Origin of the sequence: Vagococcus sp. CY52-2 (genome assembly GCF_022655055.1) — a bacterium.
Taxonomy (GTDB): Bacteria; Bacillota; Bacilli; order Lactobacillales; family Vagococcaceae; genus Vagococcus.
In genome coordinates, this window is sequence record NZ_CP093384.1 from 634,385 (window position 1) to 865,070 (window position 230,686).

At 34.0% G+C, this 230,686-nt stretch carries 232 protein-coding genes, 5 tRNA genes, 3 rRNA genes, 3 pseudogenes, 1 riboswitch and 1 other annotated feature (2 of these 245 cut by a window edge); of the genes and pseudogenes, 197 read left to right on the plus strand and 46 right to left on the minus strand.

What is annotated here, in order from left to right:
• Window positions 1-772 carry the 5' portion of a YeiH family protein gene (locus tag MN187_RS03235; RefSeq protein ID WP_242094256.1) on the minus strand. The gene continues 233 nt to the left of window position 1, outside the view, so 772 of the gene's 1,005 nt are visible here — the first part of the coding sequence; its start codon is at window positions 770-772; its stop codon lies off the left edge, out of view.
• A gap of 108 nt (window positions 773-880) precedes the next feature.
• Here MN187_RS03235 and MN187_RS03240 point away from each other — a divergent pair, with 108 nt between their 5' ends.
• Entirely contained in the window at window positions 881-1,708 is an 828-nt protein-coding gene (locus tag MN187_RS03240) for a LysR family transcriptional regulator (RefSeq protein ID WP_117972734.1), read from the plus strand.
• A 2-nt stretch (window positions 1,709-1,710) separates the two neighbouring features.
• Here the strand turns inward: MN187_RS03240 and MN187_RS03245 are convergent, their stop codons facing one another.
• Entirely contained in the window at window positions 1,711-3,177 is a 1,467-nt protein-coding gene (locus tag MN187_RS03245; RefSeq protein WP_242094258.1) for a helix-turn-helix domain-containing protein, read from the minus strand.
• 301 nt (window positions 3,178-3,478) lie between these two features.
• Between MN187_RS03245 and MN187_RS03250 the strand changes: the two genes are divergently transcribed.
• The 14 genes from MN187_RS03250 to MN187_RS03315 all read left to right on the plus strand — a co-directional run bounded on the left by MN187_RS03250 (window position 3,479) and on the right by MN187_RS03315 (window position 21,236).
• On the plus strand, window positions 3,479-4,903 hold the full coding sequence (locus MN187_RS03250) for an amino acid permease (protein WP_242094260.1): 1,425 nt from the start codon (window positions 3,479-3,481) through the stop codon (window positions 4,901-4,903).
• An 11-nt stretch (window positions 4,904-4,914) separates the two neighbouring features.
• Window positions 4,915-7,368, plus strand: coding sequence for a YhgE/Pip domain-containing protein (locus MN187_RS03255; protein WP_242094594.1), 2,454 nt, complete (start codon window positions 4,915-4,917; stop codon window positions 7,366-7,368).
• A 62-nt stretch (window positions 7,369-7,430) separates the two neighbouring features.
• Window positions 7,431-8,816: a glutamate decarboxylase gene (gene gad, locus MN187_RS03260; protein WP_117972738.1), complete on the plus strand. Its 1,386-nt coding sequence runs from the start codon at window positions 7,431-7,433 to the stop codon at window positions 8,814-8,816.
• A 161-nt stretch (window positions 8,817-8,977) separates the two neighbouring features.
• On the plus strand, window positions 8,978-9,640 hold the full coding sequence (locus MN187_RS03265; protein WP_242094262.1) for a hypothetical protein: 663 nt from the start codon (window positions 8,978-8,980) through the stop codon (window positions 9,638-9,640).
• A 19-nt stretch (window positions 9,641-9,659) separates the two neighbouring features.
• The gene (locus tag MN187_RS03270; RefSeq protein ID WP_117972740.1) at window positions 9,660-9,902 is read left to right on the plus strand and encodes a hypothetical protein; all 243 of its coding nucleotides are present in this window, start codon (window positions 9,660-9,662) and stop codon (window positions 9,900-9,902) included.
• A gap of 143 nt (window positions 9,903-10,045) precedes the next feature.
• Complete coding sequence (locus MN187_RS03275) at window positions 10,046-11,563, plus strand: AcpB/EbpR/MafR family transcriptional regulator (RefSeq protein WP_242094264.1); 1,518 nt, start codon at window positions 10,046-10,048, stop codon at window positions 11,561-11,563.
• 161 nt (window positions 11,564-11,724) lie between these two features.
• Window positions 11,725-13,239: a flavocytochrome c gene (locus tag MN187_RS03280; protein WP_242094267.1), complete on the plus strand. Its 1,515-nt coding sequence runs from the start codon at window positions 11,725-11,727 to the stop codon at window positions 13,237-13,239.
• Window positions 13,240-13,399: 160 nt separating this feature from the next.
• Window positions 13,400-16,213, plus strand: coding sequence for a sigma-54-dependent transcriptional regulator (locus tag MN187_RS03285; protein ID WP_242094269.1), 2,814 nt, complete (start codon window positions 13,400-13,402; stop codon window positions 16,211-16,213).
• A gap of 140 nt (window positions 16,214-16,353) precedes the next feature.
• Window positions 16,354-16,869, plus strand: a complete 516-nt coding sequence (locus MN187_RS03290; RefSeq protein ID WP_242094271.1) for a mannose/fructose/sorbose PTS transporter subunit IIB — start codon at window positions 16,354-16,356, stop codon at window positions 16,867-16,869.
• A gap of 17 nt (window positions 16,870-16,886) precedes the next feature.
• Window positions 16,887-17,873 carry a mannose/fructose/sorbose PTS transporter subunit IIA gene (locus MN187_RS03295; protein ID WP_242094273.1) on the plus strand — a complete coding sequence of 329 codons (987 nt, stop codon included), beginning with the start codon at window positions 16,887-16,889 and terminating at the stop codon, window positions 17,871-17,873.
• 21 nt (window positions 17,874-17,894) lie between these two features.
• The gene (locus MN187_RS03300) at window positions 17,895-18,713 is read left to right on the plus strand and encodes a PTS mannose/fructose/sorbose transporter subunit IIC (RefSeq protein WP_242094275.1); all 819 of its coding nucleotides are present in this window, start codon (window positions 17,895-17,897) and stop codon (window positions 18,711-18,713) included.
• Window positions 18,714-18,731: 18 nt separating this feature from the next.
• Entirely contained in the window at window positions 18,732-19,643 is a 912-nt protein-coding gene (locus MN187_RS03305) for a PTS system mannose/fructose/sorbose family transporter subunit IID (RefSeq protein WP_242094277.1), read from the plus strand.
• 97 nt (window positions 19,644-19,740) lie between these two features.
• Window positions 19,741-20,118 carry a DUF956 family protein gene (locus MN187_RS03310; RefSeq protein ID WP_117972748.1) on the plus strand — a complete coding sequence of 126 codons (378 nt, stop codon included), beginning with the start codon at window positions 19,741-19,743 and terminating at the stop codon, window positions 20,116-20,118.
• A gap of 395 nt (window positions 20,119-20,513) precedes the next feature.
• Window positions 20,514-21,236: an ATP-binding cassette domain-containing protein gene (locus tag MN187_RS03315; RefSeq protein ID WP_305853360.1), complete on the plus strand. Its 723-nt coding sequence runs from the start codon at window positions 20,514-20,516 to the stop codon at window positions 21,234-21,236.
• A 263-nt stretch (window positions 21,237-21,499) separates the two neighbouring features.
• Here MN187_RS03315 and MN187_RS03320 read toward each other — a convergent pair whose 3' ends face one another.
• The 3 genes from MN187_RS03320 to MN187_RS03325 all read right to left on the minus strand — a co-directional run bounded on the left by MN187_RS03320 (window position 21,500) and on the right by MN187_RS03325 (window position 22,858).
• On the minus strand, window positions 21,500-22,375 hold the full coding sequence (locus tag MN187_RS03320; RefSeq protein WP_242094279.1) for a D-2-hydroxyacid dehydrogenase: 876 nt from the start codon (window positions 22,373-22,375) through the stop codon (window positions 21,500-21,502).
• A complete protein-coding gene (locus MN187_RS10525; protein ID WP_256463837.1) occupies window positions 22,369-22,497 on the minus strand; it encodes a hypothetical protein in 129 nt (42 codons plus the stop codon). The genes MN187_RS03320 and MN187_RS10525 overlap by 7 nt, the downstream gene beginning before the upstream one ends.
• Window positions 22,498-22,585: 88 nt before the next feature.
• A complete protein-coding gene (locus tag MN187_RS03325) occupies window positions 22,586-22,858 on the minus strand; it encodes a type 2 periplasmic-binding domain-containing protein (RefSeq protein WP_242094281.1) in 273 nt (90 codons plus the stop codon).
• Window positions 22,859-23,457: 599 nt separating this feature from the next.
• Here MN187_RS03325 and MN187_RS03330 point away from each other — a divergent pair.
• Window positions 23,458-24,015, plus strand: a complete 558-nt coding sequence (locus tag MN187_RS03330) for a recombinase family protein (RefSeq protein WP_117972750.1) — start codon at window positions 23,458-23,460, stop codon at window positions 24,013-24,015.
• Window positions 24,016-24,066: 51 nt separating this feature from the next.
• On the opposite strand, the gene MN187_RS03335 is transcribed toward MN187_RS03330, so the two are convergent.
• Entirely contained in the window at window positions 24,067-24,825 is a 759-nt protein-coding gene (locus MN187_RS03335; protein ID WP_117972751.1) for an ABC transporter permease, read from the minus strand.
• A gap of 1 nt (window position 24,826) precedes the next feature.
• Entirely contained in the window at window positions 24,827-25,468 is a 642-nt protein-coding gene (locus MN187_RS03340) for an ABC transporter ATP-binding protein (RefSeq protein WP_117972752.1), read from the minus strand.
• A 181-nt stretch (window positions 25,469-25,649) separates the two neighbouring features.
• Here MN187_RS03340 and udk point away from each other — a divergent pair, with 181 nt between their 5' ends.
• The 10 genes from udk (at window position 25,650) to MN187_RS03390 (ending at window position 33,279) form a co-directional block, all read left to right on the plus strand.
• Complete coding sequence (udk, locus tag MN187_RS03345) at window positions 25,650-26,282, plus strand: uridine kinase (protein ID WP_241699388.1); 633 nt, start codon at window positions 25,650-25,652, stop codon at window positions 26,280-26,282.
• 20 nt (window positions 26,283-26,302) lie between these two features.
• On the plus strand, window positions 26,303-26,887 hold the full coding sequence (locus MN187_RS03350; RefSeq protein WP_241699389.1) for a peptidylprolyl isomerase: 585 nt from the start codon (window positions 26,303-26,305) through the stop codon (window positions 26,885-26,887).
• A gap of 129 nt (window positions 26,888-27,016) precedes the next feature.
• Window positions 27,017-27,385 (plus strand): CvfD/Ygs/GSP13 family RNA-binding post-transcriptional regulator, encoded by a 369-nt coding sequence (locus MN187_RS03355; protein ID WP_242094283.1) that lies wholly within the window; start codon window positions 27,017-27,019, stop codon window positions 27,383-27,385.
• A 71-nt stretch (window positions 27,386-27,456) separates the two neighbouring features.
• Complete coding sequence (locus tag MN187_RS03360; RefSeq protein ID WP_241699391.1) at window positions 27,457-27,825, plus strand: hypothetical protein; 369 nt, start codon at window positions 27,457-27,459, stop codon at window positions 27,823-27,825.
• 285 nt (window positions 27,826-28,110) lie between these two features.
• Window positions 28,111-29,668: ribosomal RNA gene (locus MN187_RS03365) — 16S ribosomal RNA — on the plus strand.
• A 68-nt stretch (window positions 29,669-29,736) separates the two neighbouring features.
• A tRNA-Ala gene (locus tag MN187_RS03370) sits at window positions 29,737-29,809 on the plus strand.
• A 178-nt stretch (window positions 29,810-29,987) separates the two neighbouring features.
• Window positions 29,988-32,899, plus strand: a 23S ribosomal RNA gene (locus tag MN187_RS03375).
• Window positions 32,900-32,978: 79 nt separating this feature from the next.
• Window positions 32,979-33,094: ribosomal RNA gene (gene rrf / locus MN187_RS03380) — 5S ribosomal RNA — on the plus strand.
• Together the 16S, 23S and 5S rRNA genes with 3 tRNA genes alongside form the textbook arrangement of a ribosomal RNA operon.
• Before the next feature lie 11 nt (window positions 33,095-33,105).
• A tRNA-Asn gene (locus MN187_RS03385) sits at window positions 33,106-33,179 on the plus strand.
• A 26-nt stretch (window positions 33,180-33,205) separates the two neighbouring features.
• Window positions 33,206-33,279: transfer RNA gene (locus tag MN187_RS03390), tRNA-Asn, on the plus strand.
• A gap of 313 nt (window positions 33,280-33,592) precedes the next feature.
• On the opposite strand, the gene gloA is transcribed toward MN187_RS03390, so the two are convergent.
• Complete coding sequence (gene gloA, locus MN187_RS03395) at window positions 33,593-33,967, minus strand: lactoylglutathione lyase (RefSeq protein ID WP_117973975.1); 375 nt, start codon at window positions 33,965-33,967, stop codon at window positions 33,593-33,595.
• Between the two features lie 79 nt (window positions 33,968-34,046).
• A complete protein-coding gene (locus MN187_RS03400; protein ID WP_242094285.1) occupies window positions 34,047-34,910 on the minus strand; it encodes a hypothetical protein in 864 nt (287 codons plus the stop codon).
• Between the two features lie 174 nt (window positions 34,911-35,084).
• On the opposite strand from MN187_RS03400, the gene MN187_RS03405 reads away from it, so the two are divergent.
• From MN187_RS03405 to MN187_RS03425, 5 genes are all read left to right on the plus strand, one after another.
• Complete coding sequence (locus MN187_RS03405; RefSeq protein ID WP_242094287.1) at window positions 35,085-37,778, plus strand: helicase C-terminal domain-containing protein; 2,694 nt, start codon at window positions 35,085-35,087, stop codon at window positions 37,776-37,778.
• A 25-nt stretch (window positions 37,779-37,803) separates the two neighbouring features.
• Window positions 37,804-38,283 carry a cell wall elongation regulator TseB-like domain-containing protein gene (locus MN187_RS03410; protein WP_242094288.1) on the plus strand — a complete coding sequence of 160 codons (480 nt, stop codon included), beginning with the start codon at window positions 37,804-37,806 and terminating at the stop codon, window positions 38,281-38,283.
• Window positions 38,284-38,296: 13 nt separating this feature from the next.
• On the plus strand, window positions 38,297-39,484 hold the full coding sequence (locus tag MN187_RS03415; RefSeq protein ID WP_242094290.1) for a pyridoxal phosphate-dependent aminotransferase: 1,188 nt from the start codon (window positions 38,297-38,299) through the stop codon (window positions 39,482-39,484).
• A gap of 21 nt (window positions 39,485-39,505) precedes the next feature.
• On the plus strand, window positions 39,506-40,804 hold the full coding sequence (gene asnS / locus MN187_RS03420) for an asparagine--tRNA ligase (protein ID WP_242094292.1): 1,299 nt from the start codon (window positions 39,506-39,508) through the stop codon (window positions 40,802-40,804).
• Between the two features lie 95 nt (window positions 40,805-40,899).
• Entirely contained in the window at window positions 40,900-41,106 is a 207-nt protein-coding gene (locus MN187_RS03425; protein WP_242094294.1) for a heavy-metal-associated domain-containing protein, read from the plus strand.
• Between the two features lie 42 nt (window positions 41,107-41,148).
• Here MN187_RS03425 and feoB read toward each other — a convergent pair whose 3' ends face one another.
• Both feoB and MN187_RS03435 read right to left on the minus strand, forming a co-directional pair.
• Window positions 41,149-43,062, minus strand: coding sequence for a ferrous iron transport protein B (gene feoB, locus MN187_RS03430; protein ID WP_242094296.1), 1,914 nt, complete (start codon window positions 43,060-43,062; stop codon window positions 41,149-41,151).
• Window positions 43,052-43,288, minus strand: a complete 237-nt coding sequence (locus tag MN187_RS03435) for a FeoA family protein (RefSeq protein ID WP_241699627.1) — start codon at window positions 43,286-43,288, stop codon at window positions 43,052-43,054. The genes feoB and MN187_RS03435 overlap by 11 nt, the downstream gene beginning before the upstream one ends.
• 162 nt (window positions 43,289-43,450) lie before the next feature.
• On the opposite strand from MN187_RS03435, the gene MN187_RS03440 reads away from it, so the two are divergent.
• Both MN187_RS03440 and MN187_RS03445 read left to right on the plus strand, forming a co-directional pair.
• Window positions 43,451-44,626: a MalY/PatB family protein gene (locus MN187_RS03440; RefSeq protein WP_117973993.1), complete on the plus strand. Its 1,176-nt coding sequence runs from the start codon at window positions 43,451-43,453 to the stop codon at window positions 44,624-44,626.
• Between the two features lie 99 nt (window positions 44,627-44,725).
• The gene (locus MN187_RS03445; RefSeq protein WP_117973995.1) at window positions 44,726-45,673 is read left to right on the plus strand and encodes an LCP family glycopolymer transferase; all 948 of its coding nucleotides are present in this window, start codon (window positions 44,726-44,728) and stop codon (window positions 45,671-45,673) included.
• A gap of 46 nt (window positions 45,674-45,719) precedes the next feature.
• Here the strand turns inward: MN187_RS03445 and MN187_RS03450 are convergent, their stop codons facing one another.
• Complete coding sequence (locus MN187_RS03450; RefSeq protein WP_242094298.1) at window positions 45,720-47,054, minus strand: C1 family peptidase; 1,335 nt, start codon at window positions 47,052-47,054, stop codon at window positions 45,720-45,722.
• A gap of 150 nt (window positions 47,055-47,204) precedes the next feature.
• Between MN187_RS03450 and uvrB the strand changes: the two genes are divergently transcribed.
• The 17 genes and pseudogenes from uvrB (at window position 47,205) to MN187_RS03535 (ending at window position 64,915) form a co-directional block, all read left to right on the plus strand.
• Window positions 47,205-49,205, plus strand: a complete 2,001-nt coding sequence (uvrB, locus tag MN187_RS03455; RefSeq protein WP_242094300.1) for an excinuclease ABC subunit UvrB — start codon at window positions 47,205-47,207, stop codon at window positions 49,203-49,205.
• A 12-nt stretch (window positions 49,206-49,217) separates the two neighbouring features.
• Window positions 49,218-52,040, plus strand: coding sequence for an excinuclease ABC subunit UvrA (uvrA, locus tag MN187_RS03460; RefSeq protein WP_242094302.1), 2,823 nt, complete (start codon window positions 49,218-49,220; stop codon window positions 52,038-52,040).
• A gap of 245 nt (window positions 52,041-52,285) precedes the next feature.
• Entirely contained in the window at window positions 52,286-53,128 is an 843-nt protein-coding gene (locus MN187_RS03465; protein ID WP_117974087.1) for a phosphate ABC transporter substrate-binding protein PstS family protein, read from the plus strand.
• A gap of 29 nt (window positions 53,129-53,157) precedes the next feature.
• On the plus strand, window positions 53,158-54,078 hold the full coding sequence (gene pstC / locus MN187_RS03470; RefSeq protein ID WP_117974003.1) for a phosphate ABC transporter permease subunit PstC: 921 nt from the start codon (window positions 53,158-53,160) through the stop codon (window positions 54,076-54,078).
• Window positions 54,078-54,962: a phosphate ABC transporter permease PstA gene (gene pstA, locus MN187_RS03475; RefSeq protein WP_117974005.1), complete on the plus strand. Its 885-nt coding sequence runs from the start codon at window positions 54,078-54,080 to the stop codon at window positions 54,960-54,962. Before pstC ends, pstA begins: the two co-directional genes overlap by 1 nt.
• A gap of 13 nt (window positions 54,963-54,975) precedes the next feature.
• On the plus strand, window positions 54,976-55,785 hold the full coding sequence (pstB, locus tag MN187_RS03480; RefSeq protein ID WP_117974007.1) for a phosphate ABC transporter ATP-binding protein PstB: 810 nt from the start codon (window positions 54,976-54,978) through the stop codon (window positions 55,783-55,785).
• 11 nt (window positions 55,786-55,796) lie between these two features.
• A complete protein-coding gene (gene pstB / locus MN187_RS03485) occupies window positions 55,797-56,549 on the plus strand; it encodes a phosphate ABC transporter ATP-binding protein PstB (protein WP_117974009.1) in 753 nt (250 codons plus the stop codon).
• A gap of 37 nt (window positions 56,550-56,586) precedes the next feature.
• Window positions 56,587-57,264, plus strand: coding sequence for a phosphate signaling complex protein PhoU (gene phoU, locus MN187_RS03490; RefSeq protein ID WP_117974011.1), 678 nt, complete (start codon window positions 56,587-56,589; stop codon window positions 57,262-57,264).
• Window positions 57,265-57,455: 191 nt separating this feature from the next.
• Window positions 57,456-58,041, plus strand: a pseudogene (locus tag MN187_RS03495) (argininosuccinate synthase domain-containing protein); the annotation flags it as partial.
• Window positions 58,032-58,445: pseudogene (locus MN187_RS03500) on the plus strand (argininosuccinate lyase); the annotation flags it as partial. The pseudogenes MN187_RS03495 and MN187_RS03500, both read left to right, overlap by 10 nt.
• A 136-nt stretch (window positions 58,446-58,581) precedes the next feature.
• Entirely contained in the window at window positions 58,582-59,886 is a 1,305-nt protein-coding gene (locus MN187_RS03505) for a murein hydrolase activator EnvC family protein (RefSeq protein ID WP_158559467.1), read from the plus strand.
• Between the two features lie 185 nt (window positions 59,887-60,071).
• Window positions 60,072-61,571, plus strand: a complete 1,500-nt coding sequence (gene liaX / locus MN187_RS03510) for a daptomycin-sensing surface protein LiaX (RefSeq protein WP_117974015.1) — start codon at window positions 60,072-60,074, stop codon at window positions 61,569-61,571.
• A gap of 18 nt (window positions 61,572-61,589) precedes the next feature.
• A complete protein-coding gene (locus MN187_RS03515) occupies window positions 61,590-61,910 on the plus strand; it encodes a PspC domain-containing protein (protein ID WP_117974017.1) in 321 nt (106 codons plus the stop codon).
• A complete protein-coding gene (locus MN187_RS03520) occupies window positions 61,910-62,263 on the plus strand; it encodes a phage holin family protein (protein WP_117974019.1) in 354 nt (117 codons plus the stop codon). The genes MN187_RS03515 and MN187_RS03520 overlap by 1 nt, the downstream gene beginning before the upstream one ends.
• Before the next feature lie 560 nt (window positions 62,264-62,823).
• The gene (locus MN187_RS03525; protein ID WP_158559468.1) at window positions 62,824-63,558 is read left to right on the plus strand and encodes a potassium channel family protein; all 735 of its coding nucleotides are present in this window, start codon (window positions 62,824-62,826) and stop codon (window positions 63,556-63,558) included.
• Window positions 63,559-64,377: 819 nt separating this feature from the next.
• Window positions 64,378-64,653, plus strand: coding sequence for a 30S ribosomal protein S16 (rpsP, locus tag MN187_RS03530; RefSeq protein WP_117974025.1), 276 nt, complete (start codon window positions 64,378-64,380; stop codon window positions 64,651-64,653).
• Between the two features lie 13 nt (window positions 64,654-64,666).
• Window positions 64,667-64,915 (plus strand): KH domain-containing protein, encoded by a 249-nt coding sequence (locus MN187_RS03535; protein WP_117974027.1) that lies wholly within the window; start codon window positions 64,667-64,669, stop codon window positions 64,913-64,915.
• Between the two features lie 39 nt (window positions 64,916-64,954).
• Here MN187_RS03535 and MN187_RS03540 read toward each other — a convergent pair whose 3' ends face one another.
• On the minus strand, window positions 64,955-65,812 hold the full coding sequence (locus tag MN187_RS03540) for a YitT family protein (protein WP_242094304.1): 858 nt from the start codon (window positions 65,810-65,812) through the stop codon (window positions 64,955-64,957).
• A gap of 175 nt (window positions 65,813-65,987) precedes the next feature.
• Here MN187_RS03540 and ppdK point away from each other — a divergent pair, with 175 nt between their 5' ends.
• From ppdK to MN187_RS03555, 3 genes are read left to right on the plus strand one after another with little or no spacing between them, the layout of a single operon-like run.
• Complete coding sequence (gene ppdK / locus MN187_RS03545) at window positions 65,988-68,624, plus strand: pyruvate, phosphate dikinase (protein ID WP_242094306.1); 2,637 nt, start codon at window positions 65,988-65,990, stop codon at window positions 68,622-68,624.
• 13 nt (window positions 68,625-68,637) lie between these two features.
• Window positions 68,638-69,270, plus strand: a complete 633-nt coding sequence (locus MN187_RS03550) for a helix-turn-helix transcriptional regulator (RefSeq protein WP_079345118.1) — start codon at window positions 68,638-68,640, stop codon at window positions 69,268-69,270.
• Window positions 69,257-70,087, plus strand: coding sequence for a pyruvate, water dikinase regulatory protein (locus tag MN187_RS03555; protein WP_242094308.1), 831 nt, complete (start codon window positions 69,257-69,259; stop codon window positions 70,085-70,087). Before MN187_RS03550 ends, MN187_RS03555 begins: the two co-directional genes overlap by 14 nt.
• A 39-nt stretch (window positions 70,088-70,126) precedes the next feature.
• Here the strand turns inward: MN187_RS03555 and MN187_RS03560 are convergent, their stop codons facing one another.
• Window positions 70,127-70,816, minus strand: coding sequence for an alpha/beta fold hydrolase (locus MN187_RS03560; protein WP_242094310.1), 690 nt, complete (start codon window positions 70,814-70,816; stop codon window positions 70,127-70,129).
• Between the two features lie 21 nt (window positions 70,817-70,837).
• A complete protein-coding gene (locus MN187_RS03565; RefSeq protein ID WP_242094312.1) occupies window positions 70,838-71,650 on the minus strand; it encodes an NUDIX domain-containing protein in 813 nt (270 codons plus the stop codon).
• 184 nt (window positions 71,651-71,834) lie between these two features.
• Between MN187_RS03565 and MN187_RS03570 the strand changes: the two genes are divergently transcribed.
• The 9 genes from MN187_RS03570 (at window position 71,835) to folP (ending at window position 77,242) form a co-directional block, all read left to right on the plus strand.
• Window positions 71,835-72,146 carry a rhodanese-like domain-containing protein gene (locus MN187_RS03570; protein ID WP_117974037.1) on the plus strand — a complete coding sequence of 104 codons (312 nt, stop codon included), beginning with the start codon at window positions 71,835-71,837 and terminating at the stop codon, window positions 72,144-72,146.
• Between the two features lies 1 nt (window position 72,147).
• The gene (locus MN187_RS03575; protein ID WP_242094314.1) at window positions 72,148-73,788 is read left to right on the plus strand and encodes an FAD-dependent oxidoreductase; all 1,641 of its coding nucleotides are present in this window, start codon (window positions 72,148-72,150) and stop codon (window positions 73,786-73,788) included.
• 19 nt (window positions 73,789-73,807) lie between these two features.
• On the plus strand, window positions 73,808-74,068 hold the full coding sequence (locus MN187_RS03580; protein WP_071456657.1) for a metal-sensitive transcriptional regulator: 261 nt from the start codon (window positions 73,808-73,810) through the stop codon (window positions 74,066-74,068).
• An 84-nt stretch (window positions 74,069-74,152) separates the two neighbouring features.
• Window positions 74,153-74,344: a hypothetical protein gene (locus tag MN187_RS03585; protein WP_147340788.1), complete on the plus strand. Its 192-nt coding sequence runs from the start codon at window positions 74,153-74,155 to the stop codon at window positions 74,342-74,344.
• 133 nt (window positions 74,345-74,477) lie between these two features.
• Window positions 74,478-74,840 carry a dihydroneopterin aldolase gene (gene folB / locus MN187_RS03590; protein ID WP_117974041.1) on the plus strand — a complete coding sequence of 121 codons (363 nt, stop codon included), beginning with the start codon at window positions 74,478-74,480 and terminating at the stop codon, window positions 74,838-74,840.
• A 1-nt stretch (window position 74,841) separates the two neighbouring features.
• Window positions 74,842-75,330: a 2-amino-4-hydroxy-6-hydroxymethyldihydropteridine diphosphokinase gene (gene folK, locus MN187_RS03595; protein WP_117974043.1), complete on the plus strand. Its 489-nt coding sequence runs from the start codon at window positions 74,842-74,844 to the stop codon at window positions 75,328-75,330.
• Between the two features lies 1 nt (window position 75,331).
• Window positions 75,332-75,895 carry a GTP cyclohydrolase I FolE gene (gene folE / locus MN187_RS03600; protein WP_117974091.1) on the plus strand — a complete coding sequence of 188 codons (564 nt, stop codon included), beginning with the start codon at window positions 75,332-75,334 and terminating at the stop codon, window positions 75,893-75,895.
• Between the two features lie 2 nt (window positions 75,896-75,897).
• Complete coding sequence (locus tag MN187_RS03605; RefSeq protein WP_117974045.1) at window positions 75,898-76,464, plus strand: non-canonical purine NTP pyrophosphatase; 567 nt, start codon at window positions 75,898-75,900, stop codon at window positions 76,462-76,464.
• A gap of 1 nt (window position 76,465) precedes the next feature.
• On the plus strand, window positions 76,466-77,242 hold the full coding sequence (folP, locus tag MN187_RS03610; protein ID WP_233519214.1) for a dihydropteroate synthase: 777 nt from the start codon (window positions 76,466-76,468) through the stop codon (window positions 77,240-77,242).
• Window positions 77,243-77,281: 39 nt separating this feature from the next.
• On the opposite strand, the gene MN187_RS03615 is transcribed toward folP, so the two are convergent.
• Both MN187_RS03615 and MN187_RS03620 read right to left on the minus strand, forming a co-directional pair.
• Window positions 77,282-78,289, minus strand: coding sequence for a helix-turn-helix transcriptional regulator (locus MN187_RS03615; RefSeq protein WP_117974047.1), 1,008 nt, complete (start codon window positions 78,287-78,289; stop codon window positions 77,282-77,284).
• Between the two features lie 13 nt (window positions 78,290-78,302).
• Window positions 78,303-78,875: a hypothetical protein gene (locus tag MN187_RS03620; protein ID WP_117974049.1), complete on the minus strand. Its 573-nt coding sequence runs from the start codon at window positions 78,873-78,875 to the stop codon at window positions 78,303-78,305.
• A gap of 395 nt (window positions 78,876-79,270) precedes the next feature.
• Here MN187_RS03620 and MN187_RS03625 point away from each other — a divergent pair, with 395 nt between their 5' ends.
• A complete protein-coding gene (locus MN187_RS03625; RefSeq protein ID WP_242094316.1) occupies window positions 79,271-80,296 on the plus strand; it encodes a threonine aldolase family protein in 1,026 nt (341 codons plus the stop codon).
• Between the two features lie 171 nt (window positions 80,297-80,467).
• Here MN187_RS03625 and MN187_RS03630 read toward each other — a convergent pair whose 3' ends face one another.
• Complete coding sequence (locus tag MN187_RS03630) at window positions 80,468-80,728, minus strand: helix-turn-helix domain-containing protein (RefSeq protein WP_242094318.1); 261 nt, start codon at window positions 80,726-80,728, stop codon at window positions 80,468-80,470.
• Window positions 80,729-81,082: 354 nt separating this feature from the next.
• Window positions 81,083-81,280 carry a hypothetical protein gene (locus MN187_RS03635; RefSeq protein WP_242094320.1) on the minus strand — a complete coding sequence of 66 codons (198 nt, stop codon included), beginning with the start codon at window positions 81,278-81,280 and terminating at the stop codon, window positions 81,083-81,085.
• 101 nt (window positions 81,281-81,381) lie between these two features.
• On the opposite strand from MN187_RS03635, the gene rbsR reads away from it, so the two are divergent.
• The 8 genes from rbsR to MN187_RS03665 all read left to right on the plus strand — a co-directional run bounded on the left by rbsR (window position 81,382) and on the right by MN187_RS03665 (window position 86,488).
• The gene (gene rbsR / locus MN187_RS03640) at window positions 81,382-82,374 is read left to right on the plus strand and encodes a ribose utilization transcriptional repressor RbsR (protein WP_117974057.1); all 993 of its coding nucleotides are present in this window, start codon (window positions 81,382-81,384) and stop codon (window positions 82,372-82,374) included.
• Window positions 82,375-82,463: 89 nt separating this feature from the next.
• Window positions 82,464-83,378: a ribokinase gene (gene rbsK, locus MN187_RS03645; protein WP_242094322.1), complete on the plus strand. Its 915-nt coding sequence runs from the start codon at window positions 82,464-82,466 to the stop codon at window positions 83,376-83,378.
• A complete protein-coding gene (gene rbsD / locus MN187_RS03650; protein ID WP_242094325.1) occupies window positions 83,378-83,773 on the plus strand; it encodes a D-ribose pyranase in 396 nt (131 codons plus the stop codon). The genes rbsK and rbsD overlap by 1 nt, the downstream gene beginning before the upstream one ends.
• Before the next feature lie 31 nt (window positions 83,774-83,804).
• Window positions 83,805-84,683 (plus strand): ribose/proton symporter RbsU, encoded by an 879-nt coding sequence (gene rbsU, locus MN187_RS03655; RefSeq protein WP_242094327.1) that lies wholly within the window; start codon window positions 83,805-83,807, stop codon window positions 84,681-84,683.
• A 117-nt stretch (window positions 84,684-84,800) separates the two neighbouring features.
• Window positions 84,801-84,926, plus strand: a complete 126-nt coding sequence (locus tag MN187_RS10530; RefSeq protein ID WP_255424334.1) for a hypothetical protein — start codon at window positions 84,801-84,803, stop codon at window positions 84,924-84,926.
• 81 nt (window positions 84,927-85,007) lie between these two features.
• Window positions 85,008-85,139 (plus strand): VanZ family protein, encoded by a 132-nt coding sequence (locus tag MN187_RS10610; protein ID WP_370448246.1) that lies wholly within the window; start codon window positions 85,008-85,010, stop codon window positions 85,137-85,139.
• Window positions 85,140-85,162: 23 nt separating this feature from the next.
• Window positions 85,163-85,366 carry a hypothetical protein gene (locus tag MN187_RS03660; protein ID WP_242094329.1) on the plus strand — a complete coding sequence of 68 codons (204 nt, stop codon included), beginning with the start codon at window positions 85,163-85,165 and terminating at the stop codon, window positions 85,364-85,366.
• 402 nt (window positions 85,367-85,768) lie between these two features.
• Entirely contained in the window at window positions 85,769-86,488 is a 720-nt protein-coding gene (locus tag MN187_RS03665) for an epoxyqueuosine reductase QueH (RefSeq protein ID WP_241699618.1), read from the plus strand.
• Window positions 86,489-86,525: 37 nt separating this feature from the next.
• Here MN187_RS03665 and MN187_RS03670 read toward each other — a convergent pair whose 3' ends face one another.
• Window positions 86,526-87,710 carry an iron-containing alcohol dehydrogenase gene (locus tag MN187_RS03670; RefSeq protein ID WP_117974071.1) on the minus strand — a complete coding sequence of 395 codons (1,185 nt, stop codon included), beginning with the start codon at window positions 87,708-87,710 and terminating at the stop codon, window positions 86,526-86,528.
• A 328-nt stretch (window positions 87,711-88,038) separates the two neighbouring features.
• Here MN187_RS03670 and MN187_RS03675 point away from each other — a divergent pair, with 328 nt between their 5' ends.
• From MN187_RS03675 to MN187_RS03690, 4 genes are all read left to right on the plus strand, one after another.
• Window positions 88,039-88,230: a hypothetical protein gene (locus tag MN187_RS03675; RefSeq protein WP_117974073.1), complete on the plus strand. Its 192-nt coding sequence runs from the start codon at window positions 88,039-88,041 to the stop codon at window positions 88,228-88,230.
• A gap of 200 nt (window positions 88,231-88,430) precedes the next feature.
• Complete coding sequence (locus MN187_RS03680) at window positions 88,431-89,189, plus strand: (Fe-S)-binding protein (protein ID WP_117974075.1); 759 nt, start codon at window positions 88,431-88,433, stop codon at window positions 89,187-89,189.
• On the plus strand, window positions 89,189-90,661 hold the full coding sequence (locus MN187_RS03685; protein WP_117974077.1) for a LutB/LldF family L-lactate oxidation iron-sulfur protein: 1,473 nt from the start codon (window positions 89,189-89,191) through the stop codon (window positions 90,659-90,661). Before MN187_RS03680 ends, MN187_RS03685 begins: the two co-directional genes overlap by 1 nt.
• The gene (locus MN187_RS03690; RefSeq protein ID WP_117974079.1) at window positions 90,654-91,364 is read left to right on the plus strand and encodes a LutC/YkgG family protein; all 711 of its coding nucleotides are present in this window, start codon (window positions 90,654-90,656) and stop codon (window positions 91,362-91,364) included. Before MN187_RS03685 ends, MN187_RS03690 begins: the two co-directional genes overlap by 8 nt.
• Before the next feature lie 40 nt (window positions 91,365-91,404).
• On the opposite strand, the gene MN187_RS03695 is transcribed toward MN187_RS03690, so the two are convergent.
• Window positions 91,405-92,388: a LacI family DNA-binding transcriptional regulator gene (locus tag MN187_RS03695; protein WP_241699615.1), complete on the minus strand. Its 984-nt coding sequence runs from the start codon at window positions 92,386-92,388 to the stop codon at window positions 91,405-91,407.
• A 16-nt stretch (window positions 92,389-92,404) separates the two neighbouring features.
• A complete protein-coding gene (locus MN187_RS03700; protein ID WP_117974083.1) occupies window positions 92,405-93,889 on the minus strand; it encodes a sucrose-6-phosphate hydrolase in 1,485 nt (494 codons plus the stop codon).
• A 223-nt stretch (window positions 93,890-94,112) separates the two neighbouring features.
• Here MN187_RS03700 and MN187_RS03705 point away from each other — a divergent pair, with 223 nt between their 5' ends.
• The 3 genes from MN187_RS03705 (at window position 94,113) to MN187_RS03715 (ending at window position 98,569) form a co-directional block, all read left to right on the plus strand.
• Window positions 94,113-96,077: a sucrose-specific PTS transporter subunit IIBC gene (locus MN187_RS03705; protein ID WP_242094331.1), complete on the plus strand. Its 1,965-nt coding sequence runs from the start codon at window positions 94,113-94,115 to the stop codon at window positions 96,075-96,077.
• A 174-nt stretch (window positions 96,078-96,251) separates the two neighbouring features.
• The gene (locus MN187_RS03710) at window positions 96,252-98,045 is read left to right on the plus strand and encodes a leucine-rich repeat domain-containing protein (RefSeq protein WP_242094333.1); all 1,794 of its coding nucleotides are present in this window, start codon (window positions 96,252-96,254) and stop codon (window positions 98,043-98,045) included.
• A gap of 158 nt (window positions 98,046-98,203) precedes the next feature.
• Window positions 98,204-98,569, plus strand: coding sequence for a hypothetical protein (locus MN187_RS03715; RefSeq protein ID WP_242094335.1), 366 nt, complete (start codon window positions 98,204-98,206; stop codon window positions 98,567-98,569).
• Window positions 98,570-98,622: 53 nt separating this feature from the next.
• Here the strand turns inward: MN187_RS03715 and MN187_RS03720 are convergent, their stop codons facing one another.
• Window positions 98,623-99,270, minus strand: coding sequence for an amino acid ABC transporter permease (locus MN187_RS03720; RefSeq protein WP_117972081.1), 648 nt, complete (start codon window positions 99,268-99,270; stop codon window positions 98,623-98,625).
• Window positions 99,271-99,272: 2 nt separating this feature from the next.
• Window positions 99,273-100,097 carry a transporter substrate-binding domain-containing protein gene (locus tag MN187_RS03725; protein ID WP_242094337.1) on the minus strand — a complete coding sequence of 275 codons (825 nt, stop codon included), beginning with the start codon at window positions 100,095-100,097 and terminating at the stop codon, window positions 99,273-99,275.
• 207 nt (window positions 100,098-100,304) lie between these two features.
• Here MN187_RS03725 and thmT point away from each other — a divergent pair, with 207 nt between their 5' ends.
• From thmT to MN187_RS03865, 28 genes are all read left to right on the plus strand, one after another.
• On the plus strand, window positions 100,305-100,481 hold the full coding sequence (gene thmT, locus MN187_RS03730; protein WP_117972083.1) for a 2-hydroxymuconate tautomerase: 177 nt from the start codon (window positions 100,305-100,307) through the stop codon (window positions 100,479-100,481).
• An 86-nt stretch (window positions 100,482-100,567) separates the two neighbouring features.
• On the plus strand, window positions 100,568-100,804 hold the full coding sequence (secG, locus tag MN187_RS03735; protein ID WP_117972084.1) for a preprotein translocase subunit SecG: 237 nt from the start codon (window positions 100,568-100,570) through the stop codon (window positions 100,802-100,804).
• Window positions 100,805-100,886: 82 nt separating this feature from the next.
• Window positions 100,887-101,630 carry an alpha/beta hydrolase gene (locus MN187_RS03740; protein WP_242094340.1) on the plus strand — a complete coding sequence of 248 codons (744 nt, stop codon included), beginning with the start codon at window positions 100,887-100,889 and terminating at the stop codon, window positions 101,628-101,630.
• Between the two features lie 8 nt (window positions 101,631-101,638).
• On the plus strand, window positions 101,639-103,984 hold the full coding sequence (rnr, locus tag MN187_RS03745; RefSeq protein ID WP_242094342.1) for a ribonuclease R: 2,346 nt from the start codon (window positions 101,639-101,641) through the stop codon (window positions 103,982-103,984).
• A gap of 10 nt (window positions 103,985-103,994) precedes the next feature.
• Complete coding sequence (smpB, locus tag MN187_RS03750; protein ID WP_117972087.1) at window positions 103,995-104,465, plus strand: SsrA-binding protein SmpB; 471 nt, start codon at window positions 103,995-103,997, stop codon at window positions 104,463-104,465.
• A gap of 502 nt (window positions 104,466-104,967) precedes the next feature.
• Window positions 104,968-105,690 (plus strand): F0F1 ATP synthase subunit A, encoded by a 723-nt coding sequence (gene atpB / locus MN187_RS03755; protein ID WP_117972757.1) that lies wholly within the window; start codon window positions 104,968-104,970, stop codon window positions 105,688-105,690.
• Window positions 105,691-105,727: 37 nt separating this feature from the next.
• On the plus strand, window positions 105,728-105,940 hold the full coding sequence (gene atpE, locus MN187_RS03760) for an ATP synthase F0 subunit C (RefSeq protein WP_071456694.1): 213 nt from the start codon (window positions 105,728-105,730) through the stop codon (window positions 105,938-105,940).
• 66 nt (window positions 105,941-106,006) lie between these two features.
• Complete coding sequence (gene atpF, locus MN187_RS03765) at window positions 106,007-106,528, plus strand: F0F1 ATP synthase subunit B (RefSeq protein WP_158559324.1); 522 nt, start codon at window positions 106,007-106,009, stop codon at window positions 106,526-106,528.
• On the plus strand, window positions 106,521-107,060 hold the full coding sequence (gene atpH, locus MN187_RS03770; protein ID WP_158559326.1) for an ATP synthase F1 subunit delta: 540 nt from the start codon (window positions 106,521-106,523) through the stop codon (window positions 107,058-107,060). The genes atpF and atpH overlap by 8 nt, the downstream gene beginning before the upstream one ends.
• Window positions 107,061-107,096: 36 nt before the next feature.
• Window positions 107,097-108,635, plus strand: a complete 1,539-nt coding sequence (gene atpA / locus MN187_RS03775; protein ID WP_117972090.1) for a F0F1 ATP synthase subunit alpha — start codon at window positions 107,097-107,099, stop codon at window positions 108,633-108,635.
• 16 nt (window positions 108,636-108,651) lie between these two features.
• Entirely contained in the window at window positions 108,652-109,566 is a 915-nt protein-coding gene (locus MN187_RS03780; RefSeq protein ID WP_117972091.1) for a F0F1 ATP synthase subunit gamma, read from the plus strand.
• Between the two features lie 21 nt (window positions 109,567-109,587).
• Window positions 109,588-110,991, plus strand: a complete 1,404-nt coding sequence (atpD, locus tag MN187_RS03785) for a F0F1 ATP synthase subunit beta (protein ID WP_117972092.1) — start codon at window positions 109,588-109,590, stop codon at window positions 110,989-110,991.
• An 18-nt stretch (window positions 110,992-111,009) separates the two neighbouring features.
• Window positions 111,010-111,429 carry a F0F1 ATP synthase subunit epsilon gene (locus tag MN187_RS03790; protein WP_117972093.1) on the plus strand — a complete coding sequence of 140 codons (420 nt, stop codon included), beginning with the start codon at window positions 111,010-111,012 and terminating at the stop codon, window positions 111,427-111,429.
• 56 nt (window positions 111,430-111,485) lie between these two features.
• A complete protein-coding gene (locus MN187_RS03795; protein ID WP_117972094.1) occupies window positions 111,486-111,728 on the plus strand; it encodes a DUF1146 family protein in 243 nt (80 codons plus the stop codon).
• Window positions 111,729-111,831: 103 nt separating this feature from the next.
• Complete coding sequence (gene murA, locus MN187_RS03800) at window positions 111,832-113,130, plus strand: UDP-N-acetylglucosamine 1-carboxyvinyltransferase (RefSeq protein ID WP_117972095.1); 1,299 nt, start codon at window positions 111,832-111,834, stop codon at window positions 113,128-113,130.
• Between the two features lie 26 nt (window positions 113,131-113,156).
• Window positions 113,157-113,336 (plus strand): DNA-directed RNA polymerase subunit beta, encoded by a 180-nt coding sequence (locus MN187_RS03805; RefSeq protein ID WP_117972096.1) that lies wholly within the window; start codon window positions 113,157-113,159, stop codon window positions 113,334-113,336.
• Between the two features lie 57 nt (window positions 113,337-113,393).
• Complete coding sequence (gene yidD, locus MN187_RS03810; RefSeq protein WP_241698893.1) at window positions 113,394-113,669, plus strand: membrane protein insertion efficiency factor YidD; 276 nt, start codon at window positions 113,394-113,396, stop codon at window positions 113,667-113,669.
• A 148-nt stretch (window positions 113,670-113,817) separates the two neighbouring features.
• Window positions 113,818-114,987, plus strand: a complete 1,170-nt coding sequence (locus tag MN187_RS03815) for an ABC transporter substrate-binding protein (RefSeq protein ID WP_117972098.1) — start codon at window positions 113,818-113,820, stop codon at window positions 114,985-114,987.
• Window positions 114,988-115,049: 62 nt separating this feature from the next.
• Window positions 115,050-115,925: a branched-chain amino acid ABC transporter permease gene (locus MN187_RS03820; protein WP_117972099.1), complete on the plus strand. Its 876-nt coding sequence runs from the start codon at window positions 115,050-115,052 to the stop codon at window positions 115,923-115,925.
• 9 nt (window positions 115,926-115,934) lie between these two features.
• Window positions 115,935-116,888 (plus strand): branched-chain amino acid ABC transporter permease, encoded by a 954-nt coding sequence (locus MN187_RS03825; protein WP_117972758.1) that lies wholly within the window; start codon window positions 115,935-115,937, stop codon window positions 116,886-116,888.
• On the plus strand, window positions 116,881-117,657 hold the full coding sequence (locus MN187_RS03830) for an ABC transporter ATP-binding protein (RefSeq protein WP_242094344.1): 777 nt from the start codon (window positions 116,881-116,883) through the stop codon (window positions 117,655-117,657). The genes MN187_RS03825 and MN187_RS03830 overlap by 8 nt, the downstream gene beginning before the upstream one ends.
• Window positions 117,657-118,361, plus strand: coding sequence for an ABC transporter ATP-binding protein (locus MN187_RS03835; protein ID WP_117972101.1), 705 nt, complete (start codon window positions 117,657-117,659; stop codon window positions 118,359-118,361). Before MN187_RS03830 ends, MN187_RS03835 begins: the two co-directional genes overlap by 1 nt.
• A gap of 4 nt (window positions 118,362-118,365) precedes the next feature.
• Window positions 118,366-119,016, plus strand: coding sequence for a CBS and ACT domain-containing protein (locus MN187_RS03840; RefSeq protein WP_241698897.1), 651 nt, complete (start codon window positions 118,366-118,368; stop codon window positions 119,014-119,016).
• An 83-nt stretch (window positions 119,017-119,099) separates the two neighbouring features.
• Window positions 119,100-119,306: a DUF2969 family protein gene (locus MN187_RS03845; RefSeq protein ID WP_158559328.1), complete on the plus strand. Its 207-nt coding sequence runs from the start codon at window positions 119,100-119,102 to the stop codon at window positions 119,304-119,306.
• A gap of 79 nt (window positions 119,307-119,385) precedes the next feature.
• Window positions 119,386-119,466 (plus strand) — tRNA-Tyr (locus MN187_RS03850).
• An 8-nt stretch (window positions 119,467-119,474) separates the two neighbouring features.
• Window positions 119,475-119,546, plus strand: a tRNA-Gln gene (locus MN187_RS03855).
• Between the two features lie 97 nt (window positions 119,547-119,643).
• The gene (locus tag MN187_RS03860; RefSeq protein WP_117972104.1) at window positions 119,644-119,835 is read left to right on the plus strand and encodes a hypothetical protein; all 192 of its coding nucleotides are present in this window, start codon (window positions 119,644-119,646) and stop codon (window positions 119,833-119,835) included.
• Between the two features lie 131 nt (window positions 119,836-119,966).
• Entirely contained in the window at window positions 119,967-120,674 is a 708-nt protein-coding gene (locus MN187_RS03865; protein WP_117972105.1) for a GntR family transcriptional regulator, read from the plus strand.
• 26 nt (window positions 120,675-120,700) lie between these two features.
• On the opposite strand, the gene MN187_RS03870 is transcribed toward MN187_RS03865, so the two are convergent.
• Complete coding sequence (locus MN187_RS03870) at window positions 120,701-121,345, minus strand: YigZ family protein (RefSeq protein WP_117972106.1); 645 nt, start codon at window positions 121,343-121,345, stop codon at window positions 120,701-120,703.
• Window positions 121,346-121,399: 54 nt separating this feature from the next.
• Here MN187_RS03870 and MN187_RS03875 point away from each other — a divergent pair, with 54 nt between their 5' ends.
• Window positions 121,400-121,972 (plus strand): hypothetical protein, encoded by a 573-nt coding sequence (locus MN187_RS03875; protein ID WP_117972107.1) that lies wholly within the window; start codon window positions 121,400-121,402, stop codon window positions 121,970-121,972.
• 44 nt (window positions 121,973-122,016) lie between these two features.
• Here MN187_RS03875 and MN187_RS03880 read toward each other — a convergent pair whose 3' ends face one another.
• The gene (locus MN187_RS03880; protein WP_242094346.1) at window positions 122,017-122,940 is read right to left on the minus strand and encodes an alpha/beta fold hydrolase; all 924 of its coding nucleotides are present in this window, start codon (window positions 122,938-122,940) and stop codon (window positions 122,017-122,019) included.
• 98 nt (window positions 122,941-123,038) lie between these two features.
• Here MN187_RS03880 and MN187_RS03885 point away from each other — a divergent pair, with 98 nt between their 5' ends.
• The 13 genes from MN187_RS03885 (at window position 123,039) to MN187_RS03945 (ending at window position 136,722) form a co-directional block, all read left to right on the plus strand.
• Window positions 123,039-124,343 carry an ATP-dependent helicase ComFA gene (locus tag MN187_RS03885; protein ID WP_242094348.1) on the plus strand — a complete coding sequence of 435 codons (1,305 nt, stop codon included), beginning with the start codon at window positions 123,039-123,041 and terminating at the stop codon, window positions 124,341-124,343.
• On the plus strand, window positions 124,340-125,026 hold the full coding sequence (locus tag MN187_RS03890) for a ComF family protein (RefSeq protein ID WP_117972110.1): 687 nt from the start codon (window positions 124,340-124,342) through the stop codon (window positions 125,024-125,026). The genes MN187_RS03885 and MN187_RS03890 overlap by 4 nt, the downstream gene beginning before the upstream one ends.
• A 143-nt stretch (window positions 125,027-125,169) precedes the next feature.
• On the plus strand, window positions 125,170-125,724 hold the full coding sequence (hpf, locus tag MN187_RS03895; RefSeq protein WP_117972111.1) for a ribosome hibernation-promoting factor, HPF/YfiA family: 555 nt from the start codon (window positions 125,170-125,172) through the stop codon (window positions 125,722-125,724).
• 149 nt (window positions 125,725-125,873) lie between these two features.
• Window positions 125,874-127,766 (plus strand): ABC-F family ATP-binding cassette domain-containing protein, encoded by a 1,893-nt coding sequence (locus MN187_RS03900; RefSeq protein WP_117972112.1) that lies wholly within the window; start codon window positions 125,874-125,876, stop codon window positions 127,764-127,766.
• Window positions 127,767-127,790: 24 nt separating this feature from the next.
• Window positions 127,791-128,738, plus strand: a complete 948-nt coding sequence (locus tag MN187_RS03905; RefSeq protein WP_117972113.1) for a thymidylate synthase — start codon at window positions 127,791-127,793, stop codon at window positions 128,736-128,738.
• Window positions 128,739-128,765: 27 nt separating this feature from the next.
• A complete protein-coding gene (locus MN187_RS03910) occupies window positions 128,766-129,260 on the plus strand; it encodes a dihydrofolate reductase (protein WP_117972114.1) in 495 nt (164 codons plus the stop codon).
• 186 nt (window positions 129,261-129,446) lie between these two features.
• Window positions 129,447-131,564, plus strand: a complete 2,118-nt coding sequence (locus MN187_RS03915) for a peptidoglycan D,D-transpeptidase FtsI family protein (protein WP_117972115.1) — start codon at window positions 129,447-129,449, stop codon at window positions 131,562-131,564.
• 144 nt (window positions 131,565-131,708) lie between these two features.
• Window positions 131,709-131,858, plus strand: a complete 150-nt coding sequence (gene rpmG / locus MN187_RS03920; protein ID WP_071457069.1) for a 50S ribosomal protein L33 — start codon at window positions 131,709-131,711, stop codon at window positions 131,856-131,858.
• 551 nt (window positions 131,859-132,409) lie between these two features.
• A complete protein-coding gene (locus tag MN187_RS03925) occupies window positions 132,410-132,787 on the plus strand; it encodes a hypothetical protein (RefSeq protein WP_242094350.1) in 378 nt (125 codons plus the stop codon).
• A gap of 52 nt (window positions 132,788-132,839) precedes the next feature.
• Entirely contained in the window at window positions 132,840-133,559 is a 720-nt protein-coding gene (locus MN187_RS03930) for a gamma-glutamyl-gamma-aminobutyrate hydrolase family protein (protein WP_117972117.1), read from the plus strand.
• A gap of 163 nt (window positions 133,560-133,722) precedes the next feature.
• On the plus strand, window positions 133,723-135,084 hold the full coding sequence (locus tag MN187_RS03935; protein WP_241698904.1) for an MFS transporter: 1,362 nt from the start codon (window positions 133,723-133,725) through the stop codon (window positions 135,082-135,084).
• A gap of 105 nt (window positions 135,085-135,189) precedes the next feature.
• Entirely contained in the window at window positions 135,190-135,363 is a 174-nt protein-coding gene (locus tag MN187_RS03940; protein WP_158559330.1) for a hypothetical protein, read from the plus strand.
• Window positions 135,364-135,504: 141 nt separating this feature from the next.
• The gene (locus MN187_RS03945; RefSeq protein ID WP_241698905.1) at window positions 135,505-136,722 is read left to right on the plus strand and encodes a multidrug efflux MFS transporter; all 1,218 of its coding nucleotides are present in this window, start codon (window positions 135,505-135,507) and stop codon (window positions 136,720-136,722) included.
• 38 nt (window positions 136,723-136,760) lie between these two features.
• Here MN187_RS03945 and MN187_RS03950 read toward each other — a convergent pair whose 3' ends face one another.
• Entirely contained in the window at window positions 136,761-136,952 is a 192-nt protein-coding gene (locus MN187_RS03950) for a YjzD family protein (RefSeq protein WP_117972120.1), read from the minus strand.
• Window positions 136,953-137,084: 132 nt separating this feature from the next.
• Between MN187_RS03950 and dnaE the strand changes: the two genes are divergently transcribed.
• The 6 genes from dnaE (at window position 137,085) to fur (ending at window position 146,302) form a co-directional block, all read left to right on the plus strand.
• Window positions 137,085-140,405: a DNA polymerase III subunit alpha gene (dnaE, locus tag MN187_RS03955; protein ID WP_242094353.1), complete on the plus strand. Its 3,321-nt coding sequence runs from the start codon at window positions 137,085-137,087 to the stop codon at window positions 140,403-140,405.
• A gap of 176 nt (window positions 140,406-140,581) precedes the next feature.
• On the plus strand, window positions 140,582-141,544 hold the full coding sequence (gene pfkA, locus MN187_RS03960; protein WP_117972122.1) for a 6-phosphofructokinase: 963 nt from the start codon (window positions 140,582-140,584) through the stop codon (window positions 141,542-141,544).
• A 33-nt stretch (window positions 141,545-141,577) separates the two neighbouring features.
• On the plus strand, window positions 141,578-143,332 hold the full coding sequence (gene pyk / locus MN187_RS03965) for a pyruvate kinase (protein ID WP_241698907.1): 1,755 nt from the start codon (window positions 141,578-141,580) through the stop codon (window positions 143,330-143,332).
• Window positions 143,333-143,503: 171 nt separating this feature from the next.
• Entirely contained in the window at window positions 143,504-144,664 is a 1,161-nt protein-coding gene (locus MN187_RS03970) for an MFS transporter (protein ID WP_117972124.1), read from the plus strand.
• Between the two features lie 212 nt (window positions 144,665-144,876).
• Window positions 144,877-145,749 (plus strand): CvfB family protein, encoded by an 873-nt coding sequence (locus MN187_RS03975; RefSeq protein ID WP_242094355.1) that lies wholly within the window; start codon window positions 144,877-144,879, stop codon window positions 145,747-145,749.
• 97 nt (window positions 145,750-145,846) lie between these two features.
• Window positions 145,847-146,302: a ferric iron uptake transcriptional regulator gene (fur, locus tag MN187_RS03980; RefSeq protein ID WP_242094358.1), complete on the plus strand. Its 456-nt coding sequence runs from the start codon at window positions 145,847-145,849 to the stop codon at window positions 146,300-146,302.
• 27 nt (window positions 146,303-146,329) lie between these two features.
• On the opposite strand, the gene MN187_RS03985 is transcribed toward fur, so the two are convergent.
• On the minus strand, window positions 146,330-147,127 hold the full coding sequence (locus MN187_RS03985; RefSeq protein WP_117972127.1) for a peptide chain release factor 1: 798 nt from the start codon (window positions 147,125-147,127) through the stop codon (window positions 146,330-146,332).
• Window positions 147,128-147,278: 151 nt separating this feature from the next.
• On the opposite strand from MN187_RS03985, the gene xerD reads away from it, so the two are divergent.
• The 6 genes from xerD (at window position 147,279) to MN187_RS04015 (ending at window position 153,158) form a co-directional block, all read left to right on the plus strand.
• The gene (gene xerD / locus MN187_RS03990) at window positions 147,279-148,178 is read left to right on the plus strand and encodes a site-specific tyrosine recombinase XerD (RefSeq protein ID WP_241698909.1); all 900 of its coding nucleotides are present in this window, start codon (window positions 147,279-147,281) and stop codon (window positions 148,176-148,178) included.
• Window positions 148,179-148,187: 9 nt separating this feature from the next.
• Window positions 148,188-148,958 carry a segregation/condensation protein A gene (locus tag MN187_RS03995; RefSeq protein ID WP_117972129.1) on the plus strand — a complete coding sequence of 257 codons (771 nt, stop codon included), beginning with the start codon at window positions 148,188-148,190 and terminating at the stop codon, window positions 148,956-148,958.
• Window positions 148,939-149,529 carry an SMC-Scp complex subunit ScpB gene (gene scpB, locus MN187_RS04000; protein WP_117972130.1) on the plus strand — a complete coding sequence of 197 codons (591 nt, stop codon included), beginning with the start codon at window positions 148,939-148,941 and terminating at the stop codon, window positions 149,527-149,529. The genes MN187_RS03995 and scpB overlap by 20 nt, the downstream gene beginning before the upstream one ends.
• Window positions 149,530-149,534: 5 nt before the next feature.
• A complete protein-coding gene (locus MN187_RS04005) occupies window positions 149,535-150,257 on the plus strand; it encodes a pseudouridine synthase (RefSeq protein ID WP_117972131.1) in 723 nt (240 codons plus the stop codon).
• Window positions 150,258-150,312: 55 nt separating this feature from the next.
• Window positions 150,313-150,443: riboswitch (FMN riboswitch) on the plus strand.
• A gap of 125 nt (window positions 150,444-150,568) precedes the next feature.
• Window positions 150,569-151,147, plus strand: a complete 579-nt coding sequence (locus tag MN187_RS04010) for an ECF transporter S component (RefSeq protein ID WP_117972132.1) — start codon at window positions 150,569-150,571, stop codon at window positions 151,145-151,147.
• A gap of 148 nt (window positions 151,148-151,295) precedes the next feature.
• On the plus strand, window positions 151,296-153,158 hold the full coding sequence (locus MN187_RS04015) for an acyltransferase family protein (protein ID WP_158559332.1): 1,863 nt from the start codon (window positions 151,296-151,298) through the stop codon (window positions 153,156-153,158).
• Between the two features lie 37 nt (window positions 153,159-153,195).
• Here MN187_RS04015 and MN187_RS04020 read toward each other — a convergent pair whose 3' ends face one another.
• The gene (locus MN187_RS04020; RefSeq protein ID WP_117972134.1) at window positions 153,196-153,402 is read right to left on the minus strand and encodes a ferredoxin; all 207 of its coding nucleotides are present in this window, start codon (window positions 153,400-153,402) and stop codon (window positions 153,196-153,198) included.
• Window positions 153,403-153,477: 75 nt separating this feature from the next.
• On the opposite strand from MN187_RS04020, the gene MN187_RS04025 reads away from it, so the two are divergent.
• The 10 genes from MN187_RS04025 (at window position 153,478) to MN187_RS04070 (ending at window position 162,771) form a co-directional block, all read left to right on the plus strand.
• A complete protein-coding gene (locus MN187_RS04025; protein ID WP_242094360.1) occupies window positions 153,478-154,491 on the plus strand; it encodes a YpbB family protein in 1,014 nt (337 codons plus the stop codon).
• Window positions 154,478-155,914, plus strand: coding sequence for a RecQ family ATP-dependent DNA helicase (locus MN187_RS04030; protein WP_242094362.1), 1,437 nt, complete (start codon window positions 154,478-154,480; stop codon window positions 155,912-155,914). The genes MN187_RS04025 and MN187_RS04030 overlap by 14 nt, the downstream gene beginning before the upstream one ends.
• 60 nt (window positions 155,915-155,974) lie before the next feature.
• Complete coding sequence (locus tag MN187_RS04035; protein ID WP_242094364.1) at window positions 155,975-156,634, plus strand: LysM peptidoglycan-binding domain-containing protein; 660 nt, start codon at window positions 155,975-155,977, stop codon at window positions 156,632-156,634.
• Window positions 156,635-156,698: 64 nt separating this feature from the next.
• Window positions 156,699-157,388: a (d)CMP kinase gene (cmk, locus tag MN187_RS04040; protein WP_117972138.1), complete on the plus strand. Its 690-nt coding sequence runs from the start codon at window positions 156,699-156,701 to the stop codon at window positions 157,386-157,388.
• An 84-nt stretch (window positions 157,389-157,472) separates the two neighbouring features.
• Complete coding sequence (rpsA, locus tag MN187_RS04045; RefSeq protein WP_242094390.1) at window positions 157,473-158,642, plus strand: 30S ribosomal protein S1; 1,170 nt, start codon at window positions 157,473-157,475, stop codon at window positions 158,640-158,642.
• 122 nt (window positions 158,643-158,764) lie between these two features.
• Window positions 158,765-160,075 (plus strand): ribosome biogenesis GTPase Der, encoded by a 1,311-nt coding sequence (der, locus tag MN187_RS04050; RefSeq protein WP_242094392.1) that lies wholly within the window; start codon window positions 158,765-158,767, stop codon window positions 160,073-160,075.
• A 229-nt stretch (window positions 160,076-160,304) separates the two neighbouring features.
• Window positions 160,305-160,580 (plus strand): non-specific DNA-binding protein Hbs, encoded by a 276-nt coding sequence (hbs, locus tag MN187_RS04055; protein WP_071457044.1) that lies wholly within the window; start codon window positions 160,305-160,307, stop codon window positions 160,578-160,580.
• 123 nt (window positions 160,581-160,703) lie between these two features.
• Window positions 160,704-160,946 (plus strand): GlsB/YeaQ/YmgE family stress response membrane protein, encoded by a 243-nt coding sequence (locus MN187_RS04060; protein WP_117972759.1) that lies wholly within the window; start codon window positions 160,704-160,706, stop codon window positions 160,944-160,946.
• 26 nt (window positions 160,947-160,972) lie between these two features.
• Window positions 160,973-162,217 (plus strand): tetratricopeptide repeat protein, encoded by a 1,245-nt coding sequence (locus MN187_RS04065; protein ID WP_242094394.1) that lies wholly within the window; start codon window positions 160,973-160,975, stop codon window positions 162,215-162,217.
• Between the two features lie 8 nt (window positions 162,218-162,225).
• Window positions 162,226-162,771 (plus strand): YpiB family protein, encoded by a 546-nt coding sequence (locus MN187_RS04070; protein WP_242094396.1) that lies wholly within the window; start codon window positions 162,226-162,228, stop codon window positions 162,769-162,771.
• A gap of 6 nt (window positions 162,772-162,777) precedes the next feature.
• On the opposite strand, the gene MN187_RS04075 is transcribed toward MN187_RS04070, so the two are convergent.
• Window positions 162,778-163,665, minus strand: a complete 888-nt coding sequence (locus MN187_RS04075; RefSeq protein ID WP_242094398.1) for a YitT family protein — start codon at window positions 163,663-163,665, stop codon at window positions 162,778-162,780.
• Between the two features lie 128 nt (window positions 163,666-163,793).
• Between MN187_RS04075 and MN187_RS04080 the strand changes: the two genes are divergently transcribed.
• From MN187_RS04080 to MN187_RS04100, 5 genes are all read left to right on the plus strand, one after another.
• Window positions 163,794-164,141, plus strand: coding sequence for a nucleotide pyrophosphohydrolase (locus tag MN187_RS04080; RefSeq protein WP_242094400.1), 348 nt, complete (start codon window positions 163,794-163,796; stop codon window positions 164,139-164,141).
• A gap of 13 nt (window positions 164,142-164,154) precedes the next feature.
• Window positions 164,155-165,360, plus strand: a complete 1,206-nt coding sequence (locus MN187_RS04085) for a CCA tRNA nucleotidyltransferase (protein ID WP_242094402.1) — start codon at window positions 164,155-164,157, stop codon at window positions 165,358-165,360.
• Entirely contained in the window at window positions 165,361-165,720 is a 360-nt protein-coding gene (locus tag MN187_RS04090; protein ID WP_117972146.1) for a thioesterase family protein, read from the plus strand. It abuts the gene before it with no gap.
• Window positions 165,721-165,835: 115 nt separating this feature from the next.
• Window positions 165,836-166,294, plus strand: coding sequence for a hypothetical protein (locus tag MN187_RS04095; RefSeq protein ID WP_117972147.1), 459 nt, complete (start codon window positions 165,836-165,838; stop codon window positions 166,292-166,294).
• A 141-nt stretch (window positions 166,295-166,435) separates the two neighbouring features.
• Complete coding sequence (locus MN187_RS04100) at window positions 166,436-166,819, plus strand: Cna B-type domain-containing protein (RefSeq protein WP_158559336.1); 384 nt, start codon at window positions 166,436-166,438, stop codon at window positions 166,817-166,819.
• Window positions 166,820-166,874: 55 nt separating this feature from the next.
• On the opposite strand, the gene MN187_RS04105 is transcribed toward MN187_RS04100, so the two are convergent.
• Window positions 166,875-167,309, minus strand: a complete 435-nt coding sequence (locus tag MN187_RS04105; RefSeq protein WP_242094403.1) for a GNAT family N-acetyltransferase — start codon at window positions 167,307-167,309, stop codon at window positions 166,875-166,877.
• 68 nt (window positions 167,310-167,377) lie between these two features.
• On the opposite strand from MN187_RS04105, the gene MN187_RS04110 reads away from it, so the two are divergent.
• From MN187_RS04110 to MN187_RS04145, 8 genes are all read left to right on the plus strand, one after another.
• A complete protein-coding gene (locus tag MN187_RS04110) occupies window positions 167,378-168,298 on the plus strand; it encodes an alpha/beta hydrolase (protein ID WP_242094406.1) in 921 nt (306 codons plus the stop codon).
• Window positions 168,299-168,581: 283 nt separating this feature from the next.
• Window positions 168,582-171,227 (plus strand): alanine--tRNA ligase, encoded by a 2,646-nt coding sequence (gene alaS / locus MN187_RS04115; protein WP_242094408.1) that lies wholly within the window; start codon window positions 168,582-168,584, stop codon window positions 171,225-171,227.
• A 258-nt stretch (window positions 171,228-171,485) separates the two neighbouring features.
• On the plus strand, window positions 171,486-171,920 hold the full coding sequence (tnpA, locus tag MN187_RS04120; RefSeq protein WP_242094411.1) for an IS200/IS605 family transposase: 435 nt from the start codon (window positions 171,486-171,488) through the stop codon (window positions 171,918-171,920).
• A 252-nt stretch (window positions 171,921-172,172) separates the two neighbouring features.
• On the plus strand, window positions 172,173-172,580 hold the full coding sequence (locus MN187_RS04125) for a MarR family winged helix-turn-helix transcriptional regulator (RefSeq protein WP_117972153.1): 408 nt from the start codon (window positions 172,173-172,175) through the stop codon (window positions 172,578-172,580).
• 86 nt (window positions 172,581-172,666) lie between these two features.
• A complete protein-coding gene (locus MN187_RS04130; protein WP_117972154.1) occupies window positions 172,667-173,110 on the plus strand; it encodes an alcohol dehydrogenase catalytic domain-containing protein in 444 nt (147 codons plus the stop codon).
• A 77-nt stretch (window positions 173,111-173,187) separates the two neighbouring features.
• On the plus strand, window positions 173,188-173,826 hold the full coding sequence (locus MN187_RS04135) for a nitroreductase family protein (protein WP_242094413.1): 639 nt from the start codon (window positions 173,188-173,190) through the stop codon (window positions 173,824-173,826).
• Between the two features lie 14 nt (window positions 173,827-173,840).
• Window positions 173,841-174,128, plus strand: a complete 288-nt coding sequence (locus MN187_RS04140) for a putative quinol monooxygenase (protein ID WP_071456996.1) — start codon at window positions 173,841-173,843, stop codon at window positions 174,126-174,128.
• Window positions 174,129-174,130: 2 nt separating this feature from the next.
• A complete protein-coding gene (locus MN187_RS04145) occupies window positions 174,131-174,490 on the plus strand; it encodes a DUF1304 domain-containing protein (RefSeq protein ID WP_117972155.1) in 360 nt (119 codons plus the stop codon).
• Between the two features lie 138 nt (window positions 174,491-174,628).
• On the opposite strand, the gene MN187_RS10615 is transcribed toward MN187_RS04145, so the two are convergent.
• The 6 genes from MN187_RS10615 to MN187_RS04170 form a co-directional block, all read right to left on the minus strand.
• Entirely contained in the window at window positions 174,629-174,784 is a 156-nt protein-coding gene (locus MN187_RS10615) for a transposase (protein ID WP_371821044.1), read from the minus strand.
• 152 nt (window positions 174,785-174,936) lie between these two features.
• Window positions 174,937-175,251 carry a transposase gene (locus MN187_RS10620; protein WP_371821045.1) on the minus strand — a complete coding sequence of 105 codons (315 nt, stop codon included), beginning with the start codon at window positions 175,249-175,251 and terminating at the stop codon, window positions 174,937-174,939.
• Between the two features lie 66 nt (window positions 175,252-175,317).
• Entirely contained in the window at window positions 175,318-175,758 is a 441-nt protein-coding gene (locus tag MN187_RS04155) for a helix-turn-helix domain-containing protein (protein WP_242094415.1), read from the minus strand.
• Between the two features lie 337 nt (window positions 175,759-176,095).
• A complete protein-coding gene (locus MN187_RS04160) occupies window positions 176,096-177,109 on the minus strand; it encodes an aspartate-semialdehyde dehydrogenase (RefSeq protein WP_242094418.1) in 1,014 nt (337 codons plus the stop codon).
• Window positions 177,106-178,419 carry an aspartate kinase gene (locus MN187_RS04165; protein ID WP_242094420.1) on the minus strand — a complete coding sequence of 438 codons (1,314 nt, stop codon included), beginning with the start codon at window positions 178,417-178,419 and terminating at the stop codon, window positions 177,106-177,108. The genes MN187_RS04160 and MN187_RS04165 overlap by 4 nt, the downstream gene beginning before the upstream one ends.
• Entirely contained in the window at window positions 178,412-179,551 is a 1,140-nt protein-coding gene (locus MN187_RS04170; protein ID WP_242094422.1) for a homoserine dehydrogenase, read from the minus strand. The genes MN187_RS04165 and MN187_RS04170 overlap by 8 nt, the downstream gene beginning before the upstream one ends.
• An 83-nt stretch (window positions 179,552-179,634) precedes the next feature.
• Between MN187_RS04170 and thrC the strand changes: the two genes are divergently transcribed.
• Genes thrC through MN187_RS04185 form a run of 3 tightly spaced genes read left to right on the plus strand, consistent with a single transcriptional unit; the run spans window position 179,635 to window position 182,428 of the window.
• Entirely contained in the window at window positions 179,635-181,125 is a 1,491-nt protein-coding gene (gene thrC, locus MN187_RS04175) for a threonine synthase (protein WP_242094424.1), read from the plus strand.
• Window positions 181,125-182,009, plus strand: coding sequence for a homoserine kinase (gene thrB, locus MN187_RS04180; protein ID WP_117972160.1), 885 nt, complete (start codon window positions 181,125-181,127; stop codon window positions 182,007-182,009). Before thrC ends, thrB begins: the two co-directional genes overlap by 1 nt.
• Window positions 181,991-182,428: an ACT domain-containing protein gene (locus MN187_RS04185; protein WP_117972161.1), complete on the plus strand. Its 438-nt coding sequence runs from the start codon at window positions 181,991-181,993 to the stop codon at window positions 182,426-182,428. The genes thrB and MN187_RS04185 overlap by 19 nt, the downstream gene beginning before the upstream one ends.
• Before the next feature lie 46 nt (window positions 182,429-182,474).
• Here the strand turns inward: MN187_RS04185 and MN187_RS04190 are convergent, their stop codons facing one another.
• A complete protein-coding gene (locus MN187_RS04190) occupies window positions 182,475-183,869 on the minus strand; it encodes a pyridoxal phosphate-dependent decarboxylase family protein (RefSeq protein ID WP_117972162.1) in 1,395 nt (464 codons plus the stop codon).
• 332 nt (window positions 183,870-184,201) lie between these two features.
• On the opposite strand from MN187_RS04190, the gene MN187_RS04195 reads away from it, so the two are divergent.
• From MN187_RS04195 to rlmN, 4 genes are all read left to right on the plus strand, one after another.
• Window positions 184,202-185,524: a polysaccharide deacetylase family protein gene (locus MN187_RS04195; RefSeq protein WP_117972163.1), complete on the plus strand. Its 1,323-nt coding sequence runs from the start codon at window positions 184,202-184,204 to the stop codon at window positions 185,522-185,524.
• A 144-nt stretch (window positions 185,525-185,668) separates the two neighbouring features.
• The gene (locus MN187_RS04200; protein WP_117972164.1) at window positions 185,669-186,859 is read left to right on the plus strand and encodes a coenzyme F420-0:L-glutamate ligase; all 1,191 of its coding nucleotides are present in this window, start codon (window positions 185,669-185,671) and stop codon (window positions 186,857-186,859) included.
• A 28-nt stretch (window positions 186,860-186,887) separates the two neighbouring features.
• Window positions 186,888-187,208, plus strand: coding sequence for a hypothetical protein (locus MN187_RS04205; protein ID WP_117972165.1), 321 nt, complete (start codon window positions 186,888-186,890; stop codon window positions 187,206-187,208).
• Window positions 187,209-187,334: 126 nt separating this feature from the next.
• A complete protein-coding gene (rlmN, locus tag MN187_RS04210) occupies window positions 187,335-188,402 on the plus strand; it encodes a dual-specificity RNA methyltransferase RlmN (protein WP_117972166.1) in 1,068 nt (355 codons plus the stop codon).
• Window positions 188,403-188,445: 43 nt separating this feature from the next.
• On the opposite strand, the gene MN187_RS04215 is transcribed toward rlmN, so the two are convergent.
• Window positions 188,446-189,420 carry an FUSC family protein gene (locus MN187_RS04215; protein ID WP_117972167.1) on the minus strand — a complete coding sequence of 325 codons (975 nt, stop codon included), beginning with the start codon at window positions 189,418-189,420 and terminating at the stop codon, window positions 188,446-188,448.
• A gap of 90 nt (window positions 189,421-189,510) precedes the next feature.
• On the opposite strand from MN187_RS04215, the gene MN187_RS04220 reads away from it, so the two are divergent.
• The 6 genes from MN187_RS04220 to MN187_RS04245 all read left to right on the plus strand — a co-directional run bounded on the left by MN187_RS04220 (window position 189,511) and on the right by MN187_RS04245 (window position 192,989).
• The gene (locus MN187_RS04220) at window positions 189,511-189,936 is read left to right on the plus strand and encodes a MarR family winged helix-turn-helix transcriptional regulator (protein WP_117972168.1); all 426 of its coding nucleotides are present in this window, start codon (window positions 189,511-189,513) and stop codon (window positions 189,934-189,936) included.
• 96 nt (window positions 189,937-190,032) lie between these two features.
• Window positions 190,033-190,596 carry a 5-formyltetrahydrofolate cyclo-ligase gene (locus MN187_RS04225; protein WP_117972169.1) on the plus strand — a complete coding sequence of 188 codons (564 nt, stop codon included), beginning with the start codon at window positions 190,033-190,035 and terminating at the stop codon, window positions 190,594-190,596.
• A complete protein-coding gene (locus MN187_RS04230) occupies window positions 190,583-191,311 on the plus strand; it encodes a rhomboid family intramembrane serine protease (RefSeq protein WP_233519144.1) in 729 nt (242 codons plus the stop codon). The genes MN187_RS04225 and MN187_RS04230 overlap by 14 nt, the downstream gene beginning before the upstream one ends.
• 70 nt (window positions 191,312-191,381) lie before the next feature.
• Window positions 191,382-191,591: a YqgQ family protein gene (locus MN187_RS04235; RefSeq protein WP_117972170.1), complete on the plus strand. Its 210-nt coding sequence runs from the start codon at window positions 191,382-191,384 to the stop codon at window positions 191,589-191,591.
• Entirely contained in the window at window positions 191,591-192,562 is a 972-nt protein-coding gene (locus MN187_RS04240; protein ID WP_117972171.1) for an ROK family glucokinase, read from the plus strand. Before MN187_RS04235 ends, MN187_RS04240 begins: the two co-directional genes overlap by 1 nt.
• A 25-nt stretch (window positions 192,563-192,587) precedes the next feature.
• Window positions 192,588-192,989: a rhodanese-like domain-containing protein gene (locus MN187_RS04245; protein WP_117972172.1), complete on the plus strand. Its 402-nt coding sequence runs from the start codon at window positions 192,588-192,590 to the stop codon at window positions 192,987-192,989.
• A 35-nt stretch (window positions 192,990-193,024) separates the two neighbouring features.
• Here the strand turns inward: MN187_RS04245 and bsh are convergent, their stop codons facing one another.
• The 3 genes from bsh to MN187_RS04260 form a co-directional block, all read right to left on the minus strand.
• Window positions 193,025-193,999, minus strand: coding sequence for a choloylglycine hydrolase (gene bsh, locus MN187_RS04250; protein ID WP_241698924.1), 975 nt, complete (start codon window positions 193,997-193,999; stop codon window positions 193,025-193,027).
• Between the two features lie 83 nt (window positions 194,000-194,082).
• The gene (locus MN187_RS04255) at window positions 194,083-194,661 is read right to left on the minus strand and encodes a uracil-DNA glycosylase family protein (RefSeq protein WP_241698925.1); all 579 of its coding nucleotides are present in this window, start codon (window positions 194,659-194,661) and stop codon (window positions 194,083-194,085) included.
• Between the two features lie 70 nt (window positions 194,662-194,731).
• Window positions 194,732-194,899: a DUF3042 family protein gene (locus MN187_RS04260; protein ID WP_117972175.1), complete on the minus strand. Its 168-nt coding sequence runs from the start codon at window positions 194,897-194,899 to the stop codon at window positions 194,732-194,734.
• 133 nt (window positions 194,900-195,032) lie between these two features.
• Between MN187_RS04260 and MN187_RS04265 the strand changes: the two genes are divergently transcribed.
• The 6 genes from MN187_RS04265 (at window position 195,033) to glnA (ending at window position 200,994) form a co-directional block, all read left to right on the plus strand.
• Window positions 195,033-195,758 (plus strand): glycerophosphodiester phosphodiesterase, encoded by a 726-nt coding sequence (locus MN187_RS04265; RefSeq protein WP_241698926.1) that lies wholly within the window; start codon window positions 195,033-195,035, stop codon window positions 195,756-195,758.
• Window positions 195,751-196,707, plus strand: coding sequence for a tRNA (adenosine(37)-N6)-dimethylallyltransferase MiaA (gene miaA / locus MN187_RS04270; RefSeq protein WP_242094426.1), 957 nt, complete (start codon window positions 195,751-195,753; stop codon window positions 196,705-196,707). The genes MN187_RS04265 and miaA overlap by 8 nt, the downstream gene beginning before the upstream one ends.
• Entirely contained in the window at window positions 196,704-197,948 is a 1,245-nt protein-coding gene (gene hflX, locus MN187_RS04275) for a GTPase HflX (protein WP_242094428.1), read from the plus strand. The genes miaA and hflX overlap by 4 nt, the downstream gene beginning before the upstream one ends.
• Entirely contained in the window at window positions 197,932-199,182 is a 1,251-nt protein-coding gene (locus tag MN187_RS04280; RefSeq protein WP_241698929.1) for a methionine gamma-lyase family protein, read from the plus strand. The genes hflX and MN187_RS04280 overlap by 17 nt, the downstream gene beginning before the upstream one ends.
• A 108-nt stretch (window positions 199,183-199,290) precedes the next feature.
• Window positions 199,291-199,623 carry a MerR family transcriptional regulator gene (locus tag MN187_RS04285; RefSeq protein WP_117972180.1) on the plus strand — a complete coding sequence of 111 codons (333 nt, stop codon included), beginning with the start codon at window positions 199,291-199,293 and terminating at the stop codon, window positions 199,621-199,623.
• 33 nt (window positions 199,624-199,656) lie between these two features.
• Window positions 199,657-200,994, plus strand: coding sequence for a type I glutamate--ammonia ligase (glnA, locus tag MN187_RS04290; protein ID WP_117972181.1), 1,338 nt, complete (start codon window positions 199,657-199,659; stop codon window positions 200,992-200,994).
• Window positions 200,995-201,059: 65 nt separating this feature from the next.
• Here glnA and MN187_RS04295 read toward each other — a convergent pair whose 3' ends face one another.
• Complete coding sequence (locus MN187_RS04295) at window positions 201,060-201,371, minus strand: heavy metal-binding domain-containing protein (RefSeq protein WP_117972182.1); 312 nt, start codon at window positions 201,369-201,371, stop codon at window positions 201,060-201,062.
• 167 nt (window positions 201,372-201,538) lie between these two features.
• Here MN187_RS04295 and MN187_RS04300 point away from each other — a divergent pair, with 167 nt between their 5' ends.
• The 8 genes from MN187_RS04300 (at window position 201,539) to MN187_RS04335 (ending at window position 208,690) form a co-directional block, all read left to right on the plus strand.
• Window positions 201,539-201,808: a GNAT family N-acetyltransferase gene (locus MN187_RS04300; protein WP_242094430.1), complete on the plus strand. Its 270-nt coding sequence runs from the start codon at window positions 201,539-201,541 to the stop codon at window positions 201,806-201,808.
• A gap of 337 nt (window positions 201,809-202,145) precedes the next feature.
• Window positions 202,146-202,706: an elongation factor P gene (efp, locus tag MN187_RS04305; protein WP_079344734.1), complete on the plus strand. Its 561-nt coding sequence runs from the start codon at window positions 202,146-202,148 to the stop codon at window positions 202,704-202,706.
• Window positions 202,707-202,812: 106 nt separating this feature from the next.
• Entirely contained in the window at window positions 202,813-203,082 is a 270-nt protein-coding gene (locus MN187_RS04310) for a hypothetical protein (protein ID WP_242094432.1), read from the plus strand.
• 72 nt (window positions 203,083-203,154) lie between these two features.
• Window positions 203,155-204,201 (plus strand): LCP family protein, encoded by a 1,047-nt coding sequence (locus MN187_RS04315; RefSeq protein WP_241698932.1) that lies wholly within the window; start codon window positions 203,155-203,157, stop codon window positions 204,199-204,201.
• Between the two features lie 87 nt (window positions 204,202-204,288).
• A complete protein-coding gene (locus MN187_RS04320) occupies window positions 204,289-205,143 on the plus strand; it encodes a DegV family protein (protein WP_241698933.1) in 855 nt (284 codons plus the stop codon).
• A 70-nt stretch (window positions 205,144-205,213) separates the two neighbouring features.
• Entirely contained in the window at window positions 205,214-206,353 is a 1,140-nt protein-coding gene (alr, locus tag MN187_RS04325) for an alanine racemase (protein ID WP_242094433.1), read from the plus strand.
• Window positions 206,354-207,295 carry an AEC family transporter gene (locus MN187_RS04330; protein ID WP_117972187.1) on the plus strand — a complete coding sequence of 314 codons (942 nt, stop codon included), beginning with the start codon at window positions 206,354-206,356 and terminating at the stop codon, window positions 207,293-207,295.
• A 48-nt stretch (window positions 207,296-207,343) separates the two neighbouring features.
• A complete protein-coding gene (locus MN187_RS04335; protein WP_242094435.1) occupies window positions 207,344-208,690 on the plus strand; it encodes a DEAD/DEAH box helicase in 1,347 nt (448 codons plus the stop codon).
• 42 nt (window positions 208,691-208,732) lie between these two features.
• Here the strand turns inward: MN187_RS04335 and deoC are convergent, their stop codons facing one another.
• A complete protein-coding gene (gene deoC / locus MN187_RS04340; protein WP_242094437.1) occupies window positions 208,733-209,380 on the minus strand; it encodes a deoxyribose-phosphate aldolase in 648 nt (215 codons plus the stop codon).
• A 168-nt stretch (window positions 209,381-209,548) separates the two neighbouring features.
• Window positions 209,549-209,803 (plus strand) — a binding site (T-box leader).
• A 65-nt stretch (window positions 209,804-209,868) separates the two neighbouring features.
• On the opposite strand from deoC, the gene MN187_RS04345 reads away from it, so the two are divergent.
• From MN187_RS04345 to sufB, 9 genes are all read left to right on the plus strand, one after another.
• Complete coding sequence (locus MN187_RS04345) at window positions 209,869-210,897, plus strand: methionine ABC transporter ATP-binding protein (RefSeq protein ID WP_242094439.1); 1,029 nt, start codon at window positions 209,869-209,871, stop codon at window positions 210,895-210,897.
• A 1-nt stretch (window position 210,898) separates the two neighbouring features.
• Window positions 210,899-211,588 (plus strand): methionine ABC transporter permease, encoded by a 690-nt coding sequence (locus MN187_RS04350; RefSeq protein ID WP_117972195.1) that lies wholly within the window; start codon window positions 210,899-210,901, stop codon window positions 211,586-211,588.
• 19 nt (window positions 211,589-211,607) lie between these two features.
• Window positions 211,608-212,456 (plus strand): MetQ/NlpA family ABC transporter substrate-binding protein, encoded by an 849-nt coding sequence (locus MN187_RS04355; RefSeq protein ID WP_242094441.1) that lies wholly within the window; start codon window positions 211,608-211,610, stop codon window positions 212,454-212,456.
• Window positions 212,457-212,684: 228 nt separating this feature from the next.
• Window positions 212,685-213,866 (plus strand): cation:proton antiporter, encoded by a 1,182-nt coding sequence (locus MN187_RS04360; protein WP_242094443.1) that lies wholly within the window; start codon window positions 212,685-212,687, stop codon window positions 213,864-213,866.
• Between the two features lie 192 nt (window positions 213,867-214,058).
• Window positions 214,059-214,832, plus strand: a complete 774-nt coding sequence (sufC, locus tag MN187_RS04365; RefSeq protein WP_071456948.1) for a Fe-S cluster assembly ATPase SufC — start codon at window positions 214,059-214,061, stop codon at window positions 214,830-214,832.
• Window positions 214,833-214,849: 17 nt separating this feature from the next.
• A complete protein-coding gene (gene sufD, locus MN187_RS04370) occupies window positions 214,850-216,139 on the plus strand; it encodes a Fe-S cluster assembly protein SufD (protein ID WP_071456947.1) in 1,290 nt (429 codons plus the stop codon).
• Entirely contained in the window at window positions 216,140-217,372 is a 1,233-nt protein-coding gene (locus tag MN187_RS04375; RefSeq protein ID WP_242094445.1) for a cysteine desulfurase, read from the plus strand. It begins immediately after the preceding gene.
• Window positions 217,359-217,832, plus strand: coding sequence for a Fe-S cluster assembly sulfur transfer protein SufU (gene sufU, locus MN187_RS04380; protein WP_117972200.1), 474 nt, complete (start codon window positions 217,359-217,361; stop codon window positions 217,830-217,832). Before MN187_RS04375 ends, sufU begins: the two co-directional genes overlap by 14 nt.
• Window positions 217,833-217,846: 14 nt before the next feature.
• Window positions 217,847-219,241: a Fe-S cluster assembly protein SufB gene (gene sufB / locus MN187_RS04385; protein WP_157093636.1), complete on the plus strand. Its 1,395-nt coding sequence runs from the start codon at window positions 217,847-217,849 to the stop codon at window positions 219,239-219,241.
• Between the two features lie 98 nt (window positions 219,242-219,339).
• On the opposite strand, the gene MN187_RS04390 is transcribed toward sufB, so the two are convergent.
• Window positions 219,340-219,921: a hypothetical protein gene (locus tag MN187_RS04390; protein WP_242094447.1), complete on the minus strand. Its 582-nt coding sequence runs from the start codon at window positions 219,919-219,921 to the stop codon at window positions 219,340-219,342.
• Window positions 219,922-219,992: 71 nt separating this feature from the next.
• Here MN187_RS04390 and MN187_RS04395 point away from each other — a divergent pair.
• From MN187_RS04395 to MN187_RS04415, 5 genes and pseudogenes are all read left to right on the plus strand, one after another.
• Window positions 219,993-220,266 (plus strand): annotated as a pseudogene (locus tag MN187_RS04395) (phage major capsid protein); the annotation flags it as partial.
• Between the two features lie 210 nt (window positions 220,267-220,476).
• Window positions 220,477-220,650 (plus strand): hypothetical protein, encoded by a 174-nt coding sequence (locus MN187_RS04400; RefSeq protein WP_158563484.1) that lies wholly within the window; start codon window positions 220,477-220,479, stop codon window positions 220,648-220,650.
• A 10-nt stretch (window positions 220,651-220,660) separates the two neighbouring features.
• Window positions 220,661-221,284 (plus strand): GNAT family acetyltransferase, encoded by a 624-nt coding sequence (locus tag MN187_RS04405; protein WP_118249564.1) that lies wholly within the window; start codon window positions 220,661-220,663, stop codon window positions 221,282-221,284.
• A 673-nt stretch (window positions 221,285-221,957) separates the two neighbouring features.
• Window positions 221,958-225,650, plus strand: coding sequence for a helicase-related protein (locus MN187_RS04410; RefSeq protein WP_242094449.1), 3,693 nt, complete (start codon window positions 221,958-221,960; stop codon window positions 225,648-225,650).
• Window positions 225,628-228,909 carry an Eco57I restriction-modification methylase domain-containing protein gene (locus tag MN187_RS04415; RefSeq protein ID WP_242094452.1) on the plus strand — a complete coding sequence of 1,094 codons (3,282 nt, stop codon included), beginning with the start codon at window positions 225,628-225,630 and terminating at the stop codon, window positions 228,907-228,909. The genes MN187_RS04410 and MN187_RS04415 overlap by 23 nt, the downstream gene beginning before the upstream one ends.
• Before the next feature lie 373 nt (window positions 228,910-229,282).
• On the opposite strand, the gene MN187_RS10625 is transcribed toward MN187_RS04415, so the two are convergent.
• A complete protein-coding gene (locus MN187_RS10625) occupies window positions 229,283-229,351 on the minus strand; it encodes an Ltp family lipoprotein (protein ID WP_371821054.1) in 69 nt (22 codons plus the stop codon).
• Between the two features lie 508 nt (window positions 229,352-229,859).
• Between MN187_RS10625 and MN187_RS04420 the strand changes: the two genes are divergently transcribed.
• A protein-coding gene (locus MN187_RS04420) for an SIR2 family protein (RefSeq protein ID WP_242094454.1) crosses the window boundary here: on the plus strand, window positions 229,860-230,686 show its 5' portion. Its footprint extends 694 nt past the window's final position; the window shows 827 of its 1,521 coding nt (coding positions 1-827); its start codon is at window positions 229,860-229,862; its stop codon lies beyond the right edge, outside the window.

Below are 230,686 nucleotides of genomic sequence, written 5' to 3' on the forward strand. Positions count from 1 at the left end.
CAATGATATACCAAGGAAGCGGAAATTTTTTCTTAGCCTTTTCTTGTATTGTTAGGTTGTTGTCTGTTGATTGGTTAGCAATTTTTCCAAAAGCAAATACAACGACCACTAAGAACATGATCCGTAAAATTTTAAATAAAGTTGCCATTTCTACAACTTGTGAACTAACCATATTGGCACTGGCAATAACTTGACCGACTGATTGAAGCGTTCCACCGATTAAGGCACTTTTAGCCATCACATTATCTGTAAAAACTGTACCACCAATAATAGGAAGAGTCAGCATCATCACAGTTCCTAATAAATTGACTAAGGTAATAATTTGTCCCTTTTCTTTATCTTTAGCCCCAATTTCTGGTGCGATTGCACCAATAGCTGATGAACCACATACAGCATTTCCTCCTGCCATCAGTAATGACATCGTCTGGTTAAATTTTAATTTTTTCCCAATAAAGTAAGCTGATAGAATCGTTAGTGTCATTTGACACATAATAAATAGAATACCAGAACCCCCAATTTGTACAATAGTTTGAAAGGTTACGGTAGTTCCAAGTAGAACAATGGATAATTCCAATAGTGTTTTTTCTGAAAATTTAGTTCCCTTTTGCCAAACTGATTGATTAAAAAAAAGATTTCCTAAAAAAATACCTAATAAAATAGCAATGGTTCCAGCTCCGAGTGACGGTAACCATATGGCGAGTATTTTTGATAAGCTAGCAATCGCTAGGGATAAGAGAAGACCAGGGTAGATAGTTTGTTTCAATTGTTTCATATTCATTCCTCCAAAGTTAACATAATTTGATTATACTGGTTTAGTTTACATTTTAAAAATAAATAGTTAGAATATTAACTATTACGAAAACAAATAGTAGGTGTAAAGATGTTTAAATTATTTTTAACATTTAAAGAAGCATATGAGACGAGAAACTTTACAAAAGCGGCTGAAAATTTATTCATTTCACAACCGGCTGTTTCTAGTCAAATGAAACAATTAGAAGAAGAACTAAATTGTAAATTGTTTATTAGAAAAACGAAACAAGAGATGTCTCCAACAAAAGAAGCAACTATCCTGTATACAAGGCTATTAAATTTAGAAGATGACTGGTTAGAAACCAAGAGGTTGATTAAACAGGTTGGAAATAATCCAGTAAAATGTGTTATTAGTGCATCAAATACTTTTTCTATCTATTACTTACCTGATTTAATGAGTTGGTTAGTTAAGAGATTTCCTGAGGTATATTTTGAACTTGATATGCATAATTCCGAAGAAGTTCTGGAAAATGTCTTACAGCATCGAGCGCATTTTGGATTTATTGAAAAACCATTGGAAACAGGTCCTGTATGCCGAAAAGAGTTTTTAACAGATGAGTTGGTGATTGCTGGTAATCTTGATAGTGATCTGTGGTTGTGTCGGGAAGATATTTCAGGTGTATATCATTATACCAAGCGATATTTTTTACAAGAAAACATTCAACCAAAGCGTTTATGTGTAAAAAATAATGAAATGATTGTGAGATTACTTGAAAAAGGTATTGGAAAAAGTATTATTTCACGTGTGTCAGTCCCTAAACATATGTTCTATCAAGAATTGGGTATGAATTATAAACGTTTATTTTATTTTTTAAAAAAAGATTATTTGACACATCCCACGTTTTTAGAAATTGAAGCAGTCATTGAACAGTACGCAAAAGAAAAAGGCGGAGAATGAAATCATTCTTCGTCTTTTTTTTGTTTTTCTTTAATGATGGTCTCTACTTTTTGAAGAAAGGTTAGGTTAAGTGGAAATTTTACCATAATAATGGGTGTATCTTTGTAGAGTGAATGTTTACTCGTTTCATGAAATGGCGTTAAGACAATATCTGTCTGCTCTTTTGAGTAAGAGTCTTGATAGTTTATTTGATGATTAAAATATAAATCCAAATAGTCTTTCATTTGCTTTTGGTGCAGATAGTCAAACGCTGGTTCCATATGAATCGATACGACTTTATATAGGTGTTCTGAATCAACAAAATAAAGAAAACGAAAAAAATATTGTTGTAAAAGAATCGTTAGTTGACTATTCGGAATAAAGCCTGTTTCAATCAAATGTTTTTTGATAACCGTTGTAAATTTTGCAGTGGTAAAAGGGTATTGTTCTAAATTATAGTGAACAGTGACACCATATTTATATTCGAATACTAATTGATTAAATACCATTGTAATAAAACTAGTATAGAAAATATCTCTCTTTATTAAGTAAATATCCTCATCTGATAAGGGGCGAAATAATGGAAATAAATCGCAAAAAATTAAATCAGTTATCGTCATTAGTTCTAATTGATTTTCATTAAAAAAATTGTAAACAAGATTGGTGTTCTGTTTTCTATTTAGCTCTTCATCAAGTGTCATAATATAGAAAAAATAAGCAATTTCTTTTTGATTAAAAACGTAATAATGATGGAATAATTCTTCAACATAAGGATAGATAGGATGAGAAGCTAGAAAGCGATTGAATTTATCACTAATGATAATAAGTTGATTAAAACTAATCCGCTGTAAATGAATTAAAAAAATATTGATCGTTTTTTGCTTTTTAACATCAGATATTTGAAAATTTGCTTTCTTAAAAAAATCATCAAAGTTCTGTTTTAGATCCTCGTAATTTATACCGTCGAGTAAAAAATAAGCATTTCGACTAGCCATTGTATCAAATAAAGCAATGAAATATCTTATTTTACGTTCATCACCAACTAATTTTAAATGAACTAAATCAATTCCATAAACGTGACAGGCTTCTCTAATTCGTTTGAGATTTTTTCTAACTGTTGTTTCACTTAAAAAATGCATTTGGCAATAGTTTGTTACGGAGACGATTTGTTGATTAATGATGTCATTTAATAGAATCATAGTTTGACTACTTTGAACAACGAATTTTTTAAAATCTTCAAAGTCATTTGAATAGTCAGTAATTTTTATTCCTTTCATTTTTAGATAATCAATAGAAAGTTGATTATCTGTTATTAAATCATACTCTTTTTTTCTTTCTAAAATGTCTTTTATGTAATGTTGGACTGTCCTTTCAGAAATCGCTAATTCTTTAGATAGGTAGGAGGTTTGTGTCCAATCGTAATGATTGTAAATGATACTAATGACAGAGATAGTCGTTTTTATTTTTGGTTCAAGTAATAAATCAATCAATGATGTCATTCCTTTCAAGAAAATAAATCAGACATACTAGTGAAACAAGTATAATCTGTTTTATAAAAAAAGACAATTCGCATAAAAATTGATTTTAGGTCAATAAAATCAAATTTTTTTAGTTTTCTTTTCATTGGATGTTCTAAGTTAAGTATGAATTAAGCGATATACTTATCGTTGCTATAGAGATAGAAGATAGATTAATAACATGAATACTTACAATGCTATTTAATATTTGATGTATTGTAAAGAAATTTAACAAATCAGTTATTTCTAATGTTTAGTAGAGAGGATTTAAATCATGCAGAATACAAAAAAATTATCTTTATTCAGTTTTTTTGCCATGACGGCTTCGTTATTTATCACGGTCTATGAGTACCCAACGTTTGCTGAATCGGGGAAGACACTTATTTTCTTTTTATTAGTATGTGGTCTATTCTGGTTTTTACCAGTTGCCTTATGTGCAGCAGAGATTGGTACTGTAGAGGCGTTTGATGGAGGGGGGATTTTTGGATGGGTAGGTAAAACGTTAGGAGAAAAATTTGGTTTTGCTGCCATTTTCTTCCAGTGGTTTCAAATCACAGTGGGATTTGTCACAATGAGTTATTTTATCATTGGTGCGTTATCATATGCGTTAAAATTTCCAGAGATGAATGACAATAAGCTCATTAAATTTTTAGTGGTAGTTTTAATTTTTTGGTTATTAACATTTTTACAATTTAAAGGGACAAAAACCACATCTCAAATTGCGAAAGCAGGTTTTGTGATAGGCATTATTATTCCTGTAACTGTCTTATTAATTTTTACTATTAAATATGTTGCTACAGGTCATGCTGTAACACATTCATTTTTAGATAAATCATTTTTCCCGAATAAGCAAACCTTCTCATCATTGGTGACTTTTATTTTAGCCTATGTTGGGGTGGAAGCTTCAGCATCCCATATTAAATCACTGGATAATCCACAAAAGAATTATCCGTTAATGATGGTTTACTTAGTTATTATAGGAATCGTATTAAGTACTATTGGTGGCACGACTGTTTCAATGGTCGTACCAGCGAAACATCTGTCGTTAAATAGTGGGGTGATTCAAGCATTTGAAACATTGATTTTGAAAGGTAATCCTCATCTATCATGGTTAGTCGAAATCCTTGCGATTATGTTGGCATTTGGTGTGCTAGCTCAAGTTAGTTCATGGATTGTCAGTCCAACAGAAGGCTTGCGTTATGTTGCCGATCAAGGATTGCTCCCTAAAAGCTGTCAAAAAATTAATAAAAATGGAGTGCCAACTTCTTTACTAATCATACAAGGTGTTATCGTGACCATTTGGGCTGCCGTTTTAACTTTTGGTGGAGGAGGAAATGCTGTGTCATTTTTAACCGCCATTTCATTAACCGTTGTGATTTATTTATGTGGCTATTTATTATTTTTTATTGGGTATTTCGTTTTAATTTTTAAGAAATCAAATCAAGCATTAAAAAGAGCTTACGAAGTACCAGGAGGAAGAAAAGTAAAAGCGTTGTTAGCAAGTTTGGGTATGGGGATGTCTTTATTAGCATTAGTTTCTTCCTTTATTGCGCCAAGTGAATTAAAAGCAAATGAAGCGAAAACCTACTTAATAACATTAGCTTTTAGTTCTGTTATAACCGTATTGTTACCATTTGTGTTTTATCACATATATGGGAAAAAACATTCGATTAATTTAAATAATGAAGAAAGAAAGTGATTAACGTGCAAATGATTAAACAGGAATTTAAACAGTTATTTCATAATAAAATACTACTAATTTCTGTGATAGCTATCTGTTTTATTCCGATATTATATTCGAGTGTATTTGATAAATCTGTTTGGGATCCATATAACCGTTCGAGTCATTTGCCTGTAGCCGTGGTAAATGAAGATCAACCAGTTGAGATGTTAGGCCAAAAAGTTGATGTTGGGAAGAGTGTCATTGATGAATTAAAACATAACAAACAACTTAAATGGGAATTTGTTGATGAAAAGCAAGCAATGGATGGCATGAAGGACTTGAAATATTACATGATTGTCACGATTCCAAAAGATTTTTCAAAAAATGCGACGAGTCTTTTAAATCCTTCTCCTAATCAAATGGAAATTCAGTACACAACAAATGGTTCGCTAAATTATATTGGATTGGATATGGCTCAAATTGGAGCCAAAGAGTTGGAAGCGAAAGTGCGAGAAAGTGTCACCGCAGCTTATGTTAAAACAGCGTTAGCACTTGGTCAAAAGGGTAAACAAGATTTAATAAAATTAACCAATGGCTCAAAAGAACTTGCAACAGGCAGTAAAAAACTCGATAACGGTTTGGGTGAATACACGAATGGTGTGTCTACTGCAGCTAATGGCTCAAATACATTAGCAAATGGTGTAAATGAGTTAGCGTCTAATGTTTCTCCGTTAAAACAAGGGGTAACGGAATTACAAAATGGTGCGACACAATTATCTAATGGACTAAACGAAGTCAATGACAAACTTCAACCACTCTCAGGGAAATTAAATGAAGTTGGAAGTGGTGTGACAGATTTATTAAATGGTACAAAAGAGTTAGAAGCCAGTTTAAGAAATGTGGAAGCCAGTTTATCAGGATCTTCAGCTAATTTGTTAAAACAAGATATCGAAAAGATTAATCAACAAGTTGAATCAGTTTTAAATGATTCAAAAGAGTTGAGTGAAGTTTCTAGTGTATCAACTGCTTTGTCAACAGATCTAATTGGATTAAGTAATCAATTATCAGGGTTTAGCCAAGTGATTGGAAAAATCAACCAGATAGTCTCTCGGGACACACAACAATTTCAGCAAGTGTTAGAAGGTATCATTCAACAAAATAGCCGAATAAGTGATGATATTAAACAAGAGTTGATTGCACAACTATCACAGCAAGTTACTAGCTTCTCAACACAATTAGTGACAGATATTAAAAGCTCTTCAGCTGACATTGATGGTATCGTTAGTCAAGTTCAAACAGGACTAAATGGTGCAAGCCAGCAAGCAAAATCATTATCACAACAAGCAACGATGATGAGTCAATTAGCCAAAGGATTGTCAGAAAATACAGGAGAAATGAAAGAATCTATTGTAAATATTAAAGCAGGAACCACCGATTTATTGGAAAGCTTTGGTAACAATGTCAACTTAGCCAACACACAAAATGTGTTACATGAATTAGAAACAGGATTATCTCAAGTGGATAACCTAGTGAATGAAGCACCTGTTGCGTTAAATGGTATTAATCGTTTGTCAGCTGGAAGTAATACTTTAACAAATGGATTAAATACTATGTCAGGTAAAATGCCAGAACTAATATCAGGCGTTACACGTTTAGATGGTGGAGCCAATGAATTAAGTCAAGGACTCACAAAATTAACCGATAACACACCGAAATTAATGAGTGGAGCCAATCAACTAACAGTAGGTGCAACAACAATGGCAAGTGCTTTAACACAAGCAGATAAATTAGTTAGTCGTTTGAAATTTAATAATAAAAACGTCAAAATGTTCGCAGCACCAACAGGGTTACAAAATATTGAATACAGTAAAGTAAAAAATTATGGACAAGCTTTAGCACCATACATTATGTCACTTGCGTTATTTGTTGGCTGTATTGTATTCAACTTTATCTTCCCAATCAGACGTGTTTCAATGGACGGGCAATCCAGTCGTGATTGGTGGTTAAGTAAAGTTGCAATGGGATTTGTCGTATCAACGATTATGGCAATTATCGAAGCGACTATCATGTTGTTATTAAAATTACCCGTCGATCAAGTTGGAAAACTTTATCTAGTGGGAATTGTGACTGCGTGGAGTTATATGTTCTTGATTATGTTTTTAGCTATGACATTTGATAATCCAGGTCGATTTGTTGCGATGATTTTATTGGTGTTACAACTAGGAGGAGCTGGAGGAACATTCCCATTACCATTGCAAAACAGTTTCTTTAATGCCATTCACCCTTATTTACCAATGACCTATTCCATTTATGGATTTAGGGAAGCAATCTCTAGAGGGATTGGTGCACCAATGTTTAATAGAAGTATTATCACCTTATTATGTATCTTTATATTCTTTGTTATTCTTTTAAGATTTTCAATGGATTACTTACAAAGAAAACACTTGGAAAATATATCTGCTTTAAATGATAATCAAAAACTACAAGCTTTAGAAAAATAATGTTTTTTAAATGAGATACTTATCCCATTTTATATAATTTAAAATTTTTAGGAGGTCTAGTTATGACTAGCGAAAAAAATCAATCAGTCGTACCAATCTTTGGATCAAATGCATCAGAAGAAGCAGTAATGTTAGATAAAATGAGAATGGACCCAATTAATCCATCTATTGCTTATCGTTTAATAAAAGACGAATTAATCAATGAAGGAAATGCTCGACAAAATTTGGCGACATTTTGTCAAACTTATATGGAACCAGAAGTGACTGCTATTATGGCAGAAACAATGGAAAAAAATGCTATTGATAAATCCGAGTATCCCCAAACGGCCGCTATGGAACAAAAATGCGTGAGAATGATTGCTGATTTATGGCATGCACCAAACCGAGATCGTGTGATGGGGACTTCAACTGTTGGTTCAAGTGAAGCTTGTATGCTCGGTGGGATGGCGATGAAATTTAGATGGCGAGATCGTGCTAAGAAAAATGGATTAGATATCAATGCAAAACGACCAAACTTAGTTATTTCATCAGCTTATCAAGTATGTTGGGAAAAATTCTGTGTATACTGGGATATTGAAATGCGTGAAGTCCCAGTTGATAGTGAGCATTTAAGTATCAACACAGATACTGTCATGGACTATGTTGATGAGTATACGATTGGGATTGTCGGTATTTTAGGTATTACTTATACTGGAAAATTTGACGACATTAAAAAATTAGATGAGCTGGTTGAAGAATACAATCAAACACACAATCAAGACTTAGTGATTCACGTGGATGGAGCAAGCGGTGGTTTATTTGTACCATTTATCGAACCAGATTTATTGTGGGATTTTAGATTGAAAAATGTGGTGTCTATCAATTCATCTGGCCATAAATACGGCTTAGTTTATCCTGGAGTTGGATGGGTGTTATGGAAAGACGAAGAGTATCTACCAAAAGAATTGGTTTTTGAAGTGAGTTATTTAGGTAGTGTTATGCCAACAATGGCGATTAATTTTTCTAGAAGTGCTAGCCAAATTATTGGGCAATATTATAATTTTTACCGCTTTGGGTTTAATGGATACAAAGAAATTCATGAGCGAACAAAAAAAGTAGCCATGTCTTTAGCTAAAACAGTTGAAGAAACTGGACTTTTTAAAATGTTTAATACAGGAGAAAATTTACCAATCGTTTGTTTCACGTTAAAAGAGGATGCTAATGTAGAATGGTCACTGTATGACTTGTCTGATCGTTTACAAATGAGAGGATGGCAAGTTCCATCTTATCCATTTCCTAAGGATATGCAAGGCACGATTGTTCAACGATTTGTGTGTCGTGCAGATATGGGTCAAAATATGGCAAACGCTTTTGCAAAGGATTTTAATGCGGCGATAAAAGAATTGAATCATGCAAGAATTTTATGTCACGAAGAACCAAAAAAAACAACAGTTAAACCAGAACACTAAAAAAGATATTGAATAAATTGTGAAAATGTATCTCATCATGTATCGAAAAAATAGAAAACATTATTCATAAATTAGATAAAATTAAAAAATATAATACTTGTATTGAATCAATTAAATAACTAATTATTATTAGACATTAGTTAAAATCAGGAGGAACAATTATGAAAAAAACTACACTATTAAGTGTCACTGTCGGAGCAACATTATTATTACTTTTAGGTGGCTGTGGATCAAAAGAAGAAGTGAAAGGAACAGTTGAAGCTGGAACAGTTGCTTCTACAACAGAAACACTAAAAGACGGTGAAAAAGTTGATGTAGAAAGCGTGAGCCTTAAAGATGATGGGTCATTTAAAGAAATCATCAAAGGTGAAAATGATCCAAAAGTAAAATTAGAAGCAAAATATGATACTGACTGGCAAGATAAAAGCTGGGAAAATGTTGATTTTAAAATCGGTAAAGTAAAAATCGTTGAAGTAGATAAATACAAAGACAAAGAAAATAACGAATACAAAGGTTTAATGTCTATGGACTTTACATTAAAAAATGATGGAAAAGAAGATGTAAGCATTCACCCAAGTGATGCTGTCTTAGTCTTAAAAGATGGTACAGAAATCACAGGTAAACATTTTAGAGATTACTGGGAAGATATTTTTGCTAAAGATAAACAAAAAGACGGCCATGTTTATTTTACCTTTGATAAGTTAGAACAAGCTGACCAAGTCAAAGAAATCAAATTAACCTTCGATGGACACAAAAAAGGTGATGACAGCGAAAAAGTTGAACACACTTATGATGTGAAATTACCTCTAGAACTACAAAAATAAGGAATAGGACGTGTTAAAAATGACAGACTATGACAAAAAAGAAGAAAAAGTAATCAATCAAATCTCTAATATTTTAACAAATTTAGATGAAACATTAGCTAAAATTGACGATGAAATGGAAAAAGGTCATGAGAAATCAGTGAAATGCTGGTTTGAAGAAAAGAAAGCCATTCATGAAATTAAAAAGATTTTACACGAAATTGATAAATATGATAATTATAACGAAAAAGAATTAGACAATCTTGTCGATGAATGGGACTAAAAAATAAATGACAGTTTAGTCGACATTTCTTTTGAACATACCTTTTAACCAAGCGGAGTAATGAAAATTATTCCGCTTGATTTGTACCTTTTGCTTGGTCTGTTACTTTTTTTACTGTCATAAGGTATAGGAGCTACTGAAATATGGAAACAGATTTATTTATGTTATTAAATGCAAATAGTCGAAATATTTTATCTATTTTTTCAATCATATCAGAAAAAAATGAATGGTATAGCATGCATGAGATTAGTGAAAAATTGAATGTGGTGGAAAGAACTATTCAACGCTATGTGATTCAATTAAAAGATTGTATTGAACAGTTTAATAAAGATGAAAAAGAAGAGGACAGATTGTATTTAAGTTATGAAAAATATAGAGGTGTCTACCTAGAAACCCCTAAAGGTCAAGGATTGAATCGATTTAAGCAATTAGTCATAGAACAAGATGAAACCTTTATGATGTTAAAACAAATATTTTTTGAAGAGTTCCAATCAGTGACCAAGTATTCAATGGATCATTTTATCAGTGAGAGTAAGGTCAGAAAAGGACTTAAAAAAATACGCCATTATTTAAAAAGATATCATTTGTCTTTATCCAATATTAGTTTTAGGATAGTGGGAGAAGAAAAACAAATTCGATTGTTGACTTATTATTTAATATGGTATGGTGTTAAAGGAAATGTCTGGCCCTTTAAACAGGTTAGTCAATTAAAGGTTTATGAAGTAGTCGATGGTTTGAATCAAGCGTTAGAGATGCGTTTGACTCAAACACAAAGGAAACAACTTGCTTACATGTTAGCTATTAATTTGTTCAGATTAGGCAAAAATCACGTGGTTACATTTGAAGCTGAATGGAAAGACTATGTCAATATTAAGCAAATTTTAAATCAAGCCCCCTTTTTAGAACTTCTTTTTTTAAAAAGACAGCAAAAATTAACAGCTGAAATTTATTTTTATCTACTACTAATTCAACTTAGAATGAATATCTATCAATGTGATAATTTAACAAGACAAGTGTTGTCTTATCATAAAAAAAATAACTCGGATGTATTTGTTGTAACCGACTCACTAGTTAAAACATTCCATCAAGAACTATTGCCTATTCCCAAAAACTATTATGAGTCTTTTTTTCTAACAACATTTTGTACCCATTTATTTTGTAAATTATTTCATCACGTATCTTTGACAATGGATGGTCGTTATATGTTGGATGATACACAGGAAAAATACACAGTACTATATTCAGAGTTACATCGTTTAGTGGATAAGGTTTATAATCAAACTAATGATTCGATTTTTTTACAAAAGCGTTTTTTAGTTCAAAAATACATGCTATTATTTTCTATGATTAAACCATTGACCTATTTTGAGCCAACCATATGTATTTTATTAGAAAGTGATTTGCCATATTTAACGAAAGCGTTATTAGAAAGAGATATTGCATATCATTATTCTGGAAAATACCATATTGAATTTATGGATACATATGATGTTAAAGAAGCAGATGTTATATTGACAAATGTTTCAAATATTTTTGATTGTAATAGTTGTATGACTTCAACGATCCGATATTTTGATTTTCCATTAACTTTAAGAGATTACGAAGAATTGGATAAATTAGTTAAGAGCATATATCAATGTAAATACGCCATGATAGTTTAAATAAAACATCTTTTTAAATAATAAATGAAAAAAGTCTTGTTTTCATTAAAAAAATAAGTTGTGAAATAATTATTAATTTTTTTCTTGTTAAAATAGCATATTTAGGGTATTATTTTCTAAGTATGTTAGTAATTTAACAATTAAAAAAGGGGATTAGATTTATGAAAAGTAAACTATTCAAATCATTAACCATTAGTTTTGCCACTTTAATGATGCTATCTGGTTGTGGGGGACAAAAAACTGCAGAGAAGACATCTCAAAGTTCATCGACAAAAGCAAGTACATCAGATGTAACTTCTGGTGCGTCAGAACAAAAATATACTGACCCAAAAGAGTTAAAAGATGAGTACGATATTATTATTGTTGGTGCTGGTGGAGCAGGGATGTCAGCTGCTTTGCAAGCGAAAGAAGAAGGTAAAAATCCAGTTATTTTAGAAAAAATGCCAGTAGCTGGTGGGAACACAATGAAAGCTTCAAGTGGGATGAATGCTTCAGAAACAAAATATCAAAAAGAAGCTGGCATTAAAGATTCAAATGATAAATTCTATGAAGAAACACTTAAAGGTGGACACGGAACAAATGATAAAGAATTATTACGTTACTATGTTGATCATTCAGCAAGTGCTATTGATTGGTTAGACTCAATGGGAATTAAATTAAACAACTTGACTATCACTGGTGGGATGAGTGAAAAAAGAACTCATAGACCTGAAGATGGCTCAGCAGTTGGTGAATACTTAGTTCATGGATTATTAAATAATATTCATGAAAAAGACATTCCAATTTTTGTTAATGCTGATGTAACGGAGATTTTAAAAAATGATGCAGCAGTTGATGGTGTTAAAGTAACGGTTGAAGGCAAAGAAAAGGAAGTGCATGGTAAAGCTGTTGTTGTGACAACTGGTGGATATGGAGCTAATCCAGAAATGCTAGAAAAAGAAAAACCTGAACTTAAAGGGTATGTCACAACAAACCAAGAAGGTAGTACCGGTGATGGTATTCGCATGATTGAAAAACTTGGCGGACAAACGGTTGATATGGATCAAATCCAAATTCATCCAACTGTTCAACAAGACAAAGGGGTATTAATTGGTGAAGCTGTTCGTGGTGAAGGTGGTATCTTAGTTAGTCAAGAAGGTAAACGATTCACAAATGAAATGGGCACACGTGATAATGTATCTGCTGCTATTACTGCTTTACCTGAAAAATCCGCTTACTTAATTTTTGATGCTGGAGTGAAAGAAAGAGTCAAAGCAATTAACTTTTATGAAAAACAAGGATTTGTAAAATCTGCTGATTCAATTGAAGCATTAGCTAAAGAAATTGATATGGATGGTAAAACACTTGATACAACTGTGACTGATTGGAACAAAGCAGTTGAAGCGAAATCCGATACAGAATTTTCTCGTGAAACTGGTATGGATCATGCATTAAATAAAGGTCCTTATTATGCGATTAAGATCGCACCAGGTATCCATTACACAATGGGTGGTGTAAAAATTAATGATAAAACAGAAGTGCTGAATAAAGACAATCAACCAATTACTGGATTGTATGCTGCAGGAGAAGTGACTGGTGGATTACATGGAAGTAATCGTATTGGTGGAAATTCAGTCGGTGATATCATTGTATTTGGTCGTCAAGCTGGAGAACAATCAGCGAAATTTGTTAAATAATTAGTATTTTAAGAGTCTCGATAATCGAGTCTCTTTTTTTAGAGATTAGTTTTTTTAACAATTGTTTTATATAAAAGAAACATAAAAAGTGGTTTTAATTTTACTGTAATAATACACTAGTATACAATGATAGTAGTGTATCATTTATAGGAGGAAACAAATGAAACGAATTGATCAGGTTTATAATTATGTCGTTAACCAAACAAAGAATCTTTCCCCTACTAATCTAGCTAGCGAATCTGGAGTTACAACAAAAGAAGTTGCTGAATTTTTAAAAATTCAGCGTAGTAATGCTAGTAAAGATCTAAATACATTAGTAAGAGAAGGAATTGTAGAAAAATTAGATGGTAGGCCAGTCAGATATGTCGTCAAATCGATTTTTCAAAATGAACCCTTATCAAAGTATGTTCCAAGTTATCAAGAAGAAACTGATGCGACAACACTTTCTAAATCTAATTTAATTTATTCCGATGATATTTTTAAACGAATTATTGGTATTAAGGGTAGTATGAAGAATGCTATTATGCAAGCAAAAGCGGCTATTTTATATCCACCAAATGGATTAAATTGTTTGATTACAGGTCCAACTGGGTCTGGAAAAACCTACTTTGCACATACTATGTTTCAATATGCTAAACAGCAACAGATAATAGATGAGAATAAAGAGTTAGTAGTATTTAATTGTGCAGACTATGCTAGTAATCCAGAATTATTAATGAGTCATTTATTTGGTCATATAAAGGGAGCTTTTACAGGAGCAGATGAAGAAAAAGATGGTTTGATGACTTTAGCAAATGATGGGTATTTATTTTTAGATGAAATTCATCGATTGCCACCAGAGGGACAAGAGATGATTTTTTATTTTATGGATAATGGAAAATATTCAAAATTAGGAGAGTCGACTAAAACAAGAGAAGCAAATGTCCGTATCATCTGTGCCACAACAGAAGATCCTAACTCAGCTCTGTTGAATACATTTGTTAGGCGGATTCCTATTACAATTAAACTTCCAAACTTTAAGGAAAGAAGTGCAAAAGAAAAAGTCGAATTAGTAAAAAATATGATGATTATTGAAGCACAACGTATTAATCGGCGAATTATTTTAACGGAAGACGTGATAAAAGCATTAATTGGAAGTGTGTCATATGGAAATGTAGGGCAATTGAAATCGAATGTTCAACTTGTCACGGCACAGTCATTTTTAAAACACATGGATCAACAGGATGTCACGATTACGATGGATGAGTTAAATGATGGGATAAAAGAAGGGCTCGTTCATTTGGCCAGCGATCGACATACAATGGCTGAGTTGACACAGTTATTAGAATCAAAAATGATAATTTCGCCTAATGAATCATTTGAGACTTATGAAGGGGATAGTTATGAGCTACCCTACAATTTATATGAAATCATTGGTGACAAAGCAGCATTATTAAAAGAAGATGGGTTTAACCAAGAAGCCATCAATCATTTTATTACAACAGATATTAACGTTCACTTGAAATCATTTTACCGTAATCATGGCTTTAATTTTGATTCAGAAAATAAATTAGGAGAAATCATTGATAGTAAAGTTATTAAAACAACGCGTATGTTGTATCAATACGCTGTGGAACAAGTAGGTTACAAATTTGAACAAAACTTTTTATATGCAATCGGCCTTCACATTAGCTCTTTTTTAAATCGTTATAAAGAAGGTATCCAAATAGAAACTGGAAATGATGAAAATATCATTAAAATGATCGAAACATACCCGAAAGAACATCATGTGGCAAAAGTATTTAAGCAAATTATTGAAGAGGAACATCAGGTTATATTGCCTCAATCAGAAATCAATTATTTAACTGTTTTGTTGATTTCTTTAAATGAATCAGTGAAGGATGGGAGAATAGGGATTGTCGTTGCAGCTCATGGTAGAAGTACTGCTTCAAGCATGGTGGAAGTTGTTAGTCAGCTGTTAAAAGTAAATAATATTCGTGCCGTAGATATGCCTCTTGATATGTCTCCTACTGAAGCATTAGATAAAGTCATACATGAAGTAAGTGAAGTAGATGAAGGAAGCGGAGTATTGTTGCTAGTAGATATGGGATCTTTGACAACTTTTACAGAGGATATAAAAGAAAAAACTGCTATTAATGTTAAAATTATTGACATGGTGACAACAGCATTAGTTTTGGAAGCTGGTAGAAAAGCGAGTTTACTTGAAGGCGATTTAACAGATTTATATCAATCTCTAAGTTATTTTCACGGATACCATGCAAAGGATACATCTGAAGTAAGCGTTGAAAAGAACAAACCACAAGCAATATTGGCTATTTGTGCATCGGGGCAAGGGACAGCACAGCGAATGAAGGAATTAATCAATGATTACCTTACTTTATATATGGAAGAAGATATTGAGGTAATTACCATGTCAATAGTAGATTTAGAAACGACATTACCATTGGTACAGGAAAAATACCATTTATTAGCAAGCACAGGAATTAAGAATCCTAATTTATCCGTTCCGTTTATTACAATGGACCAACTATTTTCTAAAGAAGGCCCATCGTTTATTGGAAATATCGTATCGAATACATTTACATCTGACGAAGAATTTACGTTAACTGAAGATAAGGCTAAAAAAACATGTGTAGATTATATTAATGATTATTATACCTTTATCAATGCCACTAAATTAATTGATCCATTGTGGACAATTTGTCAGAAAGTTGATCGAGATATTTTATCAAATAAAAAAGAGTATTCTTTTTATATCTCTTTAACCATGCACTTATCTGGAATGGTTGAACGCATATTAAGAAATGATACGCTATCAGCAACTACCTCAGAATTAAATCAATTAGAGAACAAGAACTACATTGATTCACTAAAATCAAGCCTAAGTTTATTAGAACAATTGTTTCAGCTAGAAATACCAAATGATGAGTTAGTGTATGTTGTCAATATTATAGAGAATCAATTAAGCTTATAGTGTATATACACTAAAGATACACTGTGCCAAGTGTATCTTTTTCTTATTTTATTAATTGGTTTAATAGTATTTTTGAAAGTTGGCATGAATTTTGCTTATATATTTATAGAATGTTTAAAATGAAGAAAAGGAGGCATCATATGGATATTCGATTAGTTCGTATTGATGACAGATTGATTCATGGACAGGTTGCTACAGTCTGGACAAAACATTCAAAAATAAATCGTATTCTTGTTGTTAGTGATGATGTGGCACAGGATGCCCTTAGAAAAACATTACTTATTCAAGCAGCGCCACCTAATATTATTGTTAATGTGATTCCAGTGAAAAAAATGATAGGAATCTATCATGATCCACGATTTAATGATTCTATTCAAGCAATGCTATTATTTACGAATCCTTCAGACGTTAAAAAAGTGGTAGAAGCTGGTGTGAAAATTGAAACACTCAATGTTGGTGGAATGAGTTATCAAACTGGTAAACATATGATAACAAACGCTGTGGCAATAGATGACAAAGATGAGGAAGCTTTTGTTTTTTTAAGTAATCAAGGAATAACTATTGATGTCAGAAAAGTTGTTTCGGATAGTCCTGTTGATTTGATTCATTTATTAAAAAAGAATCAATTAAAAACTGACAAAAAGAAAATGATATAAAATAGGAGGTCACAAATATGGTTGGAATTATTTTAGCAAGTCATGGTGAGTTTGCTAAAGGAATCTTGCAATCTGGTTCAATGATTTTTGGTGAACAAGAAAATGTTAAAGCCGTTACATTGATGCCTAGTGAAGGTCCAGATGATGTTAAAAGAAAAATTATCGAAGCAATTGACACATTTGATCAGCAAGAGGAAGTCCTTTTTTTAGTTGATTTATGGGGAGGTACACCATTTAATCAAGCAAATACACTATTTGAAGAACATAAGGACCATTGGGCAATTGTCAGTGGATTAAACTTACCAATGTTAATTGAAGCATATGCGATGAGATTATCAGAAACAAGCGCTCATAAAATCGCGTCTCAAATTGTAACAACAGGAAAAGATGGGATTAAAGTTCGTCCAGAAGCTCTTGAACCAGAAGAAGAGAAAAATGAAGTTGCTCAACCAGAAGTACAAATGGGTTCTATCCCGCCAGGAACAGTCATTGGTGATGGAAAAATCAAATTTGTGTTGGCACGTATTGATTCACGATTATTACATGGTCAGGTGGCAACAGCTTGGACAAAAGCAACCAATCCAACACGTATCATTGTGGTATCGGATTCAGTTGCAAAAGATGATCTACGTAAGAAATTAATCGAACAAGCAGCACCACCAGGAGTAAAAGCAAATGTTATTCCCGTGAAAAAAATGATAGAAATTGCAAAAGATCCACGTTTTGGTGGAACGCGTGCGTTACTGTTGTTTGAAAATCCGGCAGATGTTGTTCGCGTTATTGATGGTGGCGTGAAGATTGACGAAGTAAATGTTGGATCACTTGCCCACTCTGTTGGAAAAGTGGTAGTAAATAAAGTCCTTTCTATGGGACAAGATGACGTTAAAGCTTTTGAGCAATTAAAAGCTGATGGTGTGAAGTTTGACGTACGTAAAGTACCAAATGATTCACGAGCTAATATGGATGAGTTGGTTAAAAAAGCAAAAACTGATTTAGGAAAATAAACCATTTATAGGAGGGATATCATGTCTGTTATATCAGTCATTTTAGTTATTATTGTTGCCTTTTTCGCAGGTATGGAAGGTATTTTAGATGAGTTTCAATTTCATCAACCATTGATTGCATGTACATTAATTGGATTAGTTACAGGTCACTTGGAAGCAGGGATTCTTTTAGGGGGGTCACTTCAAATGATCGCTCTAGGTTGGGCAAATATTGGAGCAGCAGTGGCACCAGATGCAGCACTTGCTTCAGTAGCATCTGCTATTATTTTAGTTAAAGCATTAGGAGCTCAATCAATTTCTGTTAAAGATGCAGTGTCATCATCAATCGCAGTGGCTATTCCATTAGCAGTCGCTGGATTATTCTTAACAATGATTGTCCGAACATTAGCTGTACCAATCGTTCATATGATGGATAAAGCAGCCGAAGAAGGAAATATGGGTAAAATTGAACGTTTACACATTATGGCTGTATGTATGCAAGGAATTCGTATTGCCATTCCAGCAGCAGCACTGTTATTTATTCCAGCTGAAACTGTACAACACTTTTTAGAATCAATGCCAGCTTGGTTAACTGAAGGTATGGCAATTGGTGGTGGAATGGTTGTAGCGGTAGGTTACGCTATGGTTATTAACATGATGGCAACAAAAGAAGTATGGCCATTCTTTGCAATGGGATTTGTTATTGCCGCAGTTTTTGATATTACATTAATGGGCTTAGGTGCATTAGGTGTGGCCTTTGCATTAATCTACATTAACTTGTCTAAAATGGGTGGTTCATCAAATTCTGGTGGTGGAAGCAATACAGGTGATCCACTAGGCGATATTTTAAACGATTACTAATTTAGGAGGAAAGAAAAAATGGCAGAAAAGATAGAATTATCGAAAAAAGATCGTATGACCGTTGCGTGGCGTTCAACATTTATCCAAGGTTCTTGGAACTATGAACGTATGCAAAATGGTGGTTGGGCATTCTCAATGATTCCAGCAATCAAAAAATTATACAAAACAAAAGAAGAACAATCAGATGCATTAAAACGTCACTTAGAATTCTTTAACACACATCCATATATTGCTTCTCCTATTTTAGGTGTAACATTGGCGTTAGAAGAAGAACGAGCTAATGGATCTGAAATTGATGATGTAGCAATTCAAGGGGTTAAAGTTGGGATGATGGGACCATTAGCTGGTGTTGGAGACCCAGTTTTCTGGTTTACATTACGTCCAATGCTTGGAGCTCTTGGTGCATCTCTTGCACTAGGTGGTAGCATTCTTGGTCCAATTATTTTCTTCGTGGCTTGGAACTTAATTCGTTGGGGATTTATGTGGTATACACAAGAATTTGGTTACCGTGCTGGATCAAAAATTACAGATGACTTATCGGGTGGTTTATTGCAAGATGTTACAAAAGGTGCTTCTATTTTAGGGATGTTTGTTCTGGCAGCATTGGTTGAAAGATGGGTATCCATTGATTTCAAACCAATTGTGTCAAAAGTACCTCTTGATAAAGGAGCCTATGTTGACTGGGCAAATCTTCCAAATGGTATGGCTGGTGTGAAACAAGCGTTTGAAGAAGTTGCTTCTGGTCGTGCGTTAAGTGATGTTAAAGTGACAACATTACAAAATAACTTAGATCAACTAATCCCAGGTTTAGCACCATTATTATTAACATTCTTCTGTATGTGGCTACTTAAGAAAAAAGTAAGCCCAATTGTTATCATCATCGGTTTGTTCGTTGTTGGTATCTTAGGTCATGTGATTGGCTTACTGTAAAAAAAATAAATTTTAAGAGGTCTTATATAGGCCTCTTTTTTTAAATAGCAGCTATTTTTTGATATAGTGTTAAAAGAAAAGTAAAGGAAGTGACTTGATGGTTCAGTCTCTTAATACAAAAATTGATCTAGTAATAGATGCAACAGCGTTTACTGGTTTGACAGATTATGGGGAAATTATGATAGGTGATAAAGGATTTGAATTTTATCATGGGCGTGATCCAAGAAAATTTATTCAAATACCTTGGGAAGAAGTTGATTATGTTATTGCTTCTGTCATGTTTAAAGGGAAATGGATTCCAAGATATGCTATTCAGACTAAAAAAAATGGAACCTATACTTTTTCTTCTAAAAAACCCAAAGTGGTCTTACGTGCTATAAGAGAGTATGTTAATCCAGAAAGAATGGTTCAATCGCTTGGATTTTTAGATGTTGTTAAACGGGGGATTAGAGCAAAATTTGGTAAGAATAAATAATAAACCTTTCGGCAAAATGAATATAAACTCATTTTGCCGAAAGGTTTATTATTTATGAAATGAAAAGCTGTGCCAAATGGTTATTTAAAAGTCTTTCAATATAGTAAAATAAATCTCTTATAAATTAAATTTGAAATATTATTGATTTTACCATCAAAAACATATATTATATTCATTTTTTTATTATATTTTTCTAATTTAATTTTAAAAAAAGGGGGGAGCACTAGGTGAAAAATAAAATGAAGTATTTATCAATGTTTGTAACAGTTTTAACGTAAGCGGCTTGTGAAAGCGATGTAGTAAAAACTAAAGATAGCACAAGTGGGAAAGAGGAATTAGCAGATGAACCTACAGCGGCTTTTGATATAACGATTTAAGCACAAATTATTGAATTAATGAAAGATATTCAACAAGAAATTAAAGCCTCTATTGTTTTTAGTGCACATGATTTGGGTGTTGTAGTAAATGGCGTTGATAGAGTAGCTGTAATGTATGGTGGTAGAATTGTTGGAATTGGAGCATCTGATGAGATTTTTTACAATCTTCAATATCCTTTGAAAGTACGAGATATTATAGCAGAAGACATTGATATTCATAAGTTAGCCAAAAATGTAGGTGAACGAAATAAACGAATAGATGAATTATTAAAACTTGTTGGTCTTGACCCAAGTCATGGGACACGTTATCCACATGAATTTTCAGGAGGTCAACGTCAACGTATTGGAATCGCACGAACTCTTGCGATTGACCCTAAATTTATTATTTGTGATGAACTAGTTTCTGCTTTGGATGTTTCTATTCAAGCACAGGTTGTCAATTTATTACAAGAGTTGCAAGAAAAACAACAACTGACTTATTTGTTTATTGCCCATGATTTATCAATGGTTAAATATATCAGCAATTGTATAGGGGTGATGTATTATGGAAAATTGGTAGAAATTGGAAGTGCAGAGGAGATTTATAAGTATGGATTACATCCTTACACAGAAAGCTTATTATCCGCCATTCCATTACCTGACCCTGAGTATGAACGTCATAGAGTAAGGACTACTTACAAACCTGAAAAAACAATTGCTACAGATTTATTATTAAGAGAAATTAGTGACTTGAAAATTTAAATAGGATAATGGAATTTGGTATTTAAAAGGATACTATGTCATTATTTGTTATTTATATTTAGAAAATAATTGAAAAAGTATTAGAAAACAATAAACTGATGATAGAAATGTAAGTGAACAACGTATAATAAATTTATTAAATTGGGCAAAAGTTTTATGTTTTAGTTATCAGTTTTTTAATCGATAGTCTTTACGGTACATACAGAAATAATTTTTCTAGAGATATTAAAAAGCCATCAGCGGAAACGGATGGCTTTTTTTATTTATAGATTAACAATTGTTTGCGGTCTTTCACCATTTAATATGGCTAAACATGAATCAAGTGCACCTGACACTAAATTTGTGACAGCTGTTTCAGTGTAAAAAGCAATATGGGGAGTATAAATAACATCATCTCGTTGTATTAATTCTTCTAACACTGGGTCATTAATCGGTTTATTATTAAAATCTTTTGTCACAAAAGGCATTTCATTTTCGTAAGTATCAAGTGCACAAGATGCTAATTGATTTGAGTCCAGAGCCTTAATTAAATCGTTTGTGTTAACAATTGCACCGCGAGAAGCGTTAATTAAAATAGAACCAGGCTTCATTTTTGTAAAGGTTTCTTCATTAAATAAATGATAATTTTCTTCTGTTAGAGGCATATGAATAGAAATGACATCACATGATGCTAAAAACGTATTAAAATTATCTTCATATGTTAGAATAGCTTCCAATGATTTATTTTTATAAAGATCATAACCAATCAACGTTGCACCAAAGCCTTTGAGCATCTCAACTGTCAACTGACCAATACGACCAGTCCCTAATATTCCAATCGTTAATTCTCTGACTTCTTTAGACAAGATTGATTTATCCCAACTAAAATTATGATTTGTCACTCGTTTATTAATTAATTTTGTATGTCTTAAACAATTTAGAACGCTTCCAACTGCAAACTCAGCGACAGAGTTTGGGGAGTAAGCAGGTACATTCGTAATTAAAATATTATTTTCTTTTGCAATATCTAAGTTATACATATCAATACCGGCTGACCGTTGAGCAATTTGTCTAAAGCCATCTTTGCTCAGTTGGATATAAATATCATTTGAAATCCCCATTGTTTGTTGGAGACTTAAACCATCAAAAGTTTTTAACAAGTGATAAGTTCTTCATTAAGTACCTCATTAGTTAAACCAACTTCAACATTATTTTCTTTAGCCCATTTATCAGCAAACTGTTTTTCATCTTCCCTAGCGCCTATCATCATAATCTTTTTCATTTTTTCCTCCTTATATCTTTATAAGTACAGTATAAGATGAAGAGGATTATTGTTCTAATTACTATAATTGATAGACCTATAGATTTAGTTAATCATTTATTATTTTTTGACTGGTAAGGAATTCTAAGCATAATGCCGCTGCAGGACTAAGTGGCGTGTTCTTCTTATGGATCACGACAATATCAAATGGTTTAATTTTATCTTTAATAGGTACCCAAGTTAGTGGATAATTGTCATAAAAATCTTTTAACTGAATGGGTAACAGAGCTAACGTATTATTTTTCATAATATTATTGACTAATACTTCATGATTATTACTCATAATATCAATTTTTGGTATAAAGCCAACATCTCGTGTCATACCTTGAAGCACATGTCATAACACATAGTCTTTGCTCATAGATGAGAAGGTATCGTCTTTTAAATCTTTTAAATTGAGAGGTTTTTTTGATGCTAACGGATGATCATCCATCATTAAAATTGACGCATCCTATTTCGTAGTATGAAAAATATTTCGTTCAATTTCTAAATTTTCTTCTTTAATAGGAAATGACACAATGCCTATTTCTAATTCACCTTTACTAAAAACAGTGGATGAATTCATACTAAAATAAAAAATAGTTTTTATTTTGGTATGTATCGATTCTATTCTTGTTCATTTTATCAATTAATATAAAATGCGTTAAATGAAATTTTTTTATTCATAATGTTACTTTTATTTATAAAAACATGTTTTTTAAACTAAAAATTACATATGCATATGAATTTTTAGAGAAATTTAAATAACAAAATATGCTATTTTTATGAATTTTCATTTAAAGATGATTAATTGTCATTTTTTACGTATTGTTAGGTAAAGTTTGATATGGCGGGTTTTTTAAAAAAACGATATAGTATGAACATAGCCAAGAAATGAAATGCACCAAAAATTTAATAACAAGATAATAGGGGGTAGGAGCTATGAAAAAAATAGGATATGTTTATGCTTCTAGTGAGGAAAATTATGTGAGAGAACAAATCGATGGGTTAAATAGTTTAAATATCGAAACTGTATCCATTGAAAAGGAAACGAATGAGGAAATTTCACAAAGTGACACAGTATTGACTGATATCGTGGCTAGTTTAGAATCAGGCGATCAATTGGTTGTATATGAATTAAGATGTTTAGGGAAATCAGTTATTCAATTAGCAGAATTTTTAGGTCAATTAAAAGAAAAAGGCATTGGATTAGTAGTAGTTAAAAAAGGTGAAGCATACAGTGACATTGATGATGCAGCATACTTAGAAATGGTTTTAAAAATTGCTGAAATGGAAAAAATGATTATTAGAGAACGAACTACTAAAGGATTACAAGAAGCACGTCGTAAGGGTCGTGTAGGCGGACGTCCAAAAATCTCTCAAGAAACAATCGACCAAATTAGATTTTTATATAATAACAATAGATATACATTAAGACAAATTGCAGAGGAATGTAACATTTCTTTGGGAACAGCTTATAAATACGTACAAGAAAGATAAAACAAAAAGACTAGTAAATGACATTTAAAACATTTACTAGTCTTTCTTTGTTTATTTTAATTGAGAGAAGTCATTGAAGTATTGTTTGTAGGATAAGTAACTGGCAATCATGGTTGAAAATCCAGTAGTCGCAATTAGCATAAACATCACAACGATTTGATATCTAATGGCAGTTGTTGGATCAATACCAGCAAACATAAGACCAGACATCATACCAGGTAAACTGACTAAACCAACCGTTTTTGCACGATCGACACTTGGTGACATCGCAGATTTAATGCTTTCTCTTACGATAGGTAAGGTGGACTGTTTTTTTGTTGCTCCTAATGCAAGTTTTTCTTGTACTTGTTGACGTTGATCTTCAAATTTAGTTGACATTGTACGATAGCCAACCCCAACGGCAGTCATCGCATTACTGGCAATCATTCCGGTTATTGGAACAATTTGTGAAGGTGTCCATTTTAAAGTTCCAGATATAAATAGAATAAACAGTGATAAAATTGTACCAAAACCAATTGAAATCAGAGAAATTTGAAAGGCTTTATCTAAATGGTTTGCACGTTTTCCGGCATGATGTGCAGCATTTAAAATAATAAAAGCAACCATGACTAAGGTTAAAATCATATTATCCAGTTGGAAAACAAACCCTAAAACATATCCAATGATGAATAATTGAACCACTGTTCGAATGGCAGAAACGAAAATATCTTTTCCTAATCCTAGTTTTTCTTTGTAATCAATAATTAAAGCTATCACAATTAACAAGCTTGCTAATAATAGCGATGTATTTGAAATATTTAAATCAGTCATATTATTTTTCCTCCATTTTTCCGTCAATAATGGTAATTTGACGTGTCCCTAAGCTAAATTCATTACTATCATGTGTCACCCAAAGAATCGTTTTTCCTTTTAACTCATTTAAAATAAATTGTTGGATAATATTTTTATTTTCATCATCTAAAGCACTAGTGACTTCATCTAATAACAATACATCTGGTTCAAAAATGAGATTTCTAACAAACGCAACACGTTGTTTTTCTCCACCAGATAAATCTATAATCTTTTTATTTAAGTAAGATTCATTAAGTTTGAATGTTTCTAACAGTTTTGTTACTCTAGATTTGTCGAATTCTTGATGTCGAATATCAAATGGAAATATCAGATTATCCATAACAGTCTCACCAAATAGAGTAGGTTGTTGGAAAAAATAAGAGACTTCTTTCCTATAATCAGTAATATTTTCTTTGTCAATTTCTCTATTTTTATAAAGTAATTTTCCAGAGGTAGGTGTAATCATTGATGCTAGCACTTTTAGTAAGGTGCTCTTACCACTTCCAGATGGACCGCTAATAGTGATGAAATCTCCTGAGTTGATTGATAAGTTAATGTCGTTTAGAATCGTTTGATTTTGTGGTTTAAAAAAAATGTTTTCTAAATTAAATAATGAATGCATAAGTAATCTCCTTTTTTCTATTAATATATCTATAGTATATCATTATAATAATTATTATTTAATGTTAATGCTTAACTGATAATTATTTTGTTTAGTCGTGATTCATTTACTTTATATTGAAATCATGTGGTTTATAGAGTAGGATATCAAAGAAGGAATAAAAAACGAGCGGGGGATATTAATGACGGCAGCAGAAAGTAGACCGATTGTCATAGGTGTGACTGGTGGGTCTGGAAGTGGTAAAACCAGTGTAAGTCGCGCGATATTAAAAGCATTACCAAATCACTCAATTTTATTGTTTGAACAAGATTCTTATTATAAAGATCAAAGTCATCTATCATTTGAAGAAAGATTAAACACAAATTATGATCATCCATTTGCATTTGATACTGATTTATTGATTGAGCATTTACAAGATTTAATGGGATATAAAGCGATTGAGAAACCTGTCTATGATTATGAAGCACATACGCGAAGTAAAGAGGTCATTTATCAAGAACCAAAAGAGGTTATCATATTAGAAGGTATTTTAATATTAGAAGACGAACGGTTAAGAGATTTGATGGATATTAAAGTTTATGTAGACACTGAGGATGATATAAGAATTATCCGCCGTATTAAAAGAGATATGCATGATCGAGGACGTTCTTTGGATTCTGTCATTGGTCAATATTTAAGCGTAGTTAAACCAATGCATCAACAATTTATCGAGCCGACAAAAAAATATGCGGATATTATCATTCCTGAAGGTGGGGAAAACCAAGTTGCAATAGACTTGTTAACAACTAAAGTAAGAAGTATACTTGAGAAATAATAAATGAGGAGGAATTATAAATGACAACATTTCCACAATTAGATTTAGAAAATGCTAAAGTAACAGCAACAATTAAAACAAATCGAGGTGACATTAAAGTTGCTTTATTCCCAGAACAAGCCCCTAAAACAGTTAAGAACTTTATTGAATTAAGTAAAAAAGGATATTATAATGGTGTAATTTTCCATCGTGTTATTCCTGATTTCATGGTTCAAGGAGGAGATCCAACTGGAACAGGTATGGGTGGAGAAAGTATTTATGGTGAAAAATTTGAAGATGAGTTCTCTAAAGAGGTATTCAATTTAAGAGGTGCTTTATCTATGGCCAATGCTGGACCAAATACAAATGGTAGCCAATTCTTTATTGTTCAAAATAAAAATGTTCCATCTAACATGCTATCTCAATTAGAAGGTGCTGGATTCCCAGAAGAAATTATTGAAGCATATCATAGTGGTGGAACACCATGGTTAGACTTTAGACATACAGTCTTTGGTCATGTCATTGAAGGTATGGATGTTGTGGATGAAATTGCTAGTGTCAGTCGTGATTCACAAGATAGACCAATGCATGATGTAACAATCGATGAGGTTTTAATAGAAGAATAAGATATTTTGTCACTTGCCTAGTTGGGTAAGTGGCTTTTTCTTTTTATATTGTAAAGAGTAGTGAATAGTCTAAGATGTTTATGTTAAAATGATGATTATAAGAAAATTTATTTTAGGAGAATTAAGGACATGACATTAAAAATTGGAGACATATTGATAGGTGAAATAACAGGGATTCAGCCTTATGGAGCATTTGTGTCTCTTGGAGATAATCAACAAGGTTTGATTCACGTATCAGAAGTGAAGCATGGATTTATTAAAAATATAGAAGAAGAATTGACAGTTAAGCAAAAAGTGAAAGTTCAAATTATTGATATTGATGAGTACACAAAGAAAATTAGTTTATCGATAAGAGTATTTCAAGATGCACCACCTGTTTTATATAAAAAGAAAAAATATTTTACAAATAGATATAAGAATATAGGTTTTGAAAGCATTGATAAGAATTTATCACATTGGGTTGATGAGTTTTTAGATGATATTACGGAAAATAACTGATATATTTCTGAAAATATGTTATAATTGCATTTGTCGATTTATTATAACTATTAAATAAGAGGTGTGTAATATTGGAACAGTCTAGAGTAGCTGGGACAGTCATTCTTAATCAACAAGATGGTCATAAAAAATTTTTAGTGCAAAAAGATCAAGAAACAGTTAGTTTTATTCAAACAACTATTGATACCAATTATACAAGTTTAGCTTGCATATTAGATAAGTTGACTCAATCAGTTGGCTTGAATTCTGATGCTATGGACTTAGTCGAATTGACTAATATCAATATTGAAGATGAAAAATTACCACTTTTTGTATTTAGTTTAGATGAAGAGAATATTGAAACCAGGGCATTGAATTCAGAGTTTTTGTGGGAAGAGCCTTCTACTTTGCGTATGGTATTACAACATTTTAATGTAAGTGGTGTGCCTTTTTTAAATTAGTTGTTGACAAAAGTATTTACAGGATGTAATATATAGAAGTTGTCACAATAACGTTATTTAATAAAAAATATTTTTTAAAAATAATGTTGACAAAAAACAAACAACTTGTTATGATATAAAAGTTGTTACGGCAACAAAGTTTAGACCTTTGAAAACTGAACAAAGTAAGACGAACCAAATGTGTAGGGCGTTTCTATTATGTAGAAACAAACCATATTTAGTGAATACAATTCGCTAGCAAGTTTTAAAACAAATGAGCTAAACATCGCAAGATGTTATCAAATTTTTATTGAGAGTTTGATCCTGGCTCAGGACGAACGCTGGCGGCGTGCCTAATACATGCAAGTCGAACGCACTTCTTTTCACCGGAGCTTGCTCCACCGAAAAGAAGTGAGTGGCGGACGGGTGAGTAACACGTGGGCAACCTGCCCACCAGAGGGGGATAACACTTGGAAACAGGTGCTAATACCGCATAATTGCTTTTGCCGCATGGCGAAAGTATGAAAGACGCTTCGGTGTCACTGGTGGATGGGCCCGCGGTGCATTAGTTAGTTGGTGGGGTAACGGCCTACCAAGACCATGATGCATAGCCGACCTGAGAGGGTGATCGGCCACACTGGGACTGAGACACGGCCCAGACTCCTACGGGAGGCAGCAGTAGGGAATCTTCGGCAATGGACGAAAGTCTGACCGAGCAACGCCGCGTGAGTGAAGAAGGTTTTCGGATCGTAAAACTCTGTTGTTAGAGAAGAACAAGTGATAGAGTAACTGTTATCACCTTGACGGTATCTAACCAGAAAGCCACGGCTAACTACGTGCCAGCAGCCGCGGTAATACGTAGGTGGCAAGCGTTGTCCGGATTTATTGGGCGTAAAGCGAGCGCAGGCGGTCTTTTAAGTCTGATGTGAAAGCCCTCGGCTCAACCGAGGAAGGTCATTGGAAACTGGAGGACTTGAGTGCAGAAGAGGAGAGTGGAATTCCATGTGTAGCGGTGAAATGCGTAGATATATGGAGGAACACCAGTGGCGAAGGCGACTCTCTGGTCTGTAACTGACGCTGAGGCTCGAAAGCGTGGGGAGCAAACAGGATTAGATACCCTGGTAGTCCACGCCGTAAACGATGAGTGCTAAGTGTTGGAGGGTTTCCGCCCTTCAGTGCTGCAGTTAACGCATTAAGCACTCCGCCTGGGGAGTACGGCCGCAAGGCTGAAACTCAAAGGAATTGACGGGGGCCCGCACAAGCGGTGGAGCATGTGGTTTAATTCGAAGCAACGCGAAGAACCTTACCAGGTCTTGACATCCTTTGACCACTCTAGAGATAGAGCTTTCCCTTCGGGGACAAAGTGACAGGTGGTGCATGGTTGTCGTCAGCTCGTGTCGTGAGATGTTGGGTTAAGTCCCGCAACGAGCGCAACCCTTATTGTTAGTTGCCATCATTTAGTTGGGCACTCTAGCGAGACTGCCGGTGACAAACCGGAGGAAGGTGGGGATGACGTCAAATCATCATGCCCCTTATGACCTGGGCTACACACGTGCTACAATGGACAGTACAATGAGTTGCGAGACCGCGAGGTTTAGCTAATCTCTTAAAGCTGTTCTCAGTTCGGATTGTAGGCTGCAACTCGCCTACATGAAGCCGGAATCGCTAGTAATCGTGGATCAGCATGCCACGGTGAATACGTTCCCGGGCCTTGTACACACCGCCCGTCACACCACGAGAGTTTGTAACACCCAAAGTCGGTGAGGTAACCTTTTGGAGCCAGCCGCCTAAGGTGGGATAGATGATTGGGGTGAAGTCGTAACAAGGTAGCCGTATCGGAAGGTGCGGCTGGATCACCTCCTTTCTAAGGATAATTACGGAAAACACATTACGTTTTACTTTGTTCAGTTTTGAGAGGTCTACTCTTAAATAGGGGCCTTAGCTCAGCTGGGAGAGCGCCTGCCTTGCACGCAGGAGGTCAGCGGTTCGATCCCGCTAGGCTCCATTGATGAGAAATCATCATATAGATTGTTCATTGAAAACTGGATAGTTGAAGTTAGACATCAACATAAACCGAGAACACCGCGTTGAACAGTTTCTTTTAAAGAACTGTGAAATGTATTAACTATTATCTATCGCTAGTTAATAGTTAATGAAAAAAAGCTAACCGTAAGGTTAGAAAAGGTTAAGTGAATAAGGGCGCACGGTGGATGCCTTGGCACTAGAAGCCGATGAAGGACGGGACTAACACCGATATGCTTCGGGGAGCTGTAAGTAAGCTATGATCCGGAGATTTCCGAATGGGGGAACCCAGTATCTTTTATAGGATATTATCTAGTAGTGAATACATAGCTATTAGAAGGTAGACGCAGAGAACTGAAACATCTAAGTACCTGCAGGAAGAGAAAGAAAAATCGATTTCCTTAGTAGCGGCGAGCGAAACGGAAACAGCCCAAACCAATAAGCTTGCTTATTGGGGTTGTAGGACTCAATTGTGGTAGCTGTTGTGGATAGTCGAATCGATCTGGAAAGGTCAGCCGTAGCGGGTAAAAGCCCCGTAGATGAAATTGACAACACACCTATGAGTATCCTGAGTACGGCGGAACACGAGAAATTCCGTCGGAATCCGGGAGGACCATCTCCCAAGGCTAAATACTCTCTAGTGACCGATAGTGAACCAGTACCGTGAGGGAAAGGTGAAAAGCACCCCGGAAGGGGAGTGAAATAGAACCTGAAACCGTGTGCTTACAAGAAGTTAGAGCCCGTTAATGGGTGATAGCGTGCCTTTTGCAGAATGAACCGGCGAGTTACGATAGCATGCGAGGTTAAGCTGAAGAAGCGGAGCCGTAGCGAAAGCGAGTCTGAATAGGGCGAATGAGTATGTTGTCGTAGACCCGAAACCATGTGACCTACCCATGTCCAGGTTGAAGGTGTGGTAAAACGCACTGGAGGACCGAACCCACGTACGTTGAAAAGTGCGGGGATGAGGTGTGGGTAGCGGAGAAATTCCAAACGAACTTGGAGATAGCTGGTTCTCTCCGAAATAGCTTTAGGGCTAGCCTCGGATTTGAGAATGATGGAGGTAGAGCACTGTTTGGACTAGGGGCCCGTCTTGGGTTACCGAATTCAGATAAACTCCGAATGCCATTCATTTATATCCGGGAGTCAGACAGTGAGTGATAAGATCCATTGTCGAAAGGGAAACAGCCCAGACCACCAGCTAAGGTCCCAAAATACATGTTAAGTGGAAAAGGATGTGAGGGTGCACAAACAACTAGGATGTTGGCTCAGAAGCAGCCACCATTTAAAGAGTGCGTAATAGCTCACTAGTCGAGTGCCCTTGCGCCGAAAATGTACCGGGGCTAAACATGTTACCGAAGCTGTGGATAGAACCTTTGGTTCTATGGTAGGAGAGCGTTCTAAGGGCGTTGAAGCTGGATCGTAAGGACTGGTGGAGCGCTTAGAAGTGAGAATGCCGGTATGAGTAGCGAAAGACAGGTGAGAATCCTGTCCACCGAATGACTAAGGTTTCCTGGGGAAGGCTCGTCCTCCCAGGGTTAGTCGGGACCTAAGCTGAGGCCGATAGGCGTAGGCGATGGACAACAGGTTGAGATTCCTGTACTCGTTTGTTTTGTTTGAACAATGGAGGGACACAGGAGGCTATGAGATCGTGCGACTGGAAGTGCACGTTCAAGCAACAAGTTTTGATAAGAGTCAAATGCTTTTATCTTTAAGAACAAGTTGTGATGAGTAGGGAAATAGAGTACCGAAGTCTCAATGTCACACTGTCAAGAAAAGCTTCTAGTTAGAAACAAATGACCCGTACCGCAAACCGACACAGGTAGTCGAGGAGAGAATCCTAAGGTGAGCGAGAGAACTCTCGTTAAGGAACTCGGCAAAATGACCCCGTAACTTCGGGAGAAGGGGTGCTGAACGCAAGTTCAGCCGCAGTGAATAGGCCCAAGCGACTGTTTATCAAAAACACAGGTCTCTGCAAAATCGAAAGATGACGTATAGGGGCTGACGCCTGCCCGGTGCTGGAAGGTTAAGAGGATGGGTTAGCAATAGCGAAGCTCAAAATTGAAGCCCCAGTAAACGGCGGCCGTAACTATAACGGTCCTAAGGTAGCGAAATTCCTTGTCGGGTAAGTTCCGACCCGCACGAAAGGCGTAACGATTTGGGCACTGTCTCAACGAGAGACTCGGTGAAATTTTAGTACCTGTGAAGATGCAGGTTACCCGCGACAGGACGGAAAGACCCCATGGAGCTTTACTGTAGTTTGATATTGAATGTTTGTAACACATGTACAGGATAGGTAGGAGCCGTAGAAATCGGAACGCTAGTTTCGATGGAGGCGCTGGTGGGATACTACCCTTGTGTTATGACCATTCTAACCCGCACCACTTATCGTGGTGGGAGACAGTGTCAGATGGACAGTTTGACTGGGGCGGTCGCCTCCCAAAAGGTAACGGAGGCGCCCAAAGGTTCCCTCAGAATGGTTGGAAATCATTCGTAGAGTGCAAAGGCAGAAGGGAGCTTGACTGCGAGAGTTACAACTCGAGCAGGGACGAAAGTCGGGCTTAGTGATCCGGTGGTTCCGCATGGAAGGGCCATCGCTCAACGGATAAAAGCTACCCTGGGGATAACAGGCTTATCTCCCCCAAGAGTTCACATCGACGGGGAGGTTTGGCACCTCGATGTCGGCTCGTCGCATCCTGGGGCTGTAGTCGGTCCCAAGGGTTGGGCTGTTCGCCCATTAAAGCGGCACGCGAGCTGGGTTCAGAACGTCGTGAGACAGTTCGGTCCCTATCCGTCGCGGGCGTTGGAAATTTGAGAGGAGCTGTCCTTAGTACGAGAGGACCGGGATGGACATACCTCTGGTGTACCAGTTGTTCTGCCAAGGGCATTGCTGGGTAGCTATGTATGGACGGGATAAACGCTGAAAGCATCTAAGCGTGAAGCCCCCCTCAAGATGAGATTTCCCATTCCTTTAAGGAAGTAAGACCCCTGAAAGATGATCAGGTAGATAGGCTAGAAGTGGAAGTACAGTGATGTATGGAGCGGACTAGTACTAATCGGTCGAGGACTTAACCAAGATAGCGGTGGACCATTATATTGATACTAACTTAACATCCAGTTTTGAGTGAATCATCACTCAATAAAAAACATATAAGTGCGGTGACGATGGCAAGAAAGATACACCTGTAACCATGCCGAACACAGAAGTTAAGCTTCTTAGCGCCGAGGGTAGTGAAGGGTTTCCCTTTGTGAGAGTAGGACGTTGCCGTGCTTATATTATTATCCGGCATAGCTCAGTTGGTAGTAGCGCATGACTGTTAATCATGATGTCGTAGGTTCGAGTCCTACTGCCGGAGTACAGTAGTAAAAAAATTAATAATTATCCGGCATAGCTCAGTTGGTAGTAGCGCATGACTGTTAATCATGATGTCGTAGGTTCGAGTCCTACTGCCGGAGCTATCAAAAGCCTAGTTTGTTCTAGGTTTTTTTTATTAAATTGATAATCGTATACTCTTATTTGCTTACTACCTCTTATTCTGTTATTTGTTTCTTGTTCTTGAATATATTTTTGTATTGTCTTTTGATTCAATCTTATCGTGATAAATGTCATCTTGAATGTCATCTTGCTTGTATGTATTAATTAAAAGGAGTTTTTTCATAATAAAGCTATTTCTTACAAGCATGGTATTACATGTTTGTAGCATAAATAAAAATAGTATTGATTAAATGTCCATTTAATCAATACTATTTATTTTTTTAATATCTAGGACTATTTTTCGCGAATAACTTCGATTTTGTAGCCATCTGGATCAATAATAAAGTAGTAAGAAGGTGGTACATTCGGTAAATGTTTTAATTCAGTTATGTTAAAACCTTCCTCTTTATGTTTAGAATGAAGTCCTTCTAAATCATTTGTAGATATAGCAATATGACCATAACCATTCCCTAAATCGTATCCTTCTGAGTCATAATTATAAGTTAATTCTAATTCATAATCATCACCTGGCAATGTTAAATAGACAAGTGTAAATTTGTTTTCTGGAAAATCTCGTCGACGAGATTCTTCAAAGTTAAATGCTTTCTTATAGAAATCAAGAGAAGCATCTAAATCTTTTACTCTGACGCATGTATGAGCCATTTTCATATTTATTATCCATCCCCTCGTATTAAACTAATTTTATACTAACATGATATTGAACTCATTTCTAGTTTTTTGATTGTTGTTAGATATTATAAAAAGCTAAAGAGATTGTTAAATCGTAAGGAATAAAATCCGTTTTGATACGAATTTTATTGTTATCATTTTTTTTTACTTCTTTATAAGTACCACCAAGAATGGTTGGAATTACTTGTATATTAGTATACTTATTAATCAAGGTATCGGCTTTATAACTGTCTTCAATGGCAATAAACCCTAAATTAAAGTCGGCATCATGATTTTTTTTATTTGGTATAAAAATACTTAGTCGATTATTAGTCGATTTTGGATCATATAACATTTTAGCATAAGCATTTGGAATGACGTTATCATATAGTTCAAAAATTTTGCGGTCATGGTATTCTTCGTAATTTTCAGTTAATTCATTATCTGATATTCCGGCATATAAACTTGAGAAAAAATGCTCTTCTTTTAAAGTTAAGATGATTTCAAATAGTAGTTGTTGCTTTTCTTGTGTTTTTATCTGCGGTATAGATGTATGCAAATATTCTTTATGTCTGATATTTGAAGAAGAAGTATTAATAATCATATGATCAGAATGGGTATCTTTTCTTTGACGAAATGAAGTAATATCATAATGTTTCTTCTTTTTTCTTTTCTGTTTCTTCTTTTTATGAGGAATAGTATAATAATCATCTTCATCATTTAGAGTTATCTCATCATGGCATTTGAAATACTGAGTAAAAAAATCATTTATATTATAGTATATTTCTGGATTTAAATAGATGATTAAAGTAATAGCTAAAAAAAGCGCAAGGGATGAAATAAAAAGATATGCATACCAAAATAAACTTGGTGTGTAGGTTAAGAAAAGAGCAAATATCCAAAAAATAATGATGATTAATCCAACTGTCTTCAAGGACTTCATAAGCTTACGATACCTTTCTATGTCAAAATATAAAGTTGCGTCTAAATATATTTAACCATAGTTTGAAGGTTAAAACAAACACATACCTAGATTTAGATAATGTTTTTATCTAATGACTTATTATTAGAATATAGTATAATACAATGGTGAGTAAAAACAGAGAGGATTGGGGTAATGGAAGCATCAAGTTTATTTGCCGTTGTAGATATTGAAACAACTGGTACCAATCAAGAAATGGATAAAATTATTCAATTTGCCTGTGTAATTGTTGAAAATCAGAAAATTGTAAATCAAATGTCGATTGATATTAATCCACTACGCTCAATACCAAAACATATCACTGAATTAACTGGTATTTCAAATAAAGATGTGGCAAACGAGCCTTATTTTGAAGATGTGGCTTATACAATAAGACAACTTCTTGATGGCTGCGTGTTTGTAGCGCACAATGTGTTTTTTGATTTTAATTTTTTAAATAGTGAATTAGTGAGGGCTGATATTGAACCTTTAAAAAGCCCTTGTTTAGATACTGTTGAGATATTTCAAGTATTATATCCAACCTCTAATGGTTTTAGGGTAAGTGACATGGCATCTGAAATGGCATTAGATCATGCTAATCCTCATCAAGCACTAAGTGATGCTTATGTAACAGCTCAAGGATTTATCAAAATGATTGATAAATTAAGAGGGCTACCTGAAATGACATTAGAAAAATTAACTCAGTTATCTAAAGAACTAGGTGTTAATAATCATGATCTATTTCAAATGATATTGGATGAGACACGAAAAAAAGAATCAAAAAAAGAGAATCATCTTATGATGATAGATGGTCTTGTTTTAAAGAAAAAAAATTATGATTATCGTTATAATGTTCGTTGTACAAATGAAACATTTGGTAGTGCATTAGATGTTTTGAGAGCAAATCAAAAAGAGATGTCCGAGGATATTTATCAATTTTTAGCAAAAGAAAGCCAAGAAAAGGATTTCTTTATAGAAGCTGAAACTGGAACAGGCAAGACAATGGGTTACCTATATCCTTTATCTTTTGTTAATAGCTCTAAACAAGTCTTAATTTCAACATCTACTATTATGTTACAAAATCAAATAGTTTATCAAGATATCCCACTGTTAAATAAGTTAACAGGTATGTCTAAATACGGCGTTGTTGTGAAAAGTGCTTCACACTATATTAGTTTAGAGTCATTTAAGCAAACATTAGATAATCCAGTACCTCAAAAAACATATGCTATCTGTCAAATGGCTGTATTAGTTTGGCTTCTTGAAACAACGACTGGTGATTTGGATGAAGTAAATGTTAGTAAAAATAATATATTTTATCAACATGTTCAACATACAGGTAAAATGGAATTATTGGATTCCTCTTTATTTTATGAGGAAGACTTTTTTAATTATTTAAATGATAGATGTCGATTTGCTGATTTTATCATTGTTAATCATGCTTTTTTATTTGCAGATAGCCAAAAAAAAGAGCCATTTTTACCTGAATTTGAATTAGTTGTGGTAGATGAAGCACATCAATTACCTGCTTTAATAGAAAATTTGTCTACTAAAAAATTATCATTTTCTCAATTTGGTTATGAATTAAATCATCTAATTGAACTATCTAGTGATTTGTCTAAGTTTAATGTTTTATGGGAAAGACAAGGGCTTATGATTGGAAATATTAGTCAAGAATTGAGGGAATCTCTAGATTGGTTAGAGGAATGTTTTTTTAATTACTATAGATTACATCAGGTGAGAGAAGAAGTGATGGTTGAGTTATTGACATTTCTTCAACAAGTGCCAATGGTTAAACGAAGTATTCAACAGATTAAAGTATTATTGAGAGAGTTATCACATTTGAAAAAAGATATATTAGAAAAGAGTCAAGTGGGTTCTACTCTAATTGAAAAAGATTTTTTTAATACTTTAAATAGAGTCATTGAAATATCTGAATGGTTTAACCAATTTTTTTATGATTATGATGATGATTTTGTGAAGTGGGCATATCGTAAAAAATCGCATTTAGTTTTATCGATGGTTAACTTTGAAAATTTATCCATTCAACAATATAACTGGTATCATCAAGCTAAAAAAATTATTTATACAAGTGGTAGCCTACAGTTAGATAATGAGTCATCATTTTTAGAAAATAAATTAGGATTAAATAATGTAGCTAAGAAGACATTACCAACTATTTTTGATTATAAAAATCAAGCTAGGTTGTACTTGATAAAAGAGGTTAATTATTCTAATTTATCTTCAACAAAAGAGTTTTCTAAACAAATTTATAAAGTTGTTAAAAAGTTGTATAACACACATGAACAAACGATGTTAGTTTTATTTACCTCGCACAACTTACTTGAAAAAACCTATCAATATTTAATAGATTATTTTAATCAAGGTGAAGTATTAATTCTGGCTCAGGGAATTTCTGGTACGAAAGAAAAAATTTTAAAGAAGATTAACCAAGGAAATAAGTGCATTATTTTAGGTGCTAATAGCTTTTGGGAAGGCATGGATTTTAGTAAACAGTCAATAGATATTGTGGTCATGACCAAACTACCGTTTGAACCACCTAATAGACCGATTGTTCAAGCTAGATATCATTACTTAGAACAACAAGGAGTTAATCCTTTTTATGAGGATGCTATTCCGCAAGCTGGGATTAAGTTACGTCAAGGAGTAGGAAGATTGTTAAGAAGTCCAACAGATAAAGGAATTTTAGTATTACTTGATGATCGATTAATAAATAGTAGATATAGTAACATTTTGTGCTCCTATTTACCAAAAGAATTAGATATTTTACCGGTAACATTACCTGAACTAGTTGATAATAGTAAGCAGTTTTTAAAAAATAAAAGTTAGTAAAATAACCTAAAGGAGAGAGTATATGCGTGAAAATAAATTGTTAAAACATTTGACGATAACTCTTATTGCGATTACTGTAATAATAAGTGCGATTCTTTATCGTTCAACGTCAACTTATCGTTCAACCAAAAAACAAGCAGTGACGATTGCCAAAAATTTAGGCCATATTGATAAGATTGATGAGTTTTATTGGTTTACAAGACAAGAAAATACCTTTAGCATTGTGGGAAGAGACAACAATAATGAAGAAAAAATTGTGATGATACCTGAAAATGGAAAGGAAGCATTTGTGATATATGCTAACAAAGGAGTCACACAAGATGATGCCATCAAGGCTGTTTTGAAAAAGAATGAAACAAAAAAAATCAAAAAAGTATCACTGGGGTTAGTTGATGATAAACCTGTATGGGAAATAACAGCGACTAGTAAAAACGGCCATTTAGTGTATTATTTAGTTGATTTTTACTCAGGAGAAATTAAAGAAGATACACTAAAAATTTAAGGAGATGAAAAAAATGGGGTTCTCTAAAAAAGTAAAAAATTTGAAAGAATCAGCAACATTACAAGCAGCAGCAAAAGCAAAAGCGTTAAAAGATAAGGGTGTAGATGTATTAAATTTGACTATTGGGGAGCCAGATTTTTCTACGCCTAAGTCGGTTCAACAAGCAGCCATAAAGTCAATTGAAGATGGTTCATCAAGTTTTTATACACCTGCAACTGGTTTAATTGAATTAAAAAAAGCTATTATTGAACGGACTCGTATTGATTATGGCGTGGAATATCAGACAAATGAGGTATTCATTGGAAATGGGGCAAAATATGTTTTATATGCCCTATTTCAAACCTTATTAAACCCAGGTGACGAGGTTATTATTCCAACACCTTATTGGGTAAGTTATAGTGCGCAAGTAGAACTAGCAGATGGAAAAAATGTATTTGTTGAAACAACAGAGGAAAACCACTACCGTGTAACAGTGGAAGAATTAGAAAGAGCACGAACAGATAAATCCCGTGTGCTAATTTTAAATACACCTTCTAATCCAACAGGTACTGTCTATACAGCTAAAGAGCTGTTTGAAATTGGTAATTGGGCAGTTTCAAATAACATTTATATAATTGCCGATGATATTTATGCTAAATTAGTTTATAATGGTAATGTATTTACATCAATAGTGAGTTTGTCTGATGCGATTAAACAACAAACAATTGTGGTTAATGGGGTATCTAAAACCTATTCTATGACAGGTTGGCGTATTGGATACGCTCTATGTCAACCAGAGATTGTGTCTCAAGTGTCTAAAGTGATGTCACAATCAACAGGCAATCCTGCAACTGTGAGCCAATATGCTGCCATTGAAGCGTTGAGTGGCAGCCAAGATATTGTGGAATCAATGCGTCAAACGTTTGAACAACGATTAAACGATATTTTTCCATTAATTCAGGCAATACCAGGTGTGAAGGTGGAAAAACCACAAGGCGCATTTTATTTATATCTTAATATCAAAGATACAATGGCTATGTGTGGGTATGATAATGTGACAACATGGGTAAATGACTTACTAGAAGAAAAGCATGTCGCCGTTGTAACAGGTGAAGCATTTGGCACAAGTCATCATGTGCGCATTAGTTATGCAACAGATATGGATACTTTGACACAAGCAATCAGTCAAATAAACAAATTCATTGATAGTAAACGAATTTAATATCATTAGTGGGGTGCTAAAGTGGAAACAATAAACATTATTGATTCGAAAAAACATGTTGGGGAAGTTGTTAAAATAGGTGCTTGGGTAGCCAATAAACGCTCAAGTGGTAAAATTGCCTTCCTACAACTTAGAGATGGTTCAGCTTATTTTCAAGGTGTTGTAGTAAAAAATGAAGTAGGCGACGAAACATTTGAATTAGCAAAAAGCTTAAATCAAGAAACATCTGTCATCATCACTGGTGAAATCAGAGAAGATACTCGTTCAAAATTTGGTTATGAAATTGGGGTTCAAACAATTGAAGTGGTTGGTGAGAGCCATGATTACCCAATTACACCAAAAGAACACGGAACTGACTTTTTAATGGATCATCGTCATTTATGGTTACGTTCATCAAAACAACATGCCATTATGCAAGTGAGAAATGAATTGATTCGTGCAACATACGAATTCTTTAATGACCGTGGATTTATCAAAATTGATCCACCTATTTTAACAAGTAGTGCACCAGAAGGTACGACTGAATTATTTGAAACAGATTATTTTGGTTCTCCAGCGTACTTATCACAAACAGGTCAGTTATATCTTGAAGCTGCTGCAATGGCTTTTGGAAAAGTATTTTCTTTTGGACCAACATTCCGTGCTGAAAAATCAAAAACTCGTCGTCATTTAACTGAGTTCTGGATGATGGAACCTGAAATGGCATTTGTTGATCAAGAAGGAAGTTTAGAAATTCAAGAGCAGTATGTCGCATTCATGATTGAAAAAGTATTAGAAAACTGTGACTATGCTTTAGACGTGTTAGAACGTGATAAAGACTTATTAAGAAAATACACAGAATTACCATTCCCACGTATTTCTTATGATGAAGCAGTGGAATTATTACAACAAAATGGATTTGAAGATATTACTTGGGGAGATGACTTTGGTTCTCCACATGAAACATTTATCGCCAACTATTTTGAAAAACCAGTCTTCATTTTAAACTATCCAAAATCAATGAGTCCATTCTATATGAAACCACATCCAACAAGAGATGACGTGGTGATTCGTGCCGATTTAATCGCGCCAGAAGGTTATGGAGAAATTATTGGTGGTAGTGAACGTGCCATCGGTTACGACTACTTACTAGCGGAAATTGAAAAAGATGGTTTAGATCGTAAAGATTATGAATGGTATTTAGACTTACAAAAATATGGTGCAGTTCCTCATTCTGGCTTTGGTCTAGGATTAGAAAGAACTGTTACTTGGATATGTGGTATTGATCACGTTCGTGAAGCAAGTCCATTCCCACGTTTATTACACCGTATTTACCCATAGAGAGTAAAAAGTCCCTTTTTAAAGGGGCTTTTTTGTTTGACAACAGATAAAAAAAGACATACTCTTACATTAACTAATTAGAAGAGGTGAGTAACATGAAACAGAAAATAGCAATTGAAGGTATGAACTGTGGTCATTGTTCTGCTCGTATTGAAAAAGGCTTGTCAGAACTTGATGGTGTAAATGATGTTGATGTGTCTTTAGAAAATAAAGAAGCAGACGTAGTCTATGATGAATCAAAAATAGCTATTAAAGATATAGCAGATAAAATTGAAGATTTAGGTTACATACCAAACTTTTAAATAAAAAAATTCGGCTGAATAATCAGTCGAATTTTTTGTTTTTTAAACTAAGTGAAAGAGATGTGCAATAGCGGTTGTCAACATCGTAATACCAACACCGATGATGGTTGGAATAATAAATGAAGCGAACGTCCATTTTTTACTTTTTGTTTCTTTATAAATTGTCAGTAGGGTGGTAGAACACGGCCAATGATAAAGAGTAAATAAAATGACATTCATAGCTGTTAACCAAGTCCACCCATTACTTAATAATAGTTGTCTGAATTGATCCAGTGAGCTAAAGTCTGTAATGGTACCAGTTGCCATGTAACCCATAATCATAATAGGAATAACAATTTCATTAGCAGGTAGTCCTAATATAAAAGCCATTAAAATAGTACCATCTAATCCCATAAGTCGAGCAAATGGATCGATAAATCCGGTCACACTCTGTAAAATGGATTGATCACCAATTGAAACATTAGCTAATACCCAAATCACTAGCCCTGCTGGGGCAGCGACAATAATGGCACGCCACAATACAAAGAGTGTTCTGTCAAAAATCGAACGCACAATCACTTGCCCCACTTGTGGTTTTCGATATGGGGGGAGTTCCAATGTAAAAGATGATGGAATCCCCTCTAAAACAGTTTTTGATAATAAACGTGAGACAAAAATAGTGGTAAACACACCAAGTAAAATAACCCCAGTTAAAAACGCTGCTGATTTAATTGATCCAAGGAGTCCAACTGCTCCTCCAGTAAAGAAGACGGTGATAACTGTAATCAAAATAGGAAACCTGCCGTTACATGGTACAAAGTTATTCGTAATAATGGCAATAAGTCTTTCTCTAGGAGAATCAATGATTCTAGCCCCAACAACCCCAGCTGCGTTACAACCAAATCCCATACACATGGTTAATGCTTGTTTCCCACAGGCTCCGGCTTTTTGGAAATGTTTGTCTAAATTAAATGCAACACGAGGTAAGTAACCAAAATCTTCTAATAACGTGAACAATGGAAAGAAAATAGCCATAGGTGGCAACATTACTGCAACAACGGTTGATAGAACTTTATACACGCCATTAATCAACACATCACGAATAATATGTGGGACACCCCAACTCGTTGTAATAGCCATAAGCCAATTGCCAACTTTGTCAAAATTATCGGCTAGAAAATCTGAAGGACCATCCGCTCCTTCAATCGTAAACCAAAAGATAAGCATTAATAATAAAATCATAATAGGAATACCAGTACTTTTTTGTGTGAGAAGTTTATCTAATTTTTGGTCTTTTAGATCGAAATTTTTATCTTCAAATATTGTGACTTCTTTTGCAATAACACTTGCTCTATCCATAATGGCTAGTGTTTCAGTTTCTTTATCAACATGGATTTGTCGCAAAGCTTCCATCATAAATGGATTTGATGTAATGTCTCCATTGATCACACCTTTTGTTTTTTCCATTAAGGTATCAAGACCTTGTTTTTTTACAGCAGATGTTCCCACGACTGGTACACCAAGTAATTCTTGTAATTTTTCTAAATTAATATGGATTTTTTTCTTTTTGGCTTCATCTAGTAAATTGACACACACAATAACGTTTGGTGTCAGCTGCATGATTTGCAATACTAGATTTAGATTTCGCTCTAGACTTGTTGCATCACAGACGACGATAGTAGCTTGAGACTCATTTGATTGAATGAAATCTCGTGCGACTTCTTCTTCTACTGAGTGAGCTGATAGGGAATAGGTACCGGGTAAATCGACTAATATGAATCCTTGTCCCTCAAATTCAGTTCGTCCTTGGGCTAAATCAACCGTTTTTCCAGGCCAATTACCAGTGTGTTGTCTTAGTCCAGTTAGTTCGTTAAAAACTGAGCTCTTACCCACGTTAGGGTTTCCAGCTAATGTAATCACAACATCCGATTCTTTTTTACGTTCAATAACAAAGGTCTCTTTTTCTTCAGTTGTCATCGTTAGACACCTCCACATATTGTGCATCAGAATTTCTTAATGCAATAGTTGTTCCTCTCAAGCGGTAAGCAATTGGATCACTTTTTGGACTGATAAGTGTTTTTTTGACAGTTGTTCCAGGATAGAAACCTAAGTCATATAGTCGTTGTTTCATATCTGCATCTGGGTGAGAGATGTGAGAGATAGTAGCTTGGTCATTAAGGTTTAAATTTAATAAAGTTTTCATCATTTCGCTTCCTTTTTTAGGTTTGCCTAATTTATCTTTATTTTAAACCTAATTTATAGTTTAATCAACCCTTTCTGTCATTGTGTAAAAATAACCCCTTTTTTACTAATTGTCATATATGATAGAATGAGATATTAATTAAAAAAGGAGTGCAAAAAAGACATGACAAATTTTTATGATAAGTATTATGTGGATCGTCATCAAACAGACTCATTAAAATGGGACGGGGTTACAGAACACTTTGGAAGTGAAGGATTACTTCCTTTGTGGGTAGCAGATATGGATTTTAAAATTCCTGAAGAGGTTCAAAATAAAATGATTGAAAGAATCAATCATGGTGTTTTTGGTTATTCTGTAGTACCTGATTCATATTACCAAGCAGTGAAATCTTGGCAAAAAAACCAACACAATGTTGAAGTTAAAAAAGAGTGGTTACGTTTTACGACAGGTGTCGTGAATTCACTGCATTACTTAATTCAATGTTTTACAAAAGAACAAGAGGCTGTCATGATTTGTTCACCAGTATATTACCCGTTTTATGATGTGGTAAAGGATAATAAACGCAAGTTAGTTGTATCTGACTTAGTGATTAATCAGGGTAGATATGAGATTAATTATGAAGAGATGGAAGAAAAGATAAAAAAAGAAAACGTCAAAGCACTGATTTTTTGTTCGCCGCATAATCCTGTTGGACGTGTGTGGACACTTGAGGAATTAAAGAAAATATCTGATATTTGTCAAAAATATGAAGTCTTATTGATTTCTGATGAGATTCATCAAGATTTTGTAGCAAAAGGTCATACATTTATTAGTTATTTAGGGGTAGAGGGTGTCGATTTTGATAAATTAATTGTGGTGAATGCTGCATCAAAATCATTTAACTTAGCAAGTTTACTTCATTCGCATATTTTTATTCCATCACCTGATTTAAGAGTAAGATATGATGAATTTATCAAGACGAGAATTAGTAATCCAACTAGTTTGATGGGGGTTATTGCTACGCAAGCAAGTTATGATTTTGGAGAACAGTGGCTAGATGAATTGAATCAAACCATAGATGATAATTTTGATTTAATGACTCAATTATTTAAGAAATTATTACCAGAAGCGATTGTATATGAAAAACAGGGGACATATTTATCATGGGTTGATTTATCTTGTTATGTTACACAAGATAAAATGAAAGAAATTGTCCAAGATAAAGCTAAATTAGCGATAGATTACGGTGAATGGTTTGGTAAACACAGTGGGACGTTTATTCGTATCAATTTAGCCACACATCCTAAAAATATTGAGTTAGCTATAAAAAATCTAGAAAAAGTAATAAAAAATTCATAGACTTTAAAAATTATTTAAGGTTAACCTAAAAAAATGATAGGATTAATAATCATTATGGTAAAATTAGTGCTATAAAATTGGTTTTTTAGGAGATGTGTGATGGGTAATCAACAAAGTAGACGTAAAAAAAATGTTAAAAAGAAGTCAAGTAAATTAAAAAAATCCATAATAGTATTGGTGACAATTTTGTTATTAGTTATAGTAGGATCAGGAATTTTATTGGCCAAAACCTATTTTGATATAAAAGGCGTGGCGAATAAGGTAAGCGAACCAGTTGAAGGAAGATCCGATGATAAAAATATTCAAGAGGGAGAGCCTTTTTCTGTTTTATTATTAGGACTAGATACTGGTGATTTTGGACGAAATGATGTGGGACGTTCAGATACGATGCTTGTCGCAACAGTAAATCCTAAAGAAAAGAAAACAACTTTAATTAGTATTCCACGAGATACACGGGCTGAAATTGTTGGACATAATTCAGTAGAAAAAATAGCTCATGCTTATGCTTATGGACAAGCTAAAATGGCGATGGATACTGTCGACCATTTATTAGATATGCACTTAAATCATTATGTTTGGATTAACATGATGGGATTTGAAGAATTGGTCAATGCAGTTGATGGAGTAGAGGTAACAAACAAATTTGAATTTGAACAAGATGGTATGACCTTTAAAAAAGGACCAATCAAATTAAATGGTAAAGAAGCACTCGCTTATACACGGATGAGATATGAGGATCCAAATGGAGATTATGGTAGACAAGTGCGACAACAACAGGTTATTGAAGCTATTGCTGACAAGGCATTAGGTTTTACAGGTGTAAAACGTTATAAGGAAATATTAACGGCAATAGAAAATAATATGAAAACAGATTTAGAACCGGATGAAATGTTTGAGATTGCGATGACATATCGTGATAGTTTTAAACACATCGAAAGTGATACCTTGCAAGGTGAGGGAGTGATGATTGATGGGATTTCTTATCAGGAAATTCCTGAAACAGAACTGGCTCGTGTACAAAATTTAATTAAATCACAATTACAATAATAAAAAAGAGTTAGCCGCTTAAAAGTGGTCAACTCTTTTTTCTATTTTATGCAAGAGCTCCCATTGGATCCCAAGGAGCTAAAACAGTGACATCATCTTTTTCAATGACTTCTTTTAAGTCATCAGAAAGGTATTTTTTGTTTACAACGACTTGATAAGTGTATTCACTCATCCAATCATCACTCATGACAAAATAACCTTTTGTTCCAACTTTATCCCCCCAACTATTTTCAACTTTCCATTTAGTTGGTTTATCATTGATTAAGTTTACGCCTGTTAAGACCATTGCGTGAGTCATTAAACTTTCACCATAATCTAAACGTTCTGCTTTACTCATATCATAATTAATATCTAATGTATCTTGTACACTATAAATATCAGTTGCCATAATACCAGTATCTCTTGTTGACGATTGGCCAACATCACAACCAAACCAAACACTTTCGCCATCTTTTAATTGCGCGATAGCTAAGTTTTTGAATGTTTCAATATCAACGTTTAAGTGACGAACTTCTTTACCACCAACGACGTTTCCTAACATATCAACTGTATAAACTTGATTGTAAGGTTTGTCTTTTGTTGGGGCATTGATAATGCTGACATAATCATTTAAATCAGTTCCAATATATTTATCATAGAAAGAAGTAGGAGTTAGCCCTTGTTCTAAGTGATAGTTACCATCATTATCATAGTAAGAATAATCAAATTCAGTTGGTGGTGTACCTAGAGAGGTACTTAATAAATTATAGATTTCTTGTAGTAACTCAATTTTACGAGTTTCAACTTCTGATTCAGAGGCGCCATTAGCAATTAATGTTCTTAATGTTAAGGCATCTTTTCTTAATTTTTTATTTAAGTAAGTATTTAACTCACGACTGCTTGAACTACTTTTTGTTTCAGGCATGATTGTTTTTGGCACAATCCCATATTTTTGGATAATCGCTACTAACATATCCCATTGGCCACCATCTTGTTGAGGGGTTGCTAGTAAAAATGCTACTTCACGACTTGTTAATTCTTGGTTGCTTGTTTTGATAATATTTTCATAGAAGTAATTTGCTTTTTCAAATTTATCCCAGAAAAACGTATAGTTTTGAGATAATTCGAAGTCTTTGATGTGATGATTGTTTAAGACATCATGTCTGAATGTATTAAGGGCTGCAAACATCCAACAACGACCACTTTGTTTTTGATTTGTCACGTTTCCTGTATCTAAGTCGATAGAGAAAACGGGATTGTTTTCAACAACTGCTTTTTGATTTTCTGATGAGGCTAAAATACCATTTTTCATCACTGCACGTTGGCTTAATAAATGCTCACGATTAGCCACGTATTTTTGCTCCATATGTTTGATTTGTTCATTTGAAATAGATTTAACCATGTAACCACACCTTTCTTTTGTTTCTATTCTACTCCAACATTCTTTAAAATAACACTAAATCGATTATTTTTTTATAAAGCGAACTGTTTTGCGAAAGTATGTTCGGTATGATAAAATTGAGGAAATAAGTAAATCTAAAGGAGTTTCAGCATGATTGATAGACAAACAAACAATACCTTTGATTTAGTGTCAAAATATGAACCGGCTGGGGATCAACCGGAAGCGATTAAGCAATTAGTAAAGAATATAGAAAATAATGAAAAAGCTCAAATATTAATGGGGGTAACAGGATCTGGTAAAACGTTCACCATGTCTAATGTAATACAGCAAGTTAATAAACCTACCCTGATTATTGCACACAACAAAACACTTGCTGGACAACTATACAGTGAGTTTAAAGAGTTTTTTCCAAATAATGCAGTGGAGTATTTTGTGAGCTATTATGATTACTACCAACCAGAAGCCTATGTTCCTTCAAGTGATACATATATTGAAAAAGACTCGAGTGTCAATGATGAGATAGATAAATTACGCCATTCAGCGACTAGTTCCCTATTAGAGCGAAATGACGTGATTGTTGTGGCATCTGTGTCTTGTATTTATGGCTTAGGTGATCCTAGAGAATATCAAAATCAAGTTTTGTCATTACGTGAAGGGATGGAAATGGAACGGGATCAACTTCTTAGACATTTAGTTGATATTCAGTTTGAACGAAATGACATTGACTTTCAGCGTGGACGTTTCCGTGTACGCGGTGATGTTGTGGAAATATTTCTAGCGTCAAAAGATGACTTTGCTTTAAGAATTGAATTTTTTGGTGATGAGATTGACCGCATTAGAGAGTTTAATGCCTTAACAGGTGAAATTATTGGAGATAGAGAGCATGTGGCGATTTTCCCCGCGACTCACTTTGTGACGAATGAAGAGCATTTAGAAGAAGCCATCGCTAAAATTCAAAAAGAATTAGATTGGCGCTTAAAAGAACTTAGAAGTGAAGAAAAATTATTAGAAGCCCAACGATTAGAACAGCGAACTAATTATGATATTGAAATGATGCGTGAGATGGGGTATTGCTCAGGGATTGAAAATTACTCTCGGCATATGGATGGAAGACGAGAAGGAGAAGCACCTTACACTTTACTCGATTTTTTTCCTGATGATTTTTTGATAATGGTAGATGAATCCCATGTTACGATGCCTCAAATTAGGGGCATGTATAATGGGGACAGAGCAAGAAAACAAATGTTAGTGGATTATGGTTTCAGATTACCTAGTGCGTTAGATAACCGACCACTTAGATTGGAAGAATTTGAAGAAAAAGTGGACCAAATTATGTATGTGTCTGCTACTCCTGGACCGTATGAAATGGAACAAACAGATGACATTGTGGAACAAATTATTAGACCAACTGGCTTACTTGATCCAGTAATTGAAGTAAGACCAATCATGGGGCAAATTGATGATTTAGTCGGTGAAATATATGAACATGTTGAACGAAATGAGCGTGTCTTTATTACGACGTTAACGAAAAAAATGTCAGAGGACTTAACGGATTACTTTAAAGAATTAGGAATTAAAGTAAAATATTTACATAGTGACATAAAAACACTTGAGAGAACAGAAATTATTCGCGATTTACGATTAGGTGAGTTTGATGTTTTAATAGGGATTAACTTATTGCGTGAGGGATTAGATGTTCCTGAAGTGTCACTTGTTGCCATACTTGATGCTGATAAAGAAGGGTTCTTACGTAGTGAACGCTCACTTATCCAAACCATCGGACGAGCGGCAAGAAACGCCGACGGTAAAGTTATTATGTATGCTGATAAGATTACTGACTCAATGGAGCGAGCGATGTCAGAAACAAGTCGTCGTCGGACTATTCAGGAAGAATATAATGCCGAACATGGTATTGTACCGAAAACAATTAAGAAAGATATTCGTGATTTGATTCGCATTACAAAAGAAAGCGAAGATGAATCAGCTGATTCAGTGTCTATTAAAGAACAATACAATGCAATGGATAGAGATGGAAAAGAAGCTGTTTTACTTGATATTGAGTTACAAATGAAAGATGCTGCCAAGGCACTTGATTTTGAAAAAGCTGCCACATTGAGAGATACGTTGCTAGAACTAAAAGCAAGTAAATAGGAGATAAGGTATATGGCAAATGATAAAATAGTGATTCGTGGTGCAAGAGCACATAATTTAAAAAATATAGATGTAACTATTCCAAGAGATAAACTCGTCGTGATTACAGGACTTTCTGGTTCAGGAAAAAGTTCCTTAGCATTTGATACGTTATACGCTGAAGGGCAACGTCGTTATGTCGAAAGTTTGTCGTCATACGCACGACAATTTTTAGGGCAAATGGATAAGCCAGATGTTGATAGTATTGATGGGTTGAGTCCAGCCATTTCAATTGACCAAAAGACAACCAGTAAAAATCCTCGTTCAACAGTTGGGACCGTCACGGAGATAAATGACTATTTAAGGCTATTATTCGCTCGAGTAGGTGAGCCTATTTGTCCAAATGATGGTACGAAAATTAGTAGTCAGTCTCCAGAGCAGATGACAGACAAATTGTTAGAGTTAGAAGAAAGAACGAGAATTCAGATTCTAGCACCACTCATTCGTGGGAAAAAAGGACAACATAAAAAAGTATTTGAAAAAATCAAAAAAGATGGGTTTGTCCGAGTGAGAGTTGATGGGGAAACCTATGATAATTCTGAAGTGCCAGAGTTAGAAAAAAATAAAAAGCATGATGTTGAAATTATCGTTGACCGTATTGTGATAAAAGATGGCGTTCGCTCAAGATTGTTTGACTCACTTGAATTGGCGTTGCGTTTGGCAGATGGTTATGTATTAGTAGATGTGATGGGACAAGAAGAGATGTTGTTTAGTGAGCATTACGCTTGCCCTTACTGTGGATTTACAGTAGGCAATATTGAACCTCGATTGTTTTCATTTAATACGCCATTTGGTGCGTGTCCAGAGTGTGATGGATTAAGTGTTAAGTTGGAAGTAGATGCAGACTTAGTTGTTCCAGATGAGATGAAAACGTTACGTGAAGGAGCGATTGTACCGTGGAATCCAATCAGCTCAAATTACTACCCAAATATGTTAGAACAAGCCTGCGAACAATTTGGTATTGATTTTGATACACCATTTAAAGAATTAACAAAAGAACAAAAAGATTTATTGTTCAGAGGGTCTGGAGAAAAGACGTTCCATTTCCACTATAAAAATGAGTTTGGTGGCGTGCGTGATGTTGATATTCCTTTTGAAGGGATTTTAACAAATATTAATCGTCGTTATCACGAAACAAATAGTGATTATACAAGAGAACAAATGAAGCTATACATGACAGAATTAACATGTGAAACGTGTCATGGTTATCGACTAAACAAAGAAGCCTTATCGGTAAAAATTGATGGGAAACATATTGGAGAAATCAGTGATTTATCAGTAAATAAATCATTAAATTATATGTCCAAGTTAACGTTTGGTGAACAAGATACCATAATTTCACAGCCAATTTTAAAAGAAATAAAAGATAGATTAAGTTTCTTAGAAAATGTCGGTTTGGGGTATTTAACGCTAAGCCGTTCTGCTGGAACATTATCGGGTGGAGAAGCCCAACGTATTCGTCTCGCTACTCAAATTGGGTCAAATCTATCAGGTGTACTATACATTTTAGATGAGCCATCTATTGGATTGCATCAGCGAGACAATAATCGCTTAATTGATTCGCTTAAAAAGATGCGTGATTTAGGTAATACACTAGTTGTTGTGGAACATGATGAAGATACAATGCGAGCGGCAGATTATCTAATCGATATTGGTCCAGGTGCTGGTGAACAAGGTGGAGAAATTATATCAGCTGGAACGCCAGAAGAAGTGGAAAAAGATCCACATTCATTAACTGGTCAATATTTATCTGGTAAAAGGAAAATCGATGTCCCTACAGAACGACGTGAAGGCAATGGTGAATGTGTTAAAATTACTGGTGCCAAAGAAAATAACTTGAAGAATCTATCAGTTGAATTTCCGATGGGGAAATTTGTTGCGGTTACTGGTGTCTCTGGTTCTGGTAAAAGTACATTGGTTAATACGATTTTAAAGAAAGCTCTGGCTCAAAAAATTAATCGTAATTCAGCTAAACCTGGTAAGTTTGATAAGATTACAGGCTATGAATCGATTGAAAAAATAATTGATATTGATCAAAGTCCGATTGGACGAACACCAAGAAGTAATCCGGCAACTTATACGAGTGTGTTTGATGATATACGTGATTTGTTTGCTAAAACCAATGAAGCCAAAACACGTGGTTATAAAAAGGGGCGTTTTAGTTTTAATGTGAAAGGTGGCCGATGTGAAGCATGTCGTGGTGACGGTATCATCAAAATCGAGATGCACTTTTTACCAGATGTGTATGTTCCTTGTGAAGTGTGTCATGGTCAACGATATAATTCTGAAACATTAGAAGTGAGATATAAAGGAAAAAATATTGCAGAAATATTAGAGATGACAGTGGAAGAATCTGTTGACTTTTTCCAAGCGATTCCTAAAATACATCGTAAGCTTCAAACGATTGTGGATGTCGGACTTGGTTACGTGAAGTTAGGTCAATCAGCAACTACCTTATCTGGTGGGGAAGCACAACGTATGAAGTTAGCCAGTGAATTACATAAACGTTCATCAGGTAAAAATTTCTACATATTGGATGAACCAACAACAGGTCTTCATACTGAAGATATTAGTCGCTTACTTGAAGTACTAAATCGTTTAGTGGATAGTGGAAACACTGTCCTGGTTATTGAGCACAATCTTGATGTCATTAAAACGGCTGATTATGTGATTGATTTAGGACCAGAAGGTGGAGATGGTGGTGGAACCATTATCGCAACTGGAACACCAGAAGACATTATTAAAGTAGAAGAAAGTTATACAGGCTATTATTTAAAAGAAGTGATGGAACGTTAAAATGAGGTATATATTATGATGAAAACGACAGATTAATTTTTGTCGTTTTTTGTTATTTTAAGTAAAGAAATTGTATAAATTTATTAGATTTTTTGTAAAGCGGTTACATTGTAAATTAAATGTAAAAAGACTTGCAATTTATGTTACTAAATTATATGTTTATCATGAGATAAGTCAGAAACTATTTCAATATGTAAATTTTTTGTAAAAATTTAGGGGGGACATTCGTGAAAAGAGTGTTAAAAATGATCGCATCAGTAGGGTTTTTATTGACTGTTACAGGATGTGGCGCAGTTGACAATGGAGAATCTATTAATGCTGTTGGGTCATCTGCCATGCAACCACTTGTTGAGGCAGCTGGTGAACAATATAGTAGTAATCATTTAGGTAAATTTATTAATGTACAAGGTGGAGGTAGTGGAACTGGTTTAAGTCAAGTTCAATCCGGTGCCGTACAGATAGGTGATTCCGATTTGTTTGCAGAAGAAAAAGAAGGAATTGACAGTAAACTATTAGTTGATCATAAAGTAGCTGTTGTTGGATTGACACCAATCATTAATAAAGAAGTTGGTGTGTCAAACATCACAATGGAAAATTTAAGGAAAATATTTACAGGTGAAATTACCAATTGGAAAGAAGTTGGCGGAAAAGATCAAGATGTCGTTTTGATTAATCGAGCTACAGGAAGTGGTAGTCGTCACACGTTTGAACAATGGGTATTGGATGGACAAAAAGCAAAAGGGTCACAAGAACAAGACTCTACTGGGATGGTTAGACAAATCGTTAGTACCACACCTGGCGCAATCAGTTACGTAGCTTTCTCTTATGTTACAAAAGATGTGGCAACATTAAGTATTGATGGTGTAAAACCTACAGAAAATAACGTTAAAAATAATAAATGGGTTATTTGGTCATATGAACATATGTATACAAAAGGAGAACCAAAAGGATTAACAAAAGAGTTCTTAGAATATATGTTGACTGATGAAGTACAAGAAGATATTGTTCCTCAACTTGGTTATATACCAGTATCACAAATGCAAGTTGAGCGTGATGTTGAAGGTAATATAAAAGAAATTTCCAAATAAAAATTGTTGTTTCAATAGGAGGATATATTTTGGAAGATATTCAAAGCAAATTGCTAAAAAAGTCAAAAAAAGCAAAATTAGAACAATTTGGTAAGACTATTAGTTTTATTGCCATTTTATTTATTGTTGTCGTTGTCGTTGCCATCTTTTATTTTGTAGCGAGTAAAGGTTTAGCTACCTTCTTTAAAGATAAAGTAAATCTATTCGATTTTCTTTTTGGAAAAGAATGGAACCCAGGATCTGTGAGTGACTCTGGAAAACCATTGGTTGGAGCATTGCCAATGATTACAGGCTCGTTTATTGTGACACTATTATCCGCCATTATTGCAACGCCTTTTGCGATTGGTGCAGCGGTTTTTATGACAGAGATTTCACCAAAATTAGGAACAAAAATATTACAACCAGTTATTGAATTATTGGTTGGTATTCCTTCAGTTGTTTATGGATTTATTGGGCTATCTGTTGTTGTTCCTGCTGTACGTAATGTATTTGGAGGGTCTGGATTTGGTATTTTGGCTGGAACTTTTGTTTTATTTGTTATGATTTTACCAACAGTAACATCAATGACAATTGATGCATTAAAATCTGTACCAAGACATTATCGTGAAGCATCATTAGCACTTGGCGCAACACGTTGGCAAACAATCTATAAGGTAGTGCTAAGGGCGGCAATTCCAGGTATTTTAACTGCTGTTGTATTTGGTATGGCAAGAGCCTTTGGGGAAGCTTTAGCCATTCAAATGGTTATTGGTAATGCTTCACTGATGCCACATAACTTAATTACACCAGCCTCAACTTTAACAAGTGTGTTAACTATGGGAATAGGAAATACTGTTATGGGAACACTTGAAAACAATGCACTTTGGTCATTAGCTTTACTATTGCTATTAATGTCTCTATTCTTTAATGTTGTGACACGATTAATTGGTAAAAAAGGAGAGCTGAAATAATGAATGCAAAAAAAGCGGATAAGATAGCAACAGGCGTATTATACGCCGTTGCAGGTATTATTACATTAATCCTGGCTAGTTTAATTTTGTATATTTTAGGTCGTGGATTACCTCATATCAGTTGGAGTTTCTTAACGACACCATCTAAGAGTTTTCAAGCTGGTGGAGGGATTGGTATTCAGTTGTTTAACTCATTTTACTTATTAATTATTACGATGCTAATTAGTATTCCAATTTCTTTAGGAGCTGGTATTTATTTATCAGAATATGCCAAGAAAAACTTTTTTACTAACGTTATTCGTACAGCGATTGAAGTATTAAGTTCACTTCCTTCAGTGGTTGTTGGTTTATTTGGATTCTTAGTGTTTGTTATTCAAGCTGGTTTAGGCTTTTCTATTATTTCTGGTGCATTAGCTTTAACGTTTTTCAACTTACCCCTCTTAACAAGAAATGTTGAAGAATCATTAAAAGCTGTGCATTATACACAACGTGAAGCAGGCTTAGCTCTTGGCTTATCAAGATGGGAAACTGTCACACGTGTTGTGGTTCCTGAAGCACTACCAGGTATTTTAACAGGCGTTATTTTAGGAGCAGGTCGTATTTTTGGTGAAGCCGCAGCATTAATTTATACTGCTGGACAAAGTGCTCCAGCACTTGATTTTACTAATTGGAACCCATTAAGCATTTCTAGTCCATTAAATATCTTTAGACAGGCAGAAACACTAGCTGTTCACATTTGGAAAATTAATAGTGAAGGTAACATGCCAGATGGCGCTCAAGTATCAGCAGGAGCTTCTGCTGTGTTGATCATTGCTGTATTACTATTTAACTTTTTAGCACGTTTCTTAGGTAAGAAACTCCATAAAAAAATTACATCAGCTTAGATTGGGGATTTAAATGAAAACTTATAATACCGATGATACGCATATCATAACAATGAATAAAGATGAACAGAATTTGGCGTTAGAAACAAAAGATATACATGTTTGGTATGGTGATAATGAGGCGATTAAAGGGGTATCACTAGAATTTGAAAAAAATAAAATTACGTCTCTTATTGGTCCGTCAGGATGTGGAAAATCAACTTATTTACGTTCTTTAAATCGAATGAATGATCAAATCGACGGGACAAAAGTGACAGGAGAAATTATTTATAAAAACATTGACATTAATTCGTCAAAAGTTGATGTTTATGAGATGAGAAAACATATTGGAATGGTATTTCAAAGACCTAATCCATTCAGTAAATCTATTTATGAAAACATTACATTTGCCTTAAAACGTCATGGACAAAAAGATAAACAAACTTTGGATGAAGCAGTCGAAACAAGTTTGAAACAGGCAGCTTTATGGGATCAAGTAAAAGACGATTTACATAAAAGTGCATTAGCATTATCAGGTGGACAACAACAACGACTTTGTATCGCTCGTGCTATTGCGATGAAACCAGATATTTTATTGCTGGATGAACCAGCTAGCGCACTAGATCCAATTTCTACTAGTAAGGTGGAAGAAACATTAATTAATTTAAAAGAAGATTACACGATTGTCATCGTAACACATAATATGCAACAAGCGTCTCGTATTAGTGATTATACTGCGTTCTTTTACATGGGTAAGGTGTTAGAATATGATCAAACGAAAAAAATCTTCACTCGTCCAAAAATACAAGCAACCGAAGATTATGTTTCAGGTCACTTTGGTTAAGGAGGAACGTTATGTCAATAATTGAATCAAACGACTTGCACTTATATTATGGTAATAATGAAGCCTTAAAGGGAATTACGATGGATTTTGATCAAGGTGGCATTACGGCTTTGATTGGCCCATCAGGATGTGGAAAGTCAACTTTTTTAAGAACGTTAAATCGAATGAATGATTTAATTCCATCTGTAACGATTACAGGGAAAGTGACGTATAAAAATAATGATATCTATAGTCCAAAAACAGATATTGTCACGCTACGTAAACAAATTGGAATGGTGTTCCAACAACCTAATCCTTTTCCATTTAGTATTTATGAAAATGTTATTTATGGTTTACGATTGGAAGGAAAGCATTCTAAAGAAGAACTAGATCGTATAGTGGAAGAAAGTCTAAAAGCTGCAGCGGTTTGGGATGATGTAAAAGATAAATTAAATAAAAGCGCACTTTCTTTGTCTGGTGGCCAACAACAGCGGGTATGTATCGCTCGAGTACTAGCTGTTCAACCTGAAGTTATCTTATTGGATGAACCAACTAGTGCTCTTGATCCAGTTTCTAGTGGAAAAATAGAAAATATGTTGTTAGAATTAAAAGATGACTATACAATGATTATGGTAACACATAATATGCAACAAGCCTCACGTATATCAGATAAAACAGCGTTTTTTCTAAATGGTGATTTAATTGAATATGATAAAACGAAAAAAATATTTTTAAATCCTGGACAAAAAGAAACGGAAGATTATATCACTGGTAAGTTTGGTTAACAAAAAAAGATAAGGCAAGATGAAGGAGATGAAGGACATGCTTAGAAGTCAATTTGAAGAAGATTTACAAAATCTACATGATAAATTTGAAAACATGGGTAATGATGTAAATACAGCGATTAGTAATTCTGTACGTGCATTTATTGACCATGATAAATCACTAGCAAAAAATGTGATTGAATCTGATAGCGAAATCAACGCACAGGAATTAGGTCTGGAAAAGAAGAGTTTTGAAATGATTGCTCTACAACAACCTGTTACAACAGATTTAAGACGCATTGTAACAATTATGAAAGCAAGTTCCGACTTAGAACGTATGGGAGATCATGCTGTTTCAATTGCAAAAGCAACGATTCGATTAAAAGGAAACAAACGTGTTTTATCGATTGAAGAGGAAATATCTGATATGGCGACACATGTAATGGGAATGGTTAGTTCTGTATTGGATGCTTATATTCATACAGATAGCGACAAAGCAATCAAAATCGCTCAAAGTGATAGAGTAACAAATGATTATTTTAAATCGATTTATCGTCATTCAATTAAAGCTATGGAACAAGATACTGAAACAGTTATTGTTGGAGCTGATTATTTACAGGTTGCTGGATATTTAGAACGTATCGGGGATTATGTCTGCAATATCTGTGAGTGGATTATCTACTTAAGAACAGGTAAAATATCCGAATTAGCAGCAACAATGCATGAAGATGAATAATCAATTAAAACACTTAGATTTATTATCTAAGTGTTTTTTATATATTTTAAAGATTTTATATTCACTTTAAATGGCCTTTTAAGAATAAATATTAATTTTTACGTTATTTTATGAATAAATATGTTGAGGAGGTACCTTGAAATAGATAATATTGAACATAATTTAATTTGTAGAAATTAGAGGAATATAATATGACAAAAGAAAAAGTAGGTTTAGCTTATTCAGATAGATTGGATACATCAGTAGCAATTAGTTGGTTAAAAAAGAGTATGATGTGGTTGCTGTTTACTTGGATGTAGGTGAAGGGAAAGATTTAGATTTATTAAAGAAAAAGCCTTGACAGTTGGCGCTATTGAATCTTATGTGATTGATGTTCGTGAAGAGTTTGTGACTGATGTTGTCTTACCAGCCTTACCAACACATGCTTACTATGAGCAAAAATACCCATTAGTATCGGCTTTAAGTCGTCTATTAATTTTAAAAAAATTAGTAGAATTAGCGCATCAAGTTGATGCAACAGTGATGGCATATGAGTGTCTAGGGGCGATGACACTCTTACCGGATCATAAAGAAAGTGAAGATTGAACACTCGTACGCGAAGTATCGCATTTTAAACCAATTTTAGAAAACACATTGTCTAATTTAATAGACAATGCATTATGATTTAATCCAGCGATACAAGCGATTTTAGCATACATTAAAGAAACACAAAAAGTAGTTAATGGAACCGCAAAAGTGAAATTATACAAGAGGAGAGCCACTGTTAAGAAGACAAAGAAGGCATGTTTGATACTATTGAGACAATGGGTGTGTCAATGGTTATTTTGACAGATATGTTGGAAACCATGACACTCAATAAAGAAAAAATGCTTTATTTAGCTGAAAAAGATTGTTCTCATGTAACCGCATTGGCAGATTATTTAGCTTCTAAGTGAGTACCATCTAGACAAGCTCATGAAATCTTAGGGTTACTTGTTCTAGAATGTGCTACTGCTGGTTGTTATTTACAAGATGTTCCTCTAACTCGTTACCAAGAATTATCTCTTTTAATAGATAAGGATATATATGACGTGTTACAGTCCCAAACGGCTGTGAAACGAAGGAATAGTCTTGGTGGAACTGGCTTTGAACAAGTAAAGAATCAAATTTCTCTGGCAAAATCAACGCTATCAAGTGAGTAAAGCGTTCATATAATAGTTGGCGGGTGAAGACAATATGATTAAAAATGTCATTTTTTTGTAACCTTTTTATGATGAATTTATGTTATAGTTTACAATGAAAATAATAAATAGAAATAGAATTGGAGTTAGACTATACATGAGATTTAAAAAAATGATTGCCTTTACTTTATTAACAACAACTCTATCTGGATTTGTTTGTCCGGCTGTTATTCATGCTGAGAGTGTTGATAAAAAAATAGAGGACTCTCAAAAAAAAATAGATGAGTTAAATGCAAAGAAACAGGCATCAGATAAAACGCTATCTGATTTAGATTCAACTATTGCTAAATTGGATAAAGATATCAATAAGGTGTTAGAAGAAAAGGCATCATTAGAAAAAGAAATTAATTCATTAACAAAAGAAATAGATGATTTAACAATCATTATTAATAAGCGGAACAAACAAATAGAAAGTCAAGCTCGTTCTATGCAGTTAAATAGGGAAGATCAAGATTTGGTCAATGTTATCTTAGAGTCAGAATCAATATCTGATGCACTTAGTCGAACAGTAGCCTATTCTAAATTAGTCTCAGCTAATAAAGATATTATGGATGAACAAAAAAAAGATCAAGCTACCTTAGCTAAGAAAAAAGAAACATTAAATAAAAAAGTTGTTGATGTTAACAAGACTGCTAAAGAGTTAAAAACAAAACAAGAAAAATTAGAAAAAAGTAAAGCAGAGCAAGTTGCTTTGGCAGATAAAATTTTAAAAGAGTTATCAAAAGAAACAGATAATAAATCTGCATATGAATCACAAAAAGCAGAAGCTAAACGTATTTCTGAAGAAAATAAAAAACGTTTGAAAGAATTATCGGATAAACAAGCAGCAGCTAAAAAAGCGTTACAAGAACAACGTGAAAAAGAACAAAAAGAAGCAGAAGCTAAACAATTAGAAGCTCAATCGAGCCTTTCCATTTCTAAGCAATCTAGTGCGATTGGAAAGAGTAATAATAATACCAAAACAGATGAAGACAAAAATGAAACAATCTCACTACCAAGTCAAGATGGCTTCTCATTGCCACTTTCTGGAGGGTATACGATAACGAGTGGGTTTGGTTCCAGAACGGATCCAACTGGTTACTCAGGAGATCATCATGATGGAATTGATTTAGCTACTGGAGCAGGAACGCCAATATTGGCATCTAGAGCTGGTCAAGTAGTGGAAGCAAGTTATCATCCAAGTGCTGGTAATCACGTGATTATTTTACATGACAATGGATTGTATACATACTATATGCATATGACAAATATCGGTACAAGTGTTGGCTCAGTAGTTGACGCAGGAGACACAATTGGGACAGTCGGATCAACAGGAAATTCAACAGGAGCCCATTTACATTTTGGTATTAGTTCTAGTTTATGGAGTGGATTTATTAATCCAACGTCTATCTTATCCTTTTAGTCAGTAAGCTATAAAAACCTTAAAATTTATTTTAAGGTTTTTATTTTTTAGAATGATAAACGAATAAGTCTTGGTATACAGGAATAAATCCAACTCAAGTCCTATGACATTTCTTTAAAAATAAGACATAATATGAGTGTAGGTTAGTAATGTGATAGATAAAGAAGTTAAGAGGAGGATATATAATGAACGAACGTGAACGAATTTTAGACTTAGTTAAAAAAGGTATTTTAACAACTGATGAGGCATTAGTATTATTAGAAAATATTGCCACAGAAAAAGATGAAAAATTAATTGATAATGAAGCCAAGCAAGTAAATTATAAATCAGCAGAAAGCCAATCCAAAACAGGATACAATGATAGTAAAGTATTAGAAAGAGTGTTAGAAAAATTAGCAGAAGAAGAAAATAGAAAATCTGTAGAATATGATGAATTAACAGTTGAAATTCAAGGATTAAGACAAGATATTCGAGAAATTGAAGAACAACTGACAGTCTTTGATACAATGGAAGATTTAGATACATTGACTCCTGAAAAAGAAGCTGAGCGAGAGCAACTAAAAAAAGATTTAGCTTATTTAAAAGAAACAGATATTCAATTATCTAATGACAAAGCAGAATTAAATGAAGAATTAAAATCGATAAAAAAAGAGCGTCGTGATGCACAAGAAACAGAAAAAATATTAGGGTTTGATATTCCAAAAGATTGGAAAGAACAAACCAATCAAAAAATAAACCATGCGTCTGGTAAAGTAGAAGAAGCAGGTAAATACTTTGGTGATTTTTTGAAAAAAACAGTGGATGCGGTTAGTTCTACCGTTTCTGATAATGTGGAATGGAAAGACGTGAATATCAAAGTACCTGGTGTAAGTTCTCATAGTTTTACACATGAATTTCTTTATCCAAATAGTACAGCTACGTTGATTGATGTCAAAGTAGCAAATGGTAAAGTTAAATTTAAAACATGGAACCAACCAGATGTTAAGATCGTTGCAAACATTAAGTTTTATGGTAAATTAAACAATAACACACCATTTGAAGCATTCATTGAGCGTAGTGAAATTGTTGTAGATGAAGAAAACATTTCATTTCAAGTACCAAACAAACGACTAAGTTGTGAATTAGATTTTTATTTACCACAACATTTATTTGATCATGTGTCAGTGAAAATGTTAAATGGCGATATTAAAGTTGAAGATATGTTACTGGGTGATATTTTCCTCAAATCAACAAATGGTAAAATGAAGGTAAAAAATATTAAAGCAACTATGCTTGAAGTTGAAGGTGTTAATGGTGATATTCAAGTAGAAGATAGTGACATTGTAGATTTTATTGGTCAAACTGTTAACGGTGAATTAATCAGTAAATCCGTTATTGAGCATACTAATGTATCATTAATTAATGGCGCAGTAAAAGTTACTTCAAATGATTTAAAAACAAAAAAAATTAAAGCAACTGTGGTAAATGGAGACATCAAAGTTTCCCTTGCAAAACAAGCAGGTATTCAAGCAGATTGCCAAACGAATTTTGGCTCAATTAAAAATCGTTTTAGTAACATTGATATTTTAAAAGAAAAGAAAGAGCGAATGAATCAAATGGTTGAATTTGTTCGACAAGATGATAATATGGTTCAATTATCTTTAAATACGACAACAGGAAGTATTTACTTGAAAGATAATGACTAATAGATGGAGTGAAAAAAAATGGGAAGAAAACTAACAAAATCAAGTAATAATATTGTTTTAACAGGAACATTAGCAGGTATTGCAGAATATTTTAATATCGATCCAACCTTGGTAAGAATCATTTATGTGATTTTATCAATGTTTACACTAGGTTCACCAATTATTTTATATATTTTGCTAGCCTTAATTGTTCCAGGTTCAAATAAACAAAGTAGACCACGTTCTCCATATGAAGGATATGGCGGTTATAATTATGAAGAATCATCTAAACAATATAAAGCAAAACGACCAAGAAAAGAAGCACAAAAAGTAGAAGAAGATGACTGGAGTGACTTTTAGTGACATACTTTCAACGTCTAATTATTAATACGTTGGCGTTCATCTCATTATCTGTATTATTTCCTTCCATGTTTTATGTTAATAGTTTTATGATAGCCATTGTGGCAAGTGTTGTTTTATCGGCATTAAATGTATTAGTAAAACCCATATTACATATCTTGTCACTACCTATTACACTCATAACATTTGGTTTGTTTAGTTTCGTGATAAATGGGATGATGTTAAAATTCACATCTGTGATTGTCGGTGAACAAAACTTTGCTTTCTCTAGTTTAGGAGCAGCAGTATTTATTTCGCTACTTCTTTCATTGATTAATTCCATTGTGATTAATAGACATGTCGATAGATATTAAAATTGTATGATAGTGAAGCATATAGTGTGTTAACACTGTATGCTTTTTTGTTTATTTATATGATTATCCGTTAGTTTATCTCTTTGCTAGATTTTTTATGTCTTTTGATTTAAACTGGTATTTATGAAAAAAATTTGAAAATGAACTATAAGAACAGATAAAGAAAGTCAGATGGAAACTCTTTTAAAAACTGATGGTAATGGTGTCAATGGGTTGGCAAAAAACATACCATTTACCCAATCGCTTCCAGATGTGGGGTATTTGCTAAAATAGATGTGCAATCATCGATTGAATCGTATTCGATTGATGTTAGCAACCGCTAAGAAAAATATGTAACCAACTGTTAAATTTTATAGATAATCTAAAGTAAAAACAAAACTTGATTTTTACTATAAAGTTATTTTATTATTTTTCTATCAGTGTATATGAGATAGGCTAGAACTATTGTAAATAGAGGAGAGTATGAACCTGTTTAATTTATCAGTAGATGAGATGATCATCCTTTTCAATTTCTAAGAACAGTTGTTTAATGTTAAAGATTAATCATGTGGGAGAGAGTAATGAACCAACAAAAATTAAAAAAAATTTATTTACTCATGATGTTTCTATTGATTATTATTTCAATAGTTATCAATGTTATTAATTTTCAATACAAAGAAATAATAGATATCATAATATTGCTTATTTTTGCTTTAGATAGTTTTTATACATTATGGAAAACCGATAATAAAAGGGATTATTTAAAACATCATTTTTTAGATTTTATTGCGATTATCCCATTTCATCATGCATTTCGTTTGGTAAAATTTTTTCCGCTTATCATGCAGAGTATACAAATCACTTCGCTTGGACAACGGTATTTATTACCTGTATTTTTGAAATTAAGAGAAACAGGTACAGGAAAACTTTTTAATACTTTTTTGATTATTTTTATTTTTTTACCGTTACCGTTACTATGGATCGAGCCTAATATTACAAATTATGAGGATTTGATTTGGTGGGAGATGCAGACTGTCACAACTGTTGGTTATGGGGATATTATGATTCAAACTGGGTTAGGAAGACTTGTCGGTGGGATATTAATGGTCTTAGGTGTTGGAATTATTTCAACTTTTACTAGTAACTTAACGCGGATTATTAGTCATTCTAAGAAGCCCAATCATAAAAAAGCAGATGATGTCATTGAAGAATTACTAAAACAAAAATCGTTTAATAAGGAAGATTTAGAAATCATTGAAGCTTGGTTAACATTAGAAAAAAAGAAACAACAAAAAATAGATAATACTAAAACATGATAAACAAACAGTCTCGATTTTTTATACGAGGCTGTTTTATTTTATATTATGATATAATTAAATAATGAAATATGACAAAATTGAAGCAAATTAAACTTTATAAAAAAATAAAGATGTTAGACCGGCAAGGTTTTTATAATCATAAAATTGATTTAGAGCATTTAATGATGTATAAAAAGATTGGGAAATTAAATATATCCATTAAAGAGTTAATTAATGAATTGAATATGTCATATTATATTAATGATTTAATAGGTAATTAGTCACTTGATATGAGACAACGATTATGTCGATGGATGAGGTGATGGATGGACTAGATCCAACAAACGTGACACTTATTTCAATCATTATGATAAAAAAAGAGATGAAAGAAAACTGATTATAATCACTTCCCATTTGTTGGATAACTTGGAGTAGTATGCAGATCGTATTTTCTTCCTATCAAATGGTCAATTAGAATTATTTTTTGACCGAAAGACTGGAACGAAAGATCAAACAAGGTATCTAAAAATAAATCAAGCGGATTGTCGTTTTTTATCAGAAGAGATCATAGAAAGAGGTCAATTATTAGCGGAAGGATTATTTTTACTACCATTAGATAATGGTGATGAGAAAGAATTATTCCTTAATCTACCTTTAGAAGAAATGAGTAGTGTGACGGTTTCAAGGCTCTCTTTAAAGGAAGCCTACGACATAAAATTTGGGTTAAATAAAAAAGATTAACCTGTAAAGAAAAAACACTTTACAAGAGTAATTAAAACTGTTAAACTATGCTTTGTGATTAAAACAAATCAAAAAATTTTTGGAGGTGCCTTAATAATGGCAGTTAAAATTCGTTTAAAACGTATGGGTTCTAAAAAGAAACCTTTTTATCGTATGGTAGTAGCAGATTCTCGTTCACCTCGTGATGGACGTTACATCGAAGTAGTGGGAACTTACAACCCATTAACAGATCCAGCTCAAGTAAAAGTTGAAGAAGACTTAATCTTAGACTGGTTATCAAAAGGAGCTCAACCTTCTGATACAGTACGTAACATTTTATCTCGTGAAGGAATCATGAAAAAACATCACGAAGCTAAATATACTAAAAAATAAGGTGGGCTTATGAATGACTGATGTAAAAGATTTGGTATTAACCATTGTCCGTCCGTTAGTTAGTCAACCCGATTTAGTTCACCTAGATGTAGAAGAATCTGAGGAATTTATGGAGTACAATTTAACAGTAGCTTCAGAAGATATCGGTCGTATCATTGGAAAACAAGGTCGTGTGGCGAAAGCAATTCGTACAATTGTTTACAGTGTTCGTACGGATCATTCTAAGAGAATTCGTTTAAACATTCTAGATGACAACAATTAAAAAGCAAGTGTTAGAGTTAATCTAACGCTTGCTTTTTTGTCATCTATAAGCAGTAAATCCTTTACCAACAACCTCATGAGCACTTGTAACCACGACAAAGGCTTCATCGTCGATATCTAGTATTGCTTGTTTTAGTGCGATAAATTGATTTTCCTGAATAACGACCATAATCATTTTCTTCTCTTCAAGATTTAAGCCACCTTCAATAGAAATAAGAGTAGCCCCTAAGTCTAAATCAGAAATAATCTGTTCTCGAATTTTTTTATAGTTATTAGAAATAATCATGACATTTTTAGATGATTCAGGACCAACTTGGACAGTGTCAACCATACGACTAGTTAAATATAATGCAATAAGAGCAAACAAAACCGCCTGCACATCAAACACAAAAAGAGCACTTAAAATAACTAAACCATCACAAATTCCTAAAATAATTCCTAATTTAATTGGAATATATTTTTGGACAATCAATGCAATTAAGGCAGTTCCTCCAGTTGAGCCTTTTCCTAAAAAGACCAAACCAACACCAAGACCAACTGTAATCCCACCAAAAATAGCAGCTAAAATAGGCTCAATATGACTTAGAGCCACACCGTGTAGTAATGACACAAATAATGGCACAAGAAAACTGCCTAAAATACTTTTGAAAAAAATTTCTTTCCCTAATAAAAAGAAAGATAGTGTCAGCAACACAAAGTTAACTGAAAATAACACAATACTGGGTGTTAAATGAAGTGTCTCGTATAAAATAATAGTTAATCCATTGATTCCTCCAGACACAATTCGATTGGGCAATAAAAAAGCATTGAAACCAAATGCAACAAAAAGTGTTCCAATGACAATAAATAAGGTATCACTAAAGCGTGTCCCCATCTTTTTTTGTAAAGTTTGTACCATATTGACTCCTCCTTGAAAATATATCGTAACTTATTTCAGAAATTTTTTAAAGTAGTTTTACATTAATTTGTGAATGAACATTCTAATAAAACCTATTAATTATCTATTGATTTTATATATGACGTACTATATAATAAATAATATGTATTAATAAAAGTTAATTGGAGGTATTAGTGTGTTAAAACAAGTATATCAGTTTGATGAAGGCAATGCAGATATGAAAGACCTATTAGGTGGTAAGGGAGCAAACTTGGCTGAAATGACACGCTTAGGCTTACCAGTCCCACCAGGGTTTACTATTACGACTGAAGCATGTATGTCATTTTTAAATACAACAAAAGAATTATCAGATGAATTAAAAAAAGAAATAGATGAGCATTTGAGTTTGTTAGAAAAGAAAACCAATAAATCATTTGAAGGCGATAACGATTTATTACTTGTTTCTGTTCGCAGTGGAGCAAAATTCTCAATGCCGGGTATGATGGATACGATTTTAAACTTGGGGTTAAATGATGAAACAGTAGAACAACTTGCTTCATTAACAGAGGACGAAGCATTTGCCTACGATTGTTATCGACGTTTGTTACAAATGTTTGGAAACGTTGTCTTTGGGATTGATATGCAGTATTTTGAAAACTATTTAACATTTTACAAACAAAAACACGGGGTAAAATTAGATAGTGAGTTGACTGGTGATGATTTAAAGAGCATTGTAACTGAATTTAAACGTATTATTTTGGAAATTAAAAAGAAACCGTTTCCGCAATCTGCGAAAGAACAATTATATTTAGCGATTGAAGCAGTCTTTCATTCTTGGAACAATGAGAGAGCTCATATTTATCGCGAGTTAAACCATATTCCAGACGATATTGGAACAGCTGTTAATATTCAATTAATGGTCTTTGGAAATAGTGGAGATACCAGTGGAACAGGTGTTGCCTTTACAAGAAATCCAGCGACTGGTGAAAATAAATTATTTGGTGAGTACTTAATCAATGCACAAGGTGAAGATGTTGTAGCAGGTATTCGTACGCCAGAACAAATCGAAAAATTAAAAAATGATCTACCTAAAGTTTATGAGGAATTTGCTCGTCTAGCTCATTTGTTAGAACAACATTATCGTGACATGCAAGATATCGAGTTTACTGTGGAAAAAGGGAAATTGTATATTTTACAAACACGAAATGGAAAACGGACTGCACAAGCCAGTGTGAAAATTGCCGTTGATTTGGTCGAAGAAGGATTAATTCAAGAAGAAGATGCTTTACTGACATTAAATCCTGATATGATTAGTCATTTACTTCATCCAGAGTTTTCAAAAGTAGCCTTAGAAGAAGCAGTAAAGGTATCTGACGTTGGGTTACCAGCTAGTCCTGGATCGGCTGTTGGGAAAGTTTGTTTTGATGCAGCAACAGCAAAAGAATGGGCAGCACAAGGTGAGAAGGTCATTCTAATGCGTCAAGAAACGTCTCCTGAGGATATCGAAGGAATGGTAGCAAGTGAGGCCATTGTCACAAGTCGTGGTGGTATGACATCTCACGCAGCAGTTGTTGCTCGTGGAATGGGAACATGTTGTGTCGCTGGATGTAGCGAGTTAGAAATTGATGACTTTTTAAAACGTGTGGTGTATCCGGGAGGTCAATTAAACGAAGGTGACGTGATTTCAGTCGATGGCTCTAATGGTGTTATCTACCTTGGAGAATTAGAAGTGGAAGTAACAGGGACCTCTCACTATTTCGATACAGTTATGGCTTGGGCTAAAAAGTATGCTCGACTTGATGTGCGAATGAATGCTGAAACAGTCAGTGATATCAAAACAGGACTGTACTTTGGTGCAGATGGTATCGGACTGATTCGTACAGAGCATATGTTTTTTGGTGCAGAACGTTTGATTCAAATGAGACGTTTCATTTTATCAAATAGCTATATTGAACGTGAAAAAGCGTTAAAAGTTATTTTAGATTATCAAATGGATGATTTTAAAGAAATATTTGAGACATTAAATGACTTGCCAGGGGTTATACGTTTATTAGACCCACCATTGCATGAGTTTATGCCAACGAAAGAAGAAGATATTGTTCTTTTAGCTCAAGAGATGAATGTGAGTAAAAATGAAATTGAACGTCGTTTGAAAGAATTACATGAAGTGAACCCAATGCTTGGACACCGTGGCTGTCGTTTAGGTATGACGTATCCCGAACTTTACATTATGCAAAGTGAAGCGATTATTCGAAGTGCCATTGCGATGAAACGTGAAACTGGTTTAGACGTAACACCTGAAATTATGATACCATTAGTAGGAACAACAAAAGAGTTAAGTGAACTAAAAGAAAAAATTGAATTGTATCTAGATGCTTTGATGGAAGAAGAAGATATCAATGTCTTTTACCGTATAGGGACAATGATTGAACTACCTAGAGCCTGTTTAATTGCCGATCAACTTGCTACAACTGCGGATTTCTTTAGTTTTGGAACAAATGACTTAACGCAAATGACGTTTGGTTTTTCAAGAGATGATGCAGCAAAATATATTAACGAATATGTTTCAAAAGGCGTGTTACCAGTTGATCCATTCCAAACAATTGATAAAGGTGGGGTGGGAGAATTAATTAAGACAGCCGTTGAAAAAGGTCGTTCAACAACACCAAATATAAAAATTGGTGTTTGCGGGGAATTAGGTGGCGACCCAACATCAATCGAATTCTTTGATGACATTAACTTAGATTATGTGTCATGTTCACCATACAGAATTCCGATTGCTTATATTGCAGCAGCTCAAAGTACCATCTGCCGTGCGTCTAATAACGAATAAAAGAGGTGTCTTTGTGGAACTAAGTGAGCGACAAAAAAAGATTATCGAGATTGTCAAAACGAATGAGCCAATTAGTGGAGATAAAATCGCAGAACAATTAGGATTAACTAAACCAACATTAAGAAGTGATTTAGCTGTGTTAACGATGACAGGAATTCTTGATGCCAGACCAAAAGTAGGCTATATCTATTCAGGATTACCATTTGATCCATTATTACAAGAACATTTATTTGATGTCCAAGTGGATGAGGTCATGTCAAATCCTGTCATTATCTATCCTCATACAACAATTAAAGATGCTACCACATCCCTATTTATGTATGATTGTGGGTCACTTTATGTCATTGATGAAGAATCAAAGGACTTAATCGGTTTGGTATCACGAAAAGATTTATTACGAAGCTTGTTAAATAATCAAGATTTAGATTTAGCGATTGCGATTATTATGACTCGTATGCCTAATCTCGTGGTTACTTACCCAGATATGACCATTTTAGAGGCAGGTAGTTTATTGAGCGCCCATGAAATTGATTCACTACCCGTATTAAGCCGAGAAACCAATCAAGTCGTTGGTAAATTATCAAAAACAAAAGTGGTACAGCACTTTATTAAGTTAGGGAGAGAACTAAAACATGAACAACTTTAGAGAGAGTAAATTTAAGCAATTACAACTATTTGTTATATCAGATTCAATTGGAGAAACAGCCCAGCGCATTATAAATGCCGTATTAGCACAGTTTCCAAAACTTGAAAACTATGATATTAAAAAATTTCCCTTTGTGGATTCAAAAGAAGTATTAATGCAAATATTAGCTGATGCTTTAAATGAAAAAGCGATTGTGGTGACAACACTAGTTGATAGTGAATTAAATAAAGTTTGTGCCGATTTTGCTAAAAGTACGGGTCTTGAATATGTTGATTACATGACAGAATTAATGACAAAAGTATCACATAGAACACATATGGAACCAAGTCATGAAAGTGGCTCACTTTATTTAATGGATCAGGAGTATTTTAAACGAATTGAAGCGATTGAATTTGCTGTGAGATATGATGATGGGAAAGATCCAAAAGGGTTTAGAAAAGCAGATTTAGTGATTTTAGGGATTTCACGTACATCTAAAACACCACTAAGCATGTATTTAGCTAATCGTTCGGTCAAAGTCGCAAACTTACCATTGATACCAGAAGTCCCAATTCCAAAAGAATTATTCCAATTGAACAAGGTGCCAGTCATAGGCTTAACAGCTAGTCCAGAGTATATTATGCGTGTGAGACAATCACGTTTAGATTCACTTGGACTAAATGGTAGCTCATCTTATGTGGCACTTGATAGAATCAAAGAAGAGTTAAATTTTGCACACGAATTGTACGAATCATTAGGTGCCATAATCATAAATGTTGAAAATCGATCAATTGAAGAATCTGCTCAGTTAATTGAAGAAGCATATAAACATAATTAAAAAATTCGTGATACGCAGTTGCTAGCGTATCACGAATTTTTATATAAACGAGCTAATTTCTTTATTCACTAAAAGAGGTCTAGTTTTTAAAATAGAATGTCCAGTTTTATCTAATACAACCATTTTAGCTTGTTTTAATGAGTCAATGAAGGGAGCCATTTTGTTTAAATCGATAATATCTTTATCACCAAAAATAAATAAAATCGGCATTTTTAATTTTTCACGATAATTAGTTGTCAGAGGAAGATTTTTCATGGCTAAACGTAATACCCTAGCTCCTTTTTTTAAACGTAATAATTGTTCGCTAACTGCATATAGGGAGCGATAAAGGAGTTGCTTACTCTTTTTTAATTGATCAAATCTTATATTTGGAGAAATCAGTACCATCTTTGAAACACGTTCAGGATAATAGTTAGCAAAAGATAATGCAATATTGGCCCCATCACTAAAACCAATCATTGTCGTCTTTTCAATTTGTTCATTATCCAATATGGCTAGAATATCTGAAAAAATAGAAGGAAAATCAAGTTGATTACTTTCATTTGTCGATTTTCCATGGTCTCTAGTGTCCATTAAAATGAGTTGATGGTCTTTTTGAAAGGCATCAACTTGTTTTTGAAAGGCATGATGAGAGCCACTGTTTCCATGAATGAAAAAGATTGGTGAGCCATGACCTAAAATTTTGTAAAAAATATGGCTACCATCAGTAGATGAAACAATTTTTTCCATAAGAGATTCCTCCACAATCAATTAAGCTTTTAATTCATAAATTTTTGAAGGACGACCAACACCAGTTGCACGTTCTCCAATTTCAGTAAAGTAAGGTAACATTGCTTTTTTAAAGTTTGAATGATCAATATCTTTAAAGTTGACACCTAAAAATTTAGCATAGACTTTTCTTGCCTCACTAATTGTAAAATCTTTTCCTAAAACACGCAAAACTTGAGGCTCGTGATACATTTTATTGCACACACGGTTAAAGGCTTTAATAATAATTTTGGCATGGTCAAAGGCTAGTGAATTCTCTCCAATTGATTCACCAGTATCTAAATTAACACAGATGTTTGCATCAAGATGATTGGTAAGGTATAACAAATTTCCCTCACGTGTTAAATCGAACCAAGATGCTTTTGCCGCTTCATCTCCTGCAACAAGAGGTTCTTCTCCAATAAAAGCTAGATAACTGACTGTAATCACCCATCCACGTGGATCGCGTCCAGGAGTACTAAAGGTGTGAAGTTGTTCTACATGTTCCCGAGTTATTTCAACGTTTGTTTCTTCTTTCGTTTCTCTAATGCAACTATCAGCAGTTGCTTCTCCTGGTGTAACAAATCCACCAGGTAAAGCCCATGAGTCTTTAAAAGGATGTGTATTACGTTTTATTAGCAATACTTTTAGTGCATCTTGTTCTTTGTTATAACAAAATAAAACATTGTCCACGGTAACAGATGGCATATCTTGTGTAGGGAAATGTTGTTTTTTGTACCATTTTAAATATTCTTCTTCACTAACTTGTGTTTCATAGTAGTGCTGTTCTGTTGTTTTTTTGTCGAAAGTCGACATAATCTAATTACCTCTCTTTATATACTTACTAATCTGTTTCTATTTTATCAGATTCAAATCAATTTGAAAGCTATTTACATTGAAATAGGTAAAAAATACATTAAAAAAGTGAGCAGATTACTTTTCTTTTTATAGGGTAGGGGGTATATTAGTTGTGTAAGACGCAAATATCTAGGAGGAATATATGTTTTTATTTAAGAAAGTGCCAAGTATTTCAGCACAAGAATTACAAGAAAAGTTGAAAAAACCGATTGAATTAATAGATGTGAGAAGTCCAGAAGAATTTGCTCAAGGGCATATACCTAAAGCAAAAAATGTTCCATTGGATACGCTTCAACAATATAAACCAAAAGGAAAAACGGTTTATGTGGTTTGTGCATCAGGTCCTAGAAGTAAACGTGCCACACAATACCTAGTTAGTCAAAAATATGATGCCTACAATATTGAAGGTGGCATGATGATGTGGAATGGAACATTGAAAGGGGGATATAAGTAATATGAGAACAATTATTGTCGGTGGCGTTGCAGGAGGAATGTCCGCAGCAACAAGATTAAGACGTTTAGATGAAGAGATGGACATTGTGATTATTGAAAAAGGACCTTATGTATCATTTGCTAATTGTGGATTGCCATACTATGTTTCTGGTGAAATTAGCAATCGTAAGGATTTATTAGTTCAAACTCCTGAAACATTAAAAGCTAGATTTAATTTGGATGTCAAAGTTAAAACAGAAGTGATTTCAGTTGATGCAGATAAAAAAGAAGTGACACTGTTACATAATGGTCAAGAGGAAGTAATGAGCTATGATAAATTAGTTCTCTCACCAGGAGCTAAACCATTTATCCCACCATTAGACGGCATTAATGACGCAACAAACTTATTTACATTAAGAAATGTCCCTGACGTTGATCAAGTAATGACTTATTTAAACAATCACAAACCTGCAAAGGCTGTGGTTATTGGAGCAGGGTTTATTGGCTTAGAGATGGCAGAAAATTTAGTTCATCGTGGATTAGACGTGACCATTATTGAGATGGCACCACACGTTTTACCAACAGTTGATGCTGAAATGGCTTCGTTTATTACGAACGAGTTGCGTGATAAAGGGGTGAAAGTTCTAACTAGCCAAGGTGTTGTAGCAATGGAAAATAACGGACAAACGCTTGTATTAAATACTGGTGAAAAAATAGGCACTGATTTAGTCTTGATGTCAGTTGGCGTTCGCCCTGAAAATGGATTAGCTGAATCTGCTGGTATTGAGTTGGGTATGCGTGGGGGTATCTTAGTTAATGATTCTTATGAAACAAATGTTAAAGATATTTATGCAGTAGGTGATGCGATTATCGTTAAAAATCAAATTAATGATGAAGACGCCATGATTGCACTAGCTTCACCTGCCAATCGTCAAGGTCGTCAAGTGGCAGATGTGATTGCTGGTATGCCACGTAAAAATAGAGGCAGTATTGGAACAGCCATTGTTCGAGTATTTGAGCAAACAATAGCGTCAACTGGTTTAACAGAAAAACAAGTAAAAGATTTAGGTTATGAGTATCATGTGGTTCATGTTGATGGAAAAAACCACGCAGGATATTACCCTGGTGCTAGTATGATTTTCTTAAAGTTGATATTTAATCCAACAACAGGTAAAATTTATGGTGCACAGGCTGTTGGAAAAGATGGAGCCGATAAACGTATTGACGTTTTAGCAACAGCTATTAAAGGTGGTTTGACTGTTGAAGATTTACCAGAATTAGAATTAACTTACGCGCCACCATTTGGTTCGGCAAAAGATATTGTGAATATGGTTGGGTATGCCGCATTAAACATTATTGAACATTTAGCCGAAAATATTCAATTAACTGAATTAGAACAAGTGAAAGCATCAGGAGCAATGTTAGTCGATGTCAGAACACCAGAAGAGTTTGCGCAAGGAACGATTGATGGGTTTATTAATATTCCGCTTAATGATATTCGTCAACGTGCAAACGAATTACCAAAAGACAAAGAAATTATTTTAAGCTGTCAAAGTGGACAAAGAAGTTACATCGCACAACGTATGCTTGCACAAATGGGTTATGACGTGAAAAACTTAGATGGATCATATCTGCTGTATAAGGCGATTAATGGAATTTCATAAATAATAAGGAGTGGTCACAATGGAAGACACAAAAAGAAAAGTTAGTAATCGTTTGAAACGTTCGGAAGGACAAATTAGGGGAGTTCTTAAAATGTTAGATGAGGACAAGAGTTGTCGTGACATTGTGGTTCAGCTATCGGCTATCCGCTCAAGTATCGATCGTGCTATTGGTGTAGTTGTAGCAGAAAATTTAATTGATTGCATAGAGGAAGAATCAATCACTCAAGAAGACCGTGATGAAAAAATCAAAGAAGCCATTGATTTAGTGATAAAAAAATAAAAGTTTGAACCAGCTATTTGTCTTGACGGATAGTTGGTTTTTTACTACTTGTTGGATACCTGATAACGTTAGCTGAGAGTTGATGTGGTACATAAAATAAGTTGGATGCCAATGTATACAGTCAGCAATGATATTGCCTTAGTGAAAGATAAAAAACAACCCTATTTTATTACTATCATGACAAGTGGATATGATAATTCATATAGCGAGCAATCCGTTTCAGATTTAGCTGAAATTATTGATAATTATATGTTGCAATTAGATTTATCGAAATAATAGAAAACACATTAAGGTGAGTGGTGTCTTGATGTGTTTTTTTATGTTTATTTAATAAAAATGACTCTTTTTTGACAGTTTTATGTATAATAGCACTAAGGATAGACGATACTATATTTTTAAGGAGATAGTGATGGGAAAAGTAAGAATTAATAACATGCTAGTTTATACTTATAACGGTGTGATGGGAGAAGAAAAAGTACTAGGACAAAAACTAGAATTAGATATAGAATTGACATTACCATTAGAAAAAGCAGGTAAAACAGATGATTTACATCAAACAATTAGTTATGCTGATGTGTACACGGATGTAAAAACAGCTTTGGAATCTAAATCATTTGATTTGATTGAAGCTGTTACTTATTATGTGCTAGATATATTAGGTGAAAAATATGGTGATATGCTTGAACATGCTCTAGTTAGAACGAGAAAATATCATGTCCCAATTGCCGGTTTTTTTGATAATGTCGAAATAGAAATGGAAAGAGATTATTAATATGGAAACCTATTTGGCACTTGGAAGTAATATGGGGGATTCACGTCATTATCTAAAACAAGCAGTGGAACAGTTGAATCAACATAGTGAGATTAGTGTTTTAAGTAAGTCAGATATATATGAAACAGATCCGTATGGTGATGTGCCACAGGATGATTATTTAAATGCTGTCATAAAAATTGAGACAACATTGTCTCCGAATGAGTTATTAAAAACGGTGAATGACATCGAAGCCAATTTAGATAGAGAACGTTTGGTGAGATGGGGACCAAGAACGATAGATATTGACATTGTGTTAATGGGAGAGTTAGAAATTGAAACACCTGATTTAATCATTCCACATAAAGAAATCACGAAACGCTCTTTTGTGTTGATTCCTTTAAAAGATGTTTACACTAAAGAAATGCTTAAAGGAAAATCACTTGATGAATGGATAGAGTTATCAGGAAATGCTGGTGAGGTCAGACAGACAAATGAAAGTTGGGATTAGGATGGAACAAGACAAACAATGGCAGATTGAAGAAGCAGTGAAGACGATTTTGACAGCGATTGGAGAAGACGTTGATCGCGATGGATTGAAAGAAACACCAAAACGTGTAGCAAAAATGTATGCAGAAGTCTTTTCTTCCGTACGAGAAAAGGAATTTACTAATTACAAAGTCTTTCCAAGTTTGAATGAAGATGACATGGTCTTGGTTAAAGATATTGAGTTTTATTCAATGTGTGAGCACCATTTACTTCCCTTTTTTGGAAAAGCACACGTTGCCTATATTCCAAGTGATCATAAAGTATTGGGTCTAAGTAAAGTGGCTCGAATGGTTGAATTTTGTGCGAAACGACCAAATGTTCAAGAAGATTTAACAATCCAAATTGCCAATTTAATCAATGAAAAAGTTAGAACAAAAGGCGTTGCCGTATCGATTGAAGCAGAACACATGTGTATGGCAATGCGTGGCGTAAAAGCTCGCGGTAGTGTGACGAAAACATTCCATTATCAAGGTGTTTTTAAAGAAGATAAGGATGTTAAAGACGATTTTTTACGAGCGTTAGATTAGTCATGCAGTTAATTTTAGCTAGTAATAATAAAAATAAAATACGCGAATTACAACTGGCATTTCCAAGTGAAACGATAGAATCCTATACAACATATAGTGAACCAATCGATATCGTGGAAAACGGTAAAACCTATGTAGAAAATGCGTTGATTAAAGCTAAGGAAATTGCGATGATTATTCAAAAACCGGTCATAGGAGATGATGGGGGATTAGAATTGTGTGCGTTTCCTGATAAGTTGGGGATTCATACAGCACGTTTTTTTGAAAAGGGATTAACAGACAGGCAAATGAATGAGCAATTATTGAATTTATTAGAATACGAGAGTGACAGACGATTTAAATTGCACGCTTGTTTAGTTTTATATAACCTTGAAGATAAACCAATCATTGTCGAAAAAGTATTAACAGGACGGGTATCAGAGACCATCTGTGAAGGTGGCGGATATGGGTTTGATTCGATTTTAATTCCAACTGGATATACTCAGACTCTTTCGTTACTCAATATGGAGCAACGTGATGAACTTAGCCCAAGAAATCAGGCGTTTAATGAATTAATACGGAGGCGTTAACATGTTTAAAGATAAACCAATTATGGGCATATTAAATGTGACACCAGATTCTTTTTCAGATGGTGGTGACTATACAGATGCTGAAATAGCCGTGGAACATGCAAAAGAGATGATTGCTGAGGGTGTTGATATTATCGACATTGGTGGACAATCGACTCGACCAGGTTATATGGAGATTGGTTTTGATGAAGAGATGAAACGTGTGATACCTGTCATTCAGGCTATTCGCACGTTTAGCGACGTTCCAATCTCAATTGATACCTATTTCCCAGAAGTAGCAAAAGCAGCAATCGAAGCTGGAGCAAATATTGTCAATGATATTAAAGGGATGGATATGGATGGTATGGCAGAAGTAGTGGTGTCCTATAATGTACCAGTCATTATCATGCATTCACGCCCTAGACAAGAAGGGGTATCCATTTTTGATGACTTAGCTCAGTTTTATCAAGAAAAAATGGAACAATGCCAATCATATAATATTCCAAAAGAAAACATTTGTTTTGATCCAGGGATTGGATTTCATAAATCAATGGAAGATAATGAACTCATTTTATCTTACCCAGAAAAATGTCGTTATGAGGATTATCCATTACTTTACGGGGTATCCAGAAAACGGACAATCGCCCATTTAATTAATGAAGATAAACCAAAAGAACGAGATTTTGGAACAGTAGCAGCTTCTCTTTTCTCATTGGAAAAAGGAGTAGAGGTGGTTAGAGTCCATAATGTCAAAGGAATGAGTGATGCGTTAACGGTTTGGAATAAATTAAAACGATAAACAAAAAAGACAAATCTATGATAATGATAGATTTGTCTTTTATTTAGTGGTTGAAATATCATAATAAGAAAGTGTTTGCTTCATGTTATCAATTAAATATTTTTGGATATATTTTGGTGAAATTACTTTAACATGGGCACCTTGTTCTAATAACCACATTTTAACACCATAACCATTATTAGCAGGTATTTCAATACGGTGACTCCCATCTTTATTGACTTGTTTTATGACAGAATGGGGGAATCTATCTAGAACATAAGCAGGCTCGTAATAAAAGTCGATAATTAACGTAATTGGATCACCAAAAAAAGGAAGGGCGGTTTGATTTCTTAAAATACCTCCTTGAAAACGATTTGCGTATTCAACTGGTTTATGCTCATTTAGAACGTTTATTTGTTTCATATTATTAATACGAAATTTATTTAATGCTTCAAAATCAGTATCATCTTTTGCGGTATGTTTAGCAGAAACCATGAAAAAATAAAGATCAGAAAAGTAAATATCCATAGGTACTCGTGTGAAAATTTTTGTTTCACCATTTTTAGTATAAGAAAATTTGACTTTTTGTTGATTTAACATGGCTTTTAATAATAAGGTTAGGGATGGATAAATAGTTGATTCTGGAACGCCTTCATAATAAAATCGTTCATTAGCCAATAATTTATCCATGGTGTGCTTATTTTCAACGTTATTAAATAATTTATAGTAGATCGTTTTTAAGTCATTTTCGTGAAACCCCCTGCTAGCAAATAATACTTTAAAAACCATAAACAGTTCTTGATCCGTCATATAAGATCTCTCTTTAAAAGCAGTTAGTTGATAGAAGCCACGTTTTTTACGATCTAATTCTCCAATTTGTCTAAAAGGTGACAATTTCGATGCTGGTAAACTAGTATTTATTGTATGTAATAACTCATCTATGATGGCCATATCTCGTTGAATAGTGCTCCCATTTTTTTGAAATTCTGCCATCAAATCAGCTTTAGATAGCCTATTTCCTTGTAGGAGTCGAATAAAAATTATTAAGATTCTTTCCTGACTAGACATATAACTCTTCACCTCACCAGTTAATTTTTCTTATATATTTTTTTAACGGAGCTAGGTTGATTAAATATGTAATGAGTAAACATGAAATGACTTTATCACCAACTAAATCAATAAAAGTACTAAAGTACACAGATGAAAAATAAGTAAAACCTGAGTGATTAAACATGATAAAAAATAAATCACTAACAGATTTTTGCATTCCTTTAAATCCACCATACAAAAGAATTCGAATAGGCGTGCTAAAAAGAGCACCCACAATAGCAATAATAATTCCAGCTAGGATAGCTTTTTTATAAGAATGAATAAATGATTTGAAACAGTGTGAAACGATTGCAATGGATAGACTAACTAACATAAAAGGCAAGGCAAGTGGTCCATGGATGACAGATAATAAACAGTGAGTACTAACAGCGGTGAGTAGACCATATTTTAATTTGAAATGTGTTGAAATAAAAATTGTTCCAATGGAATCTAGAAATAAAAAAGGAACCCCTGAAAAGGTGATAATAGAACCTAGTACCGTATTTGCAGCAATAGCTATTGTTAAGTAAGCTATTTGTTTTGTTGAACGTTGTGTGCTAATCATTTTCAATTCTCCTTTATTATGTCATTATATTATATAACATAATAATAAACATATAATGAAATATATATTTATTTATCATATATTGTTGGCGTTGTAAATACTAAACAGTTGTTTAAAACTCATAAAACATCATTTTTTATAAAAAAAGATAGTATAATGTGTCTATATCTAATATTTATCTTCTTTTTTTAGAATTTTTTTAGAAAATTATTTGACTTAATGTGTTAAATAACTTAATATACTATTAATATTTATTAGAATTTTTCTTATGTTTGTTTTTTTATAAATAAAAAAACAATAAAATAACTATTTTGATAAAAAATGGATAAAAAAACCGTATATTATTAAATATAAAAAATAAAAAAGTTTGATAAAAAACGATTGGAGGTATTTGGATGATATCATTTGCGAATGATTATCTTGAGGGAGCTCATGAAAAAGTATTACAACGTTTAATAGAAACAAATATGGAACAGGAATACGGTTATGGCTCTGACTCCTTCACAAAACAAGCAATTGAAAATATAAAAGAAGTGATAGAGTGTCAAGATGCTTCCGTTCATTTTTTAGTTGGTGGAACACAGACAAACCAAATAGTGATTGATGCATTGTTGAATAAGTTTGAGGGTGTTATAGCACCTGAGACTGGTCATATTAATGTAAGAGAAGCTGGTGCCATTGAATATAGTGGTCATAAGGTATTGACGTTATCATCAGTAAATGGAAAGATATCTGCTCATTCTGTTAAAGAGTATCTAGAAGTCTTTAATGCAGATGAGACTAAAGAACATATGGTTTTACCTGGTATGGTCTATATTTCTTTTCCAACAGAATATGGGACTCTTTATACATATGAAGAGTTAGAAGATTTATCAAGAGTTTGTCATGACAACCAGTTGCCATTATTCATTGATGGGGCACGACTAGGATATGGTTTGGTTAGTGAAGAATCAGAGGTAACAATTCAAGATATCGCTCGATTTTCGGATGTGTTTTATATCGGTGGAACAAAAATTGGTGCGTTATGTGGTGAAGCAGTTGTGTTTACTAAAAATAATGAACCAAAACACTTTATTTCTACTGTAAAACAACATGGTGCACTGCTTGCAAAAGGACGATTATTAGGGGTTCAGTTTTTGGAACTATTTACAAATAATTTATATTTTGATATTAGTCAACATGCTGTTGCTATGTCTTTAAAAATAAAGCAAGCTTTTTTAGACAGAGGTTACGAGTTATTTTTTGATTCTCCTACGAATCAACAATTTATTATTATGACAAATGATCAAGTAGACAAATTAAAACAGCATGTGTCTTTTGCAATATGGGAAAAATATGATAATGATCGTATGGTTGTTAGATTTGCAACAAGTTGGGGCACATTAGAAAAAAATGTAGATGAGTTAATAAGTTACTTATAAATAAAAATTGTGAGGTGATCAAAATCACCTCACAATTTTTATTTAACTGAAACTCCGTATATACAGCCTCTGTAAAAAAATACTTACTATTTATAAAATATGATATATTTATATTAAGTAGCTAAAGGAAATTATAATCTATGAAATAATCGATGAGAAAAACTAATCAAATTATTCATGAAGTGAAAAAGTTGTTATAGGAAAAATATGATTGATAGATAGATTGGTGTATTTTAAGAGCATAGAAGCTTGTATTAAACGTTGTTGTTGGATATAGTCATACAGAGATAGCCCTGTTTCTTTTTTAAATAACCGATGAAAACGATAACTTGAGTACCCAATGTAGTCAGAAATTATAGTAAGTGTTAAGTCTTTATTTAAGTGTTGTTGAATATAGGAAATCGCTCGTTTGATGTAGTGGGAGTAATTCATTAAGATGACCTCCTTTTCTAGTAAAAGTGTATCATAGGTAAATGAAAAAAATTTGACCAATCTTGCTAAAAGTGTGATGGGAGTGAAGTATATGGAAAAATCACAAAATAGCCTTTGAAGATTTGAAGTGAAAAGTTGTTTATGCTACACATCATAAGGATAATAGTAGCTCAGGGAAAGTTACGCAAAAAATTGGGATGAAACTATGGGGAAAAGATTATTATTTTCACTTTAAAGAAGAACCTTTAGTGGAGAGTGTCAAATACGGGATGACATATGAAGAATATATTAACATGAGTCATCCTAAAAAATAGTTTGACAAAAAAGCATTTACTAATGAGTAAATGCTACTATCTACTGTTTAACTTTACATGTAGTTGTTCTATTTAAAACATACACAATAATAAACCATATGATACCAATGATTTGGATCATACCACCAATTTTAAAAGCCATTTGACTGTATGACGTATTATTAAATAGTGTCATAATGATTAGTGAAGTAGCAATTAATATTTTTGAGGGTAAACTTTTTTTACAATGACATCCCATTAAAAAATCTCCTTAAATTTATATACTACAAAGGGTATCATGTTTTAAGGTATAATAATAATTGTATTGATTAATTAGCTTAAAGATAAAGGAAGAATAGCATGACCAAAAAGAAGATTACAATAAAAGATGTAGCAAAACAATCAGGAGTATCCATCACGACAGTGTCTCAAATTTTAAATGGAAAGTATCGTCAATTTCATCCTGATACGGTGAAAAAAGTTTTTAAAGCAAGAGATGATCTGGGGTATGCGCCAGATTATTTTGCTAGACGAATGGTGATGAAAAAAAGTCAGACAATTGGAATTATTGTACCAGATATCACCAATCCTTTTTTCGCTACTTTAGTAAAAGGAATAGAAGAGGTGTTATTTAAATCTGATTTTATGACTATTCTATGTAATGTTGATACAGATGATGAGAAGGGCATTAAAGCATTGGAAGCGTTAAACCACCGAGGAGTAGATGGTCTGATTGTCGCAAGTTCTGGGGTATCTATGGGTGAACTAGTTAAACAAGAAGCTTTAAAAAATATCCCAGTTATTGAGCTAGATAGGCAATCAACGAGTCAGATAAAAGATTCTATAAAGACAGATGATTATTTAGGTGGAAAATTGGTAGCTAATCTTTTAAATGATTTAGAGCACCGTATTGTTGCTGTACTATTTCCAGAATCATCTAGCCAAAATATTTTAAAACGATTAGAAGGATTTTCAGCTAATTTTTTGGGCGATGTTATTTATTTTGCGACGGATTTAACAAAATCAAGTGGAAAAAAACGAGTATCAGATATTTTACTTACGGAGGCAACGGCTATTTTTGCGGCAAATGATGAAATAGCCTTTGGTGTCTATGCGGGATTAAGTGATTGTGGCAAAAAAATACCAGATGATTATAGCGTAGTAGGTTATGATGATATAGAAATGAGTTCGTATATTTCTCCGTCATTGACAACAGTGTCACAGCCTATTTTTGAACTTGGTCAAAAGACAGCCAATACATTAATTCAACGTATAGAGCATCCTGAAATGGATGAGACTGAAATAGTTTTACCCGTTCAGTTAATTCAAAGATTATCGGTAGCACACACTTGAAAACTATTTCAAAGTGTGCTATATTTTTTTCGAAAGCAAAATTAAAACGTTTTACTAAAACGTTTTAATAAAAATAGGAGGAACGTATAATGAATCATGTTACTGTTATTGGAAGTATTAATCTAGATACAACGTTAAGAGTTAAAGAAATGCCTAAACCTGGTGAAACCATTCATGCCATTGAGCATTTTACTGCAGGTGGTGGTAAAGGAGCCAACCAAGGAGTAGCTAGTAAACGATCTGGAGCTAACACTAGTTTTATTGGTGCCATTGGTAATGATGCAGCAGGCAAAGTCATGTTTGAATTGCTTGAAGGTGAAGAAATAAATGTATCAGGTATTAAAACAATTGATAATGAATCAACAGGTCAAGCATTTATAACGGTTGACGAATCTGGAGAAAATAGTATTATGATTTATGCAGGTGCAAATAATCATGTTACTGAAAATTTAGTGGAAGATTACAAACAAGTAATTGAGACCAGCGATTTTTTAATTGCACAGTTTGAAAGTGCTATCAGTGGGACAATCAGAGCTTTTCAACTGGCAAAAGAAGCAGGGGTTAAAACGATTTTAAATCCAGCACCAGCAGTCAAAAATATTTCTGACGAACTTCTTAAGTTAACAGATATCATTATTCCAAATGAAACAGAAACAGAATTAATTACTGGAATCTCTCTAGATGATGATCAATCAATTGAATTAGCTGCAAAAAAATTACAAGAACTAGGTGTTGAGTTAGTAATTATCACGTTAGGAAGTCGTGGTGCCTACTATAATTTTGGTGATCAATCAGGTTTTGTGTCTGCCTATAAGGTAAAAGCAGTTGACACAACAGCAGCAGGGGATACTTTTATAGGAGCATTTGCTAGTCGATTAGAAAAAGATTTTTCTAATATTGAAGAAGCCATTGATTATGGAAATAAAGCATCATCCCTAACCGTGCAACGCTATGGAGCACAGCCATCAATACCTTTTGAAAATGAAATAAAGGAGATAAAATAATGAAAAAGTCAGCGGTTATTAATAGTGATATATCAAGAGTTATTTCGAAAATGGGTCATTTCGATTTATTAAGTATTGGAGATGCTGGTATGCCAGTCCCATTTGGAACAGAAAAAATTGATTTAGCTGTTACAAATGGTATCCCTAGTTTTCTTGACGTTTTGGATAATGTATTAGAAGAATTAGAAGTTCAAAAGATTTATTTGGCAGAGGAGATAAAAGAGGCTAATCCAGCTATTTTAAAACGTATTGAAGAACGTTTTACTGACACGCCGATTGAATTTATCCCACATAGTAACATGAAACAAAAATTGAACGAGACACATGCGTTTATTCGAACTGGTGAAATGACACCTTATGCGAATATCTTACTTGAAAGTGGCGTAACATTTTAATTAGAAATTTTACCAGGAGGATTTTGTAAATATGACAGCTTTACTAATAGGGTTAGGACCATTACTAGGTTGGGGATTGTACCCAACTATTGCCTCAAAAATTGGTGGCAAACCAGTTAATCAAATTGTTGGATCAACGCTTGGAACATTAATTTTTGCCATTATTTTATTTTTTGTTAATGATTTAACATTGCCTACTGGCATGGATTTAACATTAGGTATCGTATCAGGGATTGGTTGGGCAAGTGCACAAATTTTAACATTTAAATCATTTGAATTAGTTGGTTCATCAAGAGCGATGCCTATCACAACAGCATTTCAATTAATTGTTGCTTCTTTATGGGGAGTGGTTCATTTAGGAAACTGGCCAACAATAACGGATAAATTGATAGGTGCTTTAGCTCTTGTATTAATTATCATTGGTGCAAGGTTTACAGTGTGGTCTGAAAAAAAAGACAGTGCTAATTCTAGTAACATTAAGAAAGCTGTGATTATTTTAGCAGTTGGTGAAATTGGTTATTGGTTATACTCAGCAGCACCGCAAGAAACAAGCATTACAGGAATGAATGCATTCTTACCACAAGCCATTGGAATGGTGATTGTGGCGGTTGTTTATAGTTTAGTTATCGCTATAAAAGAAAAAGAAAATGCATTGACTCAAGTAGTATCTTATAAACAAATTATTTCAGGATTTTTCTTTGCTTTTGCAGCTTTAACATATTTAATATCAGCTCAACCTAGTATGAATGGATTAGCAACAGGATTCATATTATCCCAAACATCTGTTGTATTAGCGACTTTAACAGGTATTTGGTTCTTAGGACAAAAGAAAACACCAAAAGAAATGAAAATAACCATTGTTGGGCTTATCCTCATTTTATTAGCGGCAACATTAACAGTTATTGTATAATTAGTTTTAAGGCCTTCTTCGTGAAGGTCTTTTTTCATGTTTATCAGTTAACATTCATTAAGACTTTGGGATGATTCGTTTTCTAATAAGGTTAGATAGATGATTAGAGGTGGAAATATGAGAGATAGTAAAAAGGAAAAAGTTTTATTTATAGGATATATCATTAGTTTAATTTGGGTATTATTATTTAAGTTTTCATTATCATTTGATGACTTAATGATTCAATTCAATAATCAGTCATAGTTAACCAAAGAACAGATTTATCAGAAATCATTAACAAGGTCATTATTTTCATCCCTTTTGGTGGACTGTTAGGGATTAATAATAAAAAAGAATGCTTATTTTTTATTCTCACTTGGAATAGAAGTGTTACCAATTATTTTTGGTTTAGGAGCGACAGATATTACTGACATGATAACTAATACATTAGGAGGAATTACTGGTCTTTTAATATAAAATTAGGATTTAAAGAAAATACATTGAGAGAGATTAAAAATTTTGATATTGAAATTTTAACACCATTTAATGAATACTGCCTTAGCTTTGAACATGAAAAAAAATTCTATTTTTATATTAAAAGTAAAGAAAATATTTTAGATAAAATTAGTGATAATGAAGAGTTTTCTCTTAAAAATTTCAACTCTCTTATTGAAAAAAATTTCTTTGGGCTTTTAAATAGTTAACCTAATAATTAGTTGTTTTATCATTAGGTAAACATAAATGACGTTATGTCGTGCTGTAGACTTACCATGTATTACAGACGACAACATTATGACTCTGAAAAGGTCTACCTCAAAATTAAAAAAGAAATCTTATTTGTAGGGTTTCTTTTTTATGAAGATAGTGAAATATTAAAAATAGTTTTAGTAGAAAAAGTTATTGAACCAACTCGTGTATAGAAGAAGGCTTTGAGAAAACTATTCTTATTTATAAAGATTAATGAATAGTTAGTTGTCAACTATCCGATAATGAGTTTTTTCTGACAAAAAGAATGGGTATGACTTTCAACACATTACTCATATAGCAACAAAACATGTAACTTTGCTATAATAAAATAAAATAGATACAATAGAGGAGTATTAGTGATGGATTCGATGGATATTATAAGTAACTTGAAAAATCAAACAATCAATTATGATAGTGTGTTGTTAAAGTTAATTCAAACATGGCAAAAAGAGGAAACACGTCCAACGATATTGCTACACAGTTGTTGTGCACCATGCAGTACCTACACATTAGAGTTTTTAACGGATTACGCAGATGTCACGATATACTTTGCCAACTCCAATATTTATCCTGAGAGTGAATATAAAAGGCGAGCGATGGTTCAACAGGAGTTTGTAGAAACATTTAATCGTGAGTATCATAAAGAAGTGGCGTTTATCGAAGCTGATTACGAACCAAATGAATTCATTAAAATAATGACTAAACAGGGATTAACATCTGAGCCAGAAGGTGGAAAAAGGTGTACGAGTTGTTTTCAGATGAGATTAGACCTAGTGGCTGAAGAAGCGCAAAAAAGAGGATTTGATTATTTCGGTAGTGCCTTAACGATTTCTCCAAAGAAAAATGCTCAACTGATTAATGAAATTGGATTAGACATTCAAAAGATTTATGACGTCAATTATTTGCCAAGTGATTTTAAAAAAAGAGGTGGCTATCAAAGATCAATTGAATTATGTAGAGAATACGATGTTTATCGTCAATGTTATTGTGGGTGTGTTTTTGCTGCTAAACAGCAAGGGATAGATTTAAAAAACATCAATAAAGAAGCAAAGCAGTATTTAAAAGAAGCTGAATTATAAAAAGCATTTCTCTTTTTCTCGAGAAATGCTTTTTTATTTAAAATGTCATAGGTGTTAATGAGTCAGTATAGATAGCTAATACATCATCAGCGCTAAGTGGTACATAGGCTTTTGTGCTGATATTTGAATGCTTCACTGATTGTTCAGCCATTTCATTTAAGAGCGAGTCATCTATACCGACTTCTGGTAAGGTCATTGGAACGCCCCACTTAACAAAAGTGTCATAAGTTTGTTTAATGGCTTCTTTTGCTATGATGTATAGGTCGTCATTTAGCTCTAAATCAAACACACGGTGTCCGTATAAAGCGAAACGTTCGACTGTGTCATCATTTAAGACGTGTTCCATCCATCTTGGTGTTAAGATAGCTAAACCAATACCATGAGTAATATCGTAATAGGCACTTAATTCATGTTCCATTGGGTGACATGACCAAACGCCAGTTTTTCCATTTCCAGTTAAACCATTAAGTGCTAAAGAGCTTGCCCACATTAAATTAGCGCGAGCTTCATAGTTTGTTGGATCGGTTAAAGCTGTTGGCGTGTAATGCAACACTGTTCTCATTAAGCCTTCAGCAATGCCGTCTTGAACCATGGTATCTGGTGTTTGATTAAAATAATTTTCAATTAAATGACTAAAAATATCTGCTGAACCAGCCATTGTTTGATAGGTTGGAACAGAGAATGTGTAAGTGGGATCTAAAATTGATACTTTGGGTGTGACCAGGCGTGTATGGAAACCTAATTTTTCTTTTGTTTCTTCATTTGTGATAACTGCTCCCCCATTCATTTCTGAACCTGTTGCGGCGATCGTTAATATTGTCACAATGGGTAAAGCGTTTGTCAACTTAATCTCATTGTTAACAACGAAGTCCCAAGGGTTTCCATCGTAGAATACACCTGCAGCAATTGCTTTGGAGCAATCAATTGTTGAACCTCCTCCAACAGATAAAATAACATCAACATTATTTTCTTTACAAAGGTCAACACCTTTTATAACAGTACTAAGTCTAGGATTTGGCTCGATGCCACCTAATTCGATGATTTTAGTGTCCGTTCCAATTAAGCGGTAAATATCATCGTATAATCCATTTCGCTTAATACTACCACCACCATAAGTCAATAATACAGTTTTTCCATATTGCTTTAATACAGTTGGTAATTGGTTAATTTGATTTTTTCCAAATAAAATGTTGGTTTGTGCGTGAAAATTAAAATTCTTCATCAATATTCCCCATTTCTATTATGATATTGTCTTATTTTTGGAAAGATTTGTCAATAATATACTCTTTTGGCTTATATTATGATTAAGTTTTTAACTATTATATAGGCATTAAAGTGTTTTATATAATGATGTATTAATTAGTTAAATTTATAAAAATAAAAAAGATGTATTTATTTAACTTTTTAATATGTTAAAGTTTAAATAGTTATATTATTTATTTTTTATCTTGTTTATTAGGTTATTTTTATTCTTTTATACCTATTATTAGGATAGTAGGTGTCTTTTATTTAGTTTTTGTGTATTCTAAATTGAAAATGGAAGGTATAACATGGATTTATTGAAACATTTTGTCGCTATTATTCCGATAGTATGGCTGATGTTATCATTGGGTGTTTTTCATATACGAGGAGATTTAGCTTGTATGATTGGATTTGTCGGCACGATTATTTTGAGCATAGTGGGTTTTGGGTTCTCTTTTGTGCATAGTATCACAGATGGTCTGGGAGGCGTTATGAATTAGCCTTAAAAAAGCGATGTTTTATTGTCTTTTATACACAATCGTTTTATGCCTCGTTGTTGTTGGTATAGGAAAAATGATGAATTACTTATAAAAATAGTACAGAAACAGTAAAAAATTGTTTGTGAAAGTGTTTGAATTAGTCTGAAAGTAGTAAAATAAAGTTGTATTAAAAAAATAAGTTGTTGTTTGGAGGAATCAGAATGAGAGTAAGCATATTTACCAGCTGTGTCGTCGATTTAATGTTTCCAAATGTTGGAATAGCCATGGTAGAGGTACTAGAACGATTAGGATGTGAGGTCGATTTTCCAGAAAAACAAATTTGCTGTGGTCAACCAACGTTTAATAGTGGTTATGAAAAGAAGAGCAAAGCAACACTCATTAATCAATTAGAAGCATTTGAAAACTCAGATTACGTAGTAGGTGGAGCAGGGTCTTGCGTGGGGATGTTACGTGAGTATCCAGAGTTGTTGAAGGATGATGAGGTGTATTATCCTAAAGCAGTTGAATTAGCAGAGAAAACATACGAATTTAGTCAGTTTATTTACCGGGTATTAGGACTAACAGATGTAGGTGCGTGTTATGAAGGTAAAGCAACCTATCATCGTTCTTGTCACATGACACGTCTGTTAGGTGAAAGGGAAGCACCATTTGTATTATTGGATAATGTTGAAGGGTTAGAAATGATTCCATTAGGCCATATTGAAAATTGTTGTGGTTTTGGTGGAACTTTCTCCGTCAAGATGCCAGAGATATCTGAGCAAATGGTGACAGAAAAAATGAACGATGTCATTAATACAGGTGCTGATACTTTAATTAGTGCTGATATGGGATGCTTGATGAATATTGGTGGTAAGTTTAACCGAGATGGTAATCCGATTAAAATCATGCACATCGCAGAAATATTAAATTCAAATGTCGATACTAGTCGAATTCAATTATCTAGCGGGGTGGCAAACTAATGGGATTAACAACAAGTACAAAACCATTTAAAGAGCGATTAGAAGATAGTAAAAAAGATGTCTTCATGCAACAGGCCGTAGCTAAAGCTCAGGATGCTCAATGGGTAAAACGTGAAGGTGCTCGTGACAAATTAGGTAATTGGCAAGAGTGGCGCGAGTTAGGTGAGAGTATCAGACAACATACGATTGCTTATTTGCCAGACTATTTGGAGCAATTTAGTGATAATGTTGCCAAACAAGGTGGGCACGTTTATTTTGCTCAAACAGCAGAAGAAGCTAATGAGTACGTTAAACAAATCGTCTTAGATAAAAAAGCAAAAAAAATTGTTAAATCAAAATCAATGGTCACAACAGAAGTCGATGTTGATCCTATGCTGTTAACACTTGATGGCGTGAGTGTCATGGAAACTGACTTAGCAGAATTTATTTTACAAATGGATGATTGGGATGAACCATCACATATTGTGTTTCCAAGTATTCATAAAAATAGAGAACAAATTCGTGCGGTCTTTGAGAAAAAACTTGGCTACAAAGGGGATAATGATCCAGTAAATTTAGCTAGGTGTGCTCGTGAAGTCATGAGAAAATTTTTCCTTGAAGCAGAAGTTGGGATTACAGGTTGTAACTTTGCAATTGCTGATAGTGGTATGATTAATTTGGATACAAATGAAGGAAATGCTGATTTGACGATTAGTATTCCGAAAACACAAATTGTCTTAATGGGAATGGAACGAATTGTTCCAACGATGAAAGAAGCAGAAGTGTTGGATAACTTATTGGCTCGAAGTGCGGTTGGTCAAAGTTTAACGACTTATGTGACGTTTGCTGGACAAAAACGAGCAGATGAATCAGATGGACCAGAAGACTTCCACGTGATCATCGTGGATAATGGTCGTTCAAATGCGTTAGGAACAGCTTTCCAACCAGTCCTACAATGCATTCGTTGCGGGTCATGTTTGAATGTGTGTCCTGTTTATCGTCATATCGGTGGACATGGTTATGGGTCTATTTATCCAGGTCCAATTGGTGCTGTCTTATCTCCAGTATTAGGTGGATACAAACAGTTTGGTGAATTACCTTATGCATCAAGTTTGTGTGGTGCTTGTACAGAAACCTGCCCTGTTAAGATTCCGTTACATGAATTATTAATTGAACACCGTAAAGTGATGACAGATGACTTGAAAATGAAACACGGATTTGAAGATTTCCAAATGAAAGTTATTGGTAGTGGGACTGCTTCACCATTTTTATTCAATTCAGCGATTCACATGGCACATGGTGGAATGGGTGTATTAAGTAAAAAATCACCAACCTCCGTTACAAATATGTACCAGTTTGGTGGCTTTATCAATAAAGGTCCTGGACTTGTAAAAGGTTGGACAGATGTGAGAGATTTACCAAGACCACCTAAATACAAAGATAGCTTTAGAAAATGGTTTAAAGATCATAAGGCAGGTGCAGACAATGACTAATATTTATAATCGTGATAAGTTTTTAGCTAACTTACATGAAAAATTAGGGACAACGCCTTTAAATGTTGCAGAACATCCTTATATTCCCGTGAATGATTTGCCACAAACACACTTATCAGATAAGAATGTAGACGAACTACTTGGCATTTGTAAAGAAAAAGTCAAAGATATTCATACTGAGTTGTTAGATATTCCATCAAGTGAGTTACATAATACATTGAAAAAATTGATTGAACAATCAGGAAATGGAAATATTTTATTACCTAAAGATGATCGTTTTTCTAAAGAGTTATTAGATTTTCTAGAAACAGAATATAGCTCTGATATTTCTTATTGGGATGAGGGAGAAGAGTTTCGTGATAGTAACATAAAAAAAGCAGAAGAAGCCAATGTCGTGATTGCTAATGCTGATTTTATGCTAGCGGAATCTGGCTCGATTGTGGTAGAAACAACACCAGGTCAAGGGCGTTCACTACACTTTTTACCAACACACTATATTTCACTGATTAAAAAAAGTAGCATTGTGGCTCGTTCAACACAAGCAGCCAACTACTTTGCTGAAAAAATTGAAAAAGGTGAATCTGTTGGTTCTGCCATTCATTTTATTTCAGGTCCATCAAACTCTGGTGACATTGAGATGCAATTAGTTGTCGGACTTCATGGCCCGTTAAAAATGTATTATGTTGTATTAAATGATTTATAGACAAGCAAAAAGCATGTAGAGATTTTTCTACATGCTTTTTTTAAACTGTTTGTCCCTGTACAAAAGTAACTGGTAAAAAATAATGGTCTTCTAATTTTTTCTCCACGTCATCAATTCGTTGCATTAACAAGTCAATTAAGATATCGGCATAATCAGTCAGTGGTTGCGCGAGAGTGGTTAGTTGAGGGAAGTAAGTTCTGACAAACTTTGTTCCATCGTAGCCAATCAATTTCATATCTTCAGGAATCGAAATACCTAGTTGTTGGCACTGGTTGTAAACTAAGATAGCTGTTAAATCATCCGTGCAAAACAACCCATCAATGTCTTCGTTTTCTAAAATTCGTTTGATTTCGATGTTTTTTAAGGCAGCTGATTGATAGCTTTGGTCAAACTTAAATACTTTAGGCGTTAATTGATGCTCTTCAATGAACGAAAGGTACCCATTCAGTCGTCTATTAGTTGGTGAGTTTGAGCGTTGGGAGCCAGTTAAAATAGCGATATTTCTTGCCCCTTTTAGAAACAGGGTCTCTGTTGCTAAATATCCCCCTTGAAAATTGTCACTACCAACAATTGGAATGCCATCTGCCAAATATCGATCAAATGAGACGATGGGTAAATCAATGTTCTCGTATTCTTTGATACCAAGATTGTGAGCCCCAGCGATAATCCCATCTACTTTATTTGCTGCTAGCATATTGATGTAGTTTCTTTCTTTTTCTTTATTATTCGCACTGTCGCAAATAATACATTTGTAACCTTTCTCGAATAATCGCGTTTCAATTTTATCAATTAATTCACCATAAAAAGGATTAGAAACAGTTGGAAAAATTAATCCAATTAATTGTGTTTGTTTACCTTGAAGGGATCTGGCTAAACTATTTGGTTGATAGTTTAGCTCCTTCATCGCTTGATTGACTTTGTTAATTGTTTTTTGACTTAAAGAGCCATAGTTATTAATGACACGAGATACAGTTGTTGGCGATACGCCAGCTTTTTTTGCAACATCTGTTAATTTAATTGCCATTGATGCTTATCTTCCTTTATCTATTTGTTTGTCGTAGTTCGTAATAAGTGATAGAAGAAGGAACATTGGTATTAACAGTGATATATGTATGATTTGCTTCAGCTTCTGGAAAGACACGAGCAGTTGCTACTTGTTCACCATCATTAATAAAGACTTCCACTAATGATTCATCTACAAATATTTGGAGAGTTAATGGTTTTTGGCTAATAGAAAACTCTCTTGTTTCTCCGTATTCTCTTGCAAAACCATTCCCTATATGACTACGATCGATAATTATTTTACCACAAGTTGTATCAAAGGAGATACTTAATCCGTTCTCTCCATTTTCTTGAGTCATTAATTTAATTTGACCCTTTTCAGAGTCATGGCAATCAATCTCTAATTCATAACAATTTGTTTTTGCATCGTAATGTATTGTTTGGCTCTCAGGTAATTTTATGCTATTTAGACGCAAAGTTTTTGTTTCTTTTGCGGGTAGTTGATATAGTTTATCATCTTTAATAATTAGCTCTTTAATTATGCTTAAGCAATGAGCCCAACCATAGTCATCTGTCGGATAATTCACTTCAGGTAAACCAATCCAACTTACTGCTAAGACACGACCATCAGGACTATTAAATGCTTGTGTGGCATATACGTCAAACCCTTCATCTAAATTTTTTAATGCTGTTGGATTAGTAATGGCGTTAGTTTCTAAATCATAACTATCGCCAATAATATACATATTTGGATAGATATTATCATAATGACAAATGGATTTATCTAAACCTTGTGGACAGAAAATAAGCAACGCTTTGTCATTAGAAAAAACAAGGTTTGGGCATTCAACCATGTATCCCATTGGTTCATTAGTAAAATTTAACTCACCATTTAAAGTCCAATTTTGTAAGTCTTTACTAGTATAAGTTAGTGCTTTTCCTTTATTATCAGTTGTCTGAGCACCGATAATCAATAGATAGCCATCATTGAATGGAATAATTTGTGGGTCTCTAAAATCATGAGAAAAACCAACAGGTGGATGATCAATTAAGGGTTCATCGATTTTTGTAATATGATTAGTTGTATCCATCCATGCACCGAGTTGGTAAGAACGACGTTGCCAATTATCATCACGCACATTTCCAGTGTAAGCTAGTAATAATTTATCATTAACTGGTAAGGCTGATCCGGAATAAACCCCGTGACTATCAAAAAACGTATCAGGTTCTAATGCTAAACCCTCATACGTCCAATCGATTAAGTTATCAGAGGTTAAATGCGCCCACGATTTAACCCCATGAACAGGTCCGATTGGATAGGCCTGATAAAACAGTTGCCATTTTCCATTAAAGAAAGAAAAACCATTTGGGTCATTTAATAAACCTGTTTTAGGTTGGATATGATAACCTAATCGCCATGGCGAATGAGTAACAGTTGTAATCAATTCTTTTATATAGTCAGTGTCCCAATCATTATATTTTTTGTATCTATCAGGTGTTGTCCATTCTTTTTTTAAAACCATAATGTTCCTCCTAGTAAGCGTATTCGACACATAAATAGTAAGGTATTTATTCTTTTTTGTCAAACGTATATCAATTTAAAAAGCACTTTATTTATAAGGAAATGTCATTAAAAAAAGATATCATGAATATTTTTGATAAACGTTTGACATTTATGGGAAAAGATGACATAATCTAAATCGAGAAAAGCGATTACATTATAAACATGTTGTAGGAGGAGAAACAATGGATTACAAAAAAGTCGCACAAGAGATAAACAATGCTTTAGGGCAAGATAACTTACAAGCAGCCGCTCATTGTGCCACCCGTTTAAGGTTAGTGTTAAAAGATTCTGGTAAAGTGAATCAAGCTGCTTTAGATAATATTGATGCAGTTAAAGGAACGTTTGAAGTAAATGGGCAATTTCAGATTATTATTGGGGCAGGTGAGGTGAATAAAGTCTATAAAGAATTAGTTGCTTTAACCAATGTCAAAGAAGTATCAACTTCAGAAGTTAAAGAAGAAGCAGCAACTGGAAAAAAACAAAATCCAATCATGGACTTTATTAAAGTATTATCTGATATTTTTGTTCCAATTGTTCCAGCGTTAGTTGCTGGTGGTTTGTTGATGGCGTTAAATAATGTCTTAACAGCTGAACAGTTATTTGGCCCTCAATCAGTGGTTCAAATGTACCCGGTGTTACAAGATTATGCAGGAATTATTAATTTATTAGCTTCAGCACCGTTTGCTTTTTTACCAATACTAGTTGGGTTTTCTGCAACCAAACGTTTTGGTGGTAACCCGTATCTAGGAGCGGCCATGGGGATGGCGATGGTTATGCCAGATTTAGTCAATGGGTATGGTGTAGCAAATGCTATCGCAGATGGTACAATGAATTATTGGCATATTTTTGGTATGGATGTTGCACAAGCTGGCTATCAAGGATCTGTTTTACCAGTTTTAGCAGTATCGTGGATTTTAGCTACTTTAGAAAAATTTTTCCATAAACGTATTTCAAATGCTTTTGATTTTACGTTTACACCGATGCTAGCATTGATTATTACAGGGTTCTTAACGTTTATGTTCGTAGGACCTGTCATGCGTGGTGTATCTGATGGATTGACTGATGGTTTAGTATGGTTATATGATACAACAGGAGCAATTGGGTTAGGAGTATTCGGTTTATTTTATTCACCGATCGTGATTACTGGTTTACACCAAAGTTTTCCAGCTATTGAAACGACTCTTTTAGCAGAAGTAGCTAAAACAGGCGGTTCATTTATCTTCCCAGTGGCTTCTATGGCCAATGTGGCTCAAGGTGGGGCGGCTTTAGCCGTGATGTTTTTAACAAAAAATGAGAAACAAAAAAGCTTAGCAACTTCAGCAAGTATCTCAGCCTTACTTGGTATTACAGAACCAGCCATTTTTGGGGTTAACTTAAAACTTAAGTTTCCATTTATCTGTGCAATGATAGCTTCAGCCGTTGCAACAACATTTATTGGATTCTTTCATGTTTTAGCTGTTGCAATGGGACCTGCTAGTGTGATTGGCTTCATTTCAATTGCACCAAAATCAATTCCTTATTACATGATAGGAATTGTCATTAGCATTGTTGTAGCGTTTATCACAACTTATTTATATGGTAAGAAAAATGGTCATCTGTTTGCAGAAGCTACTGTATCTGGAGCTGCAACTAATACAGCAGTAGAAATAAATGAAGATCCTGAGGAAAGTATTAAAACTGTACAAGATGATGTGTTAGAATCACCAATTGCTGGTGAAGTTGTTCAATTAAAAGAGGTCAATGATCCGGTATTTTCTCAAGAGATGATGGGGAAAGGGATTGCGATTTCTCCGACTGATGGCAACGTGTATGCCCCTGCTGATGGTGAATTAACTGTTGTGTATGATTCAAAACATGCGTACGGTATTATGACAGATAAAAAGGCTGAGGTATTGATTCATATCGGTATTGATACAGTGCAATTAAATGGTGAAGGATTTACAACTGAAAAAACAAGTGGTGACATAGTTAAAAAAGGTGATTTATTAGGAACAGTTGATTTAGACTTGTTAAAAGAAAAAGGCTATGATCCTACTGTGATGATGATTGTTACTAATACAAATGCTTTTAGTAATATTGAAGCATTAAATAAAAAAGAAGTAGCAGCTAAAGAAGATTTATTAGTTGTGACACAACCAACTGAATAATTTAAGAAATACTTGTTATTGGGCTTACTAAGGTTGCCTGATAACAAGTTTTTTTATTATATACAAGGGTTTATTTTAATATCCATCTTTAGGGACTTGACTTGATTCTTTCTAACGTTATAATTTAGATTAACAAAAATAAAAAATTAGGTATACCTAAAAAAGGAGAATAGAATGAAAAAAGTTTTATTATTGAGTACATTAATTTTGGTTGGATGTCATATAGATAGCAGTGTTGTAGAGGCATCAGATATAAGAGATGAAGTCGTTATGTTGGATACGGAACAGGCAACACTTTTTAAAGATAGTCAAGGAGTCATATACAAAATCATTAATGATAAAGAAAGTCAATTAGAAGTTCAGGTGGGGGATGGTGAACAGCCGATTCCTAATTTATCAACTAATGTCATCATTCCCTCATATGTTGAGTTTGATGGAAAAGAATATGCGGTGACTCGTGTAGGGAGTTTTGCGTTTACAACGTATGAGGATGAGGCAGGTCAGATTTCTGAAGCAGGTTCAAATGTTGAAACTCTCTCGTTGCCAAGTAGCATTAGAAAAATAGAAGAAAAAGCGTTTTATAGTGCTATTAATTTAATGTCTGTTTCAATTCCAAAAGAAAGCCAATTGGAGTCAATCGGAGATAATGCCTTTGCGTTTTCAGGGTTAAATCAATTTTCTTTACCAGACTCAGTAACAACTATTGGAAAGAATGCTTTTACATTTAATCACAGTTTATCTTCCTTTGATATTTCGAAAGCGTCTAAATTGACATCTATTGGTGAGGGAGCTTTTAGAACAAATAAAAAATTACGTTCATTCTATCTGCCGAAAAATGTGACCACTATTGGTGCATTTCCTTTTTCAGGTGCAATTGCTCTAGAAGATATTTCAGTTGATGATGAGAATCAAGTGTATTCATCAAATGAAGGCGTATTATTTAATAAAAATCAAACAGAATTAATCACGTATCCTGCTGATAAATATGCAAAGGAATACGTTGTTCCGGATACAGTGACGTTGATTAGTGAGAATGCATTTGAATACAATACTGGGTTAAAAAAGATTGCCTTAAATAATAACTTGGAAAAAATAGATAATTTGGCATTCAAAAACATGTTGAAATTAGAAGAAGTATCTCTGGGTAATAAAATCGAGCATATTGGTCGTTTAGCATTTTATAGTATTCCTAATTTGAAAAGCTTAACCATTCCTGATTCTGTTGTGTCATATGGAAAAAATCCTTTTTATGAATTAAGTGGATTAACCGACATTACATTTGGTAACCGAACACAAGAGATTCCTAATGGATTTATGGGTGGAGATTTTGCTAGTTTAGTATCAGTCGCATTTTCTGCACCAAATTTATCGGTTTCTGAAGAGGCATTAAATTTTTCGTCTTATACAGATATTAATAATATTCAATTTGTGGTAGCAACAGATAATGATAAAGTAAAATTAACGAATGCTTTGAAACTTGATGAGAATAATGTTTTAGTGGAAACACCAAGTGAAGTAGAAACACCAAGTGAAGTAGAAACACCAAGTGAAGTAGAAACACCAAGTGAAGTAGAAACACCAAGTGAAGTAGAAACACCAAGTGAAGTAGAAACACCAAGTGAAGTAGAAACACCAAGTGAAGTAGAAACACCAAGTGAAGTAGAAACACCAAGTGAAGTAGAAACACCAAGTGAAGTAGAAACACCAAGTGAAGTAGAAACACCAAGTGAAGTAGAAACACCAAGTGAAGTAGAAACACCAAGTGAAGTAGAAACACCAAGTGAAGTAGAAACACCAAGTGAAGTAGAAACACCAAGTGAAGTAGAAACACCAAGTGAAGTAGAAACACCAAGTGAAGTAGAAACACCAAGTGAAGTAGAAACACCAAGTGAAGTAGAAACACCAAGTGAAGTAGAAACACCAAGTGAAGTAGAAACACCAAGTGAAGTAGAACACCAAGTGAAGTAGAAACACCAAGTGAAGTAGAACACCCAAGTGAAGTAGAAACACCAAGTGAAGTAGAAACACCAAGTGAAGTAGAAACACCAAGTGAAGTAGAAACACCAAGTGAAGTAGAAACACCAAGTGAAGTAGAAACACCAAGTGAAGTAGAAACACCAAGTGAAGTGGAAACACCAAGTGAAGTGGAAACACCAAGTGAAGTAGAAACACCAAGAGAAGTGGAGACACCAAGTGAAGTAGAAACACCAAGTGAAGTAGAAACACCAAGAGAAGTGGAGACACCAAGTGAAGTGGAAACACCAAGAGAAGTAAAATCATCAAGCCAAAACGAACAAATTCAACAGGGTACTTCTATAAATAATCAGATAAAAACATCTATCAGTCATCATACAGTGGATGAAAAACAAGTTGAGACAAAAACGAAGACACAAAAAAGTCTCCCACAAACATCTGATAAAAAATCAAATCTGTTTATCATGAGTTTAGGAATGTTATTGTCAATGTTAGGGTTAAGATTAAAATTAAAATAAATAAAAAGCATGCCCTAGTTTTTAGGACATGCTTTTTACGATAGCTAAGAGAATTAAGAAAGTATAGGAAATCTTTTTTCTAAAGCATATTGTATTTTTTCAATTAATATACAAAGTAGCCAATAAATACAGGCGACTAAAAAGTACATGGATAAGAAATTGAACTCTCTTCCACCAATGATTTTTGCTTGCTGAAAAATTTCAGATACCGTAATCATTGCTGCTAGAGAAGAGCCTTTCACTAAATCAATCGCGACGTTGCTCATAGGACCAATGGCAATTCTGATGGCTTGAGGCATAATGATTTCTCGAATGATTAACAATTTTTTCATACCTAGAGCTTTTGATGCTTCCCATTGCCCTTGATTGACACTACTCATGGCACTACGAAAAATTTCAGATAAAAAAGCGCTACTCGTCAAACCAAAACACAGAATACTTGCTATAATAGGATTTAGTTGCATAGGTAAACCGAAATATAAGGCAAAAAGTAAGACAATAGCAGGAATACCCCTAAAAAATGACGAGTAAATAATTAGAAATTGGTTGATTACTTTGTGATTGAGTAATCGTAATAAATAAATCACACTCGCTAGAATATTCCCTAGAAAAAATGAGGCGATACTGATTAATAAAGTATAAGGTAATCCTTTTAATACAAAGGGGATAGACTCAACCATTAATTTTGTATCAATTATCATGGTTATTCAACCTCAATTGTTTTTGAAATGGTGACAGATGGCTTTTTAGAAATATCTTCACCATAAAAAGATGTGGCAATTTTTGCTAAAGTTCCATCTTTTTTCATGTCAGAAATTGCTGAATCAATGTCTTTTTTTAATGCTGCATTGTCTTTGTTTATAACAAGTCCTGAAGATGACGGATTAAAATAAACATCTTCTAAAATTTTGACAGGCATATCAGGTAGGGCAGCAACAGCCATTTTTTGTAAATAATAATCGTTTAAGATGACATCTGTACGCCCTTTAACTAAGTCAGTCATGTATTGATCATTTGTTGCGTTGTCGTAATTCACTAAGGTAGCACCTAAAGACTCAGCAACTTTCATGTAGGTAGTAGACGCTTCGCCGGCTGCTTTTTTTCCTTTTATGTCGTCTAACGAGGCAATACCTGAATTATCTTCTTTTCTAACAACCATGCTACCGAATGAATACTTGATGGGTTCTGATAAGCTAAATTTTTCTTCACGTTTTTTATTGATTGAAAAATCATTTGCTGCCACATCAGCTTTATTGGTTTGAACAGCTGACAGCATCCCATCAACGTTAAATTCTTTAAAGGTTACTTTTTTATTTAGTCGTTTCCCAATTTCTTTTGTTACTTCTATGTCATAACCAGTGAGTTCATTTTTATCATTGTAGTATGAACTTGGAAATAGTGTGCCAGATGTGGCAACCACTAATTCATCTGATTGTTTCTTGTTTGATTCAGTTGCTTTCTTTTCGCTTGTACAACCACCTAAAATAAGTAATAAAGATGTAGATAAAATAAGTAATGTTTTTTTCATGGTGTCTCTCCTTTTGATATTTAATGCACGTATGAGTATAGTGAGAGTTAACGTTAAAATCTATTTGTTTGGCTTACTATCATTACTTTTAGTTAAAAATAAGGTTAATAGGTCGAATATAGAAACAATATTGTTCTTTTGAAATTTTAGACTTATCATAAGGAAATTTGTTATAATAGGGTAAAAGAATAAGAGGAGTGTTTTAATATGCCACTTGTCCATATTGAATTATTAGAAGGAAGATCACTAGAACAAAAAGAAGCATTAGTAAAAGATGTGACTGAAGCCATTGTTAAAAATACTGGAGCCAAAACTGAAAATGTGCATATTGTTATTTCTGATATGACAAAAGGAAACTATGCGGTAGGCGGTAAGATGGCATAATCTTCTGTTTGTTTCGCACTGGTATTATTGAAAAAGGTATGATAAAATTGAACAGATGATTAGAGATCAAGATAAGGAGAGTTAATATGTATCAATTTCTATTAACCCTAATGTTAGTTTTATCCATTTTAATTATTATTGCTGTGATGATGCAACCAAGTAAGCAAAATAGTGCTGCTAGTGCGTTTTCAGGTGGTGCAACTGAATTATTTGGTAAAACAAAAGCTCGTGGGTTTGAAGCATTTATGAAACGTGCAACAACGGTTATGGGTATTGCATGGGTTGCAGTGGCTATTGCGCTTGCGTATTTGTCATCAAAATAATGTTAATGTATCTCCTGTTATGACAGGAGATTTTTTTATTGTTATAATAACTTAGCAGATATGTTTGAAGGGAGTTAAATAAATGAAAATAGAACCATTTTATTCAAAAGTAAGCAATAAAGCTGTGTTATTATTCCATGCTTATACAGGGAGTTCAAATGATGTCAGAGCATTAGCTAGAAGAGTTGAAAGAGCAGGTTATTCTGTTTATGCTCCAATGTTTACAGGTCATGGGACAAATGATCCAATGGATATTTTAGAACAAACGTCTGATGTATGGTGGCAAGATACTAAGCGTGCGATAGACTTTTTAAAAGAAGAAGGACATACACAATTTGCTGTATTTGGTTTATCAATGGGTGGATTATTTGCAATGAAGTTGCTTGAAACTTATCCTGATTTATTTGTTGGTGGAGGAGCATTTTCTTCTCCACTTGACCCAACGGATACAACCAATATTTACCCTAATTTTTTGAAATATTGTGAATACCGTTATGATCAATTAAATCTTTCAGTAGAAGAAAAAACACAAAAAATTGATACGATAAAAGAGCCTTTAGATACTCAACTAAAGGATATCAGTGGAACAGTCCAAACCGTTTATGACGGATTATCTGATGTAGAAAAACCAATTTTTCTCGCACAATCAGCCAAAGATGAAATGGTGCGTGCAGAAGGCGTTTATGATGCAGCAAGAGGTATGAAAAAGGCGTTTGTTGAAGTCCATTGGTATCCAAATAGCACTCATGTCATCACAGTGAGCCATGATAAAATTCAATTTGAACAAGATGTGGTTCAATTTATTCAAAAACTATCATGGGAATAGGAGGAAGTATGAGAAAAACATTAAAAGAAACAATTTTAGAGACAATGACCTCTAGTAAAAAAAAGTCATTTTCAGTCGAACAATTAGCAGAAATGCTGGATTTACAAAAAAGCAATGATTTTAAAGAATTAGTTCAAGTTATCGCTCAGATGGAAAGAGAGCAACTTGTGACGTTTAATCAAAAAGGAAAAATAAAATTAGTCACAAAAGAAACGGTTCTTGAAGGCGTGTTTCGTTCAAATGAACGAGGATTTGGCTTTGTTACGGTTGAGGGCGAGGATTCAGATGTCTTTATTAGTCGAGATGAGACTGGTTATGCTCTTGAAGGAGATAAAGTTGAAATCGAGATATTAAAAGCAGGTAATCCATTGGAAGACCAAGCACCAGAAGGAAAAGTAGTTAAAATTATTGAGCGAGGCATCAGCCAAATAGTAGGTATTTTTACACTCTTTACAGAAAGTGAGCAGCAAGAAACGGGTCTTTATGGTGTGGTAACACCAAAAGATAAAAAACTAAGTCGTTACAAAGTGTTTATTGCTTCGGAAGGGATTTTACCTGAAGATGGGAGTGTCGTGGCTGTCGAAGTGACGCACTATCCTGAAGTTGGCTATACTAATAGTTTTGAAGGATTAGTAAAACAAGTGGTTGGCCACAAAAATGATCCAGGAATGGATATTTTGTCGATTGTGTTACAGCTAGGAATTCCTACTGACTTTGATGAAGCCACATTAAAACAAGCAGAAGAATTACCAGATGAAGTATTAGAAAGTGAGTTACAGCATCGGGTGGATTTAAGAAAAGAAGTAGTTGTGACAATTGATGGAGCGGAAGCAAAAGATTTAGATGACGCCGTTCGGGTTGAGAAATTAGACAATGGCAATTACTTTTTAGGTGTGTATATTGCAGACGTGTCACACTATGTGACAGAAAATAGCCCGTTAGATGCTGAGGCAGGTGACCGCGCAACGAGTGTGTATTTGACTGATCGTGTGATTCCAATGTTACCTAGAAAATTATCAAATGGTATTTGTTCACTTAATCCAAATGTAGACCGCTTAGCCATGGCATGTGAAATGGAAATAAATGGTGATGGGGATGTTGTCTCACATGATATTTTTGAAACAGTGATTCATTCAACGGCTAGAATGACCTATGATGAAGTGAATGATATTATTGAAGGAACGAATGATGACACAATCAAACAATATAGTAAACTTGTTCCAATGTTTCATTTGATGAATGAGTTACACGAAATTCTAGAGAGCAAACGAGCAAATCGTGGGGCAATCTCGTTTGAAGATAGAGAAGCCTATATTGTGGTAGATGCAGAAGGTCATCCGGTAGATATAAAATTACGTACAAGAAAAGCAGCTGAAAGACTAATTGAGTCCTTTATGTTAGCTGCAAATGAAACAGTCGCGAAGACTTATACGGATAAACAATTGCCATTTATTTATCGTATTCATGAGCATCCAAAAGAAGAAAAAGTTCAGCGTTTCTTAGAGTTTATGACAAATTTTGGTATCATGGTAAAAGGGAAAAAAGATGCGGTATCACCAAAAGAGCTGCAACGAGTGTTAGACCAAGTGAATGGACGACCAGAAGAACCGGTTGTGAGTATGATGTTACTTCGCAGTATGCAACAAGCAAAATATTCGGAAGATCCAGTGGGTCATTACGGATTAGCCGCAGATGACTATACCCATTTTACTTCACCAATTAGACGTTACCCTGATTTAATTGTTCATCGATTAATTAAGTCATATGAAAAAGAAAAAGTAACAGATAAAATCAAGCAAAAATGGGATGAGTTAATTCCAGATATTGCGGATCATAGTTCTAAAATGGAGCGACGAGCAGTTGAAGCTGAGCGTGAAACCGATAAACTGAAGAAAACAGAATTTATGCAAGATAAAGTTGATGAAGAATTTGATGGTATTATCACATCTATTACTAAATTTGGTATGTTCATAGAATTACCTAATACAATAGAAGGATTAGTTCATGTTAATCAGTTGAAAGATGATTATTATCATTTTATTGAAACTCATATGGCGTTTGTTGGTGAGCGAACAGGTAAAGTATATAAAATCGGTCAAAAAGTTCGTGTGAAATTAACTAAAGCGGATGTTGACACACGAGAAATTGATTTTGACTTGTTATCAGCTGAACCATTGACCGAAAAAATTGAATTACCGAAAAAAAATAAAAAGTCATCTTCATCAAATCGACGCAAAGATCCAAAAAAATCATTTGGCAAATCAGATGATTCTAAAAAAGGAAAAAAAGGCAAGAATGGTAAAAAACCTTTTTATAAATCTGTGAATAAAAAACCGAAGAAAAAGAAAAAGTGAGGGATGACTCATGCCTAAAGGTGAAGGAAATTTAATTGCTCAAAATCGTAAGGCTCGTCATGATTATGCAGTATTTGAGACTTTTGAGGCTGGTATTGTGCTTCAAGGAACCGAAATAAAATCCATTAGACAACGCCGTGTTAACTTAAAAGATGGTTTTGCTAGAGTTCGTAATGGTGAAGCCTATTTAATGAATGTTCATATCAGTCCTTATGAACAAGGGAATATTTTTAATCATGACCCATTAAGAACACGGAAATTATTACTTCATAAAAAACAAATCATCAAAATTGAAACAGAAATGAAAAATCCCGGTGTGACGTTGATTCCGTTGAAGCTATACATTAAAGATGGTTTTGCTAAAGTGTTACTAGGGTTAGCAAAAGGGAAAAAGCAATATGATAAACGAGAAGATTTAAAACGAAAAGATATGAACCGTGAAATTAACCGAGCTTTGAGAGACAAACAACGTACATTTTAGTCGTTGTTTGTCTTTTTTTTACTAAGCATGTTAGCATGGGGAGACATAAGGATGTTGTTCCTTATACAGGCTCGGTATTTCTGAGCTGATGACACTTGCTAAAGTGGATTATCAAACGATCAAAGTTTAATTCTTTGTGTAAAGATAATCATTTTGGAAGGTGTCTTTATACTTTTTTTATGGAGGTGACTAATTAGGGGGGGTAAAGTAAGACTTTTTAAAAACAACTGGATTAACAAAGAGGTTAAATTTCATTATTTTGAGTATGTTTTAACCAAGTTTTCATTTGTCAATTTTTTTGTATGAAAGTTGTGAGAATTCTACTGATTTACTTTGTGTTATTTATCATTTGGTGGTATTATAGTTTCGATAGTAACAGTCTATCGATGTATTCCTATGTGGAAAAATGTATGTATCAAAAAACATTTTTTCATACACTGTTACAGAAGCTAAAAAACTTCTGAATTTGTTTTAATATTGAGAAGAAAAGGGGTGAAATGTGGTGGAAGAAAAATCCTGGTTGTTTACCATTGGAGGTTTAACATTTGATGGAACGGTCGTAAGTATGACTATATTAACTTGTTTGATTGTCTTTGGATTAGTGTATTTTTGTACACGAAACTTAAAGCTTAAACCTACTGGTAAACAAAATGTCATGGAAGCACTTGTTGACTTTGTTCGTGGTATCGTAGGTGATAACGTTGAGAAGAACGAAGTAAAAGAGTACCATTTATTGGCATTTACTTTTTTCATGTTTGTGCTAGTATCAAATACTTTAGGACTCATTACAAAAGTGACTTTATTCCCAAGTGATGTATCATTATGGAAGAGCCCAACCGCTGATCCAACCGTAACTTTGACACTCGCATTTATTGCGATTATTTTGGCTAATTATTATGGGGTCAAAAAACAAGGTGTTAAAGGTTACTTTGTTAATAGTTATATGAAACCAGTCGGCTTTTTATTACCAATCAAGTTAATAGAAGAATTTACTAATGTATTAACACTTGGTTTACGTCTTTACGGTAATATTTTTGCAGGTGAAGTGTTACTATCGTTAATTGCAGGGTTAGGATCAAGTAGTCCAACGAAATTTATTTTGGCTCTGCCACTTGAAGTGATATGGCAAGCCTTCTCGCTTTTCATTGGTGGAATTCAAGCATTTATTTTCGCTACTTTATTGATGGTTTATATCTCACATAAAGTAGAAGTAGAAGAAGTATAAGTAAACGTATAAAAACATTTTTAGGAGGAGAATTGTTATGCAATATATTGCAGCAGCTATCGCAGTTTTAGGAGCTTCTATCGGAGCAGGTTATGGTAATGGTAAAGTTATCTCTAAAACATTAGAATCAATGGCACGTCAACCAGAATTATCAGGTCAATTAAGAAGTACTATGTTTATTGGGGTTGCCTTAATTGAAGCGATTCCTATCATTGGTGTCGTTATTGCCTTATTATTATTATTTAAATAACATATACAAGCAAGGGTTAAAAAGTTGTAATTAAATGAAAGTCAGGGAAGGATGTGTCGTAATCACATGATGAATCAATTAGTGATTGCAAGTTCTGGACAAACAACGTTTAGTACCATTTTATTTGTCTCTGTTTCATTTCTTGTATTGTTATTAGCGTTAAAGAAATTTGCTTGGGGACCTCTAACAAAGATGTTAGACGAACGAGAAAACAAAATAGCTGGCGATATTGATAGTGCAGAACAATCAAAAATAGACGCTGCTAATTTAGCCAAACAAAGAGAAGTGGAATTAAAAGAAGCTCGTACTGAAGCACAAAGTATTATTGCTCAAGCAAAAGATGTTGCTGAGAATAATGCTCATGCGATTATTGTAGAAGCTCAAGAACATGCAACAAGAATGAAAAAACAAGCCAAAGAAGATTTACGTCTTGAAAGAGAACGTTTATTGGCGGATGCTAAAAAAGAAGTCGCAGACTTATCTGTTGAAATTGCTTCTAAAATACTTAAAAAGGAATTGTCAGCTAGTGCTCATCAAGAGTTGGTTCAATCAAGTATTGATAAGCTAGGAGTTGATGACAATGAATAAGAAATTTAGTGTCGCAAGAACTTATGGTAAAGCGTTATTTACCGAAGCAACTCAATTAAATATGATAAATGAAATCTACCAAGAGTTATTACAACTTAGAGAAGTTTATCATGAAGTACCAGATTTAGGCGATATACTATCAGATGATCGTTTATCCATTTTTGAAAAAGTGAATATTGTAAAAGATTTAGAAAATAGTTTTAGTGATACATTGGCCAAATTTATTCATACGGTTTATGATTATGGTCGTATGAATGAAATGCTTGATATTATTGATGAGTATGAGCATCTTTATTATGATCAATTTGGTATCATTGTAGTAAATGTAACCACAGCTGTTGCATTATCACTTGAACAAAGACATGACTTAGAAAAACGTTTGGCAAAACAATTTCATGCAAATAAAGTTGTTTTACGACCAAAATTAGACCCAAGCATAATGGGTGGAATGATTGTCGAATCAGAACATCGAATCATTGATCAAAGTGTGAGAACAGAATTAAATAATATTCATGCTAAATTATTGGCTTGATGTTTATGTTTAACGACAAGGTGAGAGGTGAGATACATGAGTATAAAAGCGGAAGAAATTAGTTCGCATATTAAACAACAACTTGCTAAATACGAAGAATCGTTAACAGTAGATGAAGTTGGAACAGTTTCCTATGTTGGTGACGGTATTGCTCGTGCTTACGGATTAGAAAATGCCATGTCGGGAGAATTATTGGAGTTTGATAATGGTGTTTATGGTATGGCTCAAAACTTAGAAAATGATAGTGTCGGTATTATCATTTTAGGGGATTTTGAACAAATACGTGAAGGCGACAAAGTAAAACGTACACGACGTATTATGGAAGTACCTGTTGGTGAAGCATTAATTGGACGCGTGGTTAATCCCTTAGGACAACCTATTGATGGTATGGGCGAAATCACTACAACCAAAACACGACCAATTGAAGCAGCAGCTCCTGGTGTTATGGCTCGTAAATCAGTATCAGAACCACTACAAACAGGATGGAAAGCAATTGATGCATTAGTACCAATTGGACGTGGACAACGTGAGTTAATCATTGGTGACCGTAAAACTGGTAAAACCACCATTGCGATTGACACAATTTTAAATCAAAAAGATCAAGATATGATTTGTATTTACGTTGCGATTGGTCAAAAAGAATCAACTGTACGTAATCAAGTTGAAATCTTAAAAAAATATGGTGCAATGGACTACACAATTGTTGTGTCTGCCAGTGCATCACAACCAGCCCCATTACTTTATTTAGCACCTTATGCTGGAGCAAGTATGGGTGAAGAATTTATGTATAATGGAAAACACGTATTAGTCGTATATGATGATTTATCAAAACAAGCAGCAGCTTATCGTGAAATTTCATTACTATTACGTCGTCCACCAGGTCGTGAAGCGTTCCCTGGGGATGTCTTCTACTTACATTCTCGTTTACTTGAAAGAGCAGCGAAATTGAGTGATGAATTAGGTGGCGGATCAATGACTGCCTTACCATTTGTTGAAACACAAGCGGGAGATATCTCTGCCTATATTCCAACAAACGTTATTTCTATCACGGATGGACAAATCTTCTTAGAAAGTGATTTGTTCTACTCAGGTGTTCGTCCTGCGATTGATGCTGGGTTATCAGTATCACGTGTTGGGGGATCTGCTCAAATCAAAGCAATGAAAAAAGTTGCAGGTACACTTCGTCTTGATTTGGCAAGTTACCGTGAGTTAGAAGCCTTTACTCAATTTGGTTCTGATTTGGATGAGGCAACTCAATCTAAATTAAACCGTGGTAAACGAACTGTTGAAGTACTAAAACAAAATGTGCATGAACCATTGGCTGTTGAAAAACAAGTCTTAATTCTTTATGCCTTGACTCATGGATTTTTGGATACTATTCCTGTAGTAGATATTTTACGTTTTGAACGTGAATTATTTGAATACGTGGATAATAACTATCCAGCAATCTTTGATACGATCCGTACAACAAAAGGATTACCAAATCCAGAAGATATGGATAAAGCAATTGATGAATTTAAAGGAATTTTTAGTTCTAGTGAATTCTCTGTTGCAGACGAAGTAAAACAATCTTAGAAAGTGGTGATTGAACATGGGCGGCTCACTTATTGATATTAAGAAGAGAATAGCTTCAACAAAAAAGACCAGTCAAATTACAAGTGCCATGCAAATGGTCGCAGCTTCTAAATTGACGAAATCTGAACAATCATCAAGACGCTTTCAAGAGTATGCTTCTAAAGTAAGAAGTATGACAACTCATTTGGCTTCTTCACAGTTAACTGCGATAGATAATTCTGATTTTTCTGGTTTTGAGCAAGAGATGGAAATGTATCAGCAAATGCTTATTGCTCGACCAGTTAAAACAGTTGGATATATTGTAGTAACTTCTGATAAAGGTTTAGCAGGTGGTTATAACAGTTCAATTTTAAAAAACATGTTAGAAATCATCAAAAAAGACGAAGAAGACGGCATGAATGTGGTGTTAATGGCTATTGGAGGAACAGGTTCAGATTTCTTCAAGCATCGTGATTTACCAGTCGCTTATGAATTAAGAGGATTAAGCGACTACCCAAGTTATAGTGAGGTAAGACGTATCGTAAACTCTGCTTTACAAATGTATAATAGTGAGATGTTTGATGAATTGTATGTATGTTATAACCATCATGTTAATACACTATCCTCATCGTTTAGAGCAGAAAAAATCTTACCAATCGTTGACTTAGATGCTAAAGAAGCTGAAACGTACGAACAAGAGTATACTCTTGAACCTTCAGCAGACGCTATTTTAAATACGTTACTGCCCCTTTACGCTGAAAGTTTAATATATGGAGCAGTTTTAGATTCTAAAACTGCAGAGCACGCTGCCCGCATGACTGCTATGAAGAGTGCCACAGAAAATGCGACAAATATCATTGATGATTTGACCATTTCTTATAACCGAGCACGTCAAGCAGCCATTACAGAAGAAATCACAGAAATTGTTGGTGGAGCAGCTGCTTTAGAATAATGACGGGGAGGAATTGTTGAGATGAAAGTAGGAAAAATAGCCCAAGTCATTGGTCCCGTTGTTGACGTGGCTTTTCCATTAGACCAAGCATTACCTGATATAAATGATGCGTTAATCGTTTATAAAGCTGGAAGTAAAGATAAAGTTGTGTTAGAAACAACTCTTGAAATTGGTGATGGAATCGTTCGAACAATTGCAATGGAATCTACAGACGGACTACAAAGAGGAATGGAAGTTCTTCATACAGGAGGTCCTATCAGTGTTCCAGTTGGTCCTGAAACATTGGGTAGAGTCTTTAACGTATTAGGTGAAACTATTGACTTAGGTGAACCTATTGGAGACGAAATTGAAAGAGATAGTATTCATGCAAAAGCACCTGCTTTTGATGAATTAAGTACAAACTCTGAAATATTAGAAACAGGAATTAAAGTTATCGATTTACTAGCGCCTTACTTAAAAGGTGGTAAAATTGGACTGTTCGGTGGTGCCGGAGTAGGCAAAACAGTGTTAATTCAAGAGTTGATTAACAATATCGCTCAAGAATTAGGTGGATTATCAGTGTTTGCCGGTGTTGGTGAACGTACGCGTGAAGGTAACGACCTTTACTTTGAAATGAAGGAATCTGGTGTTATCAAGAAAACAGCCATGGTGTTTGGACAAATGAACGAGCCACCTGGTGCCAGAATGCGTGTAGCTTTAACTGGTTTGACTATGGCAGAATATTTCCGTGATGAAGAAAAACAAGATGTGTTACTATTTATTGATAACATTTTCCGTTTTACTCAAGCAGGTTCTGAAGTGTCAGCTCTTTTAGGACGTATGCCTTCAGCCGTTGGTTACCAACCAACGTTAGCAACTGAAATGGGACAGTTACAAGAACGTATCACTTCGACAAAAGATGGATCAATCACATCAATTCAAGCGATTTATGTTCCTGCCGATGACTATACTGACCCGGCTCCAGCAACAGCCTTTGCGCATTTGGATGCAACAACTAACTTGGAACGTCGTTTGACAGAACAAGGGATTTATCCAGCGGTAGATCCGTTGGCATCATCTTCAAGTGCCTTAGAGCCAGATATTGTTGGTGAAGAACATTATAAAGTGGCCACAGAAGTGCAACGTTTATTACAACGCTATAAAGAATTGCAAGACATTATTGCGATACTTGGTATGGATGAGTTAAGTGATGAAGAAAAAGTAGTAGTAGGACGTGCTAGACGTGTCCAATTCTTCTTATCACAAAATTTCCACGTGGCTGAGCAATTTACAGGACAACCTGGTAGCTATGTACCATTGAATGAAACAATTAAAGGATTTAGAGCAATCTTAGACGGCGAATATGACCACTTACCTGAAGAAGCCTTCAGAAGTGTTGGGCGCATTGAAGAAGCAGTTGAAAAAGCAGAAAAAATGGGCTACTAACAAGGAGGGAAAGTCATTATGAGTACCTTTATGGTTAATATTGTTACGCCAGATGGATTGATTTATGAGCACGAAGCAAAATTTTTGGTTGCAAATACTCAAGCAGGTTCGCTTGGTATTTTGCCCAAACATTGCCCGTTGATTGCCCCTTTAAAAATTGATGCTGTACGGATTGATAGAGAAGAAAATGTTAACGACTGGGTTGCAGTAAATGGTGGCGTTATTGAAGTGCGTGACAACGTGGTTTCAATTGTTGCTAACAGTGCTGAAACAGGAGAAAATATTGATATCTCACGAGCTGAACAAGCTAAGAAGCGTGCAGAACAAAAAATTGAAGCTGCTAAAAACGAGCAAAATCAATCGATTGATATGGCTAGGGCTGAAATAGCACTCTATCGAGCGTTAAATCGGCTTAATGTGGCGAATAAAAGAAGGTAAAGAAACATTTGTTTCTTTACCTTCTTCTCTTTTATAATGAAAGTGGAGGTGAGGATATGTCAGTTTTTGGAATTGATGCGTTAGTTAGGATCTTGAGCCATTTTATTTTTATTTACTTAACCTTTTGGACGTTAAATTCGTTGCGACTTGATGTTCTATTTAAAAAAGGAGTACAGTATGATAGACAAATCCGTTTAGCATATGTTTTTTTATCTGTAGCAATTGGGTTTCAAGTGAGTAACTTCTTTTTAGAAGTAATTTTTCTAGTGCGAAATTTTTTTGAGGGAATGGTTCTCTAAGAAAATTATTAGGAAAATATGAATGAATTTCTTTTTCCATAAAATCATGGTATACTGATTAGGATTTGTAATAAGTTCCTTATATTTATGGAGGGAAAAATTAATGGAATATATAGCAGTTCGCGGTGGAAATCGCCTAGAAGGAAGCGTTAAAATCGAAGGAGCAAAAAATGCTGTATTGCCTATTTTAGCGGGAGCATTACTTGCTAATAAAGGAAAAACAACTATTACCAATGCGCCAATTTTGTCTGATGTATTTACAATGAATAATGTCATTAAGTATTTAAATACAGATATCGAATTTATTGAAGAAGAAAACACGATTAAAATCGATGCAACAAAAGAATTAGAAACAGAAGCCCCATTTGAATATGTTAGCCAAATGAGAGCCTCTATTGTTGTGATGGGACCACTTTTAGCTCGTACTGGTCGAGCTAAAGTTGCCATGCCTGGTGGTTGTGCAATTGGAACACGACCAATTGATTTACATTTGAAAGGGTTTCAAGCATTAGGAGCTAAAATTACGCAACAAAATGGATACATTGAAGCTGTTGCTGATGAATTAGTTGGTGCCAGAATTTATTTAGACTTTCCAAGTGTGGGTGCCACTCAAAATATTATGATGGCTGCTGTCCGTGCAAAAGGGACAACAGTGATTGAGAATGTTGCAAGAGAACCTGAAATCGTCGATTTAGCCATCTATTTAAATAAAATGGGAGCTAAAATCGTTGGTGCTGGGACAGAAACGATTCGCATTGAAGGGGTAACTGATTTATACGGGACAGAGCATAGCGTGGTGCAGGATCGTATTGAAGCCGGGACCTTTATGGTAGCAGCAGCTGCAACGCAAGGAAATGTTTTTATTGAAGATGCTGTGGCAGAACATAATAGTCCGCTGATTTCTAAATTAGTGGAAATGGGTGTAGATATTATTAATGAACAAAATGGGATTCGTGTCATTGGACCAAAATATTTGAAACCAACGGATATTAAAACACTACCACATCCTGGGTTTCCAACAGATATGCAAGCACAAATGAGTGTCTTGATGGTATTAGCCTCAGGGGATAGTGTGTTAACAGAAACTGTTTTTGAAAATCGATTCCAACATTTAGACGAATTACAACGTATGGGTGCTAAATACCGTATTTCCAATAGTGTGGCTTATATTAGTGGTGTTCCAAAGCTTCAAGGAGCACAAGTTAGTGCAACAGATTTACGTGCAGCAGCAGCTCTGATTATTGCTGGATTAGTTGCAACAGATGAAACACGAGTGACTAGATTAGAGCATTTAGACCGTGGATACTATAAATTCCATGAAAAATTAGCCAACCTTGGTGCAACAATCGAAAGAGTTGATGAAGATGTTGCTCATGAATCAATGGCAGAAGTAGTAAGTTAAGCTCTATAATGAAGGAGGAAATTTAATTGAGTTCAATAACTAAAAGAGTAGTCATACAATTGATGCTAGTTATTTTTGTGATTCTATTATTGATTGGATTATTTTTCCTAGGTATTTTTATAGGGTATGTCTATGTTGGAAAAGGGCAATCAAGTGATGCCTTTAATCCATCGACATGGCACCATATACTAGATTTTGTAAAATAACTAATGACCATCAACTCTTATGTTGGTGGTTATTTTTTAAATTGTTAGGAAGATATGATGAAAAAAATTATCATTTTACCTGTTCGTTTTTATCAAAAATTTATTTCTCCTTTATTTCCTAAAAGTTGTCGTTATCATCCAACGTGTTCTCAGTATATGATTGATGCGGTAAATTATCATGGAGCGATTAAAGGATTTATCATGGGTACGGCTCGTATTTTAAGATGTCACCCTTTTGTTAAAGGTGGCATTGACTATGTACCACCAACATTTAGCATCAGGAAAAATCCAGATGAGACATATCGTGGACCATATAAAAGAGAAAAAAAATAAATGACTTAAAAGTTAACTTAGACCTTTTTTATTAACGGTCTATTTTTTTATTTTAGAATTGTCTGAAAATTCTGTTGACTTATATTTAATATTAACTTATATTAATAAATAACTTATTTAATTCTAATAAAGAAGTGAGGAAAGTAAAATGAAAAAAATTCTAGGAATGCTTATGGGTGCAACGTTATTGTTATCTGCTTGTGGAACACCGGGTGGAGGAACTGCTCAAAATACGAAATCACAAAAAGATGCTGATACAGTCAAAATTGGTTTAAACATGGAATTATCTGGTGCAGCTGCTGGGTATGGTAACCAAGAAAAAGAAGGTGCCGAACTTGCAGTGAAAGAAATCAATAAAGCCGGTGGGATTAACGGTAAGAAAATTGATTTAGTTGTCAAAGATAATAAAAGTGATACGGCCGAAGCAGCAACAATTGCAACGAGTTTAACAACAAGCGACAATGTCATTGGAATGATCGGTCCAGCAACATCCGGTGCGACAAAAGCAGCTAGTCCAAACGCAACAAAAGCCAAAGTCCCAATTATCACACCATCTGGGACCGATGATTCTATTACAGTAAATAATGGAACAGTTCAAGAATATATTTTTAGAACATGCTTTCAAGATTCTTTCCAAGGGGTTATCTTAGCTAACTATGCAACTGATAATTTGAAAGCGAAAAAAGCAGTGATCATTGGAGACGTATCAAGTGATTATGCAAAAGGATTAACTAAATCATTTAAAGAGACATTTAAAGGTGACATTGTGGCTGATGAAAAATTTAATGCGAAAGATAAAGATTTTAAAGCCATTCTAACAAAAATAAAAGACAAAGATTTTGATTTTATTTACTTACCAGGCTATTACGAAGAAGCTGGTTTAATCATCAAACAGGCACGTGAAATGGGAATTGAACAGCCAATTATCGGGGCTGATGGATTCTCAGATTCTAAATTAATTGATATTGCTGGTGATGAAAATATGAGTAATATCTACTATACGGCTCATTTTTCTGAAAAAGCACCTGCTTCAGATAAAGTAAAAACATTTATTGAGACATTTAAAAAAGAGTATGGTAAAACACCAAGCTCATTTAATGCGTTAGCATATGATTCTGTTTACATGGTTAAAGCTGCTTTAGAAGCTGAAAAAGAAAATACAAGTGAAGCATTAACAAAAGGTTTAGCAACATTAACAGACTTTGAAGGTGTGACAGGTACCATGACAATGGATAAAAATCATAATCCGAAAAAACCAGCTGTTGTAATCGGACTTGAAAAAGGCGAAGAAAACACAGCAGAAGTGGTAAATCCGTAAAAAATCATGAAAACCAAGGGACTGGACAAGAGTTCCTTGGTTTTTCAAAAGGAGGAGAAACAATGAATGTCCTTCAACAATTAGTCAATGGACTCTCATTAGGAAGTATTTACGCACTATTAGCCCTAGGGTATACAATGGTGTATGGAATTATAAAGTTAATCAATTTTGCTCATGGTGAAATATATATGATTGGTGCTTTTATTGGGTACTATGTGGCTAATAACTTTGGTTTTGGCTTAGTTTTAACACTTTTAACATCTATGATTATCTGTGCGATTTTAGGGATGTTGATTGAATTTTTAGCTTATCGTCCACTTAGAAATTCAACACGTATTGCAGCGCTTATTACAGCGATAGGGGTATCATTCTTACTACAATCATTAATGATCTATTTCGTGGGAGCAGATACAAAACCTTATCCTCAATTAATGAAAAATATAACTTATGATTTAGGCATATGCCAAATTAGTAAAATTCAACTCGTGATTATCGCAACGTCAATTTTCTTAATGCTGTTATTACAATTTATCGTACAACAAACAAAAATGGGGCGTGCCATGCGTGCAGCAAGTGTTGATCCCGAAGCAGCTCAATTAATGGGGATAAATGTAAATTATACCATTTCATTTACTTTTGCACTTGGCTCGTCATTAGCCGCTGCAGGTGGTGTATTAATTGGTCTTTACTATAATAGTATAGACCCAATGATGGGTGTTGCTCCTGGTCTTAAAGCGTTTATCGCTGCCGTGTTTGGTGGAATAGGGATTATTCCAGGTGCCGCACTTGGTGGGTTTGCGATCGGTATCATCGAAACGGTCGTGAGTGCTTTAGGTTTTACAGCTTATCGAGATGCAGCCGTTTACTTGATTTTAATTATTGTATTACTTGTTAAACCATCTGGATTATTAGGTAAAAATATTAAGGAAAAAGTGTAGGTGATAACAATGAAAGAACGATTGAAAATAAATGGGATTTGGTTAGCGATAATGGTCGTTATTTTTGCGATGCTGGCAATCACTTACTCGACTGGATTGATGTCACCTGTTGTCGAAACAACATTAGTAATGATTGGTATCAACATTATTCTAGCAGCTGGACTTAACTTGGTTATTGGTATTTCTGGTCAATTTTCTTTGGGACATGCAGGATTTATGGCGATTGGAGCTTATACAACGGCAATTATGACAATAAAGATGCCGTCAATTGTTGGGTTTTTAATTGGATTAGTTTTAGGTTGTATTCTTTCAGGAATTGTGGCACTTTTAGTTGGTATTCCAACTCTGCGTCTTTCTGGTGACTATTTAGCCATTGCAACATTAGGTGTATCTGAAATTATTCGCTCATTGATTATGAATATGGATCAAATCACTAATGGTCCAGCCGGATTATTTGGTATTCCTCCTTTTGTAACCTGGTCAATGGTTTATTTATTTGTTTGTATCACATTGATTTTGATGACAAATTATATTCATAGCGCAGCAGGACGTGCGACGTTATCTGTTCGAGAGAATCTAATCGCAGCAGAATCTATGGGTGTGAATGTGACAAAGTATAAAGTGGTTGCTTTTGTGATTGGTGCCATGACCGCAGCCGTTGCTGGGGGAATGTATTCAAGCTATGTTCAAACGATTGTGCCAGGGAACTTTGATTTTATGAAATCAATTGATATTCTAATCATCGTAGTATTTGGTGGAGTTGGAAGCATGACAGGAACTGTTGTAGCGGCCGTTTTACTTGGTGTATTGAATATGTATTTACAAGATTTTGGTGCCATTCGTATGATAATTTATGCGTTTGCTCTAGTTATCATCATGATTTTCAAACCTTCTGGCTTATTAGGAACAAAAGAATTTTCAGTGAAAAAATTATTGAGTAAAGGAGGTAAACAACATGTCTGAGTTAAACATTAGTCATTTGACAAAGAATTTTGGTGGATTAGCTGCTATTCAGGATTTAAATTTACATTTTGGTGATAATGAGTTGATTGGTTTAATCGGCCCAAATGGAGCGGGAAAAACGACGCTTTTTAACTTGATTACAGGTGTATATGAGCCAAGTTCTGGAAGTATTGAATTAACACATGATAGTAAGACAATAACGTTAAATGGTATTTCTCCGTTTAAAATTGCGCAATTAGGTATTAGTCGAACGTTTCAAAATATTCGCTTGTTTAAAGAGTTGAGTGTTTTGGATAATGTTTTGATTGCAATGACCGCCAATGCTAAAGAAAGTGTGTTATCTGGCATGTTGCGGTTACCTTCTTTTTATAAAAAAGAAGATAAAATGAGAGAAGAAGCAACGAAATTATTAGGTCTATTTGAATTAGAGGACAAAAAAGATAATTTAGCGAAAAATTTGCCTTACGGGGAGCAACGCCGTTTAGAAATTGTTCGAGCTTTAGCAACAAAACCGAGCATTTTATTTTTAGATGAACCGGCAGCTGGGATGAACCCACAGGAAACAGAAGAATTAACCCAATTAATCAAACGAATTCAAAAAGAATTTGGGTTGACGATTGTCCTAATTGAACATGATATGTCGTTAGTTATGGAAGTCTGTGAGAGACTTTATGTATTAGAGTATGGGGCGTTAATTGCCTCAGGGACACCAGAAGAAATTAAGCAAGATAAACGCGTTATTCAGGCGTATTTAGGTGGTGAAGAGTAATGTTAAAAGTTGAAAATTTATCTGTGCATTATGGCATGATTCAGGCAGTAAAAGATGTGTCTTTTGAAGTAAATAAGGGAGAAATTGTCAGTTTAATTGGGGCTAACGGAGCTGGTAAAACGACTATTTTAAAAAGTTTATCAGGCTTAGTAAAGTCTTCAGGTGGTTCGATGACATTTAATAATGAAGATCTAACAAAAAAATCAGCTCCGACTATTGTAAAAAGCGGTTTAGTTCAAGTGCCAGAAGGTCGTCATATTTTTGCAGGAATGACGGTTATGGAGAACTTGGAACTTGGTGGCTTTATTCATAATAATCATGATGAGAAAAAAGAAATTTTAGATTATATTTTTGAAACATTCCCTGTGTTGAAAGAAAGATTAAAACAAGATGCCGCAACACTTTCAGGTGGAGAACAACAAATGCTTGCTATGGGGCGAGCGTTGATGACCAAACCAGATTTATTATTACTGGATGAACCATCAATGGGACTTGCACCTATCTTTATTCGTGAGATTTTTCATATTATCGAACGGATTAACAAACAAGGAACAACCATTCTTTTAATCGAACAAAATGCCAATATGGCGTTGAAACTTTCTGATAGAGGATATGTATTAGAAACAGGTCAAGTGGTGCTTAAAGGAAGCGGTAAAGAGTTATTAGAAAGTGAAGAAGTACAGAAAGCTTATTTAGGAGGATAGAGTTATGTTAGTAAAAGACTATATGTCAACAGAAGTGATTACGACTTCCCCTGAAACACCTGTTTTTCAAGCAATGGACTTAATGAAACAAAAAAATATTCACCGTTTGCCAGTTGTAAAAGACGATCAATTAGTTGGATTGGTCACTGAAGGAACAATTCAAGAAGCGATGCCGTCAAAAGCAACCAGCTTAAGCGTGTATGAAGTGAATTATTTGTTAAATAAAATGACTGTAGCCGATGTGATGATTAAAGACGTTCATACTATCAAGGCCGATGAATTTATTGAAGAAGCCATCAAGATTATGCGTGAGTATAATATTGGTGTGTTGCCTGTTGTGGATGTTAACAGGACTATTCAAGGTATTATCACTAGTACAGATGCATTTGGTGCCTTTTTAGCTATTACTGGTTATGGAGAGAATGGGACGCGTGTTGCGATTTCAATTAAAGACGATCATCCTGGTGTGTTGGCTGATTTAACGAAAGTATTAGCTCAAGATAAATTTAATATCGTTCAGATTATTGTGTATCGTCAAACAAAGAATGTTATTATCGTGATACAAGTTGTCGAAAAAAATGCCACTAAATTAGAAAAATCACTAATTGACAATCAGTATGATGTTATTATGTGTTTAGAGACTGAAAGAAGCTAAAAAGCTTCTTTTTCTCTTAACAAAGGCAAAAATATATGGTATCCTATATGAGTTCGATGCATGAAAGGACTGAAATATTACAGATGAAAAAAAATAAACCAGTTGAAGTTGAAATTAAAGAATTATCAACTCATGATGAATTGTTAATTGGAAAAAAAGTCATTGGAAAAGTAACAAAATTGTCAGATAAAAAATTTGAAGTTGAAACAACAGATGGTATTTTAGGTGTATACAAAACACAAGACGATGCCTACGAAGAAGCATTAAAATATTGGAATTTAAATAATTAAAAAAATTTAAAAAAGTACTTGATTTTTTTTTTGAAATTAGTTATTATATGGAAGTCGGGTTGATAAACTTGATTGATACGGAGGGGTAGCGAAGTGGCTAAACGCGGCGGACTGTAAATCCGCTCCTTCGGGTTCGGCAGTTCGAATCTGCCCCCCTCCATTTCTTATTGGGCTATAGCCAAGCGGTAAGGCAACGGACTTTGACTCCGTCACTCGTTGGTTCGAATCCAGCTAGCCCAGTATTATCTAACACTGAAATCGGTGTTAGATTTTTTTTTATTTTCTTTTGTGGTATGATAGAGGTGTATTAACTTAACTATAAAGGAGATTTAATCACATGGGCGAATTATCTGAAAAATTAGTATCTCAAATTCTAGAATATCGTGACATTTTATCGAGCAATGAAGTAATGGAAACTATCAAAGACAAAGCTCAAATGGTATTTCCAACAAAAGAATACGATGCACCAACTAAAACTAAAAAATTGAAGCAAAATCAACGTAAATGGCGTGCAAAAAATCATTATTAATTAGTCATTAAGTTATTAGGAGTAGGGAACTACTCCTTTTTTCTATTTTATTTCGTTATGATATATAATGTTGTCATTGATTATAAAAATAGCTATAATATAGATAATGACATTTAAAAGGACGTGAATAAATGACTCCAAAGTTACCTGTTTATATTCAGATACATGATAAGATAAAACAAGAAATAGAAGATGGTATCTGGAAGATTGGTGACAGGTTACCTTCTGAAAGGGAATTGTCTGAAGTATTTGGCGTGAGTCGTATGACACTAAGACAGGCTATTCAAACGTTAGCAGATGAGGGAATACTGGAGAGAAAAATTGGTTCCGGTACATATATTGCAAGGCAAAAAGTACAAGAGACGATGATAGGAACGACTAGTTTTTCAGATATTATTCGTTCTCAGGGAAGCCAACCTTCTAGTAAAACATTGTCTTACTTTGTGACTGCACCAAGCTCCAGTGAAATGGAAAAACTACGATTGACAAAAGATCAAAAGATTTTAAAAATGGAACGAATACGTTATTCAGATGATATACCAATTTGTTTTGAAGTAGCAAGCATTCCTCATCATTTGATTGAAGATTTTAGTAAAGAGGAAATCACACGTTCTTTATATAACGTAATGGTTAGTCAAGGACATGGAGTGATTGGAAAATCTTCTCAAACGATATCTGCGCTAAATGCGTCTGAAAAAATCGCACATTATTTAGAATTGAAAAAAGGCGATGCAGTCTTACGTTTACGACAAGTATCTTATTTTGATAATGGCACACCGTTTGAATACGTTAGAAGTCAATACGCAGGTGAGCGTTTTGAGTTTTACTTAGAAAAATAAAAAATAAATCCTGGAGCAGTAGTGCTCTAGGATTTATTTATTGGAACCTCACAGTAGTCTAACGCCCCTTTTTTTAATGAAAATTGAGCATTCAGTAGGTTTGTAATACTTTCTTCAAAAGTTGTCACACTGACTTCATCTACCATAATGTGTAAGGTAACTGTATCGCTAAATTCAGTGTCGCTAAGGGTGTATTCGGGGTGATTAGTTAGAAAATGTTCTAACTTACCATGGATGGAATAGTCCACTGTCACAATCATCTCTTGTTGCAATTTTCCTTCGACTAACCCGATGTGCTCAATGGCTTCAGAAACAGATGAACTATAAGCACGAATCAAGCCACCAGCACCAAGTTTTGTACCACCAAAGTATCTTGTCACAACAGCTAAAACATTTCGTAGTTTTTTTACCTTTAACACTTCAAGCATCGGGACACCTGCTGTTCCACTTGGTTCACCGTCATCGCTTGAACGTTGGATTTCTTGTTTATCTCCAAGAACGTAAGCGACACAATTATGATTAGCTTTCCAATGTTTTTTTTTGATTTGTTGAATGATTTCTTTTGCTTCATCTTCTGTTTCTATTCGCCTTAAGTGGCAGATAAAAGACGATTTTTTTATGACGATTTCATAATCGCCATCTTGTTTTATGGTATAGTAATTTAATAGCATATAGGTAACCCCCAAAAAATTAATTTAGTAAAATGTTTTAAAAGGAGAATGATTATGCAAAAAAAACGAATAGGGTTGTTAGTGTTAGTCATGGTATTCGTCTTAAGTGCCTGTACATCTACAAAGAATGACACCACACATGATTCAAGTACAGATATGACAAGTGACATTAATAAAAAAGATAAACTTGTTTATACCTTAGAATATGATCATCATCAATATCAGTTTAACATGCTTGATGGTTGGCGTAAATTTCCAAACAGTGATAAGTCGATTGCTTTTTTATTGGGAAACAAAGATTCTAAGTCATTTATGTCTGCGGGATTTGAAGAAAAAGGAAATAAGACGTTAGAGGATTATAAAACAGACTATTTAAAAAAATTAAATGATGCTAACGCGACTGTTGTGATTGAACCAGAAAAAAAAGAACTAAATGGGTGGGATGCCTATTATCTTGGTGTTGAAATGAAAGATAATAAAAATCGTGTCTTAACCTATCGAATTTATTTGGTAGAAACACCTGATTATTTTATTAACCTTGGTGCATGGACAAGTGAAGAGAATCCAAAAGAAGCAACTATTCAAGGTCTAGATGATATTTTATCAACCTTTAAAGAAAAAGATTAGAATAAAAGCATGACTTTTCAATAATAGAAAAGTCATGCTTTTTTCTATAGTCGGTGACGTATCCAATCATAAATATCTAATGTGACATCTAACGATTCTTTTTCATTTAATATTTCATGTCTTAAATCATTATATAAGCGAAGCGTGACATCCTTAAAGTAATTGTCACTCAATTCTAGAGCTAATTTTCTAGGGCCTTTTCCATAGTTTCCAACAGGATCTTTTTCGCCGCTAATAATTAACACTGGCAAATCACGTTGGATGGTGATAAACCAATGTTTTTTTGTGGCGTCATCCATAAGAGAAAGAAGTGTATAGAATCCATTATTTGTAAAAATAAACCCACACTGTTCATCTTGTTCGTAAGATTCGACGTTATCAGGGTTTTTAGAGAGCCAACTAAAAGGAGAATGAGCTGGTTTAAACTTTTGATTAAATGAACCAAACAATAATTTATCCATGGCAGGATTTTTTGTCTTAGGAGAGACTATATTCAATCCTTTCGCCATTTTAACCCCAAAACTTATCTCTTTGCGTCGGTTAGTTGATCCCATTAAAATAGCGCCTTTAACAAGATGTGAGTATTTCTTTAAATAGTTTCTCACCACAAAAGATCCCATACTATGACCTAAAATAAACAAAGGAGTATCCGGATAACGACTTTTTGCATATTGGGTAATTTGAAAAGTATCCTCCACTACAATAGAGGCACTATCACCTTCACAGAAAAAACCATGTAGAGGATTATCCATATCCACTGATTCACCATGACCTAGGTGATCGTGTCCAATGACTAGGATGTCATGAGCAGATAAATAGCGCGCTAATGGGTCATATCGTTCGACGTACTCTGCCATACCGTGTACGACTTGTAAGATTGCTTTTGGTTTTTTAGTGGAATTATACCAGATAATACCATTTAAATCTGTATTACCATCTAAAGATTCAATAACAAATTTTTTCTTCATAATTATACCCTTTCTATAATCCAATTTATCCTTATTATAGTCTATTTAAAAGTGAGTCACTAGTATAATGCGTAGATTATTTATAGGAGGAGATAATATTGTATAAAACATTGCAGGGACGTCAGTTGTTAAAACAAGAAATACCTCATCCATTAAGAAAATACTTAAAAAAGGATAACAGCATAAAAAAAGTTAAAGCGATGACGTATAGTAAAAAAGATATTACCTGTCGTCGTTGTGGACATGTCAATAATCAAGATTCTTGTCAGATAAATGGTGGCTTTTATTGTGATTATTGTCTTAATATGGGAAGGGTGACAAGTGAAGATGTTTTATATCGTATCCCAAAAAGCCCTCGAAAAACGTCACAAAAAACACATTGTTTTTGGCAAGGAGAACTAACTAAACAGCAAGCATGCATCTCTCAAGAAATATTAGATTCTTACCGTCGTACACGACATCATTTTGTTCATGCAGTGACAGGGGCTGGTAAAACAGAGATGCTATTTCCTTTAATAGAACAAGTGTTGACAGATGGAAAAGTTATTGGAATAGCCACTCCACGCATTGATGTGTGTTTAGAATTGTATCCCAGAATGAAAGAGGCATTTCAAGATACGACAATCAATTTGTTATATGGCCATTCTTCTCAAACATATAATGGCGCATCTTTCATTATTTGTACGACACATCAACTTATGCGTTTTTATCGTTATTTTGATGTATTGGTTATAGATGAAGCCGATGCGTTTCCTTATGTTCATTCTGATGAATTACAGTATGTAGCAAAACAGTCATTAGAAAAAAAGGGATGTTTTGTTTTTCTAACTGCTACGAGTAATCCAAGACTAGAACATTATTCTAATACGGAAAAAAGTATGCTAGCTAAACGGTTTCATGGACAAGACTTACCTGTTCCTAAAACAATCTATTGTCGGAATTTAGCCATAAATTTACGAAAAGGAAAATTGCCTAAAAAAATGAGGATGGAAATAGAAGCAAGTGATCAATCTTATATTCTTTTCTTTCCGGATATTGCTTTAATGTCTATGGTTTATCCTGTTGTTAAGAAAACATGGCAGAAAAAAAAGGTCGCAATGGTACATGCATCATCTGATACTAGGGAACAAGTGGTGAAACAAATGAGAGAAGGGAAGATTGATCTGTTACTAAGTACAACGATTTTAGAACGAGGGGTTACATTTAAAAATATTTCCGTCATGGTAGTATGTGCGGATCACCGAGTATTTAATCGTGCGAGTTTAGTTCAAATTGCAGGACGAGTGGGCCGAAGTGTGAATTATCCGACCGGACACGTCATCTTTTTGCATGAAGGAAAAAATCAGGCCATGGTATCAGCTATAAAAGAAATAAAACAAATGAATAAAGAGGCTAAGAGATGAAGTGTGTGTTGTGTCACGGGGTATTAAAGAACCAAGTAACATTTCGAGAACTGTTATTAGGTAGTCAGATTAAAAATCATTGTTGCGATAAATGCCATAGTCAATTTCAGCCAATTAATCCGTTGCTTGAAAAGAGATGTATCTATTGTCGGAAAGTGTCACGAGAAACTGTATGCGAAGATTGTTTATATTGGGAAAAAAACCAAATAATCTTAGAGCCACATCATGCCTTATATGAGTACAATGAGTCTATGAGTGAATTTATGACCAGTTATAAATTTCAAGGAAATCGTACACTAGCAAAAGCTTTTAGTTCTGATATTAATCAAGTGTTTAAACAGTTGACTTATGATATGGTTATCCCTATTCCTTTATCTAAAAAACGATTAGCTGATCGTGGGTTTCATCAAGTGGAAACACTGTTAGAAGATGCATATGTTGATTATGAGTCGATATTAAAAAAAAGAAGACACACGAGAAAACAATCAGGCAAAACAAAAGAAGAACGTCTTAAAACGATTCATCCATTTTACTTAAATCAATCTGACCAAGATATTATCTATCAAAAAACGATTATTTTAGTTGATGATGTTTACACAACAGGAAGTACGATATTGCAGGCAAAACGTTATCTTTTGAGTAAACATGCTAAAAAAGTCATAACGTTTTCCTTAGCAAGGTGAAAATAATGAAGCGTTTTCTATCAAAGTGTTTGTCATTTTATGATAAGTTCGATATAATAAAGGTGGGAAGATAAGGGGATTAAATTAAGTCTTAAACGTTCTTATCTTTTTAGTTTTAGTGATAGATGAAAGGGGTAATAGTTATGTTTAGATACAATGTAAGAGGCGAGAACATTGAAGTTACTCAAGCCATAAGAGAATATGTAGAGAAAAAAATTGGCAAATTAGAAAAATATTTTACAAATGTGCCGGAATCAACAGCACATGTTAATTTAAAAGTGTATTCTGATAAAAATGCTAAAGTGGAAGTAACCATTCCATTACCATACTTAGTACTTAGAGCTGAAGAAACTTCTCCAGATTTATACGGAAGCATTGACTTAGTGGTCGACAAGTTGGAGCGACAAATTAGAAAGTACAAAACAAAAATTAATCGTAAATCAAGAGAGACTGCCTTAGATGTAACCAAAGAAATGGTATTTTCTCCCAATAATTCTACAGAACAACATGACGAACCAGATTTAGAAATTGTTCGAACAAAACGTTTATCATTAAAACCTATGGATAGTGAAGAAGCAGTCTTACAAATGAACATGTTAGGTCATAACTTCTTTATTTTTGAAGATGCAGAAACAAATGGAACAAGCATTGTTTACAAACGTAAAGATGGTAAATATGGTTTAATTGAAACAAATTAATAAATAAAAACACTTCGTAGAAAGTCATAAAATACTTTCTACGAAGTGTTTTTATCATTTATATTATCAAGTACCCCATACGATATCAACTTGTGAAGGGAAGATAAATCTGATAAACTGATTAGGATTAAATAGAGACGGGTGATCAGATGAAGCTTTTACGAGCAGATAATTTAGATAAAAATTATGGAACAAAGCAATTATTAGATAATGTTTCTTTTTTAATAAAAGAAAAAGATCGTATTGGGTTAATCGGAATTAATGGAACAGGTAAATCAACGTTGATTAAGATTTTATCAGGAAAAGATCATGCAGAAAAGGGATCGATTGATTACCCAAATGATTATAAAATTGGTTATCTTTCGCAAGATACCATCTTTTCTGAAGATATTTCAGTATTAGATGCTGTCTTTGATGATGATACACCTGTTATGAAAGCTATTCGTTCGTATGAGAAAGCATTGGTTGATTTGGCACAAGATGGAGAAAATCCAGCAGTACAAAAAGCTTACGAAAAAGCTGAAGAAGCAATGAATAAAGAAGATGCTTGGTTAGCTGAGACAAGTGCTAAAACCATTTTAAATAAATTAGGCATTTTATTTTTAGATAAAAAAGTATCAGAGCTATCTGGAGGCCAACAAAAAAGACTAGGATTGGCACAAGTCTTAATCCAATCACCTGATTTACTTCTTTTAGATGAACCAACCAACCATTTAGATTATGAAACCATTCAATGGCTAGAAGATTATCTGAATCATTATCAAGGGTCACTCATCGTGATAACGCATGATCGCTACTTTTTAGATCGTGTGACGAATCGAATATTTGAATTAGCTAACGGAACATTACACGAATACACAGGAAATTATCAAGCTTATTTAGTGCAACGAGCAGAACGTGAAGAACAAGAAAAGAAAAGCTTACACAAAAATAAACAGCTATTTAAGCAAGAACTTGCTTGGATGCGAGCTGGTGTAAAAGCTCGTGGCACGAAACAACAAGCTAGAATTAATCGCTTTAATGATTTGAAAGATAAAGTAAGTGGTTCAAGTGATAAGGGAAACTTAGAATTTTCAGTTGGTACAAAACGATTAGGTAAAAAAGTCATTGAAATAGAACATGCTAATTTTAAAATAGCTAATCAAGTTATTTTAAAAGACTTTGAGTTGTTAGTCCAAGCTAATGAACGATTAGGCATTACAGGAGAAAATGGTTCTGGAAAATCAACCTTGCTAAATCTTATTGCTGGGAATTTAACGTTGGATAGTGGTGTGATTGAGTTAGGAGAAACAGTCAATATCGGGTATTATACCCAAACGAATGATACATTAGATGAAAGCAAACGCATTATTTCTTATTTACAAGAAATTGCTGAAGAAGTAAAACAACAAGATGGTACAGTGATTAGTGTCACAGAGATGTTAGAGCGATTTTTATTTCCAAGAAATGTGCACGGGACATTGATTAGTAAATTGTCAGGTGGCGAGAAACGCCGTCTGTACTTACTTAGCATTTTAATCCAACAACCAAATGTGTTACTATTAGATGAGCCAACGAATGATCTAGATGTCGAAACATTAACTATTTTGGAAGATTATCTGTCTGATTTTCCGGGTGCAGTTATTGCTGTTAGTCATGATCGTTATTTTTTAGATAAAACAATGGACAAGTTACTCATTTTTAAAGGACAAGGTGACATGACAACTTTTTATGGCTCAATGAGTGATTATGTTGAGCAGACAGGTGAGCAAGAGTCAGTTGAGAAAACTACTAAATCAACTACAACTAAAAAAGTTGATAAAGTAGTCTCTAATGATGGTGAGAAAAAGAAATTGACTTATAAAGAAAAAATTGAATGGGATACAATTGAAGAAGAAATTGCCCAATTAGAAGAGAATATTGAGTCATTGAACGAACAAATGTTAGACAATAGTAGTGATGCTATAAAATTACAAGATTTGCAAGCGACACTAACAACTACCGAACAAACTCTTGAAGACAAACTTGAGAGATGGGAATATCTTAGTGAATTTGCTGATTAATAAATCATTGTTTGAGGGGTAATTATGGAAGAAGCATATTTAGAATTAGGCCGAGAGATATTAAATAAAGGTCATGAAAAGACTGATCGTACAGGTACTGGGACAAAAAGTCTTTTTGGTTACCAGATGCGTTTTGATTTAAGTCAAGGATTTCCTCTGTTGACAACCAAACGTATTCCATTTTCTTTAGTGAAAAGTGAATTGTTATGGTTCCTTAAAGGTGATACAAACATTAAATATTTGTTAGAAAATAACAACCATATTTGGGATGAATGGGCTTTTGAGAGATATGTCAAAAGTGAAGACTACAAAGGACCTGACATGACCGACTTTGGTCGTCGATGTTTAGTAGATGAAGAATTCAATCAAGCGTATCAAAAAGAGATGACTTCTTTTAGAGAAAAAATGTTAATGGATGATGAATTTGCTGAAAAATATGGCGAATTAGGAAATATTTATGGTTCTCAGTGGCGTCGTTGGAAAACGTCAACAGGAGACACCATCGACCAATTACAAGATGTGATTGATATGATTCGACACACTCCAGACTCTAGACGGTTAATCGTGTCAGCATGGAATCCAGAAGATGTGCCATCGATGGCTTTACCACCATGTCACACGTTATTTCAATTTTATGTAGCAGATGGAAAATTAAGTTGCCAATTGTATCAACGTAGTGCAGACGTCTTTTTAGGTGTTCCGTTTAATATTGCAAGTTATGCTTTATTAACACATTTAATTGCACATGAAACGAATCTTGAAGTGGGAGAGTTTGTTCATACATTAGGGGATGCTCATCTGTACAGTAATCATATCGAGCAAATGACAGAACAACTTTCAAGACAACAACGAGAGTTACCAACACTTTGGTTAAATAAAGAAAAACAATCAGTGTTTGATTTTGATATGGATGACATCAAGATTGAAGGATACCAGCCACATCCGAGTATTAAGGCACCAATTGCGGTGTAGGGGAAATTTGGGAGGAAATAAAGAAATATGATAGCAGCAATATGGGCTCAAGATGAAAATGGTTTAATTGGGAAAGATGATAAATTACCGTGGTATTTACCAGATGACTTACAATTTTTCAAACAAATGACGGAAAATAATACGATTGTGATGGGAAGGAAAACGTTTGAAGGAATGGGTAAAAATCTATTGCCTAATCGTCAAACCATTGTGTTAACATCAGACCAATCTTATGATGGGAATGGTGCGATTGTCATGCATTCGGTAGATGATGTATTGAAATATGCCGAAGAATTTGATGGGATTACTTTTATCACTGGTGGTGGTGAGATTTATAAAACATTCTTGCCTTACACTGATGTATTATATCGTACGTTGATTCAATCAACATTTGAAGGAGATACTTATTTTCCTTATATTGATTGGGGAGAGTGGAATATTGTTAGTACCAGCGAAGGCACTGTTAACGATGATAATCCATACCCACATGATTTTGAGACATACCAACGCCATCAATCGTAACACCACCAAAGGGACTGATGAATGATCTTGTTCACCAGTCTTTTTCTTTAGAACAAAAAAGAAATATTAAAAATTTTACAAAGCGTCTTTTTTTCATTGAAAAAAATAATTAACAGTGAGATACTTTATTTTGATAGTATAATAATGGGGGTATTTTACGCGACCATTAATGAGGAGAATCAATCAATGAGCCAAAGAAATAAAGGGAATTTTTTATTCAGTAAAAACAAACGAGGAAAAAAAACGAAATCTCATGTCCCCATCAGACTAGATATTTTGTTTTTTATTGTGTTTATATTATTCACTATGTTAATTGTGAAATTATCTGATTTACAAATTAAAAATCAAGAAAAATATAAAGCAATTGTCTCAAATGGTCAAAAGAAAATTATTGAAGAAAAAGCACCTAGAGGGTATATATATGATTCAAAAGGAAATGTTTTAGTTGGAAATAAAGCCACACAAGCAATTCTGTTTACTCGATCAGCAGGAATGAATGCAAATGACATTCGTAAAGTGAGTCAAGATATTGTCAAATTAATTGATATCGAACCAGATAAGTTAACGGATAGAGATAAAAAAGATTATTGGTTATCTAAGCCAGAAAATCTAGTTGAGGCACAAAAACGATTGACTGTTTCTGACAAAGTAAACGCAAATGGGCAAGAGTTGTCTAATAGTGATTTATATACGAAAACCGTTGATAAGGTGAAAGATAGTGAGATTAAGTTTAATCAAGAAGAAATGAAAGAAGCCTCTATTTTCAAACGAATCAATGGTGCGGCAGCCTTGGAACCTGTCACAATAAAAAATGATAATGTGACACCTGAAGAAATTGCAAAAGTTGGGGAAAATACAGCGGCTATTTCTGGACTATCTGCTGGAACAGATTGGGAGAGAGACTATCCTGAAAAAGATCAAATTCGTTCCATTCTTGGAACGGTATCAACTGAGAAACAAGGGTTACCTGAAGATGAGATTGATGAATATTTGAAAAAAGGCTATCAACGAAATGATCGTGTAGGGTTAAGTTATCTTGAAAAATCATATGAAGACACGTTAAAAGGTAAAAAAGGGCAAGCCGAAGTTGTGACTGATAAAGATCAAAAAATTGTGTCGAAAAAAGAAGTGAAAGCAAGTGAAAAAGGCGATAATTTAATGCTGACAATTAACCTTGATTTTCAACATAAGGTAGAAGAAATTGCTAAACGTCACTTTGAATCACTTCAACAGGCAGGAAAAACTCAGTATTCTCCCGGAGTATATGTGGTAGTTACTAATCCAAACAATGGTGAAGTGTTATCAATGGTAGGTCTTAGTAAAGATCCAGAAACTGGGGAATTGGTAGATGATACATTAGGAACCATCAATAAAGCTTTTGTGCCAGGTTCTTCTATCAAGGCGGCTACTGTAATGGCTGGTTATGAAAATGGGGTCATTAAAGGCAATCAAACCTTTATTGATGAACCATTAGTTTTTAGTGATGGAACGAGAAAAACGTCTCTTTTCAATCAGTATTCATCTATTGCGTTAACAACACAACAAGCACTTGAAGTCTCTTCGAATGTCTATATGATGAAAATTGCATTAGGTATGATGGGAGTTGAGTACGTTCCAGGGATGTCTTTACCTGTCGATACTAGTATTTTTGATAAATTACGAAAAACCTACGAAGAATTTGGTTTAGGAACAAAAACAGGGATCGATATTCCCCAAGAATCTGTGGGTGTGTTGAATAAAAATTATAAAGATAAAGATGGGAAGTATATTCCTGGTATTATGGCCAGTGCATTGGATTTATCTTTTGGTAACTATGAAGCATATACACCTATTCAATTGGCACAATATGTGTCAACAGTCGCTAATGGTGGAACACGATACGCGCCTCATGTAGTAAAAGGAATTTATGGTAATAGTGAGAATGGTGAATTGGGAAAAGAGAAAGAATTGATTCAACCAAAAGTAATGAGTAAAATTGAAGGTAGAGAAGAGGAATTTGATATTATTCAAGAAGGAATGTATCAAGTTGTCAATGGATCAATGGGAACTGGGAATGAACTACAAGGAGCGAGTCTTCCAATTGCAGCAAAAACAGGGACAGCTGAAACATTTGCAGTTGATCCGAAAACAAATCAAGCAGTATCCGTTATAAATAGTACGATTGTGGGTTACGCACCTTATAATGATCCAAAAGTGGCGGTTAGTGTGATGATTCCCCAAATTAGTGATGATAACATGGCAACTAATCGTTTGATATTAAAAGAAGTGATAAATGCCTATAATGAAGAGTATAATAAACAATAAATGAATTTTATGTATTTAAAACTGTAAAGGAGAAATCCTTAACAAATTTGTGAAAAAGACTAGAAATTTTAAATAAAACATGATATGATATTCAAGTGTCAAGTGTGATACTTGAATATCTAATTTATTTCGGAGGGAAACATAATGCGCGTAAATATTACTTTAGAATGTACAGAATGTAAAGAAAGAAATTATCTTTCAAACAAAAACAAACGTAACAATCCTGAACGTTTAGAAGTTAAAAAATATTGTCCACGTGAACGTAAAGTGACGTTACACCGTGAAACAAAATAATTTTTTGAATTATGAGCTAGAAACCTTTTGTAGTAAGGGTTCTAGCTATTTTTTATGCTTAATTTTATCGAGTGAATATGGTTTTGAATACGGTTTGTTTGAAAAGTTTTGAAAGTAGGATTTGTTTTAACAGAATGTTTAAGAGCTGGACTTTCTTCTTTTTTATTTAAATAGAAATATTACTCATTTAAAAAATGGAAAATGTTATCATTAAAATAGTAGTGAATCGTTAAAAAATACAATGTTCAAGTTATTTTGAATGTAAGCATAGGAGAAAATAAAAATGAATTTAAAATTGTCGGCCTCCAATCTTTTTCAAAATTAAATTTGGCTAATTTTTTTGATAATTTGTTCTTTGATCTTTTTGTCCTCCAATATACTAAACTTTTTCCTTTTTAATTCCACCATTTATTATAGCTCACTGACTTATTTAATCAATATGTTATAAATAGCTAAACTTTAGTCATTATTTTAATAAAATAAAACGATATCTTTTTGCTTAATCGATTTTGTGTTATGATTTAATAAAATGTTCATTATTGGATGTAATTATGAAAAAATATTATTTAATGATTGTGTTATTTGGGTTATTTCTTTTAGCAGGATGTGGTCATAAAGCAACAGGAGATAAAGCATTATATGGTGAAGTTAAAAGTGCCTTAACTAGTAAAATAGATTCATATGATGATGAGAAGAAAAAAGAAGTGAAAGAGGAATACGGTTTAGATAAAAAATCACTCGATGACTTACCTTTGGCTATTTATAATATAAAAGGTCGTTATGTTGGAGTGATTAAGTTAGATTCTAATGATGAGTTCTTTTATTATAGTGTTAAAAAGAAAAAAATTGTGACAAAAATTGATGAAACTATTTTGCCACAAGACTTGGAATCTTTCACACCAATCTATAGTCAAAACAATTTTAATTGACAATGTCCATTAAATTCCCTAAAATAACAGAAATACACATAAATGGGGGAATATTATGAAAAAGATTATAGGGATTTCAGCTAATGAAGTGGTTGATGCAGGAGAAACATTGCATCATTTACCAATTTCGTATTTACCGGCCGGCTATGTTCGTGCAGTTCAAGAGGTCGGAGGAACTCCCCTTGTTTTACCAATTAGTCAACCTAAAGAAGCTAAAACTTATATTGATTTGGTTGATAAATTAATTTTGACTGGAGGACAAAATGTCTCACCATCGCTTTATTCCTCTAATCAATCGAGTGAGGCCTTTTCTTTATTAGAAAGAGATTTATTTGAAATAGCTCTTATAGAAGAAGCGATTAAGCAGAAAAAACCTATTTTTGGTGTGTGCCGTGGCATGCAGTTATTGAATGTCTACTTAGGCGGAACTTTGCATCAAGATTTAAGTTTGCGTCAACCAGAACCAATCCGCCATATGCAAGCCCCTATTGAACGATGGATTGCTACACATGATATCTTCTTTGAGAAGGATAGTGTTTTAACCCCCATTTATGGTGCAAAAGCCACAGTTAATTCGTTTCATTTTCAAAGTATCAACAAAATTGGCAATGATTTGAAAATAACAGCAGTCAGCGAAGATGGTGTGGTAGAATCAATCGAATCATCTTCCGATAATCATAAAATACTAGGTGTACAGTGGCATCCAGATTTTTCATATAATGTAAATGATAAAGAAAAAGGTGTATTTGATTTTATTGTCAATTCATTTTAAGTTTATTTTACTTTTATTAGTTGACAAGTGACGTTTTTTTTTTTAAACTGATAACGGAATAAATCGTACAGATAACACAAGGTTAACTTGTGTCGATAGAGAGGCGAAATTTATCTTTAAGGATAAGTTTCGCTTTTTTTATGGAAAAATGGAGGGAATTTTTATGTCAGAAAAGAAATTTCATGTTAATTTAGCTGTTCTAGCAACTGGTATGATGGCTTTTTCGGGAGTGTTAATTGAAACAGCAATGAACGTGACGTTTCCAACGTTAATGGAAGATTTTAGTATTTCAACATCACAAGTACAATGGGTGACAACCATTTATCTGTTGATGATCTCAATCGTTGTACCACTATCATCTTATTTAATTAAAAATATCAGTCGTCGTAAGTTGTTTACGGTTTCAAGTATATTATTTTTAGTTGGTGTTGTGGTTGATGCTTTTGCTGGTGGGTTTATCACGCTACTTGTTGGGCGAGTACTTCAAGGGATTGCCACAGGGATTGCATTGCCATTAATGTTTAATATCATTTTAACAAAAGTTCCAATGGAAAAAAGAGGAATGATGATAGGAATTGGTAATTTAACAACATCAATTGCCCCAGCGATGGGACCCACATATGGTGGAGTCCTAACAACAACGCTAGATTGGACTTATATTTATAAGTTGTTGATCCCGGTTTTAATTGTATCTACATTGGTTGGTTTATATGCTATTCCAGAAGAAGACACATCAGTGAGTGATTCAATTAATGCTAAAGCCGTTCTTTATTTATCTGTGATGTTTACTGGATTATTGATGTTCTTTAGTTATTTAGAACAACCATTAGGATGGGTAGCATTAGTGGTTGGATTAATTAGTGCATGGTTATTCTATAAAACAAATAAACAAAAAACATTGCTTAATTTAGTTGTCTTTAAAAATGCACGGTTCACTATTTATTTGATGTCATTTTTGGTTTATCAAATTCTGTTACTCGGTGTATCGTTTGTTTTACCAAACTTTATTCAAATCGTTCAAGGGGTTCCAGCATCTAAGGCGGGAATGATGATGTTTCCAGGTGCGTTAGTCGGTGCGTTATTTGCACCGATTTCAGGAAAAATATTAGATAAATTAGGCTTTAAAAAGCCAATAGGTGTGGGAGTATTATTTGCAATTTTAGGTTGGTTAATGTTAATTATGGTCATTCAAACAGGAAACATTGCCTTAATTATTTTATCTCATGTCACTTTTATGATTGGTGTTGGGTTGTCTTATAGTAATGTCATGACAGTTGGATTATCTTCTATAAAAGAAGACTTACAAGATGATGGGAATGCTGTTTTTAGTACATTACAACAATTTATGGGGGCTATTTCAACCTCATTTGTGGCTATTGTGGTTGGGTTATTCCAATCAGGAAAAAGCAATTTTATTCAAGGAACAAGTACTGGATCGAAAGTAGCATTAATTTCTCTATTTGTTTTGTTACTTGTCAGTAGTTTCTTTGTTATTAAGACATTTAAAAATAAACAAAACCTCTAATAATTTTTAGAGGTTTTTTTAACCAATATTTAATATAAAATGTGAGTTTATTATATAGATTAACTATAGTGAGTATCGTATGATATGGGTGAGGTGATGAGAAAAATGGCTTTAACAAGAAAAAAATTTTATAATGACATGACAAAAACAGAAGCTAAATTGTATGATCAATACAAACAACAAATGAAAATGGATCACCTGAAAAAAATAAAAAAAGAATTAAAAGAAATTGAGAAATCAATACAATCTATTCAACTTGATATGATAGATAAAAAATAGGATAAATTAATCATTATTTAAGTTATGTTTAAATAGTAAATTTTTTTTGATAAAATAAATAATAAATGAACGATGTACTTTCATTTAGAGAACATTGGAGTATAATGTATATGCATAAATGAAAGGGTGAATATAATTTCGATGAAAGTTGACTGGAAGCGAAACATGTATATTGCATGGATTGGTTGTTTCTTTACAGGCGCAAGTTATAGTTTGGTGATGCCATTTATTTCAATATACATTGAACAATTAGGTGCACCTAGTAATAAAGTGGAATTTTATGCAGGATTATCTATTAGTTTAACGGCGTTATCGGCTGCAATGGTTTCTCCACTGTGGGGGAGTCTAGCAGATAGAAAAGGGCGTAAGTTAATGATGATAAGAGCTGCAGCAGGAATGACCGTTACTATGGGCTCATTGGCGTTTGTTCCAAATGTTTTTTGGTTGTTATTTATGAGGTTTTGTAATGGCTTATTATCTGGTTATGTTCCAAATGCTACGGCAATGATTGCCTCCCAAGCACCAAAGGACAAAAATGGTATGGCTTTGGGAACTCTTGCTACTGGTGCTGTAGCAGGTAGTTTGATTGGCCCATCACTTGGTGGCTTATTAGCACAAACAGTGGGGATAAAAAATGTTTTCTTAGTAACAGGAAGTATTTTATTTATGACGACTTTATTAACTATCTTTTTTATCCATGAAGACTTTGAGCCAGTTGAAAAAAAAGACATGGTATCTACCAAAGAAGTTTTTAAAAGCATTAAGCATCCTAAAGTATTAATTGGTTTATTTATTACAACTGCCATTATTCAAATAGGGATGACAAGTATCAGTCCTATTTTAACACTATATGTCAGAGAACTTGGTGGAAAGACAGGTAATATTTTGTTCGTTAGTGGTTTAATAGTGTCTGTAGCAGGTGTATCTGAATTTTTCTCGGCACCATTTTTAGGGAAATTAGGAGATAGAATTGGGAGTCAATATGTCTTGTTAGGTGGATTGATCTTATCATTTTTATTTATTTTTCCTATGTCATTTGTTCAGTCGCCCTTTCAGTTAGGGGTATGTCGTTTTCTGTTAGGTTTTTCAACAGGTGCATTGATGCCGTCTGTGAATACCTTAATTAGTAAAATTACACCGATGAATGGAGTTGGACGTATCTTTAGTTTTAACCAAATGTTTACCAGTATGGGACAAGTTGCAGGACCAATGGTTGGTTCCTTTGTTGCTAATGGATTTGGTTATCGTTCGGTCTTCATTGCAACAAGTTTATTGATTTTAATGAATATTACAATTAGTTTTTTTAATTTTAAGCATCAATTATCAATACGTGAGTTGATTAATGAATTTAAGCGTTAAATAAAAAACATGTAAGAGAAAAATTCTCCTACATGTTTTTATTTTTTAGATTTTTTTGTATTGCTTGGTGCTGCCACTTCACCAATAAGCATAACAATGGCACAAGCAATTAAAGATACAATCACAGTTCCAGTGAAGTTATAATCAGTCACACCATGAAGTGCGCCACCAATATAACTAACCACTTGTCCTAATAAAATTGCCCAGATAAAAACAACAATTCTTCCCATGTTTAATGCACCTCTTTTCAAGAATTAGTTTACCAATCTTTACTTTAAAAGTAAAGGATTCCTAGATTAGTTTATAAAGAGGGAACGGATTATTATGGTATACTAAAATAAGAAAATTAATGGAGGGGTTTCATGAATTTGGGACAGTTACAAGTTAGAACAGAGTATTCATTATTATCTAGTACCAATCGCATTGAAGAACTTGTGTATGAAGCTAAAAATCGTGGCTATACAAGTTTAGCAATAACAGATATTGATACCCTTCATGGTGTCGTTATTTTTTATCAAGAATGTTTAAAACAACACATCAAACCTATTATTGGAATGACGTTAACCTATAAAACAACAGAAGAAACGGAAGCAGAGATCATACTTCTAGCTAAAAATCTGTCTGGATATCATCATTTAATGAAAATTGCAACAAAAAAGTCGATGACTGAAAGGCGAGAATCCTTTTCGTTAAGGGATGCATTTCATGATTTAAATGACTTGATTGCTATTCTACCTTGGCAAAAGAATGAGTTATATCAATTGCAACAAGCGACAAGCAGTGAGCAAATGGAGAAAAGAACCATAGAATTACTAGAACTATTAAAGCACTGTGATGTTTATGGTGGTATAAATGTTTCGCGATTGAAAGAGGAAGAACGAGATTTTTGGGGTTATTATTATAAAAAATATAATCTACCGCCAGTTGCTTTACAAGATGTTCGGTATTTAAATCCTAGTGATGATTTCTCTGTCGCAGTGTTAGAACACATTGAAAGTGGAGAGCTGATATCGCTTGATTTTGAACAATTATCTGGTGATTATTATTTACCTCAAGCAACAGATTTTACTAAATGGTATCATGAAAAAAATTTAGATGAGGCTTTGTCAAATATTGAAACGATTGTGTCATCCATTGATTTACAGATCCCACTACAACAGAAATTATTGCCAAGTTTTCCAGTTCCAAATAATGAAAAAGCTGATACCTATTTACGTAGATTATGCCAAGAGGGGTTATCATGTCGCTTAAATGGTCAAGTGAATGAAACGTATCAAGCACGTTTGAATATGGAGTTAGACGTCATTCATGAGATGGGATACGATGATTATTTTTTAATTGTGTGGGACGTGATGAAATATGCTAGAGATCATCATATCGTGACTGCCTGTCGTGGATCAGCTGCAGGATCTCTTGTGTCTTATGTATTACAAATAACCAATGTTGATCCGATTCAGTATCAGTTATTATTCGAACGATTTTTAAACAAAGAACGTTACACCATGCCTGACATTGATATGGACATACCTGATAATAGACGGGAAGAATTACTTCAATATGTTAATCATAAATACGGTAAAAACCGTGTTGCGCAAATCGCTACGTTTGGTACTTTAGCAGCAAAAATGGCTGTTAGAGATGTGAGTCGAGTTTTTGGTTTGTCACAAAATGAAGCGAACAAATGGGCAAATGCTATTCCAAAAGATTTGAAGATTACATTAAGTGAAGCATATGATAAATCAAAGACGTTACGCGAATTAGTAGGGCATTCCTACAAAAACAAATTATTATTTGATACGGCAAAACGGATTGAAGGGTTACCTAGGCATGTATCGACTCATGCGGCAGGAGTCGTGATTAGTGATCAAGATTTAACAAACTTAATTCCATTACAAGAAGGAAACAATGGTATTCCATTAACGCAATTTGCTATGGGAGAAGTAGAAGAAATTGGTTTATTAAAAATGGATTTTCTAGGATTGAGAAATTTATCTATTATTGGAAACGCCTTGTCATCTATCGAATATCAGACAGGTAGGCCCTTGTCTTTAGAAGATATCCCTTTAGACGATGACAAAACGTTGGAACTATTTAGACAAGGAAATACTGTTGGTGTGTTTCAATTTGAATCAAAAGGAATTAAGAATGTCCTGCGTAAATTAGGACCGACATCTATTGAAGATATCGCGTCAGTGAATGCCCTCTATCGTCCTGGACCAATGGAAAACATTGAGACGTTTGTTAAGAGAAAAAAAGGTATTGAAGCAATTCATTACCCACATGATAGCTTGAAAGACATATTAGGCTATACATATGGCGTGATTGTTTACCAAGAACAGGTGATGCAAGTAGCTTCAAAAATGGCAGGATTTAGTTTGGGAGAGGCAGACATTCTACGCCGAGCGATTAGTAAAAAGAGTAAAGACGTACTTGATACTGAGCGAGAGCATTTTGTCAGTGGGGCAGTGGGACAAGGCTATACAAAAGACGTCGCAATGCAAGTGTACGATTACATTGAACGTTTTGCTAATTATGGGTTTAATCGGTCTCATGCGGTAGTTTATTCAGTTATTGCCTATCAGATGGCTTATTTAAAAGTGCATTACCCAACCGCATTTTTCCAAGCTATTTTGCACTCAGTAAAAAATAATCCAGCAAAAATGACTGAATACATCGTAGAAGCAAAAGAGGCTGGTTTAATCATTATTCCTCCAGATATTAATAAAAGTGAATACAGTTTTACCTTTTATAAAGGGTCAATCATCTATGGTTTTTCTTCAGTTAAAGGGATTCGTAAAGATTTCATTCAACACATGTTGACAGTCAGAAAAGAAGATGGCCCGTTTAAATCATTAGAAAATTTTTTAATGCGTTTGAATGGCAAGTGGTTAAAGAAAGCGAATATTTTACCATTAATCTATATTGGGGCATTTGACAGATTGCATCAAAATCGTAAACAATTAATGATTGACCTAGATAGTATGATACAAAATATTGAATACAGTGGTGGTAGCGCAGATTTATTAGATGTGTTAACCTTGAAGAAGGAAATATGTGAAGATTTTACTGTGGAAGAAAAATTAGAGCAAGAAGTTGACTATTTAGGTACCTATGTGTCTGCTCATCCGGTTGATTTTTATACAAGTAAATTAGTTAATCTTCCTATAGTAAAAGCTAAAGATTTGTTGGCAAATCAAGAAGTGACAGTATTACTTTATTCATCTAGTATTAAAAAGATACGTACCAAAAAAGGTGAATCCATGGCATTTTTAGAAGGAACTGATCAAACTGGAAAATTATCTGTTACATTGTTTCCGACTATTTATCGAAGTGTACAATCTATACTTAGTGAACATGAGGTGTATGTTGTTCGTGGTAAGGTAGAAAAAAGTAAGTATAATCAAGAATGGCAAATTATAGCGAACACCGTTGAATTAGCTAAGGATATGAGAGACAGGATGAAATGTTTTATAAATATAACACCCGAAAATGACAAAAACCAATTGTTAGTAGATTTACAAAATGTGTTATTATCACATCATGGTGAAAATCCTGTTATTTTAGTATTCCGTCATAAAGGGCAAAACACCTTGCTAAATCAAGCATATTGGGTAGAGAACACACCAAACTTAATGAAAGAAGTCCATTCTTTATTAGGTGAAGGAATGATCATATTTAAGTAATTTATTTCTTAAAAAAACATTAGAAGAAAAAATGTATTTTCAATTTTTTTTCAATTTTTACAGGATAGGCGAAGACATTTCATAAAAATAATGGTAGAATAGTCTTTGGATTTAAGTATTTTTTACATAATAAAAAATACAAAAGTAAGTACAACTTAGTAAAGGTGGTTATGACTATGAAACGCATCGCTATTTTGACGAGTGGTGGAGATGCACCTGGTATGAATGCAGCTATTCGTGCGGTAACACGTAAAGCGATTCATGAAGGTATGGAAGTTTATGGTATAAACTATGGATTTGCTGGTTTAGTCGCTGGTGATATTCGTAAATTAGATGTTCCAGATGTGGGGGATATCATCCAACGTGGAGGAACTGTGTTGTATTCAGCACGTTACCCAGAGTTTGCAACAGAAGAAGGACAACTTAAAGGAATTGAACAACTCAACAAATTCGGTATCGAAGGTTTAGTTGTTATCGGTGGTGACGGTAGTTATCATGGTGCGTTAGCATTAACAAAACGTGGATTCCCAGCTGTTGGTATTCCAGGAACAATTGACAACGATATTCCAATGACTGATTACACTATTGGATTTGATACAGCAATTAATACAGTATTAGATGCAATGGATAAAATCCGTGATACTGCAACATCTCACGTACGTACATTTATTATTGAAGTAATGGGACGTGATGCTGGCGATATCGCTTTATGGGCAGGAGTTGCCGGTGGAGCAGATGATATCATTATCCCAGAACATGATTTTGATATGGCACAAGTTGCTAAAAAAATTCGTGAAGGTCGTGACCGCGGTAAAAAACATTGTTTAATTGTTTTAGCTGAAGGTGTGATGTCTGGTCATAAATTCGCTGATCAATTAGCAGAGTATGGTGATTTTCATGCACGTGTTTCGGTGTTGGGACATGTTGTTCGTGGAGGATCTCCATCAGCACGTGATCGTGTTTTAGCAAGTAAATTCGGTGGATTTGCGGTTGACTTACTAAAAAATGGTCAAGGTGGATTATGTATTGGTTCTGTAAACAATGAAGTTGTAGCAAATGATATCATTGAAACATTAGAACAAAAGAAACATCAGCCAGATTTGAGTTTGTATGATCTAAATCATCAAATCTCTTTCTAATACAAATAAAAAATACTAAGGAGCGTTTTTTACATGAAAAAAACAAAAATTGTTTGTACAATCGGTCCAGCAAGTGAATCTGTAGACACATTAGTTGAATTAATGAACTCAGGGATGAACGTTGCTCGTTTAAACTTCTCACATGGAGACTTTGAAGAACATGGAGCACGTATTAAAAACATTCGTGAAGCAGCAAAAATTACTGGTAAAACAATTGCAATTTTACTAGATACAAAAGGTCCAGAAATTCGTACGCATAATATGAAAGATGGCATTGTTGAATTAACTACTGGGGATATTGTTCGTATTGCAATGAGCGAAGTGGAAGGAACAAAAGAAAAATTCTCAATTACATATCCAGGTTTAATTGATGATGTTCATGTAGGAAGCCACATCCTTTTAGATGATGGATTAATTGACTTAGAAGTAATCGAAATTGATTTAGTTAACAAAGAAATCGTCACAAAAGTATTAAACGAAGGTGTATTGAAAAATAAAAAAGGTGTTAACGTACCAAATGTAAGTATTAACTTACCTGGTATCACTGAAAAAGATGCGGCTGATATTCGTTTCGGTATTGAAAACGATGTTGACTTCATCGCAGCAAGTTTCGTTCGTCGCCCAAGTGACGTATTAGAAATTACTGAAATCTTAGAACAAGAAAATGCGACACATATTCAAATTATTTCTAAAATCGAAAACCAAGAAGGTATTGATAACTTAGATGATATCTTAAAAGTATCTAGTGGTTTAATGGTTGCACGTGGTGACATGGGTGTTGAAATTCCAACTGAAAATGTACCAGTTGTACAAAAAGAAATGATTAGAAAATGTAATGCTTTAGGTAAACCAGTTGTTACAGCAACACAAATGTTAGACTCTATGCAAAAAAATCCTCGTCCAACACGTGCAGAAGCAAGTGATGTGGCGAATGCAATTTATGATGGAACTGACGCTGTTATGTTATCTGGTGAAACAGCTGCTGGGGAATACCCAATTGAAGCAGTTAAAACAATGAGAAATATTGCAGTACGTACAGAAGCTGATTTAACGGATCGTGATGCTTATGCTCTTAAATTACATAAAAAAACTGATATGACTGAATCAATTGGTCAAGCAGTTGGACATACAGCGAAAAACCTAGATATCCAAACAATTGTAGCGGCAACTCAATCTGGACATACTGCACGTATGATTTCTAAATATCGTCCAAAAGCTCATATTGTAGCCGCAACATTTACTGACCGTGTGGCTAGAAGTTTAGCATTAAACTGGGGCGTATTCCCAACTGTTACAACTAAACCAGATTCAACTGATGAGATGTTTAGTTTAGCAACTAAAATTGCTAAAGAAACTGGATTCTCTAAAGAAGGAGAGTTGATTATCATTACTGCTGGTGCGCCTATTGGTGAAAAAGGAACAACTAACTTAATGAAAATTCAGTTAATTGGTTCTAAATTATGTGATGGACAAGGAATTGGCGACACAGCCGTTTCTGCTAAAGCAGTTGTAGCAACTTCAGCTCAAGAAGCAAATGATGCTATGGAAGAAGATGCAATCTTAGTTGTAAAAACAACCGATAAAGAGTATATGCCAGCAATTAAAAAAGCTTCAGCTCTTGTTGTTGAAGAAGGTGGATTAACAAGCCATGCAGCGGTTGTGGCAATTGCGGAAAATATTCCAGTTGTTGTTGGAGTTGAAAATGCAACATCACTTATCTCAAGTGGTACTGTGTTAACAGTTGATTCACGCCAAGGATTTATCTATGCAGGCGAAACAACTATTTAATGAGTAAATGATGAGTGTTTGACACAATAAGAGTGGGAGTGGTTAGCTCCTGCTCTTTATTTGTCTACGTGTATAAAAAGCGGGTTAAAAAAATATTTTAAATAACTATGGCTTTTTTTTTTAGTGGTGTGTAGAATGGTTTAGATTAGACTTTTAGAAGGGAGAAAACATATGACAAATAAAAAAAATATGATGTATTTAGCCATTTCCAATCTATTTTTAGTGTTTTTAGGAGCTGGCTTAGTTATTCCGGTTATGCCAATGTTAAAAGAAGATATGCATTTATCTGGCTCAACAATGGGATTGATGATTTCTGTTTTTGCTGTTTTACAGTTAATTGTGTCGCCTATCGCGGGTAGTTTATCAGATAAAGTCGGTCGAAAATTAATCATTGCAGCTGGTATGTTAATCTTTGCAGTATCTGAATTAATTTTTGGTTTAGGCCAAGTCGTTAGTTGGTTGTACATCTCTCGTGGACTTGGTGGGATTGCTGCGGCACTAATCATGCCATCTGTTACCGCGTATGTAGCAGACGTCACAACATTTGAAGAACGTCCAAAAGCTATGGGGTTAGTGTCTGCCGCCATTAGTGGTGGATTTATTATTGGACCCGGAGTTGGTGGATTTTTAGCTCATTTTGGAATGCGAGTGCCTTTTTTTGCGGCAGCTCTCTTATCTTTTATCGGGTTTATTATGACAATGTTAATTTTAAAAGAGCCTAAGAAGCAATTAGTACATGGTCAAGTTGCAGAAAAAGGTTCTGTTATGGATATTTTAAAAGATCCTATTTTTACATTTCCGTTCATCGTGATTTTAATTTCATCATTTGGTTTACAATCATTTGAGTCCATCTATAGTATTATGGCAACAATCAATTTTAATTTTAGTACATCAGAAATTGCTGCGATTATTACAGTTAGTGGGGTATTAGCCTTAATTTGTCAGGTCGTTTTCTTTGATGGCATTATCAAGAAAATTGGTGAGGTCGGATTAATTCGAGTGTCATTTTTTGCGAGCGCTATATTCGTTGGTGTTATAGCTTTCACCGATAGTAAATGGGTTGTTGTATTATCAACTTTTGTTGTGTTTTTAGCGTTTGATTTATTGCGACCAGGTATTACAACGTACCTATCTAAACATGCAGGAGATAGACAAGGGACAGTGAATGGATTAAATTCAACCTTTACAAGTTTTGGAAATATATTAGGACCAATGGCTTCAGGGATGTTATTTGATATCAATCATTTTTATCCATATTATGTGTCAGCAATTGTTTTATTAATAACTAGTTTTTTATCATTAATGTGGAAAAAAGAATTACCAGAAAAATAAGAGATAATTGAGCAGTGACTCAGTTATCTCTTTTGTTATGTACGTTATAACATATGATGAAATCAAATAGCTCATGGTAGGGATTATTTACTCTATTATAGTATGGACAAACTGGTTAAATTGATTGGAGAAAAAGTTTGATTGGAATTTTTAATAAACTAATGAATAAATTATGATATAATGTGAGAACAACGAAAGGATGGGCAGAATACATGAAAGATTTAATAGGTAGCGTGTGGAGCGGATTAATTATTGATGAAAACGACCAGTTATTTTTTGTTCAAAAAAATGGTGTGACGTTTCATTTAAATAAATCTGAAGGTGAGTTTAAAATAGGAGATATTGTAGAAGGATTTGGTTATGAAAATCAAAAACACGATCGTATTTTTACAACTAATATTCCAGAGATTCAACAACATAAATTTGGATTTGCTGAAGTAGTTGATTCAAGACGTGACTTAGGCGTGTTTGTTGATATTGGATTGCCAGATAAAGAAGTCGTGGTGTCGCTTGATGAATTACCAGAGATGAAACCATTATGGCCTAAAAAAGGCGATAAATTATTAGTGAGATTATCAGTTGATGAAAAAGCAAGACTTTGGGCTAATTTAGCAGATGATATGACATTTTTAGCTATGTCAAAAGCAGCGGATGAAGAAACAATGAAAAATAAAAATATTACGGGGGTGGTGTATCGCTTAAAAATGGTGGGAACGTTTGTCTTGACAGATGACCATTATGTGGCCTTTATTCATCCATCTGAGAGATACGAAGAACCTAGACTTGGACAAATTGTTGAAGGCCGAGTGATTGGTGTTCGTCCAGATGGCATGCTAAATATGTCTTTAAAACCAAGAGCGTATGAAGTTATTTCTGATGATGCACAAATGATTTTAACATTTTTAGAACGTTCTAAAGATGGCATGATTCCATTTAGTGATAAATCAACACCAGAGGAAATCAAACAAACTTTTGCTATCAGTAAAGGTCAATTTAAACGAGCGTTAGGCTCATTGATGAAAGAAAAAAGAATTACTCAAAAAGATGGTAAGACATACCTAATAAAAGATGAAACATCTAATTGAGAATAGGTTGATTTTGTACATTAGATAAATTATAATCTATATAAGGTCATTTGGTTTTTAAATGATAATAATTATAAATAAGGATGTGCAAGCTACTATGGAACAGCAAAGCCTTGCGTTACAACGGATAAAAGATCAATTGTATGAAGCAAACTATAAACTAACACCACAACGTGAAGCCACAGTACAAGTGTTGTTAGAAAATGAGAAAGATCATTTATCGGCTGAAGAAATCTATATGCTCGTGAAATTAAAAACACCTGATATTGGTTTAGCGACTGTTTACCGTACGCTTGAAATGTTGACAGAATTAAGTATTTTAGATAAAGTGAATTTTAATGATGGTCTAGCAAGGTATGATATGCGAAAAGAAGGTGCCAAACATTTTCATCATCATCTTCTTTGTTTAGAATGTGGAAATATCGATGAAATTGAAGAGGATTTATTAGGTGAGGTTGAAAAGATAGTCGAAAATCGTTACTTTTTTAAAGTAACAGATCATCGCCTAACCTTTCATGGTATCTGTCAGGCTTGCCAAAAAAAAAACAAGTGATTCTAATAAATAGATCACTTGTTTTTTTTATTCTATATAAAGTGGCGGATGCTCCCTTCTTAAAAAATCCTCTCTATTAGGAACATAGAGAAATTTAAAATTGTCAGCATCAATATGAATCGATGGGTTAACTAGGTAATTTTCTTTTTCAAAAAAAATAATTTGCTCACTGACCAATCCTCTGACTAACTCAAACTCTATTGGTAAAATAATTTGTTTTGTTAGTTTTTTGGTTGTTCTGTTTATTAGATTAAGTTTCACCATAATAACAGGATTTAATGGCCTTTTTTCATAGAAAATTCGTTTAGATTGTTTGTATTCTGGATTGTTTTTGTTGATGATTGGGCAGGTTGCTGTAGTAAGCGATTGGTTTTCTAAGATGATATTGAGATCATCTCTTGTGGCACTTGTTAACGCAATAAGTTCAAACTCTTGATTTAATAAACGTTTTACCTTAGCGTCTTTACTGAAAAATTCTTGTTTAGCAAGTTCAGATAAATGTTCATCAACTTTTTGACCAACGTATTTTTCTGCCTCTTGACATTCTTTTATAAATGATTGGTAGATAGGCATTGATATAAAGAAAAATCCCATAATAGAAAAAAGGATTAGGAATATCGGAGCAGACCACCAAGGAAATGGGAAGTCAACCATAACAAATATTGTGAGAATGAGAGAAACAGGTATGACAAAAATTAATGACAGATAAAAGTATGTTTTTTTATGTTGATAAATAAGTTCAAATTCATCTGTATAATTTTGACTATTTATGTTTAAAAAATCTAATAGTTCAATGTTTTTATATGTTTCTTTCTTTGGAAACACCTCTGATCCTCCTTCCATTTGACCAATATGTTTATTGTATAATTTAACGATTGAAATGTCTATGTAAAATAAAAAAATTTGCATGATATTTTAAAGATAGTATTTGCCATTAAAAACTGTTAAAATAATTACTATTGACTGGAGGCTCGTTATGAAAACATACATTGAAGACTATTTATATTTTTTAAAAATTGAACGTGGCTTGTCACAAAATACCATTGTGAGTTATCAACGGGATTTAAACCAGTATCAAGCATACTTAATTGAAAAAAATATTTCTTCAATAGATGAGGTTGATCGGTTTGTGATTATGGATTTTTTGACTTATTTAAAAGAGTCTGGAAAGTCATCTACGACAATCATTCGCATGGTTTCAAGTTTGAGAAAATTTCATCAATTTCTTCGTCAAGAACGCTACACTGAATCAGATCCTATGCAATATATTGATACGCCGAAAAAAAGACAAACGTTGCCTAAAACATTATCCATAGAAGAAGTCGAAAAAATTATAGAATCCCCTGATACGACAACGGTATTAGGCATAAGAGACAGAGCAATTTTAGAAGTGATGTATGCGACTGGGCTTCGTGTAACAGAGTTGATTACATTAACATTGAGTGATTTGCATTTATCTATCGGGTTGTTAAAAACGTTAGGAAAAGGGGATAAAGAGCGAATTGTTCCTTTAGGGGATCAAGCAATTCATTGGATTAATAGGTATTTAGAGGAATCTAGACCTGAGCTGTCAATTAAAAATAAAACAGATCTTTCAAATGATTTTTTATTTTTAAATTATCAAGGGAAAGGTTTTTCCAGACAAGGTATTTGGAAGAATTTAAAAGTCTACGTGAGTCAGGCAGGTATTACTAAAGATGTAACACCACACACGTTACGTCATAGTTTTGCCACTCATTTATTAGAAAATGGAGCTGATTTACGTATTGTTCAGGAATTGTTGGGACATGCAGATATTTCAACCACACAAATTTATACACATATTAGCAAACAACGTTTGGCAGACGTGTATAAAGAGCACTTTCCAAGAGCGTGAGGGGACAAAATGGAAGAATTACAGGTAAAATTGGATATTTTTGAAGGGCCACTTGATTTGCTGCTTCATTTGATTAAAACTTTGGAAATAGATATTTATGATATTCCAATTGCTGAGATTACAGAGCAATATATGACATACATTCAAACGATGCGTACGCTTGATTTGGAGATTGCAGGGGAATTTTTAGTAATGGCAGCTACTTTGATGTCGATAAAAAGTAAGATGTTATTACCGCAAGAAGTCATAGAGATGGACGAAGATAATGAATTCGAAGCAGTTGATCCAAGAGAAGCGTTGGTTCAGCAATTACTTGATTATAAAAAATTTAAGTATGTTGCCACCGTGCTTAAAGAAATGGAAACAGAACGTGGGGATTATTTTACGAAAGAAGTCACTGATTTATCCATGTATCAAAAAGAAGCAGTGCCACTTGAACCAAATGAAATAACAACCATTGATTTATTTTTAGCGATACATGATGTGATGAGGCGAGCTAAAGAGATGGAACCACTTGAGACAAATATAGTCATGGAAGATTATACAATTGATGATCGCATTGGTTTTGTGATGTCTAAGATAGAGAAGTTATCTAGTGGAGAGTCTGTGTTATTTACAGATTTATTTACTCATTATATACGCTCAGAAATTGTCATGACATTTTTAGCTATATTAGAGTTAATAAAAAATAGAGAATTGGTTGTGAAACAATCAAGTAGCGATGATATGATTAAGATTTATAAAAAAGAAGGTACAACAGATGTTAGTTCAGAAAATTGAAGCACTATTATTTGTTTCAGGTGAAGAAGGCATTCGTATGAACGAATTAAGTCATCTAACACAAGAAACAACGGCAAACGTTTATCAAGCTGTAGAAGAATTAAAAGAAAAATATGATATAGATACTAGCAGTGCGTTGACTATTTTAGAAGTCGGCGACCGATTTATGATGACAACTAAAAAGAAAATGGCAGAATTATTAAAACATTACGCACAGTCATCTGTTAATCAAAAATTATCAAGAATAGCTTTAGAAACGTTAGCTATTATTGCTTATAAGCAACCCATTACTCGTTCAGAAATTGAACAGATTAGAGGGGTTCAAAGTTCTGGATCAATCCAACGATTAGTACATAAACAGTTGATTGAAGAAAAGGGACGAGTAGAAGGTCCTGGACGAGCAATTTTATACGGAACAACGGCTTACTTTTTTGATTATTTTGGATTAAAAAGTATGGATGATTTACCAGATATTCATGAGTTGGGTGAAGAATTAGATGAAGATAATGAGTCAACCAATTTATTTTTTGACCGATTTAAAGAGCAATTTGATGAGAAGAAAGAAGAGTGAAAAGAATGGAACGATTACAAAAAGTGATGGCACATTGTGGTGTGGCGTCAAGAAGGAAATCAGAAGAATTAATCCAAGCAGGGCGTGTAACAGTTAATGGAAAGAAAGTAACAGAATTAGGTATTAAAGTGACCCCATCTGATAAAATTGAAGTTGATGGAGTCCCAATTTATCAAGAACAGCCAGTTTATTATTTATTTTACAAACCAAAAAATGTCATTTCAGCTGTTTCAGATGATAAAGATCGCCCAGTTGTTAATGACTACTTTACAAGAGTACCTGAACGTATTTTCCCAGTAGGTCGTTTAGATTATGATACATCTGGTTTATTATTAATGACTAATGATGGCGAGTTTGCTAATTTATTGACGCATCCAAAACATGAGATTGATAAAGTTTACGTAGCAAAAGTAAAAGGTATTGCAACAAAAGAGGCATTAAAACCATTACGCAATGGTATTCGTATTGAAGGGCGAAAAACGGCGCCAGCTAGATTTAAAGTGCTATCAACTGATCATAGAAAAGGAACGTCAGTTGTGGAATTGATTATTCATGAAGGTCGTAATCATCAGGTAAAAAATATGTTAGCTGCAGTTAATTTACCTGTTATGAAATTAAAACGTGAAAAAGTTGGAACGCTTGATTTAGTTGGGTTAAATCCTGGTGATTACAGAGAGTTAACTAGAAAAGAAGTGAGTCAGTTATATGTTTTGGCTAATAAAGAGTAAGTTTTTATTGATTTTTTAAATAATTAAGATATAATAAACTTATAAAAATATTAAAGGTCGTCTTCACGGGCAGGGTGTAATTCCCGACCGGTGGTTAAAGTCCACGAACCATTTATCTTATGATGAATGGCCGATTTGGTGAAATTCCAATACCGACAGTTAGAGTCTGGAGTAAAGAAGATAGGGCTTATTTGAGTATACAATCAAGTAAACCACTGTTTTTTTGCGCGCGTAAACGGCAAGAAAGCAGTTTTTTTGTGTACTTGATCCAAGTCTTTTCCGGGGATGGTCCTGAATAGGGGGATTTTCTTATGAACACAGGTAAGACAGAAAAAATGGTGACACTGTCATTATTGGCGGGGATTGCGTATCTTTTGATGTTTCTTGAGATACCAATTTTACCAGTATTTGGGTGGCTAAAATTAGATTTTAGTGACATTCCAATTTTAATTGGCACATTTTTATATGGTCCAGTTAGTGGTATTTTAGTAGCATTTATTCGTTCAACGCTAAATTTCATCACAAGTGGTGGAAATCTAGGAGCTTTAATCGGTAACGGAGCTGGATTTTTAGCAACAGTATGCTACTTGTTGCCAATTTATAGCATGATGAAGAAAAAACATTCAAACAAAAATTTAATTCAAGGTATTATGTATGCCACAGTTTTAATGACAATTTTCATGAGTGTAGCAAACTATTTTGTTATTACACCATTTTATCTAAATGTATTGGGAATGGATTTTGGTATGTCTATTGCAACCATGATTCTTTACGGGATTATTCCTTTTAACCTTATTAAAGGAACAGCCGTTGGAGTCGCATTCTTTGTTGTTTACAAAAAAGTCATACCAGTACTTGAAAAAAGACTCGCAAAAAAAGTTAGAAATTAAGTTATTAAACAACCAGATGATGGTTGTTTTTTTGTTATCGCTAAAATAGTTTATAAGAAAATATAAAAATTAGACAAATATGTTTGAAATATTTGTAAACTTAATTTAATATATGTTATATATCGTTTTTTTATAGAGGAGTATGAACATGCGCAAAAGAAAATATATCAAAGGGATTGATGGCTTAAGGGCAATCGCAGTCATCGGGGTCATCCTATACCATTTGATGCCCCAATCGGTATCAGGAGGTTTTTTAGGAGTTCCTTTATTTTTTGTCATTTCAGGCTATTTAATGACAGACATACTCCTATTTGAGTGGGAAAGTAGACAAAAAATTAAAATTAGCGATTTTTATTTTAGACGAGTCAAGCGAATTTATCCTTCCCTAATTGTTCTCTTTATTGTAACAGGAAGCGTATTTGCATTTATTTCTCGCAAATACTTATTAAATTTTAAAGCAATTATTGCCTCGAGTTTATTTAATGTTAATAATTTTTGGCAGATAGCGAATGGTTTTTCTTATTTCGATCGTTTTTCGAATGAGTCACCTTTTACACATTTGTGGTCTCTATCGATTGAGGGGCAGTTTTATTTATTTTGGCCAATTATTTTAGCGATTTTATTGTATAAAGTAAAAGATTATAAAAAAATAAATCAATTTATTTTATTTATCACTGGGTTATCGGCTGTGTTGATGATGGCATTTTATACACCAGAATCCATTAATCGCATTTATTATGGAACAGATACGCGACTTTTTTCGGTCATGTTAGGGTCATCCTTAGCTTTTTTATTAAGAACGCAAGAAGAAAGAATAACCTCACTTCATTTTGGAAAAAAACTATTAGTTTTTATCACTGGACTTATTTTAATAATAGGGTCGTTTGTTCTTTTTTCTGATAATAATGCTTTTGTTTATCGTGGTGGTATGTTGTTATTTAGTGTGATTGCAATGATTGTTTTAGGATTAATTGTCGAAATAGAAGGATTTAGTAACGCGTTAACTAATCCAATCATTCGTTGGATAGGCTCTAGAAGTTATGAAATTTATTTATGGCAATTACCTGTTATGGTTGTGTATACAGATCAACTAAAATGGGATGGAACAAATGCTCTCATGCATGGCGTGATTCAGTTAGTGATCATTGGTATCTTATCTGAGTTAACGTATCGTTTAGTTAGTCGTTTAAGACGGATTGGTAGTATGAAAGAGTTGATTGGGTTAATTGAATCACTTTTCAAAAAAAATGTTCCTGTTTTAGTGGTACTAGTATTATTTTTAGGAACCTTTGTATATGGCGTCGCTGTTTCGCCATCAGGTAAAATGGATTCTGCTGTTGCGCTTCAAAGGAAATTAGAGCAAAATAAACAGGCTGTTGAGCAACATAACAAAGAATTATCTCAATCGAGTGAAAAAAAATCCGCGTCAAAGACCAATACATCGAGTAGTGAACAAACAAGTACAACAGAAACGTCTGATAGTTCAGAAACAAACTCACCTTCAGGTCTTAGTTCCGTTCAAAAAGAGAAAATTGCTAAAGTTTCTCTGGGGGCTGTAGGAGATTCTGTGTTACTAAGCGCTGCACCAGAGTTACAAACTTATTTTCCAAAGAGTCATATTGACGCAGAAGTTGGTCGTCAATTAGTTGATAGTCAAGAGATTTTTGAAAAGTTAAATAAAAATAAACAGCTTGGTGACGTGGTATTAGTCGTTTTAGGTACAAATGGTAGTTTTAAAGAAAGTGATATTGATAAAATGATGCAGCAAATTGGTAATAGGCCAGTCTTTTTTGTCAATACGTTAGTTGATAGACCTTGGCAAGCATCTGTAAATGATACGTTAGCTAAGGCTGCTGCTAAATATGATAATGCCCATTTGATTGATTGGAAATCTTATGCAGAAGGTCATAGAGAGTGGTTTGATGAAGATGGTATTCATTTGGTTCCAAATGGTGGGGAATATTTTAGTGAACTAGTAGCAACAGAAGTATTAAAAGTATTACCGAATTAAAAAAACCTACAGCTTTCATTTCAGAAAGCTGGTAGGTTTATTTTTTTAATTCAATAGCACGAGTAGGGCACTTTTGATAAGCAGATAATATTTCTTCAGGTAATGGATCTTTAAAATTAATGTCTAATTGATCGCTGTCTTTGAATCGTACGATGCCATTGTCATAGTAATCAAAAACATCTGGTGCTTTTAATTGACACAAGCCACAAGCAATGCATTTTTCTGGTATAATTTTACATAGCATAAAAAAACTCCTTTGAGGTGATAGTTTTTGTTCATAGAAGATGTGATATTATATTGTTTTAAATCAGGTGAGGTGATGCGCTACTCTACATTGTACCATCTTTTAAAAGGTAAGAAAACAACCTCTGTTTTGAGTTACGGAAAATTATACACTCTACTAGATTATTTTTGTTTGTTTCCTAAATTATCTAAGCCGCAATTTAATTCAAGTATTCATTCGCTGATTCAAAAGGGTCATCTACAGCAAATGGATAGTCAATTGGCTAAGATAACGAATCAGGGTAAAGACATATTAAAATATAACGTATTGTCTCAACTTTCTATCAAAGGATTTCATTTTTATAAATATGATGACGTCTTTTGGCAACGTTTATTGTTCGTGTCACAGGTTATTTCTTATAAAAGCTATCAGAACGCAGATTATTTACCAATTGATAATGATCCTATACACCAGTTACAAGTCAAACAATGGTTATTTCAACATAATAGTGATCAGCTAGTAAAAGAATTTTTTAGCGAATGGGAGCAATTAATCAAACACTTAACTGAAGAGGAGCAAGATATGTTGGTAGGACAATTAGTTGGCCATGAGGTGGTTGGTTATACGCTGTCCCAGTTAGCTTTACAAAAAAATTATGATAAAGTATATGCGTATCTACTTTATAAAAGTGCACTTCATAAAATGTTGATACAGATAAATGACTCTTGTGATTATTATATATTGATGAACTCGCTAGTTGATATGGTAGAAAAAGAAAAAGAGCAAGATACAGTTGATTTAACGGATTATTTACTATCAAAAGGGCATACTATTAAACAAGTGGCACATATGAGACGTCTGAAGGAAAGCACTATTATGGATCATTTTATTGAAATAAATATGAGTAAGCCGTCTGATGAATACATGTCTTACATACCAAAAGAAGTGTGTCAACACTTAGAAGATTATCTTAAAGAATACCCCAATTATAAGAGTTGGAAGTATTCGCAAGTCGTCTCAAAGATACCGACCTTAACATTTTATGAGTTTAAGTTTTATCAATTTTATTTGTGGGAAAAAAAAGGGGGGGTAAGTAGTGGTATTAGATAAATTTTTAAAACAAAGATTTGGATTTGACCTGTTTCATCAGGGACAAAAAGAAACTATTGAGTCTATCTTAAATGGACAATCAACTCTATCTATTTTGCCAACAGGGGCTGGAAAATCTTTGTGTTATCAATTTCCAAGTTACTATCAAAATAATGGACAAACGATTGTTGTGTCTCCTCTAATTTCTTTAATGGAAGATCAGGTATCCCTTTTAAGAAAACAAGGTGAAAAATCAGTTATAGCAATAAATAGTTTATTAGAAAAACGGTCAAAAAAATATGTATTAACTCATCTCAATCACTATCGTTTTATTTTTATCAGTCCAGAATCCTTAAGCCAACCTGATATACTCGCGTATTTTAAATTATTACATATCAGTTTACTTGTTGTTGATGAAGCACATTGTATTTCCCAATGGGGTCATGATTTTAGACCAAGTTATTTGGCGTTAAAAACGATTAAAAATCAATTGGGAAATCCTTTGATTTTAGCATTGACTGCTACGGCGACTGCTGAAGTGAAAAAAGATATTTGTGAGCAACTATTTGAAGAAAATCAGTATGTCGAGATTTGTGAGTCGGTGAATCGTGAAAATATTTACTACCAAGTAGTTGAAACAGATGATAAACTTCTTTACTTAGAGTCTTTTTTGGCGGATAAACAAGTACCGGGAATCATTTATTTTTCTAGTAAAAAAGAAGCAGATAGAGTGGCTGAATGGCTCAACCAAAGGATTCCCTATACCGTACAAAGCTACCATGCTGATTTGTCTAATGATGATCGTATTCGAATTCAGGAGCAATTTATTTATGACGAGGTACGTGTATTGTGTGCAACGAGTGCATTTGGCATGGGAATTAATAAGGTGAATATTCGATTTGTGATTCATTATCATTTACCAAATAGCTTAGAAAATTTTGTTCAGGAATCAGGTCGTGCGGGTCGAGACGGTCACCAAAGTTTATCTTTAATTTTATACCAACCTGGTGATGAACAGATTCATTTTTTCTTGCAGGAGCAAACATATCAAGAAAAAGAGGATTTATTATTTTTAGAAAATAAATCTGTTGAAGAACGAAAACTATTTGAGTTAGCTATGACTGAAGGACAAAAAAAATGGTTGAATCAAATTGACATGACCCATCAAGGGTGGCTTTTTTATAAAGAAAACTTAATGAGAAAGAAGAGACAACATGAATTAAACCTTTATAACATGATAGAATATTGTCAGAGCAACCATTGTAGGCGTGAGTTAATACAACATTATTTTGGTGAATACCAAGATAATGGACAGCAGAATTGTTGTGATAATTGCCAACATGAACAACCTGATATCAATGTGTTTAGAACAGAAGAAAAAAAAGTAGGAACATTCATAAATTCACAAGATAAATTAGAAAAAATGTTTTTTTTAAGGTTTTAGAGCGACATATTGTGCTAATTATGATAAAATGGTTTCAGATATTTTGAGGAGGTAGTATTTTTGAGTAAGGATAAGAGTAATTTAACAGAAGATAAAAAAGAAGAATTAAACGAGCAAGAATCTTGGGATCAAGAAATATATGAAGATGATGGTTCAAGAACTAATAGACGTTCTAAATCTGAAAAAAGAACCTGGTTTGTAGTCAGTATTATTGTGATATTATTTTTGATTGTCTTAATTCCTACTGGTGCCATTATTTATTCTCAAATGAGTGGAAACTTAAATAGTGGGAAAACGGCATCACCAACTAGTTCAACGAGTGTTGTTAGTAGTAGTACTACAAAAGAATCTGAAACAAAATCAACCGAGTCAGCAAAATCTAGTACTGAAATGACAGAATCTTCATCTACTACTGTAGAAAGCACTTCTGAAACATTTAGTGATGTGGAAGTACCTAAAAATGACCCATCAACAAGAGGTCAAGTTACTCAAAATGAAACAGAGCAAAATCAAAATGATCAAACTAATACACAAAATCAAGGTCAACCAGCATCTCAAACCCCTGGTGGTGGAACTGTGTCATATGGTCAAGGAGATAGCACAAGATCATTATGGAAAATTTCTCAAGAAGCTGGTATTACTTTAGACCAACTTTATCAATTAAATCCAGGTGTGACAGCTGAAAATGTCCAACCAGGGCAAGCAATTAGAGTGAAATAATAATCATTTAAGTCGTCTTAGGGCGGCTTTTTGATTAGTGTAAAAAGGAAGAGGAAAGACGTCGATGAGTAAACAGATTCAAGTGGCAATTGATGGACCAGCATCTGCTGGAAAAAGTACGGTAGCAAAAATTTTAGCCAAAAAAATGGGATATATTTATTGTGATACAGGCGCAATGTATCGCGTTGTGACGTATCATGCTTTAGAACATAAAATTAATTTAAAAAACACTGACGAATTAATGAATGCTTTATCTCATCTAAACATTTCTTTTGATTATGTTGAAGGCATTCAACATGTTTATGCTAATGGAGTGGATGTAACAGATGCGATTCGTATGCCAGACGTAACAAACCATGTGTCTGAAGTGGCGGCTATTAAAGAAGTCAGACACGAATTAGTTAATCGTCAAAAAAATATATCAGCTTCGCAAAATATTGTGATGGATGGTCGAGATATTGGAACGGTTGTATTACCGGATGCGGATTTAAAAATATTTTTAGTTGCAAGTGTTAAAGAAAGAGCGGAACGTCGCTATAAAGAAAATAGAACAAAAGGCATTATGACAAGCCTAGACGAACTACAAAAAGAAATAGAAGATAGGGATTATTATGACTCACATCGGAAAGAGTCTCCTTTAGTTCAAGCAAACGACGCAATAAAAGTGGATACAACAGGATTATCTATAGAAGAAGTTGTAAAAGTTATAGAAAATGAACTTAAAAAGGTAATTTCATCTCAAAATAATAGATAATACTAGTAAAGTCTTTTTATTTTATGTAGAATATAAGTAAGTAGTAAAAATCAAGTAAGTGTTGCTTAGGAGGATAAGGATATTATGGCAGATGAAACAATGTTAGATGCAATTGAAAGTGTTCAAGATGTAAGAGTTGGTGATTTAGTACAAGGTGAAATTTTAGCCGTTGATGATAATAAGCAAGCTGTTGTTGGCATTATCGGTGCTGGAGTTGAAGGTGTCATTCCTTTAAAAGAATTATCAACGATTCCAGTGGAAAACGTCACAGACGTTGTTTCAATTGGTGATATTATGGATTTAGTTGTTATTTCTGAAATCGGAAAAGATAAAGAAAATGGTAGCTATCTATTGTCTAAACGTCGCTTAGATGCACGTAAAATATGGCAAGAAATTGAAGATAAATTTAAAGATGGTGAACTAATCGAAGGACCTGTAACAGATGTTGTTAAAGGTGGGTTAGTTGTTGATGTTGGTGTGAGAGGATTTGTTCCTGCATCAATGGTATCTGATCACTTCGTATCAGATTTTTCTGAATACAAAGGTCAAACCTTAACGTTTAAAATTGTTGAAATTGAACCATCAGAAAACCGTCTAATCCTTTCTCATAGAGCCGTGTTAGAAGCAGAAAAAGCAAACGCAAAAGAAGAGGTTTTTGGTAAATTAGTTGCCGGTGACGTGGTGACTGGTAAAGTGGCTCGTTTAACAGACTTTGGAGCTTTTGTTGATTTAGGTGGAGTGGACGGATTAGTTCATGTGTCTGAAATTTCACATGCTCATGTGTCAAAACCATCCGATGTTTTAACTTCTGGTGAAGAAGTGACCGTAAAAGTATTAAGCGTTGACCCAGAAAAAGAACGTGTGTCATTGTCAATTAAAGAAACATTGCCTGGACCATGGGATGATATTGAATCAAAAGCAAGTGTTGGTTCAGTCTTGGAAGGAACAGTGAAACGATTGACAACGTTTGGGGCATTCGTTGAGGTATTACCAGGCGTTGAAGGATTGGTTCATATTTCTCAAATCTCACACAAACATATTGCAACACCTCATGAAGAATTAAATGAAGGTGACGTAGTCCAAGTGAAAGTACTTGATGTGTCTGAAGAAAATAGACGTATTGGACTAAGTATTAAAGCCCTACAAGAAAAAGAAGACGAAGTAGTCGTAGAAGAAGACGATTATGTTATGCCAGAAGAGTCAACAGGCTTTACATTAGGTGATGTGTTAGGTGAAGATTTAACAGGTAAATAAAAAAACGTCAGCTTACGAGCTGACTTTTTTTATGAATTATTTGACATTTACCTTGCACCAACCGTGGCTTCGGGTTAAACTACATAAGGATAAAAAAGTAAAAGGATAAAGGAGGAATGACTATGTCAATCCCTACACTAGCGATTGTTGGACGTCCAAACGTTGGAAAATCAACCCTGTTCAATCGTATGGCTGGAGAGAGAATTTCTATCGTGGAAGATGTTCCTGGTGTCACTCGTGATAGAATTTATGCCCATTCTGAATGGTTGGGACGTGAATTTAGCATTATTGATACTGGTGGAATCGAGATGAGTGATGAGCCTTTTATGGATCAAATTAAACACCAAGCTCAAATAGCTATTGAAGAAGCAGATGTGATTATTTTAGTGACAAGTGGTCGTGAAGGAGTCACTGATGCGGATGAATATGTGGCTAAGATATTATATAAAAGTGATAAACCAGTCATTTTAGCAGTAAATAAAGTAGATAATCCTGAAATGCGTAGTGATATTTATGAATTCTATTCACTTGGATTAGGCGAACCAATCCCTGTTTCAGGAAGTCACGGTATTGGCTTAGGGGACGTATTAGATGAAGCCATTAAACATTTTAAACCAGTTGAAGCTGAGGAAGAAGACGATATTATTCGTTTTAGTTTGATTGGTCGACCAAATGTTGGAAAATCATCTCTTATTAATGCCATACTAGGTGAAGATAGAGTAATCGTTTCTAACGTTGCTGGAACGACACGTGATGCGATTGATACGTCTTTTGTATCAAATACAGGCCAAGAGTTTATCATGATTGATACTGCTGGTATGAGAAAAAAAGGTAAAGTCTATGAAAACACAGAAAAATATAGTGCGATGCGTGCAATGCGTGCGATCGACCGCTCTGATGTAGTATTAGTTGTATTGAACGCAGAAGAAGGAATCCGCGAGTACGATAAACGGATTGCTGGATTTGCTCATGATGCAGGGAAGGGTATTGTGATTGTTGTCAATAAATGGGATACATTAGATAAAGACAATCATACGATGAAAGAATTTGAAGAAGACATTCGCTCTGAATTCAGATACCTTGATTATGCCCCAATAGTCTATGTATCAGCTAAGACAAAACAACGTTTGCATCAATTACCTGAAATCATTGAGACCGTGAGTCAAAATCAAACATTACGTATTCCATCATCTATTTTAAATGATGTGATTATGGATGCAGTGGCAATCAACCCAACACCGACTGACAAAGGGAAACGTTTGAAGATATTTTATGCGACACAAGTTGCCATCAAACCACCCACCTTTGTTGTGTTTGTTAATGAAGAAGAATTAATGCATTTCTCTTACTCAAGATTTTTAGAAAATCAAATAAGACGTGCTTTCGAGTTTGAAGGAACGCCTATTCGAATCCTTACAAGACGAAGAAAATAGGTTATTTTAACATACTATTTTTATTTTTGCAAAAAAAAATTAAAAAAGCTAAAATATCAATCATTTCTTTGATTAACCTTGCTAAATCAATGTTCTTATGGTATCTTTGTTTAAGAAATATTGTAATCGAATATTTCTACTCATGCCTATTGAGTGATTCAAAAGCATGATTTAGAAAACATGATGTCACATAAAACATCGAATCTTTTTCGAGGAGGTGAAATTAATAATGGCAAATAAAGCAGAATTAATCGAAAAAGTTGCAGAAGCAACTGGATTAACTAAAAAAGATGCGACAGCATCAGTAGACGCTGTATTTACTTCAATTCAAGAATTTTTATCTGAAGGTGAAAAAGTTCAATTAATCGGATTCGGAAACTTCGAAGTACGTGAAAGAGCTGCCCGTAAAGGACGTAACCCACAAACAGGTGAAGAAATTCAAATCGCTGCAAGTAAAGTACCTGCATTTAAACCAGGTAAAGCGTTAAAAGATGCAGTTAAATAAAACTGTTAAAGCAAGTATCGAATTTTTGATACTTGCTTTTTTTTATAAAGTTAAACGAATTTCTAGGAAAAAACATAGAAATCAGATAGAATGGATTAGACAAATAGAATGAGGGTGATTATGATGCATTGGATTTCAGTATTAATCGTAGGAAGTATTATTGGTGCAGTTGCAACATTAATAACAGGAAAAAAAGACTCACAAGGTTGCTTATTTAACCTTGTAGCAGGGTTATTAGGCTCTGCAATCGGACAAAAAATGTTTGGTGATGATTGGGGAGGACAATTAGCTGGTATGGCGTTGGTTCCTTCTATTTTAGGAGCCATTATTATTGTTGCCATTGCTTCTATTTTCCAAAAAAAATAGAACATCACAGATGAAGGAGAAAAAATATGTCATATAGTAAACAAATGTTAGAAGCATTATCATCTGGAGACTTAGCTCAAGCGACGGTTTATTTTAATGAAGCTTTGTCACAGGATTTACCAGAAGAAAAATTACAATTAGCAGATAATTTGTATCAACTAGGCTTTCTTGAAGAAGCGAGCACGTTGTTTAAAGATTTGTTGAGTCTTTATCCTGATGAGGATAGTTTGAAAATATCTTTAGGAGAAATTGCGATTGAAGAAGATAAGCTAGAAGAAGCGTTTGAATGGTTAGAACAAATTAAGCCAAGCAGCGAATTATATGCACAAAGCTTATTGACGTTAGCCGATATTTATCAAATGATGGACATTCCTGAAGTGAGCGAACAAAAATTAAAAGAAGCTAAAACGATACTGCCAAATGAGCCATTGATTGATTTAGCACTAGGAGAATTATATTTCTCAACTGAAAGCTATCAAAATGCTATTATAACGTATGAGATGATAAAAGAAACGTACTCAACCTTTGAGTCGCCAATTGATTTAGATGAGCGTATAGGAGTATCTTTGTCAAGAATTGGGGAGTATGAAGAAGCAGTGACCTTTTTAGAATCTGCTATTAAACAATCTGAAACAGTGGAGCGATTGTTTCAGTTGGCTCTTTGTTACTATCAAATTAGAGAAAATGAACGCAGTATTCAACTTTTAACAAAAGTTAGCGAGATGAATCCTGAATTTAATCAAGTTTATTACCCATTGGCACAAATCCTGTTTGATGAAGGACGATATGATGACGCATTAGAAGTAGCTGAAAAAGGAATTCATGTTAATCCTTATGATGTGTCTGTCTATCATTTAGCGTCAGAAGCATCTTATCAACTAAATCAAAAAGACCAGGCAAAAATGTATTTAGAGGAAGTTATCTCATTGGAATTAGATAGTGATATTTCAAAACTAAAACTAGCTGAACTGTTATTGAAAGAGGAAGAATATGAAGAAGCCATCCATTTAGTTTCGACATTAGATATTTTAGATCAAGGTGAAGCCTATTGGTACTTAGCACAAGCTTATAATGGTTTAGAAGAGTATGCAGATGCGAAAAAATATTATGAGTTAGCTCATCCATATATGGATATTGACGCTGATTTCTTAAAAGATTATGGTATCTTTTTACGAGAAGAAGGACAATTAGACAAATCAAAAGAGGTATTACAAGCCTATTTGACAATGGTTCCAGATGATTTGATGATTGTTACAATGTTGGAAGAGTAGTGAAGAATATGATTAATTTAGAGGACAAACGAGCCTTTATCACCTGGCTAGTGGAAACTATTACGCTAAAAGAAAAAGAAGCTTATTGGATTTTAAATTATTTACTTAATCATGATGCCATACTTAATCGCGTCGTGTTTGTTGAACAAGCAGATAAAACGCCTAGAGGTCTTGTGATAGCCGCTACAAGGGAAAATCAGGATGGACTCGTTTTATTTAAAGAAACCCAGCCTTTTACTGATGCCCAACAAATATTTCATGAGATTAGAATGAATTATAAAGATACCTTATACATCGAAGTTTATTTCGAACATCGTGAATTCAATCAATTGTATCAAACAGTCACAGAAGATAATCCGTTTCTTAGTGCGTTTGATTTGATTCCAACAGAGATGTTTCATCGTATAGAAAACGATTTTAAACAAAAACAATCCGAAAAAGAAGAGGAATATTTATTAACCAAAATAAATGATGCGATTGACTCAAACAATCAACAAGAGTTTATTTATTGGTCAGATGAATACCAAAAAAGAAAAAACAAAAGTGGTGGATAATCTCCCTCACTTTTGTTTTTTTGCTTGTTCATGTAACTCTTGCAATTCTTTATAAGTAAAGCCTTCTCCTGAGACTTCATTGATGTTGAAAAAAGTCATAAAGGCACGCGGATCAATCTCATAACAAATTTCTTTGATACGACTCATCTCAATAATGCTTGCAACACAATAAACCATTTGTCTACTTTCTTTTGAAAAGCCACCTTCGCTATTAATATAGGTTACACCGCGATCTAATTCTTTCATAATGGTATCGCCTATTTGTCTATCATGGTCTGAGACAATAAAAACGGCCTTAGCACCATAGGACGCATCTTGTACAAAATCCACCACTCGGCTGAATACAAAGACAGCAATCAGCGTGTACATCATTTCTTTAAGTGATAAATAGCTTAGAGACAACAGTAAGACACATATATCTAATGTAAACAACGACCGTCCAATCGTCATACCTAAACGTCTCTCGATGATACGAGCAATAATGTCTGTTCCACCAGTCGTCCCACCATATTTATACACGATTCCACTACCAATTCCACCGCAAATCCCTGCAAGAAGTGCGGCAATTAAAATATCGTTATCAACAGAAATGTTTAAAGGTATTTTTTGCCAAACCCACAAGTTTAATGACAAGGATAAGGAACCGACTAATGTTAAAATAAGTGGTTCTAATCCGAGTAACTTTAGTCCAACCAAAATAAGCGGAATATTTAAAATAAGGGTAGTCAGTGCAGGGTCAACATGAAAAAGATTATAGATAATCAATGCAATTCCCGTCATCCCGCCTTCAGCTAACTTGTTTGCTATATTAAAATTAACCAAACCAAAGCTAAAAATACTCGCTCCAATAAAAATCATGATACAATTAATAAAAAATTGCCTGTTTATACGCATAGTTTGCCCCCAAAAACCATATTTACATCATTTAGTTTCATCTTATCATTATTGTCTAAGGAGGGCAACAAGGGCAACAGATAATAAAAACTAGGTGTATTTTGGAATATTTTTAAAAGGAGTTTGTCATGGAAAAAATAGAGAAGTTAACTCAAATGCAAAAAGAAGTGGATGATTACATCCAACAATTTAAAACAGGCTATTTTTCCCCTCTTGCTCAAATGGCAAGATTAACCGAAGAAATGGGAGAATTAGCTAGAGAGATTAATCATTACTACGGAGAAAAATCAAAAAAATTAACTGAGAAGCCAAAAACAGTAGAAGAAGAATTAGGCGATGTTTTCATTGTTCTGTTAATCATGGCGAATTCTTTAGACATTGATTTAACAAAAGTATTTGAAGATAACATGAAAAAGTTTTATGCTAGAGATAGTCATCGCTTTGAACGAGTGGATGAGGGAAAAAGTATGAAGTAGAAAGTTGATAAAAATGAAAATAAATGAGTTACCAATCGAATTTAAACATGCTTTACCGGTTTTAAAAGAACTTAATCGTCATGGTTATGAAGCCTATTTTGTTGGTGGAAGTGTCAGAGATGTGATTCTACATCAGACCATTCATGATGTCGATATTGCAACCAGTGCGTTTCCAGAAGAAATTAAAGAGATATTTCCACGAACAATTGATGTTGGTATTGAACATGGTACAGTCCTTGTTTTATATCATCAAGATCAATATGAAATTACCACATTTCGTACGGAGTCAACCTATCAGGATTATCGACGACCCGATAAGGTGACGTTTGTTAGAACTCTTGAAGAAGATTTAAAACGACGTGATTTCACCATGAATGCCTTAGCTATGACACTTGATGGAGAGATTGTCGATTTATTTGAAGGCATCGAATCCATTCATGAAAAAGAGATTAAAGCAGTCGGGAATCCTGATGAACGGTTTAGTGAAGATGCTCTTCGAATGATGCGCGCCTTGAGATTTGCTAGTCAATTAGATTTTAATATTGAAGTGAAAACAGAAGAGGCGATAGCCAAAAATCATTTATTACTCGAAAAAATTGCCATTGAACGCATTTATATTGAATGGGTTAAATTGTTAATGGGGTCCCATCGGAAAAAAGGATTACGTCCTTTCGTTGAAACAAATTGTTATAAATGTTGCCCAGAATTATCGAATAAAAAAGATGAGTTGATGAGTTTTTCAGATGTTACCCCTACGATGTTGTTAACAAGTGAAGAATTAGCTTGGAGTTGCCTATTAATTGCATTAAAAGAGACAAAGATTAAATCATTTTTTACAAAATGGAAAGCATCAAAACACTTATCTAACGTGGTTAGTCAAGTAGTCACGTATTATAATCATCGTTTGGAAAAAGACTGGGATGCTCAATCTTTATATGATGCAGGGGTAGAAGTTATTTCTTTAGTTGAACAAGCAAGAGCCTTCTTTAGCTTGTCAAATGATGAAACATTGTATTTAGAAACATATGATCAATTACCTATTAAATCAATGACTGATTTGAGTATTTCAGGTCGTGATATTTTATCATTTACTAATAAAAAGCCAGGACCTTGGTTAGGAAATGTTTTATCATTTAGTGAAAAACAAGTGTTGAATGGCCATTGGGAAAATGATAAAGCCACGTTATTAAAAAATATCAACGAAATGGTGGTGGATTAGATGGATTATGACATGATATTTGAAGTCACAAAACGATACACAGCAAAAGAATTAGGATCAGGAACATTGAATGTATTAGGCACCCCTGGTCTTATTGCAATGGTTGAGAATGTTTGCATGAATGCTATTGAAAAAGATTTAGAAACAGGATATACCTCTGTGGGCTCTTCAATTGACATTAATCATATGCGACCTTCCATAACAGGGGCATTAATTAAAATCATTGCGACATTGAAAGAATCTGATGAAAAATCTTTTCATTTTACTTATAAAGCATATGACCAAGATAGATTGATAGCTACAGGAAAGCATACTCGTGTTAAAGTAAATACCATGACATTTATGGAACGTATTAAATAGTAATAGATATAATTTGTGAAAAGATTAATAAAGTTGTTTATTTTTTTTATTAATCATGTTACAATAAATGTGTAAGAAAGATGATAAGTTTCTAATTGGAAAGAGGAGATCATTTATGGCAAAAACAATGACAGGTTTTAAATTTTATTTCAGAAATGGTGAAACATGGACAATAGACCGTGAATGCATTGGCGATTTATGGATTAGTAAAGTATCAACAAGTTATGGACGTATCAATGGAAGTGATTTTCAAAAAATTAGACCATGTGAAGGGTTTAAAATTGAGATTTTAAGTGAAGCAGATCATGTCCAAACAGATGACATTAACTTAGGTGGATTAGAGTCAGGTATGTTTGAACGTGCGACAAAATATCAAGATATTGAAAAAATGGATATTGTTTTTGATGATGGAACAAGTGATTTAATTTACTTCCCATATAAAGATAAAGAGACACCTGGTCAAGAAGGATTAGATAATGTTCATCAAACAACAAAAATATCTAAAAATGGTCATTTATATATTGTTATTGATGAAAAAAAATCAGTTGATGAGGTTTATGGAGAATTTTTATAAAATTAAATTATGTTTAGTTAAAGAGTTATGTCACTTTGACATAACTCTTTTTTATGTTTTTAAATTCACAAGGAACTCTAAAAAAATGCATGCAAAAATAATTAAAAAACACGCAAATACCTTTATTATATTGATATTAGTGTGACAAAATATTGGAAAGATAATCAAGATAAACACAATACACGCCCAACGAGCATTAAAGTTCAACTCTATGCAGATGGTAAGAAAAGTGATGAAGCTGTTGAATTGAATGAGGGCAATCGTTGGACATGTACATGGAACAAATTCGTCAAAAAAGAAAATGGAAAAACAATTGATTATACAGTGAAAGAAATAAGGAAAGTACCAGGTTATACAAAAAGTGTGAATGACACGAATATTGGTCACATCATTATTACCAATACTTTAAATAATAAGTCCCATAATAGTCTACCAAACACTGGTGAAAAGAATGATATTCTACTATTTATAAGTGAATTAGTTATCCTTATGATTAGTGCGATAGTTATCTGGTATGTGAAGTAACATAGAGTAAAAGAATAATACGACGTCCTCAGCTATTTAGTAACTGAAGGGGTGTTTAGTTGAGTTCTTTTTCTAGTAACACACAGATAATACCATCTTCGATGAATTCATCAGAGACCACTTGGTAACCTAATTTTTGATAAAAACCAATGGCTTGCTTTTCACCATGAACCCGAGACAGCGTACAGTGTTGTTTTTTACCAATTTGTTCTAGCTCTAAAATGAGTCGCCTACCAAGTCCTTGGTTACGCATCATTTTGTGGACACATAACCTATCTGGACGTAAAGTAGTCTCGTCATCTTGTTGGTATCTAATCGTTCCAACAGGACTTTTATCATGATAGATGACTAGATAAAAGGTGCTATCGATATCGAGGTCATCAAATTCAGATTTTAAGGATATGCCTTGTTCCTGGACGAAGACCAGTGTTCTTAAATAAAATGCAGCAGCTTTGTTCCAAGGGGCGTTATTAAAGACAATTTGAATCATATGATTCTCTCCTTTTCAAATAGATAGTTTCAGTGTATCATACTACTATCTGAATGTTGGAGGTAAGTATGAAAAAGGTATTAATTTATGGACTAGTGATTCTAGTTATTGTAATTATTATAGGGCTAGGTGCAGGAGTTAATTATTTATTTAACTATGCAGTTGTAGCAGGGAAAAAAGATTTTATTAATGACGTAAAACAAGAAAAAATTGACAAAGATTGGCAGTTTTCAGCAAATCATTTAAGTGAATGGACAATAAACAGTGATGATGGATTAAAGTTAGTCGCTAAAAAAGTCACACATGATACACCAAGTAAAAAAGTTGCGATTGTAGCTCATGGCTATATGGGGAAAAGTGATCTTATGGGGCAATATGCTCAACTGTTTTATGATGATGGGTTTGATGTATTGGTGCCAGATAATCGTGCTCATGGGAAGAGTGAAGGAAAATATGTGGGATTTGGCTGGTTAGATCGAAACGATTATGTGAAGTGGATTAACACAGTGATAAAAGAATATGGTGAACAGGTTGACATTGTTCTGTATGGTTTAAGCATGGGAGCAGCAACTGTTATGATGACAAGTGGTGAGAAGTTACCAGAGCAAGTGAAGGTCATCATTGAAGATTGTGGGTATGATTCAGTAAACAATGAGTTGGCTTTTCAGTTAAACGATATGTTTCATCTGCCATCTTTTCCAATGATTCCACTAGCTTCTGGTTACACGAAACTTCGTGCTGGGTATTCATTTAGTGAAGCGAGTGCTGTCAAACAATTAGAAAAAAATAGATTACCAATGTTATTTATCCATGGAGATCAAGATGATTTTGTTCCCAAAGAAATGGTTTATGAGGTATATAATGCCACAAAAGGACCGAAAGAATTAGTTATTTTCGAAGGAGCAAAACATGCAGATTCGTTAAAAAAACACCCGGAAGAATACAAAAAAACAATCGAAACTTTTTTAGCGAAGTATCTGCCAAAATAGGTAAGACGCATTGACAGGTAGAGGTTTTTTCATTATAATTTATATGCAACTTAAGGACATATTTTTAAATGATTAAATGAATCAGAGAGCGCTTGTTTGGTGAGAGAGTGCAACTAATTTAAAAATGCTCCCTTATGACTTTGATAGTAACCTATCACGTGTTTTCGCGTTAAGAAAGTAAAAGAGGTAATGACTGTCAAAGCATCATTGCAATCAAGGTGGTACCGCGGTAAACGTCCTTGACTGCATGGGTGCTTTTTTATTATTTTTAGGAGGAATATGAATGAAACAATTATCAAGTAGTCAGGTTAGACAATTATTTTTAGATTTTTTTGAAACAAAAGGGCATAAAATTGAACCAAGTGCCTCTCTTGTCCCAATTGATGATCCAACCTTGTTATGGATTAACTCTGGTGTGGCGACATTAAAAAAATATTTTGATGGGTCTGTTGTACCTGAAAATCCAAGAATTACTAACGCTCAAAAAAGTATTCGTACTAATGATATTGAAAATGTTGGGAAAACAGCGCGTCATCATACGATGTTTGAAATGTTAGGAAACTTCTCAGTAGGAGACTACTTTAAAAACGAAGCGATCCATTGGGCTTGGGAATTATTAACAGGTGAAAAATGGTTTGGTTTGGATAAAGATAAATTATATGTGACGGTTCATCCTGATGATGAAGAAGCATTTCGTATTTGGCATGAAGAAGTCGGCTTACCAAAAGAGTCTATTGTTAAATTAGAAGAAAACTTCTGGGATATTGGGGCTGGTCCATGTGGTCCAAACTCTGAAATATTTTTTGATAGAGGACAAGAATACAATGATGTGGCAGAAGATGACCCAGAAAATTACCCAGGTGGCGAAAATGAACGCTATTTAGAAATTTGGAACTTAGTATTCTCAGAATTTAATCATACTGAAAACAATGAGTATTTACCATTGCCACATAAAAACATTGATACGGGGATGGGATTAGAACGTATGGTGTCTATTTTCCAAGATGCTAAAACAAACTTTGAAACAGATTTATTTATTCCAATCATTGAAGCAACTCAAAAAATGTCTGATGGCAAAGAATATGGTAAAGATAGCGCAACAGATACGTCTTTCAAAGTCATTGCTGATCATATTCGTGCGGTATCATTTGCAATTGGCGATGGGGCGTTGCCATCAAATGAAGGGCGTGGTTATGTCTTACGTCGATTGATTCGTCGTGCGGTGATGCATGGTAAAAAACTAGGAATTGATAAAGCCTTTTTAGTTGATTTAGTGCCTGTTGTTGGACAAATTATGGAAAGTTATTACCCAGAAATTGTCGAAAAACAAGACTTTATTCAAAAAGTCATCAAAACAGAGGAAGAAAGATTCCACGAAACAATTAATGATGGTTTATCCATTATCAGCGACTTAATCAAAGACATGAAAGCAGCTAATCAAACTGTTTTATCCGGTAAAGATATCTTTAAATTATATGATACCTATGGCTTCCCAGTAGAATTGACCGAAGAGATGGCTCAAGACGAAGGATTAAGTGTGGATCACGAAGGATTTGAAGTCGAAATGACGGCTCAAAGAGATCGTGCTCGTGCGGCTCGTTCGAAAGAAGAGTCAATGTCTGTTCAATCTTCTCTATTAACTGATATTAAAGTAGTGAGTGAATTTGTGGGCTATACGGAAGACACAGTGGATGCTAAATTAATGGTGATTATCCAAGATGATGAGATTAAAGAGGCGACAACTGAAGGTAATGCGCAATTAATTTTTGGTCAAACACCTTTCTATGCTGAGATGGGTGGACAAGTGGCTGATAAAGGGTCAATTTATAATGCAGCAGGTGATTTGGTTGCCAATGTGGTAAACGTTAAAAAAGCACCAAATGGCCAATCATTACATCAAGTGGAAGTGTTTGGTGAATTAAAAACAGACGACACATATCAATTAGTGATTGATAAAGAATTACGTCAACGCATCACAAAAAATCATACAGCGACTCACTTATTACATCGTGCGTTAAAAGATGTATTGGGAGAGCATGCTAATCAAGCAGGGTCACTTGTTGCACCAGGTTATTTACGTTTTGACTTTACTCATTTTGAACAAGTGACTCCTGACGAGTTAAAACAAATGGAAGAAATCGTGAACGAAAAAATTTGGGCACACTTACCAGTTGTCACAGTTGAAACAGATATTGATTCAGCAAAAGAGATGGGCGCGATGGCACTATTCGGTGAAAAATATGGTAAAAATGTTCGTGTGGTAAATGTTGATGGTTACTCTATCGAATTATGTGGTGGGGTTCATGTAAGCAACACTTCTGATATTGGGGTTTTCAAAATTGTTTCTGAATCAGGAATTGGTGCAGGTGTTCGACGTATCGAAGCTGTGACAAGTAAAGAAGCCTATGAAGCCTTTAGAGAAGAAGAAGGATTACTCCGTCAAGTAGCTAAATGTGTTAAAGCACCTCAACTAAAAGATACTGTTCAACGTGTGGAACAATTACAAGAACAATTAAAACAAGCACAAAAAGAAGTAGAACAATTAAGTGCAAAATTAGCTAACGCTGAAGCAGAAGATGTGTTTAAGGACATCAAAGAAGTAGATGGCGTGACTTATATTGCGTCAAAAGTCGCTGTCAAAGACATGAACCAATTACGTCAATTAGCTGACCAATGGAAACAAAAATCACTATCTGATATTTTAGTCTTAGGATTAGTACAAGGCGAGAAAGTTAACTTACTTGTCAGTATGACAAAAGAGATGAATGATCAAGGATTAAAATCAGGTGATTTAATCAAAGCAATCGCGCCACTTGTTGGCGGTGGCGGTGGTGGTCGTCCTGACATGGCTCAAGCGGGTGGTAAAAATCCAGAAGGGTTACAATCAGCAATTGATTCAGTAGAATCATGGATTAAAGAACATAAATAATTATTTAACTGGTTGTTATTTTTGACGTGACAACCAGTTTTTTCGGCTCTTTGTCAAATAGGACTGATGAGTTAAATCTATAAGATGATGAATTTGAGGGTAATCTCAGATTTATCATCTTTTTTATATGTATTGAAAACCACCTGCTATGCGGGTGGTTCTAAAAAGCTTCCAGCGCGGCATTAAAAAATCCTCTTAAAATGATAAGATAGGCTTGTTTTCCCGACCACAAACTATCAAATCACAAGGAGGTTCCTTATGAAAAAGGACACTCAAAGTTTATCACACACAACATGGAAATGTAAGTATCACATAGTTTTTGCACAAAAGTATAGACGCCAAATAATTTATGGAGAATATAATAAAAGTGTTGAAATCATAGAAGCTAATGCCTGTAAGGATTACATACATATGTTAGTAAGCATTCCACCTAAACTTAGTGTTTTTGGTTTTATAGGTTATTTAAAAGGAAAAAGTAGTTTAATGATTTTTGATAGACATGCAGAGCTAAAATATCGTGATGGAAACAGAAAATTTTGGTGTCGAGGTTATTATGTAGATACGGTTGGAAGAAATAAAAGGCAAATTGAAGAATACATAAGAAATCAAATTCAAGAAGATTATGTAGCAGATCAGCTTACATTATTTGAAGAATGTGATCCATTTACTGGAGAAAAAAATAAAAAGAAATAATAGCTAATCTTTTTAGGATTAGCGAGTAAACGTGGTGCACGAGGGGAAACCCTTCGGTAAGCCTTTTAGGCTTAGGCCGGGAAAAGAGGCTTTCAGCCGAAGAACAAACCTCCAGTTCACACTGGAGGTTTTGATTTGATAATAATGAATAAATTTTAGAGTTAATTTAAGCAAACTACTTTTCAAAGTATTAAAAATGAGTTACATTTGACTGGTCAACTATTGATTAATCACACATGAAAGGAGTAATAGATGAATTTAAGAAAATTTAGCAAACTATTATATCAACTTAAACTTGCCAATCAAGAAATGACTACTAAATTTGAAAAAGAAACAGGATTTAGTATTACACGTTATGAATTAATGTTGTTTCTGAAAGAGAATGGACAGTGTTCGCAAACAAATTTGCAAAATGAGTTGAAAATAGATAGTGCTGCGGTCACTAGACATTTAAAGATTTTAGAAGAAAAAAATTATGTTATACGTGAAAGAAACAAAAATAATAATCGAGAAGTTGTTGTTAGAATTACAGAGAAGGCAACAAAAGAACTGGAACATTGTGAAAGAGAATTTAGTCATCCAAATAAAACGATGATGTCGCCATTGAATGAGGAAGAAGAAAATACTCTACTAAATTTATTAACAAAATTAGTGAAATAAATATAGGAAATTAGATTGGCGAATGAAGGAGAGGACAGATGTTTGCGTATCAAATAAAGCAATACGGAAAGCAAGAATAACTTTTTTTGAATGAAATACAAAAACCTGTACTGTCTAAGAATAGTATAATAATCAAAGTTCATTCAGCAAGTTTGAATCCAGTTGATTACAGAATTCGCAATGGTGATGCAAAATTTGTTTTGCGTTATTCAATGCGCTTGACACTGGGGCATGATTTTTCAGGCGATATAGAAGCTGTGGATTCAAAAATTACACAATTTAGAGTAGGTGATTCTGTATACGGAAGAACACCGATGACAGGGGCTTTCCAAGAATACGTTGTTGTTGGTGAAAATGATATAGCAAAAGCATCAAAAAATCGTTCTTTTGTTGAATCGGAAAAATTGATTATTTCAATTCAAAAGATTTACCCTATTTCAGAGATTAATACTGCTATGAAAGAAATAAGCAGCGGACGTGTGAAAAGGAAAATTGTAGTTGATTTTACGAATAAAGAGAGAAATGAGTAGAATGAAGACTCATAAAAAGCGTAATAGCATAAATTGGTTTTTAAAAATTGTAAATATGAAATGGAAGAGGAAAGAATATGTCAAAAAATTTGGTAAACAATGATTTTTCAGAAATTATATTTGGAAGAAAGTCTGTTCGTGGATATGATGAAACAGTAAAAATATCTCATGAAGAAATGCTTGAAATGATTCAAGAAGCAACGACTGCACCATCATCAGTGAATATGCAACCTTGGCGTTTTGTCGTTGTTGAGAGTGATGAACAAAAATCTAAACTAAAACCATTAATTCGTTTCAATACAAAGCAAAATGATACTTCTTCAGCAATGGTTTTGATTTTTGGTGACATGCAATGCTATGAATTAGGGGAAGATATTTACAACCAAGCAGTTGAAGAAGGTAAAATGCCAGCTGAAGTAAGAGACCAACAATTGGCTGCAATTATTCCATATTACAAAAGTTTTACTAAAGAACAAATGAATGATGTAGTAAAAATTGATTCAAGTTTAGTTGCGATGCAATTCATGCTCATTGCTCGGGCACATGGATATGAAACGAATCCAATTGGAGGATTCGAGTCTGACCAGTTAGCAGAAGCTTTTGGGTTAGATAAAGAGAGATATGTACCAGTAATGATTTTATCTATCGGAAAAGAGAAAGAAGCTGGATATACTTCTGTTCGATTGGCTGCTGAAAAAATCACTGAATTTAAATGAGAGGAGGGAGAAAAATGAAAATTATACAAGCAAATTTTTATGTAAAAAATGATAAAAGAGAAGATTTTTTAGCGGATATAGTACCTTTAATTGCTTCTACACGATTGGAAGAAGGCTGCTTGCTATATGATTTATATGAATCAGTGGAAAAGAAAAATCAATTTGTGATGATTGAACATTGGAAAAACCAAGAATCAATTGATAAACATAACCAAAATCCACTATTAATAAACTTATTTGGAAAAATGTCAGAATATGCTGAGAAGAAAACAGAATTAATTATCACAGAAAATGAGGAATAGAGATGTCTATAATTTCAACTGTTTTAATCGTATTTGTTGCTTTGGAATTTTTCTATATCATGTATCTAGAGACTTTTGCAACTACATCAGGTGTAACGAGTAGAGTTTTTAATATGACAAAAGAAGAATTGAAAAGAAATTCTGTAAGTACCTTATTTAAAAATCAAGGGGTATATAATGGTCTAATTGGTGTAGGATTGTTGTATAGTGTATTTTTATCAAAGGCTTCACTTGAAATTAGTCGAGTATTATTAGTTTATATAATTTTAGTTGCTTTATATGGTAGTTTAACAAGTGATAAAAAGATTATTTTAACACAAGGTGGTTTAGCCATTCTAGCACTTGTTTCAACTTTCTTTTAAAGAGAAAACCACAATCAATTAAGATTGTGGTTTTTGCGGCTCTATGTCAAATCGTGTTGATGGACAATAATATTGATGAAAAAGTCTCAAAAATGAAATAGAATTAATTGAAGTGAGGGAAGAAATTCTCTCGCTTTTTTAATTAACCTGAAAAACTTTATTTTGAATCAAAAAGATACGTCGTTTGAATAGTAGAAAGTTTCGATAGCCATAGGTCACACGTTTAATCACGTTAATTTTATTGTTAATGCCTTCTAAGAAACCATTTGAATAGGAGTATTTGAAGGCATTCATGACCCCTTGGGAGAACTTACCAAATATCTTGAATTTATCTTTAACATGCTTTGGTAATTCAACAGATATCTTTGAACATCGCTAAAAAAATAAGACATAATCGTTGATTCTATAAGCATACTTCAATTCTTGGATAAAATGATACGCTTTTTTTATAGAGAACTATAAGAAAGTAACTCATCTACCAATTCGGTAGATGACACATTTCTCTTGAATAAAGGACGATAATAAAAGTGTTTATAGTTTAATTCAGAGCTGTCCTTTAAAAGGAGTTTCCAATAACGCTTTAATCTTCGATACTGCTTTCCTTCCTCTTGATTGTGGTGTTTTAGTTGATTCATTTCTTTTATTCTTAAGGTGTTGAAAGAGCGGTTAATCTGTTGAATGATATGAAATTGATCTGTGACGATTGCGGCGTTTGGAAAGACTGTTTTTAATAGTTGACCGTAACTTGCATTCATATCCATGACCAAAAATCTTACTTTTAAACGTGATTTTTTGGAATACTTCATAAAGTAAGAAACCAATTTATGTCATCTTTTATCAGGTAAGATATCGATTATTTTTTTAGGTGTCGCATCAGCACAAATAAAGCTCATTCCAGCATGACAATCAAAAGTAGAGCTAAACTCATCTACACAAAGAGCCGTGGGCAAGAAATTAACATTCGGTTGCTGATTGTTCGTAAATGAGACTAACACACGTTTAACAGTATCTTCAGAGACACTGTGGCATGCTGCGATTTTTTTACATGATTGATTCTCTTTTAAGTCAAAAGCAATTTGGTATTTAAGCTGTTTAGAAATGTGACAATAGTCATCTACTAGAGAAGTAGAAGCAAGGTAACGTTCTCTGTGAAGTTTCAGATAAGTTGGGCGACGTTCAACTTCAGGCAATTGACTGATGGTTTGATACGTTCCGTTTTTAACGGATTGATAACATCCACATTTCTGGCATTGCTTATCTTTATTCACTCATCTTCCTGTCATCATGTTAACAGAGCGGTTGTTTCTCGCTTCGCGAGACAACCAATCCTCATTAAAAATAAGAGAATCATCTGTTAAATTGAGTAGTTTTCTTGTACTATTATCCATAGGAGTATTCTCCTTTGTAATGTTAGTTATAGACGACTTAATTTTACCAATAAGAATGCCTCTTTTCTATGCCTCAAATAAAAAAACGCATTGATAGAATTTAATCTATCAACACGATTTAGTGTACAGCCTCTTTTATTATGATAGTACAAACTCGGCAAAATAAAATCATGAATTAGTCAAATCTCTTTATCTTTACAAACACAAGCCAGTATGTTTAGTTAGAATGCTTTATGTAGTGTTCTAAAATTTGTACGGCATTTGTTGCAGCACCTTTTCTTACTTGGTCCCCACAACACCACAGAGTTATGACTGATTGATTACCGACTTTACTTTTTCTGATACGCCCAACATAAACTAAATCTTGGTTAGATGTATCAAGTGGCATTGGGTAACCTTGGTTGTCTAAGTCATCGACTAACTTCACGCCATCAGTTTCGCTAATGATTTGACGGGCTTCTTCAACGCTCAAATCATTATCTAAGAAAAGAGTGATCGCTTCTGAGTGCGAACGAACGACAGGAACACGCACACATGTACATGTTACATCAAGTGTTGGATGATGGAGGATTTTACGTCCTTCATTTTGTAATTTCATTTCTTCGCTTGAATGCCCTTCAGCATTAAATCCACCAATTTGCGGAATTAAATTATAGGCAATCTGATAAGGGAAGACATGAGGAGTCACACTTTTTCCTTCAGAAATATCAACGACTTGAGTTTCAAGTTCTTCAATCCCTTGTTTACCAGCACCTGAAACAGCTTGGTAAGTTGACACAATCATTGAATTGATAGTGGCTTTTTTGTGTAGTTGGGCAATGGCAACAAGTGCAATAATTGTTGAACAGTTAGGATTTGCAATGATCCCTTGATTGGTAAAAATATCATCAGGGTTCACTTCTGGTACAACTAAAGGTACGTCTTCATCTAGTCGATAAATACTTGAATTATCAATAATTAAACAACCTTGTTTTTTGGCTTCAGGCAGGTAGATACGAGCAATATCGTCATCTAACGCACATAAGACAACATCAATTCCTTCAAAACAGTCTGTTGTTAATGTTTCGATTACTAATTCTTTGTCACCAAACGCAACTTTTTGTCCAGTACTTCGTTTAGAGGCAAATAATCTTAATTCTTTAATGGGAATCTGGTGTTCTAACAGAGAATTTAACATCTCTTTTCCAACTTCGCCAGTGGCTCCTAAAATTGCTACAGTTAACTCGCTCATAAACTATCGTCTCCTTCAAATTCATAATAAATAGTTTGAATGGTCGTATTATAATCTTCGTTTTTAACACCAATAATAATGGTCAACTCATCACTTGTTTGAGAAATCAGTGAGATATTGATGTGTTGCTCTCCAAGAGAGCTAAATAAACGACCACTCATACCTGTTTTGTTTTTCATAAAACGAGACACAATCGCAATAAGGGCGAAATCGTGAATGACACTGACTTTATCTGCTTGTGTACTCGCTTTTAAATCAGAGATAACTTCATAATAAAATGGTTTTAATTTTGCTGTTTCAACCACTAAAGAAAATGAATCCACACCAGTTGGAATATGTTCAACAATGATACGGTATTTTTCCATGCATTCTAATGCTTTTCTGATGGTACCAAAGTCATTGGACATATGGGATTTCACTACTGTGATAATGGAAAAATCCTTTTTACCTGTAATACCAGTGATTGCTTGACGCTTTTCTTGTTCGTCTTTAGCTGTAATTACTGTCCCATGATTATCAGGATCATTTGTATTTAAAATATGAATAGGAATCCCTTTTTCTCTAACAGGATTAACCGCTTCTTCATGGATAACATTAGCTCCCATGTAGGCTAATTCACGTAATTCTTCATAGGTAATGGTTTCAATTTGTTTTGGATTGTTCACGATTCTTGGATCGGCTTTTAAAATACCAGACACATCTGTCCAGTTTTCATAACAGACAGCATCCATTGCGCTAGCTAAAAAGCTTCCCGTAATATCACTGCCACCACGAGACATCAAGTGAATGGACTTATCAGGATAAGCCCCATAAAAACCAGGTACGACGATTTTATCAGAATGATTTTGAATGGCTTTGCATGAGCGTTTTTCATCAATTTGGCCATTTGGTTTAAAGATGATAATGTCTTTTGCATCAATAAACTTAAATCCTAAATAATTGCTTAATAATTTAGCTGTTAAATATTCACCACGACTGACTAAATAGTCTATATCAATAGAATCTTGCATTTTAGCATATAAAAAGTCTAAATCTTCAGAGATATTAGAGGTTAAATCAAGTTCGCTCTCAATTCTAGTTAATTTATCACGAATCATTTGAAATAAATCATCAAATGGCATCCCATATCGTTTATGTTCATAGCATAAATATAATAAGTCAGTTATTTTATGATCATCTGATTGTTCTTTTCCACTAGCGCTTGTGACCACAACTGTTCTTGTTGGATCACTATCAATAATGTTTTTAACTTTTTTAAACTGAGTGGCATTCGCAACACTACTTCCGCCGAATTTTGTTACTTTAATCATGCCAGTCCTCCTGAGTAATCACTCTCACAATAAGAGCGTCTTTTAATTGTGTTTGCTTTTTGATATCAGATAAAGTGATTGGATGAGTGATAAGGTAGTCGCCATCTGTTTCTTTAATTAAATTAGCATCAACTGATTCGTTTGTTCGGATAACGAATGTATAGTGATTTTGTTTGGTATCAATTATAACACTATTTCCGTCATTATCAGTACCTAGATACGACATATTTTTTGAAATATCTAAAATATCTTGAACAACGGCATTAGCGGTTGGTAATTTACCTGCACCTTGTCCGTAGAATTTTAATGTTCCAATTGTTTTTCCTTCAAGACTAGCGATATTATTGTTACTTGGAATGGTTGCTTCAACAAATGTTTCTGGTACAGCATGTAACGAGATAATACCCTCGTCATGCGTAATTTCACCGATGTATTTTAGAATATGGCCTTTTTGTTTGAAGTAATGAATATCGTCTTTTGTAATGTGTTTCATTGGGTGAACAAAGAAATCATTTGGATCGAGTTTTTTATTGAATGCTTTTCTAGCAGAAATAATTAATTTATTTAACACATCAAAGCCATCAATATCTGCACTTGGGTCAGATTCTGCGTAACCTAAATCTTGGGCTTCTTTTAATACATCACCAAAATCTTGGTCTTCTTTTAACATGGTATCTAAGATAAAGTTTGATGTGCCATTTAAAACACCATAGCATTTTGAAATAGAATCGATTCTTGAAGCTAATTCCACGTTTTTAATCCATGGAATTCCACCACCAACACTTGCTTCAAAGTTAAGTGACACACCATTTTCTTTTGCTAAATCCGTTAATGCGTCATAATGTCTTGCGATAACGGCTTTATTTGCAGTGACCACATGTTTTTTACTTTTTAACATGCGAGAGATTAAATCAAACGGCACATCAATGCCACCTAAAACTTCAACGACTAATTCGATTTCTTTATCGTTTATAATGTCGTCGATATCTGGACAAAAATTAGGAATATTGATATTTTTTTTGGGTCGTGACCATATCTTTTTTACACTAATTGATTTTGCTAAATTTTTTTTCTGTAAAATTTCATAAACACCTGAACCAACAGTCCCATAACCAAGTATGGCAATTTTCATAATAAGTCCTCCTGTAAAATACACTTGTTTTTATATGGTGAACATTGTATCATAGACTAAAATGAAAGACAAGGAGTGTTATGATGGAAAAAAAATATCAAAGTACACGAAATAAAACGATTCAATTTTCCGCTAGTCAAGCGATTTTAGCAGGGTTAAGTCCTGATGGAGGGTTGTTTGTTTTGCCTAACTTAGATGAGGTGAATTTAGACGTATCGACTGTTTTAGATAAAGATTATCAAGAGATTGCTTCACTAGTTATCACTCAGTTTTTCAATGAGTTTTCAGAAAATGACATTAAGAAATGTGTGAAAGAGGCTTATACAAACACGTTTAGCGATGACAAAATCACGCCACTAAAAAAAGTAGGCGATGATTATGTTTTAGAATTATTCCACGGGCCAACATGTTCATTTAAGGATGTTGCCTTATCACTGTTGCCAAAATTAGTAAATTTGTCAGCGAAAACACAACATAATACCAACAAACGATTAATTTTAACCGCTACAAGTGGTGATACTGGTAAAGCGGCTTTAGAAGGGTTTAAAAATGATCCATTGGTGGATATGATTGTGTATTACCCCAATAACGGGGTATCAACCATTCAAGAAAAACAAATGCAAACACAAGATGGAGGAAACGTGTCAGTTGTGTCAATTAACGGAAACTTTGATGATGCGCAAAGTAATGTGAAACGTTTATTTCATGATGAAGAATTAGTGGCGTTACTAAAAGAGCATCACATTGAATTCTCTAGTGCGAACTCAGTAAACATTGGTCGTTTGATTCCACAAGTGGTTTACTATTTTGCGTCATACGTAGAACTTGTTAATATAGGTGAGATTAAACTAGGTGAAAAGATCGACTACATTGTGCCGACAGGAAACTTTGGTAATATTTTAGCCGGATATTACGCACAACAAATGGGGCTACCAATCAATAAACTCATTTGTGCCTCAAACGAAAACAACGTGTTATATGATTTCTTAAAAACAGGTGAATATGACACCAATCGTGAGTTTAAAAAGACTAGCTCACCAAGTATGGATATTTTAATTTCATCAAACTTAGAAAGAATGCTGTTTCATTTAAGTGGAGGGGATGCAAATTACGTTGCTGACTTGATGAATCAATTAAAAAAGACAGGGAAATTCAAAATTTCTGATGATTTATTACACACGATCCAAGAAACATTTGGAACGGGATATGCAACGGATAAACAAGTGGCTGAGCAAATTGACAAAGTGTATAACGAAAAAGGGTATTTACTTGATCCGCATACAGCAGTGGCTTCCTATGTATTGGAAAATAGTCATGAGAAGAAAGAAAAAACCGTGATTTTATCAACAGCTTCTCCGTACAAATTTGTCCAAGAAGTGAGTAAAGACATTCCAGAACTTGCGATTGATAGCGCGCAAGATGAATTCAAACTAATTGATGAATTAGAAGAAAAAACAAACGTCTATGCGCCACGTCAGTTGAAAGACTTAAAAAATGCGCCAATTTTACATAATCAAGTCATTGATATTGATGAGATGAAGGATATTATTATTAAACAGGTAGGTGAGTCCTAATGGTTCGTATTAAAGTTCCGGCAACATCTGCCAATGTCGGTGTCGGGTTTGACACATTAGGGCTAGCTGTGACGTTTTATGGTGAGTGCGAGGTTGAATTATCAGACAAGTTGGAGATTACAGGGTGTCCTGTGGCGTTTCAGACAGAAGATAATTTAATTTATCAGTCATACAAATACGTGCTAGATGACTTAAAACGACCTGTGACACCAATTAAATTACAGATAGATAGTGATATTCCATTTGCACGCGGTTTGGGTAGTAGTGCAGTGTGTATCGTGTCAGGTGTGTTAGCAGCCAATGAGTTGCATCAGCTTCATTTAAGCCAAGATGAGTTGGTGAAGTATTGTACTCAAATTGAAGGGCACCCTGATAATGTGGTACCTGCTTTATTAGGGGGATTAAGTGCCTCTTATCAAATGAATGACGATATTTTTTTCCAACATTATCCAGTTGATGAGTCGTATCAATTTGTAGCTTTTGTTCCCGATTTTACGTTGGAAACATCAGTCGCACGAGGAGCGTTACCTGAAAGTTATCCACTAAAAACAGTGGTAGCCAATCAAGCAAAATTATTGTTTTTATTAGACGCATTAAAAACAGGAGATGCGGCTAATTTGGATAAATTTTTAGATGATGGCATTCATCAGCCATACCGCAAAACATTAATTGACGAATATGATATAGTAGAAAATATCGCAAAAGAATCAGGAGCAAAAGGGTTTTATATTTCTGGTAGTGGCTCAACATTAATGGGCGTTTTCACGTCACAAGTTGACTTGAAAGGATTAAACATATCACTCAGCACGTTGAAACATAAATGGAAGGCTCTTGATTTATCAGTGGACTATAAAGGAGCAGAAGTATGTCACAGAACTATTTAATCGTCAATCAAGACGTATTACCTGAGGTTTTCTCAAAGGTAATCGAAGCAAAAAAATTATTAAATTCAGGAGATTTTAAACATGTGAGTGAGGTTGTCAATGAAGTTGGCCTATCTCGAAGTGCGTTTTACAAGTACAAAGACCATGTGTTTGTCGCTGATAAAACGGCACAAATCAGAAAAACACTCATTTCATTTAACTTAACCGATAAAAAAGGCTTGTTGTCTTCTGTATTAAACCGTCTGTCAGAGTTAGGTGGAAATGTGTTAACTATTAATCAAAATATTCCCATTCAAGATACAGCAACCGTTGTGATGGGGATTGATATTAAAGAACTATCAGTGTCAGTGAATGAACTCTTAGCAGAACTAGAAAAATTAACAGGAGTCAATCATCTACAACTCTTATCAATTGAATAATAAAAGCCGGACACGACGTTTTAAGTTATCGTGTTCGGCTTATTTTTTAGTTAGTTTCTAATTTTTCTATACAAGAAGAAATGTGTTCGATTGTTTTATCAATGTCTTCTTGTGTCGTTTCAGGCGATATGGTACACATACGTAATACCGTTTTCCCTTGAAGTTTTGTTGTCAAAATTTGAGCAAAACCTTGATTAGCAATCATATTTGAAAGGGCTGTATTGAATGAATTTAATTCTTCTTCACTTAAGCCTTCACGGTGATATCTAAAGTTCAGAATCGCTGTTTGAGCTGGTGTGATAATCTCTAGTTTTGGTGTGTTTCGCACGACAGACTCAGTGTATTCAGCTAGTTTGATTCCGTAATCAATCGTGTCACCTAATTTTTTCGTTCCAAGTGCTTGTATAGATAACCATAGCTTCACGCCACGAGCTGGACGAGATAAATCAAGTCCTAAATCCCATGTATTGATGTGCTCGTTTTCAGAAGCATCTTCTAAATACTCAGGCGTTTCACTAAAACTTCGCAATAAATCGGTTTTATCTTTTACTAATAACATCGCACAAGAGTAACTTTGGAAGAGCCATTTATGCGCGTCCCACGTGATACTATCAGCCTGTTCAATCCCTTTAAGTAAGTGAGTGTGACTTGTTGATAATAAAACCGATGCGCCAAATGCTCCGTCCACGTGCAGCCATATATCTTCTTCTTTACAAATTTTAGCCAATTCAGGTAATGGATCAATCACCCCCGCATTTGTTGTTCCAGCTGTCGCAATGACGATAAATGGATGTAATGCATTCTTTTTATCAGCTTTGATTGTTTCTTGTAGTACTGTTGGGTCAATTTTTAATTGGTCATCTGTTTTTACACGACGAATTCTTTCATCTGGAATACCAATCACGTGAAGTGCTTTATGGACACTATGATGTGCCTGATCAGAAATATAAACCACACCTCTTGTGATGTCATCTAACGATAAATATTTATCTCTGGCAGCTATAGTGGCATTTAGATTGGCCATTGAACCACCTGATAAAAATGTGCCACTTGCTTTTTTGGGATTATATCCAGCTTTTTCACATAAATAAGCCATCATTTCTTCTTCGATGACAGCTGTTCCAGAGCTAGAATAAAATCCTGCAGCATTTGGGTTATAAAATGATTCAAATAAGTCACCTAATTTTGAAATATCAACAACGGGTGCAGGAATAAAAGCAAAATTTCGTTTATGTTCACTAACATTTCTAAAAGGATAGACACTTTCTTCTAAAGTTGTGAGTAAACTAGATAGGTCTCGTCCTTCTTCAGTAAAGTTTAAAGTTTGTAATTGTTTGATTGTTTTTTCTGGAATAATATCGATTGGTTTTCCTTGTTGGATGGTATGTATATTGTCATAAAAAGTATCAATAAATTCTTTCATATAATCTTGAATGTCCATTATAAATTCCTCCTACTCATGATAGTTTATGCCTCACTATTCTATCATAGTTATTTAAAAAAAGTGCCGTTATTTGTATTGATAGTTGGATAATTCATGTTATCTTAACCAGAAACATAACTGTTTAACTGGTCACTTGATTGTTAATATTAAAAAATGAAAAGTGATAATATTTAAATAAATGAACAAAAAGTAATAAAATGTTATGTAATTTTGATAAAATAAAGTAAACCTACGTATTTTGTTGTAAGAAAGTCGGGAAAATAATAAACAATTTTTAGAATTACTGTTAGAATAGAACTGGTATATTTAGAAAGGTGTAGATTTTAAAATTGGCTGAAAAGAGAAAAAAGCAATTCATATTAATTTTTTTATTACTTATTTTGGTTGTAGAGGTCGTTTTTTTAGTTCGACGTATGACGTTAGATAAAAAAGCATCACAAACATTGGCTAGTGTGACAAGTGAAAAAAAGATGATTGATGAGTCACTAAATTCGCTTGCTCATAATACGTTAGAAAACTATGTTACTAGCAAAGATTTATTAACCACATCCAATAAAGCGCAAGAACAGGTTGAAACAAGTATCAAAAAAGTGGATGAGATTTCTAATATCTCTGGAAAAGTAAAGCATCAAAAAAGTCAGTTGTTAACTGAATTGCAAAAAGATTCAAAAGCGATTCAATTGGTTCAACATAAAATAAAAGTCTCTCAAGAGATGAGGGATATCTTTGGTACAACACCCTTTAGAAAAAATACGTTGGTTAAAAATCTAGCCATGACAAAAAGTGTTTCTTCTACTTTACAGGATGATTTAACATCACAGGTAAGTGCTTTACCAAAAGATGAGCAAAAGTCAGCTCTTGAAGAAGGACTGAAAGAAGTGACGACTCAAAATCAAGCGTTAGCAACCCTTGATAAAGAGATGGCAACTTATATTCAAAAAGATAAGATTAAAACTGTTCCGTCATCTGATGAATATAAAAAGTTAGATAAAGCAGTTAGCGAGTTAAAAAATGATAAACTCAAAAAAACGTATGCTAGTCAGTTATCACTTCTAGAGCAAGAGGTTATTAAAAATGATCCAACTCTTTTAAACGATGATAAAAAAGTGGCGTTAACGTTTGATGATGGACCAAACAATACCAGTTCATTGCAAATATTAGATACGTTAAAAAAATACAATATTAAGGCTACGTTCTTTATGTTGGGTTCAATGGTTGACACTTACCCAGATGTTGTCAAAAAAATTCATGAAGCAGGACATGATATTGGGAACCATACTTATGATCATAAGGATTTAACGAAATTAGATGAAGCAAGTATCAAGCAAGAAATTGATTCAACCAATCAAAAAATAGAAAAACTAACAGGTGAAAAACCAACGCTTCTTCGTCCACCATATGGGGCATATAATGAGCGTGTGACAAAAGTTGAGCCAAATATGTCCATTGCGTTGTGGAATATCGATACATTAGATTGGAAAACACATAATCCTACAGCTATTCTAGGGGAAGTTAAAAAAGAATTACAGCCTCATAGTATTGTGTTGATGCATGACATCCATCAAGACTCAGCAGATAGTTTGGAAAATGTCATTAAGTTTTTAAAAAGCCAAGATTATACTTTTGTATTGGCTAAAGACTTAATCAATTAAAAGTAAAAAAGATGATTAAATACCCGTTTAATCATCTTTTTTTATTTTTTCTAGCGTCTAAATTTTACTTGTCGCTTAAAACACTGTATAGTACTTATGGAACTAAATTAAAAATGAGTTGTATTCATGAGGGAGAGTAAAATTATGTCAAGAATCATTGGAACTGTATCAAGGGGATTACGTTGTCCAATTATTAATGAAGGTGATGATTTAGAATCAATCGTTATTGACAGTGTCATTGAAGCATCTAAAGAAGGAAACTTCTCAATTCAAGACAAAGATATTGTGGCTGTAACAGAATCGATTGTTGCTAGAGCTCAAGGAAATTATGCATCGATTGATCAAATTGCAGAAGATATTCGTCAAAAATTTAATGATGAGACAGTTGGGGTTATCTTCCCAATCTTTAGCCGTAATCGTTTTTCAAACTGTTTACGTGGTATTGCTAGAGGAAGCAAAAAAATTGTCTTAATGTTAAGTTATCCATCAGATGAAGTGGGAAATCATTTGATTTCACTTGACGCATTAGATGAAAAAGGAGTGAATCCTTGGACAGATACGTTAACTGAAACAGAATTTAGAGAGCTATTTGGTTATCAAAAACATACCTTTACAGGTGTTGACTATATTGAATACTATAAAGAATTAATCGCAGCAGAAGGTGCTGAGTGTGAAGTCATTTTCTCTCAAAAGCCTAAAACGATTTTATCTTATACAAAAAATATCTTAACATGTGATATTCACACACGTTACCGTACAAAACGCATCTTAGAACAAAATGGTGCGGAAAAAGTGTACACATTGGACGATGTCTTATCTGAATCGGTTGATGGAAGTGGCTTTAACGAGCAATATGGCTTACTTGGTTCAAACAAATCAACAGACGATGGTGTGAAATTATTTCCAAGAAACTCGCAAGAAACAGTGGATAATATCCAACGTAAACTAAAAGAGTTGACTGGTAAACAAGTGGAAGTCATGGTTTATGGTGATGGCGCGTTTAAAGATCCAGTTGGAAAAATTTGGGAATTAGCTGACCCAGTTGTGTCTCCTGCATACACATCAGGTTTAGAAGGCACACCAAATGAAGTGAAGTTAAAATATCTTGCGGACAACAACTTCTCTGACTTACGTGGAGCAGCATTAGAAGAAGCCATCAAAAAACACATTGATTCAAAAGCAGATGACTTAACAGGATTAATGGAAGCACAAGGAACAACACCTAGAAAATTAACTGACTTAATCGGTTCATTATCAGATTTAACGTCAGGTAGTGGAGACAAAGGAACACCGATTGTCTTTATTCAAGGCTACTTTGATAACTTTACTAACTAATCAAGGCTAATAAAGGAGGCGTGTGAATATGACACAAGAAGAAATGGATGTGTTGACACAACATTTATCAGCAGACAAACAGTTTATTCATGATGGGTATTATCGTTTAAGAAAATTAGATGAGACTACTTATGAGGTTGCTTTTTTAGTTGCGGATGCGTGTGGGGCAACAAGTGTACACCCACAGATCACAATCGAAAAGCAAGGAGATACATGGCAAGCTGTGAAATTACTTGATTTTGTTTCAACACCAGTTGAAACGATTGTGTATTCACAAGAAACGGCTCAAGCATTATCAGAGAGATTAGAACAATTAAGTAAACAAGCATTACATGCTATAAATCAATAAAGTAAAAGCAAGAGAACAATTCGTTCTTTTGCTTTTTTTGTTGTGCATGGATAGTGAGTTTGTCATTGCAAATTAGACTTAAATCCTATATAGTGATTAAGTGTACAAAGTAGAAAAGAGGAATAAATAATGAAACCATCAATCTATGATTTTACACAACCTCAACTTGTTGACTGGTTTGTGAAAAATGGTGAAAAGAAATTTAGAGCAGCCCAAGTGTGGCAATGGTTATATGAAAAACGAGTGACTGATTTTTCAGAGATGAGTAATCTATCAAAACAAACAATTGAATTATTAAAAGAACATTTTGTATTAGATCCTTTAAAAGAAGTAGTCGTTCAAGAAGGTCAAGATGGAACGATAAAATATTTATTTGAGTTACCAGACCATCATATGATTGAAACAGTGTTGATGCGTCAAGCGTATGGTTTGTCTGTCTGTGTGACGACACAAATTGGGTGCAACATTGGTTGTACGTTTTGTGCGAGTGGGTTACTAAAAAAACAACGTAACTTAACAACAGGCGAAATTGTTGCTCAAATTATGAAAGTGCAGCACTACCTAGACAAACAAGGGCAAGGCGAGAGGGTGAGTCATATTGTGGTCATGGGAATTGGTGAGCCGTTTGATAATTATAACAATGTTATGAACTTCTTACACATTATGAATGATCCAAAAGGGTTACAAATAGGAGCAAGACATATGACCGTTTCAACGAGTGGTCTTGTACCAAAAATCAAGGAGTTTGCGACAAATGGCTTACAAGTTAATTTGGCTATCTCACTTCATGCGCCAAATAATGACACACGCACATCTATCATGCAAATTAATCGAGCGTATCCATTAGAGCGTTTAATGGATGCAGTGGATTATTACTTAAAAGAAACCAATCGTCGTATCACGTTTGAATACATTATGCTTCAAGGGGTTAATGACACACCAGAGCATGCCCAACAATTGGCAGACTTATTGAAAGATAAGAAAAAACTCACTTATGTCAACTTGATTCCTTATAATACAGTGGAAGAACATGACTTGTATCAACGAAGTACAAAAAAAGATACATTGGCTTTTTATGATATCTTAAAGAAAAATGGCATTAATTGTGTGGTCAGACAAGAATTTGGCTCTGATATTGATGCAGCATGTGGTCAACTTAGAAGTAAGCAAATGAGAAAAGAGAAGAGTAAATAAACTAAAAAAGCTACGCCATTTTGATAATGACTGTAGCTTTTCTCTATCTTATGATTAGTTTTTGAAGCACGTGACCTATCATTGCGACTATCATAGCAATTACGATTCCAATAAATAATCCGATAAATCGGTTAGCAATCGAGATACCACTTGGGAAAATAACGAGTGCTGCATTCATGGCAGCAATCGAATTAACAACCGTTTTGTGTTGATAGTCAACTAAAAAGTAACTGATGAATCCTACTGTTAAAATAAAGACAATGGCATAAGGTGTTGGAATTAGTTTAACTAAAAACAAATAAAAGACAATCACGCCAAACGTTGTTCCAATAATGCGTTCGCGTGTTTTTTTGACCGTTTCACTGAAATGAATTTCAGTCAATGACATCGCCACAATACTAATCCAAAGTGGCTTAGGTGCATGGAGTAAAATCGCAATTGTCATCGCTATTGAGACACTTAACGTCATCTTGAACAAATAAAAAGGATGTGTTAGTGAGCGAGTGATTTGTTCTTTTAGTGTAAGTTGTGAGTTGCTTAAAGGTTGTTTTTTAGTTGATTTAGTAGCTAATACACTTAGTACAATACTTCCTACAAGCAAACAAATGATTCGGTTTAGTGCATTTGATGACTCTACAGGTGTTGCCTGACAGAATAAAAAATTTATTAAATAAGGGATTGAATACTGAAAAACAATGGGTTCAGCAGTTAATAATAAAATCAGAAACGTAAACCCAGCGTAAATAACACATAAACCAAGTGGCCTATCATGTGGCAATTGGGATACGATCCCACCTAAAGGAAAGAGTAATAAGTTGGTGAGTGTCAGAACGCTATCTTTTACACCAAAATTAATTTTTGGAAACATTAAAAATCCAACACTTAACGCAACAATGGGAAGAAGATTTTCTTGACCGAAAATCAGTGTAAATAGTAAGATAAAAAGTAAATTACTCGTATAATCAATCAAATTGTTATGAAAATTTTTTTGTATATGTGTGGTTAGTTTAGTTAGCATGAATCAGTCATCTCCATTTTATTAGTACACAAATATGTACTAATAAGGTATCATGAAGAGGATAAAAAAGTCAATTTAGGAGGATGAAAAATGGATGATATTTCAAATAAATTACTAAAACTATTACCATATTGGCATTTTAATGTCGAAAGACGAATCAAACAAAAAAATGAACTGAATATTACGTATGAAAGTTATTATTGTTTATTAGGACTCACAAAAGTCAACTCTCTTACGATGAAAGAAATAGCGACGGATTTTTATTTTGGGAAACAACAAACCACGCGCATTATTAATCAATTACTCGAACACGGATTTGTTGAAAAAGTAGTGAGCCAACAAGATAAGCGTGTTACGCATGTTTCAATTACAGAAAACGGTAGAATGTATTTGCAAAAAAATCCATTCGATACCACAGATTTAAAAGAGGACTTGTCTCGTCGTTTAACTCAAAAAGATATGAAAGAATTTAATGAGAGTCTTGATGTCTTACTAAAAATTTTTAAAAAATTATAATGTTTGCATCAAAATATTTTTAATAGACTATTTAGATAAAGTTTACAAATAACTTGTGTTATAATATTTTGGTATATTGTTTAAGGGGGTGTTGAGATGAAACAAGCGATTAGACAAGGTATATTGGCTAAATTAAAGCATCTAGCAACACAAGAAGATAAAAAACATGCCTTAGAAGAGGATATGCTGTCTCGTTTATATGAAACTGACCAGTGGAGACAAGCAAATGTGATTGCCACGACTTACCCAATGACGCATGAATTTAATACAATAAAATTGATGAATCAAGCTTTTTTAGAAGGAAAAACGATTGTTATTCCGAAAACAAAAAAGCGTGGTGAGATGGATTTTTATGCCTATCATGATGACGTTGCGTTAGAATTAACACCATTTGGCGTGTATGAGCCAGTGGGCAGTCAACTCTATGATAAAAAATCAATTGATTTGATGATTGTTCCAGGGGTGGGATTTACACAAGAAGGCAAACGTATAGGTTATGGCGGCGGATTTTATGACCGATATTTAACTGATTTTAAAGGTCATACCATTAGTTTGGTTTTTGATGAACAGTTATTAGAAGAATTAGAAATAGAAGAACATGATAAGTTAGTTGATGCATTAATTTGTGCACATAAGGGGGAACTTTATGAGGGAATATAATACAAGTTATTGGATGCATTTCAAAAGAGGCCCATACTTTACGTATACGTTTTTAGCCATTCAAATAGTGGTGTTTATTTTGATGGAACTTGTTGGTATAAAACAAGGGATTTATTCTGGATCAGAAGATGTGGGAATATTATATCAATTTGGTGCTATGACCCATGCAGCCATTATTTTAGATGGCGAGTTTTGGCGACTTGTGACGCCTATTTTTGTCCACATTGGTTTTTTCCATTTATTATTAAATTCGTTGGGACTATATTTTGTAGGCCGTATTTTAGAGCCTTTAATTGGTCACACTCGATTTTTCCTTGTTTATATGTTAAGTGGAATTTTTGGTAATTTATGGAGTTTTGCCTTTGGTTCATCTAATTCTATTTCAGCAGGAGCGAGTACGTCACTTTTTGGAATTTTTGCGGCATTTATTATTCTAGGTCAGATTTATAAACATCATCCTGGTATTAAATACATGTCACGCAATATGACTCTTCTTATACTCATGAATTTAGTTATGAATTTATTTGATTCAGGTGTGGATATTATGGGGCATTTTGGTGGTGCATTAGGTGGATTACTTGTGATGATGGTCGTTGGCGTACCGTCTAGTCGATTAGGTTTTAATGAAAACATTGATTGGAAAAAGCGTGTGATAGCACTTGTTTTCTTCGTCGTATTGTTCGTAGGATGTTTTTATAAAGGATTTAGTAGATAAAATAAAAATAAATTCAGACGAGACTAGGAATATCTGGTACTTATCTGTATAATAAGGTCGGTAGTGAAAATTGAGAACAATGTATGATGTACAACAGTTATTTAAACGATTTGGTATCTTTATTTATGTTGGAAATAGATTATGGGATATTGAATTAATGATGATTGAATTAAAACAACTTGAAGAAGCCGGATTAATTGATAAACAGGAATACGTAAAGGCGATGCTTGTTTTAAAACATGAACATCATCTTGAAGAAGATTATCAGGAGGGACAATAATGAAAAATAAATTAATTGGAATTGATTTGGGTGGAACAACAGCAAAATTAGCGATTTTAACTGAAGATGGTGACATCCAACAACGATGGAGTGTGGAAACAAATATTGAAGATGATGGAGCTCATATTGTTCCAAATATTATTGAGTCCATCAAACACAGACTAGATTTATATAACATGACAGCATCTGATTTTATCGGAATTGGTATGGGAACACCAGGAACAGTCGATAAAGAAAAAGGAACGGTGATTGGCGCCTATAATTTAAACTGGTCAACGCTTCAAGAAATAAAAAAACCAATGGAAGAAACATTTGGTATTCCGTTTGATTTAGACAATGATGCAAACGTTGCAGCACTTGGTGAACGATGGAAAGGTGCTGGAAACAATGCACCTGATGTGACATTCATTACGCTTGGAACAGGTGTAGGTGGCGGGATTATCGCAGAAGGGCAATTATTACATGGCGTAGCAGGGGCAGCTGGAGAAATTGGTCATTTAACAGTAGATCCAACAGGATTTGATTGCACATGTGGAAAAAAAGGATGCCTTGAAACTGTGGCATCAGCTACAGGTGTGGTTCGTTTAGCCAGAGAGTTAAGTGAAGAATACTCTGGTGATTCAAAATTAAAAACAATGATTGATGATGGACAAGAAGTGACAAGTAAAGATGTATTTGACTTAGCTAAAGACAATGATCACTTTGCTTTATTAGTTGTGGATAAAGTGTGCTTCTATCTAGGTTTAGCCTGTGGTAATATTGGAAATATGCTTAACCCACAAGAGATTGTCATTGGTGGTGGTGTATCCGCAGCTGGAGATTTCTTATTAGAAAAAGTTCAAGATTATTTTGAAGAGTTTACATTCCCACAAGTCACAAAAAGTACTTCAATAAAATTAGCAGAGTTAGGAAACTCAGCTGGTGTGATTGGTGCAGCATCTCTTGCGTTAAAATTTAAAGAAGAAAAATAATTAATTAAAGAAAGGTAAATGCCCTGTGAGTTTTTTTGCAACGTTAAATATTATATTACTTATTGTTATTATTGGTTATGGTTTATATAAATTATTCTTTTTTATTAAACGAAAGAGAGCAGCTGAGTGGATTGAACAAGACAAGTTTCAAGAAACGATGAGAACAGCTCAAGTGATTGACGTCAGAGAAAAAGAAGATTACAATCGTGGGCATATTTTAGGAGCAAGAAGTGTTCCTTATACAATTGCTAGAGCTCATAAAGAATATTTATTGGCTATTCGTAAAGACGCTCCTGTGTATTTATATGACAATCGTACTAGTATGGCAATTTATATGGCTGGTTTACTAAAAAAAGAAGGATACAAAGATATCTATATCTTAAAAGGTGGCTATATGAATTGGACAGGTAAGACAAAGAAAAAATAATTAAAAAAAGATGTCGGAAAGGTCCGACATCTTTTTTAATTGACTGAATGAATACTTGTTTTGGTTACTAATGGATAATGGATTAAATCTGAGGCGTCAAGGTCTTCATGATGCAAGTAAACGGCACTAATTTGGCTATTATTATAGGTTTTATAGTAATAAATGCCTGTATCTGTATCACAACAAGAAGAATAGATAGTATATTCATAGTGTTCCTCGCCAACGTCGCATAACCCTTTTGTTTGCCACACAGAAGATAAAATATGGAAAAACTGATTGATATCTTCTTCCACAGTTTGAAATTTTAGGCTGTGTTCTTTAGTGAAGGTTGCACGAACAAAACGTGACATAGAGGATAAATCTCCTGGTAAACCAATTGCTCCCATACCATTACTGTAGATATCTAAATCTAGTTCTGGTGCAAATAAGTTCGCACTTGTTTTAGAAGATAAATGTCTGTAGTTGTTTAAATTAAATAGTTGAGTGGGAAATGGTGGATTGTTTGTCAAAACACCGACAGGATTGTCATAGACATGTAAACCATCTCTATCAGACTCAACTGTTATAGCAGCATGTTTATCAGCAATGATCCAATGCAGTGGAGAGTTTGGAAACTCAGGACTGAAAGCCACATCAGTGATAATGAGATCATCTAAAAGTGATTTAACCTCATCAATGGTGGTACATTGAGACAACACATAAGGAATCAACTCAAAAGATGCGATACTTTTTTCTGTCTTTTCGTCTGGTTGATAAAAAGCATTTTTAGGATAGTTCAATCCAGCGATACTCAAGCCTTTTTCATTGGTCGCATCAAAATAAAGTGGGTAGTTATCTGAAATTACAGCCATGCCAATCATCGCAAAATGAGAGGATAAAGTTTGCCCGTTTCTTAATTCAAACACGACATTTCTAGGTGTAATGACGACTTCTTGATTAAATGTGTAATCTAAATCAAGGTTTCGTCCAAAATAATGATGGTTTCCATTAAAACTAACTGATGTACACATATTGTCATCTCCTAAATAAAATATACTATGAGTATAATGCTAAAAATATTTATAACAATGAATTTTTTATGAAGATTTATTAACTATTTTATTAATTGTTGGACGTGTTCTTTAAAAACGGGAACAATATCTGATTGAAATTCTGGATGTTTGGCAAACCAACGAAAATTTAGTGGAGATGAGTGGACAATAGGGAAATAGGTTGGTAAGTATTCTTCATAAGCAAAAACTGTTTCGGTTAATGTTTTTTTCGCTTTATCTTTTAAATAATACTTTTGAGCATATGTCCCCATCAAAATAGTTAACTCAATGTTTGGCATGCAGTCAATTAAAGCTGGGTGCCATTTTGCAGTAAAATTCTTTCTAGGTGGTAAGTCACCATGAGTTGCTTTTCCTGGAAAATAAAAATCAAGTGGCAATACGGCAATTTGTTTTGAATTATAAAATATGTCGTCTGTTACACCCATCCATTCACGTAGTTTTGCACCACTTTTATCGCGAAAGACTTGTCCTTTTTCTTGCGTTCTAATACCAGGCGCTTGTCCAATTATTAAAATTTTTGCTTCAGGATAAGCCATAAAGATGGGTTGCCATCCTTTATCGGTAAATTCTTTATTCTCTGGGTCTGAGATGATTTCTTGTTTGATTTCTTCAATAGTCATGTAAAAAACTCCTTTCGGTGGTAATAAAAAAACCAAAAAATAACATTAGCTATTTTTTGGTCAAATAATACTATCTTGCTCTACTTTTTCTCATTGCTTTTTTACGGTTATCTTCAATTAATTCTTCTTTTTCTTCGATTGGTTCAATTAGAACTTTTTTAACGCCTAAAGCCACACCTGTTAAAGCGGCTAAAGTGGTTGCAGTTCCTACTAAAAATCCTTTTGAAAATTTCTTCATAGTACCTCACGTCCTTATCTGAATTTATACCTTTATTATACGCATTTTATAATAAAAATCTAGTGATAAGGCATACAACATCTATTAATTTCATTTTAAAATGGTAAAATTGTATGTGAATGGAAGTGATAAAATGATAAAAGTAATCGCACATAGAGGAAGTAAAGGAACGCATCCAGAAAACACACTACCGGCGTTTCAAGAAGCCATTGATGTAAAGGCAGATGGAATCGAATTAGATGTTCAGTTAACATGTGATGGTAAGTTGGTTGTGATTCATGATGAAAAATTAAACCGAACCACGAATGCAAAAGGGTGGGTAAAGGATTTAACTTTAGCAGAAATTAAAGAACTAGATGCAGGATCTTGGTTTGCTGAAGAATACAAAGATACAAGAATCCCAACATTAGAAGAAGTTTTAAATTTATTAAAACATAATCGGTTTAGTGGGTTGTTGAATATCGAATTAAAAACAGATAGAGTAGAATACTTAGGTATCGAACAAAAAGTGTTGCGAGCTTTGGAACAAGCTGACTTGTCTTGTACAGTTGTGTTATCTAGTTTTAATCGTGATACAGTGAGACGACTTAAAGCACTGGATGATACTTATGAAACAGCCTTTATTTCATTTGGAAATCAAAGAGATGTTGCATGGTTAGATAAACAACGAGGGATAAATAGTTTTCATCCAGATATTCGATGGTTGAAACGACATATGGATCAAACGACAGACATTGAAACGATTAGACCGTGGACAGTGAATAAAGAAGCCGATATGCAATTTTGTATGAAGCACCATTTGGCAGGGATGTTCACAGATTTTCCTAAAAAAGCATTAGAGGTAAGAGATAATGGATAAACAAAAAGTTCTTGTTATCGTTGGGCCGACTGCAGTTGGAAAAACGGCTCTAGGAGTCAAACTAAGTCAACGCTTTAATGGCGAGGTTATTAGTGGGGATTCACTACAAGTTTACAAACAATTAGATATTGGCACAGCGAAAGTAACGACAGAAGAGATGCAAGGTGTGCCACATCATTTAATTGACATTAAGGAACCAACAGAAACCTATTCCGCTCATGAATTTAAACGTCATGCAACAGAGTGTATAAATGAATTAGCCTTACAAAATAAATTGCCTATTATAGTAGGTGGCACAGGTCTTTACATTCAGTCGCTCCTTTATGATTTTCATTTAGGCTCATCAGAGGTAAGCGATGAGGAAAAGAAAAGCCGTAAAAAGTGGGAAGAGTTTGCTGAAAACTTATCTAATGAAGAATTATGGCAAGAATTAGAAAAAATGGATAAAAAAGGGGCAGATACTATTCACCCGAATAACCGAAAACGGGTGATACGTGCGTTGGAAGTGTTTGATTTAACGGGAAAAAGTATCAGTGAGCAACAACAGATTGATTTAATGGATCTGTCAAAAAGTTCGTTTGATGTGAAACTGATTGGGTTAACCACTGATCGAGAAGTTTTGTATAATAGAATCAATCAGCGAGTTGACATCATGATGGATGAAGGCTTGTTAGATGAAGCCAAGATGGTCTACGAGTTAGATTGCCCACAAGCAAGTCAAGGCATTGGCTACAAAGAATTTTTTCCTTATTTTGAAGGAAAGTGTTCACTGGAAAAATCAGTGGAGGAAGTGAAACAACATTCAAGACAGTATGCTAAACGCCAATTGACTTGGTTTAGAAATCGAATGCCTGTTGAGTGGTGGGATATTGTTTTAGAGGAGACCAATATGAGTAAACTAGAAGAGGATGTTTCTAAGTGGTTGGATAAGAAAGAAGGAATGACATGATAGAACGCGTTGTAACCGTGGGGGTTGAAACCCAAGAAAATTTTTATTATTTTGACGAATCAATGAAGGAATTAGAAAATCTAACACAGACGGCACAAGGTGAAGTCGTTGGGACAATGACACAAAAAAGACCAACGATTGATCGCCGGACGATTATTGGAAAAGGAAAATTAGTTGAACTTGAAGCACTTGTGGCATCAACTGATGCGGACATGGTGATTTTTAATCATGAGTTAACTGCTAGACAGACAGCTGTGATTGAAGAAGCCGTGAAAGTAAAAGTGATTGACCGTGTGCAATTAATTTTAGATATTTTTGCCTTAAGAGCAAAATCAAAAGAAGGTCAGTTGCAAGTTGAACTGGCGCAGTTGTCATATCTTTTACCAAGATTAAGTGGACAAGGAGCCAGTATGTCACGTCTTGGTGGGGGTATTGGGACACGTGGACCAGGGGAGACAAAACTTGAAACAGATCGACGTCACATCCGATTTAAAATGACACAGATTAAACAAGAGTTAAAAGAAATTGAAAAACATCGCGAAAGAAGTCGTAAAAAACGTCAAGAATCTGACACCATGCAAGTGGGCTTGATTGGCTACACCAATGCCGGGAAATCTACTATTATGAATTTGTTGACGAAAGCAAATACGTATTCAGAAGATCAATTATTTGCGACACTGGATCCGTTGACGAAAAAATGGGAATTGCCAACAGGAACACAGGTGACATTGACTGATACAGTTGGGTTTATTCAAGATTTACCGACACAATTAATTGAAGCTTTTCAATCAACTCTTGAAGAAAGTAAAGCCATGGACTTTTTACTTCATGTAGTCGATGTGACGTCAACTAATCGTGACCAGCAAGAAAAAACCGTACTAAAATTGTTGCATGAGTTGGATATGGACCATATTCCAGTGCTGACTGTCTACAATAAGGCGGATTTATTGGAAACAGAATTTGTGCCAACACTCTTTCCAAATTGTTTAGTATCAGCTAGACGCTTAGAGGATAAAGAGAAATTAACACAAGATATTATGACATTTTTAAAAGAAAACTTAACCAAGTACCATTTATTTTATTCACCAGCAGAAATGAAAGATTTTAATCAATTAAAAGATGCGACGTTATTGGAAAGTTATGAATATGATGAATCTTTGAATGAATATGAATTAATCGGGTACGCAAAAAATGTGGCACGTTGGAGAAAAGGGGATAGTGAAGATGAGTTGGAGTGGTAAGTTACATCCAGAGTTAGTAGAAACCATCGAAGAGGTGGATAAAGATATATTAGAAGAACGTCAAAAAATGCAAGATGTTGCATTAGCTAATCAAGCAAAAGTGTTAGATGCGTTTAGAGAACATCACGTATCAGAAAGTCATTTTGTCCCATCAACGGGGTATGGATATGATGATATTGGAAGAGATGCATTAGAAGCAGTTTACGCGTCAGTATTTCATGCAGAAAAAGCGTTAGTGAGACCACATATCGTCTCAGGCACGCACGCGATTTCGATGACTCTATTTGGTTTGCTTCGTCCAAATGATGAATTGATTTACATTACTGGCACACCTTATGACACATTGCTTGAAGTGATAGGGGTCGCTGGAGATGGCATTGGGTCGTTAAAAGAATACAACATTGAGTATAAAGAAGTGGCATTAAAAGAAAATGGCTTGGTGGACTTTGAAAAAATAAAAGAAGCTATTTCTGATAAAACAAAAGTTATCGCCATTCAACGCTCACGTGGTTATGATTCTCGTCCATCATTTACTGTCGAACAAATTGGTGAGATGATTCGATTTGTTAAGCAAATTGATGAGAATTTGGTGGTATTTGTTGATAATTGTTACGGCGAATTTGCTGAAGAAATCGAGCCAACTGATGTTGGGGCAGATATTATGGCAGGTTCTCTAATAAAAAATCCTGGTGGTGGTATTGCCAAAACGGGTGGATACATTGTCGGAAAAGAAGACTTAGTTGATAAGGTATCGTATCGTTTAACCACGCCTGGAGTTGGTGGTGAGGGTGGTGCGATGATTTATAGCACACATGAGATGCTACAAGGATTTTTCTTAGCACCACATGCCGTCAGTCAAGCCATTCAGGGGGCGATTTTTACCGCGCGATTATTAGAAAAGTTTGATGTAGAGTCAACACCAAAATGGAACGATAAACGCACGGATTTAATTCAAATGATTGAATTAAATGATAAGGAAAAAATGATTGCCTTTTGTCAATCCATTCAAACATGTTCACCAATTGACGCACATGTTTTGCCAATCCCTTCATATATGCCGGGATACGAGGATGATGTGATTATGGCTGCTGGAACATTTGTGCAAGGTGGTAGCTTGGAACTAACAGCTGATGGGCCAATAAGAGAACCATACCAATTGTATGTTCAAGGTGGATTAACGTATGAACATGTTAAAATTGCCGTCTGTGAAGCAGTCAATAGTATCTATTTCTAAAGTTTTTAGAAAGTTAGTTAATTGTGTGAGATAATCTCACATGATTAATTGACTTTCTTTTTTTTTATTGTTATCCTGTTTTTAACCTTTTATGAAAGGAGAAGAAAAATGAATAAAAGAGACTTAAAACGTAGTAAATCTGTGTTTCCGATTGGCTCGGTGATGTTACTAACAGAACTGACTGCAAGGCAAATTCGTTACTATGAAGAACAACAATTAATTCATCCTGAAAGAAATGAAGGAAACAATCGATTATTTTCTCTCAATGATATTGATCTTCTACTGGACATAAAAGACATGTTAGACGATGGGTATACCATTAAAGACATTAAAGCATCTTTTGATAAGGAAAAAAGAAAACAGGAAAAATTATCAGAAGAAAAAATCCGGATTGCTTTATACAATGATTTAATGAAAGAAAGTCGCTTTAACAGATACTAGGTGTTAAAACTTTAATTAAAAGGGTGGAAAACAATGGCAAATTATTCAACAAAAGAAGAAATCAAAGCAGTTGTAGAAAAAGAAAATGTTCGATTCTTAAGACTAATGTTTACTGACATTTTAGGTAGAATTAAAAACGTAGAAGTTCCAATTAGCCAATTAGATAAAGTTTTAGACAACAAAATGATGTTTGACGGATCTTCCATCGAAGGATTTGTGCGTATCGAAGAAAGTGACATGTATTTATATCCTGATCTTGCCACATGGATGGTTTTTCCATGGGAAAGTGAAAAAGGAAAAGTAGCCCGTGTGATTTGTGATGTTTATGGAACAGACGGCAAACCTTTTGCTGGAGATCCTCGTAGTAACTTAAAACGTATTATGAAAGAAATGAAAGAATTAGGTTTTACTGGATTTAATATTGGACCTGAACCTGAATTTTTCTTATTTAAATTAGATGAAAATGGCAACCCGACGAAAAAATTAAATGACCAAGGTGGCTACTTTGACTATGCGCCAGTTGACTTAGGTGAAAATTGTCGTCGTGATATTGTATTAGAATTAGAAAGTTTAGGATTTGAAGTAGAAGCGTCTCACCATGAATGTGGACCAGGACAACATGAAATTGATTTTAAATACGCTGATGCAGTGGAAGCGTGTGACAATATCCAAACATTTGAATTAGTTGTTCGCACCATTGCTAGAAAACATGGCTTACACGCTACATTTATGCCAAAACCATTGCATGGCATTGCTGGTAGTGGCATGCACATCAACATGTCTTTATTTAACGAGCAAGGAAATGCCTTCTTTGACGAAAATGGTGACGATCAATTAAGTGAAACTGCTTATCATTTCTTAGGTGGTTTGTTAGAACATGCTAGAGGGTATACAGCCGTATGTAACCCAATTGTTAACTCATACAAACGTCTCGTACCTGGTTATGAAGCACCTGTTTATGTGGCATGGAGTGGTAAAAACCGTTCGCCATTAGTACGTGTCCCAAGTTCTCGTGGCTTATCAACCCGTTTAGAATTACGTTCAGTTGATCCAACGGCTAATCCCTATTTAGCAATGGCAGTGTTATTACAAGCTGGTTTAGATGGGATTAAACGTAAACTTAATCCACCTAAAGCTGTGGATCGTAATATTTATGTGATGACGGAAGAAGAACGCGAAGCCGCACATATCACTGACTTACCATCTACTTTACATAATGCTATTAAGGCAATGAAAGACGATGAAATGGTTAAAGAAGCATTAGGAAGTCATATCTTCAATAACTTTATTGAAGCAAAACGTATGGAGTGGGATGCTTACCGTCAATCAGTTTCTGAATGGGAACGCGAGCAATATTTAGAAATGTATTAAAAAAAGAAAACTTGCAGCCAAACTGGTTGCAAGTTTTTTTGTGTTTATTGTCATAGTGGGAATGGTTATATAAATTTGACCGCTGTACCATAAGCAGCAACTGATTGCATATCAGTTCCAATAGAGCCTGAATCAAAACGCATCATCACAATCGCATCAGCTCCCATATTTTTTGCGTTCTCTTTTAATCGTTGAATTGCTAATTCACGAGATTCTTCTTGCATTTCAGTGTAGGCTTTGATTTCTCCACCGACAATATTTTTAAGGCCGGCACCGATATTGCGAACCACGTTTTTAGAATTTGTTGTTAAACCAAATACTTCGCCAATGATTTCATAGTTTTTTCCAGGGATATTTTCTGTTGTTGTAATAAGCATGTGATCAATCTCCTTTGGTTATATTGTTCTTACATTATCTATTTTATACTTAAATTTATGTGAGGATATCCAACTAAAGTTGTATTTTTGTGGTCAAATTCGTCAGCAAATAAAATGAATGGCATCATTTCAAAAAAGATTTGTTTTTAAATCAAGGTGTTAAACCAATGAAGTTAAGAACAATCCAAACTGAAGATGATAAACACGTTAAAGAAGTGATTATTAAGGCTTTTGAGCAAAGTGATCATGGTCATAATGGTGAAGTAATATCAGTCGAAAGAATGAGAGACCTACCAAGTGACAATCAAGAATTGGAAATCGTGGCTCTTATAGATAATGATATCGTGGGACATGGTGTATTAAGTGAGGCAGTGGTAAAACATGAGATAAATGACTTAAAAGGTTTAGTGCTAGCACCTCTGTCAGTGGTACCATAAAACGAACAAAAGAAACGGAACATACCTTTATTACGATTTTAGGTGATCCATCCTTTTATAGTCGATTTGGTTATGTATCAGCGAAGAATTCTCATGTGAGGATTCCACTTGATGTGCCAAGTGAGTACTTGCTGATGAAAAAATTAAAGCCAGATATGACAGAAGGCATCTTGTTTTATAATCGTATATTTGGTTCATGAATAATCTAAGTTTGGTTTATAGTCAGTTTATAAACGTGTCTAGGACGTGTTTTTTAGTCGTTTTTACCACAAGAATATTTTATTATGGCTCATTTTATGCTATGATACGATTAGTAACTATTAAGGGAGATTGAAAAATGATATCAGCAGTTGATTTAAGAGCAGGAAACACATTTGAAAAAGATGGTAAATTAATCAAAGTTTTAGAAGCAAGCCATCATAAACCTGGTAAAGGTAATACGGTTATGCGTATGAAACTAAAAGATTTACGTTCAGGTTCAACCGTTGAAACAACGATGCGTCCTGATGAAAAAGTAAAAAAAGCACATATTGATACAAAAGCTGTACAATACTTATATATCCAAGATGATATGGCAGTGTTTATGGATTTAGAAACATATGAACAATATGAAATTCCCGTATCAGTGATTGAACATGAATTAAACTACTTGTTAGACAACATGGAGGTATCAATCCAATTTTACGATACAGAAGTTGTTGGGGTATCTTTACCATCATCTGTTGTGTTAACAGTAGCAGAAACTCAACCTTCTATTAAAGGGGCAACTGTTTCAGGTTCTGGTAAACCAGCGACAATGGAAACAGGCTTAGTAGTCAACGTTCCTGATTTTATCGAAGTAGGCGATAAATTAGAAATTAACACGTCTGAAGGAAACTACATGAAACGTGCGAAATAATCAATGAATCAACAGTCTGTAATCTAACAGACTGTTGATTTTTTTTGTGCTATATGTGCTATAATAGATGAAAAAGTGGAGGTAATTCAGTATAAAATGGCACACAATGCACGATTGGAACATTGTATTTGATAATAAGTATGCGGATTATTTTACCTTAATGACAAATGACCAATACGTTTCAATTATTTGTTTAAAGACACAGTTTGGTGAATTTTCGCCTATTATGTTTGAGTTAACCGACGTCACAACGAAATTAATGAACCAACCTCATTTTGTCGAATCCATCACGATGGGTTTAGATAAAGTAATTACAATTGAAATGAATGATTTCTTTGGTTTTCAAGATTTAGAAGAAAATCAAATAGAAGGATAAGAAAGAAACGTGAAAAGATATCCTATCAACTAGATAGAGGGTATCTTTTCTTTATGATAAGGGGAGAGTCTTATGCCTGGAATGTCTCGGATGGATAAAAGAAGACAAGAGGAAGCCAAAAAATATGCACCAAAAGATAAAAAAAGTGACAGACGACAACCTAGTGACACACAACGACCCACGAGCCAAGACGTTACGCCGAAAAAGAAACCAAAGAAGAAAAAATCGTTTCTTTTCAAGGTATTAATCGTACTCGTTGCATTAATTGGGTTATCTGGTGTGGGGTATGCTAAAGGGTATTTTACAGCTAAGGTAGATAAAGATAATAAAGAGTTTAACATGACAGCTTTTAATGGTCAAAAAAGTCACGACGATAGCATCAATATTTTATTACTAGGTAGTGACTCGCGTGGAGAAGACCAAGGTCGTTCGGATTCGATTATGATTGCCCATTATAATCGAAAAACGAAGCAACCTCAAATTGTATCAATTATGAGAGATACGTTTGTTGGGATACCGACACATGATGGACTTGAATACAATAAAATCAATGCAGCGTATTCATATGGTGGACCAGAGATGGTGAGACAAACGATTGAAACTAATTTTGGTATCCCGATTCAATATTATGCGGTCGTTAATTTTGATTCGTTTCCTAAAATGATTGACGTGTTAGCACCACGTGGCTTGCCAATTACAGCTGAAAAAGATTTAGAAGTTGAAGGAACAGTGATTAAAAAAGGGCAGACTAATTTAAGTGGTCATGAAGCCTTGCAATATGCTCGTTTTAGAAAAGATGCTGAAGGAGACTTTGGTCGCGTGAGACGTCAGCAACAAGTCATGAGTGCTATCACGAAACAAGCAACAAATCCACTTCATGCATGGAAGTTACCAGAGATGTTAGGAGCGGTTGTTGGCTACACGCAAACGGACGTACCAATGTCTACTTATCTGTCGGTTGGAAGTAGTTATTTATTCAGTTCACATAAATCACTTGAAATCTTAACAGTTCCAGTCGAAGGTTCATGGAACAATGGCTACTATGACTACGCCGGAAGTGTCTTGGAAATCAATGAAGAAATGAATAAGCAAGCCATACAGAAATTTTTCAGTAAATAAAATAGTTTTCAGACTTTACTTTAAACTCTAAGAAACCTATAATGTAAGTTGTGAACTTAGCGTAGTAAATAGAATTGAGGAAATACAATGAAGATTGCAATAGTGACGGATAGCACCGCTTATATACAAGAGCAGTACCAAAATCATAAAAATTTATTTGTCTTATCTGTTCCATTAATCATTGATGATGTGGTTTATCAAGAAGGAATTGATATTACAGACGAAGCATTTTATGAAAAATTAAAAGTAGCCAAAGAATTTCCTAAAACTAGCCAACCTGCACTGGGTGAAGTTTATGAACTTTACGAAACATTAGCTAAGTCAGGATATGATGCAGTAATTAGTATTCATCTATCAACTGGGATATCTGGGTTTATTACGACATTAAATGGTATTTCAAAAGATTTTTCTGACATCGATATTTATCCATTTGATTCTTATATTACAAGTGGTCCAATGGGTCGAATGGTTGAAGTCGCTTTGGAGATGACTGAACATAAGGAAGCAAACCCTAAAGAGATGATTCAACATTTAGAAGAAATGAGACGATTTGCAGAAGGGTATATTGTCGTGGATGATTTAAATCACTTAGTTCGTGGTGGACGGTTAAAAAATGGGGCAGCAATTATTGGAACCTTATTAAAAATCAAACCTATTTTACGTTTCCAAGACGGTGACATTATTTTATCAGAAAAAATTCGTTCTCAGAAAAAAGCCTTGTCTCGCGTGATTGATATTGTGCTTGAGGAAGTGCCAAGTAAACCACATGACAGTATGTTTTATGTGATCCATTGCAATAACATAGAGGTAGCAGAACACGTAAAAGAAGACATGCTAAAAAGAGATAGCCAATTAGAAGTCATTTTATGTGATTTCGGTCCAGTTATTGGGACCCATCTGGGGGAAAAATCAATCGGGATAGGTGTTATTCCTAAAAAATAGTGACATGGTAGGAGGATAATTTAAATTATCCTTCTTTTTTAATAAATTTAATGGAAAAGAGTGAAGAATAATGATAGAAAGTACACATAGACCAAGTCAAGTTGTGGTGGATTTATCTGCCATTGAATACAATATTAAACAAGAATTAGCTAGATTAAATGATGAGCAAGTCTTATTTGCAGTCGTTAAAGCCAATGCATACGGTCATGGTGCAATCAAAGTCGCACAAGCGGCCGAAAAAGCCGGCGCAACAGGTTTTTGCGTGTCAAATTTGGATGAAGCGCTGGAATTAAGAGAAGCCGGCATCACGTTACCGATTTTAGTATTGAGTTATGTGTCGCCAAACTATATCGATTTAGCTATCTCACAAAGCATTTCTTTAACTGCTCCTTCACTTGAATGGCTAAAACAAGTTGAAGAGACTCTAGCAGAAAAACCTATGATGAATCCATTAAGTGTGCATTTAAAAATTGATACAGGGATGGGACGCATTGGATTAAGAGATGAAGATGAAATGGTTCAAGCAAAAGAATTATTTGTTTTATCCAATCACATGACGTTAGATGGTATTTTCACGCATTTTTCTTGTGCAGATACGAAAGACACGACGTATTTTGAATTGCAACAACAACGATTTACTCGTGCAATGGATATTTTCTCTGATTTAGAGATTCGCTACATTCACACATCAAACTCGGCGACAGCTTTATGGCATGATGCGTGGAATAGTAATTTGATTCGTTTGGGTGATGCGTTATATGGCTTAAATCCTTCAGGGAAAGCCCTTGATCTGCCTTATGAGTTAAAACCAGCGTTGTCTCTTACAACCGAGCTAATCCATGTTAAACAAGTATCTGCCGGAGAAAAAATTGGGTATGGTGCGACATATACTGCTGAAAAGGAAGAATGGATTGGTACACTTCCCATTGGTTATGCGGATGGATTGATTCGTAAATTCCAAGGTTATAAGGTGATTATTGATGGAGAATATGCTGAAATAGTGGGACGAGTGTGTATGGATCAATGTATGATTCGTTTGTCAAAAAGATACGCTGTTGGGACACCGGTGACTATTTTTGGAAAAAATGGTGAGCTAGAAAACACATTAGATGACGCTGCTGAATTTATTGACACGATTAATTATGAAATCGTGTGTGGCTTAACGGATCGATTGCCACGTTATTATCTAAATGAAAGGATAAACAATTAGATGATTACGGCGTATTTAAATATTTTAGTGGTATTTGCGATGATCTTTTTAGGCTATATGCTGACTAAAAAACAATGGTTTGATAATCATATCGCCAATGTATTTTCAAAATTAGTGTTAAATATCACGTTGCCTTTAAGTATGTTTTTAAATATGACCCAAAAATTTACTCGAGCAGAATTTTTAGAACTATTCACAGGATTAGCATTACCATTTGTCTCGATTATTGTGACGTTTTTGATTAGTATGGTGTATTCTCGTATTACGCGTGTACCAGATACGCGTAAGGGATCGTTTCGTACCATGTTTACGGCGGCTAATACTATTTTCATGGGATTACCTGTCAATATGGCTATTTTTGGTGAAAAAGCCATTCCTTATGCATTGCTTTACTATATTTGTAATACCACGTTTTTCTTTACAGTTGGTATTATGTTGATTAGTCGAGATAACCCAGATAACCATTTAGAAAAAGCCAATTTTAGTTTTGAAAAATTATTGAAGCAATTATTGTCACCGGCTATTTTAGGGTTTTTTGTTGGAATTTTATGGATGTTGACTGATATGGCCGTGCCAAAACCGATGATTGATTTTTCTTCTTATGTTGGTGGGATGACAACCGCTCTGTCTCTTTTTGTGATTGGCATTATCATTTATCAAACAGGATTTAAAAATTTAAAAATGGATAAAGATGTCGCGGGTGTGATGCTTGGTCGCTATATTATTTCACCGCTTGTGGTATATGGGTTATCTTTTATTATTCCTGTACCTAGTTTGATGTTAAAAGTCTTTATTTTACAATCTGCCATGCCAGTTCAAAATGCGTTACCCATTTTAGCAAAAGGTTACGGAGCAGATGCAGAATTTGCGACAACATCATTAACTTATTCCATCATTTTATATACTGCCTTTATATTCGTCATTTTAACATTATTTTTTTAGTTGAAACTGTGCTATAATGCCAAAGGAACGTAAAGGAAGGTGAATACAATGACAAAATTTAACCAATTCGGATTAAACGATAACTTAATCCAAGCATTAGACGAAATAGGATTTAAAGAAGCAACAGAAGTGCAAGAGACATTGATTCCAGTGATAAATAAAGGAAAAAGTGTTGTTGGACAATCACAGACAGGTTCAGGAAAGACACACACGTTTTTATTACCACTGATGAATAAAATAGATACCAAAAAAGAAGAAGTTCAAGTCATTATCACAGCACCAAGTCGTGAGTTAGCAGAACAAATCTATCAAGCAGCCAATCAATTGGCTGGTCACTATGATGATGAGCTACGTGTGAGCAACTATGTTGGTGGAACAGATAAAAAACGCCAAATGGACAAGTTAGCAAACCAACAACCTCATGTTGTGATTGGAACGCCTGGTCGTATTTTAGATTTAATCGAAAGTGGTGCACTAAAAACACATACAGCATTTGCTTTTGTCGTGGATGAAGCGGATATGACACTTGACATGGGATTTTTAGAAGATGTCGATAAAATTGCCGCAACATTACCTGGTAACTTACAAATGTTAGTCTTCTCAGCGACAATACCAGTGAAATTAAAACCATTCTTGAAAAAATACATGGACAATCCTGTTGTGGAACATATCAAACCAACGTCTGTTATTTCTGATACGATTGACAACTGGGTTATCTCGACAAAAAGTAAAGACGTGGAGCAAGTCGTGTATGATTTATTAACGATTGGCCACCCGTTTTTAGCAATGGTGTTTGCGAACACGAAACAAAAAGTCGATGAAATCACTGATTTCTTAAAAGAAAAAGGCTTAAAAGTGGCGAAAATTCATGGGGATATTCCACCACGTGAACGTAAACGTGTGATGAAAAGCATTCAAAACTTAGATTATCAATTTGTGGTAGCGACAGATTTAGCTGCTAGAGGGATTGATATTGAGGGCGTTTCTCATGTGATTAATGCGGAAATTCCAAAAGATCTAGAATTCTTTATTCATCGTGTGGGCCGTACTGGTCGTAATGGACTTCCAGGTATTGCCATCACGTTATATGAGCCAAAAGATGAATCGGCATTGGCTGAATTAGAAAAACTTGGTATTCGATTTGAACCAAAAACCATCAAAAAAGGGGAAATTGTGGATCATTATGATCGCAATCGTCGTGAGCAACGTTCACGTACGCAAAAACAATTAGACCCAACGATGATTGGTATGGTGAAAAAACAGAAGAAAAAAGTCAAACCGGGTTACAAGAAAAAAATTCGTTACGCAATTGCTGATGATCAAAAACAAAAACGTAAAATTGAGCAACGTCAATCAAATAGAAGCAAACGCAAAGCAAGAAAACAAGATTTTTAATCAACAAAAAAACGACGAGAAAATCCCTCGTCGTTTTTTATGTTAGTCTTCTTTTACTAAAAGGATTCCAGAACTTGTTCCAAGTCTGTCAGCACCCATTTCAATCATGGTGAAGGCATCTTCTTTAGAGCGGACGCCACCTGATGCTTTAACAAAGGCATTGTCTTTAACCGTGTCTTTCATTAGTTTCACGTCTTTAGGTGTTGCACCACCAGTTGAAAATCCTGTTGATGTTTTAACAAAGTCAGCATTTGCTGCTACAGATAATTCACATGCTTTAACGATTTCTTCGTCAGTTAAAAGACATGTTTCGATAATGACTTTTACAATCGCTTTTGGATGACTTGCTTTAACAACTGCTGCAATATCTTGTTCTACGATATCGTATTCTTTATTTTTTAGTGCACCGATATTAATCACCATATCAATTTCTTCTGCACCATTTTCAATAGCATTTGTTGTTTCAAATACTTTGGTTTCTGTTGTGTTTGCTCCTAGAGGGAACCCAATAACTGTACACACTTTTGCTTTGGCATCAGCTAAAATTTCTGCTGCATAGCTTACCCAGAAAGGATTGACACAAACTGAGGCGAAATCATATTCTGCGGCTTCCTCGCACAATGTTTCGATTTGCTCTCTTGTGGCATCTGGTTTTAATAACGTGTGATCGACATATTTTGCTAAATTCATAAAATTAGCTCCTTCAAATAATATTTGTAAACGCTACTGTATTACTACTACTATATTTTACAATGATTATGGTAGAATAGCAACGTAAACTAAGTAGTCATAATTATAAAAAATGACGAATAAAGTTGTTGACAGGCATTTTTTCATTTGTTATTATATGCCTTATAAATCATTGCTTTGAAAAGAAGAGTATATTTTTGGATTGTATAAAGAGACCTCGGATGGTGAGAAAGAGGAACAAGAAGGAAATAGAAGATGGTCTTTGAGCATAAAAGTATGAGCGTCTACCGCTAGTATTTTTCGGGAGTTCCCGTTACCGGACAACAGTATTTAAAGCGACTGGCTTGCGTACTGGGTAAGATTATTATCGTGAGGTAATAATGAAAAAAGGTGGTAACACGAAACAACGCTTTCGTCCTTTGTTTACTTATGTAAAGTAGATAAAGGACGGAAGCTTTTTTTGTTATCAAGATATAGGAGGCAACATCATGAGTAATATAGAGTTAATTGATGTCTGTAAAACATATAAAACGAAGAAACAAACAGTTGAAGCAGTTAAAGATGTCAATTTATCCATTAAAAGTGGCGACATTTTTGGGGTAATCGGTTTTTCAGGAGCAGGTAAGAGTACATTAATTCGTTTATTGAATTTATTAGAACAACCAACAAGTGGCATCATCGAAGTGGATGGTGAGGACATCACGAAATTAAAAGGAAAAAGTTTACGAGATTACCGAAAAAAAGTTGGGATGATTTTCCAACATTTTAACCTATTATGGTCGAGAACGGTTTTAGACAATGTGTTACTACCTTTAGAATTTAGTCATGTGCCAAAAGCTGAAAGAGAAGCAAGAGCACGTGAGTTGATTAAACTAGTTGGCCTTGAAGGCCGTGAAAATGCTTATCCAAGTCAACTTTCAGGTGGACAAAAACAGCGTGTCGGCATCGCTAGAGCACTAACAAACGACCCAGAGATTTTATTATGTGATGAGGCAACAAGTGCTCTTGACCCACAAACAACCGAAGAAGTACTCGATTTATTGTTAGACATCAACAAACAACTTGGCTTAACCATCGTGTTAATCACGCATGAGATGAATGTGATTCGAAAGATTTGTAACAAAGTCGCTGTCATGGAAACAGGAAGTGTGATTGAAACAGGAGATACTTTATCAGTCTTTAGACACCCAGAGCATGAAGTGACCGCAAGATTTATCAAACAAGACATTCAAGAAGATAGTGAAGAAAACGAAGAAGCGATTCAATACTTGGTGAAACATTATCCTGAGGGGCTATTAGTTCGCTTGATTTTTGAGGGAGATAAAGCAAAAGAAACGGTTATCTCGCAAGTCATTCATGAATACAACATCAACGTCAATATTTTACAAGCCAGTCTTAGACAAGCAAATCATTCATCTTTTGGAACAATGCTTGTGCAATTGACAGGCGACGAGGCAACGGTGTCTGAGAGTTTAATTTATTTTGAACAACATGGCGTAGGAGTTGAGGTGATTTAACATGGAAAAAGGATTAATAGAAACGTATTTTAATTTTAGTGAAATTAATGTCGATGATTTTATCAAAGCCACAAAAGAAACATTGTATATGACGTTTGTCTCAACATTTTTTGTGGTAATTATCGGCCTTATAATTGGTCTAATGCTTTACTATTTCGGAAAAAGCAACAAACCACTTGGTAAGACACTTTACGGAATTGTCTCAATCATCAGTAACACATTCCGTTCGATACCATTTATTATTTTGATTATCTTATTGTTCCCTATCACAAAAGCATTGATAGGCACAATGTTAGGGCCAACAGCGGCATTACCAGCTTTAGTCATTTCAGCCGCACCGTTTTATGCAAGGTTGGTTGATATTGCGTTTCGTGAAGTAGATCCAGGCGTACTTGAAGCTAGTGAAGCAATGGGTGCCACACAATTGCAAATTATTTTTAAAGTCTTAATTCCTGAAAGTGTGCCAGCATTAATCTCTGGTATCACAGTGACCACCATTACGATGATTGGCTTTACGGCTATGGCAGGGGCAATCGGGGCAGGTGGTTTAGGCTCTCTTGCTTATCAAGGAGGCTTTATGGGAAATAAGCATACGATTATCATGGTCGCAACAGTATTAATTCTAATTATTGTGTTTATTTTACAATGGTTAGGCGATTTATTAGTAAAATTAACAGATAAACGAAATTAACATTTAGGGGGAAAAGTAAATGAAAAAAACATGGATTAAATTAGGCGTGGCAGCATTAGCTGTTTTAACGTTGGTTGGATGTGGCAATAGTGGAAGCACAAAAGATAGTGCGTCAGGCAGCGGAAGTAAAGATGATAAGGTGATTAAAGTCGGTGCGTCTCCAACACCACACGCGGAAATTTTAGAAGAAGCAAAACCATTATTAAAAGAAAAAGGGTACGACTTAGAAATCGTGACATTCCAAGATTATATCTTGCCGAACAAAGCATTGGCTGAAAAAGAAATTGATGCCAACTATTTCCAACATATTCCATATTTTAATAAAGAAGTAAAAGAAAAAGGGTATGATTTTACTAATGCAGGAGCAATCCATTTAGAAAAAATGGGACTATACTCACAAAAAATTAAAGACATCAAAGACTTAGAAGATGGTGCGACAATTTTAGTTAGTAACTCTCAAACTGACTGGGGTCGTGTGATTGGGATGCTTCAAGAAGCAGGACTTGTGAAAGTGAAAGATGGTGTTGATTTAACCACTGCAACATTTGATGATATTTCAGAAAATCCGAAAAAATTAGTTTTCAAATATGACATCGATCCAGCGATGATGGCAACAACATACCAAAACAAAGAGGGCGATTTAGTGGCGATTAATGCCAATTTTGCTGAAAGCATTGGCTTAAATCCTGAAAAAGATGGTGTTTTAGTTGAAGATAATAATTCACCATATGCTAATATCATTGCCGTAAGATCTGAAGACAAAGATTCTGACAAAACAAAAGCCCTTGTTGAAGCATTACATGATCAAAAAATAGTTGATTTTGTTAATAACAAGTGGAAAGGTACCGTTACGATTGTGAATCAATAAGAAATAAAAAAAGTACGAGTTGAATGAAACATTTCAACTTGTACTTTTTTATTTTGAGGTAGTTATTGCAAGATAGAGTTCAAACTTGAAATCAGTTTCCATTTATTATACGATTAATTTATAGAAGTAGTGTTAGAAAAAATCAAAGTGAGGTGTAGAGGGAAAATGTCATTATTAACATTATGGAATCGTTCGTATAACGAAATAAAACATGAAAAGAGGTAGATTATGGATATTTTGTTAACTTTAGGGTTAATTATTTTATTGACAAAAATAGCAGATAGCATTGCAATGAAATTTGGACTTCCATCAGTCGTCGGGAGTTTGATTGTTGGGATATTAGTAGGACCATCTGTTTTTAACATCATACAAAACAATGCCTCAATTGAGTTGTTATCCCACTTGGGAGTTATTCTTCTAATGTTTATTGCTGGTGTGGAAAGTGATTTAAAGATATTAAAAAAGTATTTTAAACCTTCTCTCATCACAGGTCTTCTAGGGGTATTAATCCCATTCGCCGTATTTTTCTTTGCTTCAAGGTCGTTTAATTATTCGCAAGACACTTCACTATTTATTGGTCTAATCTTCGGAGCAACTTCTCTAAGCATCGCCATTCAGGTACTCAAAGAGTTAAATTTCATACAAACAAAAGAAGGATCCATTATTATCGGATCATCTATTTTAGACGATATCATCGTCGTTATCTTGTTGAACTTAGTCTTAAATCTAGTCAACCCCAATACAACTACTGCAGATGTATTACCATTTCTTTTTAAAAATGTATTATTCTTCTTATTTATTTATATCTTCGGAAAATTTATTTTACCTATTATTCTTAAAGGGTTGTCATACTTTATCGTTCCAGAACGAGACGTTGCCTTTTCTTTAATCATGGTGTTCTTACTCAGTTTTTTAGCTGATTGGATTGGTATGTCAGATATTATCGGTGCTTTCTTTGCTGGTATTTTAATCTCACAAACACCATTTGCCGAATATGTTGAAAGAAAAGTAACCAGTATTACTTCTGCATTATTTGCCCCAGTATTCTTTGTAAGCATTGGATTAAAACTTGTTTTAGATGGTTTAGGCGAAAACATGTTATTAATCATTGTCTTTAGCGTACTAGCTATCTTTACTAAATTTATCGGTGGGTTCCTTGGAGGGAAAATCGAGAAATTTGATAACAATAGTAGTGCTATTATTGGTGCGAGTCTGATTTCACGTGGCGAGATGGCATTAATCTTGATTGCGTTAGGACTTGAAAAAGGCTTTATCGATCAAGGAATGTATGCGTCTTTAGTTTTAGTCATTATCTTTACCACAGTGGTTGCCCCAATATTGTTGAAATGGGCGATTGCGCTGGGAGATAAATCAAAAGCAGAATTAGACGACCCAGTGCATGAATCTTAAAAAAAGAAATGTAGACAATATTGTCTGCATTTTTTTGTTATTTGATAGAAATATTAAATGAGAGTGATTATTATCTGCCTTTTTTCCAGATAAGACGTAATTGAAGCACTTTTAAATTGAAGTCCATTCTCAATTAGGTTAGAATTGAAAGAGAGTTAATTTTTATTAAAGTAATAATTTGGAGGGAAAAACATGTCCGTTTTAGAAATAAAGGATTTGCATGTATCAATCGAAGAAAAAGAAATACTAAAAGGTGTTAATTTAACCATGAAAACGGGTGAAATTCATGCCATCATGGGCCCAAACGGAACAGGTAAATCAACTTTATCTGCTGCGATTATGGGAAATCCAAATTATACGGTCACTAAAGGTGAAATTCTTTTAGACGGTGAAGATGTATTAGAAATGGAAGTTGACGAGCGTGCACGTGCTGGTCTATTTTTGGCGGTTCAATACCCGAGTGAAATTCCAGGGATTACAAATGCTGAATTTATGCGCGCGGCAATGAACGCAAAACGTGCTGATGATGACAAAATTTCAGTCATGGACTTTTTAGATAAATTAGATGACAAAATGGCGTTATTAGATATGCCAGAAGAAATGGCTGAACGTTACTTAAACGAAGGATTCTCAGGCGGAGAGAAAAAACGTAATGAAATTCTTCAATTATTAATGTTAGAACCAACGTTTGCGATTTTAGATGAAATCGACTCAGGTCTTGATATTGATGCCTTACAAGTTGTATCAAAAGGAATCAATGAAATGCGTGGCGATAACTTTGGGTCACTTATCATCACTCACTACCAACGACTATTAAATTATATCGTGCCAGATGTGGTTCATATTATGATGGATGGCCGTGTGGTTATGACTGGTGGCGCTGATTTAGCGAAACGTCTTGAAGAAGAAGGATACAAAGGAATCAGTGAAGAATTAGGAATTGATTACGAAGAAAACGAAGAATAATGAAGGAGACAAGATAAATGAAATCTACAAATGTAACTGATTATCTTGACGACGTGACATTATTTTCAGCTAGTCAGGAAGAACCACAATGGATGTTAGAACGTCGTAAAGAGGCGTTAAATAAAATCGATGACTTAGAATTACCAGCAATCGAACGAGTCAAATACCATCGTTGGCCTTTAATGAATGTTGGCGAGTTAAACAATGAAGTGATAAATGAAGAAATCTTGCCTTCTTTTACAGAACTAGAAGATAACCCATTAATCATTCAAGGTCGCACAACGACTTATTTTGAACAAATGCCAGTCGAATTAGCTGAACAAGGCGTGATTTTTACTGATATTTTTACCGCAATGAAAGAGCACAGCGACTTAGTTGAAAAATATTTCATGACAAAAGCTGTGCCAAGTGACGAAGATAAATTAACTGCGTTCCATACAGCCTTTTTAAACGGCGGGGTATTTTTATACGTGCCCAAAAATGTGGTCGTGAAAGACGCATTTGAGTCATTATTTTATCACCAATTAAACGACAGCAGTGCCATGGTAAAACATGTCTTAATCGTAGCGGATGACAACAGTGAGTTAACTTACTTGGAAAGATTCCAATCAGTTGGCGAAACAGCTGAAAAATTAGCAGCAAATATCGTGGTTGAAGTGATTGCTAGACCAGGAGCAAAAGTAAAATTTGCTGCTATTGACCGTCTAGGAAAAGAAGTCAACACGTACTTAAATCGTCGAGGCTACATTATGCGTGATGCGAGTGTGGACTGGGCGTTAGGGTTAATGAGTGACGGAAATGTTGTCGCTGATTTTGACTCAGAACTTGTGGGCGAAGGCTCTCATGCGGAAGTGAAAGTTGTCGCCATTGCAACAGGTCGTCAAATACAAGGAATCGACACACGTGTAACAAACAGAGCGTCACATTCAATTGGTCACATCTTACAACATGGTGTGATTCGTGAGAAAAGTACGTTAACCTTTAACGGAATTGGTCACATTATCAAAGGGGCAAAAGGTGCAGACGCACAACAAGAAAGTCGTGTGTTAATGTTATCTGATAAAGCGCGTGGTGACGCGAACCCGATTTTATTAATTGATGAATTTGAAGTAACAGCAGGACACGCAGCAAGTGCTGGTCGTCTTGACCCAGAAGAATTATATTATTTAATGAGTAGAGGACTTCCTCAAAAAGAAGCAGAAAGATTGGTAACACGTGGATTCTTAGGGTCTGTGATTACGTCAATCCCGGTTAAATCTGTTCAAGAGGAGTTTGTTCAAGTAATTGATAGAAAGCTGGCTGATTAAATGACTGTATCTAAACGCAAACAAGATTTTCCAATTCTTTTTCAACAAGTAAATGATGAGCCACTTGTCTATTTAGACAACGCTGCGTCAACACATGTGCCAACACCTGTGATCAATGATTTGGTGACGTATATGCAAACCAGTCATGCGAATGTGCATCGTGGCGTGCATACATTGGCAGAACGTGCGACAAGTCAATATGAAGCAGCACGAGAAACCGTGCGAGCATTTATTGATGCGAGTAGTGTGAAAGAAGTGTTGTTTACACGAGGGACGACAACAGGACTAAACTGGGTGGCACGTTCACTTGGTGAGTTAGTTGTTGAGCCAGGTGATAAAATTGTGATTAGTCGCATGGAACATCATTCAAACATTGTACCGTGGCAAGAATTAGCCAAACGCAAACAAGCTGAACTCATCTACATTGATTTGACTGAAGACGGTGAGTTGGATATGGCTGATGCGAAAGAAAAAATCGTATCAGGTGTGAAAATTGTGTCGATTGCCCATGCATCGAATGTCTTAGGTGTGGTGAATCCTGTCAAAGACTTAGCGAAACTGGCTCATGAAGTCGGTGCTGTAATGGTCGTTGATGGCGCGCAATCAACGCCACACATGAAGATTTCAGTACAAGAATTGGATTGTGACTTTTATGCCTTTAGTGGTCATAAAATGTGTGCGCCAACTGGGATTGGTGTGTTGTATGGCAAACAAACGTGGCTTGAAAAAATGTCACCCGTTGAGTTTGGTGGTGAGATGATAGATTTTGTCTATGATGATTACAGCACATGGGCAGAGTTGCCATATAAGTTTGAAGCCGGCACACCGAATATTTCTGGGGCGATTGGATTAGCAAGTGCGATCAAGTATTTGGAAGAAATTGGTTTAGATACCATCACAAAACATGAACAGGAACTAGTCGAGTATGTGTTGCCAAAATTACTAGCGATTGATGGGTTTGAGTTATATGGACCAAGAGAAGCGAGAAAACATACTGGTGTGATTGCCTTTAACATTAAAGGCGTACATCCACATGACTTGGCAACCGCATTAGACATGCAAGGCGTGGCGATTCGAGCGGGACATCATTGTGCTCAGCCATTGCTTCGCTATTTGGCTGTTCATTCAACAGCAAGAGCAAGTTTTTATTTTTACAATACCAAAGAAGATGCTGATTCATTAGTTGAATCAATCATCGCTGCAAAGGAGTTTTTCTCAGATGGCTTTATCTAGATTAGACAATCTTTATCGACAAGTTATTTTAGATCATACCAATCACCCACACAACAAAGGGGTATTGGATGAAGCGACTAGCCAAATTGAATTGAATAACCCAACGTGTGGGGATGTGATTCAATTACAACTTGCGATGAAAGATGGGGTAATTGATGAGATTGCCTTTGACGGTCATGGCTGTTCAATCAGTATGGCAAGTGCCAGTATGATGACTGACGCGGTAAAAGGAAAAACCGAAAAAGAAGCCATTGAAATCATTGCCGACTTTTTAGAGTTGGTGCAAGGTGAGAACATTGGTGAGAAGAAAAAAGTCTTGAAAGATGCTCAAATGCTAGGGGGCGTGGCAAAATTTCCTGCGAGGATAAAATGTGCAACACTAGCGTGGAAAGCATTAGAGCGTGGGATTATTGAAGACAATCAAACGGTTGTAACCGAAGAATTACATAGTGAAGAATAAGGAGTGTGACCCAAGTGAGTGAGGTACCACAATTAGAAGAGTATAAATTTGGTTTTCACGACGATGTGCAACCGATCTATACAACAGGTGAAGGATTAACAGAAGAGATTGTTCGCGCGATTTCGGCTAAAAAAGAAGAACCAGAATGGATGCTTGAGTTTCGTTTGAAATCACTGGAAGCATTCCACAAAATGCCAATGCAAACATGGGGACCAGATTTATCTGACATGGACTTTGATAAGATTAACTATTATCAAAAACCAAGTGATAAACCAGCCCGTGATTGGGATGATGTGCCAGATAAAATCAAAGAAACTTTTGAACGTATCGGGATTCCAGAAGCAGAACGTAAATATCTAGCTGGAGCAAGTGCGCAGTATGAATCAGAAGTGGTGTATCACAACATGAAAGAAGAATTCCAAAAATTGGGAATCGTCTTTACTGATACAGACACCGCATTAAAAGAGTACCCGGATTTATTTAAACAATATTTTGCCTCTTTAGTGCCACCAACCGATAATAAATTAGCAGCATTAAACTCAGCAGTATGGTCTGGTGGAACCTTTATCTATGTACCAAAAGGCGTGCGAGTAGATGTGCCACTACAAACATACTTCCGTATTAACGCTGAAAATACTGGACAGTTTGAGCGTACGTTGATCATTGTTGATGAAGGGGCAAGCGTGCATTATGTGGAAGGATGTACGGCACCAACTTATTCAAGCAATAGTTTGCATGCGGCGATTGTTGAGATTTTTACCTTAAAAGATGCGTATTGCCGTTACACAACCATCCAAAACTGGTCTGACAACGTGTATAACTTAGTAACAAAACGTGCTCGTGCAGATCAAGGAGCAACAGTGGAATGGATTGATGGAAACTTAGGGGCTAAAACAACAATGAAATACCCTAGTGTTTATCTTGAAGGAGAAGGCGCGCGTGGAACGATGTTATCTGTTGCGTTTGCTGGAGCGAATCAAATTCAAGATACTGGGGCAAAAATGATTCACAACGCACCAAACACATCAAGCTCAATTGTTTCTAAATCAATCGCTAAAGATGGTGGAGAAGTGAACTATCGTGGACAAGTAACTTTCTCTAAACAAAGTGAAGGGTCAATCTCACATATTGAGTGTGACACGATTATTATGGATGAATTATCGAAGAGTGATACGATTCCATTTAACGAAATCCACAATAGTCACGTGGCATTGGAACATGAAGCCAAAGTATCAAAAATCTCTGAAGAACAACTTTACTACTTGATGAGTCGTGGTTTGTCAGAAGAAGAAGCGACAGAGATGATTGTCATGGGATTTGTGGAACCATTTACGAAAGAATTGCCAATGGAATATGCCGTTGAATTAAATAGACTGATTTCATATGAGATGGAAGGCAGTGTAGGTTAATCATAATATTTAAGCTAGAAACGTTGATATAATAATGTTTCTAGCTTTTTTATATTTTATGAAATTTTTATAATGAGTAGATTGAAATATCTTTAATTTTATTTCTTCTCTTCTAGCTTTAAATTTTTTTCATATAAATCCAGTTCTCTATCTTTTTGATCTAACTCTCTATTCTTCTGATATAATTTTTGAATTTCAATGTTATTTTCTATTTCCTTTTGTTTATTTTCTATAATACTAGTTTGTATATCAACAAAAGGCTGTACGAAGGTTCCTACTGCACCTAGAGCAGTACATATGGTTAAAATGGTTTTTGAGTATAAATTAATTATCGATTTGTTGACTGGTTTATCAGATAATTTAGATGGTCCTCCAATAGGTTTAAGAGTATTAAAGTCATACTCGAATTGTAGTAATAACTCAGCTTGTTCATTTGATAAATCAAGATTTTCAATAAAGTTTTTGTAAGTCATATTATTATTTTTCAAATAATTTTGAAGGTTTAAAGCAAACATTGTACTGTTTGAGGCAAGGTTTTTTATAGGAGAATCAGTAAGCATATCTATTGTAAAGCAAGTTGCATAAAAGGTTTCCACTCTTTGTTGTGGACTTTGATTAGAACAATTTTGTAAAGTATTATCTAAGTCAGTAAACAGTAAATTTAGGTCATTATAAGTCATTATAAAATCAGCCCTTTTAAAATAATATTATCAAAATAGAATGTAACATACAATTAGTTTATTTTGTTAAATTAATTAAAACAATAATAACGAACGAAACAGGGTTTAACCATTTAGATACAATGAAAGATAGTCAATGTCGCTATATCTTACAACCCGATGTGACAGCTCCAAGTGGCTATGCGTTGTTTGGTGCTCCTTTACAAGTGCTTAGTGATAAACTACTAGCAAACACAGGAAAAGCCTTCCCTTTGATTATGGGTGATTTAAAACAAGCGGTATTTGTGGCAAAGAAGTAACCAAGTCACAACACAGTGGGGAAAATTTGACTTTTACTCACGTGGAGAGGAACGCTATTTAACATACATGCTATAAATTATGATTATAGATATAAGGAATAGACGATTTTAATTGCTAGTGAAATAATGATTAGCGTACTCTCAACGGGGTGTTTTTTTAGAATCATTTAGAAGTATATAGAAGAAAAACCTTGCTTTTTCATAGTACATGTACTACACTTTAAGTGTATATAGTACATATAAAGGAGGAATTACTATGGCAACTAAAACGTTTACAAAAGAAATTAGCTTTAGTGCAAAAACAGCTGAGAAATTCCTAGATGCTATGGATCGTTCACAGAGAGTTGATATTACAAGTAAACATGAGATTAAAAATGCTCATGGTAAAAAAGAAATTAATAATTTACTGGCTAAGGCTTTAGGGAAATAGAGGGGATTTTTTGGCATTAATTACTGTTAGTTTAAAAGAGCTGTTAGAAAATTCAGAGAGTATGGAGGATGTTGAAACGCTCCTCCATACTTTTTTTTGTGTAAAAGATTCTGAAACAAACTTTGGGAAAGATGTACAAGATTTTTTACACAAAAAAGCGATAAATTTTGAGAATGCTGCAATTTCGAGAACGTTTTTAGTTATTTATAGTGATGAAAAAATTAGTTATTTAGCTGGTTATTTTTCATTAGCGAATAAGCCACTAAGTATGACAGGTAAAAATTTTGGAAAACTATCTCAATCTAAGAAAAAAATGCTTTTAGGCAGTGGTCATAAGACTGATAAAAATAATTATGTTTGTCCATCTGTTCTATTAGGACAACTTGGAAAAAATTGTAATTATCCTCAAGATATAGAAGATTCACAGAAAGTTGAGGGTAAAGATATTTTAAAAGCCTCTTATGAAAAAATAAGAGATATTTATACTTTGTTTGGTGGCAAAGTTTTATATCTTGAATGTGATAATAATGTAAAACTAAGAAATTTTTATAATGGGAATGGATTTAGTTTATTGGAAGGTTATGAATCTGAAAAAGATATGCTAGTATTTGTTAAAAAATTATCGCAAGTATAATTACCCCCAACTAAAAAATACTATCTTTATACTATCTATAAGTTTAAATACTTGCTATTAGATAGTATATTCTTATGTTTAAAACTATCTATAAACGTTAATAAGTCAACATTTAGTAATAAAAAAATAACCGTATCTTAAATGGAAGGGTCTGTGGGGTAATTGAAAAAGCTCTAAGCGCTATGAAATAAACGTTTAGAGCTTTTTTTGTCTAGTAATATAATGTGGAAAATTTAGTTATATAAAATAGGCAATAGTTTTTCAGAGTTTTTTTGAAACTCATTTTAGTAGAATCTTTTCTTTTTTATATAAAAAGTTCATCAGCAAAACTCTAATACTAATAAGGATGATGTACCTAAAGAAAAATGAATATCAAATTCATATAGCAATAATACTTAAATATATAAAGCAAAAAATTAGGTTTCTTGAAATAAGTTTAAGATTGTTTACTGAGTAGATTTAATAGTCTATATTAGGATTAAGAACCGAAAATAATGATATATGAAAATGGAAAAAATAGATAGAAATAGCAATTAAAAAGATGGAAAAAGAGTAAAACACCTTGTATGCTTATAATAATAGTTTCTAGTGATATTAAAAATATTGAATAAATATGTTTATAGAAAAAGTACATATTATGGGCTTTATTAATGAAACGAAAGAGGCGAGTTTTATGAGTCAATATCCACAATTTATTGATAATAAGAGAAAGACTTTAGCAGAAACGTTACGTACAATCGCACCCAATTATAATGTTCTTCGTATAGCTACGGGTTATTGGGATCTATCAGGAACACTGGAACTAATAGATGAAATTAAAGATTATACTAAAATTCAATTATTAATTGGACAAGAACCTTTAGCAAACCATCTTCAAAAAAAATTTAATATTTCAATTAATGAAAATGATTTATTTCCAGATAGTTATGTTCAATCTGATTTAGAGGAGTATGGTACAACTAATCAAATTAATGAATTACGTGAGACAGCACGTAAAATTGTAAGTCTAATTAAAGAAGGCTGTTTAGAAGTAAAAGTATTTAGGCAACCTAGATTACACGCCAAAGCATACATATTCGGAGAATTAGGCGATGGAAAATCTGTTGGGATAATTGGATCATCTAACTTTACAAAAGCGGGTCTTACTACTAGTCAGGAACTAAACTTTTTAACCGATGATTATAAAATAGTAGAGTTTGAACCAAAAACGGACAATCAAGAGAACGGTCATATCACTTGGTTTGATGAGTTATGGAACGATGATGGGGCGGAGGATTGGACTGGTGATTTTACACAAATAATTAGTAACAGTCCAGTGGGTGATAAAACTTATGGTCCATACGACGTATATATAAAGACATTGATGGAAGTTTTTCCAGATGAGCTGATTGATATATCTCCATTCGATACTGATATCGAAAGAGTTTTGCATGAATTCCAAAATCAAAATGCACTTAGTCTACGTAGGAAATTAGATACTATGGGCGTTGCTATGCTTTCCGATTCTGTAGGACTAGGTAAAACCATAACAGCTGCAGCTATAATTAAACAATATATTTATGATGATAAGGTGAATATAGCTATTATTCCACCTGCGTCACTAAAGCAACAATGGGTAGATGAATTAGAAAGTGATAGATGGAATTTAGTAGAACATAGAGATTTTGAAATATACACTCAGCAGGATAGTAACAAAATTGAAGACTTAATTGAGAAATCAAAAAGTCGTAGAAATACAAGGGGTGAAATAGATTTATTTGTGATAGACGAAGCTCATAACTTAAGAAATTCAGGCTCTACACGACATCAACAAATATTAGAATTATTTCAGGAAAATCCAAATGCTAAAGTTTTACTTCTTACGGCAACACCAATAAATAATTCACTTATGGATTTCGCTAATCAAATTCAACTTGGTTCAAAGGGTGATTTAGTTTCTGTAAATGTTCCTTACGCAACAGGAAACTCCCAATTAGAATACATTGATTTCTTTGAAGCATTAAAAAGAATTCAATCACAGATAAGTAGGGCAGAAAAAAATGGTGAAAAATTAGATTGGAACATCTATCGAAAATCATTGACTTCTGGTATTAGGCATTATTTAGTTCGTTCTACAAGACAAGGTGTAATAAAAAGAAATGCAATGAAAAGCAATGTTGAGGGACAAAAACTATTCCCTGATACAAAAGTTGAACAATTTTCATATAGTTACGGGAAAGATAATTCAAAATTGGTAAAAGCAACGATTGAGGCACAGATTAGCAATGTTTTTGAAGGTCTAGATCCAAGGTTGTTAAATCTAGATTTTGTAAGTGAAATTACACAGAGAACGATTCATCCGATTGATTTGTATTCTAATATACATAGACTTCAAGAGGATAATCAGAACGAACAAATATTTGAAGATAATGATATTTCAGAAAATTACTTAGATATTAAAATATTAAATAGTAACATGTCGGAAACGGTAATATCGCTTCTTTTTCAATTAATTAATTTTCTAGGATTTACACCCTATAAGCCTGACTCTTATCGTAATGAAATATATGGTAAATCTATTCCAGAAGTCCGTTCTATGAGTATCTCTTCTAAAATAAGAACGCAGTTAGCTATTCATAACATGCTGCATGTAACTTGGTTAAAACGCTTGGAGTCATCAATGATGGCTTTAAAAAAATCTATTTCCAATTATAAACATAGAATTGAATTTTTCGAAACTTGGTTAGAAAAAGGCTATATCATAAATTTATCTGATGCATCGTTGTTGGAAAATGAGTATGGGGAAGATATTGATAGAGCCTTTGAGGACTATGAACAATATCTTTCCGAATTAGAAGAGGCAATGGATGGCGATGATGAGTATATTAAGAAACGTGGTATAGAGCGTAAAGAAGCAGATGAAGATATTTATAATTTGGTGCAACTACGAAAAGACATAGATCGTGATAAATCAATTATTAATCTATTATTAAGTTTACTAGACTTACTAACACAAGAAGGTTCTGATGAAAAACTAAATGCTTTTGTATCACGCCTATGTGAGCAAATCAATGAAGGCAAACATGGTGGAAAAGTGCTAGTTTTTAGTTTCTTTTCTGATACAGTGGATTATTTGAGAGATACATTGCCTCGATTATTAGAAAATAGAATACCAGGATTTAACAAGCAATCAGCATTCGTTTCAGGTAATAGTAAAGAAGTAGAAGATATTGCTAAGAGATTCTCTCCTAATAGTAAAAAATATCAGTTGAAATCTGATGAAGTAGAGTTGAATTTTTTATTTGCAACAGATGTCTTGTCAGAAGGACAAAATCTTCAAGATGCAGGGATTTTAGTGAATTATGATTTACATTGGAACCCAGTGAGAATGATACAAAGAAATGGGCGTATTAATCGTTTGGGATCATGTTTTGATGAAGTTCTAATTGCCAATGCAACTCCAAGCGATGATTTAGAGACATATTTAAAACTAGTTAAAAGAATTGAACGTAAAATTGATACCATCAATTCAACAGTAGGTAACGATCAAAGTATATTAGGTGAAGAAGCGAATCCGATTGAATTTAATGATATGCTTGATTATTATAACGAAAATGAAGTAATAGCTAGTGAAGCAGCTTCTAGATTAGAAAATCAAGGGGATCCCCTTGATTGGACTGATGATTATTCACTAGAATTGAGGTCTTTTTTAGAAGAGCATAAAGAAGATGGAGAGATGGAGAGAATAAAAGCAATTCCTAAAGGAAAATGGAACTATCTTCCTCAAACTAAAAAAACAATTATTGATCCTTCAGAAGTGATAGGATTATATACAACTAATGGAAAAATCACAGGAACTGGTGAAAAAATTAAAGATGTAAGTTTTGTAAAAATTGCATTTTCTGGTCAAAGTAGAGGTCCTTTCCAATCCATTAGAACAGAATATATGGAAGAACAAGAAGCTTTAAGACGAATAAAAACAACGCCTGATGATAATGGTATCAGCATGGATACAATTAAGGTGAATAGGGAAGAATATATATCTAAAGGAAAAGTAGAAGTAAAAGTGCATTTTGATTCAAATAAAACTGCTTTTGATTTAAAGTCACCTTCTCATATAAAAGCTTTAGAAATTGTAGGGACATACTTTACATTGGATGTATTGGGTATAGTTAGAAAAGGTATTCAAAGATCAAATGAGAAGCGTGAATTTGAACAACTTGTAAGAAAGTTAAATAAGGAAGTAAAAGAATCAGGTACTCCATATTCTACAACTATTCGAAAATTTGAAGTTTTTATTAAAAAACTTTTAGATAAAGAAAATCAGGAACAAAAAATAGATAAAATTGAAGGAGTATTATTTTATGCTAACAGCGAAAAGGCTTAGTATCATAGATGATTTGGTTAAAAATCTTTCAAATGAAGATGATAAATGGATGTCCCTTGCAATTGCAATTGATTTAGCAGATGAAGTATTAAAGGTAATACTTCCTGATAATAATGATTGGGAAAATCAATTAAATAGAGACTCTAGTAATACTGGGAAATTGCCGGATCCACTCCCTTTAGACACTTTTAAAAATCAAAAACAGGTATCATGGTTTAATATTCATCCTGAATCAACTTCAGCAAGAAGTGCATTTAAACTATTTTATTCAGAAGATTGTGCATTGGAGAGTAACTTTTTTTGGTTTAGTGAATCAGCAACTAAGCAAAAAATTGCTGCTGCCACAGAGTATTCACAAAATTGGGAGGATTCAGACCTTACTCGTAAGCCAGAGTATAAAGTAGGAATAGATTTCTTTTTAACACCAGATACTAATAGTTTGATGGTTGTTATTTCTAATCATCAAAAATTACGTGTATTAGAATTACATGGACAGTTGAGTAATACGCAAAAATTGATTTTGAAAGATAAACTGAATGGAGCTGCAGCGTATACTGGAATTGAAAATGGAGAGCGATTAGAATTCGAACCACAACGTACAATTCATACGACACTTTGGAATGCCTTACAACTTAAAGAAGTAAATAAACAATTTTATGGCTATGTGGCTAGTCATTACGCAGAAGTTGTAACGTATTTAGAAAAAAATGGGAAAAAATCAGATGATGCAAAACAATTTTCTTCAAGATTATTGGGTAGATTATTATTTATTTGGTTTTTAAGGAAAATGAATGTTATTAATGAAAGTGTTGGATACTTTGAAACAGATGATTTAACAGCAACTGAATATTATGATCAAAGACTGAAACAATTATTTTTTGAAACATTAAATACTGATGTAGAGTCTAGAACTAGCGGCGATTTGCTTACTCCTTATTTAAATGGGGGTCTATTTGAAGCGAAGGAAAACGACTTTGTCGATGAAACAATAGAATTTCCAGAAGGTTATTTCACACGCTTATATAATCATTTTGATGAATTTAATTTTACAACAGATGAATCTAGTGCTGATTTTGAATTAATAGCGGTAGATCCTGAAATGTTGGGACAAGTTTTTGAATCATTATTAGCTTCTCAAACAGATAATGAAGATAATAATGAGCGTAATAATACAGGTTCGTTTTATACCCCACGTGAAATTGTTGGGTATATGGTTAAAGAAACTCTTAGACAATATTTATATTCTAAGATTGACGAAACAACTCATAAAGGAATTGATGAATTATTAGATTTATCTGATTCTCAGTGGTTGAATAGAAAAAGCACATCTAGCGCAGATGTCTGGGGAGTTAATAGCAAGAAAGTTATTTCTGAAATTAAAATAGCTCTCGACAATTTCAAAGTACTAGATCCTGCGGCAGGTTCAGGAGCATTTCCTATGGGGATGCTTCAGCAACTACTAAAAACTTATGAAAGAATTGAAAAACGCTTTGACCCTTACAAGTTAAAACTATCTATTATTGAAAATAATATTTTTGGTGTTGATATTCAACCTATGGCTGTGGAAATAGCAAGGCTTCGTGTATGGTTATCAGTAATTGTTGATGAAAAAGATATTTCTAACATTAAGCCATTGCCTAATCTAGATTTTAAATTTATTGCAGCTAATTCATTAGTTCAGTTAGAAGATGGCCAAACAGATTTATTTGCTGATCCAGAATTAGATATTAAGCTTCAAGATTTAAGAAATAAATACTTTAATGCTAGATCTCCTAGAAGGAAAAAGGAACATCAAGAAAGATACTATAGATTGACGCTTGGTCAAGGGAATGTTTTCGATGATGAAAGAACTATTCAATTAAAATCATTCGACCCGTTTAAGAATAGAACTGCCGCAGAATTTTTTGATCCACATGTAATGTTCGGAATAAGTGACGGATTTGATGCAATTATAGGAAATCCACCGTATCTTCTAGAAGGAAAAACCAATAAAAAGAAGTTTGAAGGTATTCCGTATTATCAAGGTAAAATGGACTTGTGGTATAGTTTTACTTGTTTAAGTATAGATATGCTTAAGGAAAAAGGACATCTTTCTTTTATTGCCAAAAATAATTGGGTAACTAATTCAGGTGCAAGCATATTAAGAAACAAGGTAATAAATGATACCAAAATAATTAAATTAATAGATTTTGGTAATTTATTTGTTTTTCAAAGTGCTAAGCAACAAACTATGATTATGATGTTTGAAAAAGATAAATTAACGGATAATTATGAATTTGATTACAGAAAATTAAACGGTAGTAATAAAGAATTAACAAATAATGATATTAATAAATTTTTAAACAAAAATAATATAAAAGGTACATACGTTACTCCTCAAATAAAACGAGAAAATTATAAAGATTCTTTTTTTACGTTCAGTAAATATGAAAATATTCTAAACAAAATTAACTCAGATTCAGATTATTTGAATAAAACAGAAGTTAATAATGGAATCCATTCGCATTATGATATTATTGACAAGAAATTAGCTAAATTACATAATATGCCAGTTGGAACTGGTATATTTGTATTAAGCGATAGTGAATTAGAAAATTTAAATATAAACGATAATGAAGCTTTATTGATAAAGCCATTTTATACATCAAATGAAACAAAAAGATATTTAACCCAGAGTGCTAATAAATTATGGATAATATATACAGATTCAACATATAAATCTCCTAAATCTATGGATATATATCCAAACTTAAAAAAACATTTAGATGTCTTTAAAAATGTAATTACTTCGGACAATAAACCTTATGGATTACATAGAGCTAGAAAAGAATTTCTCTTCAATGGCGAAAAAATATTGGCATTAAGAAAATGTGTTAATAAACCACTATTTTCATATTCAGACTTTGATTGCTATGTATCAGCTACGTTTAATGTGATTAAGACCAATAGATTTAATAATAAGTATTTATTAGCCTTATTAAATTCAAAATTAGTTCAATTTTGGCTTAAGTATAAAGGGAAAATGCAAGGAGATAATTATCAACTTGATCAAGCCCCCCTCATTAAAATACCAATAAAAGTTAGTAATGAAGAAATAACCAATAAAATTGTTATATTAGTTGACCGCATATTTTATAATATACAAAATAATACTGATACAAAAATATTTGAAGAACAAATTGATCAGCTGATTTTTTCTATATATAATTTAGAGCCTTATGAAATAAAAATTATTGAAGATGATTTGAGAATAAAATGATATTTGATATTAATATAATGAGTGAATAAATTTTTCAAACAACTTCTCTACCTGCAAAATTGGATTCGTTTTTGGGTACGTTTTGATTACTATCAAGCAATATCATGTAGCAATAGTATCAGTATTTTATAATCAGAAAGTGCTGATACTATTGCTTTTATTAGTTTATTACCTTCCAATTTTTCATTGGAAGGGTCTGTGGGATAATAAAACTAAAGAGTACTAAAATATTGAATTGACAATGTTTTAGGCTCTTTTTTTCCTGTGTAGTATAAGAGTAAATGAGATTATGTATATAATAAATAATAATAGAGGGCTTAGCCTCCCTGTTATTACGACTTAATGCTTATTAATCTGATAACCTTTTTTTGCCTCATTTTGATAAATGATCAATAGCATAATTTCCAGACTCTTGCGAAAACTGTTCGGCGTAATCAGATATAAGTTGTTAGTATACTTTTTTCTTACTTAGACATAAACATTGTATATTAAATAGAATGTTCTTAAATTCCTCCTGTTCAGAAGTAGGATACACGTTTTTTGATAATGCATCTTCATCAATTTCTTTATCAGATGCACTGTTATCAAAAAATATATCTGTAGATATTACAATTAGCACGATTGTTGCGATAATCATTAGAACGAAAAGCCAACTTTTTTTTAATCATGCTTACTATATGGATTATTCACAAGATAATATCCTCTTTAATTAATTATTGAATTTTTTAAGTATCCTATTTTTTTATTTGTTTTAACTCAGCTGTATTACTAAAGTGTATAAGTATCAATAAAACTAGATTATAATAGAAAACAGATTAGAGGTTCAGTCCCGCTCAAATTACTAGTCTTTTTTATTAATAAGAACAAAATCTCCATGTAAAATGTTAGAATAAAAGTGCTCAGATGATTAAAGATTGGATATAAATATTAATAATTAGGGAGGTATTAAATTGAAAATAGATTCTTTTATAAAGCAATATAGTAATCATCCTGTTCTTTTTATAGGTGCAGGATTTAGTTTAAGATATCTTGAAAATTCATTTACATGGGAAGAATTATTAAAACATGTTTCTTTAGAATTAACAGGAAATAAAGAGGTGTATTTAGATTTTAAATCTGAATCAATCAGAAGTGATGGGTCTTACTCTTATGAAGAAATAGCTGGTAAGTTGGAAAGTCTATTTAATGAAACTTTATCTCAGGATAGGAATGGTAAATTTAAGGAAATTAATGATATTTTTTATAATAATATGGAAAAAGGTATTAAGCTAAGTCGTTTTAAAATTTATATTGCACAACTTCTAGGTGGAAAAAATTTAAAAGAGAATACAGAAAACGAAATAGCAGCTCTTAAAAGAGTTCGGAAAAATATCGGTTCGGTCATTACAACAAATTATGATAACCTGGTAGAGACTTTATTTGATTTTAATCCTTTAATAGGTAATGATATTTTATTAAGTAATCCGTACGGATCCGTTTATAAAATACATGGATGTGTTACTAATCCAGAAAAGATAATTATTACAGATAATGACTATGAATTATTTGAAGAGAAATATGAACTTATTAGGGCACAACTCTTATCATTATTTATTCATAATCCTATTATTTTTATTGGGTATAGTATTGGTGATGAAAATATTAAAAAGCTTCTCAAAACTGTTTTTACATATGTAGAAGCTAACACAGAGATAGCTGAAAAAATTAAATCTAACTTTTTAGTTGTGGAGTATGAAAAAGATTCAAATAATTTAGAAGTTCATGATCATGATATCGT

What these genes read in the sequence shown, in the direction of transcription:
- MN187_RS04110 (WP_242094406.1), top strand. Translation starts at nt 167,378, where the DNA reads ATGAAAAAGGTATTAATTTATGGACTAGTGATTCTAGTTATTGTAATT.
- MN187_RS04105 (WP_242094403.1), bottom strand. Translation starts at nt 167,309, where the DNA reads ATGATTCAAATTGTCTTTAATAACGCCCCTTGGAACAAAGCTGCTGCA.
- hbs (WP_071457044.1), top strand. Translation starts at nt 160,305, where the DNA reads ATGGCAAATAAAGCAGAATTAATCGAAAAAGTTGCAGAAGCAACTGGA.
- MN187_RS03685 (WP_117974077.1), top strand. Translation starts at nt 89,189, where the DNA reads ATGGGATTAACAACAAGTACAAAACCATTTAAAGAGCGATTAGAAGAT.
- MN187_RS04090 (WP_117972146.1), top strand. Translation starts at nt 165,361, where the DNA reads ATGGATTATGACATGATATTTGAAGTCACAAAACGATACACAGCAAAA.
- MN187_RS04230 (WP_233519144.1), top strand. Translation starts at nt 190,583, where the DNA reads ATGAGGGAATATAATACAAGTTATTGGATGCATTTCAAAAGAGGCCCA.
- MN187_RS03870 (WP_117972106.1), bottom strand. Translation starts at nt 121,345, where the DNA reads ATGCTATTAAATTACTATACCATAAAACAAGATGGCGATTATGAAATC.
- rbsR (WP_117974057.1), top strand. Translation starts at nt 81,382, where the DNA reads ATGACCAAAAAGAAGATTACAATAAAAGATGTAGCAAAACAATCAGGA.
- MN187_RS03950 (WP_117972120.1), bottom strand. Translation starts at nt 136,952, where the DNA reads ATGGGAAGAATTGTTGTTTTTATCTGGGCAATTTTATTAGGACAAGTG.
- gad (WP_117972738.1), top strand. Translation starts at nt 7,431, where the DNA reads ATGACTAGCGAAAAAAATCAATCAGTCGTACCAATCTTTGGATCAAAT.
- MN187_RS04205 (WP_117972165.1), top strand. Translation starts at nt 186,888, where the DNA reads ATGACACAAGAAGAAATGGATGTGTTGACACAACATTTATCAGCAGAC.
- sufU (WP_117972200.1), top strand. Translation starts at nt 217,359, where the DNA reads ATGGCTTTATCTAGATTAGACAATCTTTATCGACAAGTTATTTTAGAT.
- MN187_RS03605 (WP_117974045.1), top strand. Translation starts at nt 75,898, where the DNA reads ATGCAGTTAATTTTAGCTAGTAATAATAAAAATAAAATACGCGAATTA.
- MN187_RS04060 (WP_117972759.1), top strand. Translation starts at nt 160,704, where the DNA reads ATGCATTGGATTTCAGTATTAATCGTAGGAAGTATTATTGGTGCAGTT.
- murA (WP_117972095.1), top strand. Translation starts at nt 111,832, where the DNA reads ATGGAATATATAGCAGTTCGCGGTGGAAATCGCCTAGAAGGAAGCGTT.
- MN187_RS03830 (WP_242094344.1), top strand. Translation starts at nt 116,881, where the DNA reads ATGTCTGAGTTAAACATTAGTCATTTGACAAAGAATTTTGGTGGATTA.
- MN187_RS03330 (WP_117972750.1), top strand. Translation starts at nt 23,458, where the DNA reads ATGAAAAAAATAGGATATGTTTATGCTTCTAGTGAGGAAAATTATGTG.
- MN187_RS04165 (WP_242094420.1), bottom strand. Translation starts at nt 178,419, where the DNA reads ATGATTAAAGTAACAAAATTCGGCGGAAGTAGTGTTGCGAATGCCACT.
- MN187_RS03935 (WP_241698904.1), top strand. Translation starts at nt 133,723, where the DNA reads ATGTCAGAAAAGAAATTTCATGTTAATTTAGCTGTTCTAGCAACTGGT.
- der (WP_242094392.1), top strand. Translation starts at nt 158,765, where the DNA reads ATGTCAATCCCTACACTAGCGATTGTTGGACGTCCAAACGTTGGAAAA.
- MN187_RS03620 (WP_117974049.1), bottom strand. Translation starts at nt 78,875, where the DNA reads ATGATTAGCACACAACGTTCAACAAAACAAATAGCTTACTTAACAATA.
- MN187_RS03995 (WP_117972129.1), top strand. Translation starts at nt 148,188, where the DNA reads ATGGAAGAATTACAGGTAAAATTGGATATTTTTGAAGGGCCACTTGAT.
- MN187_RS03875 (WP_117972107.1), top strand. Translation starts at nt 121,400, where the DNA reads ATGCAAAAAAAACGAATAGGGTTGTTAGTGTTAGTCATGGTATTCGTC.
- MN187_RS03350 (WP_241699389.1), top strand. Translation starts at nt 26,303, where the DNA reads ATGACAACATTTCCACAATTAGATTTAGAAAATGCTAAAGTAACAGCA.
- thmT (WP_117972083.1), top strand. Translation starts at nt 100,305, where the DNA reads ATGCCACTTGTCCATATTGAATTATTAGAAGGAAGATCACTAGAACAA.
- MN187_RS03570 (WP_117974037.1), top strand. Translation starts at nt 71,835, where the DNA reads ATGTTTTTATTTAAGAAAGTGCCAAGTATTTCAGCACAAGAATTACAA.
- MN187_RS03250 (WP_242094260.1), top strand. Translation starts at nt 3,479, where the DNA reads ATGCAGAATACAAAAAAATTATCTTTATTCAGTTTTTTTGCCATGACG.
- MN187_RS04300 (WP_242094430.1), top strand. Translation starts at nt 201,539, where the DNA reads ATGAAGTTAAGAACAATCCAAACTGAAGATGATAAACACGTTAAAGAA.
- MN187_RS03325 (WP_242094281.1), bottom strand. Translation starts at nt 22,858, where the DNA reads ATGACACGAGATGTTGGCTTTATACCAAAAATTGATATTATGAGTAAT.
- MN187_RS03340 (WP_117972752.1), bottom strand. Translation starts at nt 25,468, where the DNA reads ATGCATTCATTATTTAATTTAGAAAACATTTTTTTTAAACCACAAAAT.
- MN187_RS03690 (WP_117974079.1), top strand. Translation starts at nt 90,654, where the DNA reads ATGACTAATATTTATAATCGTGATAAGTTTTTAGCTAACTTACATGAA.
- deoC (WP_242094437.1), bottom strand. Translation starts at nt 209,380, where the DNA reads ATGAATTTAGCAAAATATGTCGATCACACGTTATTAAAACCAGATGCC.
- alaS (WP_242094408.1), top strand. Translation starts at nt 168,582, where the DNA reads ATGAAACAATTATCAAGTAGTCAGGTTAGACAATTATTTTTAGATTTT.
- pstB (WP_117974007.1), top strand. Translation starts at nt 54,976, where the DNA reads ATGAAAACTTATAATACCGATGATACGCATATCATAACAATGAATAAA.
- rbsK (WP_242094322.1), top strand. Translation starts at nt 82,464, where the DNA reads ATGAATCATGTTACTGTTATTGGAAGTATTAATCTAGATACAACGTTA.
- MN187_RS03945 (WP_241698905.1), top strand. Translation starts at nt 135,505, where the DNA reads ATGAAAGTTGACTGGAAGCGAAACATGTATATTGCATGGATTGGTTGT.
- tnpA (WP_242094411.1), top strand. Translation starts at nt 171,486, where the DNA reads ATGAAAAAGGACACTCAAAGTTTATCACACACAACATGGAAATGTAAG.
- MN187_RS03280 (WP_242094267.1), top strand. Translation starts at nt 11,725, where the DNA reads ATGAAAAGTAAACTATTCAAATCATTAACCATTAGTTTTGCCACTTTA.
- MN187_RS04320 (WP_241698933.1), top strand. Translation starts at nt 204,289, where the DNA reads ATGAAGATTGCAATAGTGACGGATAGCACCGCTTATATACAAGAGCAG.
- MN187_RS04355 (WP_242094441.1), top strand. Translation starts at nt 211,608, where the DNA reads ATGAAAAAAACATGGATTAAATTAGGCGTGGCAGCATTAGCTGTTTTA.
- MN187_RS03270 (WP_117972740.1), top strand. Translation starts at nt 9,660, where the DNA reads ATGACAGACTATGACAAAAAAGAAGAAAAAGTAATCAATCAAATCTCT.
- rpsA (WP_242094390.1), top strand. Translation starts at nt 157,473, where the DNA reads ATGGCAGATGAAACAATGTTAGATGCAATTGAAAGTGTTCAAGATGTA.
- fur (WP_242094358.1), top strand. Translation starts at nt 145,847, where the DNA reads ATGGAACAGCAAAGCCTTGCGTTACAACGGATAAAAGATCAATTGTAT.
- MN187_RS04390 (WP_242094447.1), bottom strand. Translation starts at nt 219,921, where the DNA reads ATGACTTATAATGACCTAAATTTACTGTTTACTGACTTAGATAATACT.
- MN187_RS03695 (WP_241699615.1), bottom strand. Translation starts at nt 92,388, where the DNA reads ATGGCAATTAAATTAACAGATGTTGCAAAAAAAGCTGGCGTATCGCCA.
- MN187_RS03290 (WP_242094271.1), top strand. Translation starts at nt 16,354, where the DNA reads ATGGATATTCGATTAGTTCGTATTGATGACAGATTGATTCATGGACAG.
- MN187_RS03565 (WP_242094312.1), bottom strand. Translation starts at nt 71,650, where the DNA reads ATGTCGACTTTCGACAAAAAAACAACAGAACAGCACTACTATGAAACA.
- atpE (WP_071456694.1), top strand. Translation starts at nt 105,728, where the DNA reads ATGCAATATATTGCAGCAGCTATCGCAGTTTTAGGAGCTTCTATCGGA.
- glnA (WP_117972181.1), top strand. Translation starts at nt 199,657, where the DNA reads ATGGCAAATTATTCAACAAAAGAAGAAATCAAAGCAGTTGTAGAAAAA.
- MN187_RS03255 (WP_242094594.1), top strand. Translation starts at nt 4,915, where the DNA reads ATGATTAAACAGGAATTTAAACAGTTATTTCATAATAAAATACTACTA.
- MN187_RS04140 (WP_071456996.1), top strand. Translation starts at nt 173,841, where the DNA reads ATGAAAATTATACAAGCAAATTTTTATGTAAAAAATGATAAAAGAGAA.
- MN187_RS03780 (WP_117972091.1), top strand. Translation starts at nt 108,652, where the DNA reads ATGGGCGGCTCACTTATTGATATTAAGAAGAGAATAGCTTCAACAAAA.
- MN187_RS03240 (WP_117972734.1), top strand. Translation starts at nt 881, where the DNA reads ATGTTTAAATTATTTTTAACATTTAAAGAAGCATATGAGACGAGAAAC.
- rbsU (WP_242094327.1), top strand. Translation starts at nt 83,805, where the DNA reads ATGACAGCTTTACTAATAGGGTTAGGACCATTACTAGGTTGGGGATTG.
- MN187_RS03900 (WP_117972112.1), top strand. Translation starts at nt 125,874, where the DNA reads ATGAAGCTTTTACGAGCAGATAATTTAGATAAAAATTATGGAACAAAG.
- MN187_RS04265 (WP_241698926.1), top strand. Translation starts at nt 195,033, where the DNA reads ATGATAAAAGTAATCGCACATAGAGGAAGTAAAGGAACGCATCCAGAA.
- MN187_RS04065 (WP_242094394.1), top strand. Translation starts at nt 160,973, where the DNA reads ATGTCATATAGTAAACAAATGTTAGAAGCATTATCATCTGGAGACTTA.
- MN187_RS03795 (WP_117972094.1), top strand. Translation starts at nt 111,486, where the DNA reads ATGTCAGTTTTTGGAATTGATGCGTTAGTTAGGATCTTGAGCCATTTT.
- sufD (WP_071456947.1), top strand. Translation starts at nt 214,850, where the DNA reads ATGAAATCTACAAATGTAACTGATTATCTTGACGACGTGACATTATTT.
- MN187_RS03580 (WP_071456657.1), top strand. Translation starts at nt 73,808, where the DNA reads ATGGAAGACACAAAAAGAAAAGTTAGTAATCGTTTGAAACGTTCGGAA.
- atpA (WP_117972090.1), top strand. Translation starts at nt 107,097, where the DNA reads ATGAGTATAAAAGCGGAAGAAATTAGTTCGCATATTAAACAACAACTT.
- MN187_RS04260 (WP_117972175.1), bottom strand. Translation starts at nt 194,899, where the DNA reads ATGAAGAAATTTTCAAAAGGATTTTTAGTAGGAACTGCAACCACTTTA.
- hflX (WP_242094428.1), top strand. Translation starts at nt 196,704, where the DNA reads ATGATAGAACGCGTTGTAACCGTGGGGGTTGAAACCCAAGAAAATTTT.
- MN187_RS03635 (WP_242094320.1), bottom strand. Translation starts at nt 81,280, where the DNA reads ATGGGATGTCATTGTAAAAAAAGTTTACCCTCAAAAATATTAATTGCT.
- MN187_RS03630 (WP_242094318.1), bottom strand. Translation starts at nt 80,728, where the DNA reads ATGAATTACTCCCACTACATCAAACGAGCGATTTCCTATATTCAACAA.
- MN187_RS03910 (WP_117972114.1), top strand. Translation starts at nt 128,766, where the DNA reads ATGATAGCAGCAATATGGGCTCAAGATGAAAATGGTTTAATTGGGAAA.
- MN187_RS03425 (WP_242094294.1), top strand. Translation starts at nt 40,900, where the DNA reads ATGAAACAGAAAATAGCAATTGAAGGTATGAACTGTGGTCATTGTTCT.
- folK (WP_117974043.1), top strand. Translation starts at nt 74,842, where the DNA reads ATGGAAACCTATTTGGCACTTGGAAGTAATATGGGGGATTCACGTCAT.
- MN187_RS03560 (WP_242094310.1), bottom strand. Translation starts at nt 70,816, where the DNA reads ATGGAAAAAATTGTTTCATCTACTGATGGTAGCCATATTTTTTACAAA.
- MN187_RS04015 (WP_158559332.1), top strand. Translation starts at nt 151,296, where the DNA reads ATGCGCAAAAGAAAATATATCAAAGGGATTGATGGCTTAAGGGCAATC.
- pstA (WP_117974005.1), top strand. Translation starts at nt 54,078, where the DNA reads ATGAATGCAAAAAAAGCGGATAAGATAGCAACAGGCGTATTATACGCC.
- pfkA (WP_117972122.1), top strand. Translation starts at nt 140,582, where the DNA reads ATGAAACGCATCGCTATTTTGACGAGTGGTGGAGATGCACCTGGTATG.
- thrC (WP_242094424.1), top strand. Translation starts at nt 179,635, where the DNA reads ATGGAAAAAAAATATCAAAGTACACGAAATAAAACGATTCAATTTTCC.
- MN187_RS03400 (WP_242094285.1), bottom strand. Translation starts at nt 34,910, where the DNA reads ATGAAGTCCTTGAAGACAGTTGGATTAATCATCATTATTTTTTGGATA.
- MN187_RS03890 (WP_117972110.1), top strand. Translation starts at nt 124,340, where the DNA reads ATGAAGTGTGTGTTGTGTCACGGGGTATTAAAGAACCAAGTAACATTT.
- folE (WP_117974091.1), top strand. Translation starts at nt 75,332, where the DNA reads ATGGAACAAGACAAACAATGGCAGATTGAAGAAGCAGTGAAGACGATT.
- MN187_RS04375 (WP_242094445.1), top strand. Translation starts at nt 216,140, where the DNA reads ATGACTGTATCTAAACGCAAACAAGATTTTCCAATTCTTTTTCAACAA.
- MN187_RS03820 (WP_117972099.1), top strand. Translation starts at nt 115,050, where the DNA reads ATGAATGTCCTTCAACAATTAGTCAATGGACTCTCATTAGGAAGTATT.
- MN187_RS03415 (WP_242094290.1), top strand. Translation starts at nt 38,297, where the DNA reads ATGGGGTTCTCTAAAAAAGTAAAAAATTTGAAAGAATCAGCAACATTA.
- MN187_RS10530 (WP_255424334.1), top strand. Translation starts at nt 84,801, where the DNA reads ATGAGAGATAGTAAAAAGGAAAAAGTTTTATTTATAGGATATATCATT.
- MN187_RS04020 (WP_117972134.1), bottom strand. Translation starts at nt 153,402, where the DNA reads ATGCTATGTAAAATTATACCAGAAAAATGCATTGCTTGTGGCTTGTGT.
- MN187_RS03790 (WP_117972093.1), top strand. Translation starts at nt 111,010, where the DNA reads ATGAGTACCTTTATGGTTAATATTGTTACGCCAGATGGATTGATTTAT.
- MN187_RS10620 (WP_371821045.1), bottom strand. Translation starts at nt 175,251, where the DNA reads ATGGATATGAATGCAAGTTACGGTCAACTATTAAAAACAGTCTTTCCA.
- cmk (WP_117972138.1), top strand. Translation starts at nt 156,699, where the DNA reads ATGAGTAAACAGATTCAAGTGGCAATTGATGGACCAGCATCTGCTGGA.
- feoB (WP_242094296.1), bottom strand. Translation starts at nt 43,062, where the DNA reads ATGACAACTGAAGAAAAAGAGACCTTTGTTATTGAACGTAAAAAAGAA.
- MN187_RS03845 (WP_158559328.1), top strand. Translation starts at nt 119,100, where the DNA reads ATGAAAAAAAATAAACCAGTTGAAGTTGAAATTAAAGAATTATCAACT.
- MN187_RS03465 (WP_117974087.1), top strand. Translation starts at nt 52,286, where the DNA reads ATGATCGCATCAGTAGGGTTTTTATTGACTGTTACAGGATGTGGCGCA.
- atpD (WP_117972092.1), top strand. Translation starts at nt 109,588, where the DNA reads ATGAAAGTAGGAAAAATAGCCCAAGTCATTGGTCCCGTTGTTGACGTG.
- MN187_RS03825 (WP_117972758.1), top strand. Translation starts at nt 115,935, where the DNA reads ATGAAAGAACGATTGAAAATAAATGGGATTTGGTTAGCGATAATGGTC.
- gloA (WP_117973975.1), bottom strand. Translation starts at nt 33,967, where the DNA reads ATGAAAATGGCTCATACATGCGTCAGAGTAAAAGATTTAGATGCTTCT.
- MN187_RS04220 (WP_117972168.1), top strand. Translation starts at nt 189,511, where the DNA reads ATGGATGATATTTCAAATAAATTACTAAAACTATTACCATATTGGCAT.
- MN187_RS04075 (WP_242094398.1), bottom strand. Translation starts at nt 163,665, where the DNA reads ATGCGTATAAACAGGCAATTTTTTATTAATTGTATCATGATTTTTATT.
- MN187_RS03835 (WP_117972101.1), top strand. Translation starts at nt 117,657, where the DNA reads ATGTTAAAAGTTGAAAATTTATCTGTGCATTATGGCATGATTCAGGCA.
- hpf (WP_117972111.1), top strand. Translation starts at nt 125,170, where the DNA reads ATGTTTAGATACAATGTAAGAGGCGAGAACATTGAAGTTACTCAAGCC.
- MN187_RS03625 (WP_242094316.1), top strand. Translation starts at nt 79,271, where the DNA reads ATGATATCATTTGCGAATGATTATCTTGAGGGAGCTCATGAAAAAGTA.
- MN187_RS03305 (WP_242094277.1), top strand. Translation starts at nt 18,732, where the DNA reads ATGGCAGAAAAGATAGAATTATCGAAAAAAGATCGTATGACCGTTGCG.
- MN187_RS04135 (WP_242094413.1), top strand. Translation starts at nt 173,188, where the DNA reads ATGTCAAAAAATTTGGTAAACAATGATTTTTCAGAAATTATATTTGGA.
- MN187_RS03525 (WP_158559468.1), top strand. Translation starts at nt 62,824, where the DNA reads ATGAACCAACAAAAATTAAAAAAAATTTATTTACTCATGATGTTTCTA.
- uvrB (WP_242094300.1), top strand. Translation starts at nt 47,205, where the DNA reads ATGATTGATAGACAAACAAACAATACCTTTGATTTAGTGTCAAAATAT.
- MN187_RS04085 (WP_242094402.1), top strand. Translation starts at nt 164,155, where the DNA reads ATGAAAATAAATGAGTTACCAATCGAATTTAAACATGCTTTACCGGTT.
- thrB (WP_117972160.1), top strand. Translation starts at nt 181,125, where the DNA reads ATGGTTCGTATTAAAGTTCCGGCAACATCTGCCAATGTCGGTGTCGGG.
- MN187_RS03680 (WP_117974075.1), top strand. Translation starts at nt 88,431, where the DNA reads ATGAGAGTAAGCATATTTACCAGCTGTGTCGTCGATTTAATGTTTCCA.
- MN187_RS03975 (WP_242094355.1), top strand. Translation starts at nt 144,877, where the DNA reads ATGAAAGATTTAATAGGTAGCGTGTGGAGCGGATTAATTATTGATGAA.
- MN187_RS03310 (WP_117972748.1), top strand. Translation starts at nt 19,741, where the DNA reads ATGGTTCAGTCTCTTAATACAAAAATTGATCTAGTAATAGATGCAACA.
- MN187_RS03700 (WP_117974083.1), bottom strand. Translation starts at nt 93,889, where the DNA reads ATGGTTTTAAAAAAAGAATGGACAACACCTGATAGATACAAAAAATAT.
- MN187_RS04160 (WP_242094418.1), bottom strand. Translation starts at nt 177,109, where the DNA reads ATGAGCGAGTTAACTGTAGCAATTTTAGGAGCCACTGGCGAAGTTGGA.
- MN187_RS03450 (WP_242094298.1), bottom strand. Translation starts at nt 47,054, where the DNA reads ATGGTTAAATCTATTTCAAATGAACAAATCAAACATATGGAGCAAAAA.
- MN187_RS03275 (WP_242094264.1), top strand. Translation starts at nt 10,046, where the DNA reads ATGGAAACAGATTTATTTATGTTATTAAATGCAAATAGTCGAAATATT.
- MN187_RS03540 (WP_242094304.1), bottom strand. Translation starts at nt 65,812, where the DNA reads ATGGTACAAACTTTACAAAAAAAGATGGGGACACGCTTTAGTGATACC.
- MN187_RS03880 (WP_242094346.1), bottom strand. Translation starts at nt 122,940, where the DNA reads ATGAAGAAAAAATTTGTTATTGAATCTTTAGATGGTAATACAGATTTA.
- folP (WP_233519214.1), top strand. Translation starts at nt 76,466, where the DNA reads ATGTTTAAAGATAAACCAATTATGGGCATATTAAATGTGACACCAGAT.
- MN187_RS04280 (WP_241698929.1), top strand. Translation starts at nt 197,932, where the DNA reads ATGAGTTGGAGTGGTAAGTTACATCCAGAGTTAGTAGAAACCATCGAA.
- MN187_RS03295 (WP_242094273.1), top strand. Translation starts at nt 16,887, where the DNA reads ATGGTTGGAATTATTTTAGCAAGTCATGGTGAGTTTGCTAAAGGAATC.
- MN187_RS04330 (WP_117972187.1), top strand. Translation starts at nt 206,354, where the DNA reads ATGATTACGGCGTATTTAAATATTTTAGTGGTATTTGCGATGATCTTT.
- MN187_RS03555 (WP_242094308.1), top strand. Translation starts at nt 69,257, where the DNA reads ATGAACAACTTTAGAGAGAGTAAATTTAAGCAATTACAACTATTTGTT.
- MN187_RS03315 (WP_305853360.1), top strand. Translation starts at nt 20,514, where the DNA reads ATGAAAGATATTCAACAAGAAATTAAAGCCTCTATTGTTTTTAGTGCA.
- miaA (WP_242094426.1), top strand. Translation starts at nt 195,751, where the DNA reads ATGGATAAACAAAAAGTTCTTGTTATCGTTGGGCCGACTGCAGTTGGA.
- MN187_RS04095 (WP_117972147.1), top strand. Translation starts at nt 165,836, where the DNA reads ATGGCAAAAACAATGACAGGTTTTAAATTTTATTTCAGAAATGGTGAA.
- MN187_RS03575 (WP_242094314.1), top strand. Translation starts at nt 72,148, where the DNA reads ATGAGAACAATTATTGTCGGTGGCGTTGCAGGAGGAATGTCCGCAGCA.
- MN187_RS04145 (WP_117972155.1), top strand. Translation starts at nt 174,131, where the DNA reads ATGTCTATAATTTCAACTGTTTTAATCGTATTTGTTGCTTTGGAATTT.
- MN187_RS03725 (WP_242094337.1), bottom strand. Translation starts at nt 100,097, where the DNA reads ATGAAAAAAACATTACTTATTTTATCTACATCTTTATTACTTATTTTA.
- MN187_RS03405 (WP_242094287.1), top strand. Translation starts at nt 35,085, where the DNA reads ATGGAAGCATCAAGTTTATTTGCCGTTGTAGATATTGAAACAACTGGT.
- folB (WP_117974041.1), top strand. Translation starts at nt 74,478, where the DNA reads ATGGGAAAAGTAAGAATTAATAACATGCTAGTTTATACTTATAACGGT.
- xerD (WP_241698909.1), top strand. Translation starts at nt 147,279, where the DNA reads ATGAAAACATACATTGAAGACTATTTATATTTTTTAAAAATTGAACGT.
- MN187_RS03915 (WP_117972115.1), top strand. Translation starts at nt 129,447, where the DNA reads ATGAGCCAAAGAAATAAAGGGAATTTTTTATTCAGTAAAAACAAACGA.
- pyk (WP_241698907.1), top strand. Translation starts at nt 141,578, where the DNA reads ATGAAAAAAACAAAAATTGTTTGTACAATCGGTCCAGCAAGTGAATCT.
- MN187_RS03705 (WP_242094331.1), top strand. Translation starts at nt 94,113, where the DNA reads ATGGATTACAAAAAAGTCGCACAAGAGATAAACAATGCTTTAGGGCAA.
- MN187_RS04185 (WP_117972161.1), top strand. Translation starts at nt 181,991, where the DNA reads ATGTCACAGAACTATTTAATCGTCAATCAAGACGTATTACCTGAGGTT.
- MN187_RS04415 (WP_242094452.1), top strand. Translation starts at nt 225,628, where the DNA reads ATGCTAACAGCGAAAAGGCTTAGTATCATAGATGATTTGGTTAAAAAT.
- MN187_RS04010 (WP_117972132.1), top strand. Translation starts at nt 150,569, where the DNA reads ATGAACACAGGTAAGACAGAAAAAATGGTGACACTGTCATTATTGGCG.
- MN187_RS03905 (WP_117972113.1), top strand. Translation starts at nt 127,791, where the DNA reads ATGGAAGAAGCATATTTAGAATTAGGCCGAGAGATATTAAATAAAGGT.
- MN187_RS03740 (WP_242094340.1), top strand. Translation starts at nt 100,887, where the DNA reads ATGAAAATAGAACCATTTTATTCAAAAGTAAGCAATAAAGCTGTGTTA.
- MN187_RS10615 (WP_371821044.1), bottom strand. Translation starts at nt 174,784, where the DNA reads ATGAATGCCTTCAAATACTCCTATTCAAATGGTTTCTTAGAAGGCATT.
- MN187_RS03515 (WP_117974017.1), top strand. Translation starts at nt 61,590, where the DNA reads ATGGGAAGAAAACTAACAAAATCAAGTAATAATATTGTTTTAACAGGA.
- rpsP (WP_117974025.1), top strand. Translation starts at nt 64,378, where the DNA reads ATGGCAGTTAAAATTCGTTTAAAACGTATGGGTTCTAAAAAGAAACCT.
- MN187_RS04225 (WP_117972169.1), top strand. Translation starts at nt 190,033, where the DNA reads ATGAAACAAGCGATTAGACAAGGTATATTGGCTAAATTAAAGCATCTA.
- MN187_RS04025 (WP_242094360.1), top strand. Translation starts at nt 153,478, where the DNA reads ATGCGCTACTCTACATTGTACCATCTTTTAAAAGGTAAGAAAACAACC.
- MN187_RS03440 (WP_117973993.1), top strand. Translation starts at nt 43,451, where the DNA reads ATGACAAATTTTTATGATAAGTATTATGTGGATCGTCATCAAACAGAC.
- sufC (WP_071456948.1), top strand. Translation starts at nt 214,059, where the DNA reads ATGTCCGTTTTAGAAATAAAGGATTTGCATGTATCAATCGAAGAAAAA.
- MN187_RS03970 (WP_117972124.1), top strand. Translation starts at nt 143,504, where the DNA reads ATGACAAATAAAAAAAATATGATGTATTTAGCCATTTCCAATCTATTT.
- yidD (WP_241698893.1), top strand. Translation starts at nt 113,394, where the DNA reads ATGAAAAAAATTATCATTTTACCTGTTCGTTTTTATCAAAAATTTATT.
- MN187_RS03865 (WP_117972105.1), top strand. Translation starts at nt 119,967, where the DNA reads ATGACTCCAAAGTTACCTGTTTATATTCAGATACATGATAAGATAAAA.
- rbsD (WP_242094325.1), top strand. Translation starts at nt 83,378, where the DNA reads ATGAAAAAGTCAGCGGTTATTAATAGTGATATATCAAGAGTTATTTCG.
- MN187_RS04410 (WP_242094449.1), top strand. Translation starts at nt 221,958, where the DNA reads ATGAGTCAATATCCACAATTTATTGATAATAAGAGAAAGACTTTAGCA.
- MN187_RS03355 (WP_242094283.1), top strand. Translation starts at nt 27,017, where the DNA reads ATGACATTAAAAATTGGAGACATATTGATAGGTGAAATAACAGGGATT.
- MN187_RS03445 (WP_117973995.1), top strand. Translation starts at nt 44,726, where the DNA reads ATGGGTAATCAACAAAGTAGACGTAAAAAAAATGTTAAAAAGAAGTCA.
- MN187_RS03615 (WP_117974047.1), bottom strand. Translation starts at nt 78,289, where the DNA reads ATGTCTAGTCAGGAAAGAATCTTAATAATTTTTATTCGACTCCTACAA.
- MN187_RS03335 (WP_117972751.1), bottom strand. Translation starts at nt 24,825, where the DNA reads ATGACTGATTTAAATATTTCAAATACATCGCTATTATTAGCAAGCTTG.
- MN187_RS03410 (WP_242094288.1), top strand. Translation starts at nt 37,804, where the DNA reads ATGCGTGAAAATAAATTGTTAAAACATTTGACGATAACTCTTATTGCG.
- MN187_RS03670 (WP_117974071.1), bottom strand. Translation starts at nt 87,710, where the DNA reads ATGAAGAATTTTAATTTTCACGCACAAACCAACATTTTATTTGGAAAA.
- MN187_RS04125 (WP_117972153.1), top strand. Translation starts at nt 172,173, where the DNA reads ATGAATTTAAGAAAATTTAGCAAACTATTATATCAACTTAAACTTGCC.
- MN187_RS04315 (WP_241698932.1), top strand. Translation starts at nt 203,155, where the DNA reads ATGCCTGGAATGTCTCGGATGGATAAAAGAAGACAAGAGGAAGCCAAA.
- MN187_RS03535 (WP_117974027.1), top strand. Translation starts at nt 64,667, where the DNA reads ATGACTGATGTAAAAGATTTGGTATTAACCATTGTCCGTCCGTTAGTT.
- MN187_RS04360 (WP_242094443.1), top strand. Translation starts at nt 212,685, where the DNA reads ATGGATATTTTGTTAACTTTAGGGTTAATTATTTTATTGACAAAAATA.
- MN187_RS04345 (WP_242094439.1), top strand. Translation starts at nt 209,869, where the DNA reads ATGAGTAATATAGAGTTAATTGATGTCTGTAAAACATATAAAACGAAG.
- MN187_RS04170 (WP_242094422.1), bottom strand. Translation starts at nt 179,551, where the DNA reads ATGAAAATTGCCATACTTGGTTATGGGACTGTTGGTTCAGGTGTTTAT.
- secG (WP_117972084.1), top strand. Translation starts at nt 100,568, where the DNA reads ATGTATCAATTTCTATTAACCCTAATGTTAGTTTTATCCATTTTAATT.
- MN187_RS03300 (WP_242094275.1), top strand. Translation starts at nt 17,895, where the DNA reads ATGTCTGTTATATCAGTCATTTTAGTTATTATTGTTGCCTTTTTCGCA.
- MN187_RS04350 (WP_117972195.1), top strand. Translation starts at nt 210,899, where the DNA reads ATGGAAAAAGGATTAATAGAAACGTATTTTAATTTTAGTGAAATTAAT.
- MN187_RS04005 (WP_117972131.1), top strand. Translation starts at nt 149,535, where the DNA reads ATGGAACGATTACAAAAAGTGATGGCACATTGTGGTGTGGCGTCAAGA.
- MN187_RS04240 (WP_117972171.1), top strand. Translation starts at nt 191,591, where the DNA reads ATGAAAAATAAATTAATTGGAATTGATTTGGGTGGAACAACAGCAAAA.
- dnaE (WP_242094353.1), top strand. Translation starts at nt 137,085, where the DNA reads ATGAATTTGGGACAGTTACAAGTTAGAACAGAGTATTCATTATTATCT.
- MN187_RS03265 (WP_242094262.1), top strand. Translation starts at nt 8,978, where the DNA reads ATGAAAAAAACTACACTATTAAGTGTCACTGTCGGAGCAACATTATTA.
- atpH (WP_158559326.1), top strand. Translation starts at nt 106,521, where the DNA reads ATGAATAAGAAATTTAGTGTCGCAAGAACTTATGGTAAAGCGTTATTT.
- MN187_RS03815 (WP_117972098.1), top strand. Translation starts at nt 113,818, where the DNA reads ATGAAAAAAATTCTAGGAATGCTTATGGGTGCAACGTTATTGTTATCT.
- MN187_RS03665 (WP_241699618.1), top strand. Translation starts at nt 85,769, where the DNA reads ATGGATTCGATGGATATTATAAGTAACTTGAAAAATCAAACAATCAAT.
- MN187_RS04295 (WP_117972182.1), bottom strand. Translation starts at nt 201,371, where the DNA reads ATGCTTATTACAACAACAGAAAATATCCCTGGAAAAAACTATGAAATC.
- MN187_RS04070 (WP_242094396.1), top strand. Translation starts at nt 162,226, where the DNA reads ATGATTAATTTAGAGGACAAACGAGCCTTTATCACCTGGCTAGTGGAA.
- rnr (WP_242094342.1), top strand. Translation starts at nt 101,639, where the DNA reads ATGAGAAAAACATTAAAAGAAACAATTTTAGAGACAATGACCTCTAGT.
- MN187_RS04400 (WP_158563484.1), top strand. Translation starts at nt 220,477, where the DNA reads ATGGCAACTAAAACGTTTACAAAAGAAATTAGCTTTAGTGCAAAAACA.
- smpB (WP_117972087.1), top strand. Translation starts at nt 103,995, where the DNA reads ATGCCTAAAGGTGAAGGAAATTTAATTGCTCAAAATCGTAAGGCTCGT.
- MN187_RS04255 (WP_241698925.1), bottom strand. Translation starts at nt 194,661, where the DNA reads ATGACTATTGAAGAAATCAAACAAGAAATCATCTCAGACCCAGAGAAT.
- MN187_RS03940 (WP_158559330.1), top strand. Translation starts at nt 135,190, where the DNA reads ATGGCTTTAACAAGAAAAAAATTTTATAATGACATGACAAAAACAGAA.
- MN187_RS03435 (WP_241699627.1), bottom strand. Translation starts at nt 43,288, where the DNA reads ATGAAAACTTTATTAAATTTAAACCTTAATGACCAAGCTACTATCTCT.
- uvrA (WP_242094302.1), top strand. Translation starts at nt 49,218, where the DNA reads ATGGCAAATGATAAAATAGTGATTCGTGGTGCAAGAGCACATAATTTA.
- MN187_RS04285 (WP_117972180.1), top strand. Translation starts at nt 199,291, where the DNA reads ATGAATAAAAGAGACTTAAAACGTAGTAAATCTGTGTTTCCGATTGGC.
- MN187_RS04215 (WP_117972167.1), bottom strand. Translation starts at nt 189,420, where the DNA reads ATGCTAACTAAACTAACCACACATATACAAAAAAATTTTCATAACAAT.
- alr (WP_242094433.1), top strand. Translation starts at nt 205,214, where the DNA reads ATGATAGAAAGTACACATAGACCAAGTCAAGTTGTGGTGGATTTATCT.
- MN187_RS04335 (WP_242094435.1), top strand. Translation starts at nt 207,344, where the DNA reads ATGACAAAATTTAACCAATTCGGATTAAACGATAACTTAATCCAAGCA.
- atpF (WP_158559324.1), top strand. Translation starts at nt 106,007, where the DNA reads ATGATGAATCAATTAGTGATTGCAAGTTCTGGACAAACAACGTTTAGT.
- MN187_RS03840 (WP_241698897.1), top strand. Translation starts at nt 118,366, where the DNA reads ATGTTAGTAAAAGACTATATGTCAACAGAAGTGATTACGACTTCCCCT.
- MN187_RS04190 (WP_117972162.1), bottom strand. Translation starts at nt 183,869, where the DNA reads ATGGACATTCAAGATTATATGAAAGAATTTATTGATACTTTTTATGAC.
- rpmG (WP_071457069.1), top strand. Translation starts at nt 131,709, where the DNA reads ATGCGCGTAAATATTACTTTAGAATGTACAGAATGTAAAGAAAGAAAT.
- udk (WP_241699388.1), top strand. Translation starts at nt 25,650, where the DNA reads ATGACGGCAGCAGAAAGTAGACCGATTGTCATAGGTGTGACTGGTGGG.
- bsh (WP_241698924.1), bottom strand. Translation starts at nt 193,999, where the DNA reads ATGTGTACATCAGTTAGTTTTAATGGAAACCATCATTATTTTGGACGA.
- phoU (WP_117974011.1), top strand. Translation starts at nt 56,587, where the DNA reads ATGCTTAGAAGTCAATTTGAAGAAGATTTACAAAATCTACATGATAAA.
- MN187_RS04080 (WP_242094400.1), top strand. Translation starts at nt 163,794, where the DNA reads ATGGAAAAAATAGAGAAGTTAACTCAAATGCAAAAAGAAGTGGATGAT.
- MN187_RS03720 (WP_117972081.1), bottom strand. Translation starts at nt 99,270, where the DNA reads ATGATAATTGATACAAAATTAATGGTTGAGTCTATCCCCTTTGTATTA.
- liaX (WP_117974015.1), top strand. Translation starts at nt 60,072, where the DNA reads ATGAACGAACGTGAACGAATTTTAGACTTAGTTAAAAAAGGTATTTTA.
- MN187_RS03925 (WP_242094350.1), top strand. Translation starts at nt 132,410, where the DNA reads ATGAAAAAATATTATTTAATGATTGTGTTATTTGGGTTATTTCTTTTA.
- MN187_RS03860 (WP_117972104.1), top strand. Translation starts at nt 119,644, where the DNA reads ATGGGCGAATTATCTGAAAAATTAGTATCTCAAATTCTAGAATATCGT.
- MN187_RS03285 (WP_242094269.1), top strand. Translation starts at nt 13,400, where the DNA reads ATGAAACGAATTGATCAGGTTTATAATTATGTCGTTAACCAAACAAAG.
- efp (WP_079344734.1), top strand. Translation starts at nt 202,146, where the DNA reads ATGATATCAGCAGTTGATTTAAGAGCAGGAAACACATTTGAAAAAGAT.
- pstB (WP_117974009.1), top strand. Translation starts at nt 55,797, where the DNA reads ATGTCAATAATTGAATCAAACGACTTGCACTTATATTATGGTAATAAT.
- MN187_RS03710 (WP_242094333.1), top strand. Translation starts at nt 96,252, where the DNA reads ATGAAAAAAGTTTTATTATTGAGTACATTAATTTTGGTTGGATGTCAT.
- MN187_RS10525 (WP_256463837.1), bottom strand. Translation starts at nt 22,497, where the DNA reads ATGAAAAAGATTATGATGATAGGCGCTAGGGAAGATGAAAAACAGTTT.
- MN187_RS04310 (WP_242094432.1), top strand. Translation starts at nt 202,813, where the DNA reads ATGCACGATTGGAACATTGTATTTGATAATAAGTATGCGGATTATTTT.
- scpB (WP_117972130.1), top strand. Translation starts at nt 148,939, where the DNA reads ATGTTAGTTCAGAAAATTGAAGCACTATTATTTGTTTCAGGTGAAGAA.
- MN187_RS03505 (WP_158559467.1), top strand. Translation starts at nt 58,582, where the DNA reads ATGAGATTTAAAAAAATGATTGCCTTTACTTTATTAACAACAACTCTA.
- MN187_RS04200 (WP_117972164.1), top strand. Translation starts at nt 185,669, where the DNA reads ATGTCAAGAATCATTGGAACTGTATCAAGGGGATTACGTTGTCCAATT.
- MN187_RS03675 (WP_117974073.1), top strand. Translation starts at nt 88,039, where the DNA reads ATGGATTTATTGAAACATTTTGTCGCTATTATTCCGATAGTATGGCTG.